The sequence below is a fragment of the Serratia quinivorans genome (assembly GCF_052113645.1).
Classification (GTDB): domain Bacteria; phylum Pseudomonadota; class Gammaproteobacteria; order Enterobacterales; family Enterobacteriaceae; genus Serratia; species Serratia quinivorans_B.
This window is the reverse complement of record NZ_JBIEIU010000008.1, coordinates 113,932-284,636: the sequence shown is the minus strand read 5'-3', so window position 1 is coordinate 284,636 and position 170,705 is coordinate 113,932. Positions and strand designations below refer to the sequence as shown.

Below are 170,705 nucleotides of genomic sequence, written 5' to 3'. Positions count from 1 at the left end.
GGTGCGTCCGAGTGGACTCGAACCACCGACCCCCACCATGTCAAGGTGGTGCTCTAACCAACTGAGCTACGGACGCATCTTTTCCTGTCTGTCATGGCTGACAGCGGGGACGAATATTAACGAGCTACCCGCGTGCTGGCAAGGAGAAAAACGTAATTTTATCCGGTATTTCACGCGATTGCTGCGCTTGTGTGCAGTGCGGCGGTTTTTTCCGCAATCCATGCCGATGAAGCCACCGGTCGGCGTAACCCGCCGGTGGCCAGACTTAGCGGGTAGAGCGCTGCATGATCAGCGCGGCGGGCTGTTTTTGCAGCCAGCGCATGCGCAGGGCCATCATGATGGCGGCGAAGGTCAGGCCGATGATAAACCCAATCCAGAAGCCGCTTGGCCCCATGGCCGGTACGATGATGTCGGTCAGCGCCAACAGATAACCGCTCGGCAACCCCAGCACCCAATAGGCGATAAAGGTGATGAAGAAAATCGACCGGGTGTCTTTATAGCCGCGAAGCACACCACTGCCGATCACCTGAATAGAGTCGGAGATCTGGTAGATTGCCGCCAACAGCATCAGTTGCGACGCCATGGCCACCACCGCCGGACTGTCGTTGTACAGCAGGGCAATTTGTTCGCGGAAGGTGGCGGTAAACAGCGCGGTGCAACAAGCCATCAGAATACCGACGCCGATGGCCGCGTAGGCGGCAATCCGCGCACCTTCGACCGAGCCTTCGCCCAACCGATAGCCAACGCGAATCGTCGCGCTGACGCCCAGCGACAGAGGCAATACGAACATCAGCGCGCTGAAGTTCAGTGCAATCTGGTGCCCGGCCACGGAAACGATGCCCAAGGGCGACACCAGCAGGGCGACGACGGCGAACAGCGTGACTTCAAAAAACAGCGCCAATGCGACCGGCAGACCGATACCGAACAGGCGTCTTATGGCCGGCCAGTCAGGTCGTACGCTGCTGCCTTCGTGCGGCAAAATATCGCGTTGTGAAGGTGCACGTTTTACATACCAACGCATCGCCAGGAACATAAACCAGTAGACGCTGCCGGTCGCCACGCCGCAACCGACGCCGCCCAGTTCCGGCATGCCGAACTTGCCGTAGATAAAGATATAGTTAATCGGGATATTCACCAGCAGACCGAGGAAACCAATCACCATGCCCGGTTTGGTTTTCGACAACCCTTCACACTGGCCGCGCAGCACCTGGAAGAACAGATAGCCCGGTGCGCCCCACATGATGGCATGCAGATAGCCCACGGCTTTGTCCGCCAATTGCGGGTCGATACTGTGCATCATGTCGATGACGAACTTGCTGTTATACAGCACGATAATCACCAGCAGTGAGACCGCTGCCGCCAGCCAAAAGCCCTGACGCACCTGATGAGCGATGCGATCGCGTCGGCCCGCGCCGTTAAGCTGCGCGATCACCGGGGTCAGCGCCAACAGCAGACCGTGGCCGAACAGGATGGCCGGCAGCCAAATAGAGGTACCGACAGCGACTGCCGCCATATCAGTGGCGCTGTACGCGCCGGCCATAATGGTATCAACCACGCCCATGGCGGTTTGTGATATTTGCGCGATGATTACCGGAATTGCGAGGGCCAATAAACTACGCGCTTCAATGAAATACTTCTGCACGCATACACCTTTTCTATTATTTATGATGAAGGGGAGGGTCGTCGCGAAAGGACAACAATTAAAAATAGCGGAATTTTCTCAAAAAGATTGTACCCGCTCGGTGGGGTTAAGCAAATGCTGTGATGAAATAGTTATTAAATGCGCAGGTACAGATTTTTTGTCGCCCCGGGTTTGGTTTTCCTCGCCAACTGGGGCAAACTGCCTCCAGGCGTTTTAAACATATTCAGCAAGAAGAGGCTCACATGTTCACCGGTATCGTACAAGGCACCGCGCCGCTGGTCGCCATTGATGAAAAATCCAACTTCCGCACGCACGTCATAGAAATGCCCACCGAGCTGTTGCCAGGGCTGGAGCTTGGCGCGTCTGTGGCGCATAACGGCTGTTGCCTGACCGTCACGGCGGTCGAGGGTAACCGCGTCAGCTTTGATCTGATCAAAGAAACGCTGCGCCTGACCAACCTTGGTGAACTGGCTTTGGGCGATGTGGTTAACATCGAAAGGGCGGCCAGGTTTAATGATGAAATTGGCGGTCATCTGATGTCCGGCCATATTATCTGCACGGCGGAGGTTGCCAAGATTTATACCTCCGAGAATAATCGTCAGGTGTGGTTGCGTATGCCGGATGCGGAACTGATGAAATACGTTCTGCACAAAGGTTTTATCGGTATTGACGGAATTAGCCTGACCATCGGTGAAGTGGTGAATAACCGTTTTTGCGTGCATTTGATCCCGGAAACGCTGGAACGCACCACGCTGGGCAAAAAACGCCTGGGCGACAAGGTGAATATTGAGATCGATCCGCAAACGCAGGCGGTGGTAGATACCGTTGAGCGGGTGTTGGCAAGCCGCGAAGCGGCAATAGCGGCGGCGAGCGCGCCGGCGCAGAAGATCTGACGAACGACAAACCAAAGAGGAGCAATCGCGTGAAGTTTTATGGGAAAACGTTGATGTTAACGGCGCTGCTGGCGCTGAGTGCTTGTAGCAGTTCGCCTGAGCAAGGCGCGGCCAACCCGGCAGTCGATGCAGATAATGATACCTGCGGCGCGGCGCAATACCAGAACTACGTCGGCAAACCGATGTCGTCACTGGATGGCGTACAGATTGAATCGCAGGTGCGCGCTATTCCTTATAACTCGGCGGTCACGATGGACTTCAACCTGCGTCGCCTGAATTTCCTGGGCGACAGCGAGGATAAAATCATCCGCGTGTATTGCGGCTAATATACCCGTCGTCTTTCGAGTCGCAGCGTTGTTACCTGCACTCGCTCACCCCAGTTACTTACTCAAGTAAGCGCCTGGGGATGAGCGAGCTGGGCGCCTAGCTGCAACTCGAAATCCATAGGGTATAGTCGTTTACGTTGCAGGATAATTAACGCGTCACGCGGATGCCGCCTTCAACGCCTTTCGGGCTGAATACCACCTGCCACAGTTGAATATCGCGGGCACGAAACGCCCCGGCGCAGGCGTTCAGATAATAACTGAACATACGCTCGAAACGATCCGAATAACGCTGGGACAGCTGCGGCCATGCCTCTTTGAATCGTTCGTACCACACCATCAGCGTGCGATCGTAATCAGCGCCAATGTTATGCCAATCTTCCATCACGAAATGTCCTTCGCTGGCCTGGGCAATATGGGCAACCGACGGCAGGCAGCCATTCGGGAAGATATATTTGTTGATCCACGGGTCAACATTCATATCTGTCCGATTCGAGCCAATGGTGTGCAGCAGGAATAGGCCATCCGGTTTTAAATTACGTTCCACCACGTTGAAGTAGGTGCGGTAATTTTTCGGGCCGACGTGCTCAAACATGCCGACAGACACAATGCGGTCAAATTGCAGATGCAAATCGCGGTAGTCCTGCAGCAGAATATCGACGTCCAGCCCGGCACAGCGCTCCTGCGCCAGCTTTTGCTGCTCGGCGGAAATGGTCACACCCACCACCGAAACGCCGTAGTTTTTCGCGGCGTAAGCAGAAAGCCCGCCCCAACCACAGCCAATATCCAGCAAGTTCATGCCCGGCTGCAGCTGCAGTTTTTCGCAAATCATCCGCAGCTTGGCTTCCTGCGCTTCTTCCAGCGTGGTCGCTTCGTTCCAATAGGCACAGGAATATTGCATATAAGGATCGAGCATCAGGGTAAAAAGATCGTTTCCCAGATCGTAATGTTCCTTGCCGACTATCCAGGCGCGTTTCTTCGATTGCAGATTGGTTAATCGCGCGGCGGCAATACGCAGGGTATCTTTGAGATGGCGGGGCAGTTTCTTTTCCAGCCCGGCGCGCACCACGTGATGAAAGAATATATCCAGCCGATCACATTCCCACCAGCCGTCCATATAGCTTTCGCCCAGGCCGAGAGAACCTTCTTGCAGCACGCGTTTAAAAAAATCGGGGTTTTTAACCTGAATATCGAAAGGGCGCGAGCCGTTTATTTCAATACCGGCCATGCTGAGCATTTCATGAGCGATACGGTACCATTGGTTGTCCTGGATGCTCACATCTTCTATACACGATGAACTCATAGCTTCTCCATCACCTTCTTCTGACTTATGACCCGTCAAAAAATAGCTTAGACAAATTCTGCGGGTGCATACGTTTACCTACGGTAAAAAGTCCCGTGGCGTCTGATATCCGACTATGAACAGAGGAAAATTTTAAGAAGGTTCCAGCGTAAGAGACGCGGGAAAGACAATCCTTAAAAAAAGTGTGACGCCATACGCGTACACAACAGCAATGTGTAATAAAGGAATTATAAAAGTGTTATTTTAAAAGGTCGTTTTGAGTATAGGCTTGCCGAGGCGCTTACTCAACAGTAAATCGCACTCGGCAAAAATATTCTTTAAGTAACTATTAATCCTGGTAATTATGACGCAGGGTTAGCATGTTCCTGTCGTGCCACCTGTGGGTCATCGATCACTTTTCTCCGCTGCAAAATATAGCCCAACGCGGCCAATACCACCGTTGAAACCATCACCGTCACCGTTGCCAACAGCGGTTGGGCAATGAATGCTGAAACCAGCATACTGGCGACGAAACACAGACCCAGTTGCAGCGTGTTTTGCAAGGCGGCGGCTTTGCCGGTGCCTTCCGGGAACGGGGTCAACGCATTCGCTACAACGATAGGGTAAATGGCTCCGTTAACCAGCGCCATCACACAGAACGGGATCAGCAGCGTAGTGAGTGTCGGTTCGGTCATGGTGGCGACCAGGTATAACGCCACCATACTGATGCCATAAACTACCAGCAGCCACGGCAACAAGGTGTTGCCATTCATGCGGTTTAACGCGGTACGGCAGCCATAACCCCCTAATAAGAAAGCCAGTGTCTGTGGCACATAGCTCAGCCCGATGTCATTCGGGCTATAACCCATATCGCCCAGAATAAACGGCGAACCGGTCAGCCAGGCGAAGAAGCCGGCAGAACAGGCGGCAAAGATCATGACGTTGCCGCTGAAGATGCGTGATTTCAGCAACTGCAGGAAGCTGAGGCTGCTTTTCTGATTGGCGGACGCTGTCGGTTTGGCGCTTTCTTTCAGCAGCAACGTTGGCAGCAACAAAATGACGGTGATGCCCAGCAGCACGGCAAAAATGGCGCGCCAGCCCATATGGTTCAGCAACCAGGCCCCGACCAACGGCGCCAACGCCGGCGAAAGTGCGACCAGCGGCATAATGGTGGCGAACACACGGTTGGCCTTGCCTTCACGGTAGCGGTCAATTACCAACGCCTGCCAGGTCACGGCGGCGGAACACACCCCAATCGCCTGGATAAAGCGCAGCGACCACAGTTGCACGGCATTCTGCACCCACAGCATGCCAAGGCAGCCGAGGGCAAACAGCGCCAGGCCAATCAGCAGGACAGGTTTACGGCCGAGGTGGTCGGAAAGCGGGCCCCAAAGCAGCTGAGCAAAGGCAAAGCCGGCCAGGAAAATACTCAGGCTGGCGCTGATCGCCCCGGCGGAAATCTGCAGATCTTGCTGCATCATGCCGAAGGCGGGCAGGTACATGTCGGTGGCCAGATAACCCAGCATGCTCAGGCCGGCAAGATAGAACATAAAACCAAAGGAATTTCGCATGGTATTTCTCGTTAATATTTTATTGTCGCAGGTTTTTAGCGCCGGCAAGTGTATCCGGCTGGATCTCTGCTTGTGAAACGGTAATATTTGCGAGGTGCTGTTAAAAAAATTGAAGGCAAAGCCATGTGGTCTGAATATTCTCTTGATGTAGTGGATGCGGTGGCCCGTACCGGCAGCTTCAGCGCAGCGGCGCAGGAACTGCACCGGGTCCCGTCGGCGATAAGCTATACGGTACGACAATTGGAACAATGGCTGGCGGTGCCGCTGTTTGAACGACGTCATCGCGACGTGGAACTGACCCCGGCCGGGGTACTGTTTATTCAGGATGCGCGCACTGTCATCAAAAAAATGCTCGACACCCGCCGACAGTGCCAACAGGTAGCCAACGGCTGGCGCGGTCAGTTGAAAATTGCGGTGGATATCATCGTTAAGCCCCAGCGCAGCCGCCAGCTGGTGTTGGATTTTTACCGTCATTTCCCCGACGTCGAATTGTTGGTTCAGCCGGAAGTGTTTAACGGCGTGTGGGATGCACTGGTGGATGGCCGCGCCGATATGGCGATTGGCGCGACACGGGCGGTGCCGGTCGGTGGCGGCTTTGCCTTTCGCGATATGGGGGATATGCGCTGGTTATGCGTGGCCAGTCCGCAACATCCGCTGGCAGCCCTGGAGGGGTTGCTAGACGATGACCAACTTCGGCCTTTTCCGTCGCTGTGCCTGGAGGATACCTCGCGCAATCTGCCTAAACGGGTGACCTGGACGCTGGACAACCAACGACGACTGGTGGTGCCTGACTGGGCCTCGGCGGTGGACTGCCTGTGTGCCGGGCTGTGCGTTGGCATGATGCCGGCACATCGGGTGTTACCGTTGGTGCAGCGTGGGGAGCTGGTGGCGTTACAGCTGCAACGGCCGTTTCCCGCCAGCCCTTGTTGTCTGACCTGGCAGCAAAATACCCCTTCACCGGCGATGGCCTGGCTGCTGGACTATCTGGGGGACAGTGAAACCTTGAATCAGGAGTGGTTGAGCGAGGAGTGACGCCGGAAACTGCGAAGGTTTCCGGCGTGGGTGATTAGCGACGATAATCGATGAACGGACCGTCAGCGACCGAACGGCGCTCAACCAGCTTGGGATGGACTTCAATCACCTGCGACTCTTCGCGCTTGCTGATGATGCGATCCAGCAGCATAGTGAATGCCATCTCACCCAAACGCTCTTTGGGTTGATGGATGGTGGTCAGCGCCGGGGTGAAGTAGCGGGCATTTCGTACGTTATCGTAGCCAATGACCGAAATGTCCTGCGGAACGCGCAGACCAAGCTCATCGGCGGCGCAGATTGCCCCCATCGCCATGATATCGCCACCGCAGAACACGGCGGTCGGGCGTTGCTTCTGTGACAAGATCTGGTGCATGGCCTTGTAACCGGATTCCGGCTCAAAGTCGCCCTGAACAATCCACTCTTCGCGCACGTCGATATTGGCTTCTTCCATGGCCTTTAAAAAGCCCTGGTGGCGACCGCCGCCGGTATTGCGTGCCAGTTGGCCTGGAATGGCACCGATATCGCGATGGCCGCGTTCGATCAGATAACGTCCGGCCAGATAGCCGCCTTCGAAGGCGTTATCAATAATGGTGTCGGTGAAGTCACCGCGTGCGGCGCCCCAATCCATCACCACCATCGGGATGTTGCGATAGTCTTCCAGCATGCCGAGCAGTTGGTCCGGGTATTCCGAACACATGACCAGCAGGCCATCGACGCGCTTTTGCGCCAGCATCGCCAGATAGGCGCGCTGCTTGTCGAGATTGTTATGCGAGTTGCACAGGATCAGCGTATAGCCTTTGCTGTAGCAGCTGTTTTCAACCGCTTCGATCACTTCGGCAAAATAGGGCGCTTCGCTCGAGGTGGCCAGCAGGCCAATCGATTTGGTGTGATTGACCTTCAGGCTGCGCGCCACGGCGCTGGGTGAATAGTGCAGCTCTTTGATCGCGGCGCCTACGGCCGCTTTAGTTTCTTCGGCGACGAAACGAGTCTTATTGATGACGTGCGAAACGGTGGTGGTGGAAACGCCAGCGCGTTTGGCCACATCTTTAATCGTTGCCATGTAAAGAATGACTCCTGAACTCACATGTTGCAGCATGTAAGTGTGATGTTAATCGTTTGCCTGCGTAGATCCTTCTCCAAAGAAGCGAAAACTGAGTTTTTAGTGTGTTGAAGTCGTCAGCGCTTGGTCAGGAGGGGCATTTTTGCCGGTACACAGTTGTGAACTGCGAATTTTGTCCCATATTGAGCAAAAGTGGAAGAGGTAATCGGTATTATAAACCGGGAAATGATAACAAGATTTTATTGGCCAACTGTGTGAAAATGGTTTGACGCATTAATTGTGTGCCTTTTACCCTTGGGAAAACCAATCTGAAAAGGAGTTGTAATGGATACCGATCTGAAAATGTCACTGTTTACCACCCTGTGTGCTCTGGCCGTGATTATTGCTTTCAGCTTCACTGCCGCATTGAACTGATCCCTCTCGGTTAAAACAGGCGCAGCCCGCTGCGCCTGTCGTGTTTTCCCCGCGTTACGCCAGATTTTTCTCTACAAATGTCCAGTTAACCAGCGCCCAGAAATTTTCCAGGTAGGTTGGTCGCGCGTTGCGGTAATCAATGTAGTAAGCGTGTTCCCAAACGTCGACGGTCAGCAGCGGTTTGTCTTCACCGGTCAGCGGCGTGCCTGCGTTCGACGTGTTGACAATCGCCAGCGAGCCGTCAGGCTTTTTCACCAGCCAGGTCCAGCCGGCGCCGAAGTTTTTTACGGCTGCGTCGCCAAATTGTTCCCGGAAGACGGCAAAGGAACCAAAAGCCTGGTCAATCGCCGCCGCCAATTTGCCCTGAGGCTCCCCGCCGCCCTGAGGTGACAGGCAGTGCCAATAGAAGGTGTGGTTCCATACCTGAGCGGCATTATTGAAGATACCGTCGCTGGAGGCCTTGATGATCGCCTCAAGGGATGATCCTTCAAACTCGCTGCCTTTCAGCAAATTGTTCAGGTTGACCACGTAGGCGTTGTGATGCTTGCCGTAGTGGTATTCCAGGGTTTCTGCCGAAATGTGCGGTTCGAGGGCGTTTTTTTCATAAGGTAGTGCGGGCAGTTCAAACGACATTGCTTCCTCCTTGTACAGTATCAACTCGCCGCTAAAGCAACGGACTTTAAATTGACCTGTTTTTATTGTGGGTATTCAGCTTAGCAATTTTCGTGATGAAATACAGGGGGGACGGGCTAAAGGATTGGGTGCTTTAGGGACAGCCAGGCAAATCAGTCAGGGGAGAGCGGCTGGGCAAGCCAGCCGCCAAAGAAATTATCGAATGGTTTTCGGTGTTACTACACGGCGGGCGCCGATGTAATGGTTTTGCCAGTAGTCATTGTCGAGCTGGCTGATACGAATTTCTTCACCGGTACGCGGTGACTGAATAAATTTGCCGTTGCCCAGATAAACGCCTACATGGTCTGCCACGCCGCGGTTATTAATGCGGAAGAACACCAGGTCACCGCTTTCCAGTTCGCTTCTCTTGATCGGCGCAGCATCTCGCAGGTGATACATTTCGTTGGCGGTGCGCGGCATTTTGATTTTCACCACGTCTTTATAGGCGTAATAAATCAGGCCGCTGCAGTCGAAACCGGTTCTTGGCGAAGTGCCGCCCCAACGGTAAGGTTTGCCCATTTGGTTCATCAGCTTGGCCATCGCGGTTTGCTTGGCGTGCTGGTAACGTTTTTTATGCGCCGGGGTCAGTTTCAGCGGTTTATCGTCACGAACCAGTTTCGCGGTAGCCATACCGGTTTCGCGGTGGCGACCATAGCCTTTTTTGTAACCCTTTTTCGGTGGGGTGACTTTAATTTTGGCTATTTTCTGGGTTTTGCTTTTCGATTTGGCGCTAACGATCTTTTTAGCGGTTTTTTCCGTTTTGGCTTTGGAAACCTTAGCGGTTTTTTGCGGGGTGGTGGTTTTCGCTTTTTTGCTGGCTTTTACCGCTTTCTTTTTTTTGCGGTCATCTGGCCGAGCTTCGTTGACATGGCTTTTGCGTTGCTCGGCGGCAATACGCGCCTGTGGCGCAGCATGCGCCAGATTGAAGAATAGCTGTGTAAACAACAGCACAAAAAGCGTAAGAATTAAACGCATGTCGACGTTACCAACCTTGGCCCCGGAACAGATATCGAAAGAAGGACAGTATTCCCGAATTTCGCCATATAAAACAGCGAAGAACTCATAAATGATAATCCATATTGTGAGAAAACGTTAATAGCATTTTTTTTGCTGAAAAATCAAACCGCTGGTGTATAAAAAAACCACAGTCGCCCTCGACAGGATTATTAAAGGCTCTATTTTGATGGAAAAATATATTAGTGAAATGGCCAGATTAAAAATGTTATTCTGCGCATATGTTTTAACCGGAAAGGCGTTGCCGGTAAGACGCGACTGACTACGGGGAAATGCCCTTGCAAAAGATGGCGTTTTCTTGCGACTGTTCCAGCCGCTACAATGGCCGGTGTGATGCATGTTGTAGCCATGAGATTTGGCTTGAGGAAGCAATACAATGACGACGACGATTGAAAAAATTCAGCACCAGATCACTGAGAACCCTATTCTGCTGTACATGAAAGGTTCACCGAAATTGCCAAACTGCGGTTTCTCTGCGCAAGCCGTGCAGGCGCTGTCTGCCTGTGGCGAACGCTTTGCCTACGTTGATATTCTGCAGAACCCGGACATCCGTTCCGAGTTGCCGAAATATGCCAACTGGCCGACTTTCCCACAGCTGTGGGTAGACGGTGAGCTGGTCGGCGGCTGCGATATCATCATCGAAATGTATCAGCGCGGCGAACTGCAGCAGCTGATCAAAGAAACGGCAGAGAAGTACAAACAGCAGGAAGACCAGCAGCCATAACCGGCTCGGTTTTATTGTTGGAAGACATCGGGCGGCATCAGTGAAAACTGGGCCGCCCGATTTTTTTGTTAGTCGGTGTTTTCGACCGCCAGTGGCCAGCCGCCCAGACGTTTCCAGCGGTTTACCAGCTCGCAAAACAGCTGTGCGGTTTGCTCGGTGTCATACAGGGCGGAGTGCGCCTGGGAACTGTCAAACGGGATATTGGCGGCGATACAGGCTTTAGCCAGCACCGTTTGCCCCAGCACCAGCCCACTCAACGCCGCAGTATCAAAGGTGGCGAACGGGTGGAAAGGGTTGCGTTTCAGGCTGGCGCGTTCTGCGGCAGCCATCAGGAAGCTGTGATCGAAATTGGCATTGTGCGCCACAATGATTGCCCGGTTACAGCCACGATCCTTGATGCCTTTACGCACGGCTTTAAAAATAGCGTGCAACGCATCGTGCTCACTGACCGCACCGCGTAATGGGTTACTTGGGTCTATGCCGTTAAAGGCCAGCGCTTCCGGCTGTAGGTTGGCGCCTTCAAAAGGCTCCACGTGGAAGTGCAGGGTCTCATCCTGCTGCAACCAGCCATTTTCATCCATTTTTAACGTAACGGCGGCAATCTCCAGCAGCGCGTCGGTTTTGGCATTAAATCCGGCAGTTTCTATATCTATGACTACGGGGTAAAACCCACGAAAACGGCCACTCAGGGCGTTAAGATCACTTTTTTCGGCCATCAGTTTCTTATCTTCATCGAATGCAGCGCGCATTATGGCAAATTTTGCGCCCGGTTGCAGGCGGTTATCACGCGGATAAAAATAAGGGCGCAGAAAGCGCCCTTAATCACCCTCAGTGGCCGAGGCCATGACCGGCGTGTTTATTCTCGATCAGTTCGATCTTGTAACCGTCCGGATCTTCGACAAAGGCGATCACCGTGGTGCCGCCTTTTACCGGGCCGGCTTCGCGGGTGACGTTACCGCCGGCGTTACGGATGCTGTCACAGGTCGCGGCGACATCGTCGACACCCAGCGCCAGATGGCCGAACGCGCTGCCCATCTCGTAGCTGTCGGTGCCCCAGTTATAGGTCAGTTCAATCACCGCACCTTCACTTTCATCGGTATAGCCCACAAACGCCAACGAGTATTTGTATTCAGGGTTCTCGCTGGTGCGCAGCAAGCGCATGCCTAATACCTTGGTATAGAAGTCGATGGAGCGTTGCAGGTCACCGACGCGGATCATGGTATGGAGTAAGCGCATAATTCCTCTGATTGGATGTGCCGCTGCCAACGGCGGATGGATTGAAGCAAAATCCAGTATAGCGTTGCCACATAAAGGATTTCAATGTATGCCAGGGTGGGGTGGTCAATGTTTGTGTGACAACGTCACATTTTGGTCGCAATCGCACAGTATGTTGCCGCACGCTTGATGGAAATAGGTACTATAGCCACCGCAAGAAGCCGTGCCGACTGATAGCGATGTTGGGTCAGGTGGAGAGTTTCAGGTAATAAATACGAGTTTTGTTAATGGGCTATTTTGCTTTTACCCGTAGGGGATCATGGCTGCTGCCGAAGGAGATCATTAATGGATGAAATGCTGATTTTGGTGGATGCCGATGATAATTCCGTGGGCACGCAAACCAAAACCCTGGTCCATCAGCAGGGGTTGCTGCACCGGGCGTTTTCAATCTTTATCTTTGACAGTCAGGGCCGACTGCTGCTGCAACAGCGAGCTTTCGGTAAATACCATTCTGCAGGGTTATGGACCAACACCTGCTGTGGCCACCCACGCTGGGGAGAGCCGACGCGGGCTGCGGCACAGCGCCGATTGCAGGAAGAGATGGGTTTCTGCAGCGAGCTGCAGCTGGTGTCGAGTTTTACCTATCGTGCCGAGGTGCCCGGCGACTTGATTGAGCACGAATTCGATCATATTTACGTGGGCAGGTTTGACGGTGAACCTCAAGAGGATCCTGAAGAAGCCCACAGCTGGTTGTGGGTGGATATTCGGCAATTAACCCATGAGCTAAAAAATGCCCCTGAGAAATTTACCGTTTGGTTTCGGACGATCATGAATAATATCGATGCCGCAGAGATTGAGCGTTGGGGGACGTTGGTCGTCCGCTAAATTCCACGTGCCGCCGTTATCCGCCGGGCGCCGATAAAACGATAAAAGCCCGTCGGCAGTGGCATACCGACGGGCTTTTTAACTTACTTACAGCGTTGGGTAATCGGTATAGCCTTCAGCGCCACCGCCGTAGAAGGTTTCAGCCTGTGGTTCGTTAAGCGCTGCGTTCTGCTCGATACGTTCGACCAGATCCGGGTTGGCGATATAGCTGCGACCAAAGGCGACCGCGTCGATAAAGCCTTTATTGATCAGCTCTTCCGCTTTTTCGGCGGTGTAAGCACCGGCACCGACAATTACCCCTTTAAAGTGGGCGCGTACCGAATCGCGGAAAGCGTCGGAATAAGGCTTGCCGCCGGCCCAGTCGGGTTCGGAAATGTGCAGGAACGCGATGTTGCGCTTGTTCAGCTCTTCTACCAGATACAGCGCCGCGTCTTCCTGATCTTCACCGTTGTCCAGGCCGTTGAACGGACCCAGAGGTGAAATGCGGATACCAATGTGTTCTGAACCCCATTCGGCGATGGTCGCGTCAACCACTTCCAGCGTCAGACGGGTACGGTTTTCGATGCTGCCGCCGTATTGGTCGGTGCGCTGGTTAGAAGCCGGAGCCATAAACTGGTGCAGCAGATAACCGTGCGCCGCGTGCAGTTCGATAAAGTCGAAGCCGGCCTCACGGGCGTTGGCGGTTGCCTGACGGAAATCGTTAATGATGCCTGGGATCTCTTCGGTTTCCAGCGCACGTGGGGTAGAGGTTGGCACTCGTACCCAGGCGCCGGTTTCGTCGCGCACGGTGGTACGGGTGTCGGCATTGATCGCAGAAGGGGCGACCGGTGCCTGCTGGCCCGGTTGCAGGCTGTTGTGGGAAATACGCCCCACGTGCCACAGTTGAACGGCGATATGACCATTTTTATCATGCACCGCCTGGGTGATCTTTTTCCACGCGGCGATCTGCTCCGGAGTGTGCAGCCCCGGTGCGCCGGCATAGCCTTTCGCCTGGAAAGAAATCTGGGTGGCTTCAGTGACGATCAGACCGGCACTGGCGCGTTGAGCATAATATTCTCCCATCAACGGGGTAGGGATATCGCCCGGTTCAATGCTGCGCAGACGCGTCAGCGGGGCCATGAATACACGGTTTGGCAGGGTGACTGCGCCAACCTTCAGCGGGGTGAACAACTTTTCAATCTTCATAGTGCATCCTATATTAATAGACCGGTCGACTAGTAATGCGATAAAACTGCCCCTCAGGGCAAGTCACGATAAAGCCAGGGTGTTTCGTTTAGGGTTGCGGCGGACGCAACAGCAATTCAATACTTTCCAACGCGCTGGTCAGCGGGGCCAGCGAACGGCGAATTTTGGCGCGTAACGAAGCGCCAAGCCACAGCGAATACAGCGTTTCCGCGGTTGCTGCCGGGCTCATGGCTATCGACAGCGACCCTTCGCGGATCCCGCGCTCAATCGCATCTTGCAGATGAGTAATCACCCTTGCCGTCCCCGTTTCCAGGGCGTGGCGCATCGGTTCCGACAGATCACTCACCTCGGCGGACAGCTTCACCGCCAGACAGGCGTTGTGGCATTCGCTGCGGCAGTGGTAGCTGATCGCCTGGGCGTAATAACTCAGCAATTGGTGGCGCGCATCGCTTTTATCGTCGGTAAACAGCCGTTCCATTTCCGCATCGTAATGCTCGAAATAACGCTGCAGCATCGCTTCACCAAAGGCTACCTTCGAACGGAAGTAGTGGTAGAACGAGCCTTTTGGCACGCCTGCCGTGCTCAACAGTTCGCTCAGTCCCATGCCGGTAAAACCAAGACGCAGGCTGAGCGTCTCGCCGGTGGCGAGCAAATGTTCACGGGTGTCGGTCGGGCAATGCGCATGTTTAGTCATAATGGTTGTCAGCATAATAGACCGATTGGTCTAGGTCAATAGTAATAAAAAAAACGGCGTAAAAACGCCGGTGAGACTGCTGATAAACATATAATGTTTGGCGGCAGGCGCTAAAGGTTTTGAAATAAATCAGGAAAATCAATTTATTGATTTTCGGCTGATAACACAAAGGGGGAAAAACCACGCTTTTATCCCCCTTTGTCAATAATCTGACCGGCGTAAAAACGCCGGTTGCGATGGCAGGTATTTTGCCCGAGCGGGGCGAAGAAGTTAAGCCTTTATGCCCCGCTGCGGCAGCGCTGCAGAATATCCAACTGCGACTGATATTCGCGAGTTTGCACGTTCAACATGCCGAGCACCGTGTGGAACAGATTGTCTTGCGAAACCTCGTCCTTCTCCGCCATGTTGTTCAGGCACTGGCGATCAATCTTGAAGTTGCGCTGGTAGTCCGCCGACATCCACATCAGGAAGGGAACGTGGGTTTGCTGGCTTGGGGCGAAGACATAAGGGGTGCCGTGCAGATACATGCCGTTTTCGCCCAGCGACTCACCGTGGTCGGAAAGGTACACCAATGCCGTATTGAACTTGTCGCTGTACTGCTGCAGCAGCTTGATGGTGTCGTCCAGCATGGCATCGGTATACAGCAGCGAATTGTCATAGGTATTGACCAACTGCTCATGGGTGCAATCCTGGATCTGATTGCTGTCGCAGGTCGGCGAGAACTTCTGGAACTCTGGCGTGCTGCGGCGGAAATAGGCTGGCCCGTGGCTGCCCATTTGATGCAGCACGATCACGCCATCGTCTTTCAGGCTGTTAATGTAGTCGTTCAGCTTGTACAACAACACGTTATCCATGCACACATCGCCGTCGCAATCCTGCGGCAGTTTCAGTTTGGTCATATCGACGTGCGGCACGCGATCGCAGGCCCCCTTGCAACCACCGTCATTTTCACGCCACAGCACGTTGATACCGGCATGCGCCAGCACGTCGACCATGCCTTCCTGATGGGTTGCCAGGGTGGCATCGTAATCCTTGCGCGGCATGTTGGAGAACATGCAGGGGACCGAGATCGCGGTTTCGGTGCCGCAAGAACTGGCGTTTTTAAAGTAGGTCACGTTGTCTTGCTTCAGGCGCGGGTTAGTTTCGCGACCGTAACCGCCCAGTGAGAAGTTCTCGGCGCGTGCGGTTTCACCCACCACCAAAATCACCAGCGTTTTCTTTTGCTGTGCGGCGATCAGTGGCCCTTTACGTGCATCTTCACCGATTTTAACCAGTGGCAGATTGTGGGTGAAATAACGCTGCTGAGTAAATTTGATGGTGCCGGAAACAAAGTTCGAGGGCGTCAGCATTTTCACTACGCTTTTGTTATTGCGGATCAGCGAGGCGTAATCCTTATAAAACAGCGCGGCGATTATCAGGATCACCACCACAGAGAGCATCACGTTGGCGGCGCGCAGCCCGGCCATGTACCACCATGGGCGAGTTTTGCGGATATCGGTAAAGCAAACCAGTACCGCAGGCAGAATACCGAGCAGCATCAACCAAAGCCCCATACGTGGCGTCAGCAACGCAGTGGCCTCCTGTGGGTTGGTCTCGAAGGCGTTCTGCATCATGTTGCCGTCAATCACCACGCCGTAGCTGAACATGAAGTAGTTGGCGGCCGCGCTGCCGAGCAGGAAGAAAATCATCAGCGGTTTGCGCAGGAAAGGCACGGTCAGCACGCTGAAGATGATATTCAGCGCGCAGAAAATCACCACCGGCATGGTGGCGGCGAAAATAACGCTGTGGACGTTATCGAAGGTGATATACGACCAGGCTTTATGAAGGAATAACGCATTCTGGAACAGGGTGAAGAACAAGGCGCTGGCGAGGATAAAACCCAGGCTGTTGCACTGTAAGCGTTGACGTAACCACATTGCCAAATCTAAGTCCTGATAGTAAGTAATGCGTTGAAATTTACAGGATGAAACTTAAGAAAACCTTAGAGATTCAGAATGGTGGCGGGAGGAGGCAATTTTGGTTTAGGTGAAGGGTCGCCAGACCGGGGGGCGGTCTGGCGATGCGATCAGTAGGCGGCGGTAAATTGCGCTTTGATGAACTGGGGTTTTTCGATCTCGTCGATGATGGCGACGGACAGATCTTCGACGGAGATGCCGGCCGGCGCCTGTCCATTCATCAACAGTTTGGTGGTGCCGAGGCGGAATTGGCCAGTGCGTTTGCCGGGCTCCAGCAGGGCAGCAGGGGACAAATAGGTCCAGTCGAGTGCTGTTTCATTACGCAGTTTGTTGCGTAAATCACGCACCGCCTGCGCGCCCGGACGGATATTTTCCGGGAACTGCGGGGTATCCACCAGTTCAACGCCCGGTGCAACTTCCAGACTACCGGCACCGCCCACGACCAACAGACGTTTAACGCCGGCTTTTTTTACCGCGTCCAGGATCTGCTGTGCGCCCCGGTTGGTTTTTTCGTACAGATTGTCTTCCGCCCAGCCTGGGTTATAAGCGCTGATCACCGCGTCCTGTCCGGCCAGCTGTTTCGCCAGCCATTCGGTGTCGGCGACGTCGCCCAGAGCTACGGTCAGATTAGCGTTGTCCGGCAAGTCTTTTTGCTGACGGGCAATCGCCGTGACCTGCAATCCGCGAGTCAGTGCTTCATCCAGTACGCGACGGCCAACAAAACCTGTTGCTCCAATAATGGCTACTTTCATCGTTATGCTCCTGTCAGAAATGGGGTCAGTATTCTCAATCTGCTCAGAGTGTTCTGAGCGGGTAACTACACTGTAGTACTTAACAATGAAGTTGATTAGTGCCATATTCATGCTTTCTTGATTAAGTAAAACTTCATAATCATGGATAAATTAAATCGAATGGCGGTATTCGCCACCGTAGTGGCGGAAGGTTCGCTGGCCGGCGCCGCCCGGCGACTGGGGATGACGCCGTCGGCGGTCAGCCAGCATCTGCGTTCGCTGGAAAAAACGCTGGGCGTGCCGTTGTTGCACCGTTCCACGCGCCGTTTGGCGCTCACCGAGGCAGGGGCAGCTTTCTATCCCGGCTGTGAGGCCATGTTGTTTCAGGCGCAGCAGGCCGAACAGCGGCTTGCGGAGTTGCGTGATACTCTGGTGGGAGAGCTGCGCATCGCAACGACCATTGGCATCGGGGGACGTCCGCTGGCGGAGGCGATGGCGCCGCTGTTGCAGGCCCATCCCAAACTGACGCTGAAGGTGCTGGCTGACGACCGGATCGTCGATATGATTGATCAGCGCATCGACATTGCGCTGCGGGTCAACCGCCAACTGGCAGACGCCAATATGATCGCCCACCCGTTGGCCGAATGGCCGATGGTGCTGTGTGCGGCACCGCGCTATCTCAGCCAGCATGGGGTGCCGGAGACGCCGCAAGATTTGGTGCAACACCGGTGGATCACCGGAGCGTTCAGCGGTGCGCATCTGGATTTGCATCATCAGAACGGCCAGCAACTGAAATTGCGTCTGGCGGAAGGGCAGATCATCAGCGACAGCATGAACGTGATGCGCGCCTTCACCCGCAGCGCCCTGGGGATCTCGATTCAACCCTTATATGAAATTGAAGATGAACTGCAACGCGGTGAGTTGATTCAACTGATGCCCGAATGGCGACCGGCACCCTTGCGCCTGCATGCGATGACGCTTGAGCGGGCCATGCCAGAGAAAAATCGTCAGGCGCTGCGGTATTTACGCGACTATTTTCGTCGTCATGCCGAAAAGTCACTTGCCAGCGGCGCCGATGGCGTCTTCAATTAGCAAGAGACAGCAGGAGGACGTGTGGCGCAGCAGCTTGAGTTTTTTGACATCCCCAGCCCCTGTCGTGGCATCTGCCAGGCAGACGATCGAGGTTTTTGCCGTGGTTGCCTGCGCAGCCGCGAGGAGCGCTTTGGCTGGATGCAAATGAGCGATGCGCAAAAACGGGACGTGCTGCGTCTGTGCCACCAACGCTTCCTGCGCCTGCAGCGAGCCAATAAACCCCCTGAAGAGCCGCAGCCGGAACAACCGTCGCTATTTTGACCCATTCCTGATCCGCCGCACGTTCGCGTGGCTTTCCTCTTTCCACGTCGTGACCCGCTTGTGTATGCTGACACCAAACAATGTCATGAGGTTTCAATAATGGTAAACCGTATTCAACTCGCGCCGCAGGGGCCTGAATTTTCCCGCATGATTTGCGGATACTGGCGTTTGATGGAGTGGGGCATGTCGCCACAACAACTGCTGGCGTTCATTGAACAACATATCGAGCTGGGCGTGACCACGGCCGATCACGCCGACATTTACGGCGGCTATGCCTGCGAGCAGGCCTTTGGTGAAGCGATGCGTTTGAAGCCTTCGCTGCGCCAATCGATGGAGTTGGTGTCCAAATGCGGTATCGCCACCACCGCCAAACCGGGCAATGCCATCGGTCACTACATCACTGACCGCGAGCATATCGTTTACAGCGCGGAACGTTCGCTGGCGCATCTGCATACCGATTATCTTGATCTGCTGCTGATCCACCGGCCGGATCCGCTGATGGATGCCGACGAAGTCGCCGAGGCCTTCGTGGCCCTGCACCAAAGCGGCAAAGTGCGCCACTTCGGCGTGTCCAACTTTACGCCGGCGCAGTTTACGTTGCTGCAGTCGCGTCTGCCATTCTCGCTGGTGACCAATCAACTGGAGATTTCGCCGATTCACCAGCCGAGCATTCTGGACGGCTCGCTGGATCAGTGCCAGCAACTGCGCATCAAGCCGATGGCCTGGTCCTGTCTGGGTGGTGGCCGTCTCTTCAACGACGCCGAGTTCCAGCCGCTGCGTGATGAGCTGCAGGCTGTCGCACAGGAGATTGGCGCCGAGACTATCGATCAGGTGGTCTACGCCTGGGTAATGCGTCTGCCGTCGGCACCGTTGCCGATTATCGGTTCCGGCAAAATTGAGCGTGTGCGTTCGGCGCTGAAGGCGCAGCAATTGACGCTGGATCGTCAACAGTGGTTCCGTATTCGTAAAGCGGCGCTGGGCTACGACGTCCCTTAACCGTCGATAAAAAACGGGCAGCCTCGGCCGCCCGTTTTTGACTTTTATGTAAGCTCCCGCATTTCAGGCCAGCACCACCTGGCCGTCCGACAGGCTATCCAGCCCGATCCCGACCAGCGTGACCGTATTGCCACCAAAGTTAAACACCAGATTGTCGTTCACCTCGGCAACAAAATCGCGGTAGTTGCCACTCGCGCTGCTGCCTTCGGTGCCGATAAACACCAGCTTATCCTGCGCCTGATAGCCGTAAACCCGATCCTGCCCGAAGTCGCCACTGAACAGGAAAGTATTGCTGCTGCCCTGGCTGTGCAGCACATCGTTACCGGCACCGCCGACGAACACGTCATTGCCTTTGCCGCCGAACAACTGGTCGTTGCCTTCCAGACCGAACAGCCAGGAGCCGGCGGCCCTGGCCGTCAGGCTATCATCGCCTGCGGTGCCGTTTGCTGAGCCGGCGTAGGCGGTCAGTCCCTTGTCGGAAAGTAACCCGTTGTCGGTGACCTGATGGTCAACATCTTTGGTGAACACCAACAGCGCCGATTCTTTGCTTTTCAGCGTGTCAATCGAGGTTGCCAGAGTGATACCGCCGTCAGCGTCGCGCAAATAGAGCGTATTGCCGTCGTACGCGACTTCGGTATTTTTCAATGCATGCTGAAGATCCAGGGTGTTATTGCCTGCGCCAGCGGAAATCATATTAAAGCCGCCATCATCCCGAAAGGTGTCATTGCCGGCACGCCCCTCAAGATAATCATTACCGGCACCGCCCTTAATAAGATCATTGCCGTCGCTGCCAACAATAAAGGTCGGGCCGCTGTGGTGTTCAGCATTGCGGTTGATATCTTCCACCCAGGTCGTGCCGCGGGTGACATCTGAAAGGTTGGAGACGATCACCGTCGAATCTTTACTGGTCAGAGAATAGAACTCCGAATTCAATACCCGCATTAAGCCATCCTGATAAAAGAACGGCAGATGGGATAACCAGGTGGGAACATTGAGGATCGAGAAGGGCAGAATATTCCAGGCGGTGGAGGCATAGTGGTCGTTGAAATTAACGATGTTATTGGTGGCGGACTCTTGCGGCGCGTCATGCACGCCTAAGGTTGCCGACGTTCGCGTCGTGCCGTCCAGCGCGCGAAATACCGGATCGTTTTCGTAGCCAATATTAATTACCTTGCCGCCGGTTTCATATTGCGTTGGGGAAGCAAAGGCCACATAGCTGGATGGTGAATAGAAACCGCCCCAGTTGTCGTCGCTGAGCGCGGCCATGCTGTTCACCGCCAGCCCGCCCAGGCTGTGACCGCTGATGGTGATGTCATCCCCCGACAGCCCCTGCGACTGAGCGAATTTGGCTACATCCCCCAGCAGGTTGCCAAAGGCTTTCAGGCTGTAATTATCGGCATAACCCTTGGGGCCGAAACCGGCCAATAGGTCATTGACCAGATCGCCGAGGGTATCGGTAATTAAGGATTCGCGCGGGCCGCTGGTGCCGCGAAAAGCGATACCAATGCCGGTGAGGTTGCCCTCATTGTCATATTTTCCCAATACCTCGGCCTGTGCGGTGGTATAGCCCAGAGTTTCACCGTAATAGGTGCCGCGGGCATCCGTTTTGCCCTGGTAGCCTAATTGATCCGCGCTAATCAATGACCACCCTGAGTTATTGACTGCGGTCAGCGCTGCCTTTTCCGAATCGGGGTTCCAGGGAATGCCGGGCAATCCGCCCTGTGATTGGGTGCTGCCCAGCAACGCGGTGACCAACGTCAGGGGCAAGCCCAGACCAAAGCCGCTATTGTGATAGCCTTCGTCAAAACCATTATCGATATTGTGATAGGCATAAGTGGATATTGCCATGGCGTCGCTAAATAACGCTTTAGACTGGGTCTCGTCGAGGTCTTGATAATTAAAGATTCCCATATCAGTTCCTTATGAATTCGCTGCGTTGCCGGTTAATCTTTGAATAGCGGCTGCAGCAAGTATCGATGAAATGAGTATGCCGAACGCCATCTGGTCAGAGGACTGACATCGGTAAAATTATTATTAGTACTAATTATTGAGAATGCGAATTTGATCGCCAAAATTGTGCGTGTTTTGCGCGGTGACGCGACAGCTTCCCCTATACTTGAACACTCACAGCTCTTCCAAGGAGATTGATTGATGAAACATTATTGGTATGCGGCCTTCGGTCTGATGGCCTGCGGCGTCGCTCAGGCGGCAACGGTGGATGTTGACATGAATCTGGTGACCGGACAGGGAATAGGTCAGGAGATTGGCAAGGTGACGATCAGCGAAACGCCCTACGGTTTGCTGTTTACCCCGCAGCTCAAAGCGTTACCGGCCGGGGTGCACGGTTTTCACGTTCATGAGAACGGCAGCTGCGAGCCGGGCATGAAGGACGGCAAGGCGGTTGCGGCACTGGCGGCGGGTGGGCATTTGGATCCGCAAAAAACCGGTAAGCACCTTGGGCCGTATGCCGACGGACATTTGGGCGATCTGCCGGCGATTTACGTGACGGACGACGGCATGTCCAACAACCCGGTGCTGGCACCGCGGCTGAAAAAAATCAGCGAAATTACCGGCAAGGCCCTGATGGTGCACGCCGGTGGCGACAATAACTCCGATCATCCTAAACCTTTGGGGGGCGGAGGGGAGCGCTTCGCTTGCGGCGTGATTAAGTGATAAAACCGCTAGCGGGAGGCAGGCGCAGCCGTGGTGCTATCAACAGGGGTAATCGCCTGCTGTAACTGTTGCAGCGAGCAGTAAAGCCGCCAAATCAATCCGGCCAGATCGCGCGCTGCCTGTTCAGGGTGGTGCGCCAACGCGTTACTCATGCGTTGCAGTTCTTGCAAACTGGCGTCCAGCGAACGGTGCTGTACGCCTTTCTCCGTCATAATGCCCCGCAGGCAGTGAATGCAGACGTCCCGCACCGCCGAGAGGGGATCGGAGCGGGTCTGCCAGTCGCGCAATTGCCAGACGATATGGCTGCAGTTGAGCAGCACCACACCCCAGCGCAATAACCAACTGCGTGCTTCTTGATCCTGGCTTTGATTCAATTGGCTGATGCGGTGATAAATCAGCGATTCAAACTGGCTTTCGCTCTGCTGCGGTTTCTTGCTCAACTGATCGATAAAGTCGCGCCGCAGGGCGCGGATAATACGCCGACTTTTGCGTTTGTCCGAACTGGGCCGCAAAATCTGGAACGCCAGACCGGCCAGCAATACCCCGACAATCTTGCCGATGCTGTCATTGATAAACGACTGGTAATCGTAGCTCGGTGGGTTGGTGACGGAGAGAAAGGAGCCCATAAACACGATCAGTTGGCCCCACAGCGCGGCGTAGGAAGGATTCTGCAGCTTGAGCATCTGCATGGTCACCAGCACCGGGAACAGAAAGGCGCAGAACAGCCAAAAATCGTCAATCTGGATCATCAGACCAAACTTGACCACAAAACAGGCTATCGAAAGCAGCAGCACGGCCTTTAGCAAGGTGGTGATGCTGTTGATCGGCGACGGCGTGGAAGAATAGAGTACGCAACTGATGGCGATCAGCGTCAGGGCCGAGCTGCCGGCGTCCCACTGGGTGTTAATCCAGTAAGCGCAACCGATGATAATGCACAAAAAGGTGCGCAGACCGTTATACGCCGCTTCGTAACTGTCGGTATGACGGGTCAGAGAGGTGACACGCGGGGGCTGAATATTGCTGACCGGCGTCGCACTCTCCAGGCGCTTCAACCAGCGGCTAGCCCCCAGATACAGCCAGCAGAAGTGGCGCAGGCGCAGCCAGAAGGCGCGGTGGCGAAAATCGGCAGGATCCTGCGGCGCGATCTGTTGCAGAATGCGTGCCAAACGGTATTTGTCGGTATCGGGATTGCGCAGTTCGGTCAGCAGTTGCTCCAGGACGCTCGCCAGGTTCGCCGGACGATCCGGCCAGTTCAGCAACATGCGGCGGAGGCTGGAGATCACGCTGGTAATGCGCAGCTGCTGGTGCAGCATATAGTTGAGCAGGTTATTCTGCCGACGTAGCCGGTAGTGGCTCCAGAAGGCCTGAATACGCAGCAGGTTCATGGTCAGGATTTGGCCGATAACCCCTTCGTGCGAGGTACGCATCTGCACGGTGATTTCCGGTTGCCACAGCATTGCGGCGTGTTCCAATAGCCGCAGATGCATGCGGCGCAGCGAAGTCAGCAGGGCTTCGCCGTCGGAGGTGCTGGGCAGGATCATCATCATCAGGCCACCGCACAGAATACCGGTGATCACTTCGCAAACACGCGCCTGGGCGATATCGAAGATTTGTTGGGTATCCGTCACGTTGACGGTGCTAAAGGCGATGATGGCCGCGGTGTAGCCCGCCAGCGCAAAGGCGTAGGAAACGTTGTTCTGATAGTGATTGGAAATATAAGTGCACAGACCGATCCACGCGGCGATAAACAGCGTGAACAACCAGGGATCATTCAGACAATGACCTGCGATGGCCACCGATGCGGCCGCGCCGACCAGGCTACCGAAAACGCGCCCGATACTTTTGCTGATCACGCCGCCGACGGTGGGGAAACTGACCACCGCCGCCGAAGTCAACGCCCAGTAAGGTTCGTCGAGATTGAGCACGAACGCCACCCAGAGCGCCAGACACATCGCCAGCGAATTGCGCAGCGCATAGCGCCATTGGCCCCCGGTAGCTTTCCCCCATGGTGTGCGGCTCCATTCCAAAAAAGGCAGGTTCACCGGTTAGCCTTACTGATGAATCGAGATGGTGCAGGTGGTGCCGGCCACTAACGGCAAATCGGCAGGGACGTTCAGCAATTTGATCCTTACCGGCACGCGCTGCGCCAAGCGAACCCAAGGCACGTTGGGTTTAACGTCCATTAATAAATCGCCGCTGCTTTCGACGCTTTGATCGTAAATGGCCCGGCCGATACTCTCCACCTCGCCCTGGAGTGGAATGTTGCCATTATATAAAACGATATCGGCTTTATTGCCCTCTTTTATATGTTTTAACTTGGTTTCTTCAAAATAACCGAGCACATAAAACGAGTGCATGTCGACCAGTGCGACCAACGGCGTGCCGGCGCTGGCATAGTTTCCCACCCGGGTCTGTAAATTGGTGATATAGCCATCGGTAGGGGCATAAATTTTAGTTTTACTTAAATTCCATTTAGCCTGTTCCAGATTCGCCTGAGCGGCTTTATACGCGGCTTTCATTGCTTGAGCCGCTAAATTTGACTCATCCATATCTTCGGCAGAAATAACGTTTTTCGGCAAACCACGGCGGCGGGCGGCCTCATGGTCGGCCTTGGCCAGATCGGATTGAGCTTTTGCCAACGCGGCCTCAGCATTGTCGAGCGCAATTTGGTAAGGCACAGGATCGAGGGTAAAAATCAGACTTCCCGCAGGTATGAACTGATTGTCATGAACGGTTATTTTCTCTAATCTGCCAGAAACTTCTGGTGTGATATTGACGAGTTCGGCGCGCACCTTTCCATCACGGGTCCACGGGGATTGCATATAATAATTCCATAACCACCAACCGGCACAGATGGCAATGGCGCAGACGATCACCGTAGAAAAATATTTTAATGTTTTATACGTCATGAGTTACCAACTCGCTAAAATCCACAAAGAGCCGCTGACGGCGATGACGAAAATAGACAAATCCATCAGCATGGGATGCCAAATTTCGCCGGAATAAATCCAGTCTCGCAACAGGTGATGTACCAGTATCCATAAAACCAGACCCAGCAGAACGGCCTTAAATATGGGCGGAAAATAAAGCGAGGCGCCCAGCACCAAATCGGGTAGCGGGGACGAGGCATGAAGCCATGAAGTATTCACATTAACAATCCCGATGAGTGAATATGTTGAGTCTTTGCATAGATAATAAACAATAACTGATCAAAAGGGTGGCTATTTCCACAATATACATTATATACATTTGTGTTTTTAATGTGAGTTACTCAAAATAGTCTAAGCTCTGGGAAGGTATGTTAGCATGCTAATTATAAGGAGGGGTAAGTGGAGTCAACATTAGGTTCAGATTTAGCACGATTAGTTCGTGTATGGCGTGCGCTGATCGATCATCGGCTCAAGCCGCTGGCGCTCACGCAGACGCACTGGGTAACCCTGCACAGTATCAATCGTTTACCGCCGGAGCAGTCGCAGATCCAGCTGGCTAAAGCGATCGGTATTGAGCAACCGTCATTGGTTCGTACTCTGGACCAACTGGAAGAGAAGGGGTTGATCACTCGCCACACCTGCGCCAATGACCGGCGTGCAAAGCGTATCAAACTGACTGAAGCGGCCGATCCCATTATCAAGGAGGTGGACAGCGTCATCAGCTCTACGCGCGGCGAAATTCTGAGTGGTATTACGACTGATGAAGTACAACTGTTGGTTGGTTTGATTGGCAAGCTCGAACAAAACATCACTGAACTGCAAAATAAACAATAAGAACTTCTTTTTATACGATTAGATTTCACAGCATCGGAAATGAAACCGGAGGCCTAAAGCCTCCGGTTTTACCTTACGCGTACCGCTTACAGCGGAGATACGGTAATGGTGTCGCCAGTACGAGCCATACGAACGCGCTGGCCTGGGCTGAACTTGGTCGCGCCCGCCTTCTGAACCACCACGATATTCTCTTTCTGGTCAGTCTTGATTTCCAGCTCGTAGCCTGAGGTACGACCGGCCGCTTCGCCGATGCTGTTACCCGCCACGCCACCGGCTACTGCGCCGGCTGCTGTCGCCAGGCTACGACCGGTGCCACCGCCGACGGTGTTGCCGAGGAAGCCACCCAGTACGGCCCCCCCGATCGCGCCAATGGTATTCGAGGTTTCACCGCCCTGGATTTTGACCGGGCGAACCGAAACCAGCGTGCCATAAGTCACGGTTTGAACCTGTTTGGCCTGCGAAGCGGAATAAACGTCACCGGACATGGATTCATTGGCGCATCCTGCCAGCGTAACTGCGGCGATGGCAACGACGAGAAGACGCTTGATCATATAAAACTCCTGTTGGTAGTAGTCCATAACCTGGGGAACCTTTCCAGGCCAGATTCTCAATGAAAATGATAGACAAAGTATGGCTCAAACGCACGTACATCACCATGACCCGCTACTGCACGCAGCTTAACTTTGCGCTGTTCAACCAATAATAAACGGTGGTTTAGCTTTATGACAGCAACGGAAGAAATTCCGTGGTGCGTTGAGTGATTGTTTAGCGGTGATAATCAACGGGGCGAGGGGGCAACAAAACAGGCGTATTGCTCACAGAGGTGAAAAAAGACATCATAATTCATGGCGTTAATGTTTTAATTCTGGTTTATTTATCAGGTCAAAAATTTGCTTCCCCGCGTAGGGTAAAGGATGTTGCTATGAAGTCAGGCCGCTATATAGGTGTTATGTCCGGCACCAGTCTGGATGGCGTCGACGTCGTGCTTGCTGCGATCGACGGACGAATGGTGGCGCAACAGGCCAGTTACAGCCATCCGATGCCGGTCCAGCTCAAGCAAGATATTCTCGGCATGTGCCAGGGGCAGCAAACTACGCTTTCCGCGGTGGGGCGGTTGGATGCCCAGCTCGGCACCTTGTTTGGCGAGGCAGTGCTTGGCCTGCTCAAGCAAACCGGCGTGTCGGCGCAGGATATCACCGCCATCGGCTGTCATGGCCAGACGGTATGGCACGAACCTGAAGGCGACGCGCGTTTTTCTATGCAGCTGGGTGACAATAATCGCATTGCGGCGCTGACCAACATCACTACCGTTGGCGATTTCCGTCGACGCGACATGGCCTATGGCGGTCAGGGGGCCCCCCTGGTGCCGGCCTTCCATCAGGCGCTGTTGGCACATCCGGTGGAACGCCGCATGGTGCTCAATATTGGTGGCATCGCCAATCTCTCGATGCTGTTGCCGGGGGCGCCGGTACGCGGTTTTGATACCGGGCCGGGCAATATGCTGATGGACGCATGGATCTGGCGTCATCGCACGCAGCCCTACGATAAAGACGGTGGCTGGGCGATGGAGGGGCGTGTTTGCCTGCCGCTGTTACAGCAGATGTTGGCCGATCCATACTTCGCGCTGCCGGCGCCGAAAAGCACCGGGCGTGAATATTTTAATGCCGCCTGGCTGGAGAGCCAGCTTTCGGGGCTACCGGCCGTCAAACCGGTTGATGTGCAAACCACGCTGGCGGAATTGACGGCGATAACGATTTGCGAACAGGTTCAGTTGGCCGGTGGTTGCGAACGTCTGCTGGTCTGCGGCGGCGGGGCTCGTAATCCGTTGCTGATGGCTCGGATGTCGGCGCTGCTGCCCGGCACCGAGGTGTGCCTGACCGACGATTTCGGGATTAGCGGTGATGATATGGAAGCGCTGGCCTTTGCCTGGCTGGCGTTTCGCACCTTGTCCGGTCAGTCCGGCAACCTGCCTTCCGTCACCGGTGCCAGCCGTGAAACCCTGCTGGGTGGGATTTATCCGGTTTTGCCTTTAGGGGGGCGTTAGCTCTGGTAGGATAGAAATCGAAAGATTTCCCTAAGGAGCAACAGCATGAAAAAAATCATTATTGCCGCCGGCGCACTGGCGCTGGCCGGTTGCAGCTACGTTCTGCCGCAAAGCAGCCAGACCTTGCATTACCAATGTGGCACCACGCCGTTGACGGCTACGCTGGATGGCAAGGAGAGCACCGTCAGCATGCTGATGGATGGCGAACAGTTGAGGCTGAAACAGGTGCTGGCCATGACCGGCGCCAAATACAGCGACGGTAAATACACCTTTTGGTCGAAGGGCCAAAATGCCTACCTTGAGCGCAATGGCAAAGTGATCATGAGCGACTGCACGCTGGCTAATTGATCCGGCGGTTGCGGCGTCAGAGCGATTGAGATCCTGACGCCGCTGGCGCAGAATAGAATCACGATTTTTCAGTTGGTTGATAACCGAATGATTGAAAATAATGAATTTGATGTTGCGGACCTGCGCCGTGAATACACTCGTGGCGGCCTGCGTCGCAACGATTTGACCGCCAATCCACTGGAACTGTTCGAAAAGTGGCTGAAACAGGCCTGCGATGCCCGTCTGGCCGACCCTACCGCCATGTGCGTGGCGACTGTGGATGAACATGGCCAACCCTACCAGCGTATTGTTTTGCTCAAGCATGTGGACGATAAAGGGCTGGTGTTTTACACCAACCTGGGTAGCCGCAAGGCGCAACAATTGGCGAACAACCCGCATATCAGCCTGCTGTTCCCGTGGCACATGCTCGACCGCCAGGTGATTTTCCTCGGTAAAGCGGAGCGTTTGTCCACCTTCGAGGTGATGAAGTACTTCGCCAGCCGCCCGAAAGACAGCCAAATCGGCGCCTGGGTGTCGCAGCAGTCATCACGCATTTCTGCGCGCGGGGTGCTGGAAAGCAAATTCCTCGAACTCAAGCAAAAATTCCAGCAGGGCGAAGTGCCGCTGCCCAGTTTCTGGGGCGGATTCCGGGTTAATTTCGACTCCGTCGAGTTCTGGCAGGGCGGCGCCAACCGTCTGCATGACCGTTTCCTGTATCAACGGGACGGGAATGACTGGAAAATTGACCGACTGGCACCCTGAAGACCGAAAATCCCCCTTAAGCGCTGGCACTGATGTCGCCGGCGTTTTATTCTATGCCCTATTCTGAATTTTATATTTCGCCAGTGGGCGAAAGGTCGTGTACCGACAAAGGTGCATTCGTTTATACATGGAGTCATTGATGGCAAGCAGCAACTTGATTAAACAACTGCAAGAGCGGGGCCTCGTTGCCCAGGTTACGGATGAGGAAGCGTTAGCAGAGCGACTGGCGCAAGGGCCAATTGCACTGTATTGCGGTTTCGATCCGACCGCTGACAGCTTGCATTTGGGCCATCTGGTTCCTCTGTTGTGCCTGAAGCGCTTCCAGCTTGCCGGCCACAAGCCGGTAGCGCTGGTGGGCGGGGCCACCGGACTTATCGGCGACCCCAGCTTCAAAGCGGCTGAGCGTAAGTTGAATACCACCGAAACCGTGAACGAGTGGGTGGAAAAAATCCGCAAGCAGGTTTCCCCGTTCCTCGATTTCGACTGCGGCAGCAACAGCGCGATTGCCGCCAACAACTACGACTGGTTCGGCGGCATGAACGTGCTGACCTTCCTGCGTGATATTGGCAAGCACTTCTCCGTCAACCAGATGATCAACAAGGAAGCGGTGAAGCAGCGCTTGAACCGTGACGACTCGGGCATCTCGTTCACCGAGTTCTCCTACAATCTGCTGCAGGGCTTTGACTTCTCCGAGCTGTACAACCGCCATCAGGTTGAACTGCAGATCGGCGGTTCCGACCAGTGGGGCAATATCACCTCCGGTATCGATCTGACCCGCCGTATGCACCAGCAACAGGTGTTCGGTCTGACTGTTCCCCTGATCACCAAAGCGGACGGCACCAAATTCGGCAAGACCGAAGGCGGCGCAGTCTGGCTGGCACCAGAAAAAACCAGCCCGTACAAGTTCTACCAGTTCTGGATCAACACTGCCGACGCAGACGTGTACCGTTTCCTGAAGTTCTTCACCTTCATGGATCTGGCCGAGATCAACGCGCTGGAAGAAGAAGACAAGAACAGCGGCAAGGCACCGCGCGCTCAATATGTGCTGGCGGAAGAAGTGACCGGCATGGTGCATGGTGCTGAAGGGTTGGCTGCGGCCAAGCGTATCACCCAGAGCCTGTTCTCCGGCGCGCTGCACGACATGACCGAAGCGGACTTCGCCCAGTTGGCGCAGGACGGCATGCCGACCATCAAACTTGATGGCGACGCCGATCTGCAACAGGCGCTGGTGAATGCTGAACTGGTCCCTTCACGCGGCCAGGCTCGCACCATGATTGGCTCCAACGCGGTGACCATCAACGGTGAGAAGCAGTCCAACGCCGAATACACCTTCAGCGACGCCGATCGCCTGTTCGGCCGCTACACACTGCTGCGTCGCGGTAAAAAGCATTACTGCCTGGTAGATTGGCAGTAATCAAAACAGCAGCAAAGGGGCCCTCAGCGGCCCCTTTATTTTTAAGGCATCAGAGCAAATTTTTGATGAAAAACATTCTTTCTATTCAATCCCATGTGGTGTTTGGCCATGCGGGTAACAGCGCGGCAGAGTTTCCGATGCGCCGCATGGGCGTTAACGTTTGGCCGTTGAACACCGTGCAGTTCTCCAATCATACCCAGTACGGCAAATGGACCGGTTGCGTGATGCCGGCCAGCCACCTGACGGAGATTGCCCAGGGGATTGCGGATATCGATCAGCTCAAGCATTGCGATGCCGTGCTGAGCGGCTATATCGGTTCGCCGGAGCAGGGCAGCCATATTCTGGAGATCGTGCGTCAGGTCAAACAGGCCAATCCGAACGCCTGGTATTTTTGCGATCCGGTTATGGGTCACCCTGAAAAAGGCTGCATTGTGGCGCCGGGCGTGGCGGAGTTTCATTGTCAGCAGGCATTGCCGTGCAGTGACATGATGGCGCCCAATCTGCTGGAGCTGGAGTTGTTGAGCCAGCGGACTATCACCGACGTTGATCAAGCGGTAAGCGCTGCACGCGAATTAATTGCCAAGGGGCCGAAAGTGGTGCTGGTCAAGCACCTGAGCCGCGCCGGTTACCATCTCGACTGTTTTGAAATGCTGCTGGTGACCGCGGATGAAGCCTGGCATATCAGCCGTCCGCTGGTGGATTTTGGCACCCGACAACCGGTCGGCGTGGGCGATCTGACCAGCGGTCTGCTGTTGGTTAATTTGCTCAAGGGCGAGGCGCTGGATAAAGCGCTGGAACACGTGACGGCGGCGGTCTATGAGGTGATGATGACCACCCAGGCGATGGGGGAGTACGAGTTGCAGGTGGTGGCGGCGCAGGCTCGTATCGTGCAGCCGAACTGCGAGTTTAAAGCGATAAAACTGTAATTCAGCGGATACTGTGCCCCGGCGGATCTTATGCCGGGGCGCGGGTGTTATTTCAGACCTTCCGCGTTCAACGTCGCCTCTACCGATGGGCGCGCGGCCACGCGATCAAAATAGGCCGACAGCTGAGCGTGTTTTTTGAGATCGAACTGCATGGCGATGGCCCAACGCAGAACGGTAAACAAATAGGCATCCGCCACGCTGAACCGGTTCCCCAGCAAGAAATGCTGCTTCGCCAGCACCGCATCCAAATAGCTGAACTGTTTCTCGAGTTTTTCGCGCGTGAAGGTTTTGTATTCTTCCGGCGTTTTCGGGTTAAACAGCGGGCTGAAGCCTTTATGCAACTCCGTCGCAATGTAGTTCAACCATTCAATCGCATGGTAACGCGACAGCGTGCCTGCGGCAGGGATCAGGCCGCGATCCGGCACGCGGTCTGCCAGATATTGCACTATCGCGACGCCTTCGGTCAGCAGGCTGCCATCATCCAACAGCAGCGCCGGTACCTGTCCTTTCGGGTTGATGGTCAGATAATCTGCACCGCTTTCGGTCTTCTTCAGTGCCAAATCCACCTTTTCCGCGGTGAAATCCAGGCCCGTCTCGCGCAGGACGATATGCGGGGACAGCGAACAGGCACCGGCTTTATAGAACAGTTTCATCGAAAGCTCCTTGATAATGATAAGTGACAGGCATGCTTAACCTCTGATCCTAGCTCTATAACGTCAAAATTACAGCGGGTTAACCGACAAATTTAACCGATCAACTCGGCTTCCGGTTGCAACTGTGCCAGGGTGGCGGCAATTTGCTGTTGCAACGCCTGCGGCACGGTTTGCATGGGGGAGCGCAGCTCGTTACGGATCAGTCCTTGCTGCGCCAGCGCGGCTTTGACCGGGGCCGGGTTCGGGAAGCTGAACATCTGGTGGATCATCGGCAGCAGCGCATAGAAGTTGGCGCGGGCAGCAGGCAAATCACCGTCGGCAACTTGTTGCACCAGTTGCACAAAGCGCTGTGGGTGAATATGCGCGGAGGCGGAAATGGCCCCGGTGCCGCCCAGGCATAGCGTCGTCAGGATCAGATTGTCTTCGCCGGTCAGCACGTCGATTTCACCGTCGTTAATCAGCGCCATCGCCGTATCCGGATTGCCGCTGCATTCCTTGATCGCTTTCACCTGCGGATGACGTGCGATCTGGCGCAGGGTGGCCAGCTCCATCACGATGCCGGTGCGTTGCGGAATGTTGTACAGGATCACCGGTACGCTTGAAGCGTCGGCCAACTGGGTGAAATAATCCACCAGACCGCATTGCGATGGGCGAATGTAATAGGGCGCAGGGATCAGGACACCGGCGAGGTCACGCAGCTGGATCGCCTGCTGCATTTGCAAGGTGTCGAACAGGTTATTGCCGGCCAGCCCCATCACTACCTGATGGGCCGGCGTAACGGCCAGCACAGCATCGAGCACCGCCAGCTGTTCTTCCTGGCTTAACGCGGCTGCCTCACCGGTTGTGCCGCAGACGACCAAGCCATCGACGCCAGAGGCGATCAGATGTTGGGCCAGCCGCTGGGTGGCGGGCAGGTCGACGGCGTGGTTATTAAATGGGGTAACCAGAGCAACCCAAATACCGGAAAATGAGGCCATAATAAATTCCTTCAGTGCGAACAAGTAAGAAGCCAGATGAGAAAACAAGAGGGGGAACGAGTCGCATACCGTCCAGTCAGCTCATCTGACGGGACAGCGCGCCCCGGTCAAATGAGCGTCTGTTTCTTCGAGTAAACCGCCAGCCAACCGTCAAGGGGCAATGCCGGCATCTGCGCAGCGTCATTGTTGTTGAGGTGAGTCATGGCAGTCTCTTGAAAAGGGGTATGCGCTGATAATGAATATTCTGCATTATGCTGTCAATTTACAACAGCTTGATAACACGGTTATTCATGATGACGCAGCGCTGATGAGTTTGGCTAATAAAGCCGGGTGCGGATAAAAAACCCCGCGTTTGCGGGGCTGCCAGACGGTGTTAGCGGGGACGACGCGCGCCGTTGATCGAGGCCGACCAACTGAAGGTTTCCCCGGTGGGTTGAACGCGGTTGGCTTTGCGTTCGGCCCGGGTGGCTTTTTCAATCTTCTCGCGGGCAGCGGTGATGCGCGCCACCACTTCATCTTTGATCTTGTTATTCTCGGCGTTGGTCAACGCGCGGCCGAGGCTTTTACGTGCCTTGTCCAGCTCGGTTTTTACTTCACGTTGCTCGCTTTCCGTCATGTCTTTCAGCGTCAGTTTTTTCATTGTTGCAGCCTGGTCAGTGAAGTTGGCATCCAGTGTACAGCAATTAGGAGCACGAAGATGCTGCCGCCGTAACGGAAATGGCGTGTTCGCAAGATCATGGCGTTAGATCTCTTCCTGCAACTCGCTGAGAAAACGTCGCATGCGCTCGGTACGCTCAAGGGCCATTTTCTTGCCGGTGGCGGTTTGAAAACCGTCCTGCAGTTTGAACAACTTGGTTTCGAAGTGATCCAGCGAAAAACGCTTGTCGTCATATTGGCGCTGCTCCGCCAGAGGATCGGCGGCATCGTACAGCGCGCTGCGCATGCGTCCGCCGATATAAAAACAACGCGCCACGCCAATCATGCCGATAGCGTCCAGACGGTCTGCGTCCTGAATGATTTTTGCTTCCAGGGTCTCTGGGGCAATGGCCGCGGAGAAGCTGTGCGCCTCGATAGCATGGGCGGTTTTGGCAATGTCCTGCGGATCCCAGCCCAGCTGTTTCAACAGCAGAGCACCTTTCTCCGCAGCCATGCGCGAAGCCAGGTGGCGCTGTGGGGAGTTTTTTTCCACCGCCACACAGTCATGCAACAGCACGGCTGCGCACAGGATGCGTCGGTTACCGCCTTCCTGCTGACTGATTTTGCGGGTGTTTTTCCAGACGCGATGCAAATGGGCCACGTCATGCGAGCCATCATCGGAATCGAGAGTCAGGGGCAACAATGCCTGGGCCAGTTCCTGATGGGGAGAGAAAGGCTGCAGCAATGCTTGCGCCAGGGGTAAAGAATGCACGTTTTGCTCCTTGTGATCGGAAAACCAAATCATAACAGCCCGTAATGGGACGAATATGACAGCGCAATGCCCTAATTGTTTACTACACTGCAACAGACTATTGCCGCAATCGCGGTTTTTATGCCGGAATAAGCAACTTACAATAGTCCCATTCCGGTCGTCCCCGCTTGGTGTAAACCTGTGTCTGCGGGGTATGGCCGGGATATCCCGCATAGGCCACCGGAGAAAAGTCATGCCAACGAATCTTGAAATTGTACGCGCCACCTATGAGGGCGGCAGTGCCGAAGAGAATGGTCGCAACCTGCTGGCGGCATTAGCGCCAGATGCAGAGTGGACTGAAGCGGCGGGGTTTCCTTATGCCGGTACCTACATTGGCCCACAGGCGATTTTCGAAAATGTTCACCAGCGCCTGGGAACAGAATGGCAAGGCTATCGCGCCGATGTCGACCATTTCTATGATGCCGGCGAAAACGTGATTGCTCAGGGTTTCTATCATGGCACCTACAGGGCGACCGGCAAATCCTTCACCGCCTCCTTTGCGCATATTTATCAGTTGCATGCGGGGAAAATCGTCAAGTTCGTGCAAATCGTCGACAGCGCAAAAGTGCTGGAGGCCATGCAGGGCTAAAGGCCACTGTGCTTGCCAAATTTGCGATCGTACTCCCGTCGGTAACCGCGCGCCTTGTTACGATCGCGGATCCACAAATACCCGCACACCAGCGCGACGGCACCTGAAAAGGTAATGTTGCGCATATCCCGGTCATAGAAAAATACCAGCACGCCGTCCAACGCCGCGATAAAGGCAATCCATTTATACATATGGGATTGCCGTCGCGTGGCGGCGTTAAGGCGTTTTAACTGTCTGGCTTCGTGCATAACCGGCTTTTGCTGCATAACGTCCCGTCGGTAATAAATTTCTTAGGGATAAATTAGCAGAAGATTCCTAATGGCGGCAAAGGATAACGTACGCAACACCCTGTTTTTAGGCTGGCCGCCCTATGCGGGAAATTTGCGTGCCGATTCACGATTTAGCGGGAAAGCGTGATAGGTTATTTATTCGCTATTTTGGAGTTTTTATTCACCTGGAGACATCATGATTGTCAGAACGTGGCATGGGTGCGTGCCGTTACAGCACCAACAAGGATTTTCTGAACATTTGAAGGTCACGGGCGTGCAGCATGCGCAAGCTACTGCGGGAAACCAAGGTGCCTTTTTTCGACAAGAAATACAGGGTAATTATGCCCATTTCTTCCTCGCCACTTACTGGGATTCGCTGGAAGCGATTAAGCGTTTTGCCGGCGAGGATTATCAGATTGCGGTGACGTATCCCGATGACGAAGCCTTTGCTTTAATCTCCGATCCCTATGTGTTTCATCATCAGGTTGATGAAATAGCCACGCTGTAATAGTCAGACTCGTAATAAATAAGGGATGTTATGAGCAACAATAAAATACACCCGAAAGATAGAGGGCAGCAGCAACGCAAGGTTTAAGTGTTCATGATATCCAACCCCTGAGAGTTGGATAAGGGCGCGTTATAGCGCCCAATATCACAACGCCACTACGGCTTCTATCTCAACGCTGACCTGCGGCGAGAACAGCGCGCTGACCGCGACCAGTGAACAGGCGGGCAGTGCACCATCAAAATAGTCAAACAGCACCGGCCGTATGGCCTGCAAATCGCCGATATTGGTCAAGAACACCGTTATTTTAATCAGCGCCTTGAGATTCGTCCCCTCGACGGCGGCGATGGTCGCCAACTGCTCCAAAATGGCCTGCGTCTGTTGTTGGGTGGTTTGTCCCTGAGCCTCGGTGGCAAAAGCCGTCAGGCCGGAAATATACAGCGTATCCTGATGGCGCACGGCATGGACATAGGGGCCGCCTGGCGTGGGCAGATGCGGATAATTAATGCGCTTTAGTGATGTCATGGTAAAAACCCCGAGAGATTAATTAAAAAAGCCAACAAACTTGGTTAGGATGGTGCGATGAACATCGGAAGTACGCAGGGATCGATTGATTTTTAATAATATCACTAACATCCATTTATAACTGTGAAGGACGTTTCAGGGTAATGAATCCGGCCTTAATTCCCTATATGCAACGCTGGCAGTTACAGCCCGACGGCCAGGCGTTTGAAACTCACAGCAGCCTGCTGATGCCGGTGCGGTATCAGGGAGCGGCAGCCATGCTGAAAATAGCCCGCGAACAGGAAGAGAAGTTCGGTGGGTTATTGATGTGCTGGTGGCAGGGCGAGGGCGCCGCACGGGTACTGGCCTGGCATGAGGACGGTATTTTGCTGGAGCGCGCGCAAGGCAACCGTTCGCTGCCGCAGATGGTGCGCGACGGCGACGATCGGCAGGCGACGGCGATCCTTTGTCAGGTGGTTGCCCGCCTACACGCTCCACGCGCCGAACCTTTGCCCGAGCTGATCCCCTTGCATCAGTGGTTTAATTCACTGTGGCCGGCGGCGCAGGCCCACGGTGGCATGTTACGTCTCAGCGCTACCGTGGCGGCGGAACTGCTGACCAGCCCGCGCGAACAGACCGTGTTACACGGTGATATTCACCACGACAACGTATTGGATTTCGCTGAGCGCGGTTGGCTGGTGATTGACCCCAAACGTCTTTATGGTGAACGGGCCTTCGATTACGCCAATATCTTCTGTAACCCTAACTATGGCATCGCCACCGACCCCGATATTTTTCAGCGGCGGGTAGATCAGGTTTGCCAGTTGGCCGGACTGGAGCGCCGGCGTCTGCTGCAATGGATCCTCGCCTGGGCAGGGCTGTCCGCCGCCTGGTTTATGGAGGACGGCGAGGCAGCGGATATCGATTTCCGCGTTGCCGAGCAGGCGGCGCTTGCCCTGGGCCTCTCGCTGCCGGAAGGGGATTCAGGGTTCATCCTGCCAATAATCGAGCGACGCTGAAGGGCGCTGTAAATAGCGCACCGGTTCGCCATTTTCGTCCACGGCCGTCGCCTGAAACTTGCCGGAATCCGGGTATTCCACCAGTTCGGGCTGTTCGCGGGTACTGATGGACAGGTATTTCAGCGGTGCATCGGAACTGTTGATGATTTGATGCGGATATTCCGGTCCAGGCGGAATAAAAATAATGTCCCCGCCGGTGATCGGCAGCCGTTCACCGGCTACCCGCAAGGTACCGTTTCCCTCCAGAACGATAAACATTTCCTCCTGCGCATAGTGAAAGTGATAGGGGCAAGAACGCATGCCCGGCGCTACCACGTCGATGGAGGCGCCCAGCTTTTTGGCCGCGGTACCGGTGCCCAAACGGGTGCCCATACTGTCATACAGCGGTGGGCGACTGTCGTGCGTTTTCTCAACCTGTTCAAAATTACGGATCAGGCGCTGGGCTAACAGCGCGGCATGCTCATTCATAGGCTCTCTCATGACAATGTCACTTAGTGGTTAACGATAGTGATAGAAAATCCGGCAACGGTGTTGCCTACAGCCATTATCGCTTTGCAGGATCCTGCAGGGTAAACCAGCCTGGCCGGCGTTTCGGCTGTGGCCAGAACAGCGCGCCCTGGCCCCCACCGGGGATCTGCCAGACCGCACAATCATAAAGGGTGAAGGTATCCCCATATTTATCGACGCGCAGGCCGCGATACCCCTGAGCGATGCCTTGCCGAGTGACCTTGTCCAGCAATTGTCGGCGCTCCGCACGGTCCGCTGGGGAGGCGCTCAGTCGCGAAGGCAGTGCAACAAATTCATCAAAGGAATAACCGAAACACTGCTGAGCGCAGTGATTGGCATAGATAAACAGGGGATCTTCGCCGCTGGCGTGGGCCAACAGGCTATAGGGCGCCTGCTGATGCAGCCATGCGAGGCGTTCGTCGGGGGCGGTCTGCGGACCGGGCAGGCCGTCGCCGGTCCAGTGGCGGTAAGCAGCGTCTATTCGTTGAATCAGATCAATCTGCGCGGAAGATGGCATAGTGGCTCCCTTGAAGGTACAAAGCAGACAACAATGGTTCTCTCTCAGTTAAGCAGAAGATCGCCAAAGGGTGAAAATTATGCCCGTATGCCCGGCGCGCACATTTGTTCCAGACGCCGAGCCGCAGTTCTGTTATATGACAGGTTGGGCTAACGATAATAGGGCGCCGATGAGCAACTGGATCGAATTAAAGAAAGACCGGCCGACCGGCATAGAGTTGATTCGCGCCCATTTTGGCGGCCATGCGCACGCTTATGATCCTCACTGGCATGATGATTATCTGGTTGGCGTCACCGAGCAGGGCGTTCAGCAGTTCCATTGCCGACGCCAGCGCCATCGCAGTACGCCGGGGCAGGTGTTTTTGCTGGAGCCGGGAGAGCTGCATGACGGTGATGCGCCGGCAGACGCCGGTTTCACCTACCGAATGCTGTACCTCGGCCCGCAGTGGCTGGAGGCTCAGTTGCGTCAGTTGTTTGCCGAGGTTCCCGACAGTTTCCGCCTCAGTTTTGCCGCTACGCTATCCGACGATCGACCGCTGGCGCAGGCGACGATCCAGGCTTTCTCGCAGTTACAGCAAGAAAGCGAAGGGGAATTACAGCGTCAATTTGCATTGGATAACCTGCTGTGCGGGTTGACCCGACACGTACACTGGCGGGTTAACTCGCCGCGCGAAACTTCCGGCTATCAGGCGCGACGCATCCGCGACTTCCTGCATGCCAATAGCCATCAGGACATTCGTATGGAATCGCTGACGGCGCTAACCGGTCTGGATCGGTTCCGCCTGACCCGATTGTTCCGTCAGACTTACGGTTTGCCGCCGCATGCCTATTTGGTTCAGCTGCGGCTGGCGCAGGCGCGGCAGCTGTTGGCCACAGGGACAAAACCCATAGAGGTGGCCGCGCAGCTGGGCTTTGCCGATCAAAGTCATCTGGGACGCTGGTTTCAGCGTGTCTACCGGCTGACCCCGGCGCATTACCGCAAACTGTGCACAAATCTTCCAGATTAAGCCGTTGCGGCTGGGTATTCTGCAGGCTGACTTATCGACAGGAAGCTGCATGATGGAAACCAGAGTTTCAGACACGATTAACGCCGAGCGCTGCGTGATTATCATTAATCAGGATTTGCCTCTGGGCAACACCGCTAATGCCGCGGCGGTACTGGCGCTAACGTTGGGTCAGCGCCACCCTGGGCTGGTCGGTGAAGGGTTAATGGACAGCCAGGGACAGTGTTGGCCCGGACTGATCCCGATAGGGATCAGCGTACTGGCCGCCAGCGCGGAGCAACTGGGCGAGTTATTGCAACAGCCGCGTGCCGCGGAGGTGGATCGGATCCTGTTCCCGGTCGATGGGCAGCAAACTACCGATTACGCGGAGTTTCGCGCCAGCGTCGCCAGCCGGCCAAGTGCCGATTGGCGTTTATTGGGTATTGCGTTGGTGGGCGAGAAGAAAACCGTGCGCAAGTTGACGGGCAAGCTCAACCTGCTGGCTTAATGCTCCGTGCGACTCGCGCGTTGTGGCAGTGACAGGATGATATGGGCGATGGCTCCGCCAATAATTCCCCAAAATGCCGAACCGACGCCGAGCAGCGTCACGCCGGACGCGGTGATCAGGAAAGCGATCAGCGCGGCGTCGCGTTGTTTATCATCTTGCAGTGCGCGTTGCAGACTCCCGGCGATGGTGCCTAGCAGCGCCAGCCCGGCAATGGTGTGGATCAAGGCGATGGGCAAGGCGCTGAACAACATGCCAATAACGCCGCCGAACACCCCGGCAAGCAGGTAAAACACCCCGGCAGCAGCGGCAGCCATATAGCGCCGTTGTGGATTGGGGTGCACGTCCGGCCCCATGCAGATGGCGGCGGTAATGGCGGCGATACAAACCGAGAATCCGCCGAACGGCGCCAGCAGCAGTGCGGTCAATGCCGTCCAGCTAATCAGCGGCGAAGTGGGCACGTTGTAGCCTGCCGCCTTGAGCGTGGCGATACCGGGGGCGTTTTGTGACGCCATAGTGACCACGAAGAAAGGCACGCCAATCCCCAGCAACGTAGCCCCGCTGAAATGTGGCGTGATAAATTCCGGCATGGCGAACACCAGCGGTTGTTGCGAAAGATGAATGTTCCCCTGCAGCGCCGCAATGGCCAGTCCCGCCAGCAACGTCAGCACGATCGCATAGCGAGCAAAATAACGACGGCATAGCAAATACACTAGCCCCATCCCCGCACTGAGCACGAAATTCACCTGTAACGAAGCAAAGGCATCCAGGCCAAAACGCAGCAGGATCCCCGCCAACATCGCCGCCGAAATGGCCTGCGGAATATAATCCATCAACCGGGCAAACAACCCGGTGACGCCGCACAGCAGGATCAGCCCGGAGGCAAAGATGAACACGCCAATCGCTTCGTTGAGCGGGGTACCGGGCAGGCTGGTCACCAGCAGCGCGGCGCCGGGCGTCGACCAGGCGGTCAGGATCGGCGTGCGGTAATACAGGGACAGTCCGAGTGAGGTGATGCCCATCCCCAGCCCCAGCATGGTCAACCAGCCGCCAATCTGCATTGGCGTCGCGCCGGCGGCCGCGGCCGCCTGAAAGATAATGGCGGCAGAACTGGTGTAACCGACCAATACGGCAACAAACCCGGCCATCACGGCGGGCAGGGACAAATGACGCAAAGAGAGGGCTGGACGCATGGCAGACTCCGGCAAGGGTTGTGCGTTATAACGCACGACGAAGGGCAGCATAGCACCGTGCGTTATAGCGTACAAGTGGCTATAATCAGCCGGAATATCAGGGGAGAAAAGCATGCAGGAATTGTCCGGCCATCTGGCGCAAACGCTTCGTTCGCTGCGCATGCAGCGCGGCTGGAGTCTGGCTCAGGCGGCTGAAAACACCGGCGTCAGCAAGGCGATGCTGGGGCAGATAGAACGGGGTGAATCCAGCCCCACCGTGGCGACGCTGTGGAAAATCGCTACCGGTTTTAACGTGGCGTTCTCCGCTTTTCTGGAGATCTCGCCGCTGCAACAGCAGGCCACGCTGCACCGTTATGGCGATGCGCCGGTGTTCAATCAATACAATGCCGATATGCGGGTGGTTCCGTTGTTCCCCTTCGATCGACAGTTGGGTTTTGACATGTTCGTCATCGATCTGGCACCGGGGGTGCTCAGTGAGTCTTCGGCACATGAGCCGGGCGTGATCGAGCACGTGATTGTCATCAGCGGCGAGCTGGAATTGGCTGTTGACGGTCAGTGGCACCACCTGACCGGCGGCGAGGCGATGCGTTTTCAGGCCGACCGGCCACATGCCTACCGGAATGCCAGCCAACAGACGGTGCGTATTCACGATCTGATCCACTATCCTAAATTTTGACTCAACGACCTGGGCGTTGGTTTGACTCTGCATCGGCAAACGCCTACTTTGTTGCAAATGAGTCTTATTAACTTTCAAAAGGAGATTGAACTTGCCAGTCAGCAACCGACGCCAGTTTATTAAACTCAGCGCACAAACCGCAGGAGCCGTATTCGCGATGACTTCATTACCGAACAGTATCCGCCTGGCGATGGCGGCAGAAGGGGGCGCCAGCCCCGCCGATGAATTTTTGTGGCTGGAAGAGCTGCAGGGCAAAGCCGCACAGGCGTGGATAAAGCAGGAAAACCAGCGCACCACGGCGCGTTTTGCCCAGGGCGAAGGCTTTCGTCAGGTGGAAAAGCAGGTACTGGATATTCTGAATAAAGAGAGCCAAATCCCGTGGGTCGCCAAGCGGGGAGATTACTATTACAACTTTTGGCAGGATCAAACCAACCCGCGCGGCCTGTGGCGACGCACCACCTTGCAGGAGTACCGCAAGGACAAGCCAAACTGGGAAACGGTGCTGGATATTGACGCGCTGGGCAAGGCCGAGGGCAAAGACTGGGTCTTCCATGGTTCGCAGTCGCTGGCACCGGAATACCGCTATTGCCTGCTGGAGCTGTCGCCGGACGGAGGGGATGCCACCGAAATCCGCGAGTTTGATCTGGTCACCAAGCAGTTTGTGAAAGACGGCTTTGTGCTGCCGGTGGCGAAAAGCCAGGCTTCGTGGATCGATAAAGATACGCTGTTTATCGCCACCGATTTCGGCGCAGGCTCCATGACCCAGTCCGGCTACGCACGTATCGCCAAACGCTGGCGGCGCGGCACCGCGTTGAGCGCCGCCCAAACCTTGTATGAAGCGCAGCCTCAGGATATGGCGGTGTTTGCCTATCACGACGACACGCCGGGGTTTGAACGCAGCTATGTGGGCCGCAACCTGGATTTCTATCGTCGTGAAAGCTATTTGCTGGCCGCCCAGGATCAGAAAATCAAAATTGATATTCCCGCCGATGCCGAGTTCAGCACCCACCGGGAATGGCTACTGATTAAACCGAGCAGCGACTGGCAGGTGGGCGAGACGCTTTATCCTTCCGGCGCCTTGCTGGCGACCCATTTCGACGATTATCTGGCCGGTAAACGTGAATTCACGGTGTTATTCACCCCGACGGCGCAGGTGGCCTTGAGCGGCTACAGCGCCACGCGTGACCATGTGATCCTCAGCATCATGGACAACGTGATAAACCGGCTGGAAGTGTTGACGCCGCAGGGCAACCGCTGGCAGCGCAAACCGCTGGGCAAGCCGGGGGCGATCAGCACCCTTTCTGCCGGTGGCATCGATGAAAAGACCAACGATTATTTCCTGACCCTCAGCGGCTTCCTGCAGCCGACCTCTTTGTATATGGGCAATCTTGACGGCGGGGAGCCGGAACTGCTCAAGCAGGGGCCACAGGATTTTGACGCCAGTGGTTATCAGGTCAGCCAGCATTTCACCGCGTCGAAAGACGGGACGCGCGTGCCGTATTTCCAAATTTCGGCCAAAGGCATCAAGCTGGACGGCAGCAACCCCACCTTGCTGTACGGTTATGGCGGCTTTGAAGTGTCGCTGACGCCGGGTTACATGGGCGCCAAGGCACCTGCCTGGTTGGAGCGCGGCGGGGTATACGTCGTGGCAAATATTCGCGGCGGCGGGGAATATGGCCCGGCCTGGCACCAGGCGGCGCTGAAGCAAAACCGTCATCGTGCCTATGAGGACTTTGCCGCCGTAGCGCAGGATCTGATTGCACGAAAAGTGACGTCGTCACAACACCTGGGGGCACGCGGCGGCAGCAACGGCGGCCTGTTGGTGGGCAATATGCTGACACTGTACCCACAGCTCTTCGGCTGCATCGTGTGCGAAGTGCCGTTGCTCGACATGCAGCGTTATACCCAACTTTCTGCCGGTGCTTCGTGGATTGCCGAATACGGCGACCCGAGCAAAGCGGAAGAGTGGGCATACATTAAAACTTTCTCGCCGTACCACAATATCAAAGCGGATGTGTCGTACCCGACGGTGCTGTTTTACACCGCCACCAGTGACGACCGGGTGAACCCGTCGCACGCACGCAAAATGGCGGCACGGATGCAGCAGATGGGCTATTCGCAGGCTTACTTCTACGAGAATACCGAGGGGGGGCACAGCGCCGCGGCGGACAAGCAACAGGCTGCTTTCCATGGCGCATTGGTCAGTGAGTTCATGTGGACTAACCTGAGCGCGAAACCCCGGGCCTGAATCACGGGGAGAACGACATAAAAAAGCCGGGGCACATTAGCGCCCCGGCTTTTTTTCGCGGTGGAAACCGTCGAGTCAGCGATTAGCTGGCCGTCGCGGCCGCCTGCGCTTTCTTGTTGGTATCTTCTGCGGTGTCCAATGTCATGCGATACAGTTTCGGTGCCGTCAGCATCATCAGGATGGCGATCACGGCGGTAGCAATACCGATTTGCATAAACACGTGGCTGTAGATAGCCAGCGAAGCGTGTGCGTCGTTGACGTTGCTCGGCACGGCGGTCAGACCGGCAACCTTACCGGCAATCAGCGCGGCGGCGGCGGTGGTCAGGAACCAGGAGCCCATGATAAAGCCCATCAGGCGCTGTGGCACCAGCTGTGCCACCATGGCCAGACCCAGGCCAGAGATCATCAGCTCGCCGATGCTCTGCAGCGCGTAGCTCAGGATCAGCCAGTTAACCGAAACAATCCCCTGTTCGTTGGCGAAGCTGGCACCCCACGGCAGCACCAGGAAGGCACCGGAGCACAGGATCATGCCGAAAGCGAACTTGTGCGGCATTGGCAGACGGTCGCCCATCTTGTTATACAGCGCCGCCAGAATCGGGCTGGCCAGCATGATCCAGAATGGGTTCAGCGCCTGATACTGCTCAGGTTCGAAGGCAATGCCAAGAATGCTGTGTTCCACGTTGTGGATGGCGAAGAAGTTCAGCGAGGTCGGCATCTGGCTGTACAGCACGAAGAACACCACTGCTTCCAACATCAGCAGGAAGGCGACGATCATCTTGCGGCGTGCCGCACCGTGCAGTGCAAAGGCCTCTTTGGCGAACACAATCACGATACCGAGGGAGATAATCGCCAGCGCCCAGCGGGCAATCACCTGGTTGTGCAGCAACCAGCTGGAAATGGCGACCAGCGCAACCACGCCGACCAGCACCATCAGCAGTTTTTTCACCTGCAGCGGTTTAAAGTCTGGTTTGGAACCGTGCTGTTTAACCCACTTGTGGCACACCATAAAGTTAACCAGGGTGATCAGCATGCCCACCACGCTCAGAGAGAACGCAACGCTCCAGCCGTATTTCGCCGCCAGCCACGGGGTGGCCAACATGGAAAGGAAAGAACCGATATTGACGGACATATAGTACATGGTGAATGCACCGTCCAAACGCGGATCGTCTTTCTCATAGCAGGTTGACAGCAGGGAAGATGGGTTAGCCTTGAACAGGCCGCTGCCCACGGCGATGGTCGCCATGCCCAGATACACCCAGAAGATTTCATGGCCGGAGTAGGCCACCATGGCATAGCCGACGGCCAGCACCAGCGCACCCAGCACGATCACGCGCTTGGATCCCAGCACTTTATCTCCGAGCCAGCCACCGATGGCGACAAAGCCGTACACCAGTGCACTGAAGGAGGAGAACAGGGTGATCGAGTCGGCTTCGCTCAGGCCAAGCATCTTGACCAGGTAAACCGCCATGATGCCTTGCAGGCCGTAATAACCGAAACGTTCCCAGAGCTCGATAGAGAAGATCAGGTAAAACGCCTTGGGCTGTTTGAAGGCGTTGAGACTAACGCTTTCAGGTTGTTCGCTGTTGTTGTTTGCTGTTGACACTGGTACCTCTGATTTTTCACTGCCCCGTCCCAGAGAGACGGGAAATTGCAAAAGGTGATGCAGGACTGCATCCTTCTGCGTTGTTATAGGATGGGATGACGGCGGTTAATGTTCACTATCTTTGTCAACGAGGCAAGGCGTTTGTCATATCCTGTTACATATAACGTTCGCGAAGTGAAACAACCATGTTGCAAATGTTATGCAGCATTAACGTTCGACTTTATTTGCTTTGCCGAGTTTTTGTTTTGATTAAAAGCTATGCGGAATTTAAACAGTGATATATTCTGCTGAATTGGATTTTAATGGTTCATATCAACAGGTGTGGTGATTAATCCATTGGATTGTTGTGCATATGGCGGGTTTCGTAAAATTATAGAAATTTAGGAAAACAGGACTGGCGGTTGTGACGGTATTGTGATCTTCAAAACGTGAGGTTTACCGCAATTTTTGACTAATTTTTCGCTTGAAAATAAGCGGGAAGTGGGTTTTCCACTGAAATCCTCGAGAACGCCAAGGTTACTGCTGCTTGATATCACATTTCCGATAAAAAATAGGCCAATGGGGCGCGGAGGAGAGACGGGCGCGTAACGCGCCCTTTGGTGGCGATCAGGCGTCGGGATAAACCTTTTCTTTAAACTCGCAAAGATCTTCAATGATGCAGGAGCCGCAACGCGGTTTACGCGCGATGCAGGTATAGCGACCGTGCAGGATCAGCCAATGATGGCAATCGACCTTGAATTCGGCAGGGACCACCTTCAACAGCTTCTCTTCAACCAGATCGACGTTTTTGCCCGGTGCGAAATGGGTGCGATTGCAGACGCGGAAGATATGGGTATCCACGGCAATGGTCGGCCAGCCAAAGGCGGTGTTGAGCACCACATTGGCGGTTTTGCGACCGACGCCGGGCAGGGCTTCCAGCGCAGCGCGATCTTCCGGGACCTCGCCACCGTGCAGATCCAGCAGCATGCGGCAGGTTTTGATCACGTTTTCGGCCTTGCTGTTAAACAGGCCGATGGTCTTGATGTAGTCTTTGACGCCATCGACCCCTAACGCCAGCAGGCTGGCCGGCGTATTGGCCACCGGATAAAGCTTGGCGGTGGCTTTATTGACGCTGACGTCGGTAGCCTGCGCGGAGAGCAGCACGGAAATCAACAGTTCAAACGGCGTGCTGTACACCAGTTCCGTGGTCGGCTGCGGGTTGTTGTCACGCAGGCGGGTAAGAATTTCCAGCCGTTTTTGTTTATTCATCAGGCTTTCTCTGTCTGTCCTTGTCCCAGCGTTGGTTCGGCCGCCAACGCTTTGGCCGTACGCGCTTTCATCCGTTCATCGATCAGGTATTTCACCGCCAACAATAACCCCAGGCCGATAAAGGCCCCCGGTGGCAGCATGGCCAGTAGGAACGGGCTGTCGAAGTGAACCACTTCAATGCGCAATACCTTGGCCCAACTGCCCAACAGCATATCAGCACCGTCGAACAGGGTACCGTTGCCCAGCAATTCGCGCATGGCCCCCAGCGTCACCATCACACCGGTGGCGCCCAGACCGATAGCCAGACCGTCCAATACCGACAATCCGACCGGTTTTTTGGAGGCTACCGCTTCGGCACGGCCAACCACGATACAGTTGGTGACGATCAGCGGGATAAAGATCCCCAGCGACTGGTAAAGGCCGAAGGCATAGGCGTTGATCAACATCTGTACGATGCTTACCGCCGCCGCGATGATCATGACGTAAATCGGGATGCGTACCTCACTCGGGACCCAGCGACGTACCGCAGAGATAGAGCCGTTGGTCAGCATCAATACCAGAGTGGTTGCCAGCCCCAGCCCGAGGGCATTGGTGATGGTCGAGGTCACGGCCAGCAACGGACACATCCCCAGTAACTGCACCAGGGCGGAGTTGTTCTTCCACAACCCCTGGACAATCAGATCTTTGGCTTCACTCATTCGCTGGCTCCACAGACAGGTAAGCTATCAAGTTTAGGCGGCAGCGTTTCCATATACAATGCCGTGCGCCGAACGGCGTTGACCACCGCGCGCGGCGTAATGGTTGCGCCGGTGAATTGATCGAACATACCGCCGTCTTTCTTCACCGCCCAGCGTTTATCGTCCGGGCCTTCAATTTTTTTGCCGCTGAAAAACGAAATCCAGTTGGAGATGCGCAGCTCAATCTTATCCCCCAGCCCTGGGGTTTCATGGTGTGAGACCACGCGGGTGCCCAGCACGGTGCCGCTGAAATCAGCGCCGACCAGCAGTTGAATGGCACCGGAATAGCCATCCGGCGCAGTGGTTTCCAGCGCGGCAGCCGTCGGCTGACCGTTTTTACGCGCCAGGTACAGGCGATGCGGGGCATCGTTGCCCAGCGCTGGATCGTTGACCAGGAAACACTCGGTCTGCATGTTGTTATCGTAGTGTTCCGGGGGCACTACCTGGTCAAGCAGGGCTTTTTGCTGCAGTGCTGCCTGGTGGGCGATGGTTTTTTGCGTCAGGCTATGCACCACCGCGGTTAAGCCGGTGGTCACTGCGGCAAACACCGCCAGTGTGGTGCCATGCTTTCTCATTGAATTAAGCATCATGGCTCCTTAGCGATGGCCGTACACGCGAGGCTGCGTGTAGTGGTCGATGAGCGGTACGGTAATGTTGGCCAACAGTACGGCGAAGGCAACGCCATCCGGATAGCCGCCGTAAACGCGGATTAGCCACACCAATACGCCGACCAGGGCGCCGTAAATCAGGCGGCCTTTGGGCGTGGTAGAGGCGCTAACGGGGTCGGTGGCAATAAAGAATGCACCCAGCATGCTGGCACCGGAGAACAGATGGATCAGCGGCGACGCCTGCTGCTCCGGTGAGAGCCACCAGGCCAGGCCGGAGCACAGGGCGATGGCCGCCAGCATGCTGAACGGGATCTGCCAGTGGATCAGGCGACGTGCCAGCATAAACAGCCCGCCGGCCAGGAAACCGAGGTTGACCCATTGCCAACCGATACCGGCCAATGCCCCACCAAACAGCGGTTGCTGCAACACCTGCTCGACGCTATGGCCGCTGCGCAGGCCGGTTTTGAAACCGTCCAGCGGGGTGGCCTGACTGATGCCGTCAATGCCCATTTGCAACTCATGGATGGTGGCACCCTGTGCGGTATGGCCGCTGAAAATGGCGAGCAGGGTATCCTGGAACGACAGTGCCGTGGCCCGCAGTTCATCCGGCGGCAACCAACTGGTCATCTGCACCGGGAAGGCGATCAGCAACACCACGTAACCGACCATTGCCGGGTTGAACGGATTTTGCCCCAGACCGCCATACAGCTGTTTGGCGATAACAATGGCGAAGAAGGTGCCGATGACAATCATCCACCAGGGTGCCAGCGGCGGCAGGCTGATGCCCAGCAGCAGAGCGGTCAGCAGGGCAGAGTTGTCCGCCAGACGCGTTCGCACCGGCAGTTTGCGCAGGGCCAGGATAGCACCTTCCGCCAGCAGGGCGACGATCATCGCCAGTGCGGTTTGGATCAGTGTGCCATAGCCAAAAAACCACACCTGTGCTGCCACACCGGGAATACAGGCCAGCATGACCCACAGCATAATGCGGCTGGTGCTTTGCTGGTTATGGGTGAAGGGAGAACTGGCGATGTGCAAGCCTTTGGCGGCTGCTTGTTGTACCGGCCTGAACTTCATAGAATAACTACACCTATCTTTGCCGTACATCGGCAGGTTCAACGCGCCTCTCAGAGGAGCCGCAGGAAAAATTATAGCGCTGCATTCTACCTGAATCACTGCGAGGGTAATACGTCTTAATTGTGCGGGTATTGGGCTTTTAGCACGCGGTGTATGCCAGGGGCTAAGCTTCTAATGGCGCGATTGGATTTTTTTTGCCGGTAAAAGCGAGGTAGCTTGGTCGACCAAGAGAAAACTGTCGGTATCACTGGCCGGCAACAGGCGATAACCACTGGGTTTGCAAGGTGTTTTTGGCTTTTTTTTCGCACAAAATAACAACTTTTACATAATCTATGTGGGTTATTATCCCGTGTATTATTAAGTTAGTGAATGTACATTAATGACAAATGAAGATGTATTTTTTATTGAAGAACTGATTGAGTGGGTTGAGATACATCTGGAGAAACGGCCTAATCTGGACGAAGTCGCGCGCATTTCCGGCTATTCCAAGTGGCATCTGCAACGCAAGTTTAAACGTATCACCGGTATTCAGCTCGCCACCTATATCCGCTCACGTATCCTGACGCGTGCTGCGGTGGCGCTACGTATCACCCACCGTTCTATCATCGATATTTCAGACGAGCTGGGTTTCGACTCCCAACAAACTTTCACCCGCATGTTCAAACAGCGTTTTGACACTACGCCCAACCGCTACCGTTCGATGGACACCTGGGACGTGAAAAACCTGATGCCGCGGTTTAGTTTCGATGCCAATTTTGCGGCCGATTACTACCCGGAAGTGAAACGCCTGACGCTGCCGGATATGCAACTGGTCGGTTTCTCGCGTCGGTTGGATTTTGCCTCCGAAGCGGAGATTGAACATTCCTCCTGCATGGCGATGAAGGACGAGATTTTTACCGACTTCTTCCGTGGGCTGAGTGTGGATTGTCATCGGGTTTACAGTATCCATTCCGTTCGCAACCGGGATGACAGCCAGTATTCCGCCACCCATATCATGGCGGTGGACCCCGAGAACAAACAGGATATTTTATCGGGATACCAGATCGACACTATCCCGATTGCCGGGCGCGAATATATTTCTATCAATCATCTGGGCACCGCGAAGGAGTGTTCACAGTTCTTTGCCTATCTGATTACCCACGTGATGCCGGGGCTGCGTCATGAGGTGAAAGGGAGCGTAGAGATGGAAATTATTCAAACCAAGGCGTGGAATCAGGACTCGAAGATGCGTCAGATTGACGTTGATTATACCTATCTGATTTCTATAGATTAAAAGGCGCCTTGCGTTCTGCAAGGCGCTTCTTCTCGTTACTCTTTATCCGTTTCTGCCGTGGTCAGGCGCTGTTCGGCCTTTTTGGCTTTGACGCGAGCAATGGCTGCCGCAACTGCTGCCTTGCGCGGATCTTCTTCCGGCACTACAACCGCCGTTTCTTGTGCAGTTTCAACCGTCGTGGCCTGCTGCGCCGCTTTCTTGGCTTTTGCGCGAGCAATGGCCGCCGCAACCGCTGCCTTGCGCGGATCTTCTTCCGGCGCGGCAACTGCCGGTTCTTGTGCAGTTTCAACCGTCGTGGCCTGTTGCGCCGCTTTCTTGGCTTTGGCGCGAGCAATGGCCGCCGCAACTGCTGCCTTGCGCGGATCTTCTTCCGGCGCTGCAACTGCCGTTTCTTGTGCAGTTTCAACCGTTGTGGCCTGCTGGGCCGCTTTCTTGGCTTTGACCCGGGCCAGCGCAGCAGCCACTGCCGCCTTGCGAGGATCTTCTTCCAGCGTCGCGGCAGGGGTTGCCACCGGCGCGGCCTGCTGGGCCTCTTTCTTGGCTTTAACCCGCGCCAGCGCAGCGGCTACCGCAGCTTTACGTGGGTCTTCACCCTCTGCCGCAGGTGGCGTTGGCGACGTCGAGGCCGCATCTTGCTGGGCACGTCGTTCACGCGCCTGTGCTTTACGAGCCTCGCGGGCGGCGATCATTTCACTGTTGTCCGGCGCATCGCCACTGATCGTACCGGTTGCCGGCGCGGCGTTTTTACTGCGCACGCGGGCCAGGGCGGCCTGTACCGCATCCTGGTCACCGTCGGTCAGTTTGACGGCCGCTTTCTTGTGACGCTCTTCACGCGCCAGTTTTTCACGTTCCAGACGGGCCAATTTGGCTTCGTAACGCGCCTTGGCTTCGGCGGTGCGTGCGGCTTCCTGATCGATGGCTTTGATTTCGGCCTTTTCCTGGCGGTAATACTGCACCAGCGGAATATTGCTGGGGCAGACAAAGGCACAGGCACCGCATTCAATGCAGTCGAACAGATTGTGCTTGCGGGCTTTTTCGTGTTCTTCACCGCGGCTGAACCAGTAAAGCTGCTGCGGCAGCAGGCCCGCCGGGCAGGCATCAACGCACAAACCACAGCGAATGCAGGATTGTTCAGGCTCTTGCGGGGCCATTTCGCTGACCGATGGGGCCAGAATGCAGTTGCTGATCTTCACGATCGGCACATTCAGCGCGGGCAGGGTGAAGCCCATCAAAGGGCCGCCCATCACCACCATTTGCTGGGTCTGCGGTTGGAAACCGGCAAAGTTAAGCAGGTGCTGCACCGGCGTGCCGATGCGTGCCCACAGGTTACCCGGTTGGCTGAGAGCGTCACCGGTCAGGGTCACCACGCGCTCGATCAGCGGCTCGCCGTCGACAATGGCGCGCTTGATGGCAAAGGCGGTACCGACGTTCTGCATCAGCACGCCGATAGCGGAGGAGTGCTTGCCGTGCGGCACTTCCTTGCCGAGCAGGATCTTGGTGAGCTGCTTGGCGCCACCGGAAGGGTATTTGGTTGGGATCACCCGCAGCGAGATGCCCGGTTGATCGCGCAGAGCCAGTTTCAACGCTTCGATCGCTTCGGGTTTATTGTCCTCGATGCCAATCAGCGTGACTTTCGGCTGCAGCAGATGACGCAGGATTTGCGTGCCTTCGATCACCTGATCGGCATGCTCTTGCATCAAGCGGTCATCGGCGGTGATGTAAGGCTCGCACTCGGCGGCGTTGAGGATCAGCGTTTCCACCCCGTCCATGCCGCCCTGCAGCTTGCTGGCGGTCGGGAAGCCTGCGCCGCCTAGCCCGGCGATGCCGGCCTGATGAATGCGCTGGATCAATTCGCTGGTGGTCAGTTGGCGGTAATCCGCCACCGGTGCGCGCTCGCACCAACGGTCTTCGCCGTCCGGCTGAATAATGACGCACAGCTCCGCCAACCCGGAAGGGTGCGCGGTGATATGCGGTTTAATGGCGCTGACGGTGCCGGAGGTCGGCGCATGCACCGGCACGGTACGCCCCCGGCCGACGGTCAGTGGCTGGCCTTTCAGCACCCGCTCACCGACGGTGACGCACAGTTCACCTTCCGGCCCCAAATGTTGTTGCAAGGGGATGACAAAGGTCTCGGGCAGCGGGGCGATACGCAGCGGTACGCCGCTGGACTGGGTTTTCATTTCCGGCGGATGGATCCCACCGTCGAAATCCCAAATCCGGTCTTTTTTGAAGGCGGCGAACAAATTAAGCATGTTGCTCCACGTGGATCACTTGCACCGGGATCGTCTTCATATCCCACTTCCAGTTGGCGGTAGTGGTGGCGACCGGTTTCATTTCAATACAATCGGTAGGGCACGGCGCGACGCACAGGTCGCAGCCGGTACAGAGATCGGTAATCACGGTGTGCATGGCACGGGTGGCGCCAACAATGGCATCCACCGGGCAGGCCTGAATGCACTTGGTGCAGCCGATGCAGTTGGCTTCATCAATATAGGCGACCTGGCGCACCGGCTCGGCGGCGGCTTCGCTGCCCAGCGGTTGCGGTTCGACATTGAGCAATTCGGCCAGCTTCAGCATCACCTGCTCGCCGCCAGGGGCGCATTTGTTGATCATCTCACCGTTGGCCACCGCCTCGGCGTAAGGGCGACACCCCGGATAGCCGCACTGGCCGCATTGGCTCTGTGGCAGGATCTCGTCGACCTGCTCGGCCACCGGATCTTCTTCCACTTCAAAGCGGCGCGCGGCAAAGCCCAGCACCAGCCCGAACAACAGGCCAAGGGCGCTGAGCGCAGCAATCGCAATCCATAACGCGGTCATTAGAATTTCACCAGCCCGGTAAAGCCCATAAAGGCCAGAGACATCAACCCGGCGGTGATCAACGCGATGGAGGAACCGCGGAATGGCGCAGGCACGTCGGCGACGGCCAGACGTTCACGGATCGCGGCGAACAGCACCATCACCAGCGAGAAACCGGCGGCGGCGCTAAAGCCATACACCGCAGATTGCAGGAAGTTGTAGCCGAGATTGACGTTAAGCAACGCAACGCCGAGCACCGCGCAGTTGGTGGTGATCAGCGGCAGGAAAATGCCCAGCAGGCGATACAGCGCCGGGCTGGTTTTACGTACCACCATCTCGGTAAATTGCACCACCACGGCGATCACCAAAATAAATGACAGCGTGCGCAGATACACCAGATCCAACGGAACCAGGATAAAGGTGTTGATCACCCAGGCGCTGACAGAGGCCAGCGTCATAACAAAGGTGGTGGCCATCCCCATGCCAATGGCGCTCTCCAGCTTTTTGGAAACGCCGAGGAACGGGCACAGGCCAAGGAACTTCACCAGGACGAAGTTGTTCACCAGTACGGTGCCGACAAACAGGAGCAGGTATTCGGTCATTGCGATGCCTAAAAAAATAAAAGCCGCCTATTATCGGGAATTGGCGGCCTGACCACAACATAGTGATAGCAAGGTTATTGCTCTTTTTGGCACTTTTTGCCCATTTTTGTTGAAAATTTACACAGCCAGGCCCTATGAATTTCAAATCACAGCTAGGCGACCAGCTCACTCATCCCCAGGCGCTTACTAAAGTCAAGTAACTGGGGTGTGTGACAAATCTGTCGGGAACAGATTTGAACGCTGCTCACAGCGGCCCCGAAGGGGCAAGGCCCATGGATGGGCCTTGTAAAGCAGGTAACAACGCTGTGGTTTGAAAGGCGACGGGCATATTCATATATAACCTGGCCTAGCGTTCGGTAAAGGTTCCCTTGACTCGCTTGGAACGCTTCATATATGGCACTAACAATGCCGCCATCAGCAGGGGCCATCCCAGGCTGCGCACGGCCAACTCATCCGGCACCGGTGCGAAGGCGAAGGCTTTTACCGCCAGCAGCACGGTGATCAACAGCCACAGCAGGAAAAATTTGGGGAAGCGTTGCGAGCGGTGGCAGAACAACCACAGCAGCCACAGCGTAAAGCACCACATTGCCAGCGTGGTCAGCACCGAGAAATACCACTGCAGGCTAAACGCCTGGGCGTTGGTGAGCAGATATTCGCGAGATTCCGGCACGAAAATCGCCATACCATACAGAAGCAGCATCAGGCTGGCGCTAAGCAGGGTGACAATCAGATAGGACATCGGGGCCAGCAACCAGCCGCCAATACGGCGGTAATCAGCTTGAGACATAAAACGGCTTCCTGGGTAAGACATGATTCAATGTGACAGCCGCTTAGCTTAGCGGGTAATGCGGGCTTCGTCATCAATATCAAGCGGATGGTCGGCGTCAGGAGGCCGGTGCAGCACGTTTGGCTACCGGCAGCCGGTTGAGCTGCCGGTAGAGGGGGGATTAACGGCGGTTAAGTTGATAGTAGGCTTCGTTCCAGCGCAGCTCGTTTTTGAACGCCGGCAGGGTGGTGGCCTGGTCGATCGTCACAAATTCGATGTTGTGCATTTCGGCGTACAGCCGCAGCAGATCGGTATCCAGCGCTTGCGAGAACACCGTATGGTGTGCACCGCCCGCGAGTATCCAGGCTTCGGCAGCGGTAGCCAGCGTTGGCTGCGCCCGCCAGATGGCACGTGCCACCGGCAGTTTCGGCAGCGGGTGCGGTTGCTCCACGGTATCCACCTGATTGACCAGCAGGCGGAAGCGATCGCCCAGGTCGATCAGGCTGGCGTTGATTGCCGGGCCGGCCGGCGTGGAGAAAATCAGCCGGGCGGGATCCGCCTTGCCGCCAATGCCGAGCGGTTGAATATCCAGCAGGGGCTTAGGCTCTTTGGCGATCGACGGGCAAACCTCCAGCATGTGCGAGCCCACCACCAGATCGTTGCCGGATTGGAAGTGATAGGTGTAATCCTCCATAAACGAGGTACCGCCTTGCAATCCTTCCGCCATCACTTTCAGGATGCGCAGCAGCGCGGCGGTTTTCCAGTCGCCTTCACCGCCAAAGCCGTAGCCTTGCTGCATCAGGCGTTGCACCGCCAGCCCCGGCAACTGCTTCATGCCGTGCAAGTCTTCAAAATTGGTGGTGAAAGCCTGAAAATTTCCCTGCTCGAGGAACCGCTTCATGCCCAATTCGATCCGCGCTGCGTCGATCAGGTTCTCACGTTTTGCACCGTTGATTTTCGCCGCGTCGCTCAGCACGTAGCTGGCTTCATATTCTTCGATCAGCGTATCCACCTCGCCACGGCTCACTTCATTGATCACGCTGACCAAATCGCCGATGCCATAGGCATTGACCGAGTAGCCAAACTGGATCTGCGCGCCGACCTTGTCGCCCTCGGTCACGGCAACCTCTCGCATATTGTCGCCAAAACGGGCCACCTTCAGTTGCTGGCTGGCCTGTTTGGCGGTGGCGGCCCGCATCCACTGACCGATGCGTCGGTGCGCCTCGGGATCTTGCCAATGCCCGGCTATCACGCTGTGCTGCTGGCGCATGCGGGCGCCGATAAAGCCGAACTCGCGGCCGCCGTGAGCGGTTTGGTTGAGGTTCATAAAGTCCATATCCATGCTGTCCCACGGCACCTGGGCGTTGAACTGGGTATGGAATTGCAACAGCGGTTTGTGGAGCACTGACAGCCCGGCGATCCACATTTTGGCCGGTGAGAAGGTGTGCAACCAGGCCATGATGCCAATGCACTGTGGCTGATAGTTGGCGTCACGGCACAGGGCGGTGATTTCATCCGGCGTGGTGACCAGCGGTTTCAGCACCAGTTTTACCGGCAACCCGGCCTCGCGGTTGAGGCTGTCGACCACCTGTTCGGCGTGCGCCTTGACCTGTTGCAACGTTTGTGGGCCGTACAGGTGCTGGCTGCCGATGGCGAACCAGACTTCGCGCTGCTTGAATGCGTCCATTTGAGACTCCTGAATGTTCATGTCAAAAAGGGGTTCAGCGTGCTGAACCCTCGGTAGGGGCGTAGCGCGGCTCGGCGGCCTGGCACCATTGTTGATAGCGTTGATAAAGCTGCTGGTAGCGGGCGACGCGTTGCGAGTCCGGCTGCAGGGTACGTTCGATGCCGCAAGCCATGTGGCGTTGGGCTTCTGGCACGTTACTGAAACGACCGGCGGCTACGGCGGCGAAGATCGCGGCACCCAGTGCACAGCATTGATCGGACGCCACAATTTGCAGCGGACGGTTCATCACGTCGGCGCAGGCCTGCATGATCGCCGGTGATTTACGCGCAATGCCGCCCAGCGTCAGCACGTTGTCGACCGGTATGGCCTGCTGCTCAAAACACTCCATGATGGCGCGGGCCCCGAAAGCGGTGGCGGCGATAAATCCGCCAAACAGCGTCGGTGCGTCGGTACCTAGGTTCAGGTCGGCGATTACGCCTTTAAGACGCTGGTTGGCATAAGGGGTTCGGCGGCCGTTAAACCAGTCCAGCACCACCGGCAGATGGTCCAGCGACGGATTTTCGGCCCAGGCTTCGGTCAGGGCGGCCAGCAGACCGGCTTCTATCTGGTGTAACTGCGGTTGCAGTTCAGGTTGGTTTTTTGCTGCTTCGCGCAGCGGCCAGCTCAGCAAGCGGCTGAACCAGGCGTACATATCCCCAAAGGCGGATTGCCCAGCCTCCATCCCAATCAGCCCGGGTACCACGCTGCCGTCGACCTGGCCGCAAATGCCCTCGATGGCGCGTCCGTCCACTCGCTGACGATCGGCGATCAGAATGTCGCAGGTGGACGTGCCAATCACCTTCACCAGGGTATACGGCTGGGCGCCGGCGCCGACTGCACCCATATGGCAGTCGAAGGCACCGCCGGACAGCACCACCGTGGTCGGTAATCCGAGGCGTGAGGCCCATTCGGCACTCAGCCTGCCAACCGGCAGATCGGCGGTATGGCAGTCCTCGAACAGGGGCCAGGGCAGATGCTCAACCAGCAGCGGATCCAGTGCGGCAAAAAACGCTTTTGGCGGCAGACCACCCCAGTCGGGGTGCCACAGCGTCTTGTGGCCCACGCTACAACGCCCGCGTTTTAGCTGATGCGGGGCGGAGGTTCCGGACAGCAGCGCAGGCACCCAGTCGCACAGTTCGACCCAGGAGGCGGCGGCATGGCGCACCCCGGCATCCTCGCGCGTCACGTGCAGGATCTTGGCCCAGAACCATTCGGAAGAGTAAACGCCGCCGATATAGCGGGAATAATCGGGGAATTCGCCGCTGCGGCATAGCCGGTTGATGGCGTCTGCTTCTTCGAGGGCGGTGTGATCTTTCCACAGAACAAACATGGCATTCGGGTTGTCGGCAAATTCCGGCCGCAGTGCCAACACCTGGCCTTGCGCGTCGATCGGTGCCGGTGTGGAACCGGTCGAGTCGACGCCGATGCCCACCACCTGCAGCCGCTGCGATGGGGTCATGCGTTGCACCAGACTGACAATCGCCTGTTCCATGGCTTCAATATAGTCGAGCGGATGGTGGCGAAACCGATTCTCCGCCGCGTTGCAGAATTCACCGCGCTGCCAGCGGGGGTAGTAAACCACCTCGGTATCCAGCTCCGCACCGTGTTGGCAGTCGACCGCCAACACCCGCACCGAGTCGCTGCCGAAGTCCAATCCCAGGGCAATAGCACCTGCCGTCATGATGTTGACTCCTGATGTGTTAATACGCTGTGACAACCATAGGAGCCGAAGCGCTGGGCAGGTGAGGAGCCATTGGCTGGAAGTATGCACTTTTCTGCTTCTCGCAGTGATTTTGTGACGGCTGTCATAAGTTACCGCTTGGCGAAATTCGCTAAATATATGCACATATCTGCTGTATTCCACGGATGTGATAGCGCTCTACATTTCAGCAACAAATACCCGCTAAAACTTAAGCCGTCTTACCCCGGCTGTGGGGCGATACCGCGAGATAAGCGTTACTCCGACAGCTAATCCCATAATGATAACGTTTTCACCGCGAGCGGGTTTCGTCGCCACAGAGAACAAAATAGCGGAGAGCATCATGCATAAATTCACTAAGGCGCTGGCGACACTGGGTCTGGCGGCCGTTATGTCACATTCGGCTATCGCCGAGACCATGAAACTGGGTTTTTTGGTCAAGCAGCCGGAAGAACCCTGGTTCCAGACCGAATGGAAATTTGCCGACAAGGCCGGTAAGGATCTTGGTTTTGAGGTAATCAAAATCGCCGTGCCGGACGGGGAAAAAACTCTCAATGCCATCGACAGCCTGGCGGCCAGCGGGGCCAAAGGTTTTGTCATCTGCACGCCGGATCCGAAACTGGGCTCGGCGATCGTCGCCAAGGCGCGCAGTTATGACCTGAAAGTGATCGCGGTGGATGACCAGTTTGTTACCGCCAAAGGCAAACCTATGGACAGCGTGCCGCTGGTGATGATGGCCGCCACCAAAATCGGTGAACGCCAGGGCGAGGAGCTGTGGAAAGAGCTGAACAAACGTGGCTGGAAACTGCCGGATACCGCAGTGATGGCCATCACCGCCGATGAACTGGACACCGCCCGTCGCCGCACCGGCGGATCGATCGCCGCGCTGAAAGCCGCCGGTTTCCCGGAAAAGCAGATTTACCGGGTGCCGACCAAATCCAACGATATCCCGGGGGCGTTTGACGCCGCCAACTCGATGCTGGTGCAGCATCCTGAAGTGAAAAACTGGCTGATTGTCGGCATGAACGACAACACCGTACTGGGCGGCGTGCGCGCCACCGAAGGCCAGGGCTTCAAGGCGCCGAACGTGATCGGCATTGGCATCAACGGGGTGGATGCGGTCAGTGAGCTGTCCAAGGCGCAGGCCACCGGTTTCTACGGTTCGCTGCTGCCAAGCCCGGACATTCACGGTTACAAGAGCATCCAGATGTTGCATGACTGGGTCGAGAAAGGGGTAGAACCGCAAAAATTCACCGAAGTGACCGACGTGGTGCTGATCACCCGGGACAACTTTAAAACCGAACTGCAGAAAAAAGGCCTGATGTAATTACCGAGCCGCCCACAGCACGCTGTCGGGCGGCATTTTTAACTGCAGGAGGAGAACACGATGACCACCGCGCTGCCGTATCTGGCGTTTAAAGGCATAGGGAAAACTTTCCCGGGGGTGAAGGCACTGGATGACATCAGCTTTAGCTGTCAGGCCGGGCAGATCCATGCGCTGATGGGGGAAAACGGCGCCGGGAAATCCACGCTGCTGAAAATCCTCAGCGGCAATTACGCGCCTTCTCAGGGGGAAATTCATCTGCAGGGGCGGGCAGTGACCTTTGCCAATACCACCGACGCGCTGAATGCCGGGGTGGCGATTATTTACCAGGAACTGCACCTGGTGCCGGAAATGACCGTGGCGGAGAACATTTATCTCGGTCAACTGCCGACCCGGCGCGGGCTGGTGGATCGCAAACTGCTGCGTTATGAGTCCCGGTTGCAACTGGAGCATCTCGGGCTGGATATCGATCCGGATACGCCGCTGAAATACCTGTCGATCGGCCAGTGGCAAATGGTGGAAATCGCCAAGGCTTTAGCGCGCAACGCCAAGGTGATCGCTTTTGACGAACCCACCAGTTCGCTGTCCGCCAGAGAGATCGAGCAACTGTTCCGGGTGATCCGCGAATTGCGCGCCGAAGGGCGGGTGATTTTGTATGTCTCGCACCGCATGGAGGAGATCTTTGCTCTCAGTGATGCCATCACCGTGTTCAAAGATGGTCGCTATGTGCGCACCTTCGACGATATGCGCCAGGTCGATAACGCGCAGCTGGTGCAGGCGATGGTGGGGCGTGATCTCGGCGACGTATATGGCTATCAGCCACGTGAGCTGGGGCCGGTGCGTCTGTCTCTCAAGGGGCTACAGGCTCCGGGCGTGAAAACACCTATCGATCTCAGCGTACGGGCCGGGGAGATCGTCGGGTTATTCGGCCTGGTCGGTGCCGGACGCAGTGAACTGATGAAGGGCATTTTTGGCGCCACGCGAGTCAGTGCCGGGCAACTGACGCTGGACGGGCAGGCGCTTGCCATTCGTTCGCCGATTGACGCTATCCGTGCCGGTATCATGCTGTGCCCGGAGGATCGCAAGGCGGACGGCATCATCCCGGTGCATTCGGTGCGCGACAATATCAACATCAGCGCGCGCCGTAACAGCATCCGCGCCGGTTGCCTGATCAACAACGGTTGGGAAGCCAGCAATGCCGAACATCATATACGTGCGTTGAATATCAAAACCCCAAGCGCCGAGCAGTTAATTATGAATTTGTCCGGTGGCAACCAGCAGAAGGCGATTTTGGGCCGCTGGTTGTCGGAAGATATGAAGGTGATCCTGTTGGATGAACCGACGCGCGGCATCGACGTTGGTGCCAAACACGAGATTTATAACGTCATTTATCAACTGGCGCAGCGCGGCATCGCGGTGCTGTTCGCCTCCAGCGATTTGCCCGAAGTGCTGGGGCTGGCGGACCGTATCCTGGTGATGCGGGAAGGCGCCCTGTCCGGTGAATTGTTGCATGACGATGCCAGCGAGGAAAAAGCCCTCAGCCTGGCGATGTTGCGCACCCCCGATATTGCCCCTGATGCCGCTGCGGCGGTGGCCTGATAGTGAAGGAGAAAGAGATGTCGACCATAACGACCCATTCTGTGAAAAACCGCAGCGGCCAGGGGCTGGCGCGGATCTGGGACAGCTACGGCATGCTGGTGGTGTTCGCGGTGCTGTTTATCGCCTGCGTGCTGTTTGTGCCCAATTTCGGCTCCTTTATCAACATGAAAGGCCTGGGATTGGCGATCTCCATGTCCGGTATGGTGGCCTGCGGCATGCTGTTTTGCCTGGCGTCCGGCGACTTTGACCTGTCGGTCGCGTCGGTCATCGCCTGCGCCGGAGTCACCACGGCGGTGGTGATCAATATGACCGAAAGCCTGTGGATCGGCGTCGGTGCCGGTCTGCTGCTGGGGATGGTCTCCGGGCTGATTAACGGTTTTGTTATCGCCCGGCTGAAAATCAATGCGCTGATCACCACCCTGGCCACCATGCAGATTTTCCGCGGGCTGGCCTACATCATTTCCGACGGTAAAGCGGTGGGCATTGAAGACGAGCGCTTCTTTACGCTGGGCTACGCCAACTGGCTGGGGCTGCCTGCGCCAATCTGGATCACCGTCGCCTGTCTGATCCTGTTCGGTTTCCTGCTCAATAAAACCACCTTTGGCCGCAATACGCTGGCGATCGGCGGCAATGAAGAGGCGGCCAGGCTGGCCGGGGTGCCGGTGGTACGCACCAAAATTGTGATCTTTATGCTGTCCGGGCTGGTTTCCGCCGCCGCCGGCATCATTCTGGCGTCGCGCATGACCAGCGGCCAGCCGATGACGTCGATCGGCTATGAGCTGATCGTGATCTCCGCCTGCGTGCTGGGTGGGGTGTCGTTGAAAGGCGGCATTGGCAAAATCTCCTACGTCATCGCCGGCATTTTGATCTTGGGTACGGTGGAGAACGCCATGAACCTGCTGAACATCTCACCGTTCTCGCAGTATGTGGTACGCGGCGTGATCTTGCTGGCGGCGGTGATTTTCGACCGTTACAAACAGCAGGCCAAACGCCGGATATAAGAAATCGGCAACGCCGTTCACAGTTCTGTTATCGGTTCAGGCAGTTATCTGCCTGGCCGCTAAGCTAGGATGGGTATCTAATCTATAAGATTGCCGGGAGGACCGATGTATCATCGCATGGCACAGGAACCGCAGCCGAACCCGCTGTTGCCGGGTTACACCTTTAACGCTTATCTGGTGGCGGGGCTGACGCCGATCATGGCGGACGGCCCGCTGGATTTCTTTATCGATCGCCCCGGCGGCATGAAGGGCTATATTCTCAACCTGACCATCAAGGGCCAGGGCAAGGTGTTTGACGGCGAAGACACCCTTTACTGCAATCCTGGCGATCTGCTGCTGTTTCCTCCCAAGGCGGCGCATTACTATGGCCGTTCACCGGACAGCGACTGCTGGTATCACCGCTGGGTCTATTTCCGGCCGCGCGCTTACTGGGCCGACTGGCTGGAGTGGCACAGCAAGACCCATGAGGTCGGGCGTTTGACGTTGCCGAACAATAACCTGCTGCTGGAGTTCGACCGGTTGTTCGCCAATATCGAACAAACCCAACGTTCAGGCCGGCGTTTTGCCGAAGAGCTGGGGATGAACCTGCTGGAGCGTTTGCTGCTGCGTGCGATGGAAGAAGATCCGCTCAGCCCGCAGAAAATCATGGATCCCCGGGTGATAGAAGCCTGCCAGTTTATCACCGGCAACCTGGCCGGCGAGCTGCGTATTGACGAAGTGGCGCGCCACGTCTGCCTGTCACCCTCGCGGTTGGCGCACCTGTTCCGCGAGCAGGTGGGCATCAACATCCTGCGCTGGCGCGAAGATCAACGGGTGATCCGCGCCAAGCTGCTGTTGCAAACCACGCAGGAGTCGATCGCCACTATTGGCCGGGTGGTGGGTTATGACGATCAACTCTATTTTTCCCGCGTGTTCCGCAAACGGGTGGGGGTCAGCCCGAGCGACTTTCGTCGCCGCAGCCTGGAGATTAACTATCCAGCCAGAAACCAGCGTGAGGCGCCTTACGCTGTGGCCACAAATTAACATTAAATTTACTTCTTGTTCCCGCCAGCGTCATGGTGTCAAATCTGATGGGTCTATTGCGAGCCAGTAAGAGGAAACACCATGGCAGAAAAAATTCGGGTTGGGCTGGTCGGTTACGGCTATGCCAGCAAGACCTTTCATGCGCCGCTGATTGTCGGCACCCCTGGCGTAGAGCTGGCGGCCGTTTCCAGCAGCGATGCCGGAAAAGTGCACGCAGACTGGCCGTCGATGACGGTGGTCAGCGATCCGCAGGCGCTGTTTAACGACCCCTCTATCGATCTGATTGTCATTCCTACTCCCAACGATACCCATTTTCCACTGGCCCAGCAGGCGATGGCGGCGGGCAAGCACGTGGTGGTGGACAAGCCGTTTACCGTGACGTTGTCACAGGCGCAGCAGTTGGAACAGCAGGCGCAGCAGAGCGGCAAACTGCTGTCGGTGTTCCACAACCGCCGCTGGGACAGCGACTTTCTGACGCTCAAGGCGCTGCTGAAAGAAGGCGCGCTCGGCGAAGTGGTTTATTTCGAGTCCCATTTCGATCGTTTCCGTCCTGAAGTGCGTCAGCGCTGGCGTGAACTGGGCGGTGCCGGTAGCGGTATCTGGTACGATTTGGGCCCGCACCTGATCGATCAGGCATTGCAGTTGTTCGGCAAGCCGGAAACGCTGTTTGTCGATCTCGGCGAACTGCGTCCGGGCGCACAATCGGTGGACTATTTCCATGCGGTGTTGAACTACGGCCAGCGCCGTGTGGTATTGCACGGCACGGTGCTGGCGGCGGCGGAAACCGCGCGTTATATCGTGCATGGCACTCAGGGCAGCTTTATCAAGTTTGGGCTGGATCCGCAGGAGGACCGGCTGAAAGCAGGCGAGCGTTTGCCGCAGGCGGACTGGGGTTACGACATGCGTGACGGTGTGGTGACGTTGTCACGCGATGGCGTGCTGGCGGAGAAGCCGCTGCTGAGCATTCCCGGCAATTATCCGGCCTATTACGCGGCGGTTCGCGATGCGATTAACGGCGAGGGTGAAAACCCGGTGACGGCCAGTGACGCCATCAAAGTGATGGAAATGATCGAGCTGGGCATTGAATCCGCAAAACAACAAAAGGCGTTGCCGGTAACCTGATCGCCGCGCTTTATTCTCAGGGTTCGGTTGCCGAACCCGTCTGACTTTACTCCTCGAGGGATCCTGATCCATGTCCTGGTTGCAGCGTCTGCGTATTGATAAATTTTTGCTGGTATTGATTCTGGTGGTGATCGTCGCCTCGGTTTTCCCCTGTGAAGGGGTATGGAAAACCTTTTTTGATCGTCTGACTACCGCCGCCATCGCGCTGTTGTTCTTTATGCACGGCGCCAAACTGTCGCGTGAGGCGATCATCGCCGGTATGGGCCACTGGAAGCTGCATTTGGTGGTGTTTCTCAGTACCTTCGCGCTGTTCCCGTTGCTGGGGCTGGCGATGAACCTGATGGTGCCGGGTTTGATGACGCCGACGGTCTACATGGGCTTCCTGTATCTGTGCGCACTGCCAGCGACCGTTCAGTCGGCAATTGCCTTCACTTCGGCAGCGGGCGGTAACGTGGCCGCTGCGGTGTGCAGCGCTTCGGCATCCAGCATTCTCGGCGTTTTCCTCTCGCCGTTGCTGGTGGGGGCGTTGATGCATACTCAGGGCGGTAATACCGATGTGTTGCACGCTATTGGCTCAATCATTTTGAAACTGATGGTGCCGTTTGTGGTGGGGCATCTGGCGCGACCGTTAATCGGTAAATGGGTCGACCGTCACCGTAAGCTGATCAATCTAACTGACCGTTCATCGATTTTGCTGGTGGTGTATACCGCCTTTAGCGCTGCGGTAGTGGAAGGCATTTGGCACAAGATCGACGGCTGGTCGCTGTTGACTATCCTGGTGATGTCGCTGGTGTTGCTGACGGTGGTGCTGATTATCAACACCTATGCGGCGCGTTGGCTGGGGTTCAATACCGCGGATGAGATCACCATCGTGTTCTGCGGCTCGAAAAAGAGCCTGGCGAACGGCATTCCGATGGCCAACGTGCTGTTCCCGGCGGCGGCGGTCGGCGCCATGGTGCTGCCGCTGATGATTTTCCATCAGGTGCAGCTAATGGTGTGTGCCGTGCTGGCCCAGCGCTATGCGCGCAAAACCGCCAAACAGCGCGCAGAAGTGCTGACGGCGAAATAAAAAATGGGCGCAGTATTATTGTTTCCAGTGAACTGAGTAACTCGTTATTAGGGAGAGCGTGCCGAAGGGGTCGTAGCAGCTTTAGCTGCCGGAGTGCCCCTCGGTGCGCTAGGCCCGGGTATCTCGGCCTTCAAGACAACGTCAATGGGCGCTAAATCGCGCCCATTTTCAATGCAATCAGCCGCGAACTTTATCGCGCAGCGCCTGTTTTTCCTGCTCGCTGAGGAACGCCATTTTCAGGCCGTTCTCCTGAGCGGTGCGGATCTCCGCCGGTGTCAGCCCGGCTTGAGGTGCTGCCACGCGGTATTCGTGCTCAATTTCGATACCCTGAACCGCCGGATCGTCGGTGTTGATCGACGCCATCACGCCATGACGCAGGAACTTCGCCAGCGGATGTTGCGCCAGAGAAGGCACGGTGCTGGTCTGAATGTTGGACGTCAGGCAGGATTCGATGCCGATGCCGTGTTCTGCCAGGAAGTCCATCAGCGCCGGATCCTCAATCGCTTTCACCCCGTGGCCGATACGCTCGGCACCCAGTTCGCGGATCGCCTGCCAGATGCTTTCCGGGCCGGCGGCTTCCCCTGCGTGCACGGTGATGCGCAGACCGGCGTCACGGGCGCGGTTGAAGTGGCTGAGGAACAGGCTGCCGGGGAAGCCCAGTTCGTCACCGGCCAGGTCCAGCGCGGTGATGCCGTCGCGGTGCGCCAGCAGGCCTTCCAACTCTTGCAAACAGGCTGCCTCGCCAAAGGTGCGGCTCATGATACCGATCAAACGCACATCGATGCCCAAATCGCGGGAACCGGAACGAATGCCATCAATCACGGCTTCCACCACCCCAGCCACCGGTAACTGATGCTTCATCGCCATGTAATACGGCGAGAAACGCAGCTCGGCATAGTGCAGACCGGCGTTGGCCGCATCCTCGACGTTCTCGTAGGCTACCCGGCGGCAGGCGTCCAAATCGCCCAGCACCGCCACGCCCCAGTCCAGCTTTTGCAGAAAGCTGATCAGATCCGGTTCGGCATGGGTGATTTGCACGTGCGGGCGCAGGGCCTCCAACTCATCAGCCGGCAGGCTAAGGTTAAACTGACGGCCCAGATCGAGAATGGTTTGCGCACGGATATTGCCGTCGAGGTGACGGTGGATGTCGGTCAAGGGGAGGCGGGAGTCAATCATGATGTGCACTCGTTATTTTGTTGTAGGTAAAGTGCAGATCAGTATAAAAACAAAATGATGAAAATTGCCATTGTGTTGCATGAAAAAGTGATGAGAATCACATTAAGCGGAGTGGTCGCGGCTTTTTTGTCCTCAGGCGGGAGAGAAACGCTCCCGCGCTCATGCCGCTAAAAGGCCTCAGCCCACCCTCAATTTGCTGATGCGTTCCTCATTGTTATCGCCGACGCCGTGCTGCGCCAGCCAGTGATTGACCCGGCCGATATCCAGCGGCTGCGCCTGCTCAATACGCAGTACCGGGCCCAGGGCCATCGGCATCGCGCGGGCGGCCAGCGCCCGCAGTTCGGGCAAATATTCCGTGCCGGGGTGGCCCTGGGGCCGCTGGCCGGTACGAGCGGCATAGCGCTCGGCGGCCAGTTCACCGGATATCTGGTTCCACACCTCCAGCACCTGCGTCACCCCCGCCTCGTGCAGGTATTGGCGCAACTGATCTCTGGGCTGAAAGCCAAACCAGGCGTCGATAACATAGATACAAGGTTGCGGTGCCTGTGCCACCATTGACCAGATGGCCTGGTACGCGGCGTAACCAAGCCGCCGGTTTAGCTCGCGGTCCATGTTGTCCAGCCGTGCCATGAATGGCTCTTTGATCCCGTCGAGGGAGAGATAAGGCAGGGCAAAATGGTGTGCCAGCGCGCGGGCGACGGTGCTCTTCCCGGAAGCCGGGACGCCATTGACCAAAATAACGGTTTTACCGCCGGTATCGGTTGTCAAAGTCATAATATTTCCACCACCTCTTGCCAGAGTTTTGCGGCGCGCAGCCGGTCGAGCCGCTGTTTGTTATCCAGCAACTCCACAATGGCGCGAATGCCTTCTTCAATATGACGGTTGCTGTCGGTCGCCCCGAACAGGATCACGATGTCGGCCTTTTCACTGTCCTGAAAGGCGATAGGCTGCTCCAACAGCACCATACTGAAACAGTTTTTGATCACGCCACACTCCGGCCGGGCGTGGGGGATAGCAATACCTTCGTCGAACACGTAATACGCACCATGGGCCAGCGTATTGCTGATCACCGCCTGATAATAGGATGCGTGAATATAGCCGTTATCGACCAGCGGCTGCGCCGCCAACTCAATCACCTTTTTCCAGTCGCTTTCCTGGACGCCGACCTGTATCGCTCCGGCTTCTACCAGCAGTTGTTTAATGGTCATCATGTTCCCTCAAAGTGACTTCCTGATAATATTGCGCAGTTCATCCATTTTAATAAAAACGGCATCGATATGGTGGCGATGGTTTTTATTTTTGGCATAAATCTTTAACGCACGATTATAAGCCAGCATCAAGGCTTTATGAATTTCACCCGCCGCCGGTGTTGCGGCCAGTTGCTGTTCCAACATTTCAATTTCGGCTGCTATTTCATGGGCTTCATCATCTTGCAGGCAGGGTGCAGCCGCTGTTTCCCGCTGACGCTTCATAAAATTAAACATGTCCGTCTCCAGAAATTAAGCATGCAGTTTCCAGCCCCGACGGGCGCCGGGGCACCAGGGTTGTGGGTTTTTATAAAAATGAAATCGGGGCAATGATTATTTAAATAAGCCGATCTTTTCCGTTAATACCTGGGTGACGGCATTATTGGCGGGGATCAGGAATTTCCGCACGCTGTCATTGACCTTGCCCTTTTCAAACGTCTGCTTGCAGCGATCGACCCATTGCACGTTCATCTCGGTACCGACGTTCACTTTCTCGATGCCACCGGCTACCGCACGCCGCATGTCTTCATCGCTGACGCCGGTGCCGCCGTGCAGCACCAGCGGGGTACGGGTGGCTGCGGTGATTTCCGCCAGGCGCTGGTGCTGGATATGCGCCTTGCCGGTGTACAGCCCGTGGACAGTGCCCACCGAAACCGCCAGCATATCGACCCCGGTTTCATCGACAAAGCGTTTGGCATCCTCCACCGTGGTAAAGCAGATGTCTTCTTCGGCCACGGCCTTGCCGTCCTCCGAGCCGCCAATGGCCCCCAACTCGGCCTCCACCGACACGTTGCGCTGGCGAGCAATGTCGATCACCCGGCGGGTGTTGGCAATATTCTCGTCCATTTCCAGATGCGAACCGTCATACATTACCGAACTGAAACCGGCGTTAATCGCCGTCTCGATGGCGGCAATGTCAGAGCAGTGATCCAGGTGCAGGCAGGTGGGCACATCCTCGCTTTGCGCCAGCGATCGTACCGAATCAACCAGCAACGGGTAGCCCAGATACTCGGCGGTGCCGGTCGAAATCTGGATCATCAGCGGGCTGTGCATCGCTTTGGCCGCTTTGAAAAAGGCCGGCAGCATCTCCAGACAGTGGAGATTAAACGATCCTATCGCCTTGAAATCGCGGGCCTTGGCCACGGACAACAGCTCGTTGAAATTATAGAGTTTCATGGACTTTTTCCTCATGGTGCTTGGTTGATTTACCGTTAACAAACCACGCAATCAGCGTGACGAAGACGATGAACAGGGCGATGAACAGCCAGTTGCCCTGGAAAGCATGCCCCATCACCAGCCCACTGCTGATGACGTCGGAGTCGCTGAAGGTCACGCCGACAAAGCCGTAGCTTTCCAGCATCGGCACCAGAATGGCCGGCAGGAAAGTGATAAACAGACCGTGAACCACGCCGCCAATCATGGCGCCGCGTCGACCGCCAAGCGCATTGCCGAAGATGCCTGCGGTGCCGCCGGCAAAGAAGTTGGTCAGCAGGCCGGGCAGGATCATCGCCAGACCGAACATCGGGAAAACGATCATGCCGATGATTGAGCCGAGGGTGGTGGCCAGAAAACCGACGATCACTGCGTTGGGGGCGTAGGGGAACAGCACCGGGCAGTCCAGCGCCGGTTTGGCGTCCGGCACGATGCGCAGGGCGATGCCACGGAAGGCGGGCACCAGCTCATTGAGCAGCAGGCGCACGCCGCTGTAGAGGATAAATACGCCGGCGACAAACTGGATGGCCTGCATAAAGGAGTACATCAGGTAGTTCATGCCGCCGGCGTACTGGGCGATGTACTCTGGACCGGCTGCCAGCGCCGGGATCAGGTACATCGGGATCATCACCACCGCCATCGACAGGTAGGTGTCCTGCAGGAACTTGAAGTTATCGGGCAACTCCAGATCCTCGGTTGAGCGGGAGCCCTTACCGACCACCTTGGCAACGGCGGCCTGCACCAGATAGCCGATGGTGCAGAAGTGCCCCAAAGCCACATCGTCCGAACCGGTGATTTTGCGCACCACCGGCTGTGCCAGCGCCGGCATCAACACCGCCATCACGCCGCCAAAGATGCCACCGGTCAAAATCAGCGGCATGCCGGTGAGACCGGCCTTGTAGCCGATCACTGCGCCTATGGTGGCCATCCACAGCAATGCCTGCCCAGTCAGGAAGATGTATTTGAACGGGGTAATGCGCGCAATGATGATATTCACCGCGAAAATCACCATCAGGGTCAGCGCGACCTCTGATCCCAACTCGCGGTTGGCCAGGCCGGCAATGGCGGCGACGTCGGTGATATAGCCGGTCATGCCAAAGCCGTGGGTGAAGATACTGTTCAGGTAGGTCAGGGCGCCGACAATAATGTTGATGCCGGCCATCATGATCAGAAAGCCCAGCAGGGTTTTGAAGGTGCCTTCGGCCACTTTGCCGGTGGATTTCTTCTGCAGTAATAGCCCCAGCATGGCGATAAAGGCGACCAGGATAGAAGCCTGGCCCAACAGGTCTTTGACGATAAAGTCAATCAGGCTATTCATGGTGGGCTTCCTTCATGTCGCGCTCTTTCAGGAAGGCCACAATCTTCTGCTCAATCTCCGCTTTATCGGTGAGTCGGTGCAGAATAATTACCCGCTTTTTTTCTTCTTCGCTGGCATCGGCATTTAAAATATCGGCGAAGGTTTTTTGAGTGAGAATAATATCTGATTTAAAAGCGCTGGCCTCAGAGATAGTGGTGTGATCAATATCTGCCTCAATCTCTAATTTCTTCAGCACCGCTCTTGCGCTCATTTCGATGGCAAAGCTGGAGCCGAGGCCACAGCCACATACGCACAGTATTTTAAGCATGGGTATCTCCTCAGATTATATTTAATTGCCTGGCGAGTTTGTAATGGTGTCCTTCGATATCAATTAAACGTTTTTGCATACTGATCAGATCAATAGGAATGGGTTGGTTTCCGGCATTAATAATGATTGCCTTGTTTTTCATTCCGGAATGAATACAACGAACCACTTCGCTGGCCATAATAGTGCCCTGGTAGATCTCTTCACCGGTGGGGTCACCATTACGCAGACCGTAACCCATAATAGTTTTACGGATGCGTACGCCAATTTTGGGTTCCAGTTGTTTAATCATGGTGTCAATGGCGCCCTGAAAACCGGGCGAATACTCTTTGGTATATCCCTCGGAGCACAAAATAATGACGCTATTTTGCTGCTCCAGCCGTTGAATTATTTTTTCAGCCAGCTGATTTAACGCATATTGGCATTCCGGGATCAGGGCAAAATCCGCATTGGCTTTGATCGCCGATTGCAGCGTCAGCTCCCCGCAGTAGCCGCCCAGCAGCTCAATCATAAACACGCGTCCGGGCAGGGCGCGCCCGGTGTTTCTCAGTTTGGACACTTCTTTCACCACCTGTTCGCAGGCGGTGGAAAAACCAATGCTGTAATGACTGCCGAAAACGTCATTGTCGATAGTCATGCCCACGCCAAAACAGTTAACGCCAAACTCGCTGAGCGTATTTAAAAACTGCAGCGACCCGTCGCCGCCGGCCATAATAAGCGCCTCTATGTGCAAAGCCTTAAGCTGTTTGCTAATGGTTTCATATTCCCCGGCGCCCAGTTTTTTGGCCGTGCGGCCGGAAGAGATGATCGGCATCGATGAAATGGAGAAATCAACCAAGTCGCGCTGGGCAATAGGATGATGCTGATTAGCCAATAATCCGGGGATGCCGCCGTTAAACAGAATAATATCAGCCTGCGCCAGTCTTGCGACCTGGAATATAAAGTTATTGATCCCCGTTACATCGCCACCGCTTATTACTACGCCAATCTTCATATGCCCATCTCCAGCAAGTTCCGTGGAGCTCATTGTCATTTTTGGCATCGGTAAAATTTGCAGGCGATATCACAAAACAATCACAAATATTTCTTCCGTTAGCCTTGACAGGCTCAAAGTGAAGGTTGGTTTTGCGATGGGGATCTCATTTGTATTTTGACGCTCAAGCCAAAGTTTTTCTGCTATTTATTAATAATCAAAAAGTTAGATATAAGTTGCGGCAGAGAGGCGTCAATCGTGGCAAACGCAGGGGCGAGAAGAAATAACTTTAATGAAATGTGATAACTCTCGCATTTTTATCCGATGTGCGGAGAATAGCGCATAATAAATACGTGGCGAGAGTGAATAGCCACGTATTTAATACGTCATTTAAGGGGGCGATTTATTCAAACCCAAACCTCCGAAAATCCTATTTTTCGGCTGTTTGTCATCAAACCAAGGCAGGCTTTTGCCTGCCTCTCGACCGGTCGGATCACACCTCGTCCAATACAAACTTCAGTCCACGGATCAACTTGTCCATACCGGCTTCGACCTTGCTGCGTGGGCAGCCTACATTCAGCCGCAGGAAGCCTCGGCCTTCTTCGCCGTAGGTGAAACCGGGCATAATCGCGACCTTCTCGCGCTCGATCAGCACCTGCTGTAACTGGCGATCGTCAATGCCCAGCGGACGCAGATCGATCCAGGCCAGATAGGTGGACTGCGGCGGCTGCCAGGCCAGTGCAGGGAACGCCTGATTTAGCCGTTCGGCGACGTAAGTCAGATTGTCCTGCAGGTAATCGCGCAGCGCATCCAGCCAGGGTTCGCCGTGGCGATAGGCGGCAATATGCGCCGCCACCGCCAATACCGCCGGAGAAGATAATCCGTCGCGCGCTTTCAACTGCTGAAAGTAGGCCTCGCGGCTGGCGTCTTCGCTGATAAATCCGTAGGCACCGGTCAACGCCGGGATATTGAAGGTTTTAGAGCCGGAGGTCAGCAGTGCCCAGGGTGTGGTCGCGACCTGGCTCCACGGCGTATGGCGGTGTTCTCCCCAGACCATATCCATATGGATCTCATCACTGATCACCCGCACGTCGTGACGTTCGCACAGCTCGGCCATCTGTTGCAATTCTTCCGGGCGCCATACCTTGCCGGTCGGGTTCTGCGGGCTGCACAGCAGCAGAATTTTGGTTTGTGGCCGCGCCAGCAGGGCCTCCAGATGGGCCATATCGCACTGCCAGTCGTTGCCGTCCTTTTGCAGCGGGCAGGCCAGCAGTTGGCGCTGATTGCCGAGGATCACCTTATAAAAGGCGTCATAGGCCGGCGTATGGGTGACTACGTATTCACCCGGGGCCGACCAGAGGCGAATCAGTTGCGCCACCATGTAAATCACCGACGGGCCATACACCGCCATGTCGGTGTCGATGGGGGCCGTGAAGCGTTGCTGATACCAATGGCGTACCGCGCCGAGAAAATCCTCATGCTGCCAGCGGCTGTAACCCAGCACGCCATGCTGCAGGCGCTGTTGCAGCGCCTCGATAATGCAGGGGGCGGTGGCGAAATCCATATCGGAAATGGTGAACGGCAACAGGTCGTCGCGACCGAAACGATCAGCGATGTAATCCCACTGTGTGCACCAGGTGCCGTGCCGATCGACCGGGGCAGAAAAATCAAACATGAGAGGCTCCCTGCAAGGCCGCAGCAGGAAGTGCTGCCGCTATCAGTGAGTCTAATTCATCTTTCACCGATTGCACCTGCGGGCCGATCACCACCTGCAGGTTATGCTCGTTAAGGTGCACCACGCCAATCGCGCGGTTGGCCTTCAGCGCGGCATCGTCCACCTTGCTCATATCATCGACCGACAGACGCAGGCGAGTGATGCAGTTATCCAGTGAAACTATGTTCTCGCTGCCGCCCAGCGCCGCCAAAATCGCCGGCACGTTATAGCCGGATTTGCCGACGGCACCGACAGGGGCGCTCTGGCTGGCTGGCGTCTCGCTTTCGCGGCCCGGCGTTTTGATGTTAAACCGCTGGATGGAGAAGCGGAAAATGGCGTAGTAGGCTGCAAACCAGATGGCGGCAACGATAGGCACCAGATACCACTTGGTGGCGGTGCCGTGCAGGATGCCGAACACCACGAAGTCGATGATGTTGCCGTCGGTGTTGCCGATGGTCACGCCCAGCAGCGCCATCACGGTGAAGCCCAGCCCGGTCAGGATGGCGTGAATGAAATACAGGAACGGCGCGACGAACAGGAACAGGAACTCAATCGGTTCGGTGGTGCCGCCGACCACGCAGGCCACCACGCCGGAGATCAGCAGGCCCTTAATCTTATGGCGGTTTTCCGGTTTGGCGCAGTGATACATCGCCAATGCCGCACCCGGCAGGCCGCCGAGGAAGGCCGGCATTTTACCCTGCGACAGGAAGCGGGTGGCGCTTTCGGCAAAGCCGGTGGTGGTTGGGCAGGAGAGCTGCGCCTGGAAGATGGTCAGTGCCCCGCTGACGCTGTGGCCACAAACGTCCAGCGTGCCGCCCGCTTCGGTAAAGCGGATCAGTGCTACCAGAATATGGTGCAGACCGAACGGCAACAGCAGACGTTCGCCGGTGCCGAAAATCATTGGCCCAAAGGCGCCGGCACCGTTAATCACCCAGCCCAACCCGTTGATACCGGCGGCAAACCACGGCCAGATCAGCGGGATCACCAGGCCACACAGGCCCAGCACCAGGGTAGTGATGATCGGCACGAAGCGGGTGCCACCAAAGAACGCCAGCGCATCCGGCAGGCGAATGGTATTAAAACGCTCATGCAGCAGGTAAACGATAATGCCGACGATCACCGCACCCAGAATGCCGGTATCGATTGATTGAATGCCGAGGATGTTCTGGATGTTATTGGCTTTCAGCACCAGCGGATCGGTGGTGGGCAAAATGCCGGCGGTGGTCAGATAGAAGTTGGTGGCCAGGTTCAGCACCGCAAAACCGACAAAGCCGGAGAACGCGGCAACGCCCTTGTTTTCGCGCGCCATGCCCAGCGGAATGGCGATGGCGAACATCACCGGCAGGAAGCTAAAGGCGAACGAGCCAATCTTGCTCATCCAGGTGAACACCAACTGGAAGGCAGGATGGCCGATAAACGGCAGCAGGGTGATGACGTCGCGACTGCTCAGCGAACTGCCGATCCCCAACATGATGCCGCAGAACGACAGTAAGGCGACGGGCAGCATGAATGTCTTGCCCAGGCTCTGGAAAAACTCCCAGAGCGTTATTTTTTGTTTTTTAGGTGCTGGCATAACCGGCGGCTCCTGGCGAAAAAGCGTGCAAAAGTGAAGTGTACCCCTGTTAGGTAAAAATAAGATAAAACGTTTTACCTAGCAAAAATGCGCCGCTAATCACAATTTCAGCGCACGCTTTGCGGTGACAATGGTTTAGTCAGTAAAACGTTTTACTGACCAAACCGATTCGGTGTACCCTTTGTTTCAAGAGACATTCCCCTGGTTTTCTGCCGTTAAGCGACCTGGGGACAGACTGCCCAGGATCGGGCTCGCCGAGGTCATGACCATCAAAAAGATCACCATCACCGATGTCGCGCAGCAGGCCGGTGTCTCCGTTACCACGGTTTCGCTGGTGCTGAGCGGCAAAGGACGCATTTCATCGACCACCGTGGCGCGAGTCAATCAGGCGATTGAAAGCCTGGGCTATGTGCGTAACCGTCAGGCAGCCACGCTGCGCGGTGGAGAGTCGGGCGTGATTGGGCTGATCCTGCGTGATATCTGTGAACCGTTTTATGCGGAAATGACGGCGGGGCTGAGCGAGGTACTGGAGGCGCACGGCAAAGTGCTGTTCCTGACCCAAAGCGGTCGCGACGGCAAAGGGCTGATGCGTTGTTTCGATACCTTGCTGGAGCACGGGGTCGACGGCATGGTGCTGGCGGGCGGTGTGCGCATGGCCGAGGGCCTGAAGGAAAAAGCCGCAGAGCAGGGGGTGCCGCTGGTCTGCGCCGCACGTTCGAATGGCCTGGAAGGGGTCGACGTGGTGCGGCCGGACAATATGCAGGCCGCCAAAATGGCCACCGAATTTCTGATCAAACGCGGTCACAGCCAAATCGCCTATCTGGGGGGACAAGGCAGCTCGCTGACCCGCGCCGAACGTTTGGGGGGCTTTTGCGCCACGCTGGTGCAGTACGGCCTGCCTTTTCGCTCCGAATGGATTGTCGAATGCGACTGTCAGCAGCGGGCGGCGGCGGAAGCGGCAGAAAATCTGCTGCGTCAATATCCGAACATTAGCGCCCTGGTTTGCCACAAGGCGTCGGTGGCGTTGGGGGCCTATTTTGGCATCGTGCGGAGCGGACGCAGTATAGGTTCGGAAGGTGTGGATACCTACTACGGCCAGCAGGTGGCGCTGATTGGTTTTGGCGATGTTCCCGAGGCCGAACTGACCGAGCCGCCATTGACGCTGGTGTCCAGTTCGGCGCGAGAGGTGGGCCGCAGCGCCGCTTCACGCTTGCTGCAGCGGATTGCCGATGCCGGGTTGCCGCCGCAAAACGTCATTCTGCCGCCGACGCTGATCAAACGCGGTTCTGCCTGATCTCACTCTGACTCTTCATTGGCCTGTTGCTGTATCCAACTGACAAAAACTTTCATCGCGGGCGTCATATCGCGCGACTTCAGGTGGGTGAGCCAGTAACCGCCGAGGTTCGCTTCGGCGGCGAACGGGCGCTGCAATAATCCCTCCCGCAATTCGCGAGCAAACATGCGCGCCGGGGCCAGGGCCACGCCGCCGATGTGGATCGCACCTTCTACCATTAGTCGCGAAGAGTCGAACACCGGGCCATTTATCCGCCATGGCGTGACCTGCGCCGCCGTGAACCAACGCTCCCATTCGTCTTGGCGGTAGCTGCGCATCAGCCGTTCATGTTGCAGATCCTGCGGTGTGCGCAGGCGTTTGGCGACCTCCGGCGGGCACAGCACCGTCAGCGGTGCGTCGAACAATTTAAGGTTGTGGGTGGTGGGCCAGCGACCTTCGCCGAAGCGGATAGCGAAGTCCATCCCGTCGGCGGACAGGTTGACCAGATTGTTATTGGTCAGTATCCGCAGGTCGATAAACGGGTGCGATTCTCTGAAGGTCGCCAGGCGGGGCATCAGCCACCCCACGGCAAAGGTGCCGACCACTGCCACCGTCAGTACCTCATGGAAATGCCCGCCCTCAAACTGTTGCAGCACCGACTCAATGCGGTCAAAAGCATCGGTCAATACCGGCAGCAGTGCCTGTCCTTCTTCGGTCAGATCCAGACCGCGCGGCAGGCGACGGAACAGTTGAATGCCCAATTGTTGCTCGAGCGTTCGCACCTGCTGGCTGACGGCGGCTTGGGTCACGCTCAGCTCCAGCCCGGCACGGGTAAAATTCAGGTGACGGGCGGAGGATTCAAACGCCCGCAGAGCGTTCAGGGGAAGTCGGTTGCGCATAATCTTGGCCATAAGTTTTTCTTTATGCTGGCTGAAATTATTATCGCTTGTCAATCAGTGGCTAAACCCCGATATTTTGCGCAGCTGTTGCGGTCATTGCGCAATCAGAAAAGGAATACCACCATCATCCAGGGATGTCTTTGTGTCGAATGACAATAAAATCTTTTAGCCTCGGCCGATACCCTACAACTCAAGAGCCTTATTATGACGAAAATAAATCGCTTGGCGGCTGCGTTGTTCGCCGCTCTGATCCTGCCGGCAGGTCATGCCGCCGAGAAGGCCGACATTGACGCCATTATTCAGCCGCTGATGCAGAAATACGGCGTGCCGGGCATGGCCATTGCGGTGTCGGTCGACGGAAAACAGCAGTTTTATCACTACGGCGTGGCGTCCAAACAGACCGGCAAACCGATCACCAACCAGACGCTGTTTGAAATCGGGTCATTGAGCAAGACTTTCACCGCGACCCTGGCGGCCTATGCGCAAAATGAAGGCAAAATGTCGTTCGCCGACTCGGCCAGCCATTATCTGCCGGAGCTGCGTGGCAGTGCGTTTGACCACGTCACCTTGCTGAACCTGGCGACCCACACCTCCGGCTTGCCGCTGTTCGTGCCGGACGAGGTGACCAACGACGCGCAACTGATGGCTTATTATCGGCAGTGGCAGCCGCCGCATGCGGTGGGCAGTTACCGCGTTTATTCCAACCTGGGCATCGGCATGCTGGGGATGATCACCGCCAAGAGCCTGAACCGGCCCTTTACCCAGGCGATGGAAAAAGAGCTGCTGCCGTCACTGGGGATGAATCACACCTACATTCAGGTGCCTGATGGGCAAATGGCGAATTACGCTCAGGGTTACAACAAAAAAGACCAGCCGGTACGGGTCACTCCGGGCCCTCTGGATGCAGAAGCCTACGGCATCAAATCCAATGCTCAGGATCTGATCCATTACCTCGACGCCAATATGCAGGTGGTCAAGGTCGGGGAGCCGTGGCGCAAGGCGCTGGCGGCCACCCACACCGGTTATTACCGGACCGGGGTGTTCACTCAGGATCTGATGTGGGAAAGCTACCCTTATCCGGAGACGTTGACGACGCTGACGGAAGGCAACAACGCCGGGATGATCATGAACGGCGCCCCGGCCACGGCGATAACCCCACCGAAGCAGGAGCAGGGCGCGACCTGGTACAATAAAACCGGCTCGACCGGCGGCTTCTCGACCTATGCGGTATTTATCCCGACGCAAAAAATTGCGGTGGTGATGCTGGCCAATAAATGGTTCCCGAACGATGACCGGGTGGCGGCCACCTATCGCATTGTGCAGGCGCTGGATAAGCGCTAACGGCAACGGGGCGCTATGGCGCCCCTGATTTCGGCTGGTTGGTACAAACCGCTCAGAGCGGGCTAATGCAGTTTTCAAAAGGGGACTGCTGCGCTCGCTTTTCACGCATAAAATCAATGAATACGCGCAGCTTGAGCGGCATATGCCGACGGGCGGGAAAATAGATGAAAAACCCGGGGAAATCGCTGCCGTAATCGGCCAGTATCTCCACCAGTTGCCCGCTATTCAGCTCGCGATGCACCGTGCCGCTAAAGCGTTGAGTAATACCCAGCCCCGCCAGCGCGGCGTCTTTTATCAGCCGATCCTCGTTAAATATCAGACCGCCGCCGACCTCCAGCGTCAGCTGTGCGCCATCCTGCCTGAAATACCAAGGTTCAAATTTACCGCTGCCGGGGAAACGGTAGCGCAGGCAGTTGTGATCGCTCAGCGCTTGCGGTGTTTGCGGGGTGCCGTGCTGCGCCAAATAACCGGGAGCGGCGATCACCACCCGTCGCTGGCCGTTGTCGATCGGCAGCGCAATCATGTCTTTTTGCAGCATGGCATGCATACGGATACCGGCATCAAAGCTGTCCAATACCAGATCGGAAAAGTGGTCGTCGGTAAACAGCTCGAGCTGAATCTCGGGATAACGCAGCTGAAACTCTGCCAGGTGGGGCATCACCAGCAGCGAAGCCGCCAACTGCGGCAGGGTAATGCGTAACAGCCCGGAGGGGCGACCACGCAGGGTGCGTAGATCTTCTGCTGCTACATCGATCTGGCCCATGGCCGGTGCCACCTGTTGATAAAAAAGGCGGCCTTCGTCGCTTAGCCGTACCGAACGGCTGGTACGGTTGAACAGCCGTACGCCCAGCCGGGTTTCCAACGCCTGAATATTTTGCGAAACCGCCGGCGGGGTGACACCTAACTGATTGGCTGCCTGAGTAAAGCTGCCCAATCGGGCGACGGCTTCGAAAAACGGCAGTAGCTGCAACAGTGAACTCATCTATCAGTAACTCCTGCTTAATGATTCGTTAAGAAATGCGATGTTTAATTTTATAATAAGCGCATTAGACTGATTTTATTATCCTCAGAGAGCAACAAAACATGTCGATAGCGGATCAGTCATTAGCAAAAAGAGTGCAGGCCGTCAGCCGGCGGGCCATCGACGAAGGGCGAATCGTCGGCAGCGTGGTGCTGGTGGCTCGGCACGGCAAGCGGGTTTACGCCAACGCCTGCGGGTATGCCGATCGTGAGCGGCAGCGCCCTATGCGGCGTGAGACCCTGTTTCGACTGTCGTCGGTCTCCAAGCCCTACATCACGCTGGCGGCGATGCGCATGATAGAACGGCAAAAGCTGGGGCTGGATGACGCGGTAAGCCACTGGCTGCCGTGGTTCACCCCGGCTTTGGCGGGGGGCCGCCGCCCGCAGATTAAAATTCGCCATTTGCTTAGCCATACCGCGGGGTTGGATTACCGCCTGAATCAGCCCGCGAATGGGTCGTATCAACGGCTGGGCATTCAAGATGGTATGGCGTTGTCATCAATGACGCTGGAACAGAACTTGCGGCTGTTGGCGCAGGCAGAATTGTTGTCGGAGCCCGGCAGCGAATTTAACTATTCGCTGGCCATTGATGTGTTGGGGGCGGTGCTGGAGCAGGTGGCGGGCGAGTCTTTGCCGCAGGTGTTCAAGCACTGGGTCGCGCAGCCGCTGGGATTGCGCAATACCGGTTTTTATACCCCCGACACCGATAATCTGGCGACCGCGTATTACAACAGCGCTGCGCTGCCGCAACCGATACGCGATGGCATGCTCCTGACGCTGCCGGAAGGGTTCGGCTTTGAAATCGAAATGGCGCCATCACGGGCACTCGATGCCCAGGCCTATCCCTCCGGCGGGGCCGGCATGGTCGGCGATGCTGACGATGTGTTGCGGCTGGTCGAGACCTTACGCAGCGGCAGAGAGGGCATTCTACAGCCGGCCACTGCTGCCTTGATGCGCCAGCCGCATGTCGGCGTGCAGGCCGAAGTTCAGGGACCGGGCTGGGGTTTCGGTTTCGGTGGCGCGGTGCTGGCGGATGCTCAGTTGGCGACGACGCCACAGCATAACGGCACCCTGCAGTGGGGCGGCGTCTATGGCCACAGTTGGTTTTACGATCCGCAGGCGGCGATCAGCGTGGTGGCATTGACCAACACGGCGTTTGAGGGGATGAACGGGCTTTATCCGCAGCAGATCCGTGATGCAGTGTATGGCGCCGGTGAGCTTATTCGCTGAGCATTTCGTCTTGCAGCCACCCGGAGGGGCTAGGTAGGTTAACGCGGGGAAATAAAATAGAGGCCCGGCAAACCGGGCCCCTTGAGCGAGTATTGGCGCTTATTGTGCCGGGGTTGGCGCGGAGAAATGGGACGGTGCGCCTTCCTCCGACGGCACGCCGGACAGACCGAACATGCTGAGGAACTCCAGGAGGCTCATTTTATTGCCGTTCAAATCAACCTGGTTGTCGGCATAGTGGAAGCTGCTGCCGAGCACGCCGTCTTTCAGCGTGGCAACTTTAAACATCTGCCCCATGGCCACCAGACCTTGCACCTGTTGCTGTGCCAGTTTCTGCGACTCTTCGGCACTGTAGCCTTGCAGTAATGCCGTTTGCGAGGTGGTTTCAGTCGCCATCGCGACCGGAATGCTCAGATTAGCGTCGATCTTTTTCACCGAACGGGCAACCAGCTGATCCGGCGATTCTGCCGGAGAACCGGCCTGTGCCGGGTCGGTCAGATCCAGATTCAGGGTAAAGGTACTTTCACCCTTGCTGTTTTTCCAACTCAGCGGGGCAATGCTGATGGACGGATTGCCCTTCAACAGCAGCGGCAGGTTTTGCAACAGGATGTCGGTGGTCTGTTGTTGGTAAGCGACAGGATCCATAGTTTGCGCCTGTTGCAACATGGTCATCGCCTGTTGGTTATAACGGTCGGCAAACTCTTTCAGTGATTTGGCATCCAGTTTGTCGATTTTCAGCGCCAGTTTGCCGGAGCCGAAGTCGCTGTTTTGGATCTTCAACGAGTCGATGGTGTAATCGATTTGGCCGTTCAGGTTGCTGTCTTTTTCACCGAATTGGCTCGCCAGCTTAAAGCCGTCCAGCAACAGGGTCTCTTTACCGTCAACGGCTACCTTAATCTGTTTCAGCACCAGATCCTGGTTGCCCAGACTGAGATCGAACTGACCGGCGTGGGTCTGGCTTTTCAGCGTAGCGCCCAGCAACTGAACCTGCTCGGTCTGGCCAAACTGATTCGGGCCGCTGATCACGGCGCTGTCGCTGCTGGCGTCCAGGGTGATGGCTTTCATGTCGCGTGACACATCGGCATTGATGGTCGCACCACCGAATTTCAGCGCGGACTTGTCTTTTTGGTAGTCCAGCGGGATCACGTCAATGGCGGACGAGGTATCGCCGCTGTAAGAAATGCGCGACTCTGCGGTGAACAGCGACTTGCCCTTGGTGATATCAAACAGGCCCTTGGTCGCCGGGGTGTTTTCCAGCTCGGTATGCACCGACGCCATGCTCGGCAGCAGGTTGAATTTTTTCAACTGGGCAAACGGGAAGGGACCGTGATCGATGGTTTCCTGGAACGCCACTTCATCGCCCGCCTTCAGCGGAGCATCGTCGGTGGTAACGCTGCCGTCGGCGCGCAGCACATAGCGAATTTTACTGCTGAAAATGCCGCGTTGGTAATTTTCATACCCCAGTTTGACACCGGCTTTCGGCAGATAGGCTTTCAACTGGCTGTTGGCGTTATCAACCACTTCACCCATCCGTTGTTCGATCAGTTTGCCGGTGTACCAGGAAGCCCCGGTCCATGCCGCGCCAAGAACCACAATGACGCTAACAGCGACTAACGATTTTTTCATAGTTGCGATCATCCTTATTAAGCCATCTGTCTCTCGCAGATGGATGGGCAAATTTGGGCCAACAAAAAAACGCCCGCAGGCGTTTAATTGTGAGGGTAAGCCTCTATTTCAGCAACTAATTTGCGGAAATTTACCGAGCGTTTACGCCAACAGATTATAAACACGGGCGATTCGGCCGGTGCCGCTGACGCTGACCGGCGATTCGAACGCGCCGATAAAGCAGGATTCGCCCGGTTTGAGCACCAGCTGCTGGTCTTGCCGGGTCAGTACCGCTTCACCGTCAACGCAGAAAACGATCGCCGCACTGTTTTGTGCCAGCGCCTGTGGGGCGGCGGACAGATCGTGCAGCGAGAAGGCGAAATCTTCCACCGGGATCGGGAAGAACAACTCGTCACCCCGTTTTTGCGGTTGGGTCAGTAGGCCTGAAGCCGGTTGCGGGCGGAACTGCAGGTTGGCCAGCAACTCCGGAATGTCGATGAATTTTGGCGTCAGACCGGCGCGCAGCACGTTGTCCGAGTTGGCCATCACTTCCAGCGCCACGCCTTTCAGGTAAGCGTGCGGCGTTTCGGCATACAGGAACATCGCTTCGCCTGGCTTGAGCTGCACCACGTTCAGCAGCAGCGGGGAGAATAAGCCGCTGTCATCCGGATAGAAACCGGCGATAAAGCGCACGGTGTCCCAGGTTTCGCCCTGTTGGTTATTCAGCGCCGCTTTCAACACCCCAAGCGCCAGCGATTTCTGCTCGCCGCTCATCGCCAACAGGCTGGCAAAGAGGGCGGACAGGTGGCTGACATCCGGTTGCTGCAGGAACGCGGCGATATCATGATGCGCACCGGCAATCGGCTGCAGCAGAGAAACAATCTCGGACAGTTCGCGGAAGCCGTTCATCGCCAGGAAAGGCGTCAGGGCGAACACCAGCTCCGGCTTGTGATTCGGATCCTTGTAATTGCGCTCGGCCGCATCCAGTGGAATACCGGCCGCGTTTTCTTTGGCGAACCCCGCAACGGCGGCGGATTTGCTCGGATGCACCTGAATCGACAACGGCTGATCGGCGCACAGCACTTTGAACAGGAACGGCAACTCGCCGAAGCGGCGGGCTACGTCGGCACCCAGCTGTTTAGGCTGATCTTCATCAATGACATCGCGCAGCGAGCGCAAATTGCCGTCGGCCCCGGCCACGCGAGAGCTGCTCTTCGGGTGAGCGCCCATCCACAGCTCCGCCATCGGCTGCCCTTGCGGGTTGGCGATGCCATACAGCCGGGTTAACGCGTCGTGACTGCCCCATGCATAGTTTTGCACTGCGTTGGTCATTTTTTGCATCTTGATAGACATCCTTTGCATTCGCCGTCAGGTGACGGTAAGTAGCTGACTGTAAAACAAACAAATGGTGTGCGTCTTATCCTACACCCGAAAGAGGGTGAAAAAGTGGTGCGCGATCAAACAAGTGGCGCCGTTGTCGGCGGTATAAAAGTCTTCGCGCCGCGCCGCTGCTCAAGGTCGATAAAGTATAACGAGATAACAACCTCTGTCACCCTCCCGGTGTCGGTGCGGCCCGGTCTGCACCGCGTAAAAAAACGCCGTTTTCGGTGGTGGGTAAATATATTGTGGCGATATCAAATTTTAAAGTGGTTATTCGCTCAGAAATAAAAGTCATTTTGAACCGTTTTTATCCGCTATATTTCAATCTGTGTTTTTTGACGTAAATTATTACCTGCTGAATATCTCTATCATCATAATTATTTCGTTTTTATCGCCAACCACACAAATGGCTTAAATTAGCCCGCAACGCCGCTATACAGTGCACGCCAATAAACGGACTCTTTATTATTTCCAACGCTGAGGCGCTAATGAAAAAACTTTTGCTGGTTCTGGTGATGTGCAGTTTCGGGGCCAAGGCGGCCGTGGTGGTCACTCATGCTTACGGTTACGGTGTCCGTCCTGTGGTGGTCGCGCCTCGCCCTGTCGTGGTGGTGCCGCGTCCGGTGGTGGTGGCTCCCGCCCCGGTGGTTGTAACCTCCGCACCGGTCGCTCATCCGGTCGCCGCTGCTGCCGGCGCGGTAGGCGTAGGGGTCTATCGTCATAATGAACGCCAGGATGCCTACGATGAAATCAACCATCTGCAGGATCAAAGAATTAATACCTATAATCAACACCATCATTAATTCCCGGGTGAAAATAAATAACGAGAGCGCCAGACGGCGCTTTTTTTATTGTTGGCACTCAGCCAAGCGATGAAACGGGCGGGGGGGCTTATCAGCCAAGAATATCCGCACAATAACCATGACAATGGAGGAAAAATGCTGTGAGGCAACTCTCTTAATGCGAATAGTTATTATGTCACTATACTGGAGGGATGTGCCGGTGGGCCTGAGCGCGCTGGCGTAATCGTACATTTTTAGGAATTGTACTAAGGAGATTGTGATGGCCGCCGTTCGTATTGAAAAAGACTCTATGGGACCCATCGAAGTGCCGGCCGATCGGCTATGGGGCGCACAAACGCAGCGTTCCCTGGAGCACTTTCGCATTTCTTCCGAAAAGATGCCGACCGCGTTGATTCATGCGTTGGCATTGACCAAGCGCGCCGCTGCCAGCGTGAACCGGGATCTGGGTTTGCTGCCTGCCGAGCGCGCCGATGCCATTATCAGCGCCGCCGATGAAGTGTTGGCGGACCAGCATACTCACGAGTTCCCGCTGTCAATCTGGCAAACCGGTTCCGGCACCCAGACCAACATGAACATGAATGAAGTGCTGGCCAACCGCGCCAGTGAGCTGCTGGGCGGCGTACGTGGGGAAGAGCGGCGGGTACATCCGAACGACGACGTCAACAAGAGCCAAAGCTCCAACGACGTGTTCCCGACGGCAATGCATGTGGCGGCGGTGATCGCGGTGCGAGAGCATCTGATCCCCGAGCTGAAAGTGCTGCATAAAACGTTAAGCGATAAAGCGCATGCCTATCGCGATATCGTCAAAATTGGCCGTACCCATTTGCAGGACGCCACCCCGCTGACCCTTGGCCAGGAGATTTCCGGCTGGGCGGCGATGCTGGCGCACAATCTGCAGCACATTGAAGCCAGCATTCCACATATCTGCGAACTGGCGCTGGGCGGCACCGCCGTGGGCACCGGGCTGAACACTCACCCTGAATACGCGGTGCGCGTTGCCAAGGCGCTGGCCGATCTGACCTGGCAGCCGTTCGTCACCGCCCCGAACAAATTTGAAGCGTTGGCGACCTGTGACGCCCTGGTGCATGGCCATGGTGCGCTGAAAGGGCTGGCGGCTTCATTGATGAAAATTGCCAACGACGTGCGCTGGCTCTCTTCCGGCCCACGTTGCGGCATTGGCGAGATCTCGATCCCGGAAAACGAGCCGGGCAGTTCCATCATGCCGGGCAAGGTAAACCCCACCCAGTGCGAAGCTATGACCATGCTGTGCGCGCAGGTGCTGGGTAATGACGTGGCGGTCAATATCGGTGGCGCTTCCGGCAACTTTGAGTTGAATGTGTTCCGGCCGATGGTGATCCACAACTATTTGCAGTCCATCCGCCTGCTGGCTGACGGTATGCAGGGCTTTAATGAGCATTGTGCAGTGGGGATCGAACCTAACCGCGACCGTATCAGCCAACTGCTGAATGAGTCGCTGATGCTGGTTACCGCGCTGAACACGCATATCGGCTATGACAAGGCGGCGGAAATCGCCAAGAAAGCGCATAAGGAAGGCCTGACGCTGAAAGCCTCGGCGCTGAAGTTGGGTTATCTGACGGAAGAGCAGTTCGATCTGTGGGTGCGCCCGGAAGAGATGGTCGGCAGCATGAAGCAGTAATTTCGCGCTGTTTGTGTTGAATAACGGCCTTAGACTGGCGATATGGTCGAAACATAGCGTGGAACCGGGCGGCCATAGCTTACGGGTTTACAGCCTCAACGAGTAGGCGCGTCGGTATACAGGTGCAGCCGTTTGACCAGCAACCGCAGCGGCTTGGCGTCCGGTTTGTATTTATGTTTGATCGCCGTCGCGTCGTAATTGAGCAATTCGCCAATCTTCGGCACCTGAGCGCCATTTTCCACCTGGCACAGGGCAATCAGCGGCAGCGGGCAGGGGTGCTGCACCTGCTTTTGCTGCGGCTGATACCATACCCGGGCAATGGGCTGCACTTTTACCGGCCGTTTGATTTTCAGCACCGCCTGCTGGGGCAAGCGACTGACATCATCGATCTCACGGCTGACCAGCTCTGCCCATTGTTCCCGGTTATGCGGCGGGACCGCACGCCCGGCCTTCAGGCTCTTCTCCAATTGCGCCAGGATTTCGTCGCGTTTGACGTTCTTGATAATGTGCTTGTTGGCCCAGCCGAAACGCACCGAATCCGGATCCGTCAGAACGGTCAGGCTCCGGTAGGCGCTGAGGGTGATCAGCCCATGCAGATGGGTGTGGACGAAGTCAAAGCGTTGCTCCGGCGCCAGGCCGGAGTCGACGGTGATAATCTGTTCCAGCTCGGCTTTCAGCCGGTTTATCAGGCCCACTTGCGCCTGGAGCTGCAGGTATTGCGGTGGCTCCACCGCCAGGCAGATCACGCCGGGCAGGCGGACCGCGGCCTTGCTGCTGACATTGTGTTTATTGTGATGGATAAACAACCGCTGATAGTGCTCCAGCGCCAGATCGAGCGCGGCCTGGCCGACATGCTGTTCGACGGCAATCTGCTCCACCGCCGCATGTTCTTTGCCTTTCTCGATTTCCGGCAGGCTGAACACCCGGCCGGCCAACAAACGCAATGGCAGGATTTGCTGGTGGAGGGCCGCCAGCGCCTGTTCCAGTTCGTTGAAACAAGCATTCATCCTGCCAATTAAATCGTATTTATCCATCGTTCACCTCCTATTTTAGTTACAACATACAATAAGAGAGTAGCAAACGAAAGGGCAGCATCGGCAACCGTGGGGAACGAAACACCGAGTGGTCCAGGCTGGCCAGAGGGATTAAGCCCCCAACACCGGCCGGTGCAGGGGGAAGAGGAAGGTTAAACGCGTGCCGCTTCCGGCAGTTTCTTCAGGTAATGCACCACCAGCAGGGCGAGTAATAGCATCACGCTGATAAATGCCACTACGCCATTCCAACCGAAACTGTGCCAGAACACCCCGCCGAGCGTCCCGGCGACGCTGGAGCCGGCGTAATAGCAGAATAAATAAAGCGAAGAGGCTTGCCCCTTGGCGCGACGTGCGCGACGGCCGATCCAACTGCTGGCAACCGAATGGGCGGCAAAGAAACCAGCGGTGAACAGCATCATGCCGATAAAAATTACCGCCACCGGAGCCAGGGCGGTAATCAGGATCCCGATCAGCATAATCAGCGTCGACGCCAATAACACCGGCCCGCGACCAAAACGCGAGGTCATGGCCCCGGCCTTTGGCGAACTGTACGAACCGGTCAGATAGACCACCGAAAGCAGGCCGACAATCGCCTGGCTAAGGTGATAAGGGTCAGACAGCAAGCGGTAGCCGATATAGTTGAACATAGTGACAAAACTGCCCATCAGCAGGAAGCCTTCGGCAAACAACAATGGCAGCCCTTTATCGTGCCAATGCAGCCGGAAGTTAATCAGCAGGGTACGTGGGCGCAGCGAACTGGCACGGAAATGTTTTGACGCGGGCAAGATGCGCCAGAACATGCAGGCCGCAGCCAATGCGAACAGCCCGATCACCGCCAGCGACACTCGCCAGGAGAAGAAGTCGGTCAGCACCCCGGTCACCAGTCGGCCGCTCATGCCGCCGATGGAATTCCCGCTGATATACAACCCCATGGAAAAAGCGACAAAACTCGGGTGGATCTCTTCGCTCAAATAGGTCATGCCGACGGCGGCGACCCCGCTCAGGGAAAGCCCTATCAGCGCGCGCATCAGCAAGATGCCATGCCAACTGGTCATAAAAGCACAAATCAGGGTACAGACTGCCGCCAGCAGCAGCGCTACCACCATCACCGATTTACGACCGATGGCGTCGGACAGCGGGCCGGTAAACATCAGGCCAAGGGCCAGCAGCCCGGTAGACACCGACAACGACAGGCTGCTTTCCGCCGGGGAAATGCCAAAGTCTTGCGACAGAACCGGCAGGATCGGCTGCACGCAATACAGCAAGGCGAAAGTGGCCAGCCCGGCGGAAAACAATGCCAGGGTGACGCGCATAAACTGCGGCGTACCGCGCTCGATGTAGGGAAGTTTGTTAAGAGTGGAACGTTGGGTTTTTGGCGCAGCAGCCGCTTCGTCATTGGCGGCCAGCGTCGACGGCATACCGGCCGCAGAACGCACAGGGGTTGTCACAGTCTTTCCTTACCAAACTTGGGGATGATGAATCACAGCACTGGATGAGTTAACAAAATCATAGGGAGAGGGCAGTTTTTTGTCTAATATATTAATAATTCAAATTAAGACGTTTAAAGTATGAATATCGAATTGAGACACCTGCGTTATTTTGTCGCCGTGGCTGAAGAGCTGCATTTTGGCCGGGCGGCGGAACGGCTGCGTATTTCCCAGCCCCCGCTCAGCCAACAGATCCAGGCGCTGGAGGACATGGTCGGCGCGCGTCTGTTGGCACGTAATAACCGTAATGTCAGCCTGACGCAGGCCGGGGAAATGTTCCTGAAAGAAGCCTATCAGGTGCTCGATCAGGTCAGCCGTGCGGCGGAGAAAGCGGCGCGGCTGGAACGTGGCGAACTGGGTGAATTGACCATAGGTTTCACCTCTTCCGCCCCCTTTATCAGCGTAGTGTCGCGCAGTCTGCGTGCTTTCCGTCTACAGCACCCGCAGGTGCACATTAAAATGCGCGAAGTGAACACCAAACAGCAGATCGAACCCTTACTCAATGGCGATCTGGATCTGGGCGTGATGCGCAATACGCGCTTGCCGGATGTATTGAAACATCAGCTTTTGCTGTGCGAGCCACTGGTGGCGGTGGTGCCGGAAGGGCATCCGCTAACCCACGTGGCCTCCGGCACCTTGCGCTTCCAGCATCTGGCGGAAGAGCCCTTTGTATTTTTCTCGCGTGAGGTAGGGACCGCGCTGCATGACGAAATCTTGTCACTGCTGGCCAAAGCCGGGATCACCCCCTATATCACCCAAGAGGTGGGCGAGGCGATGACCATCATCGGGCTGGTCTCTTCCGGGCTGGGCATCTCAATTCTGCCGGCGTCTTTCGCCCGGGTTAAAATCGATGGGGTGCAATATTTACCGCTGGCAGAGCCGGAGGCGATGACCGAAGTCTGGTTGGTGCACCATCGTCAACGGCCGCTCACCGCGGCGGCAAAATCCCTGATGGCGCTACTGTTACCCTGAAGGTTGAACTGGGTAAATAAAACGCAATCCGCAGTGAAAGCGGGGTGAATTTGTGCTGCAAATCACATAACGAATCAAATAGTTGACGCTGTATTCCAAAAGCCCCACCATAGCCGATAGTCTTTATTTAGAAGCGCGAAAAATAGTAGGAGCAGGTTTGTGATTGCTGTTGGGCAGCCTGGGCATATTGATCAAATCAAGCAAACAAATGCAGGGGCAGTTTATCGATTAATCGATCAACTGGGCCCAATTTCGCGCATCGAACTGTCAAAACGGGCACAGCTCGCCCCCGCCAGTATCACCAAAATCGTGCGCGAACTGCTGGAAGCGCATCTGGTTAAAGAAACCGAATATCAGGAAGTCGGCAGCCGTGGCCGTCCGGCGGTGGGGTTGGTGTTGGACACCGAAGCCTGGCACTACCTTTCTGCCCGCATCAGCCGTGGCACCATCACGCTGGCGCTGCGCGATATCAGCAGCAAACTGGTGGTGGAAGAGTTGCTTCCTTTGGCCGCCGAACATCCCGATCCGCTGTTAAAACGCATTCTGGCCGAAGTCGACCAGTTCTTTATCCGTCATCAAAGCAAGCTGGAGCGGCTGACGGCGATCGCCATTACGCTGCCGGGTATGGTGGATGCGATTTCCGGCGTAGTGCATCGCATGCCGTTTTATGACGTAGAAGACATGCCGTTGGGCCCGGCGTTGGAAACGCGTACCGGCCTGCCGGTTTATCTGCAACACGATATCAGTGCCTGGACCATGGCCGAAGCCTTGTACGGCGCTTCGCGCGGCAGTCAAAACGTGATTCAGGTGGTGATCGACCATAACGTCGGCGCCGGTGTCATCACCGGCGGTCGGGTGCTGCACGCCGGTAGCCACAGCGTGGTGGAGATTGGCCATACTCAGGTCGATCCTTACGGCAAGCGCTGCTACTGCAGCAACCATGGTTGCCTGGAAACCGTGGCCAGTATCGAAAATATGCTCGACATCGCCCGCACCCGCCTCGGTAGCTCAATGAGCTCCAGCCTGCACGGCATGCCGCTGACGGTCGAGTCGCTGTGTGATGCGGCGCTGGCGGGCGATCAACTGGCGAAGGACATCATCCTCGGCGTGGGTCACAGCGTAGGCCGCATCCTGGCGATCATGGTCAATCTGTTCAATCCGGAAAAAATCCTGGTCGGTTCCCCGCTGAACCGGGCGGCGGAAATTCTGCACCCGGCGATTGCCTCCTGCATTCGCCAGCAGTCGCTGCCGGCTTATAGCGAGCATATTAAGGTGGAATCTACCCAGTTCTTCAATAAAGGCACCATGCCCGGCGCGGCACTGGTGAAAGAAGCGTTATACAACGGTTCGCTGTTGGTGCAGTTGCTGCAAGGCTGACATCAATCAGGAATACTTATCGTTTAACGACAAAATGTTGCGCTACCTCAAGCCCGCGCCTCCCCGCATCCTCTAGACTTTTCCCCGTTCGACTCTTTCGCCGTAAACCCGGCGATATTTTGGTTAACGGTGTATCTCGGGGCAATAAAGTCATGTTAACGCGTTTATTTGTTACAGGAACGGATACCGATGTCGGTAAAACCGTGGTTTCCCGCGCTTTGTTGCAGGCCTTTGCCGCGCAGGGCCGCTCAGTGGCCGGCTACAAGCCGGTTGCTGCACGCTGTCAGGAAACCAGCGAAGGCCTTCGCAATAAAGACGCTTTGGTTCTACAGGCATCCTCGACCATGCCGCTGTCATATCCGGAAATCAATCCGATCACCTGCCTGGAAGAGGTGTTTCACGCGCAACCTACCGACGATATCAACTATGGTGTGATGAGCAGCGGATTGCAGCATTTGTCGGCCAAGGCCGATACCGTAGTGGTTGAGGGCAGTGGTGGCTGGCGTGTATTGATGAACGACATGCGGCCTTACGCCGAGTGGGTGATTCAGGAGCAATTGCCGGTAGTTTTGGTGGTGGGTATTAAACTGGGTTGCGTCAGCCATGCGTTGTTAACGGCCCAGTCGATCATTAATGACGGCTTACCTTTGCTGGGCTGGGTGGCAAACCGCATCAACCCAGGGTTGGCGCACTACGCCGAAACCATCGAAGCGTTGCAGCAGCGCATTCCCGCGCCGTTGCTGGGTGAAATTCCTTATCTGCCACGCGCGGAACAGCGTGAACTGGCACATTATCTGGATATCTCACCGCTGCTGAACCGCTAGGCGTTGTGATAAACCGACACCGAGCGTAAACCGCGCGATACGGTGGTGGCGATCACACAGGCCAGCAAGATCCCGGGGAGCAGGGTATATTCGCCGGTCATTTCGAACACCATCAGCGCAGCCATGATCGGTGCGTGGGTCGTGGCCGCCAGCAGTGTGGCCATGCCGGTCAAGGCCATCAGCAGCGGTACCGCGCTGCCCAGTTCCGGCCAGGTGGCACAGAGTTGCCCAACCAGCGAACCCAGTGCGGCGCCGACAAACAGCGTGGGGGTGAACACCCCGCCGGGCGCACCGGAACCGCTGCTGGCGAGAACCGCCAACAACTTGCAGATCAGAATGGCGCCAACCAGCAATACGCCGGGCGGCGCACTGAGCAGTGACTGCACCACGCTGTAACCATTGCCCCACACCTCAGGAAACAACAGCGAAAGTAACCCTACGATCAGCCCGCCGAGCGCCAATTGCAAAGGGGGCTTCAGGCGCAGCGAGCGGAACGCATGGCCGGAGGCCGTCATCGCCCATAAAAATAACGGGCCACAGACACCGGCCAATACGCCGAGTATCGCCATCAGCAGATATTGCACCGGCCAGGGCGCGGGCAGCGGCTCCACCAGATACAGCGGTGCCTGACCGCCGTTGAGCAGGTTGGTGACCAGCAGCGCGCAGACGGCGGCAATCACCACCGGGCCCAGCGAAGCCAGCATCAGCGTGCCAAACAGGATTTCCGCGATAAACAGACTGCCCGCCAACGGGGCGTGGTAAGCACTGGCCATCCCGGCGGCGGCGGCACAGGCAACCCACAGCTTCCATTCTTTCTCATGGGTGAAACGTTGGGCAAACACCGATCCCACCAGGGCCGCCAACAGGATCATCGCCCCTTCACGCCCGATGGCACTGCCGCTGGACACCACCAACAGCGAAGCCAGGCATTTCACCAGGCTGGCGCTGACATCCAGTCGCCCGTCGCCGGTTTCGATCGCTTCCATATAGTCGGTGGGGGCTATCTGACGCTGGTGCTGGTAGCGTTGGTAAACCCACAGCAACAGACCCGCCGCCAACCCGCCTAACGCCGGGGTCAGCGCTCTGCGCCAGGCAGGTAATGCTGAGGCGGCGGCCACCAGACTGCCGCTCTCGTGGTCGAGCAATAACCATTCCAGACCGAGCATCGCACGGTGAAACAGCCAAACCACCAACGCGGCGGCGATACCAAGAAAGATGGCGATAAACAGGCGGCGCAGCAGGGCGCGATAGTGGTGCAGGTGGACCAATCGTTTCATGCGTCAGTAAAATCAGGAGAAAAAAGAAAGGTTCAGCTGAGTATTGTGCTTGCCACCCCGGCCGAAGGCCAGAGAATCTTTGCAGAATCGCCGGGGAGCGCGCGGTTTATTGACGCAAAGGGGTGATGTAGCTTTATTTTGTGTGACGCTGTCACATAAACGTTCAAATGGTGCGTTTTTCGCCAGCAAAAACAGCTAAGTAGACCTGGGTAACGGCAGCGATTGATCTGGCTGATATACTGGGATGAAAATGAGAACCCACGGTTTGTAATTACGCTATGACAAATAACGAAGCTTCGACTCCCATCGCTCACCGCCCCTTGATCCTGATTGCCTGCATGCTGGCGATGTTTATGTCGGCTATCGAGGCGACCATTGTTGCCACGGCGATGCCCACGATTATCGGCGATCTTGGCGGTTTCTCCCTGCTGGGCTGGGTGTTTGCGGTTTATTTGTTGGCCCAGGCGATCACCATTCCGATTTATGGCCGACTGGCGGATCTGTTGGGTCGCAAGCGGGTGTTTTTCTTTGGTGCATCGCTGTTTCTGCTGGGATCGGTACTGTGCGGTTTCTCGCCCAACATGTACTGGCTGATAGGTTTTCGGCTATTGCAGGGGCTGGGCGCCGGGGCGATTATGCCGATCGCCACCACCATCATCGGCGATATCTACAGCGCCACCGAACGGCCGAAGGTGATGGGCTATCTGTCCAGTGTCTGGGGTGTTTCGGCGATTATTGGCCCGCTGTTGGGCGCGTTTATCGTCCAGCATCTGCCGTGGGCGCTGGTGTTCTGGGTTAACTTACCGATTGGCTTGTTGGCGATGTTTTTCCTTGGCCGCTATCTGCCTGCTCGCCAACAGGTGCGCAAGCACGCGTTGGATCTGGCGGGCACCGCCTGGCTGACGCTGTTTGTTTCGGCGCTGTTGCTGTCGCTGTTGCAGGCGGAAAATCTCGGGTGGTGGGTGCTGCCTTTGTTGGCGTTGGCGGCCGTCGCATTGATGTTGTTAGTCCGCCAGGAGCGCCGTGCGCCGGAGCCACTGTTCCCGCTGGCGTTGTGGCAAAGCCGGGTGATCGTCGCTGGTAATATTGGCGGGCTGGTGATTGGTGCGGCGATGATGGGCATCAGTGCCTTCTTGCCGACCTTTATTCAGGGCGTGATGGGCGGAACGCCGCTGGAGGCCGGTACCACGCTGGCGCTGATGTCGATTGGTTGGCCGTTGGCCAGCACCTTCAGCGGGCGACTGATGCTGATGACCACTTATCGCACCACGGCATTGCTGGGGGCGTTGTTACTGTTGGCCGGCGGCCTGATCTTGTTGCTGCTGCAGCCGACCGGGGGCCTGCTGTGGGGACGAGTGGCGGCCTTTATGGTGGGGGCCGGCATGGGGCTGTGTAATACGACGTTTCTGGTGTCGGTGCAAAACGCCGCGCACCACAGCATTCGCGGCATCGCCACTGCCTGTACGGTGTTTACCCGCATGATGGGCTCGGCGATCGGGACCGCCATTTTAGGCGCGACGTTGAACATTAACCTGCAGGTTCGCTTGCCGCAAACCGCCGACCCAGTGCAGCAACTGATGGAGCCGGCCGCGCGTGGCGCCATGGCGCCGGACCTGCTGACAGAGATGACTCAGCAGGTTGCCGCTTCATTGCATTGGGTATTTCTGGTTTCGGCGTTGATCTCACTGTTGGCGCTGGCGGCGGCGATGTTGATCCCCGCACGGCATCGGCCGCAGGGTGAGGGTGAAGAGGCGGAGCAGGCATAAGGGAAGGGCGCAGAAAGCGCCCTCAGACTGCTGACAAAGTCCCTTGTAATTAACATCAGGTTCTGAGCACTAATAAAAACAAAGGATTAGATCTTCTGCTTTGCCCCAAACATCCGAAAATCCCATTTTTCGGGTGTTTGTCATCAAGCTAAGGGCGCAGAAAGCGCCCTGAATCAGGATTATTGTGCGGGTTTGGTGTCTTGACTGGTGCCGGTCTGGGCCGCGTCACCGCTGTCGTCGCCGTTGCTCAGGCGAGTATAAACAATCTTCTGGGTGTCGTTTTCGCAGTGGCCAACCACCAGCCCGCCGGCTTGTTGGACCTGATCGTTAGGCACGATATCCAGCTTGAAGCCGGACTCCGGCACGCCGTTTTTGACGATTTTCTGCGAAATGTCCGCCTTCACGCTTTCGCACGAGGCCAAAGCGGCCAGTGGGGCGGCGGCCATCAGCACTGCACCCAAAATAAGCGCTTTTTTCATCACTTCGTCCTTTTTGAGAATGGGCTTCCTTTGTCAGGATAGCAGCTACGGTGCCGAAGAGTAACGGTCACCGCTGGCGGCGGCCAGATTAAGGATTAATCTGACGACCGGTCTGGCGATCCAGACACTTGCGGGTGTTCGGCTCCCAGTAAGCGTTAACGTTCAGGCTGTCGTCGCAGCGGTCTTCGCTATCAATCGCCTTGTCTACCTTGTCGAACTCTTTCTCCACGCGGGTATTCACCTTATTACGCAGAGATTTGGTGTCGTTGAACTGTTCTTTGCTCTGACGGGCCGCTTCGGTGCCCATGGCGCCGCTGTTGCTGCCGTCGACGGTCACGCAGGTGCTGCCTTGAGTGCAACTGGCGGCCAAGGCCGGTGCCTGCCAGGCGCCCATCAGCACCAACATGGCGACCGGCAGCATCCCGCGCAGCAGTCGTTGGGTAGAAAGTGTTTTCATCGTTTCATCCTTATGAGTTAGTGTTGCCTGAAAACGGCAGCACTGGCTTTACCGCGCCCGCAGGCGTGTTGATAAATATACCATCCTGCCCTTGGACTGCACCAGTTAAGCGCCGCATCGTTTACTTTACAGAGAGAAAGCTTGCCCCATGTTAAAGACCACCCTGTTATTTTTCGCCACGGCGCTGGCCGAGATCATCGGCTGTTTCTTACCTTACCTGTGGTTGAAAAAGAGTGCCAGCGCCTGGTTGCTGCTGCCGGCGGCGGCCAGCCTGATGCTGTTTGTCTGGTTATTGACGCTGCATCCGGCGGCCAGCGGGCGAGTGTATGCCGCCTACGGTGGGGTGTACGTGGCGACGGCCTTGCTATGGTTGCGGATGGTGGACGGGGTGAAGTTGTCGGCGTTGGATTGGTTGGGGGCCGGTGTCGCCCTGGCGGGGATGCTGATCATCGTTTCCGGCTGGCGCGCGGCCTGATAAGCGGCGGCAGGGGTAGACCCTGCCGCATGACATCAGGCTTCGCGGTGGATATTCAACCCGGCAAAGGACTGGCTGACCGGCATGATCTCCAGCGAGTTGATGTTGACGTGGCCCGGTAGCGTCGCTACCCAGAACACCGACTCGGCGATATCTTCCGGCGTCAGCGCATTGGCACCGTCATAGACCTTGTCGACCTTGCCGTCGTCACCTTTGAAACGCACGTTGGAAAATTCGGTACCGCCCACCAGGCCTGGCTCGATGTCGGTCACGCGGATGCGGGTGCCGTGCAAGTCGGCACGCAGGCCGAGGCTGAACTGCTTGACGAAGGCCTTGGTCGCGCCATAGACGTTGCCGCCGGCATAGGGCCAGTTGGCCGCAACGGAACCGATGTTGATCACATGGCCGATGTTGCGTTCTACCATCGCCGGCAGCAGGGCGCGGGTCATGTTCACCAGGCCTTTGGCGTTGGTGTCGATCATGGTTTCCCAATCATCGGCATTGGCCTTGTGCGCCGGTTCCAGACCTAACGCCAGCCCGGCGTTATTCACCAGTATGTCAATCTGACGCAGCGCGGCAGGCAGTTCATCCATCACCTGTTGGATTGCCGCGCGGTTGCGCACGTCCAGGCGGACGATATGCAGCGCCTCGCCCAATTCATCTTTCAACTCTTCCAGGCGTTCAATACGACGGCCGGAGGCAATCACCTGATGGCCTTCGCGGATAAAACGTCGTGTGATGGCCTCACCAAAACCGGATGTGGCGCCCGTAACAAAAATGATCATGTTGCTGTTCCTCAACTGTTTTTAGCCTACATGCTACTAGCATTAGCATAATCCCACTTTAAGTGGCAGTGGTTATCGGCATCCACATAAAAAAACCGCCATCGCTGCTGCCAGACGGGCGGTTTTTGGTCATTTACTCATGAGATGCGGCCAGGCGGTGGCTTACAGCTGTGGCGGGACGTGATACACCACGCAGTCGTATTTGGTGTTTTCGCGTCGGCCGGCCACCACGCCGCCCAGGGATTCGGCGATGCGCCGGCTTGGGGTATTTTGTTCGGCCACCGGGTAGATAAAGTGGCGTGGCCGGTAGCGTTCGCTGGCCCACACCGCCATGGCGTGAACAATTTCGCGGCCATAGCCTTGGCCATGCAGGGTCTCTTTCACCCAGATGCCCAGTTCCGGCGTAGTGTTGTGCAAGTCGTGTACGCCGCCCATGCCGACAAACTGTTTGCTGTCACGCAGGCGGGCGATGAAAATCAGCTCCTCACCTTCGCGGATCAGCGGCAGCCAGGCTTGCCAAACGTTGGCAAAGGCCTCCGGCGACTCTTCCGGTTCAAAGTTCATAAAGCGCGTCAACGTAGGGGTAATCGCCTGGTAAACATCGTCGGCGTCTGCTGCGGTAAAAGGGGCAATCAACAACCGGTCGGTGTTCACGCGGCACTGAGAAAGGTCACTGTGGATCATTATTATTACCTCGCTTTTCAGGCCAAAACGGCAAAAAATCCGCACCGGTGAAACGGGGCGGATCATCGATATTACGTTGATTGGCGACAGATGCGACTTATTTCTGCAATCGCTGAGGCGAGAGGGGCACAGGGTCGGCTGCCGGTTTTCGCTGGCGAACCTCACTGCCGGCGTTGGGGTCCAGAGTGAAGCTGTCGATCACCGCCAACAGGGCGATAACGCCGATGACCACAAACGCCAGCCGGAAATCGACCAAGGGGAGGCGCTCGGCCGACTGTGGCATCAACATTTCCGCCAGGCGCAGTGCCAGCGCCCCGATGGCGATCCCCAGCCCACTGCCCATTTGCTGCGACACATTGAACAGCGTGTTGGCCCCGTTCATCTGCGGCTGCGGCACTTCGGAAAACGCCAGCGTATTGAGCGCGGTGAACTGCATGGAGCGGGTCAAGCCGCTGACGAACAGCAGGGCCAAAATCAGCCAGGTTGGCGTCTGCGGCGTCAGTAACGCGCAGGCGAAAATGGTAGCGGCATTGAGCAAGCCGTTCACCACCAGCGTGGTGCGGAAGCGAAAACGGTACAGCACCGCCGAGGTAAAGGGTTTCATCACCAGATTACCGGCGAACACCGCCAGCACCAGCAGCCCGGCGTCAAAGGCGTTCAGACCAAAGCCAATCTGGAACAGCAGCGGCAGCAAGAAGGGCACCGCACCAATGGCGATGCGGAACAGCGTGCCGCCCCAAATGGTGACGGCGTAACTTTTTATGCGCATCGCCCACAGGTTGATCAACGGATGAGTCGTGCGTTTGGCGTGACGGACTGCCAGCGCCCCCAGCGCCAGACTGCCAAAAATACACAGCGCGGGCACCAGCCAGGACAACTGCGGATGGTTGATCAGGTCCAGGCCGAACATCAGGCCGAAACAGGCAATGCCGGTCAGCACGAAGCCCAGCGCGTCAAAGGGCACACCTTTCTGCGGCGCTTCCTGCGGGATCAGCCGCCAGGCCAGCCACAACGCGGCGATGCCCAAGGGTACATTGAGAATAAAAATCCAGTGCCATGAGGCGTAGGTGGTAATAAACCCGCCGACCGGCGGGCCGAGGACCGGGGCCACCAGCCCAGGCCAGGTAATGGTGGCGATGGCTTTGATCAGGTCCGGTTTGGCGGTATTGCGCAACACCACCAACCGGCCGACCGGCACCATCAGCGCACCGCCAAAGCCTTGCAGAATACGGGCCGCCGTAAAGGTGGGCAGGTTAACGCTGGCGGTGCACAGCACCGATGCGAGGGTGAAAATCAACACCGCGGCGGCGAAAATATTGCGGGCGCCAAAGCGGTTGGCGATCCAGCCGCTGGCGGGAATAAACACCGTCAGCGTCAAAATGTAGGCCGAGATGCCAATGTTCATGTCCACTGGCCGCACGCCGAAGGCTGCCGCCATCTGCGGCATGGCCGTGACGATCACCGTGCCGTCGAGGTTTTCCATAAAGAAGGCGCCCGCCACCAGCAGTGGCAACGCGCTGGCGCGTGAAAAGAAACTCATGGCAAAGCACGCCGGGCGGAGCGCGGACAGAATGCGAACATAACAGAAACCCCGTTTCAAAAATGTTAACGCCGGAAGAGTTTTTTGAGCATAACGCATTGCGCAGAGGTTAAAAAGAGGTTGAGCGGGTGATAATTAGCGGGCGCAGCGTTTGCGCCCGCAGAGGGGACTTAGTACTTGACCGAACCTTGCAGATACAGGGTTCGCGGCTGGCCGATGTACAACCCTTTGTTGTTATCGTCGTAGGCGCGGGTGAAATATTCATTGTTAAACAAGTTCTTAACCCCAACGCCCAGAAGTTGAAGCCGTCCGTGGCCGCCAGATCCTTCAAATTTCACTCAGACGTTGCCCTGTCTCGGCGTCGAACAGGTGGATCGCATCGCTGTTGGGCGCTAACCACAGCGACTCACCGCTCTGCGCGTTAACCCGCCCGCTGAACTGCACATGCAGCCGGTAGCCGCCCCAGGTGAGGTGCAACAGGCTGACGTCGCCGGTGATCTCCATCAGGCGCAGTTGGGCTGCGGGGTGCTCGTTGGCCTCGACCAGGTGGAAATCGTGCGGGCGCAGCCCGAGGATCACTTTGCTGCCCGGAGCCGCCTGCCGCCATTTAGCGGGCAACGGCAACCACAGCTCACCGCAGGTGACACCGTCACGATCGCCGCGCGGCGTGATGATACCCTCCAACAAATTCATCGGCGGTGAGCCAATAAAACGCGCCACGAAGGTATTGGCGGGCGCATCGTAGATCTCCAGCGGTTTGCCTTGCTGCACGATATTGCCGTCTTTCATCACCACAATCTGGTCCGCCAGCGTCATGGCTTCAATCTGGTCGTGGGTGACATACACCGTAGTGGTTTTGAACTGCTGATGCAGGGCTTTGATCTCGGCGCGCAGCTCCATTCGCAACTGGGCATCGAGGTTGGATAGCGGTTCATCGAATAAAAATACCTTGGGATTACGCACCATGGCGCGGCCCATTGCCACCCGTTGACGCTGGCCGCCGGACAGCTCTTTGGGGTAGCGCTGCAACAGCGGGTCGATGCCCAGAATGCGCGCCGCTTGCTGCACCTTGGTGTGCTGCTCGCTTTTACTGACTTTCATTACCTGCATATGGAACGCCATGTTTTCCGCCACCGTCAGATGCGGGTAGAGCGCATAGCTTTGGAACACCATGGCGATGTCGCGATCGGCAGGATCCAGATCGTTTATCTTCTTTTTATCCAGCAGGATCGCGCCATCGGTCAGCGTGTCCAGCCCGGCCAGCAAGCGCAACAGCGTGGACTTACCGCAGCCGGACGGGCCGACCAGCACGGTAAAGCTGCCGTCGGGGATCGTCAGGTCCAAAGGGTTCAACACCCGCTGTTTGCCGTAATATTTAGCGACTTTGACCAGTTCGACACTTGCCATCAGACCATTTCTCCGGCGCAGGTTTTCAGGGTGTTCCAGTCCAGATACTGGCGCGGTGAGCTGCTGATGGCATGGCTGGCGGCGCGAATGCCCCAGCGCAGTGCTACTGCCGCCGAATGGCCATGCAGGCAGGCCGTCAGAAACCCGGCGTTAAAACTGTCACCGGCACCGATGGTATCGACCACCTTGATGGGATGCGCCGCCGCTTGCAGCAAACGTTCGCCGCACCACATGCGTGCCCCGTCCGGGCCGCATTTCACCACGCAGGCGGCGTCGGCCGGTTGTTGCCGATTCAGGCTGCGGGCGGCGGTGTACAGATCTTCGTTGCCCGCCATGCCGCAGGTTTCCACTTCATTGAGCAGCAGGATGTCGCAAAACGGCAACCAGTCGGCGATGTGTGCGCGTAACGAATCGCTCCAGCCCTGTGGCGGCCAGCCGGTATCCACCGCAATGCGATAGCCACGCTGGCGCAGGGTTTGCAGCAACGCCGGGTATTCCGCCAGCAAGGCGGTGCACAGGAAGGTGCCGCACAGCAATACGGTGTCGCCGGTAGCGGCGAACAAAGGGATCTGATGCAGGACGTCGTCCTGAGTCAGGCGGGTAATATGCCCCTGATTGCTAAAAAAAGTGCGCTCGTTGTCGGGATGAGTCACGCCAAAAGTCAGCGAAGTTTCACAACTGTAGGTCGGCCAATACAGCGAGCTTTCCGGGAACCGCTGTGCCAGCCAGGGGCTGAAATAGTCGTTGCCCTGATTGGCCACCAGGCGGTAAGGGGTTTCCAGCGCCGCCAGCGCCAGTGCGCAGTTGCCTGCTGAGCCGCCGGGGCGCAACTCACTGTGATCCAGCATCGCCTCGGTGCCTTTCTGCGGCCATTGCTGCAGGGTGCTCATGATCACGTCGACGTTGATATTGCCTACCACGTACAGCGTGGGGCGAGTGTTGGTATTCATCATGTCAATTTTCCCTGAATAAATTAACCCTTGCTGCCGCCGCTGGTTAAGCCGCTAACCAGCGTTTTTTGCAGCCACAGGGCAATAAAAAGTGGTGGAATGGCGGCCAGAATGCCGACGGCGGCGATCAGCCCGTCATCGGTGGCCCGTCCGGCGGTGAAACCGGCAATGGTCACCGGCAACGTCTGCGCCTGAATATTGCTGGTAAACAGCAGCGCGTAGAAAAATTCGTCCCAGGCCAGCAACCAGCCGAACAGGGCCGAAGCCCCCAACGCCGGTTTGGCTAACGGCAGGGTAATGCGCAGCAGCACCTGCCACTGGCGTAACCCATCAAGCCGCGCCGCCTGCTCGATATCGATCGGCAGAGCATCAAATTGGTTTTTCAGCATCCAGGTGAGGAACGGCAGGATCAGTGAACAATAGACCAGCACCAGGCCAATATGGGTGTTCAACAGTGCCAACTGTTGCAGGATAAAATACAGCGGCAGCACGAAAGCCACCGGCGGCACCATGTAAATGGCCAGGCTGGCAAACAGCCAGCCGTCGCGGCCGGGGTAACGCGAAAAGCTGAACGCCGCAGGAATGGCCAGCAACAATGAAATCAGCGTCGCGCCACAGGCGACCAGCAGGCTGTTGAACAACGCGTGCAGGAACAAGGCTCCCGGCTGGCCGGGCTGTAGCGACAGCAGGCTGGCATAACGCGAAAAATCCCAGTGGCGCGGCAGCCATTCCAGCGGGACGCGGGTCAAGTCGGCCGAGGAACTGACGCTCATCAGAAACAGCCACAGCATCGGCGCGAGGATCGACAGCGCCAACAGCAGCGCGGCGCCGTAGCGCAATAGCAGGCGGATCTTAGGCTTCATCGGCGAGGCTCCTTCTGCGCTGGCGGAACAACATCAGCATGTACAGCGCAATCAGCAGGCCGCACAGCAGGGTCATCAACACCGCATAGGCGGCACCGCTGCCGGCACGCAGATAACTGAACGACTCCTGATAAACAAAGAAGCTCAGGGTTTTGGTGCTGTCCATCGGCCCGCCGCGCGTCATCACGTAAATGATGTCGAACACTTTGAAGGCATCAATGGTGCGCAGCACCAACGCCACCGCCAGCGGGGCCAGAATGGCGGGCAGGGTGATGGCGCGAAACCGTCGCCACGCCGAGGCACCGTCGAGCCGGGCGGCTTCGTACAAATCGTCCGGGATGGATTGCAACGCCGCCAGTGTCAGCAGGGTGATCAACGGGTAGTTCTTCCAGATATCCGCCAGCATCACCGCGTTAAGCGCCGAAGCCGGGTCGCCCAGCCAACTGCGATAGTGGTCAATCACCCCGAGCTGGGTCAGCAGCGCGTTGATGCTGCCGTAATCCGGGTTGAAATTCAGCCGCCACATCGTGGCGTTGACGATGGTCGGCAGCGCCCACGGCAAAATCACCAGCACCCGCAGCAGATTGCGGCCGTGGAATTGTTGGTTAAGCAACAGCGCCACCAGGACACCGATCACGCCTTCGAACGCTACCGAAACCAGGGTGAAATACAGCGTACGCCACAGCGCGGCCTGAAAATCCGGGTCGGTCAGGGCATAGATAAAGTTATCCGCACCGACCCAGGCCGGGCTGACACCGTCGCCGACCAGCGCCGCGTCGGTCAAACTCAGCCACAGGGTGCGGCCCAGCGGCCAGGCGGTTAACAGCAGCATCATCAGCAGCATGGGTGCCAGCAGCACCCATGCCTGACGACGCTCACGTTGGGGCAAAGTGAGCATCGTCATGGCTTAACGCAGCCGCGCAGCGCTTTGGGTCGCGGCATCCAGCCCGGCCTGCGGCGTGACTTTACCCTGCAGGATTTGCTGCAGATCCTGCTGCAATCCGTTGGACAACCGGGAGTAATCCGCGGTTTCGGGGCGCGACAGCATCACGTTCAACGACTGTTTGGCCGCCGCGATCAGCGGTTCCTGACCTTTCTGCACCGCCGGATCCTCGTAGGACGATTTCCAGATAGGCAGGCTCAGTTTGGCGTACTTGTCCTGCACCGGCTGCGAGGTCATGTAGCTGATGTACTGCCAGGCTTGATCGGGGTGGGCGCTGGCCTTGGCGATGCCTAGCCCCATGGAGCCATTGACCGCAGAAACCTGACCGGGCTCCGATCCCGGTGCCGGCACGATGCCGACGTCACCGGCCACTTTGCTTTGCTTCGGATCGTTGGCCATGTTGTACATATAGGTCCAGTTCAGCGCAAAGGCCGCATCGCCGTTGGAGAAGGCCTTGCGCACGTCCTCCTCCAGGTACTCGCGGGAGTTCGGGTTGGTCAGCCCTTTATCCAGTGACGCCTTCATGTAGCTGGCGGCCTGCAGTGAACCTGGGGTAGAGAAGGTGATTTTACCCTGCTGCAAGAACTGGCCTTTATAGGCGGACACCAGCGTGGTGTAGTCGCAAACCAGCGCTTCGGCCTGTGACCAACTCCACACCAGCGGGTATTTGACCACCTTTTTCTGTTTGAGGATTTCGGCCTGCTGGGCCAGTTCCTGCCAGGTTTTCGGCGGGGCGGCAATCCCGGCCTTGGCCAGCATGGCCTTGTTGTAATACAGGTATTTGGTGTCGAGGATCCACGGCATGCCCCAGCGTTTGTCTTTATAGGTGACGGTGGTCAGGGCGCCGGCAAAAATTTTGGCGCTGTCGTCGGCGCTGATGCGGGAGGTGACATCCTGCAGCAGGCCGAATTTGGTGAATTCCGCCGGCCAAATGGCGTCGAACAGCACCACATCGTAGCCATTGCTGCCCGCACCGCGTGCCGCGACGATTTTATCGTGCAGCGCTTCGTAAGGGACGAACTCCAGATTAACGGTGACATCCGGGTGTTGTTTGCTGAAGTCTGCGGTCATGGCGCGGATGTCGTTTTCGCTGTACGCCGCCTGGGTCATAAACAGCGCGTTGATCTGCGTGGGCGCGGCATAGGCGGATGAGAGACTGAACGCCAGGGCAGACAAACTGCAGACTGCCGTCGCGGCGAGGGTATGGCTTTTCATTGTGCGTTCTCCGGTGTTAAAAAGATTTTTAAATCAATTTGATTGCTTTATTGGAGGGCACCATACTGCAAAGACGATTTCCCTTTCTGCATAGGCAGTTATGACGACATCCGGCACTAACCTTGAGCATGCTCGTGCACACAACCGGCGCGTAGTGATAGAAGCTATTCGTCTGCACGGTGAACTGACCCGTGCCGAAATTGCCCGGCTGACCTCACTGACGCCGCAAACCGTTTCAAACATCGCAACCGAGCTGGAACAGGCCGGTATTCTCTCCTCGCACCTGCCGCGTCGTGCCGGCGGGCGAGGTCAGCCGGCCACGCCGTTGACCCTGAACCCGGACAGTGCGTATTCCATCGGCATCCATCTGGATCACCAGTCACTGCTGATCATCGTGGTCGATTTGTCAGGCAGCGTTCGTTTCCACCGGCTGATTATGGTGCAAAAGCCGCAACCTGCTGCCACCTTGAAACTGATTTGTGATGTACTGCAAGAAATGCGCCAGCAGCCGGATCTGACCTGGGGAAAAATGTTGGGCATCGGCGTGGTGATGCCGGGGCCGTTTGGCGTGGAGGGGATCTCCTCCGTGGGGCCGACCACGCTCAACGGCTGGGAAAATATCGATGTGGTGGCTGAACTTAACGCACAAAGCGGCCTGCCGGTGACGCTGGAGAACGACGCCACCGTCGCCGCCATCGGCGAGCGTTTGCACGGTGTCGCCAGGCAGCTGAATTCGTTTATTTATTTGTATCTCGGTACCGGTCTTGGCGCGGGCATTTTCACCGACGGCCGTATTTATACCGGCCATGCGCACAATGCTGGTGAGGTCGGCCACATGATTGTGCAACCGGGCGGGCGGGCCTGTTACTGCGGTAACCTGGGGTGTCTGGAACGCTATGTCTCGCTGCAGGCGGCCTACGAGAGTTGCGGGCTGGATCCGATGCGCGCCATGCCGCAAGTCTTGCTGACGTTGCCGCAGCCGCAGATCGACGCCTGGCTGGATTCGGCGGTACCGGCGTTACGCCAGGCGATCAACATTATCGAGTGCATGTTCGATGCCGAAGCGGTGATTATTGGCGGCCTGATGCCGGAAAGCCTGGTGGAACAGCTGATCAAGCGCCTGGCGCCGCTGCACCGCTCGGTACGCAGCAAATACCTCGACGGCATGCGGGTACGACTGGGCACGACCGGTGCGGATACCGCGGCATTAGGCGCGGCGGCGCTGCCGTTGTTTGATGAATTCAATCCGCGTTATGAAGTGTTATTGAAGTAATAAATTGCATCCCCCCCGATTTATATTCTTGCCCAATAATGGTGCAGGCCAGCTTTTATTCCAATATAAGCAAACGGTTGCTATTTGCAGGCAACCGTTTGCTTATTTTTTGTTTATTTTCATTGGCTCAGATTATTGGGGGTGTTAATTTTATCTGTTTGTTTTTAAACAAAAATAGCCAATAAAAAACCAACTGGCACGCCGCTTGCTATTCTTAATTCAACACCTGCGTTCGATAAAAGGACCGCCATCGTTCTCCGGGCTGAATTCACTCAGCCGGGGGCTGTGCGCTGGTCGGTAGAGAAGGAAAGCAAAATGAGCATGTCATTCACCACGGCGATCCGTGGTCATTTTTTCGATATCGCTGCCTGCGTGGATCATCCGCAGCAGTTGAGTCAGCAACAGCGAGAGATCCCTGACGGATTACTGCTGTTAAATGAAGGGGTCATTGTCTGGTTCGGCAGTTGGCAGCAGGGGGAGTCGCTGTTGCCGCCGGGGTTCGAGGTGACTCACTATCCCGACAAACTGATCGTGCCGGGCTTTATCGACACCCACATTCATTATCCGCAAACCGAAATGATTGGCGCCTATGGCGAACAATTGTTGGCGTGGCTAAAAAACTATACCTTCCCGACAGAAAGCCAATTCTGCTGTGAGCAGCATTCCGACAAGATGTCGGCGTTCTTTCTGCAACAGCTGTTAAGCAACGGTACCACCACGGCGCTGGTGTTTGGCACCGTGCATCCGCAGTCGGTTGAAGCCTTGTTCAGCCAGGCAGCGGCGCTGAATATGCGCTTGATCGCCGGTAAGGTCATGATGGATCGCCATGCGCCGGAAGCCTTGCTGGAAACTCCGGAGCAGAGCTACCGGCAAACGCGCTCACTGATTGAACGCTGGCACGGCAAACAGCGGTTGAGTTACGCCATCACGCCGCGCTTTGCGCCCACCAGCACCCCGGCACTGCTTGAGCAGGTACAACGGTTGCGTCAGGAGTTCCCGGACGCCTACCTGCACACCCACCTGAGCGAAAATCTGGATGAAGTCGCCTGGGTGAAAGAGCTGTTCCCGGACAGCCGCAGCTACCTGGACGTGTATCACCAGTACGGGCTGACCGGAGAGAAAAGCGTGTTCGCCCACTGTTTGCATCTGGAAGAGTCAGAGTGGGACTGCCTGTGCCAGACCCGTTCGTCGATCGCCTTTTGCCCGACGTCCAACCTGTTCCTGGGCAGCGGTTTGTTCAATCTGCAAAAGGCCTGGCAGAAGCAGGTGAAGCTGGGGATCGGTACCGATATCGGTGCCGGCACCACCTTTAATATGCTGCAAACGCTGGGCGAGGCTTACAAAGTCGGTCAGTTGCAGCGCTATCAGCTCTCGGCCGGCGAAGCCTTCTACCACGCCACGCTGGGCGGGGCGCGGGCGCTGTCGCTGGATGACAAAATCGGCAACTTCGGGGTCGGCAAAGAGGCGGATTTCGTGGTGCTGGATCCGGCGGTGTCGCCGCTGCAAAAGCTGCGCCATGAAAACTGCCGCACATTGGCGGAACACCTGTTTATGCTGATGACCCTGGGCGACGACCGCAACATTTACCGAACCTACGTCGACGGCAAAGTGGTGTATCGACCGGCTACCCAGCAGGAGGCCGCATGATCCAGTTTCTGCTCAATCAAAGCCTGAAAAGTGAAAGTGCTCTCGATCCCAACACCACGGTGCTGAATTACCTGCGCCGCGATCTGGGCCGCTGCGGCACCAAAGAGGGCTGCGCTTCCGGCGATTGCGGCGCTTGCACCGTGGTGCTGGCAGAGCCGGACGGCGAGCAACTGCGCTACCGCAGCGTTAACGCCTGTCTGACGTTCGTCAGTGCACTGCACGGCAAACAGTTGATCACCGTAGAGGACCTGAAGCAGCAGGGAAAATTGCACAGCGTGCAGCAGGCCATGGTCGACTGTCACGGCTCGCAGTGCGGTTTTTGCACCCCGGGGTTCGTGATGTCGATGTTCTGCCTGCAAAAAAGTGGTGTGGCCTATCAGCGCGAACAGGCGCAGCAAGCGCTGGCCGGTAACCTGTGCCGCTGCACCGGCTACCGGCCGATATTGGCGGCGGCCCAGCAGGCGTGCGAGACCCCAGGGCCAGACAGTTTCGACCTCCAGCAGTCAGAGACCTTACAGCGCCTGCGGACGATCCCGGCCGCGACGCCGCTGGAGACTGCGAACAACCGCTGCCTGCTGCCGCAAAGCCTGGATGAACTGGCGGCGCTGTATCAACGGCACCCGCAGGCCAAATTGTTGGCCGGCGGCACCGATCTGGCGCTGGAAGTGACCCAGCGGCATCAGGACATCCCATTGATGATCGCCATCGGACAAATTGAGGCGCTAAAGTCGGTTCGTCAGCAGGGCGAGCGGCTGATTATCGGTGCCGGGGCCACGCTGAGCGACCTGTACCCGCTGTTGGCCCACTATCATCCGGCCTTTGGCGATCTGCTGGCGCGTTTTGCTTCGCAGCAGATCCGCAATCAGGGCACCCTGGGGGGCAATATTGCCAATGCCTCGCCGATTGGCGACGGTGCGCCGTTGTTGCTGGCGCTGGACGCACAGCTGATCCTGCGCTGTGGTGCCACGCAGCGCGAGCTGGCGTTAAACGACTTTTTCCTTGGCTATCGCCAAACCGCGTTGCAGCCGGGGGAGTTTATTGAAAGCATCGTACTGCCTGCCGGCGCACCGGCCGACTTCCGGGCCTGGAAAGTCTCCAAGCGGCTGGAAGACGACATTTCGGCCGTATGCGGCGCGTTCAATCTGACCTTTGAGCAGGGCGTTATCCGCAGCGCCCGCGTGGCGTTCGGCGGCATGGCGGCAACCCCAAAACGCGCCTTGCTCTGCGAGCAGCAGTTACTGGGGCAACCGTGGCGACGGGAAACCCTCGAACGCGCGGCCCAGGCACTGGCGCAGGACTTTACGCCGCTGAGCGATTTTCGCGCCAGCAGCGCTTACCGTTTGCTGGTGGCGCAAAACCTGCTGCGTCGCTACTTCATTGCGCTGACCACGCCGCAATGGGCAATTGAGGTCACCGCTTATGAGTAATCGCAAAGATACCCCAGACACTCAGGAACAGCTGGCCGAACGTTTCCGTCAGTCGCTGACCAGCGGCGTGGGCCGCAGTCGTAAACACGAGAGTGCCGACAAGCACGTCAGCGGTGAAGCGCAATACATTGACGATCGGCTGGAATTTCCCAACCAATTGCACCTGGCGGCCAGACTGAGCGAACGCGCGCATGCGCGGATTGAAAAGCTGGACCTGTCTGCCTGTTACGACTTCCCCGGCGTGGTACGGGTGATCACCTGGCAGGACGTGCCGGGCGAACTGGATATTGCCCCTTTGACCCACGGTGATCCGCTATTGGCGAAAGAGGTGGTGGAATACGTCGGACAGGTGATTGCGGTAGTGGCAGCAGAGGATCCGGAGATCGCCTGGCGTGCCGCTCAGGCGGTTAAAGTGACCTATCAGGATTTACCGGCGCGGCTGGACGTAACCCAATCTTTACGCGAGGGTTTCGTGGTGCAGGAAGCGCACCATCATCAACGGGGTGACGCCGACGGCGCATTGGCGCAGGCAAAACACCGCATTCAGGGCGAGTTGCATGTTGGCGGTCAGGAACACTTTTATCTGGAAACCCAGATCGCCTCGGTGATGCCGGCCGAGGACGGCGGCATGCTGGTGCATTCGTCGACCCAGAACCCGACCGAAATCCAAAAGCTGGTGGCCTCGGTGCTCGGTCTGCCGATGCACAAGGTGACGATCGACACGCGGCGCATGGGCGGCGGCTTTGGCGGCAAAGAAACCCAGGCCGCCGGCCCGGCCTGCTTGTGCGCGGTGGTGGCTCACCTCACCGGGCGACCGGTCAAAATGCGTCTTAACCGGCGCGACGACATGTTGATCACCGGCAAACGCCACCCGTTTTATATTCAGTATGACGTAGGTTTCGACGACAGCGGGCTGCTGCACGGGGTGAAAATCAGCCTGGCCGGCAACTGCGGTTACTCACTCGATCTTTCGGGTTCTATTGTCGATCGCGCCATGTTCCATGCCGATAATGCCTATTTCTTGCAGGATGTGTTGATTACCGGCCACCGTTGTAAAACGAATATCGCCTCTAACACCGCGTATCGCGGCTTTGGCGGCCCGCAGGGCATGATGGCGATTGAGCAGGTCATGGATCATATAGCCCGCTATCTGGCGCTTGATCCGCTGGCGGTGCGAAAAACCAACTATTACGGCAAGGATCAACGCAACGTCACCCATTACCACCAGCCGGTGGAGCAGAACCTGTTGCAGGAGATCACCGCCGAGCTGGAGCACAGCGCCGATTATCAGGCACGGCGTCAGGCAATTCGTCAATTCAACGCGCAAAATCCGATCCTGAAAAAAGGGCTGGCGCTGACGCCGGTGAAGTTCGGCATTTCCTTCACCGCCGGCTTCCTTAACCAGGCCGGTGCGCTGTTGCTGGTGTACACCGACGGCAGCATTCAACTCAACCACGGCGGCACCGAAATGGGCCAGGGGCTGAATACCAAGGTGGCGCAGATTGTCGCCGAAGTGTTCCAGGTGGATATCGAGCGTATTCAAATCACCGCTACCGATACCGGCAAGGTGCCGAACACCTCGCCGACGGCGGCGTCGTCGGGCACGGATCTGAACGGCAAAGCGGCGGAGAATGCTGCCTTGATCATCAAACAACGGCTGATCGACATGCTGATCAAGCAGCATCAGGTCAGCGCCGAACAGATCGCGTTCAATAACGGCCAGGTCAGGGTGGGTGAACGTTATTTCAGCTTTGAACAGGTGGTCGAGCAGGCCTATTTCAATCAGATCTCGCTCGCCAGCACCGGTTATTACCGCACGCCGAAGATATTCTACGATCGCGACCAGGCCAGCGGTCATCCGTTCTATTACTTCGCCTACGGGGCGGCCTGTGCGGAGGTGTTGATCGACACCCTGACCGGCGAATACAAACTGCTGCGTGCCGATATTCTGCACGACGTGGGTGACTCGCTGAACCCGGCGATCGACATCGGCCAGGTGGAGGGCGGTTTTGTGCAGGGCATGGGCTGGCTGACCAGCGAAGAACTGGTGTGGGACGACCAGGGCAGGCTGCTGACTCACGGCCCTGCCAGTTATAAAATCCCGGCGATTGGCGATGTCCCTGCCGATCTGCGCGTCAGGCTGCTGGAAAACCGCAAGAATCCAGAGGACACGGTATTTCACTCCAAAGCGGTGGGCGAGCCGCCGTTTATGCTGGGCATTTCGGTGTGGTGCGCAATCAAAGACGCGGTCGCCAGCCTGGCGGATTACCGTCGGCAACCGGCCATTGACGCCCCGGCCACGCCGGAGCGGGTGCTGTGGGGCGTGCAGCAGATGTTAAACAGTGACGTTGTCACTGACTTGGTGCAGGAGAACGGCGATGGACGAGTGGATTGAGGCATTGGTCGACCTGCGGCGGCGCGGTGAACCTTGCGTGCTGGTGACGCTGGTCGATGACCGGGGTTCCACGCCGCGTAATCGCGGCACCAAAATGCTGGTGAGCGCGGAACGGGCGGTGAACACCATCGGCGGCGGTCATCTGGAGTTTCAGGCGTTGGCGATTGCCCGCGAGATGCTGCAACAGGGCGATACCAGATTACGACTGGAGCGTTTCCCGCTGGCGGCGCGGTTGGGGCAATGCTGTGGCGGCACCACCAGCGTGCTGTTCGAGCCGATGATCTCGCCGCGCCCGCAAATCGCCCTGTTTGGTGCCGGACACGTAGGCCGCGCACTGGTGAATATCCTCGCCACGCTGCCGTGCCGGGTGCGTTGGGTGGATGGCCGCGCGGCGGAGTTCCCGGCGGTTATCCCTGCGGGAGTGCAACAAGAAGTCTGCGATGATCCGCTGGAGATCGTCGACGCCATGCCACCGGGCAGTTTCTTCATCGTGATGACTCACGACCACGCACTGGACCTGACGCTGGCCGAGCGGATCTTGCGCCGTGGCGATGCAGGATATTTCGGCCTGATCGGGTCGCTGACCAAGCGCAAACGCTTCGAATACCAGCTCGGTCAACGCGGCATCAGCGAAACGGCGATTGCCGCCATGCGCTGCCCTTTAGGGCTGCCGGACGTCAAAGGCAAACTGCCGGCGGAGATCGCGGTGGCGGTGGCCGGGGAGGTTATTGCCTGCTACGGGCAAACTTTGCGCTGAGGCGGTTTTCTTTTGGCCAAAGCTGAAAAGCCCGATGTTGATGAGGGTTCAATATTCTAATCACTTGTTTTTGCTCAAACTGCCAACTGCGCCTAAGCTAGAATGTGGCCTGGGGACTGGGGTCCCCGCGCAATTTATTCTGTGAACATGGAGGAGTTTCGATTTGATGCGTTTATCTACATTGGTGCTGGCGATCGGCATGGCGCTGAGCTCGCAGGCACAGGCAGCAGAAACTAACCCGCACGCCGACCATAGCGCGTTGCCGAGTGGTCAGGCGAAGGAGGCTAACGTGACCGGTGAAGCCAACCAGCACGACAATAAAAAGAACCAGAATCCGTTCTTCTACCAGAGCCGCCTGCCATTCCAGGCACCGCCGTTCAACTTGATCAAAGAAAGCGATTACGCCCCGGCGATGGACGCCGGCATCAAGCAAAAGCTGGAAGAAGTGGAGAAGATCGCCAATAACCCGGCCAAGCCTGATTTTAAAAATACCTTTGTGGCGCTGGAACAATCCGGCGCACTGCTGACGCGCGTAATGAATGTGTTTGGTGCCATGACCTCGGCCAACACCAGCGACGCGTTACAAAAGCTGGATGAAGAAAGTTCACCGAAGCTGGCGGGGCTGGACGACGCCATCATGCTCAACAGCAAACTGTTCGCCCGCATCAAGGCGATTTATCAGCAGCGCGATGCGCTGAAGCTGGATGCAGAGTCACGCCGCCTGGTGGAAGTGACCTACAAAAACTTCGAGCTGGCGGGGGCAAACCTGTCCGATGCCGATAAAACCAAGCTGAAGGCGCTGAATCAGGAAGCGGCGACGCTGAGCACCCAGTTCTCCAACAAACTGCTGGCGGCGACCAAAGACGGCGCGCTGGCTATCGCCGACAAGGGCAAGCTGGATGGCCTGTCGGAAAGCGAACTGGCCGCAGCCGCCCAGGCCGCCGGCGAGCGTAAACTGGACAAGCAGTGGCTACTGGTGTTGCAAAACACCACTCAGCAGCCGGACTTGCAAAGCCTGAAAGACCGGGACACCCGCAAGGCGCTGTTTGATGCCTCGTGGAACCGGGCGGAAAAGGGTGACGGCAACGACACTCGCCAGACGATTGCCCGCCTGGCCAAAATCCGCGCCGAACAGGCCAAACTGTTGGGCTTCCCGAACTACGCGGCCTGGAAACTGCAAAACCAGATGGCCAAAACGCCGGATGCGGCACTGAGCTTTATGCGCAATATCGTCCCGGCCGCCACCGCGCGCGCTGAACGCGAAGCCAAAGACATTCAGGCGGTAATCGACCAGCAGAAAGGCGATTTCAAGGTGGCCGCCTGGGACTGGCAGTTCTATGCCGAGCAGGTGCGCAAGGCGAAGTACGATCTGGACGAATCGCAGATCAAACCTTACTTCGAGCTGGATAATGTGCTGAACAACGGCGTGTTCTATGCCGCCAACCTGCTGTACGGCATCAGCTTCAAAGAGCGCAAGGACATCCCGGTTTACCAGCCGGACGTGCGCGTGTATGAGGTGTTCGATAAAGACGGCAAATCAATGGCGCTGTTCTATACCGACTACTTTAAACGCGACAACAAAGGCGGCGGCGCCTGGATGAGCAACTTCGTCGAACAGTCGAAGCTGAAAGGCACCAAGCCGGTGATCTACAACGTCGCCAACTTCACCAAACCGGCTCCGGGCCAACCGGCGCTGCTGTCTTACGACGACGTGATCACCATGTTCCACGAGTTTGGTCATGCGTTGCACGGCATGTTTGCCGATCAGGAGTACCCAAGCCTGTCCGGCACCAATACGGCGCGCGATTTTGTCGAATTCCCCTCTCAGTTCAACGAGCATTGGGCCAGCGATCCTAAAGTCTTTGCGCACTACGCCAAACACTACAAAACCGGCGAAGCGATGCCGCAGGAACTGGTCGACAAAATCAAAAAAGCCGACAAGTTCAACAAGGGCTATGACATGACCGAGCTGCTGTCTGCGGCGCTGTTGGACATGCACTGGCATATGCTGAGCGCCGATCAGCCGCAGCAGGACGTGGACAAATTCGAAGCCGAATCGCTGATGAAAGACAAGATCGACCTCAGCTATGTGCCACCACGCTACCGCTCAAGCTACTTCAAACATATCTGGGGTAACGGTTATGCCGCCGGGTATTACGCCTATCTGTGGACTGAGATGCTGGCGGATGATGCCTTCCAGTGGTTCAGCGAACACGGCGGTCTGACGGCAGAGAACGGCCAGCGCTTCCGTGACATGGTGCTGTCGCGCGGCAACAGCCAGGATCTGGAAAAACTGTACGTCGACTGGCGCGGTAAGGAGCCAAGCATCGAGCCAATGCTGATCAACCGCGGGCTGAAAGACGAATAACGGCTCACGACTGTCGTTAGCCCCCTCAGAAGGACGCAACTTTGCTTGCGTCCTTTTTTTCGCGGGGACATAGGCGGAGCGATGGTTTATCATGCGCCGGTTAATTTTGGCCCGTGAGCAATGAAGATAAACATTCCCCTAACGCGTTTTATCGTCCTCGGTCTTCCTTTACTGATCTCCGCCTGCGGTACGCTTTCGCGTATGCCGACGGATGCATCGCCGCGGGAAAGTCGGCGTCTGGCGTGCAGCGGCGACCTGAAGGCTGAAGTCGACAGCCTGGCGCAGCCGATGATCGATGACCATCAAACACCCGGACTGGTGGTGGGGATCCTGACGGCCGACGGGCAAGCCCCCACCTTTGGCTATGGCGTGACCGATGCGCAGCATCGCTACCCGGTGAACGGCAACACGCTGTTTGCCGTGGGCTCGGTCAGCAAGGGGTTTATTGCCGAAGTGACGGTAGTGCTGGTCAATAAAGGCGTGCTGCATTGGGACGATACGCTGGCGACGTTGCTGCCTGCCGGGACACCGCTCAGCGCGGATGCGAAGAAAATCACCTTGCTGCAGTTGGTGACTCACACCTCGGGCCTGCCGCGCCAAATGATGACGCCGGACATGCTCGGGGGTTTTGTCCGCTACTTGTTCACCGGCGATAATTTTTATCACTCGCTGGATACGCCAGAATTCCTCGATTATCTGGCGACTTTCGATGCGCCAAAAGCCGAAGAACCCCGCTATTCCAACCTGGGCTACGCGCTGCTGGATTACATCTTGCAACGGCGCACCGGGAAAACGGTCGATCGCCTGACCACCGAAAACATTCTTGTGCCGCTGGGGCTGACACACACCAGCTACGATGCACAGCGTTTGCCGGGCTATGCACAACGCGCCGTTGGCCATGCCGGCGATCAGCCCAAATTCATTCGGCGCGGGCAGCCGGTGCCCGACTGGCAATTTTCTTCTTATATGATCGGGGCCGCAGGACTGTATACCGATGCCGACGATCTGCTGCGCTATGCGCAGGCGCATTTTGAACCCACCGGCTCGGCGGCGCTGGATCAGGCGTTGAAGGATTCGCTGACCGTGCGTTTTGCTCGCAGCAAAGAGGCGGCCGCCATCGCCTGGGTCGTGGATGACGTAGGCGGGCAGCAGATTACCTATCAGGTGGGGTTTATCGGCGGCTATTCCAGCTATATCGGCCTGGATCTGCGCCATAAGACGGCGGTGGTGGTGCTGCAAAACAGCTTTAACTGGAGCAATAACATCGGCCATCGTCTGTTGCAACGCATGGGCGAGGCGGCGGACCGGTCCTTCAGTTGCCAATAAGTTGGGCTCCGCGTACGGAGCCCAACGTCCTCAGCGGTTAACCACCTTGGCAGGCAGTGCAACCACCAGCAAGGAACTGATCAGCAGACAGCCGGCGAAGGCCCACAGCGCACCGCCGCTTTTACCGGTCAGATCCAACGCCAGCCCCATCAGCGAATTGCTCACTAACCCGGCAATGTTGGCCAGCGAGCAGGCCAGCGCAAAGCCGGTTGCCGCTGCCGTGCCGCGCAGGAAGGTGGCCGGTAGGCTGAAAAACACCGGCACCGCACCGATGATGGCGGCCTGAGCGACCGAGAACAACAACACCGTGGCGATCACGCTGTGGGTGAAGAAAGTGCTGCCGGCCATCGCCATCGCGCCGACAATAAACGGCACTATGATATGCCAACGGCGTTCGCGCATGCGATCGGAACTGGTGCCAATCAGTAACATGCCCAGCAGGGCGGCGACGCTCGGCAGCGCAGTCAGCAGGCCGATGGTGGTAATGTCGGTCACCCCGGCAGTCTTGATAAAGGTCGGCATCCAAAAGCCCATGGCATAGGCACTGAGCAGGATAGAGAAATCAATGCCGCCCAACATCCACACCTTGAGATTAAAGAAACCGTCGCGAAAACTGTGCTTGCTGTGGCTGGCTTCGGCATCGTCCTGCGCCAGATCTTCGGCAATGCGTTGTTTTTCGTCTTCGGACAGCCATTTGGCCTGCCGGTAGTTGTTCGGCAGCACCCAGAAGGTGAGCACGCCCAGCAACACGCTGGGAATGCCTTCCAGCAGGAACAGCCATTGCCACCCGTGCAGCCCGTGGCGCATATCAAAATGCCCCATGATCCAACCGGACAGCGGGCCGCCGAGTACGCTGGACAGCGGCAGACCGATCATGAACAGCGCAATAATACGGCCGCGACGGTAGGTCGGGAACCACAGCGTCAGGTAATACAGCACCCCTGGCAGGAAACCAGCCTCCGCTACGCCAAGTAAAAAACGGATGATGTAAAACTGGTTGGGAGTGGTGACAAACATCGTACAGGCGGAAAGCAGGCCCCAGGTGATCATGATGCGGGCAATCCACACCTTGGCGCCCACGCGCTGCAAGATAAGATTGCTCGGTACTTCAAACAAAATATAGCCGACGAAGAACAGCCCGGCACCCAGGCCGAAGGCGGCCTCGCTCAGTTGCAGTTGATCGGCCATCTGCAGTTTGGCCAACCCGACGTTGATACGGTCGAGATAGGCGGCCAGATAGCACAAACAGAGGAACGGGATCAGCTTCCAGGTGATTTTGCGGTACAGAAGCGATTCTGCGCCCGCTTTCCCGGTTAACGGGGTTTCAACAATGGCCATGATGATGTCTCCAGGTGGTGCATGGTGGCCTCCGGAGGAGGAGCGTTGTGTGTTTGCTTTTGAGGCGCTTTCCGCGCCTTCTTTATTGTTCAGCTCTCCGTGCAGGTGAAACTCTGGGTTACTGCCGGTTCAGATAATCGAGGGCCTCCTTTTTAGTCACAACGTCGCCGTATTTGCTGTCGATGTCGAACAGGTTGGCCTCATGCGGGCCGGGGTGGCGATCGCCTACGCATTCTCGTACGACGATGGTGCGAAACCCGTGCTGCAGCGCATCCACCGCGCTGGCACGAATACAGCCGCTGGTGGAACAGCCGGCCAGCAGCAGGGTATCGACGCCCAGCGCCACCAGCATCGGCGCCAATGAGGTGCCGAAAAAGGCGCTGGCATACTGCTTGGTCAACACCACCTCCGTGGCCAGCGGTGCCACCTGCGGGCAGAACGCCGCCAACGGGTTACCTTCCACCATGTCCTTCATAACCGGCGCTTTTTTCACCCAGATACCGCCATCGGCAAAATGGCCTGCATGATAGCGGATATGGGTATGGATCACCGGAATTCCCGTCTGACGTGCGGTGGCCAACAGCGCCACGCTTTCGTCGACGGCACTGACCACGCCGGGAGCGAACAGCGGGGCGCCCTCGGTGGTGTAGCCCTGCATAAAATCGATCATCAGCAGCGCCGGACGTCGGCCGAAGCCGATACGGTTACCCCAGACGCCGTGGTAGTTCTCGGTGAGAGAGTGATCGGCTACGGATGCCATCGTGCCTCCTTAATAGGCGCCGGACAGCAGGGCACCGGCGCCGGGAACGATCGGCTCCAGTTCCAGTGCGGTCAGCATGGCGTAGGTGGTGGCGATCGCGGCGGTCAGCACCGGCTTGCCGGTTTGCGCCTCAACGGTAGCGACCGCCGGTAACGACGGCATTTGCACGCAGGCGGACAGCACGATGGCGTCAACCTCGCTCAAATCCATCTCGGCGACAATGCCGGGCAGTTTGGCCGGATCGTGGCGGCCCACGGCCAGATTGTCGGCAATCTCCAGCGCGCGCCACACCTTGACCTCAATACCTTCGTGCTCGATATACTCCACCACCATTTGGGTCAGGGGTTTCATATAAGGCGCCACCAACGCAATGCGTTTGGCGCCCAGCACCTTCAGGCCGTTAACCAGCGCACCGGCGCTGCTGATCACCGGTGCGGCGGCGTGGTTGTCCTGGGTGACCTGGGCCAGCCGAGCCTGCGACTCGCGGTGATAGCCCAGCCCCATCGACATGATCGCCACCAGGCAGGCATAGCCGAGCACGTCGACCTGCGCGTCGGAAAGCTCCAGCGCGCAGCGGTCCGATTCGGCATCCATCGCCGCCAGCTCCGCTTTGCTGACGTGCTTCATGCGCATGCGGCTGGAGTGGAAGGTAAAGCGCTCCGGGCGGATCAACTGACGTGCGCTCAGCATCGCCGGAATTTCGGTTTCCATCGTGGTGTTGGAGCTGGGGACGATCTGGCCGATACGGTAACTTTTAGTCATGACAACACTCCTTGATTAATCCAGAAAATCGCCCAGGGCGCGGAAGAAACCGTCAAAGTCGTCCCACGGGATCATATGTCCGGCGTTTTCAGCCCGCGCGATGGTGATTTCCGGCTGCAAGCTGCGGATCTCCGCTTCGTCTTCCGGCTGGATCACGCCGCCAAGGCCCGCCACCATCAGTAATGTCGGCATGCTCAGCGAGGGATAATCGCGGTGACTGTCGACCTGATGAAAATCTTCATAGGCGCGTTGGATGGCCGGTTCGTAGCAGGTGTGCAGCCATTCGGCACGCAGTTGGCGCTGCGATTCGCTCCAGCTTGGGCAGAAAGCGCGCATCTGTTCCGCATCCATTCCCAACAGTGACTGACGGATCGAATCGACATACCAGGGCCATTTGCCCGGATATTCACGACGACCGGGGCCGGAAACCGGCGGATCGACCAGCACCAGCCGCCGAACCTCGGCCGGATGCAGGGCCGCGGCGCGCAAGGCAAAGCGCGCCCCCATGGAATGGCCGAGCAAGGCGTAGTGTTCCAGCTTTAACGCTGCTGCGAAGGCGGTCACGTCCTGGGCGCAGGTTTCGGCGTCATAGGCCAGCTCCGGCCCACTGGCGGACAGGCCGCGCCCGCGCACGTCCAGCACGTAGGTGTCGTACTTTTCAGCCAAACGTTCGGCGACGAAGCCCCAGGTGATCGCCGGGCTGGTGATGCCGGGGATCAGGATCAACACCGGGCCCTGACCGCCGTAGCGCAGGTAATGCTGGCGAATGCCGTTGGCCTGCACGTTGGCGCCATACAGAAAGTGACTCATGCGGCGTTCTCCGATTTCAGTGCCTGTGCGTACAGGTCATAGCCGTAAACCCAGGCCGGATCTTCCTGCGTGCGCAGGAAGGTGTTGGCATTGGATACCGCCTGCACGCGGGAGGCGCGCTCTTTGCGGTTGGCTTCATACAGTTGGAAAGCGGTGCGGTAGTCGGTCAGGCCGGTTTCCTGCAGGCAACGCGCCAGCATGGCGGCGTCTTCGATGGCCATGGCCGCGCCCTGAGCCATGTGCGGTTTCATCGGGTGACAGGCGTCGCCCAGCAGCACCATGCGGCCTTCGCTCCACAGCGGCAGCGGTTTGCGGTTCAGCAACGGCCATTTGGTGACCTGCTCGCTGGACTCGATCAGGGCCTGCACAATCGGGTGATAACCGGCGAAGGTCTGGTACATTTCTTCGCGGCTGCTGTCGATAAAGCTGCCCTGGAAATCCCATGCCGGGTGGGGCACGCCGCTGACGTAGTAGTATTCGTCGCGCTTTTGGGTGGTGTAATAGACCATCAGGTGACGATCCGCCGACCACCACTTCACGCAGTCTTCGAAACTCAGGTTGTATTTGGCCAGTTTTTCGCCGCGGATCAACGCCCGGTGCGCCACCCAGCCGCTGTAGGTGGGCGCTTCCGTGCCCAGCAGGTGTTCGCGAATACGGGAATTGATGCCGTCGGCACCAATCACGATATCGGCGCTGGCCTGGGTGCCATCGGCGAAATTCAGTACCACCTGGTTATCGCGCTCCTCAATCTGGCTCAGGTGCTTGCCGAAATGCACGCTGCCCGGTTGCAGGACCGCCATCTGCAGCGCCTGCAGGTCGCCGCGGTGCACCGTCACGTAAGCGGCGCCGTATTCTTTGCGGGCAAACGCCCCCAGTTCGATGCGCGAAAGATAGTCACCGCTTTCGGCGTCGCGGCTGAACCAGAAGTCCGGGTGCGAGGCCATTTGCTCCAGAGGCTGTTCAATGCCGAGACGACGGAAAATCTTCAGGACGTTCGGCCCCATATGGATACCGGCACCCAGCCGCGAAAACACCGGGCTCTGTTCGTACAGGTCAACGGTAAAGCCCGCTTTTTGCAGCAGACCGGCGGCAGCAGCGCCACCCAGACCGGCGCCGACTACGGCAATGCGTTGTTGTTTGCTCATCATTTTTCCCCTGACTGTTGGTTTCTTTACCTGCCATCCGCTGCGATAACGGATGATCGATTTATAGTGTATACGCTAAATAACGCAAAGTTGCACAAGTGTTAATTTAGACCTGGCTCACGCTAATCGACCGCGGGTTTCTGTTAACCTTATGTTAATCACAGGATGTGAAGGGCTTAAAATAGGATTTACTTATAGGTGATCCAGGCTTCTTGCTTCCGAAGTGTTTTTGGTCTTATATGATTAAAAGAGTGTGTTCACTGTAATTTGTGCAAAATAACCTCACCGGCGCCGGGCGCGTCGGCCACCTCTGGCGAAACGGGAGATACGGCATGGCGGTCAATGATAGTCAGTTGGTTCAGCTGTTCGAGCAGGTGCTTAGGCTGTCGAAGGTGGATGCTTCGCAAAGCGTGGCGATCCTGAAAAGTCACTATTCCGATGCGCGTACGGTCCGTGCAGCCACTGATGCAGCTCTGCGGCTGGGCGCCAAGGTTTACGCGGTGGAGTTGCCTTCGTTTAACCACCCGCGTGCCATGGGCAACGACATGACCGCTTACTGCGGTGATACGGCGTTGACCGGTAACCACGCGGCTCAGCGCGCATTGGAGGCTGCCGATCTGGTGGTCGACACCATGATGTTGCTGCATTCGCCGGAGCAGGAGCAGATCCTGAAAACCGGCACGCGCATTTTGCTGGCGGTCGAGCCGCCGGAGGTTTTGGCACGGATGTTGCCTGATGCAGAGGACAAAGCGCGGGTGTTGGCGGCGGCGGCCGTGCTGGAACAGGCAAAACTGATGCAGGTGAAATCTGCCGCCGGCAGCGATTTTCGCGCGCCGCTGGGGCAATACCCGACGGTGACCGAATACGGTTACGCCGACGAGCCGGGGCGCTGGGATCACTGGCCCAGCGGCTTCCTGTTCACCTGGCCGAATGAAGAACAGGCCGAAGGGGTGCTGGTGCTGGAGGTAGGCGATATCCTGCTGCCGTTCAAAAGCTATGCGCGGGAACGCATCACGCTGGAGATCGATAAAGGCTTTGTGACGCGCATTCACGGCGGTTTTGAGGCGGAATATCTTCGGGAATACATGAAGTATTTCAACGATCCGGAGGTGTACGGCATCTCGCATATCGGTTGGGGCTTGCAGCCACGGGCGCAGTGGACGGCGATGGGGCTGCACGACAAAAACGACGGGATGTGTATGGATGCACGCGCCTTCTATGGCAACTTCCTGTTCTCCACCGGGCCGAATACGGAAGTCGGCGGCACGCGCAAAACGCCGTGCCACATGGATATCGCGCTGCGTCATTGCGACATCAGCCTGGACGGCACGACGGTGGTGGCGGATGGCGAAGTGGTGGCCCCGGCGGCGTCGCGCGTCAGCCAGGGCTAACCTTGCTGCTAAACGCGGGGGTTTGTACTATTCTCGGTGGTTTCCATAGATGGTGAGAGTAACGCAATGACGCCCCCCGAATACCCGGCTGCAGAAAACGGCAAAACCGAAAACTATCATTTTACCGAACAAGTCGGGCACCTGCTGCGTAAGGTTTACCAGCGCCACGTGGCCATCTTTCAGCAGAACGTTGGCGATTCGCAGCTGACCGCAGTGCAGTTTATTACCCTGTGCGCGGTGCGTGACATGGGCCCGAGTTCGTTAACCGAGCTGGTGCAGGTGACGGCGGTCGATCAGGCCACCATTCGCGGCATCGTCGAGCGTCTCAAGGTGCGCGAGCTGATCACCGTCATGCCGGATCCTGTCGACCGGCGCAAAGTGGTGGTCGGGCTGACCGATACCGGTGCCGCGCTGTTGGCGGAAACGGTGCCGCATGCGGCGAAGATCACAGAATTAACCTTCGGCACGCTCAATCCGGCCGAACGTATAGCGCTGATGTTCCTGCTCAATAAAATGCTGGAAGACCAACCGCCCGGCTGATTCGCCACCCGCAACTGCGGTTGTCTGGTGAGTGCGGTGGCGGCGAGGTCACGGCCGATAATACATACCCTATAGCTTTCAAGTTGCAGTCAGACGCCTGGCGGCGACTGGAAAGATGACGGGTATAACCAGAGCGCAGGCGGAGACGCACAATGGCGATATCTGAAGTGCAATCGCCCAGGGAAGGCGCGGTAAAAACGCTGACGGAGCATCCGCTGATGCTGTCGGTTAACGGCGAAAATATTCATACCTGGGTGATGGCAGATACGCCTCTGCTGTTGGTGTTACGCAATGATTTGGCACTCAATGGCCCGAAGTACGGCTGTGGTCTCGGCGAGTGCGGCGCTTGCACCGTATTGGTTGACGGCATTGCCGCGCGCTCCTGCGTGATCCCGGCTTTGGGCGTGACCGGCCGTGAGATCACCACGCTGGAAGGGCTGGGCGATCGCCAACATCTGCATCCGGTGCAGCGCGCCTTTATCGAAGAACAGGCGGCGCAGTGCGGTTACTGCCTGAACGGCATGATCATGACCACCAAAGCCCTGTTGGATCGCAATCCGTCGCCCAGCGACAGTGAAATCCGTCAGGCGCTGTCCGGCAATCTCTGCCGTTGCGGTACCCATATCGAAATCCTGCGTGCGGTTCAGCGCGCTATCACTCTTTGCCGCAGTGAGGAAACCTCGCCCCATGACTGATGCCCCTTCCTTATTGCCGAGCCAGGCCGAGTTATTGCAGCGCCCTGGCACATTGCTGATTATCGATCAGATCCAACCGCCGCCAGGACTGGTGCCGAAAGGCCAGACGCCGAGCCTGAAACCCAAAGAGCCGGGGCTGTTCATCGCCATTTGCGACAGCGGCGAGGTTTACGCTTTCAACGGCCATGTCGATCTCGGCACCGGTGTGCGCACCGCGTTAGGGCAGATCGTCGCCGAAGAGCTTTATCTGCGCATGGATCAGGTGCGCATGGTGCTGGGCGACACCGAAAGCACGCCGAATCAGGGCGCGACCATCGCCAGCGCCACCCTGCAGATTTCGGCGGTGCCGCTGCGCAATGCCGCCGCCGAGGCACGCCGCTGGCTATTGCTGCAGGCGGCGCAACGTTTCGGCCTCAGCGCAGATCAACTGACGCTGGACGACGGCAGCATTGTTGGCCCCCAGGGGCAAAAGGTAAGTTACGGCGAACTGGTGGCCGGCGGGCATATTGAGCTGCCGATCAGCGGCGATGCACCGCTCAAGCCGCAGGCCGAATACCGTTTGGTGGGAACCAGCACCGCACGCGTCGATATCCCGGCCAAGGCCACCGGCGAATCCACCTACGTGCACGATATGCGGCTGCCAAATATGTTGCATGGCCGGGTGGTGCGGCCGCCGTATGCCGGCTACGACAGCGGCGAGTTTGTCGGCACCAGCCTGCTGGCGGTGGACGAACACTCGATTGCGCACATTCCCGGTATCGTCAAACTGGTGGTGGTCGGCGACTTTATCGGCATTGTCGCCGAACGCGAGGAGCAGGCGATCAAGGCGGCGCAGGCGCTGCAGGTGAGCTGGAAGGACTGGCGGCGTAACCTGCCGCAGATGACCGACGTCGCCCAGGCGCTGCGCGATAACCCTCATTCGACGCGGGTGGTGCATGATACCGGCAACGTGGATGCGGCATTGGCCGCCGCCGATCGGCGCTTTACCCGCAGCTACCTATGGCCGTATCAACTGCATGCCTCGATCGGCCCGTCCTGTGCCTTGGCGGATTACCAAACGCAGCAACTGCGAGTGTGGTCGGGCAGCCAGAACCCGCACCTGCTGCGCGCCGATCTCGCCTGGCTGCTGGAATACCCGGAAGAGCAGATCGACATCATCCGCATGGAGGCCGCCGGTTGTTATGGCCGCAACTGCGCCGATGACGTCTGCGCGGATGCGGCGCTGCTGTCGCGAGCGGTGGGCCGCCCGGTGCGGGTGCAGCTCACCCGTGAGCAGGAACACCTGTGGGAGCCGAAGGGCACGGCGCAACTGATGGAAGTTGACGGCGGGCTGGACGCCGCAGGCGATCCGGTCGCCTATGATTTTCGCACCTATTACCCTTCCAACGGTGCACCCACCCTGGCGTTGTTGCTGACCGGCAGGGTGGAGCCGGTGCCGGTGGCTTATGAGATGGGCGATCGCACTTCGGTACCGCCTTATGAATACCCGGAGCTGCGCGTCAGTATTGAGGATATGGCCCCGATTGTCCGCGCGTCCTGGATGCGGGGCGTATCGGCGCTGCCGAATACCTTCGCCCACGAGTCCTATATCGACGAGTTGGCTATTGCCGCCGGTGTCGATCCGCTTGAATACCGGCTGCGTTATATCAAGGACCAACGTGCCACCGAACTGATGCGCAGCACCGCCGAACGCGCCGGTTGGACGCCGCATACCGAACCTATGCAAACCCCGGCGGAAGACGGCGTATTGCGCGGGCGGGGTTTTGCCTATGCGCGTTATATTCACAGCAAGTTTCCCGGCTTTGGTGCCGCCTGGGCTGCCTGGGTCGCCGACGTGGCGATCGACAAGGCCAGCGGTGAAGTGGCGGTCACGCGGATTGTGGTCGGGCACGACGCCGGCATGATGGTCAACCCGGACGGCGTGCGTCACCAGATCCACGGTAACGTGATCCAGTCGACCAGCCGGGTACTGAAAGAGCGGGTGACTTTTGAAGAGTCGACGATTTCCAGCAAGGAATGGGGCGCTTACCCGATCCTGACCTTCCCTGAGGTGCCGGAAGTGGACGTGGTGATGATGCCGCGCCCTTACGATCCGCCGTTGGGTGCCGGTGAGTCTGCGTCGGTGCCCAGCGCGGCCGCCATCGCCAATGCGGTGTTTGATGCCACCGGTATTCGGTTTCGCGAGTTGCCGATCACCTCCGATCGGCTGCGCGAAGCCTTGAACGGCCCGGATAGCGAACGGCAGTCGCCGCCGCCGGTCAAACCCAAACGCAGTAAATGGTGGTTTGGCGGCGTGGCCGGGATCTTCGGCGCCGCATTGGGTGTCGCGACGACGGCACTGCCGTGGCGAGCCGAAATTGCGCCGGTGGCGACTCCGGGTTCCGGCACCTGGTCGGCCGCGACCCTGGAACGCGGTCGTCAACTGGCCGCCGCCGGGGATTGCGCGGTATGCCATACCGCCTCAGAAGGGGCAACCAACGCCGGGGGGCTAGCGATGGAAACCCCATTCGGCACCCTGTACAGCACCAATATCACCCCGGATGTGGAAACCGGCATCGGCAACTGGTCGTTTACCGCTTTCGACCGGGCGATGCGTCAGGGCATCAGCCGCGATGGCCGGCATTTGTACCCGGCGTTTCCTTATACGGCGTTCAGCAAGATGACCGATGGCGATATGCAGGCGCTGTATGCCTACATGATGTCGCAACCGGCGGTGGCGCAAAGCAACCCGGCTAACCAGATGCGTTTCCCGTTCAATATGCGCCCGTTGATGGCCGGCTGGAATGCGCTGTTTCTTCGTCAGGGCGAGTTCCAGCCCAACCCGACGCAAAGCGCGCAGTGGAACCGGGGCGCTTACCTGGTGAATGGATTGGGACACTGCGCCGCCTGCCATTCGCCGCGTAACCTGATGGGCGCGGAAAAGGGCGGCAGCGGCTTTTTGGCAGGAGCGATGGTAGACGGCTGGGAAGCGCCCGCATTAAACCAATTGGCCAATGCGGACAAACCCTGGAGCGAAGAGCAGCTATTCCACTATCTGCGCAGCGGCCATTCTGCCGAACACGGCGTCGCGGCCGGGCCGATGGGGCCGGTGGTCAGCGAACTGGCGACGTTGCCGGAAACTGACGTTCGCGCGATGGCCAATTACCTGATTTCGTTAAGCAGCCCGACGCCGTTGAATCTGGAGCCACAGACTCAACTGGCTACCCGTCTGCCACCCGCTGCGGGGCAGTTGGCCGGAGAACGGCTGTTTCAGGGCGCCTGTCAGGCCTGCCACAGCGCCGCCAGCGGCGGGCCGCAGCTGTTTGGCGTCAGCCCGGATCTGGCCAACAACACCAATATCTTCAGCGAGCGGCCGGATAACCTGATCAAGGTGATTTTGCAAGGTATCGCCAAACCGGCCACGGCCGATCTGGGCTTTATGCCGGGATTCAAAGACAGCTTCTCCGATCGGCAGGTGGCGGACCTGGTGAATTATCTGCGGCAGCATTATGCCGGGGATAAACCGGCATGGCGCGATGTCGAAGCGCAGGTGGCCAAATTGCGCGCCAATCCGGGCAATCATTAATGTCGTTAGAAAGCGGCGCTATTGCGGTTGCAGGGAAGCAACAAGCCGCTGCGCCGGTTACGGTAACTGTTGGCATTGCTTCCTGCGCGGGTGGGGATGTGGTTGGGGAGCGTGCTGCGCAGGTATTCCGGCTAGGGGTTTATTGGCTTTGGGGATTGAAATGTTGTGGCAGGGAGTTAATTGACTTCGAGTAAATTATTTTAATTCAGTTGGAAAAATGCTGATATATATTGGTGGTGCAGTTAACTGCTTCGTGTAATTTATTGTTTTTAGCTGGGTTAATTATATTAGTGTGAATGGCTTTATATATTGACATGACGGCAGTGTATGTTTATATCTATGTCTGCTGTATGCAGATCAAGGATAAAGTTTAAATATAAACATTATAAACAAATAAGGGAATATTATGAAAACGTTAACGAGAGCCGAAATTATGATGATTGGCGGTGGTGGTGAAAGCAGCGTAGATACCCGGACCAGAGTAAATCACTATGGCCGCGGGATATCCGCTAACTACGGGGGGCAGACTTACAACCCGGCAGTTGCTTCAACCCCCGCGATTAGCGCAGAGTGCGCAAGCGCACTGGGTTTTGCAGTGTTAGGTGGGGTGGCGGGATGCCTTGTTGTTCGAGGCGCCAGAGCAATTTTGGGTAGTGTGGTCGGTTCATCAATTGGTTCGCTGAGTGCTTGTTTGGGGAGCGGAAATGGTTCTCAAAACGCTTCAAAAAATAACTCTGGCACCTATAATGGTGGCACCTGCAATTGGTAATAATTACGTATATCACCTTAGTATAATGTGGCTGTGCCAGATATTGGCATAGCCGCATATTAATGTTGAATTGGTGTCTTTTATGAAGGCGTTCATGGCGGCTTTTATTATTGTGCTCGTTGCTATTACGCTATCCCATAATCTGTTTTTTATTGTGGGGCTTAGCCAATATAGCGGTATATTCAGAGTCAACATCCCTTGTGAAGTGGCCAAGTGGATGATTTATTTTTTTGTGCCGTTAGGGATAATGACTCTGATGAAATTTATATATACCTCGACGCGAAGATTTGTCCGTCAATGGAAGCGTCGCAGTCAGTAAGCTGATTATCGACCCAGGATCCGATAAAGGTATATCCCCCATGCCAGAACGTCCTCCCCAACTTTACCGCGAGGGGTATTTTGCCGCTCAGGCCACCAAGGCCGAGGGGGAAGTGATTATCCCCGCCAGCCTCAGTTTAACCGCCTATGCCTGGGTCAGCATTCTGCTGGTGCTGGCTATCGTGCTATTTCTGATCCTGGGTGAATATACCCGCAAAGCGCGACTGGAAGGGGTGGTGATGCCGTCCAGCGGATTGATCAAGGTGGTGGCGCGCAGCGCCGGGCAGGTCACTGAACGCCTGGTGGCGGAAGGGGCGGCGGTCAAGGCTGGTCAGGCGCTGTATCGGCTCAGCGGCGAATATTTCAATGGGCAGGGGATCGGTACGCTGGCCTCGGTTTCTGATTCGTTAAAGCGCCAATATCGCATGCTGGAGCATCAGCGTGCGCAAGAGCTGGCGACCCGTGTCCTGCAGCAAACTGGCGTGCGTCAACGTATCGCGCAACTCAATCAGGAGTTGGCCAGCACAGACGCGGCAATGGTGCTGGTTCAACAACAGCAGAAACTGGCGCATTCGTTGATGGCGCGTTACCGCAAGCTGATCGCCAAAGGCCATGTCTCCGAGCTTGAGTTCCAGCAGCAGCGAATGGCGCTGTCGACGGCACAGGAAAAGGTTGAGCTCCAGCGGCAGTCACAGCTGCGGCTAAAACGCGAGCTTGCGGCGGCGGCTTCAGAACTGCGGACTCTGGAACAGCAGCAGCAGGCGCGTGACGCCGAGCTTGAACGCCAATTGCTGGGCATTAAACAGCAAGAAATCGAACTAGGCGCCCAGCGCGATCATACGCTGACTGCGCCGGTGGATGGCCATATCGCCGTGGTGCTGGCTCGGGCGGGGCAAACGGTAAAACAAAACGATCCTTTGCTGATGATGGTGGCCGACGACGCGCAATTGCAGGTCGAACTCTTTGCTCCGAGTAAAGCGGTGGGATTTATCAAGCCTCAACAGCGGGTAGGTCTGCGCTTTGTTTCATTCCCCTATGAAAAGTTTGGCGTGCAGTATGGCGCCACCCGCGCCATTACCGACACCAGCCTCAGCGCCAGCGAGGTGATGCTGCAAAACCCGATGGTCTGGAAGGAAAACGAAGGGCATTACCGTGTCGTAGTGGCGTTGGATAAAACCACCATTACGGCTATGGCCGGGAGGAGCCGTTGCGCGTCGGCATGACCGTTTCCGCTGATGTGGAACTGGATAGCCGCCGTCTGTACGAATGGCTGCTGGAGCCGTTATGGAGTCTGCAAGGGAGGATCTGAACATGGATGTTACCGAAGTGATTAACTGGGCATGGCGCAAGCGCCTGCCGCTGATCCGCCAGACAGAGTCGGCGGAATGCGGCGTGGCCTGCCTGGCGATGATTGCCGGTTGGCATGGGCATCAGATTGATCTGCCTACGCTGCGGGCGCAATTTAACGTTTCGCAGCTCGGGATGACATTTTCGCAATTGATGAGCTGTGCCGAGCACCTGCACTTAAGTGGCCGCGCCGTGCAGTTGGAGCTTGAAGAGTTGCACCTGCTGTCGCTGCCCTGCATTTTGTACTGGGACATGGATCACTTTACGGTGCTCAAGCGGGTACGAGGGCAAACGCTGGAGCTGCACGATCCGGCGCGCGGTCAGTTGAAAATGAGCCTGCGGGAGGCGGATCGTCATTTTACCGGCGTCGCTATGGAGCTGACGCCGACTCACCAGTTTACCGCCAAAGACCAACGTAAAAAGATCCGCCTGATGGACTTGATTGGCAAAACCCAGGGATTGAAGGCCGCGCTGGGCAGGATCTTCTGCTTCGCTCTGGTACTCGAGGTGTTTGCGCTGATCGGCCCGCTGATCAACCAACTGGTGATTGATGAAGTTTTGGTCGCGCTGGACGCCAGCCTGCTGACGCTGGTGGTCATCGCCATGTTGCTGATGGCCGCCACCCAAACGCTACTGGAACTGGCCCGACAGTGGGCGACGCTGACCATGGCGGTCAACTTCAATATGCAGTGGACGGCGAACGTATTTCACCACCTGTTGCGGCTGCCGATTAGCTGGTTTGAGGCACGCAATATGGGGGACATCAGCGCTAAATTCGATGCGGTCGACACCATTCAGGACACCCTGACCACCACGCTTCTCGAAGCTTTTCTTGATGTACTGCTGGTGGTCGGCACGCTCAGCATGATGTTTTTCTACAGCGCAAAATTAACCCTGGTGGCCTTGGTGGCCGCGTTGGTTTATGGCCTGCTGCGGCTGTTTTGGTTCAGTACGCTGCGTAAAGCGGCAGAAGACAGCTGGGTGGCCGGCACCCAGGAATCCAGCCACTTTCTGGAGAGCCTGCGCGGGGTATTGAGCCTGCGGGTCAACGGGGCACTGACGCCGCGGGAATCGCTCTGGCGTAATCTGAACGTAGCCCGGCGCAATGCTCAACTGCGCGAAAGCAAACTGATGATGGTTTACGGCATTATGCAGACCGTGATCGGCAGCGTGGTGGGGGCGGCGGTGCTGTGGCTGGGGGCCAGCGCGGTGCTGGCCGGTCAGTTTTCGGTGGGCATGCTGGTGGCCTATATGTCTTTTCAGGGCCGCTTCTCCTCCAGTATCAACGGCCTGATCGACAAGCTGGTCGCTTACCGCATGCTGGATGTTTATAACGAACGGCTGGCGGATATCGTGCTGGCAGCGCGTGAAGATGCGGCGTCGCAGGCGACGGGTGGCGCGGGTGGGCAATCAGCGGCCTGCATCTGGCCGAGCGATCGGCCGGCGTTGAGCCTGGAACAGGTCAGTTTTAACTATGCCGGGACCGAGCGGGAGATCCTGTCACAAGTCTCGCTGCAGATCATGCCCGGTGAGGTGGTGGCGCTGGTTGGCGCTTCCGGCAGCGGCAAGACCACCTTGGCCAAGCTGGTACTGGGTTTATACCCGCCGAGCGCCGGGGTGATACGCACGCTGGGCATTGAGCACCGGCAGGCGGATTATCAGCAGGTTCGCCAGCATATCGGGGTGGTATTGCAGGAGGATCAGCTGTTTCGGGGTTCTATCGCTGACAACCTGACATTTTTCTCGTCGCGGGTGGATAAGCAAAAGCTCAGCGAATGCGTTCGTTTGGCACAGCTGGAGCAGGACATCGATAAGCTGCCGATGGGCTACCAGACATTGATCGGGGAAATGGGCACAACCCTGTCCGGCGGACAGAAACAGCGTTTACTGTTGGCGCGGGCGTTGTACAAGCAACCGCAGCTGCTGATCCTGGATGAAGCCACCAGCCATTTGGACCTCAATAATGAGATGCTGATCGGCCAAACCTTGCGCCAGCTTGGCCTGCCCATTTTATTGATTGCCCACCGGCCGGAAACCATTGCCACGGCGGATCGGGTGATCGAACTGGTCGCGGGGCGCATACGGAGCCTGAAAACCTGAGGTAGCCCCTCTCCGGGCGGGAGAGGGGAAGCGACTCAGGCCAGCGGCCCGCCCATAATGGTGTCTTTCATGCCGGAGAGAATGCGCTCGCCGGTTTCGGTTTTCAGCTCCTCGTACCAACTGTGGGTGACGTCCATCTCTTTGCCGTGGGTGACATCGCAACGCTTGCGCGCCTTCAGCACCAAATCTTTCACCCGATAGCTGCGTTTTTCCTGATAACGCAGCAACGCATCTTCAATGCCCAGTGAGTTGGTCTGCAAGGCGATGGCCAATACCACCGCGTCTTCCATGGCCGCGCAGCCACCCTGGCCGATATCCGGCGTGGTGCTGTGCCCGGAATCACCCAGTAAGGCCACGCGCCCGCGTACCAGTTGTTCGAAGGGTTCGATATCGTGGATCTCGACGCGGTTGATGCTGGCGGGATCGACGGCGGCAATCAGTTTCTGCACCGGTTCGGCCCAGCCGGCAAAGTAACGCTGCAGATCGGCGCGTGCGGTGCTGCGGTCTTCCGCCAGCCCGGTCGGTAACGGTACGTCGAAGAAAAAGTAGAAGCGGTTACCGGAAACCGGCATCAACGACACGCGTTTACCCTCACCGACAAAAGTCGTCCACTGGTCGGCCGGGGCGATGGACTCATCCAGGCTGACCAGCCCGTTCCAGTTGACGTAACCGGCATAGCGACGCTCCACCCGGTGGCCCAGCACATAAGGCCGAATAACAGAATGGGTGCCGTCGGCGGCGATCAAAAAATCCCCGCTGGCTTGGCTGCCGTCTTCGAACCAGGCGGTAACGCCTTGCGGGGTTTCTTCAATGCCGCTGACGCGCTTGCCGAAACGCACCTGGTCACGGCCATAGGTATCCAGCAGCATGGCCTGCAGTTCGGCGCGAGCCACCGGATAAGGACGCTCGCCGACGCTGGCGATCAACGGATCCAGGCTAAAACGCGTAAGTGTCTGGCCGTGCAGATATTCCTGATAGGCCATGTAATGCATCGGCCCGCCGAGCGCACGCAGCTGTTCTTTCATCCCCAGATAGTTGAGGCATTTGACGCCGTTAGGCCAGATGGAGATTGCCGCACCGACCGGTTTGATCTCTTTGACCGCTTCAAAGACCTCGGTCTCGATGCCGCTACGCTTCAAGGCGATGGCGGTGCATAAACCGCCGATACCGCCGCCAATAATGATTGCTTTCATGTTGTTCTCCTCCATAGCCATGATGGGGAGAAGCAATTTCCGTACCAGCCCGCCGATGCTCCGCTGTCCACGTAGTCGGACCGCCATCAGGCTTGGCTCTGATGCAATTTGGTGCAACCCATGGGCCGTGACAGGGCATCTTTATCGGGGAAAGGGCAGCCCTGTGCACAGCACGAATGAGTAACAGAAAACCCTGGTGAATTGTTAAACAGGCAAAATAATAGACTACGCTAACTATTAGCCCGTTGCGCTTGTGCGTACCGACGGCGCGCATAAAAAGAATGATATCGCCGCATTGATTAAGGTTGATCGGCATTTTGGAGCGATGAGCAATGAAACTACCCGAAGTCCCGCTTACCCGGCGGCGGTTTATTGTCGGCGCCAGCGCACTGGTGATCGGCGCGTATCTGCCGTCTACCGGCGCACTGGCCCGTGCAACGACGGCCACGGCGCCAGAAAACACCGCTTATGAAGCCAATGCCTTCGTGCAGATCGACGAAAATGGCATTGTTACCGTACTCAGCAAACACACCGAAGTGGGCCAGGGCGTTTATACCGGCATGGCGACGCTGGTTGCCGAAGAACTGGATGCCGACTGGTCGCAGGTGCGGGTGGTGGCCGCACCGGTGGACACCGCCATTTACAAAAATCTGGCGTTCGGTTTTCAGGGCACCGGCGGCTCCAGTTCGGTCGCCAATGCTTATGAGCAGATGCGCCGCATGGGCGCGATGGCACGGGCTATGCTGGTTCAGGCCGCCGCTCAGAGCTGGAAAACCTCAGCGCAGGAAATCACCGTGCAGGATGGCAAAATCCGTCACGCCGCCAGCGGTCGCGAAGCGGGGTTCGGCGAGTTTGCTGCGCTGGCCAGTCAGTTGCCGCCGCCCGATCCCGCCAGTCTGACCCTGAAAGATCCGGCCAATTTTACCCTGATCGGCAAGGTCAGTGGCCTGCACCGGGTCGACTCGCTGGCGAAGACCAACGGCTCGGCGCAGTTCGCTCAGGATATTCATGAACCGGACATGCTGACCGTCACCATCAAAAAACCGCCGCGGTTTGGCAGCAAGGTGGCTTCGTTTGACGCCAGTCGGGCGCTGAAGGTGCCGGGCGTGGTGACGGTGAAGCAGACCGATACCGGCGTGGCGGTGTACGCCAAAAATACCTGGGCGGCGATCCAGGGCCGTGAAAAATTGCAGGTGGAGTGGGACGACTCGCAGGCCGAGCGTCGCGACACTGAGCAGATCTTTGCCGAGTTCCGCCAGGTGGCGCAAAAGCCCGGCGTGGTGGCCAAAAGCCACGGTAAGCCGGGTGAGGTTTTCGACAAGGCGGACAAGGTGATCGAAGCGGAATACACCTTCCCGTATGTGGCCCATGCGCCGATGGAGCCGCTGGACGGTTATCTGTTTTGGGACGGTGAAAGCGTCAAGGCGCGCTACGGTTGCCAAATCCAAACCCTCGACCACAAACAACTCTGCGATCTGTTCCAATTGCCGCCGGAAAAAGTGCAAATCGACACTATTTTGGCCGGTGGCAGCTTTGGCCGCCGCATCGATCTGGGCAACCCGACGCTGGGGCCGGATCTGGCTGCGGATATGGCGGCCGCGGCTAAAGCCATTGGCCCCGGTCACGGGGTCAAAGTGATATGGACACGCGAAGATGACATTCGCAACGGCTGGTATCGCCCGATGATCCTGCACCGGTTGCGGGGCGCGATCCGTGACGGCAAGGTCGTGGGCTGGAGCGACACCGTCGTCGGCCACTCCTGGACGCTCAACAGCGCGATGACGGCGATGGTGGTTAACGGCCTCGATCTGATGATGGTCGAAGGCGCCAGCGAAGTGCCTTACAGCTTTGAAAACTTCCTCTGCGACGCGCATATCGTGGCGGGCAAGGTGCCGACCACCTCATTGAGATCGGTAGCCAGCACCCATACCGGTCACGCGGTGGAAAGCTTTATCGATCAGTTGCTGCAGGAGACCGGGCAGGATCCGATCGAGGGGCGTCTGGCGCTGATGGGCGATGCACCGCGCGAGGCCGGCGTCTTGCGGGCGGTGGCGAAAGCCGCCAACTGGCAGGGGGCGAAGGTGGTGGATGGCCGGGCGCGTGGGGTTGGCGTCGCCAAGGCGTTCAATACCCGGGTGGCGCAGATTGCCGAGGTGTCTATCGGCGAAGGCGGCATTCCCCGCGTGCACAAGGTGTGGTGCGCGGTGGACTGCGGCGTGGCGGTTAACCCCGACGTGATCCGCGCGCAGATTGAAGGCGGTATAGGTTATGGGCTGAGCATCGCGCTGTACGGCAACATCACGTTAAAAGACGGCGTGGTTGAGCAATCCAACTTCAACAATTTCCGCCCGCTGCGCATCGACGAAATGCCGGAAATCGAGGTGATTATCGTGCCTTCAACCGAGGCGCCTACCGGCGTGGGTGAATTGGGGGTACCGACCATTGCACCGGCAGTCGGTAATGCACTGGCGCTGCTGGGGAGGCCCCGCAGCTCACTTAGCCTGCCATTACATCGCCCCAACAGTGACGCCAGCGTCTGAGCAAGGAGAACAGCATGATAACTTTAACCGTAAACGACCAACCGCTGACGTTTGATGGCGATCCCCATATGCCACTGCTGTGGTTCTTGCGCGATGAGGCCGGATTGACCGGCACCAAATTTGGTTGTGGCATCGCGATGTGCGGTGCCTGTACCGTCCACCTGGACGGCGTGCCGGTGCGTTCTTGCATGACGCCGGTGTCCGCCGCCGAAGGCAAGAAAATCACCACCATTGAAGCGATCGGCGAAACGCCGGCGGGCAAAGCGGTGCAGGCGGCCTGGGTCAATCTGGACGTGGTGCAGTGCGGCTACTGTCAGTCCGGCCAGATCATGAGTGCCAGCGCGTTGTTGGCCCAGAGCAAAAATCCAAGCGATGCAGATATCGATGCGGCGATGAGCGGTAACGTATGCCGCTGCGCCACCTACGTGCGCATTCGCGCCGCCATCCACCAGGCCGCCAAAGCGCTGGATTAAGGGAGAAACTCATGAGCAACGCCCTGAGATGGCTATTTTGGTTGATCGTGGCAGTCGTGGTGATAGCGGGCGGTTACGCGCTCTATACCCTGTTGCGGCCGGTCGGCCCGGAGCCTGCTGCGCCGATCGCCGGTGCGCCGGCGGGGATCAGCGATAAACTGGCGCGCGGCGAATACCTGGCGCGGGCCGCCGACTGCGTGGCCTGCCACACGGCACCGGGCGGAAAACCTTTCGCCGGCGGTTTTGCCTTTAAACTGCCGTTCGGTACCATTTACGGCACCAATATTACCGCCGATCCGGAAACCGGCATCGGCGGCTGGAGTGACGAGCAGTTTGTACGTGCGGTGCGTGAAGGTGTTGGGCCGCAGGGCAATCTGTACCCGGCAATGCCGTACACCTCTTACACCGCCATGAGCCGTGACGACGTGTTGGCGATCAAAGAATACCTGTTCAGTTTACCGCCGGTGAAGCAGGCCAATCCGCAAAATGGGCTGTCGTTCCCGTTTAACCAGCGCTGGGGCATGAAGTTCTGGAACCTGGCGTTCTTCAATGAAAAACGCTTCGAGCCGAACCTGAACCAGGATGAGCAATGGAACCGCGGCGCTTATCTGGCGACCGCGCTGGGCCACTGCAGTGAATGCCATACGCCGCGCAATCTGGGCTTTGGCATTAATCAGAGCAAAAACCTCAGCGGTGAAGTGATCCAGGGATGGTTTGCCGGCAACATTACCCCCGATCCACAGACCGGGATTGGTGCCTGGAGTGAACAGCAGCTGTCGCAGTATCTGGCGACCGGTCATGCGGAAGGACGCAGCAGCGCAGCCGGTCCGATGGCCGAGGCGGTGGAAAACAGCCTGCAATACCTGACGCCAGAGGACAATCAGGCACTGGTGAAATACCTGCGCAATATCGAACCTATCGCCACGGACAGCGCCAGCGCGGTCAATTTGCAGCCGAAGGGCGCATTGTCGTCCAGCGCCATATTGCCGGGCGGGCAGGAAGACTCGCTGGGCCGTCGGTTGTTCGCCGGAGATTGCAGCGGTTGCCACCAGTGGAACGGCACCGGCCGCCAGAGCAAATATGCTTCTTTGGTTGGCAGTACCGCCGTTAACGATCCGCAGGGCCGCAGCGTGGTGCAAGCGATCCTCAAGGGCACGCGCATCAGCATTGGCGATCAGCATGAGTTGATGCCGGAGTTTGGCGCTCAATACTCGGACGAGGAAGTGGCGGCGGTGGCGAACTACGTGGTCGGCCAGTTTGGCGAAAAACAAGGCAAGGTCACGGCCAAGCAAGTCGCGGAGCAGCGTAAGCAGTAAGGGTCGGCGAGGGGGAGATCCCCTCGCTACCGTTTTACTTTCTGCGGCGGGACATCACCAGTTTGTCTTTGGGGCGATCCTGCCAGTCGGCAACCTGATTATTGAAGTTATCCGCCAGCAGATAGGCCGGGGATTTCGCCAGCCAGTCAGACAGCGAAATGTCCTGATAGATGCCGTTATCCAGCACGATTAATACTTTAAGATCCTCATCCCCCATATTCTCGATATAGTGGCCGAAGCCCTGCGGCACATACCCCACGTCGGTGGCAGCATATTCCGCAGTCTGCGCATGGCCGTGCGAACTGAACACCGTCATGCGTCCCTTGCCGGAAATATAGTATTGCCATTCATTGGCATTAGGGTGCCAATGCAATTCTCGCACCGCACCGGGTTTGACGATCTCGATAATGCCGGTCATGGTGGTGGATATCGGAAATTCTTTTGAAGAGACCAGGTGCACGCTGCCGGCGTCATTCTCGAAGAAGGGTTTTTGCTTCATTAATTCATAGCGGTGCGCCAGGGGGGCGTTATTTAAACCGCCGTCGCTGGCCGGTAAGGGTAATGCGGGTGGAATAGCACCGCCGACAATATACGCTTCGCCTTGTTTGGCCTTGGAAAATACCGCCGCCGGCATATTCACGCTTTTTTCCAATACCTCTTTTGGCATGTGCGCCACCCAGTCGGTAATGCTGAAGGTGCCGAACTCGGAAAAGTGCCCATTATCAAAGGTCAGGACAAAATGCGCGCCGTCCGCCAGCGCCTGAATCGAGTGCCCGTAGCCCTTGGGGAAGTACCAGACGTCGCCAGGGCCGAAATCCGCCACTTCGCATTTGCCTTCCGGATCAATGATGGTGATGCGGGCATGGCCTTCCAGCATAAATGCCCATTCAGCCGCAATGGCGTGCCAGTGCAGTTCGCGCACGCCGCCCGGTTCCAGCGTCATATCCACCCCGGCTACGCCCTCGGAAATCGGGAACTGCTCGACGGTGGCTTCTCTGGCCCAGCCGTTGGGCAGACTGCGTTTTTTACTGTGGCTAAAGATGTATTTATACAGGTTTTTGGCATCGGCAGCGGGTTGGAAATTGCTGGGTGGGACAATATTGCGGTGCTCATCGGCACTGGCAGATTTAATTATGCCGCCCATAACGCCGGCGGCCGCCGCACTGACTGCGGAAACTTTTAATATATCACGACGCGATAACATATGACTTTCTCCAAATAAAGATGACCCACAGCACAACCGGCTGGTTGGGGTTATTGTTTTTATCGAGCGCAGGTAATTTATTGCCGAGATGGACATGTCAGGCAACGGTTAAATCATAGTGGGTAAAAAGCAGGATGCCGGGAATAATATATTAATTTATGTTACTAATTGAGTGAGGCTGTAATTAATTAATGGCTTTATCAATAATCATCTGTCGGTATCAATTAAATGTGTCGCTTAATTAAATAAAGGATAAACGAGTTTAATTTATTGGCAGGATTATCGGGGCGCCAGTGCTATTTTATTCGGTTGATAAAATAGACCTGCGCTAAAAAAGAGCACGGCCCTGGGCAGTGAGCAACATTGCAGTGCATTTTCGGTAAAGGGTGATGCCAATCACAAAGCGTAACTAAGGCTATTGCCGAAAAATACCAAGTATGACGATACTTTCGCCGCGATCCTGGCGATCGCCAGACATTTTTATTACGGCGTGTTACTGCTCAGGCAGGCAAGACCAAAATAGGAATGCACCTCTCTTTGTGATGAGGCGCATTTTGATTTTGGTCTTTTTTTTTGCTTTTTTTACCGGGGAAATTTGATGGATTACAAACAGTTGGGCCTGGATATACTGGCGAGAGTCGGCGGCAAGGGCAACGTCAGCAAACTGACGCACTGCGCCACCCGCCTGCGCATGGAGTTTAACGATGACAGCAAGGTGGAAGCGAAAGCCATCGAAGCCTTGCCTGGCGTGATCAGCGTGGTGGAGCGTGGCGGCCAGTTCCAGATTGTGGTCGGCAATAACGTGCAGCAAACCTTCCGCACGCTGCAAAAAGAAATCGGCGATCTCGGCGAGCGCCAGAGCGAGAAAAAATCCCAGGCTCGGGGCGGGGTGATTTCGCAGATTATCAGCGTGATTTCCACCACCTTCACCCCGGTGATCCCGGCGATCACTGGCGCGGGGATGATCAAGGCGCTGCTGGCGATCCTCAAACTGACCGGGGTAATCGATGCCGCCAGCCCAACCTATCGTCTGCTGGATACCGTCGCCGACGCGGCCTTTTTCTTCCTGCCGGTGCTGCTGGCGTACGGTGCGGCAATCAAATTCGAATGCAACCCGATACTGGCAATGACCGTCGCCGGCGTCTTGCTGCACCCCAATCTGGCGCAGATGCTGGCGGCGGGTACGGCGATTGATTTCGTCGGTATTCCGGTGCGGTTGGCGGACTACGCCGGCTCGGTGTTGCCGATTATTTTCACCGTCTGGCTCATGTCCTACATCGAGCGCTTTGCCGAGAAAGTCTCGCCGACGATGATCAAGTTCTTCACCAAGCCGATGATTATCCTGCTGGTGACCGCCCCCCTGGCGCTGGTGGTGGTGGGGCCGTTCGGCATCTTCCTTAACGATGTGGTGGCCGCCGGCGCGACGGTCGTCGACGGTAAAGCCAGCTGGCTGATCCCGATGCTGATGGGCGGGCTACAACCCTTCCTGGTGATCACCGGCACCGCCTGGGCGATGACGCCGATCGCCACCGGCCAATTGAGCAAAAACGGTTTCGAAATGATCAACGGGCCAGGCATGCTGGCCTCCAATATTGCGCAGGGCGCCGCGACCCTGTGCGTGGCTTTTCGCACCAAAAACAAAAATCTGCGCCAGTTGGCGTCCTCTGCCGGGTTCACCGCGCTGTTGGGCATCACCGAACCTTCGTTATACGGCGTGACGCTCAAGCTGCGTAAGCCGCTGATTGCGGCGATGATCGGTGGCGGCTGTGCCGGTATTTATGCCGGGCTGAGCGGGCTGGTGCGCTACGCCTTTGTTTCCCCTGGGCTGGCGGCGCTGCCGGCGTTTATCGGTGAAAACCCGATGAATATCGTCCATGCGCTGATCACCTGCGCCATCGCCATGGTGGTGACTTTCGCTCTGACCTGGATCCTGGGGTTCGACGATCCGGTTGAAGAATCGCAGCCTGTGGCAACGGAGACCCCTAGCGGGGACGAGCAACAGATTTTCAGCCCGCTGTCCGGTCAACTGGTGGCACTGGAACAGGTTAACGACGACGTATTCTCACAGGGGCTATTGGGCCAGGGCGTGGCGATACTGCCGCAAGAAGGGGTATTGCGCGCGCCGCTGACCGGTGAGGTGGTGACCTTCCTGCCCTCGAAGCATGCGGTTGGCATCAAGGGTGACAACGGCGTCGAACTGCTGGTGCATATCGGTATCGACACCGTCAATCTGGCGGGACAGCATTTTACCTCCGGGCTGAAAATAGGCGACCGGGTCAAGGTCGGCGACGAACTGGTGCGTTTTGATCTGGCGGCGATCGCCGGGCTGGGTTACGACCTCACCACGCCGGTCCTGGTGGTGAACAGCGAAGACTTCCCGCAGTTGAGTTGCCGCCAACCGGGCGCGGTGGGCTTTGGCCAGCCGATCATTACCCTTAATAATGCGCAGCAGGAGCCGGCATGATTTACCAACGACTGAACGATTTCCCCGCAGATTTTCTGTGGGGGGCTTCCACCTCGGCCTATCAGGTGGAGGGAGCCTGGAACGAAGACGGCAAAAGTCCTTCGATAGTGGATATGCTCGATCACCCCGCAGGCACTGCGGATTTTACGGTCGCCAGCGATCACTATCACCGCTTTCGTGAGGACGTGAAGCTGTTTGCCGAATTGGGCTTAAAGGCTTATCGCTTTTCGATTGCCTGGACGCGGGTGTTGCCCCAGGGCACCGGCGAGGTCAACGCTGCCGGGCTGGATTTTTATCGCCAGTTGATCGATGAATTGCTGAGTTACGGTATCGAACCTGTGGTGACGCTCTATCACTTCGATCTGCCCTATGTGCTTGAGCAACAGGGCGGCTGGTCGAACCGCGCCACCATCGACGCTTTTGTCGACTATGCCGAAGTGCTGTTCGACGCTTTTGGTGACCGGGTAAAGTATTGGCTGACCATCAACGAGCAGAACACCATGATCCTGCACCCGGGCGCGATTGGCACGCCAAAGGGCGGCGAGCTGCCGTCCAAACAGGTGTTGTATCAGCAAAGCCACCATATGCTGGTGGCTCAGGCTCGGGTGATGGCGCTGTGTCATCAGCGCTGTCCGGGCGGGAATATCGGCCCGGCGATTAACACCACCTCGATGTATCAGGAAACCTGCCATCCGCTGGACGCCATCGCGGCCCATAACTGGGAGACGCTGCGCTGCTGGAGTTTTCTGGATGTGGCCGTGCATGGCCGGTATAACCCGCTGGCCTGGCGTTATCTGCTGGATCGCCAACTGGCACCCCAGATGGCGCCGGGGGATGCGGCATTGCTGCTGGAGGGCAAACCGGACTACGTGGCGATCAACTACTACTCGACCGCCACCATTGCCGCCAGCCGCGGTGATGCGTCGGACATCAGCGCCCGTGCCGGCGATCAGCAAATTATGCTGGGGGAACCGGGGGTATACCGTGCGGCGGAGAACCCGTTCGTCGGCAAAACTCGCTACGGCTGGGTAATCGACCCGGTCGGCTTACGGCTGACGCTGCGCAAAACTGCGGAACGTTACCATTTGCCGATATTAATTACTGAAAACGGCATTGGCGCCCCGGACCAGTTACAGGCCGATGGTACAATCAACGACGATTACCGCATTGAGTTTATGCGGCAGCACGTCGAACAGATGCAGTTGGCGATCAACGACGGCGTTGAACTGATCGGCTATTGCCCGTGGGCGGCGATAGACGTGGTCAGCACCCATCAGGGGTACGCCAAGCGCTACGGGTTTATCTATGTCAACCGGGGCGAGCAGGATCTGCAAGATCTGCGGCGGATCAAAAAGCGCAGTTTTGACTGGTACCAACGGCTGATTGTGTCCAATGGCCGGCAACGATAATAAAAACAGAGGGCGATGGCCGCGACGATGAAAGTCATTAAGGTACTCAATAATAGCCTGGTGCTATCGACTGACGGCGATAACAATGAAGTTATCGTTATGGGCAAGGGTATTGGCTTTAACAGCAAAGTGGGTGACGTTCTCGACCCGGCCGCGATAGAGAAAGTGTATGTGGTGCAAAACAGCCAAAAGGGCCGTGATTACCTGCGGCTGATAGAAACCACGCCGGAAGAGCACATCGAGATTGTGCAGATGATCCTGGCGGAGGCCAACCGGCAGCTTAATGGGCGGATTAACGAGCAGATTTTCTTCACCCTGGCGGACCACATCAGTTTTGCCATCGAGCGCTATCACAAAGGGATCGCGATCCAGAACCGTCTGCTGTTCGAGGTGAAGCGTTTTTACCCGCAGGAGTTCGCGGTGGCGGCGCAGGCGCTGGCGCACATCAACCGGCGGCTCAACATTACGCTGCCGGAAGAAGAGGCGGGCAACATAGCTTTTCATCTGGTTAACGGTCAAACCGACGTGCAAAACATGGAGCATACGCTGCTGTCGGTGAAGATGCTGAAGGACATTTTCAATATCATCAAATACCATTTTCGCATCACTATCGACACCGATTCGCTCAATTACTCGCGTTTTCTGGTGCATATGCAGTTTTTCATTCAGCGGATGGTGGAAGGGCAGCAGATGACGTCGAAAGACGATTTTATCTTTGCGCAGGTGACCAGGGAGTATCCGCACGCCTATCGCGGCGCGTTGCTGATCCGCGATTACGTGAAGAATCTGCTGCAGATGGAAATGTCGAACGATGAGCTGCTGTATCTGGTGATCCACCTGACGCGCATCGCCGATCGGTCAGATTAGCCGGGCGGCTGTTCGCTGACCGCCTCGGTCACCAGATCGCGAAAGCGTTCGATGAGAGGGGAAGCTCGCTGGCTGCGCAGCGCCAGATAAAGTGGCGCACTGAGTTGAGCCTGCTCGGCAATGGCGCGATAAACGATGCCGTCTCCTCCCAGCCGCCGCATGGAGGCCGGCACGATCGACAGCCCCAAACCTGCGCCCACCAGACTGAGCGTGGCGGGCAGGCGCGGGGCCTCCTGAATGACACGCGGGCTGAACCCGGCGCGATGGCAGGCGGCCAGAATGGCGTCATACAAGCCCTGGCCCGCCGGCCGCCGATAAAGAATAAACGCCTCTTGAATCAACGCCGTCAGCGGCAGCGGTCGTGGGTCGAGGGTGGCCAGCGGGTGCCCAACGGGCAGGGCGATCAGCATTGGCTCGCGCAGCACTGGCTCGATCGTCAGCCCCGGTATGCTGCCGACCGGCGAACGGACAAAGGCCACGTCGAGCCGTTCCTCCACCAGGGCGTCCAACAGTTCGCCGCTGCCGGCCTCTTCTAACTGGGTGGTAATGCCCGGCAGGATCTCACGGTAACGGCGCAGCAGATTGGGCACAAAGGGGTGTAATGCGGCAGAGCTGGTGAAGCCGATGGCGATATGCCCCTGTTCACCGCGGGCGGCACGACGTACGGCTTCGGTCAGGTGTTCCGCTCGTGCCAGCAGGGTCCGCGCTTCATTGAACAGCACGCTGCCGGCCTCGGTGACGCGCACGCCACGAGGCAGACGTTGCAACAGTTTTACCCCCAATTCCTCCTCCAGCCCCTGCAACAGGCGGGTTAACGGCGGCTGCTGAATAAACAGCCGTTCGGCGGCGCGGGTGATATTGCCTTCTTCCACCACGGTAACGAACGCCCGCAGGCGGCGAAGTTCGATCATAGACATACCCGGAAGGTATCCTTATCGCTTATGAAATGCATTAGACATCATGGCATGGCGACGCGCATCATACCAGCCATCAAAATAAGCGATGTGGAACGGGCAATGTCTGAATCTGATGCGGTAAAAAATGACCGGCTTGCTGCGCCGCCGGGCAACGGCGAGTTGTTTTTGGGTTTTCTGGTGCTCGGGTTGATTGGCTTTGGCGGCGTGCTGCCGCTGGCGCGCAACATGCTGGTGGAGGACCGCCGCTGGCTCAGTGGCCAGCAGTTCACCGAGCTGCTGGGGCTGTGCCAGTTCTTACCGGGCGGCAACGTGATTAACCTTTCGGTGGCGGTAGGAATGGAGTTTCGCGGCCTGCGCGGGGCGTTTTGCGCGCTGTTGGGGTTGATCAGCGCCCCGACGGCGATCGTGGTCGGTTTGGGTATGGTTTATGCCCGCTTCCAGAATGATGCGCATGTGCAACATGTGTTTGCCGGGCTGGCTGCCGCCGCGGCCGGTTTGCTGCTGTCCACCGGGGTGAAAATGCTGTTGCCGTTACGCGGTAAATGGCTGGCGTTAGGCATTGTGGCGCTGTGCCTGATTGCCATCGCCTGGCTGCGCTTGCCGCTGTTGCCGACCATGCTGACATTGGCGCCGCTGAGCATCTTGCTGATGTGGTGGAGGGATCCCTCATGATGGCCGTCCTGATCTCGCTGGCGATCATTTTCACCGAGCTGTCACTGCTGGCATTCGGCGGCGGCATGACCATTCTGCCGGAAATGCAGCGCCAGGTGGTGGAGGTTCACCAATGGATGAGCGCGCAGGAGTTCAGCGCGCTGTTCGCCATGGCGCAGGCCGCGCCGGGGCCGAATATGATGATCGTGCCGCTGATTGGCTGGCACGTGGCCGGCTGGGCCGGGCTGCTGGTGTCCTCCCTCGCCAAGTTTGGTCCGTCGTCGATTGTCACTTTGCTGGTCATGGGCGTCTGGCGACGCTTCAAGGATAAGCCCTGGCGGCGCAGGGTTCAGAGTGGGTTGGTGCCGGTGACCGTCGGTCTGGTGGCGGCCAGTGGGGTTTTGATTGCCGAGGCTTCCGCTCCGAGCTGGCCGCTGGCGGCGATTATCCTGTTGGCCACGGTAGTGAGCATGAGCAAACGTATTCATCCGCTGTGGGTGTTGGCGGGCGGTGCGATACTGGGGTTATTGGTGGCGTAATTGTCGCTTTGGCGGCAGGAAATTCACCCTGCCGCCAAAGCGGAGAGGAAGATGGTTATTGGCGCGGCGTCAGCGTGAAGCGGGGCTTGCCGCCAGGGTTCATCACTGCGTAGTGTTTGGGGGCGGTCAGTGCCAGAAACGCCACCATGCTACCGTCGGCATTGGTCAGCGTCATGCCGTCCGGCGTCGGACGCCAGGCCACCGGCAGTTCAGTGAGCGCCAACGGTTGCAAGCACTGCTCTGAAGCGCTGAAACGGTAGGCGTTGGTCCCCTCGATCAGTTCATCGCTTAATTCAACGTTGCAGGCCGGGGCTTTGCCTTCGACATCCTTCAACTGCCAGTGTCCCTTCAGCGCAGAGGGGGCCAGCAGGGGCAGTGAACTGGCAAAGCTGGTGCTGCTTAACATAAGGCTCATAACAACTCCTGTCAGGGCAACGCGCCTGAGTGCGCGCAAAGAGAGAAATCTCGACATCGGCCACTCCTTACTGAAATCCATTAATACCATAGCATGATCCTGCGCGAGGAGTGAGCCAAGGATAAGCGATTTTAATACTCGTTTATTCTGAGGCAATGAATGACAGGCAGTATAAATTACGAGCAATTAGCTGGAGTAGTCTTTCGATTATTGTGGGCTTTATTTTTCAATGTTTTGTTTTTGCTTGTTTTAACTATTTTATGCGATTTGATTTGTCGACTTATTATTGCATTTTGCGGGGTCGCGTCACCGGACCAATTCCCTATACTGGGCTGCGGAGCTGGAATGCTTCTATTAGTTATTTTGATGAAAAGTCTGACAAAGTGAGTGAATTCCTATTGTGTAAAGGAGAATACAATGAGCCGCAATCACAATGAAGTTTTGCAAAATGACGAAGCTTTTACCGGCCAGTCGGCCACATCCCCCGATGATCCCAACTATCAGTTCTATTACCACCAAACCGGCAGTCCCTACAATGGACTGGGCTATGGCACCTATTTGACGCTGGATAATGCCAATCTCTACAGCAACCAGCGGGGTACCGGGCCGATCACCACCTGGGGCAAGACCCGCGACAATTACAGCGCCGAGCGTGCTGCCGATCAGCTGACCCGCAGCGGTTATACGCACAACGGCGATAACGTTTTCCACCAGTCGGCCGATCTGACCTTTTCCTTTCTGACGCAGGATACGCTGGATCTGATTGGCAGGACCGGGACGAATAGCAACGCCAATAAAGGGTTGGAGCCGCTGACCGAAGCGGCTAAAAGCCAGGCGTTAAAATCGATGCAGGCCTGGGCCGACGTGGCGAACGTCACCTTTACCGAAGCGGACTCCACGAGTCTGAACCACCGGGCAGATATCACCTTCGCTTACTACACCCAGAAAGCCGATGGCAGCGCAGCGGATGACAATGCCTTTGGGTACTATCCAGCGACCTCTGATCCTGCGGATGATAACAGCTACGCCGGTACGGTCTGGTTTAACAAAGGTTTCCAGTCGCACCAGGCGCCGGTACCGGGGGATTTCAGCAGCCAGACCTTCACCCATGAAATCGGTCACGCTTTGGGGTTGCTGCACCCCGGCGATTACGACGCCTCCGACGATCGGGATCCCACTTATCTCGATGACGCCGAGTATTATCAGGATTCGGTTCAATACACGATAATGAGCTATTTCAACGGTAACAACACCGGCGCCGACACCAAAGGGGTCAACGGTTACGGCCCGATGATCGACGATATCGCCGCGATGCAGAAATTGTACGGGGCCAATATGGAGACGCGCACCGGGGATTCGGTCTACGGGTTTCACTCCAATACCGGGCGTGATTTCCTTACCGCAACGGCGGATAACGGCAAGCCGGTTAACTTTGCAGTATGGGATGCGGGCGGCAATGACACGCTGGATTTTTCCGGCTACAGCCAGCAGCAGCTGATCAATCTCAATGATGGCGCATTTTCCAGCGTTGGCGGCGGCACGCAGAATGTGTCGATTGCCAACAACGCGGTGATCGAGAATGCCATTGGGGGCAGCGGTCGCGATGTGATCATCGGCAACGAACAGGTTAACTTGCTGGCTGGCAATGCCGGTTCGGACATGTTGTATGGCGGGCTGGGAGCGGACCATCTGTGGGGCGGCAAGGATGCCAACAACTCCACCGACTATTTCGTTTACCTCAATGCCAATGAGTCGACCAGCACGGCATTCGATGTGATTGAAGATTTCGAACACGGCATCGACAAGATTGACCTCTCCGGGCTGCGCTTCAATAACAGCCTGAACGAACTGCGGTTGATCGACAGCGCCGGCAGCTTTAGCGGCCAAAAAGGGGAGTTCAAACTTGATTTTGACACCTTCAACGGCACCACCGATTTACTGCTGAATACGCAAAACGACAGCTATGCGGCAGACTTCAAAATTCAGGTGGTCGGCCAGGTCGAGCAAAGCGATATTCTGTTTGCCTGATAAACTAAACAGTCTATCGCTACTCGGGAAAGAGCCTCATGGTCCTTTCAGACTGCTGACAAAGCCCGTTATTAGGGAGAGCGTGCCGAAGGGGTCGTAGCGGCTTGTCCGCCGGAGCGCCCCTCGGTGCGCTAGGCCCGGGTATCTCGGGTTCAAAGACAACTTTATCATCAAACTAAAAGGGCCTCATGGCCCTTTCTTTATACTGGAGCCACTGATGGGGTATTTTTCGCAATCTCGGTTCGATGTACGTCTTGAATGGGGGGAGAACGCCATCCAGCAGATGGCAGGTGATGTTGACTGCGTCATCATCGTTGATGTGATGTCATTTTCAACTTGCGTTAGCATTGCCGTCGGACGCGGTGCCAAGGTTTATCCCTACCCGTGGAAGGATGCCACAGCGATTGAGTATGGCGACAGACTAGGTGCAATAACCGCTAGCGCCACCCGACGTTTTGACAACGAACAATATTCTCTGTCACCGGCTTCGCTGCTTGGGATCCCGCAGGATACCCAATTGGTACTGCCATCTCCAAATGGTTCAGCATTGGCTTTTAAGGCAAGAGATTCCGGAGCTGCCGTTTTTTGCGGGTGTTTACGTAACCTTGAGGCGACGGCCGTCGCTTGCGCGGGATATCAGCGTATTCTGGTGGTGCCCTGCGGCGAGAAATGGCCGGATGGCAGTTTGAGACCGGCACTTGAGGATTGGCTCGCGGCGGGAGGGATCATTGCCCACCTTTTAGAGAGAAATCTATCATCTGAAGCACAGACAGCGGCAGCGATTTTTCAAACGTTGCCCCTGGCTGTATTACGTCAATGCAGCTCAGCTCATGAGTTGATTGAGCGAGGGTTCGCCGCCGACGTTGAACTCTGTCTGGCAATGAATGCTGATGACAAAGCCTGTCGACTGCAGGACGACCATTTCATTTACTGATCAACGTCACTGGCTTCACTGGCCTCCAGCGCAAAAGAGCCGGTGGTGATGTCACCGGCGCGTTGGTAGTGGGCGACAATCACCCCGCTGGGCGAAACAACCGATTTGGTCAGCTTGAATGCGGCGGGTGTGGCACCGTCACCGAACAGGCGTTTGCCGCCGCCGAGCACCAGCGGATAGGTCAGCAGGCGCAGTTCGTCCACCAGATCTTCGGCCAGCAGCAGTTGGATTAACTCGGTGCTGCCCTGAACCACCAAATCGGGGCCCGGACCGGCTTTTATCTCTCGCAAGCGCGCCGCGACATCCTGGCTCAGCCACTGGCTGTTTTCCCACGTCAGCGTCTCGCCCCGGTGGGTAGCGACATATTTGGTCGCCCGATTAAAGGTAGTGGCGATTTCCGCATTGAGCTTTTCGAAACCTTCTGCGTCGGGATCGGTTTCGATACGCGGCCAATGTGCAGCGAAAATATCATAAGTCTTGCGCCCCAGCAGGAGATCGAAAGACTGGGAAAAGGTCTCGCCCATGGCTGCGGCGATGCTGTCATCCCAATAGGGCACCGTCCAGCCGCCGAACTGAAAACCGCCCGTCCTGTCTTCTTCCGGCCCGCCGGGGGCCTGCATGACGCCGTCCAGGCTGATAAACGCGCCGACAATGATCTGTCGCATAGTCTCATCTCCGCTGTTGTCGCTGTCTGTAGCGCAAAGTTTAGGCAGTGGCGAGCGACAGATCCAGCCGTCGGCGTTTAGGGGCGCAATGCCTTGATCAGCGCCTGGTTAAACCGCTCAGGCTCTTCCATTTGCGGTGCATGGCCCAGACCCGGAAATTCGATCAGACTGGCATGCGGGATCATTTTCGCCACCTGTTTGCCCAGCACATTATAGTGGCCTAGCCTGGCCTTGACCGCAGGAGGGGCGATGTCACTGCCGATGGCGGTGGTGTCGGCGGTGCCGATCATCAAGGTGGTCGGCGTTTGCAGATCCTTAAACTCGTAGTACACCGGTTGGGTGAAAATCATGTCGTAAATCAGCGCCGAGTTCCAGGCCACCAGGCGATGGCCCGGCCCGTTGTTCAGCCCGGCCAACATATCGACCCAACGGTCATATTCCGGCTTCCAGCGACCGACATAATAGGTCTGCAATTCATATTGGCGAATACCGGCGGCGGAGGTTTTCAGTTCGCGATCGAACCACTGATCGACACTGCGCCACGGCACGCCCTTGGCCTTCCAGTCTTCCAGCCCAATCGGATTGACCATCACCAGCCGTTCCACCGCCTGCGGATACATCAGGCTATAGCGGGTGGCCAGCATGCCGCCGGTGGAATGACCGACGATCACCGCTTTATCGATTTTCAGGTTATTCAACAGTGCGTGGGTATTTTGCGCCAACTGCTGAAAACTGTATTGGTAGTGTGGCGGTTTGGTGGAGCTGCAAAAACCGATTTGATCGGGGGCGATCACCCGATAACCGGCCTTGCTCAACGCCTTGATGGTGTCCTGCCAGGTGGCGGCGCAGAAATTTTTGCCGTGCATCAGCACCGCCGTGTGCCCGTTGGCGTCACCCTCTGGCGGCACGTCCATGTAACCCATACTCAACGGCTGGCCCTGAGAGCTGAAGCTGAATTGCTGCAGTGGGTAAGGGTAATGGAACCCTTGCAGCTCCTGGCCGTATTTCGGCGTGTCGGTTGCTGCGGTGGCGGTAAAGGCGGTGAGGGCGAGGGGGAACAGTATATGACGGGTCAATCTCAGCATCCTGATGTCCTTGTAAAAATCGGCAAGAGTCTGAGTATAGCCGCAAAGGCCCGGCCTCCTCGATGAAAAGCAGGCCGGAGGGGATTAGGCGCTGCGTAACTGCTGCTGACGCTCAAGCTGTTGATTGAATTGCTGGGCGCTCCAGCCATCTTGCAGCGCCTGCATCAGCAATTGCTGCTGAGTCTGCGGAGCCAGACCAGCCAGCGGTGGGTCACTGTCCAGATTGGTGGGGAAAGAGTAACCGTCCGCAGCTGCCGCAATGGTTGCCGCCAGCTCTGCACCTTGCAGTTCTGCGGCTTGATAGCGCCGCAGCAGCGCCGGATAGATCTCTTGCAGCAGGCGCAAGCGGTTGACGGTTTCCATCGGTTTGCCGAATGCCGACGAAACTTGCAGCAGATTGGCGATACGGACATGGTCGTGGGTGACATTATTGCCGGCGGCATGGAACAGCGCCGGGTTAAAGAACAGCGTATCTCCCTGTTCCAGCGGCAATTGCACGGCATGTTGCTGGAAATAGTCGATAAACTCCGGCCGACGCCAGGCCAGATAACCGCCCGGATACTGATGAGAGAACGGCAGTAACTGAGTCGGGCCGGACTCCAGCGGCATCGCTGAATGCGCCACCGCGCCTTGCAACGTCAGGTACTGTGACAACAGTTGCAGCGGCAGCGGAAAACGCTGCACGTCGTGATTTTCCTGGAATCCCAGGTGGTAATCACGGTGCGGCTGCTGCGCTTTTCCCCCAGGCCGCACTACGTTGACCTGCGCGGTCATTTGATACCAGGGACCGAGCCAGGCCTCACTGACCAGCGCCAGCGTCGGGTTGGCGTAGTAGTCGATAAAGGATTCGGGATCCTGTTGGGCGGCCTTTTGCAGCGAATTCCAGATGCGGCCATTGTTACCGGCGGCAGAAAAGTGATCGCCGGCGTTCCCCCTGGCGGCTTCCTCTCGGAAAATGGCGTCGAAAACCCGGTTATGGCGCTCTATCACCGTCTTATCGGGGTAGGCGTTTTTAATCACCAGCACGCCGGGGCCGGAGGAAAGCGCCCGGTGCAGCTCGCTCAGCACTGCGGTTTTATCGGTTTGGGCACACTCCAGCAGCGTGGCGGCGTGATAAATCAGCACGTTTTTCTGTGCCTCGGCGGCAAGCGGATATTGACTCAATGTGAGTGACTGCTCACATAACAGACTAAAGTCATTCACTGAAAGCTGATCCGGATGTAAAAACAAAGTTTCAGTCATGATGCGCTCCCTAGCTCAGGCTCAGAGGGTGGTCAGGTTTGGGGGAGCCGCCGTCGCCGCAGCCGATCACTCCCTGGTCGAAGTCGACAATGGCACCGGTCATCATCCCGGACTCTTCAGACAGCAGGAAGGCCACCGCGCGTGCCACTTCCCGTGGTTTCAACAAGCGTCCAAACGGCTGTTGCCGCTCTGCCTGCGCCAGCCAGTCCTCGTCGGCGTCATGATACTGGCGTTGGATCTCATGCTCATGCGGCGTATCCATCCAGCCGATGTTCAGGCCGTTAACCCGGATGCGGTTGCGCATGGCGCTAAAGGCGACGTTCTTGGTCAGGGTGATCAGTGCGCCTTTCGACGCGGCATAAGGGGCCAGAAACGACTGACCGCCGTGTGCAGTAATGGTGATGATGTTGACGATGGCACCGGCCACCTGGTGTTTGATCATCACCTTGATGGCTTCCTGCATCAGGAAGAAGGGCGCACGAATATTGACGGCGAAAATGGCGTCAAACAGTTCGGGCGAGGTGTCGATTATGGTGCCGCGGTCGGACATACCGGCGCAGTTAACCAACCCGTGCAGGGTACCGAAACTGTTCTCCGCTTCGGCGATGACGTTGCGGCAGGCAGCCGGATCGGCAATGTCAGCGGCGATAAATCGGGCGTCACAGCCGGTTGCGCGCAGCTTCTCTGCCTGTGCGGCTCCCGCTTTCTGATTGCGGCCGCACAGCATCAGACCGGCGGCCCCGCGCTCCGCCAGCAGTTGCGCCACCGCCGCGCCCAAACCTTGGGTCGCCCCTGTTACCACGTAATAATTGCCGGAAAACATAGTGTTTACATTCTCGTGCATTGCGTCAGCCTCAGATAATTTTTGATATTAAAAATCAAACAGTTGTTTTTATCTTCATCTTGCTATCGGTAACCCTAGCATCTACATTTTGTTAACAACACCTCACTGAAACCTCAAAAAGACCTCAATTTGGCGACGCTATGAAATTCTCTCTCAAACAAATTGCCGCGCAGGCGGGTGTCAGCAAGGCAACGGTCGATCGCGCACTGCATCAGCGCGGCAAGGTGCATCAACAAACGCTGCGGCGTATTGAGCAAGCGCTGCAGGATCTGGAAAACCAACAGCGCAGCGTCTTGGCCAGCGGCCGCACGCTACCGATTGACGTGGTGATGCATACGCCACAGCGCTTCAGCCAACTGGTTACGCAAGCGCTGTGCAGCCAGCTCGGGGCCTTTGTGCCGTTCCGCATTACGCTGCGTTTTCATATTTTTGAACAGATCAGCACCGGCGAACTGCAGCAGGTGCTGGAGCGCTGCCGCAGCCAGGGTTCCTACGGCGTGATCCTGAAGGTCAGCGACGAGCAATTGCTCAATGACAGCGTCGATTTGTTGCAGCATCAGGGAATACCGGTGGTGACGATAGTCACCGATCTGCCGCAAAGTCGGCGCATCAGCTATATCGGCATGGATAACCGTGCCGCCGGTCGCACTGCGGCTTATCTGTTGGCGCGCTGGTTGCCGCCGCAGCCGCAGCGGGTGGCGGTGGTGATCAGCAGCCAGGGGTTTCGCGGCGAGGAAGAAAGAGAGAGTGGTTTTCGTCAATGGCTACGGGAAAGGGCGCCGCACCTCAGCGTGGTGGACATCAGCGGTGGGCTGGGGGTCCATGCTCCTACGCTGGCGCGCGTGATGGAAACGTTGCGCTGTCACCCGGATATTCACGCGGTGTACAGCGTCGGCGGTGGCAACTCTGCCATTGTTGAGGCCTTCAACCGACAGCAACGGCCACTGGCGGCGTTTATCGGCCACGATTTGGATCAGGAGAATCGCCAACTGTTGGCGCAAGAGCGAATCGATGCGGTGATCGATCACGATTTGCAACGGGATGCGCGCAATGCCTTCCAGGGCATTTTGCAATACCACGGGTTTGTTCCCGGCCCTATCGCCACGCATGCCTTTTCTAGAATTAGCGTGGTTACGCCGTTTAATCTCGGGATGGCCGACGAACCTACCACTGGTGTTTAAAACAGGGAGGTGGAAGTATTACCACCGGCGAACCGGTGGCGGAAGAAAAACGCAATAGGGTAACTACACCCAACCCTTGGCGCGGAACTCATGCAGTGTTTTGGCGACGAACGTCATCTCTTGTGGGGTTCCCAGGGAGATGCGGCACCAGGTATCCGCAGGGGGGAAGGCGCGGCCAATCAATACGCCAGCCTCTTTCATGTGCTGCTGGTACGTGTTTAGCGGTACGCTGAGCTGGTGAAACACGAAATTTCCCTCAGAGGGGAGATAGGGAATGTTCAGTGCCTTCAACGCATCTAACAGGATTTGGCGCGAGGTATCGTTACTTTTCTTGCTGTAGGTAATGAATGCCTGATCGTCCAGCGAGGCTAGGGCGGCATCGACGCCGCAGAAGTTAATTTTCTCGCCGGCAACATGGTTGGTCAGGCGGGCGATAATCGTCGGATGCGCGACGGCATAGCCAACGCGCATGCCTGCCATAGCGAAGATTTTTGAAAAGGTCTTTAGCAGGATTACGTTATCCACACCTTGCTTAAACAACGGGCCGACAGAACGAAAGCGCGGATCATTGACGAACTCGGCGTAAGCCTCGTCAACAATAAACACAGTATTGACCGGTTTGGCGGCGATCCAGGGTTCGATCAAATCAGCCGGCGTGATAGTGGCGGTAGGGTTATTCGGGTTGACCAGATATACCAGGGAAGGCCCGTCGTAGTTTGCCACCGCCTTCTTCAGCCCATCAATGTCGAACTGCCATCCATCGAGCATCGGTACTTTGGTGATTTTCATCCCGGCGATTTTGGCGAAATGCTCGCCGTCGCCATAAGTCAGCTCAGGGATCACCAACTGAGTATCGAGCGTGGCGTAAGCCTCTACCGTCGCACGTATCCCTTCGGATGAGCCAGCCGTCAATAGAATCGCCGTTTCCGGTACCTGATATTGACTGGCCAGCTTGTTGCGCAGAGCGATAATTTCATCTTTGGCATAGCGGTTGGCTTTCACCACCGCATCACGCGCCGCGGCCTGCGCTTTTGGCGACATGCCGAGAGGATTTTCGTTGAAATTGATGCGGATTGGATGTTCTGCAGTTGGCGCGACGAAGGGGGTGTTGCCTGACGTAGCGTCTGCCAATGCGCTGCGGTTCAACCCCGCCAGTGCAATGCCGCCAGCCAGGGCCCCAGAGAGTTTTAACAGTTGTCTACGCTTAACGTTTAAGGTATCGCTTTCTTGCATGTGTTTGTTCTCCTTGTTGATTAAGTTGCCAAGAAAACAAGGCAGAAAACATGCCAACTTTTAATTTATTGATTTTAATGAGTTAAAATAAATGGGTGCATTATATTGCACCATGGTGAGTAGGCAACTGCACCATGATGCCGTCTTCGTTATGCCGCCGGGCGTCGCCACAACCCAGTCAACCTGCCGGGTGGGGTAAACATCACCAGGTTGCCGAGCAGGATCAGGCACAGGCCAATCACCGCATTGCTGTGCCACTGATAGCCTTCATACAGGGTTGAAATGGTCAACGCCACCAGCGGGAACAGCAGGGTGCTGTAGGCCGCCGCCCCGGCGCCGATCCGCCCCAACAGGCTGAAATAGGCCGCAAAGGCAATCACCGAACCGAAAATCGCCAGATACAGCAACGAGCCGATATAGCGGGTGCTGAACTCCATCTGGAATGACGCGCCCTGGGCCAGGGCAATCAGCGCCATCAGGATTGCGCCGTAACTCATGGCATAGGTATTGGTGGAAAGAATGTCCAGCCCGTGTCGCTGGTGACGGGCGCTGATCATATTGCCCAGAGAGAAACCGTAGGTGCCGAGTGCGCTCAGCCCGATGCCTTTCAACAGCTCCGGTGCCATTTGCGTAGCCACCAGATCTTGCCAGAACAGCGCGACGATCCCGCTCAGGCCCAACACCGCCGCCGGCAGCAGGTTCGGGCTGGGGCGCTGGCGAAAGAAGATCATGCCGTTAACCGCGTTGAACAGCACCGCCATCGAGAAAATCACTGACTCCAACCCGCTGCTGATATAGGCGGCAGCGTGGTAAAAACAGTAGAAATTAAAACCGAACACGCAGCAACCTTGCAGGATGCAGAACAGATGGTCGCGCGGTGCGATGCGGCGCAGGCGGCGAGCCAGCAAGAGAATGACGAACATCACCGCGGCGGAAACCACAAAACGGTAACTGATGGAAACGGGAATGGCCACCGGCCCCTGTTGCTGCAGGGTAATGGCAATCCAGGTGGTGCCCCAAATCAGCACCACGGCAAGGTACAACAACGCGTTCATAATAAACTCCGGCAAAATAGATGGGCTCAGTATCCGCCGTGGCCCGCCATCGCGCTTTCAGCGCTTTGCGAACAATTGCATATTCTTGCGCTTTTTTTGGCGAAAGGGCGTGCCGACGGCTGGTATGGCGCAGCACCACTCTCTACACTGAGGGGAGTGAAAAAAACGGGGTCGGTGATGTCCAGATACAAGGCATTTGAAACGCTGCGGGAACATAAAGCGCGGTTGCACAACAGCGTGCAATTGGGTTCCGGCGTGGAGCTGGCCGCCTGGTCCAACTGCAACGACCGTGTTACTCAGGAAAGCGCCGACCACCATACCCTGAGCCTGTATGTTGCCGACGGTTACGAGTGCTATCAAAAAGTGCCCGGCGGTTGGAAAAACGGCGGTGGCCCGGACCGTTTCTGCATTATGCCGCGTCAATTTGAATCCACCTGGGACGTGCGCAGCGATCTGTCTTTTGTCCACCTTTACTGTACCGATCGGCACCTGCGTCAGGTGGCGGAACAAATCTGGGATCGCAGCCCGGCGTCGATAAACCTGGTGCCCAACGCCTTTGCCGAAGACCGGCAAATCACCTTGCTGTACCGCCAGTTTTTACTCAGCTGCAATTGGCAGGAACGGGCCAATCAACTGGCTCTCAGCAGTGCCACTACGCTGTTGATGACCTATCTGGTTCAGCGCTACAGCCAATTGCAATGGAGATTGCCGCAGCTGCGCGGCGGTCTGGCACCGGCCGTGGCCAAGCGGGTGAAAGAGTATATCGAGCACCATCTGGACCTGCCGCTGCTGCTGGCCGATCTGGCGGCGCAGGCCGGGCTGAGCGAGTTCCATTTCGCTCGTATGTTCAAGCATGATACCGGCCTGGCACCGCACCAGTTTGTGATGCGCGCTCGGCTGCAGCAGGCGGAAAAACTGCTGCGCCACAGTCAACTGCCGCTGACGCAGATTGCGCTGGAGTGCGGTTTCAGCTCCGCCAGCCATTTCAGCAACCGCTTCAAAGCAGCCTATGGCTTTTCCCCAACGCAGATGCGTCAGGGGCGTTAACCGCAACAGGAGAGAACATGGAACAGCAGTTCGCAGGACTTGGCGTGTTGTTTGTCGCCGGATTTGGGCCTATTACCCAACAAACAGAGCACAGCAAGGCGTTTTATGTCGAAACTCTGGGGCTGCCGTTGAAGCCGATGGAAGGCAATGCCGATTATCTGTTGAGCGAACATGGTGCGCTGGAGGGGGTAAAACACTTTGCCCTGTGGCCGCTGGCGCAGGCTGCGCAGTCGTGTTTCGGCAGCGATCAATGGCCGGCTGACCTGCCGATACCCCAGGCCTGGATGGAGTTTGACGTCGCCGATATGGCGCTGGCTACCCAGGGGCTGATTGACCGCGGCTACCGCCTGTTGATTGCCAACCGCGAAGAGCCGTGGGGCCAGAGCGTCACCCGGTTGCTCAGCCCGGAAGGGCTGTTGATTGGCGTCACCTTTACCCCTTGGCTGCGTGATTAACTGGCGTGTGCTGAACTCCCTCGCCGCTGGTGGGGGAGTATATTATTTTTTAGACGTCTTTATTATTAGCTTATTCAAAACATCAATTAATAAGCTTATCTCTTCCGAACTGTTCTTTGATTCACTATGGTAATTCCTGTTATTAAGATAAAAACAGACCCTACCGTTCGTTATTTCCTTGTGTTTACCACTTGAATTAACGTCGTGCGCTCATAATGACGGGGCCAGGATAATCAAATAGAGATAATTCTTATATTCCCATCCCCGTACTAAAATAATAATGATTCTCGTTTTCAACCACGGAGAGGGAGAGGGAACTATGAGTCAATTAACAAGGGTAGGGAAGGTAGGATTAATATCCCTGGGAATGACGATGATATTACCTGCGGCAATGGCTGAGAATGTCACGATATCCAATAAGGAGGCTGTGCCACAGCGAAATAATTCGCAGTTTATTGCCGTCGGAAAAGTGGTGCAGGTCACGTTTGGCGACTTCGCTTTCAAGCTGGATTTTATCGATGACAAAACCATGACTTTCATCGGTATTGGCGAGGCCTCACAGGGAGTGACCGACACCGTTCAATATACGGCGGTAGAGATACGTTCCGGGGTCTATATGGTTTACTGGAGCGAGCCTAAGTCTGGCGACAATGTTACCCATGTCGAGGATTTCCAGCGCGGCGAGGTATACACCAATATCGCCGGCAAGGACGGGACGTTCACCCATCTGAAAGGGCAGTTGAAAATCGTCGGTCATTCTGGAAAATAAAGGAGTCGTAATGAAAAAGGTATTTATCCCGTGGGTTATTCTCGGCAGCATGCTGGCCCATTACCCCGCATTGGCAGTTGAAAATAACGAACCGCTTAAAATTGCCGGAAATAAACATCTGCACGATCAGAAGAAATTAAAAGTGGTTGAAGAACTGTACGCGGGTTTCTTTAATAAGCATGATGTCAGCGTGGCACAACGGTTGATTGTGGAAAACTACAAGCAGCATAATCCGTTTGTCGGCGACGGAATTAAGCCCTTCCTGGATTTCTTCAGCCAGAATTTTAAAGAGAATCCGCAATTCAGTGCGAAAATATACCGCAGTGCGGTCAGCGGCGATCTGGTATTTGTTCACGTAGGGTATAAAAACAACCCGCAAGATCGCGGTACCGCCAGCGTAGATATTTACCGGGTGAACAATCAGGGAAAAATCACCGAACACTGGGACGTCAATCAGGAAGTGCCGGAGAAATCGGTCAACGGCAACACCATGTTCTAACGCTGCGGGGCTGCTGGAGCAGCCCCGTCATTCATTTGCGACCACCCTCGACCTGCTTGAACTGGCTGCGTATCTGCAGACAGTTGATCAGCACCAGCACCGCCGTGACGGCAAACACCCAACGGAAGCCCATCAGCGCCGAAACCCCGGAGCCAATCAACGGGCCTACCACGTTGCCGAGATACATAAACGACTGGTTATAGCCAAAGATGCGGCCGGTGACCTGATCGGAAGAGTATTTTAGTAACAGTGTCTGCACCGCGGGCATCAGGGCGCCATCGGCAAACCCCAGCAGAAAACGCAGGATCCCCAACTGAAGCGGTGTTTCCACCCAGGCCATGATGGCGAACAGCACGGTAGTGAGCCCCAATGCCGCCAGCAGAATGCGTGCGGTGCCGATACGGTCACCCAACCGGCCGAGGCGCGGGGCGGAGATCAACGCGGCAACGCCAGGTACGGCGGCGATCATGCCGCTAATAAAGGCAATGTTGCCGCTATCACCGGACAAATCCTTGATAAACAGCGTCAGTATCGGGCTGATGGAGGAATTGGCTAATTGGATCATCAGGGTGCTGATGAACAGAGTCACAATCAGCGTGGGATAGGGCAGCGACTGGAAGACAGCCTTACCGCTCAATCGATCGGCTTTTTTTACCTCGATACGACGTTCTTTTATCAGGAACAAAGTGATCAGGAAACTGACGAACATCAGCCCTGCGGTAACGAAAAACACGACGCGCAGGCCCAAATGGTCGGCCATCAGCCCGCCGAGCAGCGGACCGGCAATCACCCCGGAAATCTGGCCGGTAGACAAGGTGCCCAGTGCCCAGCCGCTTTTATCGCGCGGCACCTGTGAGGCAACCAGCGCCATCGCATTGGGAATATAGCCGGAGGTCAGGCCCATCAACGCGCGTAGCGCAAACAGCTGATAAACATTGGTGACCATGCCTTGCAGCGCAATGACGATTGCCATGCCCAGTGAGGCTCGCAACAGCATTAGTTTGCGGCCTTTGCGGTCCGCCAGGCTGCCCCACAGCGGTGACACCAGTGCGGACACCAAAAAGGTGCCGCTGAACACCAGGCCGGACCAAATGCTGAGCGACTGATGGCCACTAACGCCGAGCTGTTCGACGTACAGCGGCAGAAAAGGGAGGATTTGGCTCATTGCCAGCCCGGTGAAGAAACAGCCGAGCCAGACCGAAATCAGATTGAGTTTCCACGCTTCCATCAGCTTGTCGTACCACTTTGAATTAGGAGGGAATTATTGAGCAAGATAATAATAACACCGGTTATCAGGTGTTGCCGGATCAAATAAGTGAGCAAAAGTAAAACCCGCCGGGCGGCGGGGAGAGTTACTGCTGATTGTCCTGTTCCACGGCGTCATACAGCCGCTGCAGAATGTCCGGAAAGGCGGACTGCACGCGGTTCCAACTGGGCACAAAGGGTTTGTCGCCGGGGTTTTCGCTAAAGGCATGGCCCGCCTGCGAAATAACCCGGGAAAAGAGCTCGACCGCCGATTCCTCGCTGTGGCGATCAAAGCCCAGTCCGTTCATTTTGGCGTCGTGTTCGAAGGCGTCGATCATATCCAGCGCGGTGCGGTAATAAGTGGCGCGCAGCACACGGAAAGAATCGTTGGTAATCGGCACCCCCTGGATCGCCAGCTTACGGTACAGCGCCTTGGTGATGTCGCTTGCCATGCGTTGCAACCCGGTGTGTGGATCATCCTCCGACATCGGTTGATGCTTGTGGTCGTAATGGTCGGCAATGTCCACCTGGCAGATGCGGTTGGTGGCGGTGTTGCGGTGGATCTCCGACAACACGCCGATCTCCAGCCCCCAATCGCTGGGAATGCGCAGGTTGTTGAGAATATGGGTGCGCATGGCGAACTCGCCGGAAAGCGGGTAGCGATAGCTGCGCAGATAGTCGAGAAAATCCGAGTTGCCGTAGACTTTTTGCAACGATTTCAGCAGCGGAAACACCAGCAGGCGCCCCACACGGCCGTTCAGCTTGCCGTCGGCTACCCGGGCGTAATAGCCCTTGCAGAAGTCATAATGAAACTGCGGATTGGCTACCGGATACAGCAGGCGTGCCAGCATGCGCCGATCATAGGTGACAATGTCACAGTCATGCAGCGCCACACAACTGCTGCGGCGTGATGCCAGGGTGTAGCCGACGCAAAACCACACGTTGCGCCCTTTGCCCGGTTCGTTGGGGGCCAGGCCTTCGGCGCTAAGTTGCTCGGCAATCGCCGTCAGACGCGGTCCATCATTCCACAAGATGCGGTGGCGCTGCGGCAGGCGTGAAAAGAAGCTTTTGGCGTGCAGGAACTGCTGATGGTTGGCGCGATCCAGGCCAATCACAATCTCTTCCAGATAGGGCACTTGCGCCAGCGTATCGACGATCTTGTCCAGCGCGGGGCCTTCCAGTTCGGAATAGAGCGAAGGCAAAATCAACCCCATGGTGTTGCGGCCGGAGAACACCTGCAGCTCATATTCCAGCTCGGCCAATTCACGGTGGGCGAGGTTGTGGAAGTTGGTGATGATGCCGTCTTGATAAAATTCACTCATGGTGGGCGCTCCCGTTCAACAGAAAATGGTCCAACCCTTCGCTCCAGCCTTGCGGGCCCTGTTGCTGCGTGCGGTACAGTCGGCCGGAAAAGTCAGCCGGTAAGTCGAGCGGTTTGGCTTGTTGGCCGCGGATCAACACCGCCAGGTCGCTGGCGTGCAGTAGCGAGAGATCGTTAGGGCCATCGCCCAGGCTGAGGGTGGTTAGCGGGCAGCTTCGGCTTAATTGAAAGTGCGCGGCCAGCCAGCGTGCGGCGTGGCCCTTGCTGGTCTGACGGCTGATCACGTGATAAAAACGGCCGCCCTGAACCAGATGCAGATCATGCTGGGCCAGCAGCGTGCAGAAGTGATCCCGCTGTGCGTCGGTCCCGCCCCACAGCAGCGGTTCGGAGCCTGCACGCAGTCGTGCCTGGTGCGCTTGCTTCAAGGTTAATCCGGTCCATTGCGCTACCGTCGCGTCATCCACGTCGGCAAACCCCTGAAAGGCGAAACCGGTCTGGCGGCGCAGCTCCCGCAAGGTTGCCGTCAGGTTGGGGTAATCCATGCCCAGGTTTTGCGACGGGGAGTCGGGTGGGTGACGCCAGCCTGCGGGGAAGACAATTTGCGCGCCATTTTCGGCGATAAAGGGCCAGTGGCTCAGCCCCAATTGCTGCTGCCACGTGCTGACTTCGGCGGCGGTTTTGCTGGTGGCGATAATCAGCGGTATCTGCATTCGCGCCAGACGATCCAGCCAGGGTTGTGCCGCGTGCCAGCGGTAACTGTGATGATCCAGCAGCGAACCGTCCAGATCGGTGAAAATTAACAGGTTGGGGCTCAGTTTCAGCATTTCATCTCCATTCTATCGTGCACAATTTGCTGATAAATAGGCGGATTACTTTGTTTTTAACCAGATAGGCCAGTGCGATATGGGCACCGTGCGGGGTGTTAAAGTGTGATGCAAGTCACAATTAACCCTAACGGGTTATCGGCGAGGGCGCAAGTTTCGACCAATGAAAATGGCAGGGAGCCTTTGGTTTTACATGGCAAAATGAGGAGGTAACAGATTTGCGGAGGGCTTAGGGGGCAATCAGTCGATTGAATAATATTTGCTGAATATCCTGCTTTTGTGCAAGAAAAGCGTGCACGGTAATGAGTGAATCTTCCAGCGAGTAGATGACGCGATAGCCATTTACCGTATTACATTCACGGTACTTATCACAGCCAATCTTTAAAAGTTCAGGGCATATCTGACAACCGGTTGAAAACTGACTTACCCTTGCTTCAAACGCGTTGATGATCTCGCCCACGACAGGCATCGGAGGGACATTATTGGTTTTAAGATGACGGATAATCTCGACCAGAGTGCTTTTTGCTGTTGCGGTATACTCAATATTAAGCTGTTCCTTCATGCGACATCTCCTTTTTACCGCATTAGTTATCTATATCAGCCAGTAACTGGTCGCGGGTATAAACTTTCCCTTCTTTTTTGTCTTTTTCAGACAGCGTTAGCAATTTAAGCAGGGCAATAGCGTCATCCCGTTGCTTGCGCTCTTTATAAGACTCGATCACATAAGCCGGAGTGCCATTTTGCGTCACCAAAATAGGTTCAGACAAATCGAGTGCGGCGGCGTGTTTCTTTACATAGCTAATGGTTTCAACTTTCATATCGGTCTCCTCGCTGAACGAATGTGTCAAATTTAGTCCATATTAAGACCACAAGCAATGCGCCAGACAGAACCAAATCTGATACTTTGTGTTAGAGCGATTCTCGCCACCCACTGACCCTATGTTTATTGAATCAGGAGGCAAACGTGCCCCAGGAAAATCAGACCATTAACCTGCGCCCTATGGTCGAAACGGATCTGCCGGCCGCCTATCGGCTATCGCAACAGGCGCAGTGGCCGCATCGGCTGGAAGATTGGCAGCAGTCATGGTCATTGGGGGGCGGCGTAATTGCCGAGGCCAGCGGTGAGGTGGCAGGCTGTGCGCTACGCTGGCTGTGGGGCGAACACCGTGCCACGCTGGGGCTGGTGATTGTCGCCGAGCAGCACCGAGGGCAAGGCATCGCTAGGGCAATGATGCAGCAGTTGATGGCACCATTGAGTACTTATCAGCTGCAATTGGTGGCAAGCGATCAGGGCAAGCCGCTGTATCAGCAATTGGGGTTTGTCGAACAAGGTACCCTGGCGCAGCATCAATGCCGGGAGTTGCCGCTACGCGATGCTGCACCGTTGCCAAACGGGCTAAGTCTTCGTCCGGCTTTGCCTGCGGATATTGGCTTACTTAGTGAGCTGGATTTGCTTGCCAGTGGCATGCAGCGTCAACCGCTGTTGGTAGAGTTACTGGCTAGTGCCGGGCAGGCGCTGGTGCTGGAGCGGCAGGGGATTGCCGTCGGTTTTGCCCTGCGACGTCGTTTTGGTTATGGCAGCATGATTGGCCCGGTGGTGGCGTCAGATCCTGCCGACGCGATCGCCTTGATTGACTCCCTGTGCCAACCCTGCGGTGGCCAGTTCGTGCGGGTGGATACCCCCTTGGTCAGCGGCCTTAGCCCATGGCTGAACCAGCGTGGTCTGCCTTGCGTGGATACACCCACTATCATGGTTCGTGGCACGCCTTATAGACCGGATTATTCTCTTGCACAGACTTTTGCACTGGTTTCGCAAGCCTGGTCTTGACATCCTCCCGCCCAAAAGGAGCGGGATTCCTACCGCGTTCAGACCGAAGCCTGACTCACCTCGGTGGGTTCCTGCTTCAACGAGTGGTCTGACTGCACCATCCCTCTGCAGGCAAGAACGGCATGTCCTGCCGCTAAAATGTTACGAGCGCCGTTGATATCGGCGTTCGCGGTATATCCACATGCCTGACACGCAAATTTACTTTGCGACAGTCGGTTTTCTTTCCCTATATGACTGCAGCATGCGCATCGCTGGCTGGTATATGCCGGAGGGACTGCCAGCACCTGACCACCTTGCCAGAGCTGCTTGTACTCAAGCTGACGACGCATTTCATACCAGCCCTGATCCAGTATCGAACGGTTTAAGCCTGATTTAGCCCTGGTGTTTCGTCCGGGCTGTTCCGTCGTGCCTTTCGCCGACTTCGACATGTTACTGACCTTCAAGTCCTCAATTGCGAGTTTCGTAATTCCGGCATCTACCCCGACCATTGACGATGAGTTGTGAGCGGGTTCAGCAACTTCGTATTCAGTCTGGATGCTGACGTACCATTTACCGCTTGACTGGCTGACGGTAACATTCTTCACTTCACCCATGATTTCGCGGCTGTTGCGGTAGCGGATCCAGCCCAACTTTGGCAACGATAAACGACTATTGGCTTGATCGATCTTCACGCCTTGTGGGTAGCGGAATGCATTATTCTTACCGAGCTTTTTGAATCGGGGGAATGCGGCACGCTTCTGGAAGAAATTCTTGTAGCCGCGCTCTAGGTCTTTCAACGACTGTTGCAACGGCTGAGATGGAGCTTCTTTAAGCCATCGGGTGTCCGGATCGGATTTCCACGCAATGAGCCATGAGGCCATTTTGGTGTAGGGAATATACTTGTTTCCAGCCTTATGGTTCTCATTCTGAAGTGCCAGCGCACGGTTAAAAACGAAGCGACAAGCCCCTGCGAAGCACCGCATATCTCGCTCCTGCTGACCATTTGGTCTTAACTGGAATTTGAAGGCTTGAAGTCGTTTCATTATCGCTATTATACCTTGGTCCCTATGACAACAGAAATCGATATTAGTCAGAAAATCGCACCTTATATCCCCGTTCTGAAATATGGGGATATAAGGTGCAACTGATTAAATTGAAATTAAAGCTTCACGGCAGTGCATTGCCCAAATGTTGTGCAATAGTTATCAACTGATGACTCTGTTGTAACCGCAGGATTTGCCGTTCCTGCGCCGCCGTCCGCCGCCGCGCGTGAAATCTTCCCCAGCAGTCCGCAATTGGCACAGGCCATGCATTGTCATCATCGCGCTTTGTTACCCGGGTAACAGGGGCAGTTTGGTGACAACTTAACAACAGCGGATCCACTATGGCAGAACACCTCGATGTGATTGCACAAATAGAAGCGTCGTTTGCGGTGCAAACCCCCACCGGAAAACGCATCGCCGGATATCTGTTGGCCAATTTGCCGCAGGTGCCGTTTGAGACGGCCGACAGCATTGCCCGCAGTACCGCCACCAGCGGTATTTCAGTCGGGCGCTACCTGCGCAGTCTGGGTTACCGCAACCTTGAGGATTTGAAACGCACGCTGCGTGAGCAGGGTACGGCCTTGCATCAGCCCTGGGGCGTGACCGATCGCCTGGGGGCTTACCGGCGACGGCGCGAACAACCACAACCGCAAAAGCTGCGTCAGGCGTTAACGCTGGAGCTGGAGGCGATCGAACACGTTTATCAATTGGCCGGCGGTGAAGCCTTTGCGCAGGTCAGCCGCCAACTGGCACAGGCGGAAGCGGTATTTGTCGTGGGGATCCAGTCAACGCGTGGCATCGCTAATGCCTTCTACAGCCACCTGGAATACCTGCGGCCCAAGGTCTATTACGCGGACGGGCTGTCCGGTACCTACGTGGAATCACTCAATTCAGAATTCAGTGCGCCATACCTGGTGCTGACGGACACCCGCGCGTATTCGACCATCGCACAAAAATACTGCCAGGCGGCCTGTGCGCGGGGACTGCGGCTGGCGCTGATTACCGATATTTACTGCCCGTGGGCGCGGGATTACCCGCTGGACCTGCTGCAGGTGAAAACCGACACCGGCCAGTTTTGGGATTCGCTGGCCCCGTTCAGTTGCCTGTTCAATCTGCTGCTGTCCTCGGTGCTGGAACAGGGCGGCGCGGCGGTGGAGCAACGGCTGGCCAACAACCGCATTCTGCAAAAAGAGCTGGGGCAATTTGAATCTTAACCGCTATGGGAAAACGCAATGAGTGACAACGTAACCTTAACCGATCTGGCCGAGGCCTTTCCCGACCTGCCGATCGAGTTGAAATATGCCGGTGCCGACAACCTGACCGGCCGGGCCATCTACCTTGAGAATCGCTGTCTGCTGCATCCCGATGCGGTGCAGGGGTTGGAAGGTTGCCTGCGGGCGGCGAAGCTGGCCGGTTTTTCCCTGCTGGTGTTCGACGCGTACCGGCCGCAGCAGGCGCAGGCGCTGTTATGGCAGGCGTGCCCGGATCCGCAATATGTCACCAGCACCGAGACCGGTTCGCACCACAGCCGTGGCGTCGCGATCGACGTGACGCTGCTGGACGCCGAGGGCGTTGCGCTGGATATGGGTACCGGCTTTGATGAAATGAGCGAGAAATCGCACCCGTTTTACCCTGATTTCCCTCCGGAGGTGCAGCGCAACCGGCTGCTGCTGAATGCGGTGATGGCCGCCGGAGGTTTTCGCGGTATCGCCAGCGAATGGTGGCACTTTGAGCTGCCCAACGCCGATGATTACCCGCTGCTGGCCGATCGCTTCGGCTGTTTTTCTTACGATTAAAACAACACACATTCAACGCATCAGGAGCTTTGTTTATGAATCAGATCAAATACGCCGCGCTGGCGGCAGCAGTGACGTTGGGCCTGGCGGGTATCGGGCAGGCTCAGGCGGCGGTGCCCAAGGACATGCTGGTGATTGGCAAAGCGGCCGACCCGCAGACCCTGGATCCGGCGGTGACTATCGATAACAACGACTGGACGGTGACTTACCCGGCTTACCAGCGGTTGGTGCAGTACAAAACCGAAGGCGGTAAAGGTTCGACTCAGGTCGAGGGCGAACTGGCCGAAAGCTGGACCCATTCAGACGACCAATTGGTTTGGACCTTCAAACTCAAACCCGGCAACAAGTTTGATGACGGTTCGGACGTGAACGCCGAAGCGGTCAAGTGGTCGTTCGAGCGGCTGATGAAGATAGGTCAGGGGCCGTCCGAGGCCTTCCCGAAAGATCTGCAGGTCACGGTGGTGGATCCGTTGACGGTGCGTTTCAACCTGAAAACGCCGTTTGCGCCGTTCCTGTACACCCTGGCCAATGATGGGGCCGGTATCGTTAACCCGGCGATCGCCAAGGCCAATCCGGCGGACGAGGGCAAAGCCTGGCTGGCGAATCACAGTGCCGGTTCCGGCGCGTACAAACTGGATCGCTGGCAGAAGGGCCAGCAACTGGTGTTGGTGCCGAACCCGCATTACAGCGGGGCCAAACCGGCGTTCAAACGCGTCACGGTGAAAATCATCGGTGAAAGCGCCACCCGCCGTCTGCAACTGACCCGGGGCGATCTGGACATTGCCGAATCGCTGCCTATCGACCAGCTCACGGCTCTGAAAAGTGAAAACCAGGTGGCGGTCAACGAGTACCCGTCGCTGCGGGTGACCTATTTGTACCTTAACAACGGTAAAGCGCCGCTGAATCAGGTGGATCTGCGCCGTGCCATTTCTTATGCCGTGGATTACCAGGGCATGGTGAAGGGCATTCTTGGCGGTAACGGCAAACAGATGCGCGGGCCGATCCCGGAAGGCATGTGGGGCTACGACGCCGATGCTCAGCAGTACAGCCAGAATGCGGACAAGGCCAAAGCGGCGCTGGGGGCGGTGAAGGACAAACCGGCTTCGCTGAACTTCCTGTATTCGATCAGCGATCCTAACTGGGAGGCGATAGCGCTCTCGGTGCAGGCCAGCCTGGCGACGGTCGGCATCAACGTCAAGCTGGAAAAACTGGCCAACGCCACCATGCGGGATCGCATCGGTCAGGGCAATTACGACATCGCCATCGGCAACTGGAGCCCGGATTTCGCCGACCCCTATATGTTCATGAACTACTGGTTTGAATCCGACAAGAAAGGGTTGCCGGGCAACCGGTCGTTCTACAGCGACCCGCAGGTGGATGCTTTGTTGAAGAAAGCGGTATCGGTGTCCGATCAACAAATCCGTACCGCCGATTATCAGGCGGCGCAGAAAATCGTCATCGACCAGGCGGCCTACGTCTATCTGTTCCAGAAAAACTACCAGGTGGCAATGAACAAACAGGTGAAGGGCTTTGTGTATAACCCGATGCTGGAGCAGGTGTTCAACGTTGGGCAGATGAGTAAGTAATCTTTTTCGGGCGGCCGTTTGGCTGCCCCTGCACCATGGGGAACCGCTATGAACGTTTGGAGCCTTATCCGTCAGCGCTGCTGGGGGTTGGTGCTGGTGATGTTCGGGGTGTGCGTGATCACCTTTACCATCTCGCACCTGATCCCCGGCGATCCGGCGCGGCTGCTGGCCGGGGACCGCGCCAGCGAGGAAATCGTCCAGCATATTCGCCAACAGCTGGGGCTGGACCAGCCGCTGTATGTGCAATTTGGCCGCTACGTGCTGGATTTGCTGCATGGCGATTTGGGGACTTCCATTCGCACCGGGCGACCGGTGCTGGATGATCTGCGCGCTTTCTTTCCCGCTACGCTGGAGCTGGCTTTTTGCGCTTTGCTGCTGGCAATAGCGTTGGGGGTACCGCTTGGGGTGGTGTCGGCGGTCTATCGCAATAAATGGCCCGATCATCTGGTGCGGCTGCTGTCGGTGACCGGCATTTCCACCCCGGCGTTCTGGCTGGGTTTGGGGGTGATTATTTTGTTCTACGGCCAACTCAATCTGTTGCCCGGAGGCGGCAGGTTGGACGACTGGCTGGATCCGCCCACCCACATTACCGGATTCTACCTGCTGGACTCCCTGCTGACCGGTAACGGCGAGGCGTTCTGGAACAGCCTTCAGCACCTGATCCTGCCGTCGCTGACGCTGGCGTTTGTTCATCTTGGGGTGGTGGCGCGGCAAATCCGTTCGGCGATGCTCGAACAGTTGGGGGAAGACTACATCCGCACCGCCCGCGCCAACGGCCTTTCGCACTGGCGAGTGGTGCTCGGCCATGCATTGCCCAATGCGTTGATCCCCTCAGTGACGGTGCTGGGGCTGGCGCTGGGCGATTTACTCTACGGTGCCGTGCTGACCGAAACGGTATTCGCCTGGCCGGGCATGGGGGCTTACGTGGTGGATTCCATTCAGGCGCTGGATTTCCCGGCGGTAATGGGGTTTGCGGTGGTGGTGTCTTTTGCCTACGTGATGGTTAATTTGATCGTCGATCTGCTCTATCTGTGGATCGACCCGCGAATGGGGCGCGAGGGATAATGACAATGACTCAAATCGAACAACCGCCGACAGCGCAACCCGTACTGCGCTATGTCAGTCTGCGCCGCGCCTGGTACCGGGTGCGACGCAGCCCGCTGACGCTGCTCGGCGCCGCCATCATGATAGCCGTTTTATTCCTGATGCTGTTCTCGCCGTGGCTGGTGCCGCACAACCCGGACGCCATTGACCTCACCGCCCGTTTGCTGCCGCCTTCGGCTGAGCACTGGTTCGGCACGGACGAAGTGGGTCGTGACCTGTTCAGCCGGGTCCTGGTCGGCAGCCGTCAGTCGGTGGCCGCCGGGCTGGCTGTGGTGGTATTGGCGGGGGGGATTGGCTCGCTGCTGGGCTGTTTCTCCGGCGTGATGGGCGGCACCGTCGATGCGTTAATCATGCGCTGCATGGATATCATGCTGTCGGTGCCTTCTCTGGTGCTGACCATGGCGCTGGCGGCGGCGCTGGGGCCGAGTTTGTTCAACGCCATGTTGGCCATTGCGGTGGTGCGCATTCCCTTCTATGTGCGACTGGCGCGCGGGCAAACCTTGACGCTGCGTCATCAGGCTTACATGCAGGCGGCGCGCACCTTTGGCGCCTCACGCTGGCATCTGATTGGCTGGCATGTGTTGCGCAACGTGATGCCGCCGTTGGTGGTGCAGGCTTCGCTGGATATCGGCACCGCGATCCTGATGGCGGCCACGCTGGGCTTTATCGGCCTGGGCGCCCAGCAACCGACCGCCGAATGGGGGGCGATGGTGGCCAACGGCCGCAACTATGTACTCGACCAATGGTGGTATTCGGCCTTTCCCGGCACGGCGATCCTGATCACCGCCACCGGTTTCAACCTGTTCGGCGACGGTCTGCGCGACCTGCTGGATCCTAAAACCCGGGGGCGCTAATGAGTGAAACTACCGTTTTATCCATCGATGAATTGCAGTTGGAGTTTCCGGTTTACGGCGGCAGCGTCAAGGCACTCAATCGCGTTTCGTTGCAGGTCAACGCCGGCGAAATCGTCGGCGTGGTGGGCGAGTCCGGTTCCGGTAAGTCGGTCACCGCGATGATGACGTTACGGCTGCTGGCGGAAGAGGGTTACCGAGTGACCGGCGGTTCGCTGGCAGTGCTGGGCACCGACGTGCTCAACGCCAGCGAGCGGCAAATGCGCCAACTGCGTGGCGCGCGGGTGTCGATGATTTTTCAGGAACCCATGAGCGCGCTTAATCCGACGCGCAAGATCGGCCGCCAGATGTGTGAAGTGATCCGTCTGCACCAACGACTTTCCGCAACGGCCGCACGGGAAAAGGCGATTCAGCTGCTGCAGGAAATGCAGATTGCCGATGCGCAACGGGTGATGGAGCGTTATCCGTTCGAGTTGTCCGGCGGCATGCGCCAACGGGTGCTGATCGCCATGGCCTTTTCCTGCGAGCCGGAGCTGATTATTGCCGACGAACCGACTACGGCACTGGACGTCACGGTACAGCGTCAGGTGCTGCGTTTGCTGCAACAGAAGGCACGTGCCAGCGGGACGGCGGTGCTGTTTATCACCCACGATATGGCGGTGGTGTCGCAGCTGTGCGACCGGGTGTATGTGATGTACGCC

General features: G+C 57.1%; 161 protein-coding genes and 1 tRNA gene (1 of these 162 running past the window's edge). 76 read left to right on the top strand and 86 right to left on the bottom strand.

What is annotated here, in order from left to right; translation table 11 throughout:
- Positions 1 to 2: 2 nt before the first annotated feature.
- Together ACGS9J_RS16715 and ACGS9J_RS16710 are read right to left on the bottom strand one after the other, a co-directional pair.
- Positions 3 to 76: transfer RNA gene (locus tag ACGS9J_RS16715), tRNA-Val, on the bottom strand.
- Between the two features lie 189 nt (positions 77 to 265).
- Positions 266 to 1,642 (bottom strand): MATE family efflux transporter, encoded by a 1,377-nt coding sequence (locus tag ACGS9J_RS16710; protein WP_442231979.1) that lies wholly within the window; start codon positions 1,640 to 1,642, stop codon positions 266 to 268.
- Between the two features lie 242 nt (positions 1,643 to 1,884).
- On the opposite strand from ACGS9J_RS16710, the gene ACGS9J_RS16705 reads away from it, so the two are divergent.
- The gene (locus tag ACGS9J_RS16705; protein ID WP_442231978.1) at positions 1,885 to 2,535 is read left to right on the top strand and encodes a riboflavin synthase subunit alpha; all 651 of its coding nucleotides are present in this window, start codon (positions 1,885 to 1,887) and stop codon (positions 2,533 to 2,535) included.
- A gap of 29 nt (positions 2,536 to 2,564) precedes the next feature.
- Positions 2,565 to 2,861, top strand: a complete 297-nt coding sequence (locus ACGS9J_RS16700; RefSeq protein ID WP_442231977.1) for an I78 family peptidase inhibitor — start codon at positions 2,565 to 2,567, stop codon at positions 2,859 to 2,861.
- Positions 2,862 to 3,009: 148 nt separating this feature from the next.
- On the opposite strand, the gene cfa is transcribed toward ACGS9J_RS16700, so the two are convergent.
- Complete coding sequence (cfa, locus tag ACGS9J_RS16695) at positions 3,010 to 4,161, bottom strand: cyclopropane fatty acyl phospholipid synthase (protein WP_442231976.1); 1,152 nt, start codon at positions 4,159 to 4,161, stop codon at positions 3,010 to 3,012.
- Positions 4,162 to 4,502: 341 nt separating this feature from the next.
- Positions 4,503 to 5,711, bottom strand: coding sequence for a purine nucleoside transporter PunC (gene punC, locus ACGS9J_RS16690; protein ID WP_442231975.1), 1,209 nt, complete (start codon positions 5,709 to 5,711; stop codon positions 4,503 to 4,505).
- 123 nt (positions 5,712 to 5,834) lie between these two features.
- Between punC and punR the strand changes: the two genes are divergently transcribed.
- A complete protein-coding gene (gene punR, locus ACGS9J_RS16685) occupies positions 5,835 to 6,743 on the top strand; it encodes a DNA-binding transcriptional activator PunR (RefSeq protein WP_442231974.1) in 909 nt (302 codons plus the stop codon).
- 34 nt (positions 6,744 to 6,777) lie between these two features.
- Here punR and purR read toward each other — a convergent pair whose 3' ends face one another.
- Positions 6,778 to 7,803, bottom strand: a complete 1,026-nt coding sequence (gene purR, locus ACGS9J_RS16680; protein WP_020826669.1) for an HTH-type transcriptional repressor PurR — start codon at positions 7,801 to 7,803, stop codon at positions 6,778 to 6,780.
- A gap of 324 nt (positions 7,804 to 8,127) precedes the next feature.
- Between purR and cydH the strand changes: the two genes are divergently transcribed.
- Positions 8,128 to 8,217 (top strand): cytochrome bd-I oxidase subunit CydH, encoded by a 90-nt coding sequence (gene cydH, locus ACGS9J_RS16675; RefSeq protein WP_095097282.1) that lies wholly within the window; start codon positions 8,128 to 8,130, stop codon positions 8,215 to 8,217.
- Between the two features lie 54 nt (positions 8,218 to 8,271).
- On the opposite strand, the gene sodB is transcribed toward cydH, so the two are convergent.
- Both sodB and ACGS9J_RS16665 read right to left on the bottom strand, forming a co-directional pair.
- Complete coding sequence (gene sodB, locus ACGS9J_RS16670; RefSeq protein WP_442231973.1) at positions 8,272 to 8,850, bottom strand: superoxide dismutase [Fe]; 579 nt, start codon at positions 8,848 to 8,850, stop codon at positions 8,272 to 8,274.
- A gap of 195 nt (positions 8,851 to 9,045) precedes the next feature.
- Entirely contained in the window at positions 9,046 to 9,864 is an 819-nt protein-coding gene (locus tag ACGS9J_RS16665) for a C40 family peptidase (protein WP_442231972.1), read from the bottom strand.
- Between the two features lie 415 nt (positions 9,865 to 10,279).
- Between ACGS9J_RS16665 and ACGS9J_RS16660 the strand changes: the two genes are divergently transcribed.
- Complete coding sequence (locus ACGS9J_RS16660) at positions 10,280 to 10,627, top strand: Grx4 family monothiol glutaredoxin (RefSeq protein ID WP_153860640.1); 348 nt, start codon at positions 10,280 to 10,282, stop codon at positions 10,625 to 10,627.
- A 68-nt stretch (positions 10,628 to 10,695) separates the two neighbouring features.
- On the opposite strand, the gene rnt is transcribed toward ACGS9J_RS16660, so the two are convergent.
- Entirely contained in the window at positions 10,696 to 11,376 is a 681-nt protein-coding gene (gene rnt / locus ACGS9J_RS16655; protein ID WP_442231971.1) for a ribonuclease T, read from the bottom strand.
- A gap of 79 nt (positions 11,377 to 11,455) precedes the next feature.
- Positions 11,456 to 11,863, bottom strand: a complete 408-nt coding sequence (gene gloA / locus ACGS9J_RS16650; RefSeq protein ID WP_442231970.1) for a lactoylglutathione lyase — start codon at positions 11,861 to 11,863, stop codon at positions 11,456 to 11,458.
- A gap of 324 nt (positions 11,864 to 12,187) precedes the next feature.
- On the opposite strand from gloA, the gene idi reads away from it, so the two are divergent.
- Positions 12,188 to 12,727, top strand: coding sequence for an isopentenyl-diphosphate Delta-isomerase (idi, locus tag ACGS9J_RS16645; RefSeq protein ID WP_442231969.1), 540 nt, complete (start codon positions 12,188 to 12,190; stop codon positions 12,725 to 12,727).
- Between the two features lie 87 nt (positions 12,728 to 12,814).
- Here idi and ACGS9J_RS16640 read toward each other — a convergent pair whose 3' ends face one another.
- From ACGS9J_RS16640 to ACGS9J_RS16625, 4 genes are all read right to left on the bottom strand, one after another.
- Positions 12,815 to 13,912 (bottom strand): alkene reductase, encoded by a 1,098-nt coding sequence (locus ACGS9J_RS16640; RefSeq protein WP_442231968.1) that lies wholly within the window; start codon positions 13,910 to 13,912, stop codon positions 12,815 to 12,817.
- 88 nt (positions 13,913 to 14,000) lie between these two features.
- The gene (locus ACGS9J_RS16635) at positions 14,001 to 14,621 is read right to left on the bottom strand and encodes a TetR/AcrR family transcriptional regulator (protein ID WP_442231967.1); all 621 of its coding nucleotides are present in this window, start codon (positions 14,619 to 14,621) and stop codon (positions 14,001 to 14,003) included.
- Positions 14,622 to 14,884: 263 nt separating this feature from the next.
- A complete protein-coding gene (gene eptA, locus ACGS9J_RS16630) occupies positions 14,885 to 16,522 on the bottom strand; it encodes a phosphoethanolamine transferase EptA (protein WP_442231966.1) in 1,638 nt (545 codons plus the stop codon).
- 149 nt (positions 16,523 to 16,671) lie between these two features.
- Entirely contained in the window at positions 16,672 to 17,313 is a 642-nt protein-coding gene (locus tag ACGS9J_RS16625; RefSeq protein ID WP_442231965.1) for an NAD(P)-dependent oxidoreductase, read from the bottom strand.
- A gap of 141 nt (positions 17,314 to 17,454) precedes the next feature.
- On the opposite strand from ACGS9J_RS16625, the gene ACGS9J_RS16620 reads away from it, so the two are divergent.
- The 3 genes from ACGS9J_RS16620 (at position 17,455) to ACGS9J_RS16610 (ending at position 19,641) form a co-directional block, all read left to right on the top strand.
- Positions 17,455 to 18,384, top strand: a complete 930-nt coding sequence (locus tag ACGS9J_RS16620; protein WP_442231964.1) for a LysR substrate-binding domain-containing protein — start codon at positions 17,455 to 17,457, stop codon at positions 18,382 to 18,384.
- A 21-nt stretch (positions 18,385 to 18,405) separates the two neighbouring features.
- On the top strand, positions 18,406 to 18,645 hold the full coding sequence (locus ACGS9J_RS16615; protein WP_442231963.1) for a DUF1289 domain-containing protein: 240 nt from the start codon (positions 18,406 to 18,408) through the stop codon (positions 18,643 to 18,645).
- Between the two features lie 99 nt (positions 18,646 to 18,744).
- Complete coding sequence (locus ACGS9J_RS16610; RefSeq protein ID WP_442231962.1) at positions 18,745 to 19,641, top strand: aldo/keto reductase; 897 nt, start codon at positions 18,745 to 18,747, stop codon at positions 19,639 to 19,641.
- Positions 19,642 to 19,704: 63 nt separating this feature from the next.
- On the opposite strand, the gene ACGS9J_RS16605 is transcribed toward ACGS9J_RS16610, so the two are convergent.
- Positions 19,705 to 21,552, bottom strand: a complete 1,848-nt coding sequence (locus ACGS9J_RS16605) for a polyurethane esterase (protein ID WP_442231961.1) — start codon at positions 21,550 to 21,552, stop codon at positions 19,705 to 19,707.
- Positions 21,553 to 21,792: 240 nt separating this feature from the next.
- On the opposite strand from ACGS9J_RS16605, the gene sodC reads away from it, so the two are divergent.
- Complete coding sequence (gene sodC / locus ACGS9J_RS16600) at positions 21,793 to 22,314, top strand: superoxide dismutase [Cu-Zn] SodC (protein WP_442231960.1); 522 nt, start codon at positions 21,793 to 21,795, stop codon at positions 22,312 to 22,314.
- An 8-nt stretch (positions 22,315 to 22,322) separates the two neighbouring features.
- Here sodC and ACGS9J_RS16595 read toward each other — a convergent pair whose 3' ends face one another.
- From ACGS9J_RS16595 to ACGS9J_RS16585, 3 genes are read right to left on the bottom strand one after another with little or no spacing between them, the layout of a single operon-like run.
- Positions 22,323 to 24,356: an FUSC family protein gene (locus ACGS9J_RS16595; RefSeq protein WP_442231959.1), complete on the bottom strand. Its 2,034-nt coding sequence runs from the start codon at positions 24,354 to 24,356 to the stop codon at positions 22,323 to 22,325.
- Positions 24,357 to 24,365: 9 nt separating this feature from the next.
- On the bottom strand, positions 24,366 to 25,223 hold the full coding sequence (locus tag ACGS9J_RS16590) for an efflux RND transporter periplasmic adaptor subunit (RefSeq protein ID WP_442231958.1): 858 nt from the start codon (positions 25,221 to 25,223) through the stop codon (positions 24,366 to 24,368).
- 3 nt (positions 25,224 to 25,226) lie between these two features.
- On the bottom strand, positions 25,227 to 25,463 hold the full coding sequence (locus tag ACGS9J_RS16585) for a DUF1656 domain-containing protein (protein ID WP_442231957.1): 237 nt from the start codon (positions 25,461 to 25,463) through the stop codon (positions 25,227 to 25,229).
- Positions 25,464 to 25,643: 180 nt separating this feature from the next.
- Between ACGS9J_RS16585 and slyA the strand changes: the two genes are divergently transcribed.
- On the top strand, positions 25,644 to 26,078 hold the full coding sequence (gene slyA / locus ACGS9J_RS16580) for a transcriptional regulator SlyA (RefSeq protein ID WP_442231956.1): 435 nt from the start codon (positions 25,644 to 25,646) through the stop codon (positions 26,076 to 26,078).
- Positions 26,079 to 26,164: 86 nt separating this feature from the next.
- On the opposite strand, the gene ACGS9J_RS16575 is transcribed toward slyA, so the two are convergent.
- Complete coding sequence (locus ACGS9J_RS16575) at positions 26,165 to 26,629, bottom strand: glycine zipper 2TM domain-containing protein (RefSeq protein ID WP_041415361.1); 465 nt, start codon at positions 26,627 to 26,629, stop codon at positions 26,165 to 26,167.
- A 371-nt stretch (positions 26,630 to 27,000) separates the two neighbouring features.
- On the opposite strand from ACGS9J_RS16575, the gene anmK reads away from it, so the two are divergent.
- The 5 genes from anmK (at position 27,001) to pdxY (ending at position 31,551) form a co-directional block, all read left to right on the top strand.
- The gene (gene anmK, locus ACGS9J_RS16570) at positions 27,001 to 28,122 is read left to right on the top strand and encodes an anhydro-N-acetylmuramic acid kinase (RefSeq protein WP_442231955.1); all 1,122 of its coding nucleotides are present in this window, start codon (positions 27,001 to 27,003) and stop codon (positions 28,120 to 28,122) included.
- A gap of 45 nt (positions 28,123 to 28,167) precedes the next feature.
- Positions 28,168 to 28,470, top strand: coding sequence for an MliC family protein (locus ACGS9J_RS16565; RefSeq protein WP_442231954.1), 303 nt, complete (start codon positions 28,168 to 28,170; stop codon positions 28,468 to 28,470).
- 87 nt (positions 28,471 to 28,557) lie between these two features.
- Positions 28,558 to 29,211, top strand: a complete 654-nt coding sequence (gene pdxH / locus ACGS9J_RS16560) for a pyridoxamine 5'-phosphate oxidase (RefSeq protein WP_442231953.1) — start codon at positions 28,558 to 28,560, stop codon at positions 29,209 to 29,211.
- A gap of 139 nt (positions 29,212 to 29,350) precedes the next feature.
- Positions 29,351 to 30,625 (top strand): tyrosine--tRNA ligase, encoded by a 1,275-nt coding sequence (gene tyrS / locus ACGS9J_RS16555; RefSeq protein WP_442231952.1) that lies wholly within the window; start codon positions 29,351 to 29,353, stop codon positions 30,623 to 30,625.
- A gap of 65 nt (positions 30,626 to 30,690) precedes the next feature.
- Complete coding sequence (gene pdxY, locus ACGS9J_RS16550) at positions 30,691 to 31,551, top strand: pyridoxal kinase PdxY (RefSeq protein ID WP_442231951.1); 861 nt, start codon at positions 30,691 to 30,693, stop codon at positions 31,549 to 31,551.
- Positions 31,552 to 31,598: 47 nt separating this feature from the next.
- Here the strand turns inward: pdxY and gstA are convergent, their stop codons facing one another.
- The 4 genes from gstA to ACGS9J_RS16530 form a co-directional block, all read right to left on the bottom strand.
- Positions 31,599 to 32,204: a glutathione transferase GstA gene (gene gstA / locus ACGS9J_RS16545; RefSeq protein ID WP_442231950.1), complete on the bottom strand. Its 606-nt coding sequence runs from the start codon at positions 32,202 to 32,204 to the stop codon at positions 31,599 to 31,601.
- A gap of 92 nt (positions 32,205 to 32,296) precedes the next feature.
- A complete protein-coding gene (gene dapA / locus ACGS9J_RS16540) occupies positions 32,297 to 33,181 on the bottom strand; it encodes a 4-hydroxy-tetrahydrodipicolinate synthase (protein WP_442231949.1) in 885 nt (294 codons plus the stop codon).
- A 373-nt stretch (positions 33,182 to 33,554) separates the two neighbouring features.
- Positions 33,555 to 33,821: a DUF3811 domain-containing protein gene (locus ACGS9J_RS16535; protein ID WP_442231948.1), complete on the bottom strand. Its 267-nt coding sequence runs from the start codon at positions 33,819 to 33,821 to the stop codon at positions 33,555 to 33,557.
- Positions 33,822 to 33,923: 102 nt separating this feature from the next.
- A complete protein-coding gene (locus ACGS9J_RS16530) occupies positions 33,924 to 34,622 on the bottom strand; it encodes an HD domain-containing protein (protein ID WP_442231947.1) in 699 nt (232 codons plus the stop codon).
- 199 nt (positions 34,623 to 34,821) lie between these two features.
- Between ACGS9J_RS16530 and ACGS9J_RS16525 the strand changes: the two genes are divergently transcribed.
- The gene (locus tag ACGS9J_RS16525) at positions 34,822 to 35,217 is read left to right on the top strand and encodes a nuclear transport factor 2 family protein (protein ID WP_442231946.1); all 396 of its coding nucleotides are present in this window, start codon (positions 34,822 to 34,824) and stop codon (positions 35,215 to 35,217) included.
- Here the strand turns inward: ACGS9J_RS16525 and ACGS9J_RS16520 are convergent.
- Positions 35,214 to 35,483, bottom strand: a complete 270-nt coding sequence (locus ACGS9J_RS16520; RefSeq protein WP_442231945.1) for a hypothetical protein — start codon at positions 35,481 to 35,483, stop codon at positions 35,214 to 35,216. The two genes, ACGS9J_RS16525 and ACGS9J_RS16520, sit on opposite strands and share 4 nt — an antisense overlap.
- Positions 35,484 to 35,682: 199 nt before the next feature.
- On the opposite strand from ACGS9J_RS16520, the gene ACGS9J_RS16515 reads away from it, so the two are divergent.
- Positions 35,683 to 35,994, top strand: a complete 312-nt coding sequence (locus ACGS9J_RS16515) for a hypothetical protein (RefSeq protein WP_442231944.1) — start codon at positions 35,683 to 35,685, stop codon at positions 35,992 to 35,994.
- A 144-nt stretch (positions 35,995 to 36,138) separates the two neighbouring features.
- Here the strand turns inward: ACGS9J_RS16515 and ACGS9J_RS16510 are convergent, their stop codons facing one another.
- Positions 36,139 to 36,516: a RidA family protein gene (locus ACGS9J_RS16510; protein ID WP_442231943.1), complete on the bottom strand. Its 378-nt coding sequence runs from the start codon at positions 36,514 to 36,516 to the stop codon at positions 36,139 to 36,141.
- Positions 36,517 to 36,659: 143 nt separating this feature from the next.
- Here ACGS9J_RS16510 and ACGS9J_RS16505 point away from each other — a divergent pair, with 143 nt between their 5' ends.
- Positions 36,660 to 37,514: an aminoglycoside phosphotransferase family protein gene (locus tag ACGS9J_RS16505; RefSeq protein WP_442231942.1), complete on the top strand. Its 855-nt coding sequence runs from the start codon at positions 36,660 to 36,662 to the stop codon at positions 37,512 to 37,514.
- Here ACGS9J_RS16505 and ACGS9J_RS16500 read toward each other — a convergent pair.
- On the bottom strand, positions 37,479 to 37,982 hold the full coding sequence (locus ACGS9J_RS16500; protein ID WP_442231941.1) for a cupin domain-containing protein: 504 nt from the start codon (positions 37,980 to 37,982) through the stop codon (positions 37,479 to 37,481). The two genes, ACGS9J_RS16505 and ACGS9J_RS16500, sit on opposite strands and share 36 nt — an antisense overlap.
- Positions 37,983 to 38,058: 76 nt before the next feature.
- Positions 38,059 to 38,538 (bottom strand): MEKHLA domain-containing protein, encoded by a 480-nt coding sequence (locus tag ACGS9J_RS16495; RefSeq protein ID WP_442231940.1) that lies wholly within the window; start codon positions 38,536 to 38,538, stop codon positions 38,059 to 38,061.
- A 169-nt stretch (positions 38,539 to 38,707) separates the two neighbouring features.
- Here ACGS9J_RS16495 and ACGS9J_RS16490 point away from each other — a divergent pair, with 169 nt between their 5' ends.
- Positions 38,708 to 39,544: an AraC family ligand binding domain-containing protein gene (locus tag ACGS9J_RS16490; RefSeq protein ID WP_442231939.1), complete on the top strand. Its 837-nt coding sequence runs from the start codon at positions 38,708 to 38,710 to the stop codon at positions 39,542 to 39,544.
- Positions 39,545 to 39,593: 49 nt separating this feature from the next.
- On the top strand, positions 39,594 to 40,028 hold the full coding sequence (locus tag ACGS9J_RS16485; RefSeq protein ID WP_442231938.1) for a DUF2000 domain-containing protein: 435 nt from the start codon (positions 39,594 to 39,596) through the stop codon (positions 40,026 to 40,028).
- Here the strand turns inward: ACGS9J_RS16485 and ACGS9J_RS16480 are convergent.
- Positions 40,025 to 41,218, bottom strand: a complete 1,194-nt coding sequence (locus ACGS9J_RS16480) for a benzoate/H(+) symporter BenE family transporter (protein WP_442231937.1) — start codon at positions 41,216 to 41,218, stop codon at positions 40,025 to 40,027. The two genes, ACGS9J_RS16485 and ACGS9J_RS16480, sit on opposite strands and share 4 nt — an antisense overlap.
- Before the next feature lie 112 nt (positions 41,219 to 41,330).
- On the opposite strand from ACGS9J_RS16480, the gene ACGS9J_RS16475 reads away from it, so the two are divergent.
- Positions 41,331 to 41,894, top strand: coding sequence for a helix-turn-helix domain-containing protein (locus ACGS9J_RS16475; RefSeq protein ID WP_442231936.1), 564 nt, complete (start codon positions 41,331 to 41,333; stop codon positions 41,892 to 41,894).
- Positions 41,895 to 42,051: 157 nt separating this feature from the next.
- A complete protein-coding gene (locus tag ACGS9J_RS16470) occupies positions 42,052 to 44,142 on the top strand; it encodes a prolyl oligopeptidase family serine peptidase (protein WP_442231935.1) in 2,091 nt (696 codons plus the stop codon).
- A gap of 82 nt (positions 44,143 to 44,224) precedes the next feature.
- Here ACGS9J_RS16470 and dtpA read toward each other — a convergent pair whose 3' ends face one another.
- From dtpA to rsxD, 5 genes are all read right to left on the bottom strand, one after another.
- Positions 44,225 to 45,745: a dipeptide/tripeptide permease DtpA gene (dtpA, locus tag ACGS9J_RS16465; protein WP_442231934.1), complete on the bottom strand. Its 1,521-nt coding sequence runs from the start codon at positions 45,743 to 45,745 to the stop codon at positions 44,225 to 44,227.
- A gap of 606 nt (positions 45,746 to 46,351) precedes the next feature.
- On the bottom strand, positions 46,352 to 46,993 hold the full coding sequence (gene nth, locus ACGS9J_RS16460; RefSeq protein ID WP_442231933.1) for an endonuclease III: 642 nt from the start codon (positions 46,991 to 46,993) through the stop codon (positions 46,352 to 46,354).
- Positions 46,993 to 47,691: an electron transport complex subunit E gene (locus tag ACGS9J_RS16455; protein ID WP_442231932.1), complete on the bottom strand. Its 699-nt coding sequence runs from the start codon at positions 47,689 to 47,691 to the stop codon at positions 46,993 to 46,995. Before ACGS9J_RS16455 ends, nth begins: the two co-directional genes overlap by 1 nt.
- The gene (gene rsxG, locus ACGS9J_RS16450) at positions 47,688 to 48,317 is read right to left on the bottom strand and encodes an electron transport complex subunit RsxG (RefSeq protein ID WP_442231988.1); all 630 of its coding nucleotides are present in this window, start codon (positions 48,315 to 48,317) and stop codon (positions 47,688 to 47,690) included. The genes ACGS9J_RS16455 and rsxG overlap by 4 nt, the downstream gene beginning before the upstream one ends.
- Positions 48,318 to 48,326: 9 nt before the next feature.
- Positions 48,327 to 49,412 carry an electron transport complex subunit RsxD gene (gene rsxD / locus ACGS9J_RS16445; RefSeq protein WP_442231931.1) on the bottom strand — a complete coding sequence of 362 codons (1,086 nt, stop codon included), beginning with the start codon at positions 49,410 to 49,412 and terminating at the stop codon, positions 48,327 to 48,329.
- 379 nt (positions 49,413 to 49,791) lie between these two features.
- Between rsxD and ACGS9J_RS16440 the strand changes: the two genes are divergently transcribed.
- Positions 49,792 to 50,685: a helix-turn-helix domain-containing protein gene (locus ACGS9J_RS16440; protein WP_442231930.1), complete on the top strand. Its 894-nt coding sequence runs from the start codon at positions 49,792 to 49,794 to the stop codon at positions 50,683 to 50,685.
- 35 nt (positions 50,686 to 50,720) lie between these two features.
- Here the strand turns inward: ACGS9J_RS16440 and rsxC are convergent, their stop codons facing one another.
- The 6 genes from rsxC to ACGS9J_RS16410 all read right to left on the bottom strand — a co-directional run bounded on the left by rsxC (position 50,721) and on the right by ACGS9J_RS16410 (position 58,256).
- On the bottom strand, positions 50,721 to 52,937 hold the full coding sequence (gene rsxC, locus ACGS9J_RS16435) for an electron transport complex subunit RsxC (protein WP_442231929.1): 2,217 nt from the start codon (positions 52,935 to 52,937) through the stop codon (positions 50,721 to 50,723).
- Positions 52,930 to 53,502: an electron transport complex subunit RsxB gene (gene rsxB / locus ACGS9J_RS16430; RefSeq protein WP_004943888.1), complete on the bottom strand. Its 573-nt coding sequence runs from the start codon at positions 53,500 to 53,502 to the stop codon at positions 52,930 to 52,932. Before rsxB ends, rsxC begins: the two co-directional genes overlap by 8 nt.
- Positions 53,502 to 54,083: an electron transport complex subunit RsxA gene (gene rsxA / locus ACGS9J_RS16425; RefSeq protein WP_004938443.1), complete on the bottom strand. Its 582-nt coding sequence runs from the start codon at positions 54,081 to 54,083 to the stop codon at positions 53,502 to 53,504. Before rsxA ends, rsxB begins: the two co-directional genes overlap by 1 nt.
- A 346-nt stretch (positions 54,084 to 54,429) precedes the next feature.
- A complete protein-coding gene (locus tag ACGS9J_RS16420) occupies positions 54,430 to 54,870 on the bottom strand; it encodes a DUF2569 domain-containing protein (RefSeq protein WP_442231928.1) in 441 nt (146 codons plus the stop codon).
- Between the two features lie 160 nt (positions 54,871 to 55,030).
- Entirely contained in the window at positions 55,031 to 56,536 is a 1,506-nt protein-coding gene (gene araA / locus ACGS9J_RS16415) for an L-arabinose isomerase (RefSeq protein ID WP_442231927.1), read from the bottom strand.
- Positions 56,537 to 56,570: 34 nt separating this feature from the next.
- Positions 56,571 to 58,256 carry a ribulokinase gene (locus tag ACGS9J_RS16410; RefSeq protein ID WP_442231926.1) on the bottom strand — a complete coding sequence of 562 codons (1,686 nt, stop codon included), beginning with the start codon at positions 58,254 to 58,256 and terminating at the stop codon, positions 56,571 to 56,573.
- A 361-nt stretch (positions 58,257 to 58,617) separates the two neighbouring features.
- Between ACGS9J_RS16410 and ACGS9J_RS16405 the strand changes: the two genes are divergently transcribed.
- The 6 genes from ACGS9J_RS16405 to ACGS9J_RS16380 all read left to right on the top strand — a co-directional run bounded on the left by ACGS9J_RS16405 (position 58,618) and on the right by ACGS9J_RS16380 (position 65,412).
- Positions 58,618 to 59,601: an arabinose ABC transporter substrate-binding protein gene (locus ACGS9J_RS16405; RefSeq protein WP_442231925.1), complete on the top strand. Its 984-nt coding sequence runs from the start codon at positions 58,618 to 58,620 to the stop codon at positions 59,599 to 59,601.
- A gap of 60 nt (positions 59,602 to 59,661) precedes the next feature.
- Positions 59,662 to 61,197 carry an L-arabinose ABC transporter ATP-binding protein AraG gene (gene araG, locus ACGS9J_RS16400; RefSeq protein ID WP_442231924.1) on the top strand — a complete coding sequence of 512 codons (1,536 nt, stop codon included), beginning with the start codon at positions 59,662 to 59,664 and terminating at the stop codon, positions 61,195 to 61,197.
- Between the two features lie 17 nt (positions 61,198 to 61,214).
- On the top strand, positions 61,215 to 62,198 hold the full coding sequence (gene araH, locus ACGS9J_RS16395) for an L-arabinose ABC transporter permease AraH (RefSeq protein WP_442231923.1): 984 nt from the start codon (positions 61,215 to 61,217) through the stop codon (positions 62,196 to 62,198).
- Positions 62,199 to 62,303: 105 nt separating this feature from the next.
- Complete coding sequence (araC, locus tag ACGS9J_RS16390) at positions 62,304 to 63,221, top strand: arabinose operon transcriptional regulator AraC (RefSeq protein WP_442231922.1); 918 nt, start codon at positions 62,304 to 62,306, stop codon at positions 63,219 to 63,221.
- Positions 63,222 to 63,302: 81 nt separating this feature from the next.
- Positions 63,303 to 64,343 (top strand): oxidoreductase, encoded by a 1,041-nt coding sequence (locus tag ACGS9J_RS16385; protein WP_442231921.1) that lies wholly within the window; start codon positions 63,303 to 63,305, stop codon positions 64,341 to 64,343.
- Between the two features lie 70 nt (positions 64,344 to 64,413).
- Positions 64,414 to 65,412 carry a bile acid:sodium symporter family protein gene (locus ACGS9J_RS16380; RefSeq protein WP_442231920.1) on the top strand — a complete coding sequence of 333 codons (999 nt, stop codon included), beginning with the start codon at positions 64,414 to 64,416 and terminating at the stop codon, positions 65,410 to 65,412.
- Positions 65,413 to 65,589: 177 nt separating this feature from the next.
- On the opposite strand, the gene add is transcribed toward ACGS9J_RS16380, so the two are convergent.
- The 10 genes from add to malX form a co-directional block, all read right to left on the bottom strand.
- On the bottom strand, positions 65,590 to 66,588 hold the full coding sequence (gene add, locus ACGS9J_RS16375) for an adenosine deaminase (protein ID WP_442231919.1): 999 nt from the start codon (positions 66,586 to 66,588) through the stop codon (positions 65,590 to 65,592).
- A 177-nt stretch (positions 66,589 to 66,765) separates the two neighbouring features.
- The gene (locus tag ACGS9J_RS16370) at positions 66,766 to 67,362 is read right to left on the bottom strand and encodes an AAA family ATPase (RefSeq protein ID WP_442231918.1); all 597 of its coding nucleotides are present in this window, start codon (positions 67,360 to 67,362) and stop codon (positions 66,766 to 66,768) included.
- Positions 67,359 to 67,796 carry a PTS sugar transporter subunit IIA gene (locus tag ACGS9J_RS16365; RefSeq protein ID WP_442231987.1) on the bottom strand — a complete coding sequence of 146 codons (438 nt, stop codon included), beginning with the start codon at positions 67,794 to 67,796 and terminating at the stop codon, positions 67,359 to 67,361. Before ACGS9J_RS16365 ends, ACGS9J_RS16370 begins: the two co-directional genes overlap by 4 nt.
- A gap of 9 nt (positions 67,797 to 67,805) precedes the next feature.
- Positions 67,806 to 68,072, bottom strand: a complete 267-nt coding sequence (locus tag ACGS9J_RS16360; RefSeq protein ID WP_442231917.1) for a hypothetical protein — start codon at positions 68,070 to 68,072, stop codon at positions 67,806 to 67,808.
- 96 nt (positions 68,073 to 68,168) lie between these two features.
- The gene (locus tag ACGS9J_RS16355; RefSeq protein WP_442231916.1) at positions 68,169 to 69,011 is read right to left on the bottom strand and encodes a class II fructose-bisphosphate aldolase; all 843 of its coding nucleotides are present in this window, start codon (positions 69,009 to 69,011) and stop codon (positions 68,169 to 68,171) included.
- The gene (locus ACGS9J_RS16350; RefSeq protein WP_442231915.1) at positions 68,998 to 70,365 is read right to left on the bottom strand and encodes a PTS sugar transporter subunit IIC; all 1,368 of its coding nucleotides are present in this window, start codon (positions 70,363 to 70,365) and stop codon (positions 68,998 to 69,000) included. The genes ACGS9J_RS16355 and ACGS9J_RS16350 overlap by 14 nt, the downstream gene beginning before the upstream one ends.
- Positions 70,358 to 70,672 carry a PTS sugar transporter subunit IIB gene (locus ACGS9J_RS16345; RefSeq protein WP_012144987.1) on the bottom strand — a complete coding sequence of 105 codons (315 nt, stop codon included), beginning with the start codon at positions 70,670 to 70,672 and terminating at the stop codon, positions 70,358 to 70,360. The genes ACGS9J_RS16350 and ACGS9J_RS16345 overlap by 8 nt, the downstream gene beginning before the upstream one ends.
- Positions 70,673 to 70,682: 10 nt before the next feature.
- A complete protein-coding gene (locus ACGS9J_RS16340) occupies positions 70,683 to 71,663 on the bottom strand; it encodes a 6-phosphofructokinase (protein ID WP_442231914.1) in 981 nt (326 codons plus the stop codon).
- 472 nt (positions 71,664 to 72,135) lie between these two features.
- Positions 72,136 to 73,317, bottom strand: coding sequence for a MalY/PatB family protein (locus tag ACGS9J_RS16335; protein WP_442231913.1), 1,182 nt, complete (start codon positions 73,315 to 73,317; stop codon positions 72,136 to 72,138).
- Positions 73,310 to 74,929: a maltose/glucose-specific PTS transporter subunit IIBC gene (malX, locus tag ACGS9J_RS16330; RefSeq protein ID WP_442231912.1), complete on the bottom strand. Its 1,620-nt coding sequence runs from the start codon at positions 74,927 to 74,929 to the stop codon at positions 73,310 to 73,312. The genes ACGS9J_RS16335 and malX overlap by 8 nt, the downstream gene beginning before the upstream one ends.
- Positions 74,930 to 75,191: 262 nt before the next feature.
- Here malX and ACGS9J_RS16325 point away from each other — a divergent pair, with 262 nt between their 5' ends.
- Positions 75,192 to 76,223: a Mal regulon transcriptional regulator MalI gene (locus ACGS9J_RS16325; RefSeq protein WP_442231911.1), complete on the top strand. Its 1,032-nt coding sequence runs from the start codon at positions 75,192 to 75,194 to the stop codon at positions 76,221 to 76,223.
- A 2-nt stretch (positions 76,224 to 76,225) separates the two neighbouring features.
- On the opposite strand, the gene ACGS9J_RS16320 is transcribed toward ACGS9J_RS16325, so the two are convergent.
- The gene (locus ACGS9J_RS16320; RefSeq protein ID WP_442231910.1) at positions 76,226 to 77,113 is read right to left on the bottom strand and encodes a LysR family transcriptional regulator; all 888 of its coding nucleotides are present in this window, start codon (positions 77,111 to 77,113) and stop codon (positions 76,226 to 76,228) included.
- 192 nt (positions 77,114 to 77,305) lie between these two features.
- On the opposite strand from ACGS9J_RS16320, the gene ampC reads away from it, so the two are divergent.
- A complete protein-coding gene (ampC, locus tag ACGS9J_RS16315; protein ID WP_442231909.1) occupies positions 77,306 to 78,442 on the top strand; it encodes a class C beta-lactamase in 1,137 nt (378 codons plus the stop codon).
- Positions 78,443 to 78,494: 52 nt separating this feature from the next.
- Here the strand turns inward: ampC and ACGS9J_RS16310 are convergent, their stop codons facing one another.
- A complete protein-coding gene (locus ACGS9J_RS16310) occupies positions 78,495 to 79,424 on the bottom strand; it encodes a LysR substrate-binding domain-containing protein (RefSeq protein WP_442231908.1) in 930 nt (309 codons plus the stop codon).
- Positions 79,425 to 79,525: 101 nt separating this feature from the next.
- Between ACGS9J_RS16310 and ACGS9J_RS16305 the strand changes: the two genes are divergently transcribed.
- Positions 79,526 to 80,692, top strand: a complete 1,167-nt coding sequence (locus ACGS9J_RS16305) for a serine hydrolase domain-containing protein (RefSeq protein WP_442231907.1) — start codon at positions 79,526 to 79,528, stop codon at positions 80,690 to 80,692.
- 99 nt (positions 80,693 to 80,791) lie between these two features.
- On the opposite strand, the gene ACGS9J_RS16300 is transcribed toward ACGS9J_RS16305, so the two are convergent.
- Together ACGS9J_RS16300 and manA are read right to left on the bottom strand one after the other, a co-directional pair.
- Positions 80,792 to 82,315 (bottom strand): YdgA family protein, encoded by a 1,524-nt coding sequence (locus tag ACGS9J_RS16300; RefSeq protein ID WP_442231906.1) that lies wholly within the window; start codon positions 82,313 to 82,315, stop codon positions 80,792 to 80,794.
- 141 nt (positions 82,316 to 82,456) lie between these two features.
- Positions 82,457 to 83,635: a mannose-6-phosphate isomerase gene (manA, locus tag ACGS9J_RS16295; RefSeq protein WP_442231905.1), complete on the bottom strand. Its 1,179-nt coding sequence runs from the start codon at positions 83,633 to 83,635 to the stop codon at positions 82,457 to 82,459.
- 527 nt (positions 83,636 to 84,162) lie between these two features.
- On the opposite strand from manA, the gene ACGS9J_RS16290 reads away from it, so the two are divergent.
- Both ACGS9J_RS16290 and fumC read left to right on the top strand, forming a co-directional pair.
- On the top strand, positions 84,163 to 84,477 hold the full coding sequence (locus ACGS9J_RS16290; RefSeq protein WP_442231904.1) for a hypothetical protein: 315 nt from the start codon (positions 84,163 to 84,165) through the stop codon (positions 84,475 to 84,477).
- A 259-nt stretch (positions 84,478 to 84,736) separates the two neighbouring features.
- Positions 84,737 to 86,134, top strand: coding sequence for a class II fumarate hydratase (fumC, locus tag ACGS9J_RS16285; RefSeq protein ID WP_442231903.1), 1,398 nt, complete (start codon positions 84,737 to 84,739; stop codon positions 86,132 to 86,134).
- Positions 86,135 to 86,229: 95 nt separating this feature from the next.
- Here the strand turns inward: fumC and tus are convergent, their stop codons facing one another.
- Together tus and ACGS9J_RS16275 are read right to left on the bottom strand one after the other, a co-directional pair.
- Positions 86,230 to 87,168 (bottom strand): DNA replication terminus site-binding protein, encoded by a 939-nt coding sequence (tus, locus tag ACGS9J_RS16280; RefSeq protein ID WP_442231902.1) that lies wholly within the window; start codon positions 87,166 to 87,168, stop codon positions 86,230 to 86,232.
- Positions 87,169 to 87,320: 152 nt separating this feature from the next.
- Complete coding sequence (locus tag ACGS9J_RS16275) at positions 87,321 to 88,586, bottom strand: MFS transporter (protein WP_442231986.1); 1,266 nt, start codon at positions 88,584 to 88,586, stop codon at positions 87,321 to 87,323.
- 150 nt (positions 88,587 to 88,736) lie between these two features.
- Here ACGS9J_RS16275 and ACGS9J_RS16270 point away from each other — a divergent pair, with 150 nt between their 5' ends.
- From ACGS9J_RS16270 to bioD, 3 genes are all read left to right on the top strand, one after another.
- Entirely contained in the window at positions 88,737 to 89,627 is an 891-nt protein-coding gene (locus ACGS9J_RS16270) for a LysR substrate-binding domain-containing protein (protein WP_442231901.1), read from the top strand.
- Positions 89,628 to 89,786: 159 nt separating this feature from the next.
- Positions 89,787 to 91,004, top strand: coding sequence for a sugar metabolism global transcriptional regulator Mlc (gene mlc, locus ACGS9J_RS16265; protein WP_442231900.1), 1,218 nt, complete (start codon positions 89,787 to 89,789; stop codon positions 91,002 to 91,004).
- Between the two features lie 152 nt (positions 91,005 to 91,156).
- On the top strand, positions 91,157 to 91,828 hold the full coding sequence (bioD, locus tag ACGS9J_RS16260) for a dethiobiotin synthase (RefSeq protein WP_442231899.1): 672 nt from the start codon (positions 91,157 to 91,159) through the stop codon (positions 91,826 to 91,828).
- On the opposite strand, the gene clcB is transcribed toward bioD, so the two are convergent.
- Positions 91,825 to 93,105 carry a voltage-gated ClC-type chloride channel ClcB gene (gene clcB, locus ACGS9J_RS16255; RefSeq protein WP_442231898.1) on the bottom strand — a complete coding sequence of 427 codons (1,281 nt, stop codon included), beginning with the start codon at positions 93,103 to 93,105 and terminating at the stop codon, positions 91,825 to 91,827. The two genes, bioD and clcB, sit on opposite strands and share 4 nt — an antisense overlap.
- A 278-nt stretch (positions 93,106 to 93,383) precedes the next feature.
- Here clcB and ACGS9J_RS16250 point away from each other — a divergent pair, with 278 nt between their 5' ends.
- Positions 93,384 to 94,871, top strand: coding sequence for an MDR family MFS transporter (locus tag ACGS9J_RS16250; RefSeq protein ID WP_442231897.1), 1,488 nt, complete (start codon positions 93,384 to 93,386; stop codon positions 94,869 to 94,871).
- Positions 94,872 to 95,050: 179 nt separating this feature from the next.
- Here ACGS9J_RS16250 and ACGS9J_RS16245 read toward each other — a convergent pair whose 3' ends face one another.
- Both ACGS9J_RS16245 and ACGS9J_RS16240 read right to left on the bottom strand, forming a co-directional pair.
- Positions 95,051 to 95,350 (bottom strand): DUF1161 domain-containing protein, encoded by a 300-nt coding sequence (locus ACGS9J_RS16245; protein ID WP_442231896.1) that lies wholly within the window; start codon positions 95,348 to 95,350, stop codon positions 95,051 to 95,053.
- An 88-nt stretch (positions 95,351 to 95,438) separates the two neighbouring features.
- Positions 95,439 to 95,807 carry a DUF1283 family protein gene (locus ACGS9J_RS16240; protein WP_442231895.1) on the bottom strand — a complete coding sequence of 123 codons (369 nt, stop codon included), beginning with the start codon at positions 95,805 to 95,807 and terminating at the stop codon, positions 95,439 to 95,441.
- A 148-nt stretch (positions 95,808 to 95,955) separates the two neighbouring features.
- On the opposite strand from ACGS9J_RS16240, the gene ACGS9J_RS16235 reads away from it, so the two are divergent.
- Entirely contained in the window at positions 95,956 to 96,282 is a 327-nt protein-coding gene (locus ACGS9J_RS16235) for a YnfA family protein (protein ID WP_442231894.1), read from the top strand.
- Between the two features lie 35 nt (positions 96,283 to 96,317).
- Here ACGS9J_RS16235 and ydfG read toward each other — a convergent pair whose 3' ends face one another.
- The 8 genes from ydfG to ACGS9J_RS16195 form a co-directional block, all read right to left on the bottom strand.
- Positions 96,318 to 97,067, bottom strand: a complete 750-nt coding sequence (gene ydfG, locus ACGS9J_RS16230; protein WP_442231893.1) for a bifunctional NADP-dependent 3-hydroxy acid dehydrogenase/3-hydroxypropionate dehydrogenase YdfG — start codon at positions 97,065 to 97,067, stop codon at positions 96,318 to 96,320.
- 162 nt (positions 97,068 to 97,229) lie between these two features.
- The gene (locus ACGS9J_RS16225; RefSeq protein WP_442231892.1) at positions 97,230 to 97,751 is read right to left on the bottom strand and encodes a GNAT family N-acetyltransferase; all 522 of its coding nucleotides are present in this window, start codon (positions 97,749 to 97,751) and stop codon (positions 97,230 to 97,232) included.
- 97 nt (positions 97,752 to 97,848) lie between these two features.
- Positions 97,849 to 99,291: an MFS transporter gene (locus ACGS9J_RS16220; RefSeq protein WP_442231891.1), complete on the bottom strand. Its 1,443-nt coding sequence runs from the start codon at positions 99,289 to 99,291 to the stop codon at positions 97,849 to 97,851.
- Between the two features lie 327 nt (positions 99,292 to 99,618).
- A complete protein-coding gene (locus ACGS9J_RS16215; RefSeq protein ID WP_442231890.1) occupies positions 99,619 to 100,698 on the bottom strand; it encodes an ABC transporter ATP-binding protein in 1,080 nt (359 codons plus the stop codon).
- A complete protein-coding gene (locus ACGS9J_RS16210) occupies positions 100,698 to 101,651 on the bottom strand; it encodes a carbohydrate kinase family protein (protein ID WP_442231889.1) in 954 nt (317 codons plus the stop codon). The genes ACGS9J_RS16215 and ACGS9J_RS16210 overlap by 1 nt, the downstream gene beginning before the upstream one ends.
- 20 nt (positions 101,652 to 101,671) lie before the next feature.
- Complete coding sequence (locus tag ACGS9J_RS16205) at positions 101,672 to 102,511, bottom strand: carbohydrate ABC transporter permease (protein ID WP_442231888.1); 840 nt, start codon at positions 102,509 to 102,511, stop codon at positions 101,672 to 101,674.
- Positions 102,501 to 103,409, bottom strand: a complete 909-nt coding sequence (locus ACGS9J_RS16200) for a carbohydrate ABC transporter permease (RefSeq protein WP_442231985.1) — start codon at positions 103,407 to 103,409, stop codon at positions 102,501 to 102,503. The genes ACGS9J_RS16205 and ACGS9J_RS16200 overlap by 11 nt, the downstream gene beginning before the upstream one ends.
- Before the next feature lie 9 nt (positions 103,410 to 103,418).
- Positions 103,419 to 104,669: an extracellular solute-binding protein gene (locus tag ACGS9J_RS16195; protein ID WP_442231887.1), complete on the bottom strand. Its 1,251-nt coding sequence runs from the start codon at positions 104,667 to 104,669 to the stop codon at positions 103,419 to 103,421.
- Between the two features lie 100 nt (positions 104,670 to 104,769).
- Between ACGS9J_RS16195 and ACGS9J_RS16190 the strand changes: the two genes are divergently transcribed.
- The 7 genes from ACGS9J_RS16190 (at position 104,770) to ACGS9J_RS16160 (ending at position 115,862) form a co-directional block, all read left to right on the top strand.
- Positions 104,770 to 105,942 carry an ROK family transcriptional regulator gene (locus ACGS9J_RS16190; RefSeq protein WP_442231886.1) on the top strand — a complete coding sequence of 391 codons (1,173 nt, stop codon included), beginning with the start codon at positions 104,770 to 104,772 and terminating at the stop codon, positions 105,940 to 105,942.
- Between the two features lie 315 nt (positions 105,943 to 106,257).
- Entirely contained in the window at positions 106,258 to 107,589 is a 1,332-nt protein-coding gene (gene guaD, locus ACGS9J_RS16185; RefSeq protein WP_442231885.1) for a guanine deaminase, read from the top strand.
- Entirely contained in the window at positions 107,586 to 109,016 is a 1,431-nt protein-coding gene (gene xdhA / locus ACGS9J_RS16180; protein WP_442231884.1) for a xanthine dehydrogenase small subunit, read from the top strand. The genes guaD and xdhA overlap by 4 nt, the downstream gene beginning before the upstream one ends.
- On the top strand, positions 109,009 to 111,411 hold the full coding sequence (xdhB, locus tag ACGS9J_RS16175; RefSeq protein WP_442231883.1) for a xanthine dehydrogenase molybdopterin binding subunit: 2,403 nt from the start codon (positions 109,009 to 109,011) through the stop codon (positions 111,409 to 111,411). The genes xdhA and xdhB overlap by 8 nt, the downstream gene beginning before the upstream one ends.
- Complete coding sequence (gene xdhC / locus ACGS9J_RS16170) at positions 111,395 to 112,168, top strand: xanthine dehydrogenase accessory protein XdhC (protein ID WP_442231882.1); 774 nt, start codon at positions 111,395 to 111,397, stop codon at positions 112,166 to 112,168. Before xdhB ends, xdhC begins: the two co-directional genes overlap by 17 nt.
- 166 nt (positions 112,169 to 112,334) lie before the next feature.
- Positions 112,335 to 114,536, top strand: a complete 2,202-nt coding sequence (gene dcp, locus ACGS9J_RS16165) for a peptidyl-dipeptidase Dcp (protein ID WP_442231881.1) — start codon at positions 112,335 to 112,337, stop codon at positions 114,534 to 114,536.
- A gap of 120 nt (positions 114,537 to 114,656) precedes the next feature.
- On the top strand, positions 114,657 to 115,862 hold the full coding sequence (locus ACGS9J_RS16160) for a serine hydrolase domain-containing protein (protein WP_442231880.1): 1,206 nt from the start codon (positions 114,657 to 114,659) through the stop codon (positions 115,860 to 115,862).
- Positions 115,863 to 115,892: 30 nt separating this feature from the next.
- Here ACGS9J_RS16160 and ACGS9J_RS16155 read toward each other — a convergent pair whose 3' ends face one another.
- From ACGS9J_RS16155 to ACGS9J_RS16135, 5 genes are all read right to left on the bottom strand, one after another.
- Positions 115,893 to 117,200, bottom strand: a complete 1,308-nt coding sequence (locus ACGS9J_RS16155) for an MFS transporter (RefSeq protein ID WP_442231879.1) — start codon at positions 117,198 to 117,200, stop codon at positions 115,893 to 115,895.
- A gap of 118 nt (positions 117,201 to 117,318) precedes the next feature.
- Entirely contained in the window at positions 117,319 to 117,960 is a 642-nt protein-coding gene (locus ACGS9J_RS16150) for an N-carbamoylsarcosine amidohydrolase (protein ID WP_442231878.1), read from the bottom strand.
- 9 nt (positions 117,961 to 117,969) lie between these two features.
- Positions 117,970 to 118,722 (bottom strand): maleate cis-trans isomerase family protein, encoded by a 753-nt coding sequence (locus tag ACGS9J_RS16145; RefSeq protein ID WP_442231877.1) that lies wholly within the window; start codon positions 118,720 to 118,722, stop codon positions 117,970 to 117,972.
- 15 nt (positions 118,723 to 118,737) lie between these two features.
- Positions 118,738 to 119,532, bottom strand: coding sequence for an alpha/beta fold hydrolase (locus tag ACGS9J_RS16140; protein ID WP_442231876.1), 795 nt, complete (start codon positions 119,530 to 119,532; stop codon positions 118,738 to 118,740).
- A complete protein-coding gene (locus ACGS9J_RS16135) occupies positions 119,529 to 120,680 on the bottom strand; it encodes an FAD-dependent monooxygenase (RefSeq protein WP_442231875.1) in 1,152 nt (383 codons plus the stop codon). Before ACGS9J_RS16135 ends, ACGS9J_RS16140 begins: the two co-directional genes overlap by 4 nt.
- Positions 120,681 to 121,009: 329 nt before the next feature.
- Here ACGS9J_RS16135 and ACGS9J_RS16130 point away from each other — a divergent pair, with 329 nt between their 5' ends.
- From ACGS9J_RS16130 to ACGS9J_RS16100, 7 genes are all read left to right on the top strand, one after another.
- A complete protein-coding gene (locus ACGS9J_RS16130) occupies positions 121,010 to 122,068 on the top strand; it encodes a 2,5-dihydroxypyridine 5,6-dioxygenase (protein ID WP_442231874.1) in 1,059 nt (352 codons plus the stop codon).
- A gap of 66 nt (positions 122,069 to 122,134) precedes the next feature.
- Positions 122,135 to 122,608 (top strand): MarR family winged helix-turn-helix transcriptional regulator, encoded by a 474-nt coding sequence (locus tag ACGS9J_RS16125; RefSeq protein WP_442231873.1) that lies wholly within the window; start codon positions 122,135 to 122,137, stop codon positions 122,606 to 122,608.
- Positions 122,609 to 122,760: 152 nt separating this feature from the next.
- The gene (locus ACGS9J_RS16120; RefSeq protein WP_442231872.1) at positions 122,761 to 123,303 is read left to right on the top strand and encodes a (2Fe-2S)-binding protein; all 543 of its coding nucleotides are present in this window, start codon (positions 122,761 to 122,763) and stop codon (positions 123,301 to 123,303) included.
- Positions 123,296 to 126,868 (top strand): molybdopterin cofactor-binding domain-containing protein, encoded by a 3,573-nt coding sequence (locus tag ACGS9J_RS16115; protein ID WP_442231871.1) that lies wholly within the window; start codon positions 123,296 to 123,298, stop codon positions 126,866 to 126,868. The genes ACGS9J_RS16120 and ACGS9J_RS16115 overlap by 8 nt, the downstream gene beginning before the upstream one ends.
- A gap of 406 nt (positions 126,869 to 127,274) precedes the next feature.
- A complete protein-coding gene (locus ACGS9J_RS16110; RefSeq protein ID WP_442231870.1) occupies positions 127,275 to 127,637 on the top strand; it encodes a hypothetical protein in 363 nt (120 codons plus the stop codon).
- A gap of 359 nt (positions 127,638 to 127,996) precedes the next feature.
- Positions 127,997 to 129,178, top strand: coding sequence for an HlyD family secretion protein (locus ACGS9J_RS16105; protein WP_442231869.1), 1,182 nt, complete (start codon positions 127,997 to 127,999; stop codon positions 129,176 to 129,178).
- 88 nt (positions 129,179 to 129,266) lie between these two features.
- Positions 129,267 to 131,402, top strand: coding sequence for a peptidase domain-containing ABC transporter (locus tag ACGS9J_RS16100; protein ID WP_442231868.1), 2,136 nt, complete (start codon positions 129,267 to 129,269; stop codon positions 131,400 to 131,402).
- Positions 131,403 to 131,437: 35 nt separating this feature from the next.
- Here the strand turns inward: ACGS9J_RS16100 and hpxO are convergent, their stop codons facing one another.
- Entirely contained in the window at positions 131,438 to 132,595 is a 1,158-nt protein-coding gene (hpxO, locus tag ACGS9J_RS16095; RefSeq protein WP_442231867.1) for an FAD-dependent urate hydroxylase HpxO, read from the bottom strand.
- A 332-nt stretch (positions 132,596 to 132,927) separates the two neighbouring features.
- Here hpxO and ACGS9J_RS16090 point away from each other — a divergent pair, with 332 nt between their 5' ends.
- From ACGS9J_RS16090 to ACGS9J_RS16080, 3 genes are read left to right on the top strand one after another with little or no spacing between them, the layout of a single operon-like run.
- The gene (locus ACGS9J_RS16090) at positions 132,928 to 135,135 is read left to right on the top strand and encodes a molybdopterin cofactor-binding domain-containing protein (RefSeq protein WP_442231866.1); all 2,208 of its coding nucleotides are present in this window, start codon (positions 132,928 to 132,930) and stop codon (positions 135,133 to 135,135) included.
- 14 nt (positions 135,136 to 135,149) lie between these two features.
- On the top strand, positions 135,150 to 135,608 hold the full coding sequence (locus ACGS9J_RS16085) for a (2Fe-2S)-binding protein (protein WP_020826797.1): 459 nt from the start codon (positions 135,150 to 135,152) through the stop codon (positions 135,606 to 135,608).
- Positions 135,609 to 135,619: 11 nt separating this feature from the next.
- Positions 135,620 to 136,924: a c-type cytochrome gene (locus ACGS9J_RS16080; protein WP_442231865.1), complete on the top strand. Its 1,305-nt coding sequence runs from the start codon at positions 135,620 to 135,622 to the stop codon at positions 136,922 to 136,924.
- A 34-nt stretch (positions 136,925 to 136,958) separates the two neighbouring features.
- Here ACGS9J_RS16080 and ACGS9J_RS16075 read toward each other — a convergent pair whose 3' ends face one another.
- Complete coding sequence (locus ACGS9J_RS16075; RefSeq protein ID WP_442231864.1) at positions 136,959 to 138,128, bottom strand: cupin domain-containing protein; 1,170 nt, start codon at positions 138,126 to 138,128, stop codon at positions 136,959 to 136,961.
- Between the two features lie 598 nt (positions 138,129 to 138,726).
- Between ACGS9J_RS16075 and ACGS9J_RS16070 the strand changes: the two genes are divergently transcribed.
- From ACGS9J_RS16070 to licT, 3 genes are read left to right on the top strand one after another with little or no spacing between them, the layout of a single operon-like run.
- Positions 138,727 to 140,592 carry a beta-glucoside-specific PTS transporter subunit IIABC gene (locus ACGS9J_RS16070; protein ID WP_442231863.1) on the top strand — a complete coding sequence of 622 codons (1,866 nt, stop codon included), beginning with the start codon at positions 138,727 to 138,729 and terminating at the stop codon, positions 140,590 to 140,592.
- A complete protein-coding gene (locus ACGS9J_RS16065; RefSeq protein WP_442231862.1) occupies positions 140,589 to 142,001 on the top strand; it encodes a glycoside hydrolase family 1 protein in 1,413 nt (470 codons plus the stop codon). Before ACGS9J_RS16070 ends, ACGS9J_RS16065 begins: the two co-directional genes overlap by 4 nt.
- Before the next feature lie 27 nt (positions 142,002 to 142,028).
- A complete protein-coding gene (licT, locus tag ACGS9J_RS16060) occupies positions 142,029 to 142,868 on the top strand; it encodes a BglG family transcription antiterminator LicT (protein ID WP_442231861.1) in 840 nt (279 codons plus the stop codon).
- Here licT and ACGS9J_RS16055 read toward each other — a convergent pair.
- Positions 142,865 to 143,785 carry a LysR substrate-binding domain-containing protein gene (locus ACGS9J_RS16055; protein WP_442231860.1) on the bottom strand — a complete coding sequence of 307 codons (921 nt, stop codon included), beginning with the start codon at positions 143,783 to 143,785 and terminating at the stop codon, positions 142,865 to 142,867. The two genes, licT and ACGS9J_RS16055, sit on opposite strands and share 4 nt — an antisense overlap.
- 99 nt (positions 143,786 to 143,884) lie before the next feature.
- Between ACGS9J_RS16055 and ACGS9J_RS16050 the strand changes: the two genes are divergently transcribed.
- A complete protein-coding gene (locus ACGS9J_RS16050) occupies positions 143,885 to 144,457 on the top strand; it encodes a chromate transporter (RefSeq protein ID WP_442231859.1) in 573 nt (190 codons plus the stop codon).
- Positions 144,454 to 144,975, top strand: coding sequence for a chromate transporter (locus ACGS9J_RS16045; RefSeq protein ID WP_442231858.1), 522 nt, complete (start codon positions 144,454 to 144,456; stop codon positions 144,973 to 144,975). Before ACGS9J_RS16050 ends, ACGS9J_RS16045 begins: the two co-directional genes overlap by 4 nt.
- A gap of 55 nt (positions 144,976 to 145,030) precedes the next feature.
- Here ACGS9J_RS16045 and ACGS9J_RS16040 read toward each other — a convergent pair whose 3' ends face one another.
- Positions 145,031 to 145,390, bottom strand: a complete 360-nt coding sequence (locus ACGS9J_RS16040; protein WP_442231857.1) for an AprI/Inh family metalloprotease inhibitor — start codon at positions 145,388 to 145,390, stop codon at positions 145,031 to 145,033.
- Between the two features lie 417 nt (positions 145,391 to 145,807).
- On the opposite strand from ACGS9J_RS16040, the gene ACGS9J_RS16035 reads away from it, so the two are divergent.
- Entirely contained in the window at positions 145,808 to 147,418 is a 1,611-nt protein-coding gene (locus ACGS9J_RS16035) for a serralysin family metalloprotease (protein ID WP_442231856.1), read from the top strand.
- Between the two features lie 217 nt (positions 147,419 to 147,635).
- On the top strand, positions 147,636 to 148,352 hold the full coding sequence (locus tag ACGS9J_RS16030; RefSeq protein ID WP_442231855.1) for a 2-phosphosulfolactate phosphatase: 717 nt from the start codon (positions 147,636 to 147,638) through the stop codon (positions 148,350 to 148,352).
- On the opposite strand, the gene ACGS9J_RS16025 is transcribed toward ACGS9J_RS16030, so the two are convergent.
- The 4 genes from ACGS9J_RS16025 to ACGS9J_RS16010 all read right to left on the bottom strand — a co-directional run bounded on the left by ACGS9J_RS16025 (position 148,346) and on the right by ACGS9J_RS16010 (position 152,188).
- The gene (locus ACGS9J_RS16025; protein WP_442231854.1) at positions 148,346 to 149,017 is read right to left on the bottom strand and encodes a dihydrofolate reductase family protein; all 672 of its coding nucleotides are present in this window, start codon (positions 149,015 to 149,017) and stop codon (positions 148,346 to 148,348) included. The genes ACGS9J_RS16030 and ACGS9J_RS16025 overlap by 7 nt on opposite strands.
- 77 nt (positions 149,018 to 149,094) lie before the next feature.
- Positions 149,095 to 150,102 carry an alpha/beta fold hydrolase gene (locus tag ACGS9J_RS16020; protein WP_442231853.1) on the bottom strand — a complete coding sequence of 336 codons (1,008 nt, stop codon included), beginning with the start codon at positions 150,100 to 150,102 and terminating at the stop codon, positions 149,095 to 149,097.
- A gap of 84 nt (positions 150,103 to 150,186) precedes the next feature.
- Positions 150,187 to 151,344, bottom strand: coding sequence for a phytanoyl-CoA dioxygenase family protein (locus ACGS9J_RS16015; RefSeq protein WP_442231852.1), 1,158 nt, complete (start codon positions 151,342 to 151,344; stop codon positions 150,187 to 150,189).
- Between the two features lie 10 nt (positions 151,345 to 151,354).
- The gene (locus ACGS9J_RS16010) at positions 151,355 to 152,188 is read right to left on the bottom strand and encodes an SDR family oxidoreductase (RefSeq protein WP_442231851.1); all 834 of its coding nucleotides are present in this window, start codon (positions 152,186 to 152,188) and stop codon (positions 151,355 to 151,357) included.
- 140 nt (positions 152,189 to 152,328) lie between these two features.
- On the opposite strand from ACGS9J_RS16010, the gene ACGS9J_RS16005 reads away from it, so the two are divergent.
- On the top strand, positions 152,329 to 153,369 hold the full coding sequence (locus ACGS9J_RS16005) for a LacI family DNA-binding transcriptional regulator (protein ID WP_442231850.1): 1,041 nt from the start codon (positions 152,329 to 152,331) through the stop codon (positions 153,367 to 153,369).
- A gap of 63 nt (positions 153,370 to 153,432) precedes the next feature.
- Here ACGS9J_RS16005 and ACGS9J_RS16000 read toward each other — a convergent pair whose 3' ends face one another.
- Positions 153,433 to 154,602, bottom strand: coding sequence for a pyridoxal phosphate-dependent aminotransferase (locus ACGS9J_RS16000; protein WP_442231849.1), 1,170 nt, complete (start codon positions 154,600 to 154,602; stop codon positions 153,433 to 153,435).
- 149 nt (positions 154,603 to 154,751) lie between these two features.
- Positions 154,752 to 155,657, bottom strand: coding sequence for a DMT family transporter (locus ACGS9J_RS15995; protein ID WP_442231848.1), 906 nt, complete (start codon positions 155,655 to 155,657; stop codon positions 154,752 to 154,754).
- A 177-nt stretch (positions 155,658 to 155,834) separates the two neighbouring features.
- Here ACGS9J_RS15995 and ACGS9J_RS15990 point away from each other — a divergent pair, with 177 nt between their 5' ends.
- The 4 genes from ACGS9J_RS15990 to ACGS9J_RS15975 all read left to right on the top strand — a co-directional run bounded on the left by ACGS9J_RS15990 (position 155,835) and on the right by ACGS9J_RS15975 (position 158,427).
- Positions 155,835 to 156,704 (top strand): helix-turn-helix transcriptional regulator, encoded by an 870-nt coding sequence (locus tag ACGS9J_RS15990; protein WP_442231847.1) that lies wholly within the window; start codon positions 155,835 to 155,837, stop codon positions 156,702 to 156,704.
- 17 nt (positions 156,705 to 156,721) lie between these two features.
- Positions 156,722 to 157,159 (top strand): glyoxalase, encoded by a 438-nt coding sequence (locus ACGS9J_RS15985; protein WP_442231846.1) that lies wholly within the window; start codon positions 156,722 to 156,724, stop codon positions 157,157 to 157,159.
- 319 nt (positions 157,160 to 157,478) lie between these two features.
- A complete protein-coding gene (locus tag ACGS9J_RS15980) occupies positions 157,479 to 157,928 on the top strand; it encodes a MoaF-related domain-containing protein (RefSeq protein WP_442231845.1) in 450 nt (149 codons plus the stop codon).
- Between the two features lie 10 nt (positions 157,929 to 157,938).
- Positions 157,939 to 158,427, top strand: a complete 489-nt coding sequence (locus tag ACGS9J_RS15975; RefSeq protein WP_442231844.1) for a nuclear transport factor 2 family protein — start codon at positions 157,939 to 157,941, stop codon at positions 158,425 to 158,427.
- A gap of 31 nt (positions 158,428 to 158,458) precedes the next feature.
- Here the strand turns inward: ACGS9J_RS15975 and ACGS9J_RS15970 are convergent, their stop codons facing one another.
- The 5 genes from ACGS9J_RS15970 to ACGS9J_RS15950 all read right to left on the bottom strand — a co-directional run bounded on the left by ACGS9J_RS15970 (position 158,459) and on the right by ACGS9J_RS15950 (position 162,635).
- Positions 158,459 to 159,655: a multidrug efflux MFS transporter gene (locus tag ACGS9J_RS15970; protein ID WP_442231843.1), complete on the bottom strand. Its 1,197-nt coding sequence runs from the start codon at positions 159,653 to 159,655 to the stop codon at positions 158,459 to 158,461.
- 124 nt (positions 159,656 to 159,779) lie between these two features.
- Positions 159,780 to 160,994: a glycosyl transferase gene (locus ACGS9J_RS15965; RefSeq protein ID WP_442231842.1), complete on the bottom strand. Its 1,215-nt coding sequence runs from the start codon at positions 160,992 to 160,994 to the stop codon at positions 159,780 to 159,782.
- Positions 160,987 to 161,817: a mannosyl-3-phosphoglycerate phosphatase-related protein gene (locus ACGS9J_RS15960; RefSeq protein ID WP_442231841.1), complete on the bottom strand. Its 831-nt coding sequence runs from the start codon at positions 161,815 to 161,817 to the stop codon at positions 160,987 to 160,989. Before ACGS9J_RS15960 ends, ACGS9J_RS15965 begins: the two co-directional genes overlap by 8 nt.
- A 229-nt stretch (positions 161,818 to 162,046) precedes the next feature.
- Positions 162,047 to 162,379, bottom strand: a complete 333-nt coding sequence (locus ACGS9J_RS15955; protein WP_442231840.1) for a type II toxin-antitoxin system RelE/ParE family toxin — start codon at positions 162,377 to 162,379, stop codon at positions 162,047 to 162,049.
- 22 nt (positions 162,380 to 162,401) lie between these two features.
- On the bottom strand, positions 162,402 to 162,635 hold the full coding sequence (locus tag ACGS9J_RS15950) for a type II toxin-antitoxin system Phd/YefM family antitoxin (protein WP_442231839.1): 234 nt from the start codon (positions 162,633 to 162,635) through the stop codon (positions 162,402 to 162,404).
- A gap of 146 nt (positions 162,636 to 162,781) precedes the next feature.
- Here ACGS9J_RS15950 and ACGS9J_RS15945 point away from each other — a divergent pair, with 146 nt between their 5' ends.
- The gene (locus ACGS9J_RS15945) at positions 162,782 to 163,645 is read left to right on the top strand and encodes a GNAT family N-acetyltransferase (RefSeq protein WP_442231838.1); all 864 of its coding nucleotides are present in this window, start codon (positions 162,782 to 162,784) and stop codon (positions 163,643 to 163,645) included.
- Between the two features lie 38 nt (positions 163,646 to 163,683).
- On the opposite strand, the gene ACGS9J_RS15940 is transcribed toward ACGS9J_RS15945, so the two are convergent.
- Positions 163,684 to 164,667: an RNA-guided endonuclease InsQ/TnpB family protein gene (locus ACGS9J_RS15940; protein WP_442231837.1), complete on the bottom strand. Its 984-nt coding sequence runs from the start codon at positions 164,665 to 164,667 to the stop codon at positions 163,684 to 163,686.
- A gap of 341 nt (positions 164,668 to 165,008) precedes the next feature.
- Between ACGS9J_RS15940 and ACGS9J_RS15935 the strand changes: the two genes are divergently transcribed.
- The 6 genes in view from ACGS9J_RS15935 to ACGS9J_RS15910 are tightly spaced (at most 48 nt apart) and all read left to right on the top strand, a layout consistent with a single transcriptional unit that may run on beyond the window.
- Positions 165,009 to 165,881 carry a MurR/RpiR family transcriptional regulator gene (locus ACGS9J_RS15935; RefSeq protein ID WP_442231836.1) on the top strand — a complete coding sequence of 291 codons (873 nt, stop codon included), beginning with the start codon at positions 165,009 to 165,011 and terminating at the stop codon, positions 165,879 to 165,881.
- An 18-nt stretch (positions 165,882 to 165,899) separates the two neighbouring features.
- Entirely contained in the window at positions 165,900 to 166,463 is a 564-nt protein-coding gene (ddpX, locus tag ACGS9J_RS15930) for a D-alanyl-D-alanine dipeptidase (RefSeq protein ID WP_442231835.1), read from the top strand.
- Between the two features lie 35 nt (positions 166,464 to 166,498).
- A complete protein-coding gene (locus tag ACGS9J_RS15925) occupies positions 166,499 to 168,049 on the top strand; it encodes an ABC transporter substrate-binding protein (protein ID WP_442231834.1) in 1,551 nt (516 codons plus the stop codon).
- Positions 168,050 to 168,097: 48 nt separating this feature from the next.
- Positions 168,098 to 169,114 (top strand): ABC transporter permease, encoded by a 1,017-nt coding sequence (locus tag ACGS9J_RS15920; protein ID WP_442231833.1) that lies wholly within the window; start codon positions 168,098 to 168,100, stop codon positions 169,112 to 169,114.
- A gap of 5 nt (positions 169,115 to 169,119) precedes the next feature.
- Positions 169,120 to 170,007 (top strand): D,D-dipeptide ABC transporter permease, encoded by an 888-nt coding sequence (gene ddpC / locus ACGS9J_RS15915; protein WP_442231832.1) that lies wholly within the window; start codon positions 169,120 to 169,122, stop codon positions 170,005 to 170,007.
- On the top strand, positions 170,007 to 170,705 hold the 5' portion of the coding sequence (locus ACGS9J_RS15910) for an ABC transporter ATP-binding protein (protein WP_442231831.1). Its footprint extends 306 nt past the window's final position; the window shows 699 of its 1,005 coding nt (coding positions 1-699); it begins with the start codon at positions 170,007 to 170,009; its stop codon lies beyond the right edge, outside the window. The genes ddpC and ACGS9J_RS15910 overlap by 1 nt, the downstream gene beginning before the upstream one ends.

Coding starts and splice junctions, on each gene's coding strand:
- ACGS9J_RS16705 (WP_442231978.1), top strand. CDS start 1,885: ATGTTCACCGGTATCGTACAAGGCACCGCGCCGCTGGTCGCCATTGAT.
- cfa (WP_442231976.1), bottom strand. CDS start 4,161: ATGAGTTCATCGTGTATAGAAGATGTGAGCATCCAGGACAACCAATGG.
- punC (WP_442231975.1), bottom strand. CDS start 5,711: ATGCGAAATTCCTTTGGTTTTATGTTCTATCTTGCCGGCCTGAGCATG.
- punR (WP_442231974.1), top strand. CDS start 5,835: ATGTGGTCTGAATATTCTCTTGATGTAGTGGATGCGGTGGCCCGTACC.
- purR (WP_020826669.1), bottom strand. CDS start 7,803: ATGGCAACGATTAAAGATGTGGCCAAACGCGCTGGCGTTTCCACCACC.
- cydH (WP_095097282.1), top strand. CDS start 8,128: ATGGATACCGATCTGAAAATGTCACTGTTTACCACCCTGTGTGCTCTG.
- sodB (WP_442231973.1), bottom strand. CDS start 8,850: ATGTCGTTTGAACTGCCCGCACTACCTTATGAAAAAAACGCCCTCGAA.
- ACGS9J_RS16665 (WP_442231972.1), bottom strand. CDS start 9,864: ATGCGTTTAATTCTTACGCTTTTTGTGCTGTTGTTTACACAGCTATTC.
- ACGS9J_RS16660 (WP_153860640.1), top strand. CDS start 10,280: ATGACGACGACGATTGAAAAAATTCAGCACCAGATCACTGAGAACCCT.
- rnt (WP_442231971.1), bottom strand. CDS start 11,376: ATGCGCGCTGCATTCGATGAAGATAAGAAACTGATGGCCGAAAAAAGT.
- gloA (WP_442231970.1), bottom strand. CDS start 11,863: ATGCGCTTACTCCATACCATGATCCGCGTCGGTGACCTGCAACGCTCC.
- idi (WP_442231969.1), top strand. CDS start 12,188: ATGGATGAAATGCTGATTTTGGTGGATGCCGATGATAATTCCGTGGGC.
- ACGS9J_RS16640 (WP_442231968.1), bottom strand. CDS start 13,912: ATGAAGATTGAAAAGTTGTTCACCCCGCTGAAGGTTGGCGCAGTCACC.
- ACGS9J_RS16635 (WP_442231967.1), bottom strand. CDS start 14,621: ATGCTGACAACCATTATGACTAAACATGCGCATTGCCCGACCGACACC.
- eptA (WP_442231966.1), bottom strand. CDS start 16,522: ATGTGGTTACGTCAACGCTTACAGTGCAACAGCCTGGGTTTTATCCTC.
- ACGS9J_RS16625 (WP_442231965.1), bottom strand. CDS start 17,313: ATGAAAGTAGCCATTATTGGAGCAACAGGTTTTGTTGGCCGTCGCGTA.
- ACGS9J_RS16620 (WP_442231964.1), top strand. CDS start 17,455: ATGGATAAATTAAATCGAATGGCGGTATTCGCCACCGTAGTGGCGGAA.
- ACGS9J_RS16610 (WP_442231962.1), top strand. CDS start 18,745: ATGGTAAACCGTATTCAACTCGCGCCGCAGGGGCCTGAATTTTCCCGC.
- ACGS9J_RS16605 (WP_442231961.1), bottom strand. CDS start 21,552: ATGGGAATCTTTAATTATCAAGACCTCGACGAGACCCAGTCTAAAGCG.
- sodC (WP_442231960.1), top strand. CDS start 21,793: ATGAAACATTATTGGTATGCGGCCTTCGGTCTGATGGCCTGCGGCGTC.
- ACGS9J_RS16590 (WP_442231958.1), bottom strand. CDS start 25,223: ATGACGTATAAAACATTAAAATATTTTTCTACGGTGATCGTCTGCGCC.
- ACGS9J_RS16575 (WP_041415361.1), bottom strand. CDS start 26,629: ATGATCAAGCGTCTTCTCGTCGTTGCCATCGCCGCAGTTACGCTGGCA.
- anmK (WP_442231955.1), top strand. CDS start 27,001: ATGAAGTCAGGCCGCTATATAGGTGTTATGTCCGGCACCAGTCTGGAT.
- ACGS9J_RS16565 (WP_442231954.1), top strand. CDS start 28,168: ATGAAAAAAATCATTATTGCCGCCGGCGCACTGGCGCTGGCCGGTTGC.
- pdxH (WP_442231953.1), top strand. CDS start 28,558: ATGATTGAAAATAATGAATTTGATGTTGCGGACCTGCGCCGTGAATAC.
- tyrS (WP_442231952.1), top strand. CDS start 29,351: ATGGCAAGCAGCAACTTGATTAAACAACTGCAAGAGCGGGGCCTCGTT.
- pdxY (WP_442231951.1), top strand. CDS start 30,691: ATGAAAAACATTCTTTCTATTCAATCCCATGTGGTGTTTGGCCATGCG.
- gstA (WP_442231950.1), bottom strand. CDS start 32,204: ATGAAACTGTTCTATAAAGCCGGTGCCTGTTCGCTGTCCCCGCATATC.
- dapA (WP_442231949.1), bottom strand. CDS start 33,181: ATGGCCTCATTTTCCGGTATTTGGGTTGCTCTGGTTACCCCATTTAAT.
- ACGS9J_RS16535 (WP_442231948.1), bottom strand. CDS start 33,821: ATGAAAAAACTGACGCTGAAAGACATGACGGAAAGCGAGCAACGTGAA.
- ACGS9J_RS16530 (WP_442231947.1), bottom strand. CDS start 34,622: ATGATTTGGTTTTCCGATCACAAGGAGCAAAACGTGCATTCTTTACCC.
- ACGS9J_RS16525 (WP_442231946.1), top strand. CDS start 34,822: ATGCCAACGAATCTTGAAATTGTACGCGCCACCTATGAGGGCGGCAGT.
- ACGS9J_RS16520 (WP_442231945.1), bottom strand. CDS start 35,483: ATGCAGCAAAAGCCGGTTATGCACGAAGCCAGACAGTTAAAACGCCTT.
- ACGS9J_RS16515 (WP_442231944.1), top strand. CDS start 35,683: ATGATTGTCAGAACGTGGCATGGGTGCGTGCCGTTACAGCACCAACAA.
- ACGS9J_RS16510 (WP_442231943.1), bottom strand. CDS start 36,516: ATGACATCACTAAAGCGCATTAATTATCCGCATCTGCCCACGCCAGGC.
- ACGS9J_RS16505 (WP_442231942.1), top strand. CDS start 36,660: ATGAATCCGGCCTTAATTCCCTATATGCAACGCTGGCAGTTACAGCCC.
- ACGS9J_RS16500 (WP_442231941.1), bottom strand. CDS start 37,982: ATGAATGAGCATGCCGCGCTGTTAGCCCAGCGCCTGATCCGTAATTTT.
- ACGS9J_RS16495 (WP_442231940.1), bottom strand. CDS start 38,538: ATGCCATCTTCCGCGCAGATTGATCTGATTCAACGAATAGACGCTGCT.
- ACGS9J_RS16490 (WP_442231939.1), top strand. CDS start 38,708: ATGAGCAACTGGATCGAATTAAAGAAAGACCGGCCGACCGGCATAGAG.
- ACGS9J_RS16485 (WP_442231938.1), top strand. CDS start 39,594: ATGATGGAAACCAGAGTTTCAGACACGATTAACGCCGAGCGCTGCGTG.
- ACGS9J_RS16480 (WP_442231937.1), bottom strand. CDS start 41,218: ATGCGTCCAGCCCTCTCTTTGCGTCATTTGTCCCTGCCCGCCGTGATG.
- ACGS9J_RS16475 (WP_442231936.1), top strand. CDS start 41,331: ATGCAGGAATTGTCCGGCCATCTGGCGCAAACGCTTCGTTCGCTGCGC.
- ACGS9J_RS16470 (WP_442231935.1), top strand. CDS start 42,052: ATGACTTCATTACCGAACAGTATCCGCCTGGCGATGGCGGCAGAAGGG.
- nth (WP_442231933.1), bottom strand. CDS start 46,993: ATGAATAAACAAAAACGGCTGGAAATTCTTACCCGCCTGCGTGACAAC.
- ACGS9J_RS16455 (WP_442231932.1), bottom strand. CDS start 47,691: ATGAGTGAAGCCAAAGATCTGATTGTCCAGGGGTTGTGGAAGAACAAC.
- rsxG (WP_442231988.1), bottom strand. CDS start 48,317: ATGCTTAATTCAATGAGAAAGCATGGCACCACACTGGCGGTGTTTGCC.
- rsxD (WP_442231931.1), bottom strand. CDS start 49,412: ATGAAGTTCAGGCCGGTACAACAAGCAGCCGCCAAAGGCTTGCACATC.
- ACGS9J_RS16440 (WP_442231930.1), top strand. CDS start 49,792: ATGACAAATGAAGATGTATTTTTTATTGAAGAACTGATTGAGTGGGTT.
- rsxC (WP_442231929.1), bottom strand. CDS start 52,937: ATGCTTAATTTGTTCGCCGCCTTCAAAAAAGACCGGATTTGGGATTTC.
- rsxB (WP_004943888.1), bottom strand. CDS start 53,502: ATGACCGCGTTATGGATTGCGATTGCTGCGCTCAGCGCCCTTGGCCTG.
- rsxA (WP_004938443.1), bottom strand. CDS start 54,083: ATGACCGAATACCTGCTCCTGTTTGTCGGCACCGTACTGGTGAACAAC.
- ACGS9J_RS16420 (WP_442231928.1), bottom strand. CDS start 54,870: ATGTCTCAAGCTGATTACCGCCGTATTGGCGGCTGGTTGCTGGCCCCG.
- araA (WP_442231927.1), bottom strand. CDS start 56,536: ATGGACGCATTCAAGCAGCGCGAAGTCTGGTTCGCCATCGGCAGCCAG.
- ACGS9J_RS16410 (WP_442231926.1), bottom strand. CDS start 58,256: ATGACGGCAGGTGCTATTGCCCTGGGATTGGACTTCGGCAGCGACTCG.
- ACGS9J_RS16405 (WP_442231925.1), top strand. CDS start 58,618: ATGCATAAATTCACTAAGGCGCTGGCGACACTGGGTCTGGCGGCCGTT.
- araG (WP_442231924.1), top strand. CDS start 59,662: ATGACCACCGCGCTGCCGTATCTGGCGTTTAAAGGCATAGGGAAAACT.
- araH (WP_442231923.1), top strand. CDS start 61,215: ATGTCGACCATAACGACCCATTCTGTGAAAAACCGCAGCGGCCAGGGG.
- araC (WP_442231922.1), top strand. CDS start 62,304: ATGTATCATCGCATGGCACAGGAACCGCAGCCGAACCCGCTGTTGCCG.
- ACGS9J_RS16385 (WP_442231921.1), top strand. CDS start 63,303: ATGGCAGAAAAAATTCGGGTTGGGCTGGTCGGTTACGGCTATGCCAGC.
- ACGS9J_RS16380 (WP_442231920.1), top strand. CDS start 64,414: ATGTCCTGGTTGCAGCGTCTGCGTATTGATAAATTTTTGCTGGTATTG.
- add (WP_442231919.1), bottom strand. CDS start 66,588: ATGATTGACTCCCGCCTCCCCTTGACCGACATCCACCGTCACCTCGAC.
- ACGS9J_RS16370 (WP_442231918.1), bottom strand. CDS start 67,362: ATGACTTTGACAACCGATACCGGCGGTAAAACCGTTATTTTGGTCAAT.
- ACGS9J_RS16365 (WP_442231987.1), bottom strand. CDS start 67,796: ATGACCATTAAACAACTGCTGGTAGAAGCCGGAGCGATACAGGTCGGC.
- ACGS9J_RS16360 (WP_442231917.1), bottom strand. CDS start 68,072: ATGTTTAATTTTATGAAGCGTCAGCGGGAAACAGCGGCTGCACCCTGC.
- ACGS9J_RS16355 (WP_442231916.1), bottom strand. CDS start 69,011: ATGAAACTCTATAATTTCAACGAGCTGTTGTCCGTGGCCAAGGCCCGC.
- ACGS9J_RS16350 (WP_442231915.1), bottom strand. CDS start 70,365: ATGAATAGCCTGATTGACTTTATCGTCAAAGACCTGTTGGGCCAGGCT.
- ACGS9J_RS16345 (WP_012144987.1), bottom strand. CDS start 70,672: ATGCTTAAAATACTGTGCGTATGTGGCTGTGGCCTCGGCTCCAGCTTT.
- ACGS9J_RS16340 (WP_442231914.1), bottom strand. CDS start 71,663: ATGAAGATTGGCGTAGTAATAAGCGGTGGCGATGTAACGGGGATCAAT.
- ACGS9J_RS16335 (WP_442231913.1), bottom strand. CDS start 73,317: ATGTTTGATTTTTCTGCCCCGGTCGATCGGCACGGCACCTGGTGCACA.
- malX (WP_442231912.1), bottom strand. CDS start 74,929: ATGCCAGCACCTAAAAAACAAAAAATAACGCTCTGGGAGTTTTTCCAG.
- ACGS9J_RS16325 (WP_442231911.1), top strand. CDS start 75,192: ATGACCATCAAAAAGATCACCATCACCGATGTCGCGCAGCAGGCCGGT.
- ACGS9J_RS16320 (WP_442231910.1), bottom strand. CDS start 77,113: ATGGCCAAGATTATGCGCAACCGACTTCCCCTGAACGCTCTGCGGGCG.
- ampC (WP_442231909.1), top strand. CDS start 77,306: ATGACGAAAATAAATCGCTTGGCGGCTGCGTTGTTCGCCGCTCTGATC.
- ACGS9J_RS16310 (WP_442231908.1), bottom strand. CDS start 79,424: ATGAGTTCACTGTTGCAGCTACTGCCGTTTTTCGAAGCCGTCGCCCGA.
- ACGS9J_RS16305 (WP_442231907.1), top strand. CDS start 79,526: ATGTCGATAGCGGATCAGTCATTAGCAAAAAGAGTGCAGGCCGTCAGC.
- ACGS9J_RS16300 (WP_442231906.1), bottom strand. CDS start 82,315: ATGAAAAAATCGTTAGTCGCTGTTAGCGTCATTGTGGTTCTTGGCGCG.
- manA (WP_442231905.1), bottom strand. CDS start 83,635: ATGCAAAAAATGACCAACGCAGTGCAAAACTATGCATGGGGCAGTCAC.
- ACGS9J_RS16290 (WP_442231904.1), top strand. CDS start 84,163: ATGAAAAAACTTTTGCTGGTTCTGGTGATGTGCAGTTTCGGGGCCAAG.
- fumC (WP_442231903.1), top strand. CDS start 84,737: ATGGCCGCCGTTCGTATTGAAAAAGACTCTATGGGACCCATCGAAGTG.
- tus (WP_442231902.1), bottom strand. CDS start 87,168: ATGGATAAATACGATTTAATTGGCAGGATGAATGCTTGTTTCAACGAA.
- ACGS9J_RS16275 (WP_442231986.1), bottom strand. CDS start 88,586: ATGCCGTCGACGCTGGCCGCCAATGACGAAGCGGCTGCTGCGCCAAAA.
- ACGS9J_RS16270 (WP_442231901.1), top strand. CDS start 88,737: ATGAATATCGAATTGAGACACCTGCGTTATTTTGTCGCCGTGGCTGAA.
- bioD (WP_442231899.1), top strand. CDS start 91,157: ATGTTAACGCGTTTATTTGTTACAGGAACGGATACCGATGTCGGTAAA.
- clcB (WP_442231898.1), bottom strand. CDS start 93,105: ATGAAACGATTGGTCCACCTGCACCACTATCGCGCCCTGCTGCGCCGC.
- ACGS9J_RS16250 (WP_442231897.1), top strand. CDS start 93,384: ATGACAAATAACGAAGCTTCGACTCCCATCGCTCACCGCCCCTTGATC.
- ACGS9J_RS16245 (WP_442231896.1), bottom strand. CDS start 95,350: ATGAAAAAAGCGCTTATTTTGGGTGCAGTGCTGATGGCCGCCGCCCCA.
- ACGS9J_RS16240 (WP_442231895.1), bottom strand. CDS start 95,807: ATGAAAACACTTTCTACCCAACGACTGCTGCGCGGGATGCTGCCGGTC.
- ACGS9J_RS16235 (WP_442231894.1), top strand. CDS start 95,956: ATGTTAAAGACCACCCTGTTATTTTTCGCCACGGCGCTGGCCGAGATC.
- ydfG (WP_442231893.1), bottom strand. CDS start 97,067: ATGATCATTTTTGTTACGGGCGCCACATCCGGTTTTGGTGAGGCCATC.
- ACGS9J_RS16225 (WP_442231892.1), bottom strand. CDS start 97,751: ATGATCCACAGTGACCTTTCTCAGTGCCGCGTGAACACCGACCGGTTG.
- ACGS9J_RS16220 (WP_442231891.1), bottom strand. CDS start 99,291: ATGAGTTTCTTTTCACGCGCCAGCGCGTTGCCACTGCTGGTGGCGGGC.
- ACGS9J_RS16215 (WP_442231890.1), bottom strand. CDS start 100,698: ATGGCAAGTGTCGAACTGGTCAAAGTCGCTAAATATTACGGCAAACAG.
- ACGS9J_RS16210 (WP_442231889.1), bottom strand. CDS start 101,651: ATGATGAATACCAACACTCGCCCCACGCTGTACGTGGTAGGCAATATC.
- ACGS9J_RS16205 (WP_442231888.1), bottom strand. CDS start 102,511: ATGAAGCCTAAGATCCGCCTGCTATTGCGCTACGGCGCCGCGCTGCTG.
- ACGS9J_RS16200 (WP_442231985.1), bottom strand. CDS start 103,409: ATGCTCACTTTGCCCCAACGTGAGCGTCGTCAGGCATGGGTGCTGCTG.
- ACGS9J_RS16195 (WP_442231887.1), bottom strand. CDS start 104,669: ATGAAAAGCCATACCCTCGCCGCGACGGCAGTCTGCAGTTTGTCTGCC.
- ACGS9J_RS16190 (WP_442231886.1), top strand. CDS start 104,770: ATGACGACATCCGGCACTAACCTTGAGCATGCTCGTGCACACAACCGG.
- guaD (WP_442231885.1), top strand. CDS start 106,258: ATGAGCATGTCATTCACCACGGCGATCCGTGGTCATTTTTTCGATATC.
- xdhA (WP_442231884.1), top strand. CDS start 107,586: ATGATCCAGTTTCTGCTCAATCAAAGCCTGAAAAGTGAAAGTGCTCTC.
- xdhB (WP_442231883.1), top strand. CDS start 109,009: ATGAGTAATCGCAAAGATACCCCAGACACTCAGGAACAGCTGGCCGAA.
- xdhC (WP_442231882.1), top strand. CDS start 111,395: ATGGACGAGTGGATTGAGGCATTGGTCGACCTGCGGCGGCGCGGTGAA.
- dcp (WP_442231881.1), top strand. CDS start 112,335: ATGCGTTTATCTACATTGGTGCTGGCGATCGGCATGGCGCTGAGCTCG.
- ACGS9J_RS16160 (WP_442231880.1), top strand. CDS start 114,657: ATGAAGATAAACATTCCCCTAACGCGTTTTATCGTCCTCGGTCTTCCT.
- ACGS9J_RS16155 (WP_442231879.1), bottom strand. CDS start 117,200: ATGGCCATTGTTGAAACCCCGTTAACCGGGAAAGCGGGCGCAGAATCG.
- ACGS9J_RS16150 (WP_442231878.1), bottom strand. CDS start 117,960: ATGGCATCCGTAGCCGATCACTCTCTCACCGAGAACTACCACGGCGTC.
- ACGS9J_RS16145 (WP_442231877.1), bottom strand. CDS start 118,722: ATGACTAAAAGTTACCGTATCGGCCAGATCGTCCCCAGCTCCAACACC.
- ACGS9J_RS16140 (WP_442231876.1), bottom strand. CDS start 119,532: ATGAGTCACTTTCTGTATGGCGCCAACGTGCAGGCCAACGGCATTCGC.
- ACGS9J_RS16135 (WP_442231875.1), bottom strand. CDS start 120,680: ATGATGAGCAAACAACAACGCATTGCCGTAGTCGGCGCCGGTCTGGGT.
- ACGS9J_RS16130 (WP_442231874.1), top strand. CDS start 121,010: ATGGCGGTCAATGATAGTCAGTTGGTTCAGCTGTTCGAGCAGGTGCTT.
- ACGS9J_RS16125 (WP_442231873.1), top strand. CDS start 122,135: ATGACGCCCCCCGAATACCCGGCTGCAGAAAACGGCAAAACCGAAAAC.
- ACGS9J_RS16120 (WP_442231872.1), top strand. CDS start 122,761: ATGGCGATATCTGAAGTGCAATCGCCCAGGGAAGGCGCGGTAAAAACG.
- ACGS9J_RS16115 (WP_442231871.1), top strand. CDS start 123,296: ATGACTGATGCCCCTTCCTTATTGCCGAGCCAGGCCGAGTTATTGCAG.
- ACGS9J_RS16110 (WP_442231870.1), top strand. CDS start 127,275: ATGAAAACGTTAACGAGAGCCGAAATTATGATGATTGGCGGTGGTGGT.
- ACGS9J_RS16105 (WP_442231869.1), top strand. CDS start 127,997: ATGCCAGAACGTCCTCCCCAACTTTACCGCGAGGGGTATTTTGCCGCT.
- ACGS9J_RS16100 (WP_442231868.1), top strand. CDS start 129,267: ATGGATGTTACCGAAGTGATTAACTGGGCATGGCGCAAGCGCCTGCCG.
- hpxO (WP_442231867.1), bottom strand. CDS start 132,595: ATGAAAGCAATCATTATTGGCGGCGGTATCGGCGGTTTATGCACCGCC.
- ACGS9J_RS16090 (WP_442231866.1), top strand. CDS start 132,928: ATGAAACTACCCGAAGTCCCGCTTACCCGGCGGCGGTTTATTGTCGGC.
- ACGS9J_RS16085 (WP_020826797.1), top strand. CDS start 135,150: ATGATAACTTTAACCGTAAACGACCAACCGCTGACGTTTGATGGCGAT.
- ACGS9J_RS16080 (WP_442231865.1), top strand. CDS start 135,620: ATGAGCAACGCCCTGAGATGGCTATTTTGGTTGATCGTGGCAGTCGTG.
- ACGS9J_RS16075 (WP_442231864.1), bottom strand. CDS start 138,128: ATGTTATCGCGTCGTGATATATTAAAAGTTTCCGCAGTCAGTGCGGCG.
- ACGS9J_RS16070 (WP_442231863.1), top strand. CDS start 138,727: ATGGATTACAAACAGTTGGGCCTGGATATACTGGCGAGAGTCGGCGGC.
- ACGS9J_RS16065 (WP_442231862.1), top strand. CDS start 140,589: ATGATTTACCAACGACTGAACGATTTCCCCGCAGATTTTCTGTGGGGG.
- licT (WP_442231861.1), top strand. CDS start 142,029: ATGAAAGTCATTAAGGTACTCAATAATAGCCTGGTGCTATCGACTGAC.
- ACGS9J_RS16055 (WP_442231860.1), bottom strand. CDS start 143,785: ATGTCTATGATCGAACTTCGCCGCCTGCGGGCGTTCGTTACCGTGGTG.
- ACGS9J_RS16050 (WP_442231859.1), top strand. CDS start 143,885: ATGTCTGAATCTGATGCGGTAAAAAATGACCGGCTTGCTGCGCCGCCG.
- ACGS9J_RS16045 (WP_442231858.1), top strand. CDS start 144,454: ATGATGGCCGTCCTGATCTCGCTGGCGATCATTTTCACCGAGCTGTCA.
- ACGS9J_RS16040 (WP_442231857.1), bottom strand. CDS start 145,390: ATGAGCCTTATGTTAAGCAGCACCAGCTTTGCCAGTTCACTGCCCCTG.
- ACGS9J_RS16035 (WP_442231856.1), top strand. CDS start 145,808: ATGAGCCGCAATCACAATGAAGTTTTGCAAAATGACGAAGCTTTTACC.
- ACGS9J_RS16030 (WP_442231855.1), top strand. CDS start 147,636: ATGGGGTATTTTTCGCAATCTCGGTTCGATGTACGTCTTGAATGGGGG.
- ACGS9J_RS16025 (WP_442231854.1), bottom strand. CDS start 149,017: ATGCGACAGATCATTGTCGGCGCGTTTATCAGCCTGGACGGCGTCATG.
- ACGS9J_RS16020 (WP_442231853.1), bottom strand. CDS start 150,102: ATGCTGAGATTGACCCGTCATATACTGTTCCCCCTCGCCCTCACCGCC.
- ACGS9J_RS16015 (WP_442231852.1), bottom strand. CDS start 151,344: ATGACTGAAACTTTGTTTTTACATCCGGATCAGCTTTCAGTGAATGAC.
- ACGS9J_RS16010 (WP_442231851.1), bottom strand. CDS start 152,188: ATGCACGAGAATGTAAACACTATGTTTTCCGGCAATTATTACGTGGTA.
- ACGS9J_RS16005 (WP_442231850.1), top strand. CDS start 152,329: ATGAAATTCTCTCTCAAACAAATTGCCGCGCAGGCGGGTGTCAGCAAG.
- ACGS9J_RS16000 (WP_442231849.1), bottom strand. CDS start 154,602: ATGCAAGAAAGCGATACCTTAAACGTTAAGCGTAGACAACTGTTAAAA.
- ACGS9J_RS15995 (WP_442231848.1), bottom strand. CDS start 155,657: ATGAACGCGTTGTTGTACCTTGCCGTGGTGCTGATTTGGGGCACCACC.
- ACGS9J_RS15990 (WP_442231847.1), top strand. CDS start 155,835: ATGTCCAGATACAAGGCATTTGAAACGCTGCGGGAACATAAAGCGCGG.
- ACGS9J_RS15985 (WP_442231846.1), top strand. CDS start 156,722: ATGGAACAGCAGTTCGCAGGACTTGGCGTGTTGTTTGTCGCCGGATTT.
- ACGS9J_RS15980 (WP_442231845.1), top strand. CDS start 157,479: ATGAGTCAATTAACAAGGGTAGGGAAGGTAGGATTAATATCCCTGGGA.
- ACGS9J_RS15975 (WP_442231844.1), top strand. CDS start 157,939: ATGAAAAAGGTATTTATCCCGTGGGTTATTCTCGGCAGCATGCTGGCC.
- ACGS9J_RS15970 (WP_442231843.1), bottom strand. CDS start 159,655: ATGGAAGCGTGGAAACTCAATCTGATTTCGGTCTGGCTCGGCTGTTTC.
- ACGS9J_RS15965 (WP_442231842.1), bottom strand. CDS start 160,994: ATGAGTGAATTTTATCAAGACGGCATCATCACCAACTTCCACAACCTC.
- ACGS9J_RS15960 (WP_442231841.1), bottom strand. CDS start 161,817: ATGCTGAAACTGAGCCCCAACCTGTTAATTTTCACCGATCTGGACGGT.
- ACGS9J_RS15955 (WP_442231840.1), bottom strand. CDS start 162,379: ATGAAGGAACAGCTTAATATTGAGTATACCGCAACAGCAAAAAGCACT.
- ACGS9J_RS15950 (WP_442231839.1), bottom strand. CDS start 162,635: ATGAAAGTTGAAACCATTAGCTATGTAAAGAAACACGCCGCCGCACTC.
- ACGS9J_RS15940 (WP_442231837.1), bottom strand. CDS start 164,667: ATGAAACGACTTCAAGCCTTCAAATTCCAGTTAAGACCAAATGGTCAG.
- ACGS9J_RS15935 (WP_442231836.1), top strand. CDS start 165,009: ATGGCAGAACACCTCGATGTGATTGCACAAATAGAAGCGTCGTTTGCG.
- ddpX (WP_442231835.1), top strand. CDS start 165,900: ATGAGTGACAACGTAACCTTAACCGATCTGGCCGAGGCCTTTCCCGAC.
- ACGS9J_RS15925 (WP_442231834.1), top strand. CDS start 166,499: ATGAATCAGATCAAATACGCCGCGCTGGCGGCAGCAGTGACGTTGGGC.
- ACGS9J_RS15920 (WP_442231833.1), top strand. CDS start 168,098: ATGAACGTTTGGAGCCTTATCCGTCAGCGCTGCTGGGGGTTGGTGCTG.
- ddpC (WP_442231832.1), top strand. CDS start 169,120: ATGACTCAAATCGAACAACCGCCGACAGCGCAACCCGTACTGCGCTAT.